The 228,777-nt window shown below is 45.3% G+C and carries 224 protein-coding genes, 4 tRNA genes, 1 pseudogene and 2 riboswitches (2 of these 231 running past the window's edge); of the genes and pseudogenes, 119 read left to right on the top strand and 110 right to left on the bottom strand.

Annotated elements, in window-relative coordinates; translation table 11 throughout:
- The 7 genes from rsxC to flgA form a co-directional block, all read right to left on the bottom strand.
- A protein-coding gene (rsxC, locus tag FIU99_RS11915; protein ID WP_152472293.1) for an electron transport complex subunit RsxC crosses the window boundary here: on the bottom strand, positions 1–1,557 show its 5' portion. 1,215 nt of this gene lie to the left of the window's left edge; only the first 1,557 of its 2,772 coding nucleotides appear in the window; its start codon is at positions 1,555–1,557; its stop codon lies off the left edge, out of view.
- A gap of 8 nt (positions 1,558–1,565) precedes the next feature.
- Positions 1,566–2,150 (bottom strand): electron transport complex subunit RsxB, encoded by a 585-nt coding sequence (gene rsxB / locus FIU99_RS11910; RefSeq protein WP_006963067.1) that lies wholly within the window; start codon positions 2,148–2,150, stop codon positions 1,566–1,568.
- Positions 2,150–2,731: an electron transport complex subunit RsxA gene (rsxA, locus tag FIU99_RS11905; protein ID WP_152472292.1), complete on the bottom strand. Its 582-nt coding sequence runs from the start codon at positions 2,729–2,731 to the stop codon at positions 2,150–2,152. The genes rsxB and rsxA overlap by 1 nt, the downstream gene beginning before the upstream one ends.
- Positions 2,732–2,999: 268 nt before the next feature.
- Complete coding sequence (locus FIU99_RS11900) at positions 3,000–3,653, bottom strand: lytic transglycosylase domain-containing protein (RefSeq protein ID WP_253899443.1); 654 nt, start codon at positions 3,651–3,653, stop codon at positions 3,000–3,002.
- Between the two features lie 35 nt (positions 3,654–3,688).
- Complete coding sequence (gene flgN, locus FIU99_RS11895) at positions 3,689–4,132, bottom strand: flagellar protein FlgN (RefSeq protein WP_152472290.1); 444 nt, start codon at positions 4,130–4,132, stop codon at positions 3,689–3,691.
- An 18-nt stretch (positions 4,133–4,150) separates the two neighbouring features.
- On the bottom strand, positions 4,151–4,432 hold the full coding sequence (flgM, locus tag FIU99_RS11890) for a flagellar biosynthesis anti-sigma factor FlgM (protein WP_152472289.1): 282 nt from the start codon (positions 4,430–4,432) through the stop codon (positions 4,151–4,153).
- Between the two features lie 150 nt (positions 4,433–4,582).
- Positions 4,583–5,380 (bottom strand): flagellar basal body P-ring formation chaperone FlgA, encoded by a 798-nt coding sequence (flgA, locus tag FIU99_RS11885; protein ID WP_152472288.1) that lies wholly within the window; start codon positions 5,378–5,380, stop codon positions 4,583–4,585.
- Positions 5,381–5,458: 78 nt separating this feature from the next.
- Between flgA and flgB the strand changes: the two genes are divergently transcribed.
- The 12 genes from flgB to FIU99_RS11825 all read left to right on the top strand — a co-directional run bounded on the left by flgB (position 5,459) and on the right by FIU99_RS11825 (position 15,520).
- Complete coding sequence (flgB, locus tag FIU99_RS11880) at positions 5,459–5,821, top strand: flagellar basal body rod protein FlgB (protein WP_006963061.1); 363 nt, start codon at positions 5,459–5,461, stop codon at positions 5,819–5,821.
- A 2-nt stretch (positions 5,822–5,823) separates the two neighbouring features.
- The gene (gene flgC / locus FIU99_RS11875) at positions 5,824–6,258 is read left to right on the top strand and encodes a flagellar basal body rod protein FlgC (RefSeq protein WP_006963060.1); all 435 of its coding nucleotides are present in this window, start codon (positions 5,824–5,826) and stop codon (positions 6,256–6,258) included.
- Positions 6,258–6,938 carry a flagellar hook assembly protein FlgD gene (gene flgD / locus FIU99_RS11870; RefSeq protein ID WP_099607529.1) on the top strand — a complete coding sequence of 227 codons (681 nt, stop codon included), beginning with the start codon at positions 6,258–6,260 and terminating at the stop codon, positions 6,936–6,938. Before flgC ends, flgD begins: the two co-directional genes overlap by 1 nt.
- A 25-nt stretch (positions 6,939–6,963) precedes the next feature.
- Positions 6,964–8,160: a flagellar hook protein FlgE gene (gene flgE / locus FIU99_RS11865; RefSeq protein WP_019277539.1), complete on the top strand. Its 1,197-nt coding sequence runs from the start codon at positions 6,964–6,966 to the stop codon at positions 8,158–8,160.
- Between the two features lie 11 nt (positions 8,161–8,171).
- Positions 8,172–8,903 carry a flagellar basal-body rod protein FlgF gene (flgF, locus tag FIU99_RS11860; RefSeq protein WP_152472287.1) on the top strand — a complete coding sequence of 244 codons (732 nt, stop codon included), beginning with the start codon at positions 8,172–8,174 and terminating at the stop codon, positions 8,901–8,903.
- Positions 8,904–8,924: 21 nt separating this feature from the next.
- Positions 8,925–9,710: a flagellar basal-body rod protein FlgG gene (flgG, locus tag FIU99_RS11855; RefSeq protein ID WP_019277541.1), complete on the top strand. Its 786-nt coding sequence runs from the start codon at positions 8,925–8,927 to the stop codon at positions 9,708–9,710.
- 25 nt (positions 9,711–9,735) lie between these two features.
- Positions 9,736–10,407 carry a flagellar basal body L-ring protein FlgH gene (gene flgH, locus FIU99_RS11850; protein WP_152472286.1) on the top strand — a complete coding sequence of 224 codons (672 nt, stop codon included), beginning with the start codon at positions 9,736–9,738 and terminating at the stop codon, positions 10,405–10,407.
- 113 nt (positions 10,408–10,520) lie between these two features.
- Positions 10,521–11,618, top strand: a complete 1,098-nt coding sequence (locus FIU99_RS11845) for a flagellar basal body P-ring protein FlgI (protein WP_285897047.1) — start codon at positions 10,521–10,523, stop codon at positions 11,616–11,618.
- 9 nt (positions 11,619–11,627) lie between these two features.
- Positions 11,628–12,173, top strand: coding sequence for a rod-binding protein (locus tag FIU99_RS11840; protein ID WP_006963053.1), 546 nt, complete (start codon positions 11,628–11,630; stop codon positions 12,171–12,173).
- Positions 12,174–13,547, top strand: coding sequence for a flagellar hook-associated protein FlgK (gene flgK, locus FIU99_RS11835; RefSeq protein ID WP_152472284.1), 1,374 nt, complete (start codon positions 12,174–12,176; stop codon positions 13,545–13,547).
- 15 nt (positions 13,548–13,562) lie between these two features.
- Positions 13,563–14,459 carry a flagellar hook-associated protein FlgL gene (flgL, locus tag FIU99_RS11830; protein ID WP_152472283.1) on the top strand — a complete coding sequence of 299 codons (897 nt, stop codon included), beginning with the start codon at positions 13,563–13,565 and terminating at the stop codon, positions 14,457–14,459.
- Positions 14,460–14,476: 17 nt separating this feature from the next.
- Positions 14,477–15,520 carry a hypothetical protein gene (locus tag FIU99_RS11825; RefSeq protein ID WP_006963050.1) on the top strand — a complete coding sequence of 348 codons (1,044 nt, stop codon included), beginning with the start codon at positions 14,477–14,479 and terminating at the stop codon, positions 15,518–15,520.
- 94 nt (positions 15,521–15,614) lie between these two features.
- Here the strand turns inward: FIU99_RS11825 and FIU99_RS11820 are convergent, their stop codons facing one another.
- The 18 genes from FIU99_RS11820 to FIU99_RS11735 form a co-directional block, all read right to left on the bottom strand.
- Complete coding sequence (locus FIU99_RS11820) at positions 15,615–15,902, bottom strand: hypothetical protein (RefSeq protein ID WP_019277544.1); 288 nt, start codon at positions 15,900–15,902, stop codon at positions 15,615–15,617.
- A 48-nt stretch (positions 15,903–15,950) separates the two neighbouring features.
- Positions 15,951–16,943, bottom strand: a complete 993-nt coding sequence (locus tag FIU99_RS11815) for a flagellar motor protein MotB (protein WP_006963048.1) — start codon at positions 16,941–16,943, stop codon at positions 15,951–15,953.
- Entirely contained in the window at positions 16,943–17,800 is an 858-nt protein-coding gene (gene motA / locus FIU99_RS11810) for a flagellar motor stator protein MotA (protein WP_006963047.1), read from the bottom strand. Before motA ends, FIU99_RS11815 begins: the two co-directional genes overlap by 1 nt.
- A gap of 9 nt (positions 17,801–17,809) precedes the next feature.
- Positions 17,810–18,538 (bottom strand): FliA/WhiG family RNA polymerase sigma factor, encoded by a 729-nt coding sequence (locus tag FIU99_RS11805; RefSeq protein WP_006963046.1) that lies wholly within the window; start codon positions 18,536–18,538, stop codon positions 17,810–17,812.
- A 12-nt stretch (positions 18,539–18,550) separates the two neighbouring features.
- Entirely contained in the window at positions 18,551–19,048 is a 498-nt protein-coding gene (gene fliL, locus FIU99_RS11800) for a flagellar basal body-associated protein FliL (RefSeq protein WP_021458718.1), read from the bottom strand.
- Between the two features lie 14 nt (positions 19,049–19,062).
- On the bottom strand, positions 19,063–20,070 hold the full coding sequence (locus FIU99_RS11795; RefSeq protein WP_006963044.1) for a flagellar hook-length control protein FliK: 1,008 nt from the start codon (positions 20,068–20,070) through the stop codon (positions 19,063–19,065).
- A gap of 2 nt (positions 20,071–20,072) precedes the next feature.
- A complete protein-coding gene (locus FIU99_RS11790) occupies positions 20,073–20,387 on the bottom strand; it encodes a hypothetical protein (protein ID WP_019277547.1) in 315 nt (104 codons plus the stop codon).
- Entirely contained in the window at positions 20,371–20,757 is a 387-nt protein-coding gene (fliS, locus tag FIU99_RS11785; protein ID WP_006963042.1) for a flagellar export chaperone FliS, read from the bottom strand. The genes FIU99_RS11790 and fliS overlap by 17 nt, the downstream gene beginning before the upstream one ends.
- Positions 20,758–20,778: 21 nt before the next feature.
- Positions 20,779–22,116 carry a flagellar filament capping protein FliD gene (gene fliD / locus FIU99_RS11780; RefSeq protein ID WP_006963041.1) on the bottom strand — a complete coding sequence of 446 codons (1,338 nt, stop codon included), beginning with the start codon at positions 22,114–22,116 and terminating at the stop codon, positions 20,779–20,781.
- Between the two features lie 342 nt (positions 22,117–22,458).
- Positions 22,459–23,292, bottom strand: coding sequence for a lateral flagellin LafA (lafA, locus tag FIU99_RS11775; protein WP_006963040.1), 834 nt, complete (start codon positions 23,290–23,292; stop codon positions 22,459–22,461).
- A 191-nt stretch (positions 23,293–23,483) separates the two neighbouring features.
- Positions 23,484–24,263 (bottom strand): diguanylate phosphodiesterase, encoded by a 780-nt coding sequence (locus FIU99_RS11770; protein WP_086026969.1) that lies wholly within the window; start codon positions 24,261–24,263, stop codon positions 23,484–23,486.
- Positions 24,264–24,282: 19 nt separating this feature from the next.
- Positions 24,283–26,373 carry a flagellar biosynthesis protein FlhA gene (gene flhA, locus FIU99_RS11765; RefSeq protein WP_006963038.1) on the bottom strand — a complete coding sequence of 697 codons (2,091 nt, stop codon included), beginning with the start codon at positions 26,371–26,373 and terminating at the stop codon, positions 24,283–24,285.
- Positions 26,374–26,403: 30 nt separating this feature from the next.
- Positions 26,404–27,531 (bottom strand): flagellar biosynthesis protein FlhB, encoded by a 1,128-nt coding sequence (gene flhB, locus FIU99_RS11760; RefSeq protein ID WP_006963037.1) that lies wholly within the window; start codon positions 27,529–27,531, stop codon positions 26,404–26,406.
- A complete protein-coding gene (fliR, locus tag FIU99_RS11755; protein ID WP_006963036.1) occupies positions 27,528–28,304 on the bottom strand; it encodes a flagellar biosynthetic protein FliR in 777 nt (258 codons plus the stop codon). The genes flhB and fliR overlap by 4 nt, the downstream gene beginning before the upstream one ends.
- A complete protein-coding gene (gene fliQ, locus FIU99_RS11750; protein WP_006963035.1) occupies positions 28,304–28,573 on the bottom strand; it encodes a flagellar biosynthesis protein FliQ in 270 nt (89 codons plus the stop codon). Before fliQ ends, fliR begins: the two co-directional genes overlap by 1 nt.
- 11 nt (positions 28,574–28,584) lie before the next feature.
- Positions 28,585–29,343 (bottom strand): flagellar type III secretion system pore protein FliP, encoded by a 759-nt coding sequence (gene fliP, locus FIU99_RS11745; protein ID WP_006963034.1) that lies wholly within the window; start codon positions 29,341–29,343, stop codon positions 28,585–28,587.
- Positions 29,344–29,357: 14 nt separating this feature from the next.
- Positions 29,358–29,726 (bottom strand): flagellar motor switch protein FliN, encoded by a 369-nt coding sequence (gene fliN, locus FIU99_RS11740; protein WP_006963033.1) that lies wholly within the window; start codon positions 29,724–29,726, stop codon positions 29,358–29,360.
- Entirely contained in the window at positions 29,726–30,541 is an 816-nt protein-coding gene (locus FIU99_RS11735; RefSeq protein WP_006963032.1) for a FliM/FliN family flagellar motor switch protein, read from the bottom strand. Before FIU99_RS11735 ends, fliN begins: the two co-directional genes overlap by 1 nt.
- Before the next feature lie 502 nt (positions 30,542–31,043).
- Here FIU99_RS11735 and FIU99_RS11730 point away from each other — a divergent pair.
- The 11 genes from FIU99_RS11730 (at position 31,044) to FIU99_RS11680 (ending at position 41,769) form a co-directional block, all read left to right on the top strand.
- On the top strand, positions 31,044–31,868 hold the full coding sequence (locus FIU99_RS11730) for an OmpA family protein (protein ID WP_039952640.1): 825 nt from the start codon (positions 31,044–31,046) through the stop codon (positions 31,866–31,868).
- Positions 31,869–31,870: 2 nt separating this feature from the next.
- Complete coding sequence (locus tag FIU99_RS11725; RefSeq protein ID WP_152472282.1) at positions 31,871–33,202, top strand: sigma-54-dependent Fis family transcriptional regulator; 1,332 nt, start codon at positions 31,871–31,873, stop codon at positions 33,200–33,202.
- A gap of 12 nt (positions 33,203–33,214) precedes the next feature.
- A complete protein-coding gene (gene fliE / locus FIU99_RS11720; RefSeq protein ID WP_006963029.1) occupies positions 33,215–33,571 on the top strand; it encodes a flagellar hook-basal body complex protein FliE in 357 nt (118 codons plus the stop codon).
- Positions 33,572–33,574: 3 nt separating this feature from the next.
- Complete coding sequence (fliF, locus tag FIU99_RS11715) at positions 33,575–35,323, top strand: flagellar basal-body MS-ring/collar protein FliF (RefSeq protein ID WP_039952585.1); 1,749 nt, start codon at positions 33,575–33,577, stop codon at positions 35,321–35,323.
- Entirely contained in the window at positions 35,286–36,305 is a 1,020-nt protein-coding gene (locus FIU99_RS11710) for a flagellar motor switch protein FliG (RefSeq protein WP_019275543.1), read from the top strand. The genes fliF and FIU99_RS11710 overlap by 38 nt, the downstream gene beginning before the upstream one ends.
- 3 nt (positions 36,306–36,308) lie before the next feature.
- Positions 36,309–37,058 carry a flagellar assembly protein FliH gene (gene fliH, locus FIU99_RS11705; protein WP_006963026.1) on the top strand — a complete coding sequence of 250 codons (750 nt, stop codon included), beginning with the start codon at positions 36,309–36,311 and terminating at the stop codon, positions 37,056–37,058.
- Complete coding sequence (locus tag FIU99_RS11700; RefSeq protein ID WP_006963025.1) at positions 37,051–38,397, top strand: FliI/YscN family ATPase; 1,347 nt, start codon at positions 37,051–37,053, stop codon at positions 38,395–38,397. Before fliH ends, FIU99_RS11700 begins: the two co-directional genes overlap by 8 nt.
- A gap of 10 nt (positions 38,398–38,407) precedes the next feature.
- The gene (locus FIU99_RS11695; RefSeq protein WP_006963024.1) at positions 38,408–38,848 is read left to right on the top strand and encodes a hypothetical protein; all 441 of its coding nucleotides are present in this window, start codon (positions 38,408–38,410) and stop codon (positions 38,846–38,848) included.
- A gap of 76 nt (positions 38,849–38,924) precedes the next feature.
- Positions 38,925–40,295, top strand: a complete 1,371-nt coding sequence (locus tag FIU99_RS11690; RefSeq protein ID WP_039952584.1) for a hypothetical protein — start codon at positions 38,925–38,927, stop codon at positions 40,293–40,295.
- Between the two features lie 179 nt (positions 40,296–40,474).
- The gene (locus FIU99_RS11685) at positions 40,475–41,443 is read left to right on the top strand and encodes a M23 family metallopeptidase (protein WP_006963022.1); all 969 of its coding nucleotides are present in this window, start codon (positions 40,475–40,477) and stop codon (positions 41,441–41,443) included.
- Positions 41,329–41,769 (top strand): polymer-forming cytoskeletal protein, encoded by a 441-nt coding sequence (locus tag FIU99_RS11680; protein WP_129542192.1) that lies wholly within the window; start codon positions 41,329–41,331, stop codon positions 41,767–41,769. The genes FIU99_RS11685 and FIU99_RS11680 overlap by 115 nt, the downstream gene beginning before the upstream one ends.
- 77 nt (positions 41,770–41,846) lie before the next feature.
- Here the strand turns inward: FIU99_RS11680 and FIU99_RS11675 are convergent, their stop codons facing one another.
- Together FIU99_RS11675 and FIU99_RS11670 are read right to left on the bottom strand one after the other, a co-directional pair.
- Positions 41,847–42,440: an outer membrane beta-barrel protein gene (locus FIU99_RS11675; protein WP_006963020.1), complete on the bottom strand. Its 594-nt coding sequence runs from the start codon at positions 42,438–42,440 to the stop codon at positions 41,847–41,849.
- Between the two features lie 398 nt (positions 42,441–42,838).
- A tRNA-Asn gene (locus FIU99_RS11670) sits at positions 42,839–42,914 on the bottom strand.
- Between the two features lie 550 nt (positions 42,915–43,464).
- Between FIU99_RS11670 and uvrB the strand changes: the two genes are divergently transcribed.
- From uvrB to luxU, 3 genes are all read left to right on the top strand, one after another.
- The gene (uvrB, locus tag FIU99_RS11665) at positions 43,465–45,495 is read left to right on the top strand and encodes an excinuclease ABC subunit UvrB (protein ID WP_006963019.1); all 2,031 of its coding nucleotides are present in this window, start codon (positions 43,465–43,467) and stop codon (positions 45,493–45,495) included.
- A gap of 263 nt (positions 45,496–45,758) precedes the next feature.
- Positions 45,759–47,153 carry a quorum-sensing sigma-54 dependent transcriptional regulator LuxO gene (gene luxO, locus FIU99_RS11660; protein ID WP_019275536.1) on the top strand — a complete coding sequence of 465 codons (1,395 nt, stop codon included), beginning with the start codon at positions 45,759–45,761 and terminating at the stop codon, positions 47,151–47,153.
- A gap of 3 nt (positions 47,154–47,156) precedes the next feature.
- Complete coding sequence (gene luxU, locus FIU99_RS11655; RefSeq protein ID WP_029236080.1) at positions 47,157–47,501, top strand: quorum-sensing phosphorelay protein LuxU; 345 nt, start codon at positions 47,157–47,159, stop codon at positions 47,499–47,501.
- Here the strand turns inward: luxU and FIU99_RS11650 are convergent.
- Positions 47,487–48,374 carry a YvcK family protein gene (locus FIU99_RS11650; RefSeq protein WP_006963016.1) on the bottom strand — a complete coding sequence of 296 codons (888 nt, stop codon included), beginning with the start codon at positions 48,372–48,374 and terminating at the stop codon, positions 47,487–47,489. The genes luxU and FIU99_RS11650 overlap by 15 nt on opposite strands.
- Positions 48,375–48,553: 179 nt before the next feature.
- Positions 48,554–48,691, top strand: a riboswitch (molybdenum cofactor riboswitch).
- Here FIU99_RS11650 and moaA point away from each other — a divergent pair.
- The 5 genes from moaA (at position 48,680) to moaE (ending at position 51,460) form a co-directional block, all read left to right on the top strand.
- The gene (moaA, locus tag FIU99_RS11645; RefSeq protein WP_006963015.1) at positions 48,680–49,669 is read left to right on the top strand and encodes a GTP 3',8-cyclase MoaA; all 990 of its coding nucleotides are present in this window, start codon (positions 48,680–48,682) and stop codon (positions 49,667–49,669) included. (Overlaps the previous riboswitch by 12 nt.)
- An 89-nt stretch (positions 49,670–49,758) precedes the next feature.
- Entirely contained in the window at positions 49,759–50,271 is a 513-nt protein-coding gene (moaB, locus tag FIU99_RS11640) for a molybdenum cofactor biosynthesis protein B (protein WP_006963014.1), read from the top strand.
- Positions 50,272–50,283: 12 nt separating this feature from the next.
- Positions 50,284–50,763 (top strand): cyclic pyranopterin monophosphate synthase MoaC, encoded by a 480-nt coding sequence (gene moaC / locus FIU99_RS11635; RefSeq protein ID WP_006963013.1) that lies wholly within the window; start codon positions 50,284–50,286, stop codon positions 50,761–50,763.
- Positions 50,760–51,005 (top strand): molybdopterin synthase sulfur carrier subunit, encoded by a 246-nt coding sequence (gene moaD / locus FIU99_RS11630; RefSeq protein ID WP_006963012.1) that lies wholly within the window; start codon positions 50,760–50,762, stop codon positions 51,003–51,005. Before moaC ends, moaD begins: the two co-directional genes overlap by 4 nt.
- A complete protein-coding gene (gene moaE / locus FIU99_RS11625) occupies positions 51,005–51,460 on the top strand; it encodes a molybdopterin synthase catalytic subunit MoaE (RefSeq protein WP_006963011.1) in 456 nt (151 codons plus the stop codon). The genes moaD and moaE overlap by 1 nt, the downstream gene beginning before the upstream one ends.
- Before the next feature lie 43 nt (positions 51,461–51,503).
- Here moaE and FIU99_RS11620 read toward each other — a convergent pair whose 3' ends face one another.
- Entirely contained in the window at positions 51,504–52,457 is a 954-nt protein-coding gene (locus tag FIU99_RS11620; RefSeq protein ID WP_006963010.1) for a GGDEF domain-containing protein, read from the bottom strand.
- Positions 52,458–52,542: 85 nt separating this feature from the next.
- Between FIU99_RS11620 and nrtS (FIU99_RS11615) the strand changes: the two genes are divergently transcribed.
- The 6 genes from nrtS (FIU99_RS11615) (at position 52,543) to FIU99_RS11590 (ending at position 59,166) form a co-directional block, all read left to right on the top strand.
- Positions 52,543–52,752, top strand: a complete 210-nt coding sequence (gene nrtS / locus FIU99_RS11615; protein WP_006963009.1) for a nitrate/nitrite transporter NrtS — start codon at positions 52,543–52,545, stop codon at positions 52,750–52,752.
- A gap of 114 nt (positions 52,753–52,866) precedes the next feature.
- Positions 52,867–53,283 (top strand): CBS domain-containing protein, encoded by a 417-nt coding sequence (locus tag FIU99_RS11610; RefSeq protein ID WP_006963008.1) that lies wholly within the window; start codon positions 52,867–52,869, stop codon positions 53,281–53,283.
- Positions 53,284–53,362: 79 nt separating this feature from the next.
- A complete protein-coding gene (locus FIU99_RS11605) occupies positions 53,363–54,829 on the top strand; it encodes an MATE family efflux transporter (protein WP_006963007.1) in 1,467 nt (488 codons plus the stop codon).
- 57 nt (positions 54,830–54,886) lie between these two features.
- Positions 54,887–57,193 (top strand): zinc/cadmium/mercury/lead-transporting ATPase, encoded by a 2,307-nt coding sequence (locus FIU99_RS11600; RefSeq protein WP_006963006.1) that lies wholly within the window; start codon positions 54,887–54,889, stop codon positions 57,191–57,193.
- Between the two features lie 268 nt (positions 57,194–57,461).
- Positions 57,462–58,220 (top strand): uridine phosphorylase, encoded by a 759-nt coding sequence (gene udp / locus FIU99_RS11595; RefSeq protein ID WP_006963005.1) that lies wholly within the window; start codon positions 57,462–57,464, stop codon positions 58,218–58,220.
- Positions 58,221–58,437: 217 nt separating this feature from the next.
- Positions 58,438–59,166 carry an outer membrane beta-barrel protein gene (locus tag FIU99_RS11590; RefSeq protein ID WP_006963004.1) on the top strand — a complete coding sequence of 243 codons (729 nt, stop codon included), beginning with the start codon at positions 58,438–58,440 and terminating at the stop codon, positions 59,164–59,166.
- A 35-nt stretch (positions 59,167–59,201) separates the two neighbouring features.
- Here FIU99_RS11590 and FIU99_RS11585 read toward each other — a convergent pair whose 3' ends face one another.
- The 4 genes from FIU99_RS11585 to metG form a co-directional block, all read right to left on the bottom strand.
- Positions 59,202–59,672: a hypothetical protein gene (locus tag FIU99_RS11585; protein ID WP_006963003.1), complete on the bottom strand. Its 471-nt coding sequence runs from the start codon at positions 59,670–59,672 to the stop codon at positions 59,202–59,204.
- The gene (locus FIU99_RS11580) at positions 59,669–60,331 is read right to left on the bottom strand and encodes a winged helix-turn-helix domain-containing protein (RefSeq protein ID WP_157622148.1); all 663 of its coding nucleotides are present in this window, start codon (positions 60,329–60,331) and stop codon (positions 59,669–59,671) included. The genes FIU99_RS11585 and FIU99_RS11580 overlap by 4 nt, the downstream gene beginning before the upstream one ends.
- A 187-nt stretch (positions 60,332–60,518) precedes the next feature.
- Entirely contained in the window at positions 60,519–61,331 is an 813-nt protein-coding gene (locus FIU99_RS11575; protein WP_039952580.1) for a hypothetical protein, read from the bottom strand.
- Between the two features lie 202 nt (positions 61,332–61,533).
- Complete coding sequence (metG, locus tag FIU99_RS11570; protein ID WP_039952579.1) at positions 61,534–63,594, bottom strand: methionine--tRNA ligase; 2,061 nt, start codon at positions 63,592–63,594, stop codon at positions 61,534–61,536.
- 155 nt (positions 63,595–63,749) lie between these two features.
- Here metG and apbC point away from each other — a divergent pair, with 155 nt between their 5' ends.
- The 4 genes from apbC to FIU99_RS11550 all read left to right on the top strand — a co-directional run bounded on the left by apbC (position 63,750) and on the right by FIU99_RS11550 (position 68,933).
- Positions 63,750–64,823 carry an iron-sulfur cluster carrier protein ApbC gene (apbC, locus tag FIU99_RS11565; protein ID WP_006962999.1) on the top strand — a complete coding sequence of 358 codons (1,074 nt, stop codon included), beginning with the start codon at positions 63,750–63,752 and terminating at the stop codon, positions 64,821–64,823.
- 235 nt (positions 64,824–65,058) lie between these two features.
- On the top strand, positions 65,059–65,700 hold the full coding sequence (udk, locus tag FIU99_RS11560; RefSeq protein WP_006962998.1) for a uridine kinase: 642 nt from the start codon (positions 65,059–65,061) through the stop codon (positions 65,698–65,700).
- 157 nt (positions 65,701–65,857) lie between these two features.
- Positions 65,858–68,023, top strand: a complete 2,166-nt coding sequence (locus tag FIU99_RS11555; protein ID WP_006962997.1) for an AsmA family protein — start codon at positions 65,858–65,860, stop codon at positions 68,021–68,023.
- Positions 68,024–68,159: 136 nt separating this feature from the next.
- Entirely contained in the window at positions 68,160–68,933 is a 774-nt protein-coding gene (locus tag FIU99_RS11550) for a hypothetical protein (protein WP_006962996.1), read from the top strand.
- A 63-nt stretch (positions 68,934–68,996) separates the two neighbouring features.
- Here the strand turns inward: FIU99_RS11550 and FIU99_RS11545 are convergent.
- Positions 68,997–69,173 (bottom strand): annotated as a pseudogene (locus FIU99_RS11545) (cob(I)yrinic acid a,c-diamide adenosyltransferase); the annotation flags it as partial.
- 221 nt (positions 69,174–69,394) lie between these two features.
- On the opposite strand from FIU99_RS11545, the gene FIU99_RS11540 reads away from it, so the two are divergent.
- From FIU99_RS11540 to FIU99_RS11525, 4 genes are read left to right on the top strand one after another with little or no spacing between them, the layout of a single operon-like run.
- On the top strand, positions 69,395–69,895 hold the full coding sequence (locus tag FIU99_RS11540) for a toxin-activating lysine-acyltransferase (protein ID WP_039952578.1): 501 nt from the start codon (positions 69,395–69,397) through the stop codon (positions 69,893–69,895).
- Positions 69,885–71,246, top strand: a complete 1,362-nt coding sequence (locus FIU99_RS11535; protein WP_006962994.1) for a protein adenylyltransferase SelO family protein — start codon at positions 69,885–69,887, stop codon at positions 71,244–71,246. Before FIU99_RS11540 ends, FIU99_RS11535 begins: the two co-directional genes overlap by 11 nt.
- A gap of 11 nt (positions 71,247–71,257) precedes the next feature.
- On the top strand, positions 71,258–72,433 hold the full coding sequence (locus tag FIU99_RS11530) for a glycosyltransferase family 2 protein (RefSeq protein WP_006962993.1): 1,176 nt from the start codon (positions 71,258–71,260) through the stop codon (positions 72,431–72,433).
- 51 nt (positions 72,434–72,484) lie between these two features.
- The gene (locus FIU99_RS11525) at positions 72,485–72,751 is read left to right on the top strand and encodes a hypothetical protein (RefSeq protein ID WP_006962992.1); all 267 of its coding nucleotides are present in this window, start codon (positions 72,485–72,487) and stop codon (positions 72,749–72,751) included.
- 196 nt (positions 72,752–72,947) lie between these two features.
- Here FIU99_RS11525 and FIU99_RS11520 read toward each other — a convergent pair whose 3' ends face one another.
- Positions 72,948–73,205 (bottom strand): hypothetical protein, encoded by a 258-nt coding sequence (locus tag FIU99_RS11520; protein ID WP_039952576.1) that lies wholly within the window; start codon positions 73,203–73,205, stop codon positions 72,948–72,950.
- A 185-nt stretch (positions 73,206–73,390) separates the two neighbouring features.
- Here FIU99_RS11520 and FIU99_RS11515 point away from each other — a divergent pair, with 185 nt between their 5' ends.
- Genes FIU99_RS11515 through FIU99_RS11500 form a run of 4 tightly spaced genes read left to right on the top strand, consistent with a single transcriptional unit; the run spans position 73,391 to position 78,488 of the window.
- Positions 73,391–74,377: a radical SAM protein gene (locus tag FIU99_RS11515; protein ID WP_006962991.1), complete on the top strand. Its 987-nt coding sequence runs from the start codon at positions 73,391–73,393 to the stop codon at positions 74,375–74,377.
- 28 nt (positions 74,378–74,405) lie between these two features.
- Positions 74,406–75,692 (top strand): HlyD family secretion protein, encoded by a 1,287-nt coding sequence (locus FIU99_RS11510; RefSeq protein WP_006962990.1) that lies wholly within the window; start codon positions 74,406–74,408, stop codon positions 75,690–75,692.
- Between the two features lie 2 nt (positions 75,693–75,694).
- On the top strand, positions 75,695–77,845 hold the full coding sequence (locus FIU99_RS11505) for a peptidase domain-containing ABC transporter (RefSeq protein ID WP_152472400.1): 2,151 nt from the start codon (positions 75,695–75,697) through the stop codon (positions 77,843–77,845).
- Complete coding sequence (locus tag FIU99_RS11500; protein WP_006962988.1) at positions 77,832–78,488, top strand: DapH/DapD/GlmU-related protein; 657 nt, start codon at positions 77,832–77,834, stop codon at positions 78,486–78,488. The genes FIU99_RS11505 and FIU99_RS11500 overlap by 14 nt, the downstream gene beginning before the upstream one ends.
- Before the next feature lie 56 nt (positions 78,489–78,544).
- Here the strand turns inward: FIU99_RS11500 and cobO are convergent, their stop codons facing one another.
- From cobO to folK, 5 genes are all read right to left on the bottom strand, one after another.
- Entirely contained in the window at positions 78,545–79,150 is a 606-nt protein-coding gene (gene cobO / locus FIU99_RS11495; protein WP_006962987.1) for a cob(I)yrinic acid a,c-diamide adenosyltransferase, read from the bottom strand.
- A gap of 72 nt (positions 79,151–79,222) precedes the next feature.
- A complete protein-coding gene (gene folM / locus FIU99_RS11490; protein WP_006962986.1) occupies positions 79,223–79,936 on the bottom strand; it encodes a dihydromonapterin reductase in 714 nt (237 codons plus the stop codon).
- Positions 79,933–80,571 carry a GTP cyclohydrolase I FolE gene (gene folE / locus FIU99_RS11485; protein ID WP_006962985.1) on the bottom strand — a complete coding sequence of 213 codons (639 nt, stop codon included), beginning with the start codon at positions 80,569–80,571 and terminating at the stop codon, positions 79,933–79,935. The genes folM and folE overlap by 4 nt, the downstream gene beginning before the upstream one ends.
- Positions 80,568–80,945 carry a dihydroneopterin triphosphate 2'-epimerase gene (gene folX, locus FIU99_RS11480; RefSeq protein ID WP_006962984.1) on the bottom strand — a complete coding sequence of 126 codons (378 nt, stop codon included), beginning with the start codon at positions 80,943–80,945 and terminating at the stop codon, positions 80,568–80,570. The genes folE and folX overlap by 4 nt, the downstream gene beginning before the upstream one ends.
- A 113-nt stretch (positions 80,946–81,058) precedes the next feature.
- A complete protein-coding gene (gene folK, locus FIU99_RS11475; protein ID WP_006962983.1) occupies positions 81,059–81,550 on the bottom strand; it encodes a 2-amino-4-hydroxy-6-hydroxymethyldihydropteridine diphosphokinase in 492 nt (163 codons plus the stop codon).
- Between the two features lie 273 nt (positions 81,551–81,823).
- On the opposite strand from folK, the gene FIU99_RS11470 reads away from it, so the two are divergent.
- Complete coding sequence (locus FIU99_RS11470; protein ID WP_172974074.1) at positions 81,824–82,279, top strand: low molecular weight protein-tyrosine-phosphatase; 456 nt, start codon at positions 81,824–81,826, stop codon at positions 82,277–82,279.
- A 1-nt stretch (position 82,280) separates the two neighbouring features.
- Here FIU99_RS11470 and FIU99_RS11465 read toward each other — a convergent pair whose 3' ends face one another.
- The 3 genes from FIU99_RS11465 to sodB all read right to left on the bottom strand — a co-directional run bounded on the left by FIU99_RS11465 (position 82,281) and on the right by sodB (position 84,368).
- Positions 82,281–82,943 (bottom strand): SDR family oxidoreductase, encoded by a 663-nt coding sequence (locus tag FIU99_RS11465; RefSeq protein WP_006962981.1) that lies wholly within the window; start codon positions 82,941–82,943, stop codon positions 82,281–82,283.
- Between the two features lie 198 nt (positions 82,944–83,141).
- Entirely contained in the window at positions 83,142–83,651 is a 510-nt protein-coding gene (locus FIU99_RS11460) for a VC2046/SO_2500 family protein (RefSeq protein WP_006962980.1), read from the bottom strand.
- 132 nt (positions 83,652–83,783) lie between these two features.
- On the bottom strand, positions 83,784–84,368 hold the full coding sequence (gene sodB / locus FIU99_RS11455) for a superoxide dismutase [Fe] (protein WP_006962979.1): 585 nt from the start codon (positions 84,366–84,368) through the stop codon (positions 83,784–83,786).
- A gap of 255 nt (positions 84,369–84,623) precedes the next feature.
- Here sodB and FIU99_RS11450 point away from each other — a divergent pair, with 255 nt between their 5' ends.
- Together FIU99_RS11450 and FIU99_RS11445 are read left to right on the top strand one after the other, a co-directional pair.
- Positions 84,624–84,959 carry a Grx4 family monothiol glutaredoxin gene (locus tag FIU99_RS11450; RefSeq protein WP_006962978.1) on the top strand — a complete coding sequence of 112 codons (336 nt, stop codon included), beginning with the start codon at positions 84,624–84,626 and terminating at the stop codon, positions 84,957–84,959.
- A gap of 94 nt (positions 84,960–85,053) precedes the next feature.
- Positions 85,054–87,018 (top strand): DNA topoisomerase III, encoded by a 1,965-nt coding sequence (locus FIU99_RS11445; RefSeq protein ID WP_006962977.1) that lies wholly within the window; start codon positions 85,054–85,056, stop codon positions 87,016–87,018.
- Here the strand turns inward: FIU99_RS11445 and FIU99_RS11440 are convergent.
- From FIU99_RS11440 to FIU99_RS11430, 3 genes are all read right to left on the bottom strand, one after another.
- The gene (locus FIU99_RS11440; RefSeq protein ID WP_006962976.1) at positions 87,015–87,800 is read right to left on the bottom strand and encodes a helix-turn-helix domain-containing protein; all 786 of its coding nucleotides are present in this window, start codon (positions 87,798–87,800) and stop codon (positions 87,015–87,017) included. The two genes, FIU99_RS11445 and FIU99_RS11440, sit on opposite strands and share 4 nt — an antisense overlap.
- A gap of 14 nt (positions 87,801–87,814) precedes the next feature.
- On the bottom strand, positions 87,815–88,348 hold the full coding sequence (locus FIU99_RS11435; protein WP_006962975.1) for a YbhB/YbcL family Raf kinase inhibitor-like protein: 534 nt from the start codon (positions 88,346–88,348) through the stop codon (positions 87,815–87,817).
- A 121-nt stretch (positions 88,349–88,469) separates the two neighbouring features.
- Positions 88,470–89,150, bottom strand: a complete 681-nt coding sequence (locus tag FIU99_RS11430; protein ID WP_152472280.1) for an SDR family oxidoreductase — start codon at positions 89,148–89,150, stop codon at positions 88,470–88,472.
- 258 nt (positions 89,151–89,408) lie between these two features.
- Between FIU99_RS11430 and FIU99_RS11425 the strand changes: the two genes are divergently transcribed.
- Together FIU99_RS11425 and FIU99_RS11420 are read left to right on the top strand one after the other, a co-directional pair.
- The gene (locus tag FIU99_RS11425) at positions 89,409–90,335 is read left to right on the top strand and encodes a histone deacetylase (protein ID WP_006962973.1); all 927 of its coding nucleotides are present in this window, start codon (positions 89,409–89,411) and stop codon (positions 90,333–90,335) included.
- 9 nt (positions 90,336–90,344) lie between these two features.
- A complete protein-coding gene (locus tag FIU99_RS11420) occupies positions 90,345–90,827 on the top strand; it encodes an NUDIX domain-containing protein (RefSeq protein WP_006962972.1) in 483 nt (160 codons plus the stop codon).
- Positions 90,828–91,004: 177 nt separating this feature from the next.
- Here the strand turns inward: FIU99_RS11420 and FIU99_RS11415 are convergent.
- The 4 genes from FIU99_RS11415 to FIU99_RS11400 all read right to left on the bottom strand — a co-directional run bounded on the left by FIU99_RS11415 (position 91,005) and on the right by FIU99_RS11400 (position 96,156).
- Positions 91,005–91,095 (bottom strand) — tRNA-Ser (locus FIU99_RS11415).
- Between the two features lie 246 nt (positions 91,096–91,341).
- Positions 91,342–93,468, bottom strand: a complete 2,127-nt coding sequence (locus FIU99_RS11410) for a TRAP transporter permease (protein ID WP_006962971.1) — start codon at positions 93,466–93,468, stop codon at positions 91,342–91,344.
- A gap of 31 nt (positions 93,469–93,499) precedes the next feature.
- Complete coding sequence (locus tag FIU99_RS11405; RefSeq protein WP_006962970.1) at positions 93,500–94,510, bottom strand: TAXI family TRAP transporter solute-binding subunit; 1,011 nt, start codon at positions 94,508–94,510, stop codon at positions 93,500–93,502.
- A 290-nt stretch (positions 94,511–94,800) separates the two neighbouring features.
- A complete protein-coding gene (locus FIU99_RS11400; protein ID WP_152472279.1) occupies positions 94,801–96,156 on the bottom strand; it encodes a sigma-54 dependent transcriptional regulator in 1,356 nt (451 codons plus the stop codon).
- A 166-nt stretch (positions 96,157–96,322) separates the two neighbouring features.
- On the opposite strand from FIU99_RS11400, the gene FIU99_RS11395 reads away from it, so the two are divergent.
- Positions 96,323–98,377, top strand: coding sequence for an ATP-binding protein (locus tag FIU99_RS11395; protein ID WP_006962968.1), 2,055 nt, complete (start codon positions 96,323–96,325; stop codon positions 98,375–98,377).
- Positions 98,378–98,437: 60 nt separating this feature from the next.
- Here FIU99_RS11395 and FIU99_RS11390 read toward each other — a convergent pair whose 3' ends face one another.
- The 4 genes from FIU99_RS11390 to nrtS (FIU99_RS11375) form a co-directional block, all read right to left on the bottom strand.
- Entirely contained in the window at positions 98,438–99,187 is a 750-nt protein-coding gene (locus tag FIU99_RS11390; RefSeq protein ID WP_006962967.1) for a putative quinol monooxygenase, read from the bottom strand.
- A gap of 168 nt (positions 99,188–99,355) precedes the next feature.
- Positions 99,356–100,075, bottom strand: coding sequence for an EAL domain-containing protein (locus FIU99_RS11385; protein WP_006962966.1), 720 nt, complete (start codon positions 100,073–100,075; stop codon positions 99,356–99,358).
- Between the two features lie 37 nt (positions 100,076–100,112).
- Complete coding sequence (locus FIU99_RS11380) at positions 100,113–101,042, bottom strand: methyl-accepting chemotaxis protein (RefSeq protein ID WP_006962965.1); 930 nt, start codon at positions 101,040–101,042, stop codon at positions 100,113–100,115.
- A 2-nt stretch (positions 101,043–101,044) separates the two neighbouring features.
- On the bottom strand, positions 101,045–101,284 hold the full coding sequence (nrtS, locus tag FIU99_RS11375) for a nitrate/nitrite transporter NrtS (RefSeq protein WP_050778651.1): 240 nt from the start codon (positions 101,282–101,284) through the stop codon (positions 101,045–101,047).
- 426 nt (positions 101,285–101,710) lie between these two features.
- Here nrtS (FIU99_RS11375) and FIU99_RS11370 point away from each other — a divergent pair, with 426 nt between their 5' ends.
- Positions 101,711–103,624: a methyl-accepting chemotaxis protein gene (locus FIU99_RS11370; RefSeq protein WP_039952572.1), complete on the top strand. Its 1,914-nt coding sequence runs from the start codon at positions 101,711–101,713 to the stop codon at positions 103,622–103,624.
- A 156-nt stretch (positions 103,625–103,780) separates the two neighbouring features.
- Here FIU99_RS11370 and FIU99_RS11365 read toward each other — a convergent pair.
- From FIU99_RS11365 to FIU99_RS11355, 3 genes are all read right to left on the bottom strand, one after another.
- Positions 103,781–103,857 (bottom strand) — tRNA-Pro (locus FIU99_RS11365).
- 53 nt (positions 103,858–103,910) lie between these two features.
- Positions 103,911–105,716 carry a DUF3413 domain-containing protein gene (locus tag FIU99_RS11360; protein WP_006962963.1) on the bottom strand — a complete coding sequence of 602 codons (1,806 nt, stop codon included), beginning with the start codon at positions 105,714–105,716 and terminating at the stop codon, positions 103,911–103,913.
- Positions 105,717–105,743: 27 nt separating this feature from the next.
- Positions 105,744–105,968, bottom strand: coding sequence for a YejL family protein (locus tag FIU99_RS11355; protein WP_006962962.1), 225 nt, complete (start codon positions 105,966–105,968; stop codon positions 105,744–105,746).
- Between the two features lie 85 nt (positions 105,969–106,053).
- Between FIU99_RS11355 and yejK the strand changes: the two genes are divergently transcribed.
- Positions 106,054–107,055 (top strand): nucleoid-associated protein YejK, encoded by a 1,002-nt coding sequence (gene yejK / locus FIU99_RS11350; RefSeq protein ID WP_006962961.1) that lies wholly within the window; start codon positions 106,054–106,056, stop codon positions 107,053–107,055.
- A 109-nt stretch (positions 107,056–107,164) separates the two neighbouring features.
- On the top strand, positions 107,165–108,397 hold the full coding sequence (locus tag FIU99_RS11345) for an Hpt domain-containing protein (RefSeq protein ID WP_006962960.1): 1,233 nt from the start codon (positions 107,165–107,167) through the stop codon (positions 108,395–108,397).
- A 58-nt stretch (positions 108,398–108,455) separates the two neighbouring features.
- On the opposite strand, the gene FIU99_RS11340 is transcribed toward FIU99_RS11345, so the two are convergent.
- On the bottom strand, positions 108,456–109,058 hold the full coding sequence (locus FIU99_RS11340) for a bifunctional 2-polyprenyl-6-hydroxyphenol methylase/3-demethylubiquinol 3-O-methyltransferase UbiG (RefSeq protein WP_253899442.1): 603 nt from the start codon (positions 109,056–109,058) through the stop codon (positions 108,456–108,458).
- A gap of 217 nt (positions 109,059–109,275) precedes the next feature.
- Between FIU99_RS11340 and FIU99_RS11335 the strand changes: the two genes are divergently transcribed.
- On the top strand, positions 109,276–109,704 hold the full coding sequence (locus FIU99_RS11335) for a VOC family protein (RefSeq protein WP_006962957.1): 429 nt from the start codon (positions 109,276–109,278) through the stop codon (positions 109,702–109,704).
- 47 nt (positions 109,705–109,751) lie between these two features.
- Here the strand turns inward: FIU99_RS11335 and nhaC are convergent, their stop codons facing one another.
- Complete coding sequence (gene nhaC / locus FIU99_RS11330; protein WP_006962956.1) at positions 109,752–111,185, bottom strand: Na+/H+ antiporter NhaC; 1,434 nt, start codon at positions 111,183–111,185, stop codon at positions 109,752–109,754.
- A gap of 448 nt (positions 111,186–111,633) precedes the next feature.
- Here nhaC and asd point away from each other — a divergent pair, with 448 nt between their 5' ends.
- Positions 111,634–112,749: an aspartate-semialdehyde dehydrogenase gene (gene asd, locus FIU99_RS11325; RefSeq protein WP_039952568.1), complete on the top strand. Its 1,116-nt coding sequence runs from the start codon at positions 111,634–111,636 to the stop codon at positions 112,747–112,749.
- Positions 112,750–112,851: 102 nt separating this feature from the next.
- Here asd and FIU99_RS11320 read toward each other — a convergent pair whose 3' ends face one another.
- Both FIU99_RS11320 and FIU99_RS11315 read right to left on the bottom strand, forming a co-directional pair.
- Positions 112,852–113,694, bottom strand: coding sequence for an ion transporter (locus tag FIU99_RS11320; RefSeq protein WP_006962954.1), 843 nt, complete (start codon positions 113,692–113,694; stop codon positions 112,852–112,854).
- A gap of 51 nt (positions 113,695–113,745) precedes the next feature.
- On the bottom strand, positions 113,746–114,384 hold the full coding sequence (locus FIU99_RS11315) for a YchE family NAAT transporter (protein ID WP_006962953.1): 639 nt from the start codon (positions 114,382–114,384) through the stop codon (positions 113,746–113,748).
- Positions 114,385–115,021: 637 nt separating this feature from the next.
- Between FIU99_RS11315 and adhE the strand changes: the two genes are divergently transcribed.
- Positions 115,022–117,724 (top strand): bifunctional acetaldehyde-CoA/alcohol dehydrogenase, encoded by a 2,703-nt coding sequence (gene adhE, locus FIU99_RS11310; protein WP_006962952.1) that lies wholly within the window; start codon positions 115,022–115,024, stop codon positions 117,722–117,724.
- A 204-nt stretch (positions 117,725–117,928) separates the two neighbouring features.
- On the opposite strand, the gene minE is transcribed toward adhE, so the two are convergent.
- Genes minE through minC form a run of 3 tightly spaced genes read right to left on the bottom strand, consistent with a single transcriptional unit; the run spans position 117,929 to position 119,688 of the window.
- Positions 117,929–118,192 (bottom strand): cell division topological specificity factor MinE, encoded by a 264-nt coding sequence (minE, locus tag FIU99_RS11305; RefSeq protein ID WP_006962951.1) that lies wholly within the window; start codon positions 118,190–118,192, stop codon positions 117,929–117,931.
- On the bottom strand, positions 118,193–119,005 hold the full coding sequence (gene minD, locus FIU99_RS11300; RefSeq protein ID WP_006962950.1) for a septum site-determining protein MinD: 813 nt from the start codon (positions 119,003–119,005) through the stop codon (positions 118,193–118,195).
- 20 nt (positions 119,006–119,025) lie between these two features.
- Complete coding sequence (minC, locus tag FIU99_RS11295) at positions 119,026–119,688, bottom strand: septum site-determining protein MinC (protein ID WP_006962949.1); 663 nt, start codon at positions 119,686–119,688, stop codon at positions 119,026–119,028.
- Positions 119,689–119,850: 162 nt separating this feature from the next.
- Between minC and FIU99_RS11290 the strand changes: the two genes are divergently transcribed.
- The 4 genes from FIU99_RS11290 (at position 119,851) to FIU99_RS11275 (ending at position 123,585) form a co-directional block, all read left to right on the top strand.
- Positions 119,851–120,132, top strand: a complete 282-nt coding sequence (locus tag FIU99_RS11290) for a YcgL domain-containing protein (RefSeq protein WP_006962948.1) — start codon at positions 119,851–119,853, stop codon at positions 120,130–120,132.
- A gap of 61 nt (positions 120,133–120,193) precedes the next feature.
- Positions 120,194–121,165 carry a lytic transglycosylase domain-containing protein gene (locus FIU99_RS11285; protein WP_006962947.1) on the top strand — a complete coding sequence of 324 codons (972 nt, stop codon included), beginning with the start codon at positions 120,194–120,196 and terminating at the stop codon, positions 121,163–121,165.
- A gap of 50 nt (positions 121,166–121,215) precedes the next feature.
- On the top strand, positions 121,216–122,163 hold the full coding sequence (locus tag FIU99_RS11280) for a LysR family transcriptional regulator (protein ID WP_006962946.1): 948 nt from the start codon (positions 121,216–121,218) through the stop codon (positions 122,161–122,163).
- Between the two features lie 222 nt (positions 122,164–122,385).
- The gene (locus FIU99_RS11275; protein ID WP_006962945.1) at positions 122,386–123,585 is read left to right on the top strand and encodes a NupC/NupG family nucleoside CNT transporter; all 1,200 of its coding nucleotides are present in this window, start codon (positions 122,386–122,388) and stop codon (positions 123,583–123,585) included.
- A 34-nt stretch (positions 123,586–123,619) separates the two neighbouring features.
- On the opposite strand, the gene FIU99_RS11270 is transcribed toward FIU99_RS11275, so the two are convergent.
- On the bottom strand, positions 123,620–123,868 hold the full coding sequence (locus tag FIU99_RS11270; RefSeq protein ID WP_006962944.1) for a YkgJ family cysteine cluster protein: 249 nt from the start codon (positions 123,866–123,868) through the stop codon (positions 123,620–123,622).
- 262 nt (positions 123,869–124,130) lie between these two features.
- Here FIU99_RS11270 and FIU99_RS11265 point away from each other — a divergent pair, with 262 nt between their 5' ends.
- The 3 genes from FIU99_RS11265 (at position 124,131) to FIU99_RS11255 (ending at position 126,949) form a co-directional block, all read left to right on the top strand.
- Entirely contained in the window at positions 124,131–124,538 is a 408-nt protein-coding gene (locus FIU99_RS11265) for a DUF2850 domain-containing protein (protein ID WP_006962943.1), read from the top strand.
- A 148-nt stretch (positions 124,539–124,686) separates the two neighbouring features.
- A complete protein-coding gene (locus FIU99_RS11260) occupies positions 124,687–125,130 on the top strand; it encodes a YcgN family cysteine cluster protein (protein ID WP_006962942.1) in 444 nt (147 codons plus the stop codon).
- Positions 125,131–125,287: 157 nt separating this feature from the next.
- Positions 125,288–126,949 (top strand): mechanosensitive ion channel family protein, encoded by a 1,662-nt coding sequence (locus FIU99_RS11255; RefSeq protein ID WP_006962941.1) that lies wholly within the window; start codon positions 125,288–125,290, stop codon positions 126,947–126,949.
- Positions 126,950–126,984: 35 nt separating this feature from the next.
- Here the strand turns inward: FIU99_RS11255 and FIU99_RS11250 are convergent, their stop codons facing one another.
- The 10 genes from FIU99_RS11250 to gap form a co-directional block, all read right to left on the bottom strand.
- On the bottom strand, positions 126,985–127,269 hold the full coding sequence (locus tag FIU99_RS11250; protein ID WP_039952567.1) for a putative quinol monooxygenase: 285 nt from the start codon (positions 127,267–127,269) through the stop codon (positions 126,985–126,987).
- A gap of 37 nt (positions 127,270–127,306) precedes the next feature.
- The gene (locus FIU99_RS11245; RefSeq protein ID WP_006962939.1) at positions 127,307–127,702 is read right to left on the bottom strand and encodes a VOC family protein; all 396 of its coding nucleotides are present in this window, start codon (positions 127,700–127,702) and stop codon (positions 127,307–127,309) included.
- A gap of 84 nt (positions 127,703–127,786) precedes the next feature.
- Complete coding sequence (locus FIU99_RS11240; protein ID WP_006962938.1) at positions 127,787–128,092, bottom strand: ribbon-helix-helix domain-containing protein; 306 nt, start codon at positions 128,090–128,092, stop codon at positions 127,787–127,789.
- Positions 128,093–128,218: 126 nt separating this feature from the next.
- On the bottom strand, positions 128,219–129,796 hold the full coding sequence (locus FIU99_RS11235; RefSeq protein WP_006962937.1) for an alkaline phosphatase: 1,578 nt from the start codon (positions 129,794–129,796) through the stop codon (positions 128,219–128,221).
- A gap of 414 nt (positions 129,797–130,210) precedes the next feature.
- Positions 130,211–130,567 (bottom strand): hypothetical protein, encoded by a 357-nt coding sequence (locus FIU99_RS11230; protein WP_006962936.1) that lies wholly within the window; start codon positions 130,565–130,567, stop codon positions 130,211–130,213.
- A 201-nt stretch (positions 130,568–130,768) separates the two neighbouring features.
- On the bottom strand, positions 130,769–131,695 hold the full coding sequence (locus FIU99_RS11225) for a ChaN family lipoprotein (RefSeq protein WP_006962935.1): 927 nt from the start codon (positions 131,693–131,695) through the stop codon (positions 130,769–130,771).
- An 83-nt stretch (positions 131,696–131,778) separates the two neighbouring features.
- Positions 131,779–132,603 (bottom strand): 23S rRNA (guanine(745)-N(1))-methyltransferase, encoded by an 825-nt coding sequence (gene rlmA / locus FIU99_RS11220; protein ID WP_006962934.1) that lies wholly within the window; start codon positions 132,601–132,603, stop codon positions 131,779–131,781.
- Between the two features lie 120 nt (positions 132,604–132,723).
- On the bottom strand, positions 132,724–134,760 hold the full coding sequence (locus FIU99_RS11215) for a methyl-accepting chemotaxis protein (protein ID WP_006962933.1): 2,037 nt from the start codon (positions 134,758–134,760) through the stop codon (positions 132,724–132,726).
- 238 nt (positions 134,761–134,998) lie between these two features.
- Positions 134,999–135,883 carry a D-hexose-6-phosphate mutarotase gene (locus FIU99_RS11210; RefSeq protein ID WP_006962932.1) on the bottom strand — a complete coding sequence of 295 codons (885 nt, stop codon included), beginning with the start codon at positions 135,881–135,883 and terminating at the stop codon, positions 134,999–135,001.
- Between the two features lie 155 nt (positions 135,884–136,038).
- The gene (gene gap, locus FIU99_RS11205) at positions 136,039–137,034 is read right to left on the bottom strand and encodes a type I glyceraldehyde-3-phosphate dehydrogenase (RefSeq protein WP_006962931.1); all 996 of its coding nucleotides are present in this window, start codon (positions 137,032–137,034) and stop codon (positions 136,039–136,041) included.
- Between the two features lie 336 nt (positions 137,035–137,370).
- Here gap and msrB point away from each other — a divergent pair, with 336 nt between their 5' ends.
- On the top strand, positions 137,371–137,790 hold the full coding sequence (gene msrB / locus FIU99_RS11200) for a peptide-methionine (R)-S-oxide reductase MsrB (protein WP_006962930.1): 420 nt from the start codon (positions 137,371–137,373) through the stop codon (positions 137,788–137,790).
- A gap of 38 nt (positions 137,791–137,828) precedes the next feature.
- Here msrB and FIU99_RS11195 read toward each other — a convergent pair whose 3' ends face one another.
- Positions 137,829–138,650, bottom strand: coding sequence for a DUF2989 domain-containing protein (locus FIU99_RS11195; RefSeq protein WP_021454951.1), 822 nt, complete (start codon positions 138,648–138,650; stop codon positions 137,829–137,831).
- Positions 138,651–138,757: 107 nt separating this feature from the next.
- On the opposite strand from FIU99_RS11195, the gene FIU99_RS11190 reads away from it, so the two are divergent.
- Positions 138,758–139,045: a YeaC family protein gene (locus FIU99_RS11190; RefSeq protein ID WP_006962928.1), complete on the top strand. Its 288-nt coding sequence runs from the start codon at positions 138,758–138,760 to the stop codon at positions 139,043–139,045.
- Between the two features lie 66 nt (positions 139,046–139,111).
- Here the strand turns inward: FIU99_RS11190 and FIU99_RS11185 are convergent, their stop codons facing one another.
- The 4 genes from FIU99_RS11185 to FIU99_RS11170 form a co-directional block, all read right to left on the bottom strand.
- Positions 139,112–139,606 carry a YchJ family protein gene (locus tag FIU99_RS11185; protein ID WP_006962927.1) on the bottom strand — a complete coding sequence of 165 codons (495 nt, stop codon included), beginning with the start codon at positions 139,604–139,606 and terminating at the stop codon, positions 139,112–139,114.
- 18 nt (positions 139,607–139,624) lie between these two features.
- Positions 139,625–140,842, bottom strand: a complete 1,218-nt coding sequence (locus FIU99_RS11180; RefSeq protein WP_006962926.1) for an EAL and HDOD domain-containing protein — start codon at positions 140,840–140,842, stop codon at positions 139,625–139,627.
- 64 nt (positions 140,843–140,906) lie between these two features.
- A complete protein-coding gene (gene lpxH, locus FIU99_RS11175) occupies positions 140,907–141,653 on the bottom strand; it encodes a UDP-2,3-diacylglucosamine diphosphatase (RefSeq protein ID WP_006962925.1) in 747 nt (248 codons plus the stop codon).
- A 56-nt stretch (positions 141,654–141,709) separates the two neighbouring features.
- Positions 141,710–142,204, bottom strand: a complete 495-nt coding sequence (locus tag FIU99_RS11170; protein ID WP_006962924.1) for a peptidylprolyl isomerase — start codon at positions 142,202–142,204, stop codon at positions 141,710–141,712.
- A gap of 203 nt (positions 142,205–142,407) precedes the next feature.
- Here FIU99_RS11170 and cysS point away from each other — a divergent pair, with 203 nt between their 5' ends.
- The gene (cysS, locus tag FIU99_RS11165; protein ID WP_006962923.1) at positions 142,408–143,790 is read left to right on the top strand and encodes a cysteine--tRNA ligase; all 1,383 of its coding nucleotides are present in this window, start codon (positions 142,408–142,410) and stop codon (positions 143,788–143,790) included.
- A gap of 71 nt (positions 143,791–143,861) precedes the next feature.
- On the top strand, positions 143,862–144,440 hold the full coding sequence (locus tag FIU99_RS11160) for a thymidine kinase (RefSeq protein ID WP_021454953.1): 579 nt from the start codon (positions 143,862–143,864) through the stop codon (positions 144,438–144,440).
- A gap of 90 nt (positions 144,441–144,530) precedes the next feature.
- Here FIU99_RS11160 and infA read toward each other — a convergent pair whose 3' ends face one another.
- From infA to aat, 3 genes are all read right to left on the bottom strand, one after another.
- On the bottom strand, positions 144,531–144,749 hold the full coding sequence (gene infA, locus FIU99_RS11155; RefSeq protein ID WP_001040192.1) for a translation initiation factor IF-1: 219 nt from the start codon (positions 144,747–144,749) through the stop codon (positions 144,531–144,533).
- 80 nt (positions 144,750–144,829) lie between these two features.
- A complete protein-coding gene (locus tag FIU99_RS11150) occupies positions 144,830–145,528 on the bottom strand; it encodes an arginyltransferase (protein ID WP_006962921.1) in 699 nt (232 codons plus the stop codon).
- Positions 145,525–146,247 carry a leucyl/phenylalanyl-tRNA--protein transferase gene (aat, locus tag FIU99_RS11145; protein ID WP_006962920.1) on the bottom strand — a complete coding sequence of 241 codons (723 nt, stop codon included), beginning with the start codon at positions 146,245–146,247 and terminating at the stop codon, positions 145,525–145,527. Before aat ends, FIU99_RS11150 begins: the two co-directional genes overlap by 4 nt.
- 17 nt (positions 146,248–146,264) lie before the next feature.
- Between aat and FIU99_RS11140 the strand changes: the two genes are divergently transcribed.
- Both FIU99_RS11140 and aroA read left to right on the top strand, forming a co-directional pair.
- On the top strand, positions 146,265–146,720 hold the full coding sequence (locus tag FIU99_RS11140; RefSeq protein ID WP_019277764.1) for a glycine zipper 2TM domain-containing protein: 456 nt from the start codon (positions 146,265–146,267) through the stop codon (positions 146,718–146,720).
- A gap of 159 nt (positions 146,721–146,879) precedes the next feature.
- Positions 146,880–148,160 carry a 3-phosphoshikimate 1-carboxyvinyltransferase gene (gene aroA / locus FIU99_RS11135; RefSeq protein WP_006962918.1) on the top strand — a complete coding sequence of 427 codons (1,281 nt, stop codon included), beginning with the start codon at positions 146,880–146,882 and terminating at the stop codon, positions 148,158–148,160.
- A gap of 44 nt (positions 148,161–148,204) precedes the next feature.
- Here the strand turns inward: aroA and FIU99_RS11130 are convergent, their stop codons facing one another.
- Positions 148,205–148,453 (bottom strand): YciN family protein, encoded by a 249-nt coding sequence (locus FIU99_RS11130; protein WP_006962917.1) that lies wholly within the window; start codon positions 148,451–148,453, stop codon positions 148,205–148,207.
- 365 nt (positions 148,454–148,818) lie between these two features.
- On the opposite strand from FIU99_RS11130, the gene topA reads away from it, so the two are divergent.
- From topA to FIU99_RS11110, 4 genes are all read left to right on the top strand, one after another.
- Positions 148,819–151,446: a type I DNA topoisomerase gene (gene topA, locus FIU99_RS11125; RefSeq protein ID WP_006962916.1), complete on the top strand. Its 2,628-nt coding sequence runs from the start codon at positions 148,819–148,821 to the stop codon at positions 151,444–151,446.
- Positions 151,447–151,965: 519 nt separating this feature from the next.
- The gene (gene glgC, locus FIU99_RS11120; protein WP_006962915.1) at positions 151,966–153,183 is read left to right on the top strand and encodes a glucose-1-phosphate adenylyltransferase; all 1,218 of its coding nucleotides are present in this window, start codon (positions 151,966–151,968) and stop codon (positions 153,181–153,183) included.
- Entirely contained in the window at positions 153,173–154,630 is a 1,458-nt protein-coding gene (gene glgA, locus FIU99_RS11115; RefSeq protein ID WP_006962914.1) for a glycogen synthase GlgA, read from the top strand. Before glgC ends, glgA begins: the two co-directional genes overlap by 11 nt.
- Positions 154,631–154,796: 166 nt before the next feature.
- The gene (locus FIU99_RS11110) at positions 154,797–155,600 is read left to right on the top strand and encodes an alpha/beta fold hydrolase (protein ID WP_006962913.1); all 804 of its coding nucleotides are present in this window, start codon (positions 154,797–154,799) and stop codon (positions 155,598–155,600) included.
- Here the strand turns inward: FIU99_RS11110 and FIU99_RS11105 are convergent.
- The 5 genes from FIU99_RS11105 to torD all read right to left on the bottom strand — a co-directional run bounded on the left by FIU99_RS11105 (position 155,597) and on the right by torD (position 159,623).
- The gene (locus tag FIU99_RS11105) at positions 155,597–155,908 is read right to left on the bottom strand and encodes a DUF2007 domain-containing protein (RefSeq protein WP_039952560.1); all 312 of its coding nucleotides are present in this window, start codon (positions 155,906–155,908) and stop codon (positions 155,597–155,599) included. The genes FIU99_RS11110 and FIU99_RS11105 overlap by 4 nt on opposite strands.
- Positions 155,905–156,600 carry a TVP38/TMEM64 family protein gene (locus FIU99_RS11100; RefSeq protein WP_006962911.1) on the bottom strand — a complete coding sequence of 232 codons (696 nt, stop codon included), beginning with the start codon at positions 156,598–156,600 and terminating at the stop codon, positions 155,905–155,907. The genes FIU99_RS11105 and FIU99_RS11100 overlap by 4 nt, the downstream gene beginning before the upstream one ends.
- Positions 156,601–156,739: 139 nt before the next feature.
- Complete coding sequence (locus FIU99_RS11095) at positions 156,740–157,333, bottom strand: TfoX/Sxy family DNA transformation protein (RefSeq protein WP_006962910.1); 594 nt, start codon at positions 157,331–157,333, stop codon at positions 156,740–156,742.
- Between the two features lie 186 nt (positions 157,334–157,519).
- Positions 157,520–157,606: riboswitch (cyclic di-GMP riboswitch) on the bottom strand.
- 145 nt (positions 157,607–157,751) lie between these two features.
- The gene (gene purR / locus FIU99_RS11090) at positions 157,752–158,759 is read right to left on the bottom strand and encodes an HTH-type transcriptional repressor PurR (RefSeq protein WP_006962909.1); all 1,008 of its coding nucleotides are present in this window, start codon (positions 158,757–158,759) and stop codon (positions 157,752–157,754) included.
- 216 nt (positions 158,760–158,975) lie between these two features.
- A complete protein-coding gene (gene torD, locus FIU99_RS11085) occupies positions 158,976–159,623 on the bottom strand; it encodes a molecular chaperone TorD (RefSeq protein ID WP_006962908.1) in 648 nt (215 codons plus the stop codon).
- 237 nt (positions 159,624–159,860) lie between these two features.
- Between torD and torR the strand changes: the two genes are divergently transcribed.
- On the top strand, positions 159,861–160,574 hold the full coding sequence (gene torR / locus FIU99_RS11080; protein WP_006962907.1) for a two-component system response regulator TorR: 714 nt from the start codon (positions 159,861–159,863) through the stop codon (positions 160,572–160,574).
- A 52-nt stretch (positions 160,575–160,626) separates the two neighbouring features.
- On the opposite strand, the gene elyC is transcribed toward torR, so the two are convergent.
- On the bottom strand, positions 160,627–161,430 hold the full coding sequence (gene elyC, locus FIU99_RS11075; protein ID WP_019277755.1) for an envelope biogenesis factor ElyC: 804 nt from the start codon (positions 161,428–161,430) through the stop codon (positions 160,627–160,629).
- Positions 161,431–161,544: 114 nt separating this feature from the next.
- Here elyC and cmoM point away from each other — a divergent pair, with 114 nt between their 5' ends.
- The 4 genes from cmoM to mukB are packed head-to-tail and all read left to right on the top strand — an operon-like array spanning position 161,545 to position 168,842.
- Complete coding sequence (gene cmoM, locus FIU99_RS11070) at positions 161,545–162,336, top strand: tRNA uridine 5-oxyacetic acid(34) methyltransferase CmoM (RefSeq protein ID WP_006962905.1); 792 nt, start codon at positions 161,545–161,547, stop codon at positions 162,334–162,336.
- A gap of 2 nt (positions 162,337–162,338) precedes the next feature.
- The gene (mukF, locus tag FIU99_RS11065; RefSeq protein ID WP_006962904.1) at positions 162,339–163,676 is read left to right on the top strand and encodes a chromosome partition protein MukF; all 1,338 of its coding nucleotides are present in this window, start codon (positions 162,339–162,341) and stop codon (positions 163,674–163,676) included.
- Complete coding sequence (gene mukE / locus FIU99_RS11060) at positions 163,657–164,385, top strand: chromosome partition protein MukE (RefSeq protein ID WP_006962903.1); 729 nt, start codon at positions 163,657–163,659, stop codon at positions 164,383–164,385. The genes mukF and mukE overlap by 20 nt, the downstream gene beginning before the upstream one ends.
- The gene (gene mukB, locus FIU99_RS11055) at positions 164,382–168,842 is read left to right on the top strand and encodes a chromosome partition protein MukB (protein WP_006962902.1); all 4,461 of its coding nucleotides are present in this window, start codon (positions 164,382–164,384) and stop codon (positions 168,840–168,842) included. Before mukE ends, mukB begins: the two co-directional genes overlap by 4 nt.
- A gap of 29 nt (positions 168,843–168,871) precedes the next feature.
- Here mukB and FIU99_RS11050 read toward each other — a convergent pair whose 3' ends face one another.
- Positions 168,872–169,921 carry an AraC family transcriptional regulator gene (locus FIU99_RS11050; RefSeq protein ID WP_006962901.1) on the bottom strand — a complete coding sequence of 350 codons (1,050 nt, stop codon included), beginning with the start codon at positions 169,919–169,921 and terminating at the stop codon, positions 168,872–168,874.
- Between the two features lie 175 nt (positions 169,922–170,096).
- On the opposite strand from FIU99_RS11050, the gene FIU99_RS11045 reads away from it, so the two are divergent.
- Positions 170,097–171,575 (top strand): coniferyl aldehyde dehydrogenase, encoded by a 1,479-nt coding sequence (locus tag FIU99_RS11045; protein WP_006962900.1) that lies wholly within the window; start codon positions 170,097–170,099, stop codon positions 171,573–171,575.
- A gap of 98 nt (positions 171,576–171,673) precedes the next feature.
- Complete coding sequence (locus FIU99_RS11040; RefSeq protein WP_006962899.1) at positions 171,674–173,308, top strand: GMC family oxidoreductase; 1,635 nt, start codon at positions 171,674–171,676, stop codon at positions 173,306–173,308.
- Positions 173,309–173,368: 60 nt separating this feature from the next.
- On the opposite strand, the gene FIU99_RS11035 is transcribed toward FIU99_RS11040, so the two are convergent.
- From FIU99_RS11035 to FIU99_RS11010, 6 genes are all read right to left on the bottom strand, one after another.
- Positions 173,369–174,358 carry an alpha-L-glutamate ligase-like protein gene (locus FIU99_RS11035; protein WP_006962898.1) on the bottom strand — a complete coding sequence of 330 codons (990 nt, stop codon included), beginning with the start codon at positions 174,356–174,358 and terminating at the stop codon, positions 173,369–173,371.
- 3 nt (positions 174,359–174,361) lie between these two features.
- Entirely contained in the window at positions 174,362–175,867 is a 1,506-nt protein-coding gene (locus FIU99_RS11030; RefSeq protein ID WP_006962897.1) for an inactive transglutaminase family protein, read from the bottom strand.
- Between the two features lie 8 nt (positions 175,868–175,875).
- On the bottom strand, positions 175,876–176,622 hold the full coding sequence (locus tag FIU99_RS11025; RefSeq protein ID WP_006962895.1) for an ATP-dependent zinc protease: 747 nt from the start codon (positions 176,620–176,622) through the stop codon (positions 175,876–175,878).
- Positions 176,623–176,838: 216 nt separating this feature from the next.
- Positions 176,839–177,819, bottom strand: coding sequence for a tRNA 5-methoxyuridine(34)/uridine 5-oxyacetic acid(34) synthase CmoB (gene cmoB, locus FIU99_RS11020; RefSeq protein WP_006962894.1), 981 nt, complete (start codon positions 177,817–177,819; stop codon positions 176,839–176,841).
- Positions 177,820–177,884: 65 nt separating this feature from the next.
- Entirely contained in the window at positions 177,885–178,622 is a 738-nt protein-coding gene (gene cmoA / locus FIU99_RS11015; protein ID WP_019275892.1) for a carboxy-S-adenosyl-L-methionine synthase CmoA, read from the bottom strand.
- 93 nt (positions 178,623–178,715) lie between these two features.
- On the bottom strand, positions 178,716–179,582 hold the full coding sequence (locus FIU99_RS11010) for a DUF72 domain-containing protein (protein ID WP_152472277.1): 867 nt from the start codon (positions 179,580–179,582) through the stop codon (positions 178,716–178,718).
- A 276-nt stretch (positions 179,583–179,858) separates the two neighbouring features.
- Between FIU99_RS11010 and aspS the strand changes: the two genes are divergently transcribed.
- Positions 179,859–181,637, top strand: a complete 1,779-nt coding sequence (gene aspS, locus FIU99_RS11005; protein WP_006962888.1) for an aspartate--tRNA ligase — start codon at positions 179,859–179,861, stop codon at positions 181,635–181,637.
- Between the two features lie 79 nt (positions 181,638–181,716).
- Here the strand turns inward: aspS and FIU99_RS11000 are convergent, their stop codons facing one another.
- On the bottom strand, positions 181,717–182,409 hold the full coding sequence (locus FIU99_RS11000) for a pseudouridine synthase (RefSeq protein ID WP_039952555.1): 693 nt from the start codon (positions 182,407–182,409) through the stop codon (positions 181,717–181,719).
- A gap of 302 nt (positions 182,410–182,711) precedes the next feature.
- On the opposite strand from FIU99_RS11000, the gene FIU99_RS10995 reads away from it, so the two are divergent.
- Entirely contained in the window at positions 182,712–184,937 is a 2,226-nt protein-coding gene (locus tag FIU99_RS10995; RefSeq protein ID WP_006962884.1) for an NADP-dependent isocitrate dehydrogenase, read from the top strand.
- Between the two features lie 94 nt (positions 184,938–185,031).
- On the opposite strand, the gene cspD is transcribed toward FIU99_RS10995, so the two are convergent.
- Positions 185,032–185,253, bottom strand: a complete 222-nt coding sequence (cspD, locus tag FIU99_RS10990; protein ID WP_006962882.1) for a cold shock domain-containing protein CspD — start codon at positions 185,251–185,253, stop codon at positions 185,032–185,034.
- A 464-nt stretch (positions 185,254–185,717) separates the two neighbouring features.
- On the opposite strand from cspD, the gene clpS reads away from it, so the two are divergent.
- Together clpS and clpA are read left to right on the top strand one after the other, a co-directional pair.
- On the top strand, positions 185,718–186,038 hold the full coding sequence (clpS, locus tag FIU99_RS10985; RefSeq protein WP_006962880.1) for an ATP-dependent Clp protease adapter ClpS: 321 nt from the start codon (positions 185,718–185,720) through the stop codon (positions 186,036–186,038).
- Positions 186,039–186,080: 42 nt separating this feature from the next.
- Positions 186,081–188,354: an ATP-dependent Clp protease ATP-binding subunit ClpA gene (gene clpA, locus FIU99_RS10980; protein ID WP_006962878.1), complete on the top strand. Its 2,274-nt coding sequence runs from the start codon at positions 186,081–186,083 to the stop codon at positions 188,352–188,354.
- Positions 188,355–188,406: 52 nt separating this feature from the next.
- Here clpA and FIU99_RS10975 read toward each other — a convergent pair whose 3' ends face one another.
- Complete coding sequence (locus tag FIU99_RS10975) at positions 188,407–189,039, bottom strand: YdcF family protein (protein WP_021454975.1); 633 nt, start codon at positions 189,037–189,039, stop codon at positions 188,407–188,409.
- A 15-nt stretch (positions 189,040–189,054) separates the two neighbouring features.
- On the bottom strand, positions 189,055–189,876 hold the full coding sequence (locus tag FIU99_RS10970) for an NAD-dependent epimerase/dehydratase family protein (RefSeq protein WP_006962877.1): 822 nt from the start codon (positions 189,874–189,876) through the stop codon (positions 189,055–189,057).
- 247 nt (positions 189,877–190,123) lie between these two features.
- Here FIU99_RS10970 and FIU99_RS10965 point away from each other — a divergent pair, with 247 nt between their 5' ends.
- Complete coding sequence (locus FIU99_RS10965; RefSeq protein ID WP_235202552.1) at positions 190,124–190,834, top strand: ABC transporter substrate-binding protein; 711 nt, start codon at positions 190,124–190,126, stop codon at positions 190,832–190,834.
- Here the strand turns inward: FIU99_RS10965 and FIU99_RS10960 are convergent.
- On the bottom strand, positions 190,827–191,060 hold the full coding sequence (locus FIU99_RS10960) for a TIGR02647 family protein (protein WP_006962874.1): 234 nt from the start codon (positions 191,058–191,060) through the stop codon (positions 190,827–190,829). The two genes, FIU99_RS10965 and FIU99_RS10960, sit on opposite strands and share 8 nt — an antisense overlap.
- Positions 191,061–191,517: 457 nt before the next feature.
- Between FIU99_RS10960 and focA the strand changes: the two genes are divergently transcribed.
- Positions 191,518–192,360, top strand: coding sequence for a formate transporter FocA (gene focA, locus FIU99_RS10955; protein WP_029236100.1), 843 nt, complete (start codon positions 191,518–191,520; stop codon positions 192,358–192,360).
- Between the two features lie 58 nt (positions 192,361–192,418).
- Here the strand turns inward: focA and FIU99_RS27355 are convergent, their stop codons facing one another.
- The gene (locus FIU99_RS27355) at positions 192,419–192,559 is read right to left on the bottom strand and encodes a hypothetical protein (protein WP_006962870.1); all 141 of its coding nucleotides are present in this window, start codon (positions 192,557–192,559) and stop codon (positions 192,419–192,421) included.
- 215 nt (positions 192,560–192,774) lie between these two features.
- Positions 192,775–193,572 (bottom strand): ABC transporter permease, encoded by a 798-nt coding sequence (locus FIU99_RS10950; RefSeq protein ID WP_006962868.1) that lies wholly within the window; start codon positions 193,570–193,572, stop codon positions 192,775–192,777.
- Between the two features lie 484 nt (positions 193,573–194,056).
- Between FIU99_RS10950 and torE the strand changes: the two genes are divergently transcribed.
- The 4 genes from torE to FIU99_RS10930 all read left to right on the top strand — a co-directional run bounded on the left by torE (position 194,057) and on the right by FIU99_RS10930 (position 200,267).
- On the top strand, positions 194,057–194,236 hold the full coding sequence (gene torE, locus FIU99_RS10945) for a trimethylamine N-oxide reductase system protein TorE (RefSeq protein WP_006962866.1): 180 nt from the start codon (positions 194,057–194,059) through the stop codon (positions 194,234–194,236).
- A gap of 50 nt (positions 194,237–194,286) precedes the next feature.
- Positions 194,287–195,471, top strand: coding sequence for a pentaheme c-type cytochrome TorC (gene torC / locus FIU99_RS10940; protein WP_006962865.1), 1,185 nt, complete (start codon positions 194,287–194,289; stop codon positions 195,469–195,471).
- Between the two features lie 24 nt (positions 195,472–195,495).
- On the top strand, positions 195,496–197,958 hold the full coding sequence (gene torA, locus FIU99_RS10935; protein WP_006962863.1) for a trimethylamine-N-oxide reductase TorA: 2,463 nt from the start codon (positions 195,496–195,498) through the stop codon (positions 197,956–197,958).
- 347 nt (positions 197,959–198,305) lie between these two features.
- On the top strand, positions 198,306–200,267 hold the full coding sequence (locus tag FIU99_RS10930) for a metallophosphoesterase (protein ID WP_006962861.1): 1,962 nt from the start codon (positions 198,306–198,308) through the stop codon (positions 200,265–200,267).
- Positions 200,268–200,399: 132 nt separating this feature from the next.
- On the opposite strand, the gene FIU99_RS10925 is transcribed toward FIU99_RS10930, so the two are convergent.
- Complete coding sequence (locus FIU99_RS10925) at positions 200,400–202,103, bottom strand: protein adenylyltransferase SelO family protein (protein WP_006962858.1); 1,704 nt, start codon at positions 202,101–202,103, stop codon at positions 200,400–200,402.
- Between the two features lie 164 nt (positions 202,104–202,267).
- On the opposite strand from FIU99_RS10925, the gene FIU99_RS10920 reads away from it, so the two are divergent.
- On the top strand, positions 202,268–202,933 hold the full coding sequence (locus FIU99_RS10920; protein WP_152472276.1) for an SDR family NAD(P)-dependent oxidoreductase: 666 nt from the start codon (positions 202,268–202,270) through the stop codon (positions 202,931–202,933).
- A 20-nt stretch (positions 202,934–202,953) separates the two neighbouring features.
- On the opposite strand, the gene FIU99_RS10915 is transcribed toward FIU99_RS10920, so the two are convergent.
- A complete protein-coding gene (locus FIU99_RS10915; protein WP_006962856.1) occupies positions 202,954–203,694 on the bottom strand; it encodes an ABC transporter substrate-binding protein in 741 nt (246 codons plus the stop codon).
- A 353-nt stretch (positions 203,695–204,047) separates the two neighbouring features.
- Here FIU99_RS10915 and FIU99_RS10910 point away from each other — a divergent pair, with 353 nt between their 5' ends.
- The 18 genes from FIU99_RS10910 to nadA all read left to right on the top strand — a co-directional run bounded on the left by FIU99_RS10910 (position 204,048) and on the right by nadA (position 221,416).
- The gene (locus FIU99_RS10910; protein WP_006962855.1) at positions 204,048–205,040 is read left to right on the top strand and encodes a porin; all 993 of its coding nucleotides are present in this window, start codon (positions 204,048–204,050) and stop codon (positions 205,038–205,040) included.
- 378 nt (positions 205,041–205,418) lie between these two features.
- Positions 205,419–207,158 (top strand): glycoside hydrolase family 36 protein, encoded by a 1,740-nt coding sequence (locus FIU99_RS10905; RefSeq protein WP_006962854.1) that lies wholly within the window; start codon positions 205,419–205,421, stop codon positions 207,156–207,158.
- Positions 207,159–207,226: 68 nt separating this feature from the next.
- Positions 207,227–207,748, top strand: coding sequence for a crossover junction endodeoxyribonuclease RuvC (ruvC, locus tag FIU99_RS10900; protein WP_006962853.1), 522 nt, complete (start codon positions 207,227–207,229; stop codon positions 207,746–207,748).
- A gap of 123 nt (positions 207,749–207,871) precedes the next feature.
- On the top strand, positions 207,872–209,323 hold the full coding sequence (locus tag FIU99_RS10895; protein ID WP_006962852.1) for a methyl-accepting chemotaxis protein: 1,452 nt from the start codon (positions 207,872–207,874) through the stop codon (positions 209,321–209,323).
- Between the two features lie 78 nt (positions 209,324–209,401).
- Complete coding sequence (gene ruvA, locus FIU99_RS10890; protein WP_029236098.1) at positions 209,402–210,019, top strand: Holliday junction branch migration protein RuvA; 618 nt, start codon at positions 209,402–209,404, stop codon at positions 210,017–210,019.
- A 20-nt stretch (positions 210,020–210,039) separates the two neighbouring features.
- Positions 210,040–211,044: a Holliday junction branch migration DNA helicase RuvB gene (ruvB, locus tag FIU99_RS10885; RefSeq protein WP_006962850.1), complete on the top strand. Its 1,005-nt coding sequence runs from the start codon at positions 210,040–210,042 to the stop codon at positions 211,042–211,044.
- Positions 211,045–211,503: 459 nt separating this feature from the next.
- Positions 211,504–213,090, top strand: coding sequence for a cytochrome ubiquinol oxidase subunit I (gene cydA / locus FIU99_RS10880; protein WP_006962849.1), 1,587 nt, complete (start codon positions 211,504–211,506; stop codon positions 213,088–213,090).
- A 15-nt stretch (positions 213,091–213,105) separates the two neighbouring features.
- Positions 213,106–214,242: a cytochrome d ubiquinol oxidase subunit II gene (cydB, locus tag FIU99_RS10875; protein WP_006962848.1), complete on the top strand. Its 1,137-nt coding sequence runs from the start codon at positions 213,106–213,108 to the stop codon at positions 214,240–214,242.
- Between the two features lie 12 nt (positions 214,243–214,254).
- The gene (gene cydX / locus FIU99_RS10870; RefSeq protein ID WP_000270284.1) at positions 214,255–214,362 is read left to right on the top strand and encodes a cytochrome bd-I oxidase subunit CydX; all 108 of its coding nucleotides are present in this window, start codon (positions 214,255–214,257) and stop codon (positions 214,360–214,362) included.
- Entirely contained in the window at positions 214,355–214,657 is a 303-nt protein-coding gene (gene ybgE / locus FIU99_RS10865; protein WP_006962847.1) for a cyd operon protein YbgE, read from the top strand. Before cydX ends, ybgE begins: the two co-directional genes overlap by 8 nt.
- A gap of 164 nt (positions 214,658–214,821) precedes the next feature.
- Entirely contained in the window at positions 214,822–215,241 is a 420-nt protein-coding gene (ybgC, locus tag FIU99_RS10860) for a tol-pal system-associated acyl-CoA thioesterase (RefSeq protein WP_006962846.1), read from the top strand.
- Positions 215,231–215,929 carry a protein TolQ gene (gene tolQ, locus FIU99_RS10855; protein ID WP_006962845.1) on the top strand — a complete coding sequence of 233 codons (699 nt, stop codon included), beginning with the start codon at positions 215,231–215,233 and terminating at the stop codon, positions 215,927–215,929. Before ybgC ends, tolQ begins: the two co-directional genes overlap by 11 nt.
- A gap of 5 nt (positions 215,930–215,934) precedes the next feature.
- Positions 215,935–216,378 carry an ExbD/TolR family protein gene (locus FIU99_RS10850; protein ID WP_006962844.1) on the top strand — a complete coding sequence of 148 codons (444 nt, stop codon included), beginning with the start codon at positions 215,935–215,937 and terminating at the stop codon, positions 216,376–216,378.
- Between the two features lie 13 nt (positions 216,379–216,391).
- Positions 216,392–217,465 (top strand): cell envelope integrity protein TolA, encoded by a 1,074-nt coding sequence (tolA, locus tag FIU99_RS10845; protein WP_006962843.1) that lies wholly within the window; start codon positions 216,392–216,394, stop codon positions 217,463–217,465.
- 10 nt (positions 217,466–217,475) lie between these two features.
- Positions 217,476–218,828: a Tol-Pal system beta propeller repeat protein TolB gene (gene tolB / locus FIU99_RS10840; protein WP_006962842.1), complete on the top strand. Its 1,353-nt coding sequence runs from the start codon at positions 217,476–217,478 to the stop codon at positions 218,826–218,828.
- A 37-nt stretch (positions 218,829–218,865) separates the two neighbouring features.
- Positions 218,866–219,405: a peptidoglycan-associated lipoprotein Pal gene (gene pal, locus FIU99_RS10835; RefSeq protein ID WP_006962841.1), complete on the top strand. Its 540-nt coding sequence runs from the start codon at positions 218,866–218,868 to the stop codon at positions 219,403–219,405.
- Positions 219,406–219,420: 15 nt separating this feature from the next.
- Entirely contained in the window at positions 219,421–220,197 is a 777-nt protein-coding gene (gene ybgF / locus FIU99_RS10830) for a tol-pal system protein YbgF (RefSeq protein ID WP_006962840.1), read from the top strand.
- A gap of 157 nt (positions 220,198–220,354) precedes the next feature.
- Complete coding sequence (gene nadA / locus FIU99_RS10825) at positions 220,355–221,416, top strand: quinolinate synthase NadA (RefSeq protein WP_006962839.1); 1,062 nt, start codon at positions 220,355–220,357, stop codon at positions 221,414–221,416.
- 68 nt (positions 221,417–221,484) lie between these two features.
- Here nadA and FIU99_RS10820 read toward each other — a convergent pair whose 3' ends face one another.
- Together FIU99_RS10820 and FIU99_RS27350 are read right to left on the bottom strand one after the other, a co-directional pair.
- Entirely contained in the window at positions 221,485–222,024 is a 540-nt protein-coding gene (locus tag FIU99_RS10820) for a disulfide bond formation protein B (protein ID WP_006962838.1), read from the bottom strand.
- 10 nt (positions 222,025–222,034) lie between these two features.
- The gene (locus tag FIU99_RS27350; RefSeq protein ID WP_006962837.1) at positions 222,035–222,190 is read right to left on the bottom strand and encodes a DUF5993 family protein; all 156 of its coding nucleotides are present in this window, start codon (positions 222,188–222,190) and stop codon (positions 222,035–222,037) included.
- Positions 222,191–222,480: 290 nt separating this feature from the next.
- On the opposite strand from FIU99_RS27350, the gene FIU99_RS10815 reads away from it, so the two are divergent.
- Complete coding sequence (locus FIU99_RS10815; protein ID WP_006962836.1) at positions 222,481–223,515, top strand: potassium channel family protein; 1,035 nt, start codon at positions 222,481–222,483, stop codon at positions 223,513–223,515.
- Positions 223,516–223,573: 58 nt separating this feature from the next.
- Here the strand turns inward: FIU99_RS10815 and FIU99_RS10810 are convergent, their stop codons facing one another.
- Positions 223,574–224,143: a UPF0149 family protein gene (locus FIU99_RS10810; RefSeq protein ID WP_006962835.1), complete on the bottom strand. Its 570-nt coding sequence runs from the start codon at positions 224,141–224,143 to the stop codon at positions 223,574–223,576.
- Between the two features lie 123 nt (positions 224,144–224,266).
- On the opposite strand from FIU99_RS10810, the gene FIU99_RS10805 reads away from it, so the two are divergent.
- The 3 genes from FIU99_RS10805 (at position 224,267) to FIU99_RS10795 (ending at position 227,604) form a co-directional block, all read left to right on the top strand.
- Positions 224,267–226,696 carry a hybrid sensor histidine kinase/response regulator gene (locus FIU99_RS10805; protein ID WP_039952549.1) on the top strand — a complete coding sequence of 810 codons (2,430 nt, stop codon included), beginning with the start codon at positions 224,267–224,269 and terminating at the stop codon, positions 226,694–226,696.
- Positions 226,697–226,920: 224 nt separating this feature from the next.
- The gene (locus tag FIU99_RS10800; RefSeq protein ID WP_006962833.1) at positions 226,921–227,370 is read left to right on the top strand and encodes an L-alanine exporter AlaE; all 450 of its coding nucleotides are present in this window, start codon (positions 226,921–226,923) and stop codon (positions 227,368–227,370) included.
- 146 nt (positions 227,371–227,516) lie between these two features.
- Positions 227,517–227,604: transfer RNA gene (locus tag FIU99_RS10795), tRNA-Ser, on the top strand.
- A gap of 249 nt (positions 227,605–227,853) precedes the next feature.
- On the opposite strand, the gene FIU99_RS10790 is transcribed toward FIU99_RS10795, so the two are convergent.
- Positions 227,854–228,315 carry a VOC family protein gene (locus FIU99_RS10790; protein WP_038510532.1) on the bottom strand — a complete coding sequence of 154 codons (462 nt, stop codon included), beginning with the start codon at positions 228,313–228,315 and terminating at the stop codon, positions 227,854–227,856.
- A 388-nt stretch (positions 228,316–228,703) separates the two neighbouring features.
- Here FIU99_RS10790 and FIU99_RS10785 point away from each other — a divergent pair, with 388 nt between their 5' ends.
- A protein-coding gene (locus FIU99_RS10785; protein ID WP_006962831.1) for an alkene reductase crosses the window boundary here: on the top strand, positions 228,704–228,777 show its start. It continues 1,018 nt past the right edge of the window; only the first 74 of its 1,092 coding nucleotides appear in the window; the start codon lies at positions 228,704–228,706; its stop codon lies beyond the right edge, outside the window.

The raw sequence follows: 228,777 nt of genomic DNA, 5'->3' as shown, positions 1-228,777 counted from the left end.
TGCGGGTTCATCTGATTTCGCTTCAGATTTCTGTGCTTTTACGCGCGCAATGGCTGCAGCAATGGCATCATCGCCACCGGTTTTCTTCATATCTTTGCGACGATCATCTGCCGCTTTCTTGAATCGATTCTCGCGCTCGGCTTTATCACGCTCAAGTCGCGCTTTCTTCTCTTCAAAGCGGATTTTAGCGCGTTCAGCGGCTTCGGACTCTTCTTTGCGAGTACGCATCTCAGCTTTGGCTTGGCGGTAGTATTGCACCAGCGGGATTTCACTTGGGCAGACAAAGGCACAAGCGCCACATTCGATACAATCTTTAAGGTTGAGCTCTTCGCATTTGTCGTATTCCTCTGCTTTTGCATGCCATTGAAGCTGCTGAGGGAGCAGTGAAGCAGGGCAGGCCTCGGCACATTGACCACAACGGATACAGGCCATTTCGTACTGATTGGGTGAAATCTCTTTACGAGTCGGAGCCAGAATGCAGTTCGCGGTTTTGGTAATCGGAACGTTGGCATGGGGCAGCGTAAAGCCCATCATAGGGCCACCCATGATTAGGCGAGGCAGTTTTTTATCGGCTTTATAGCCAAACTCGTCGAGCAGTGATTGAACCGGTGTACCAATCAGTGCTTTGACATTACGCGGCTGTTTAAAGGTATCTCCGGTCAGAGTAACGATTCGATCAACCAGAGGTTCGCCATCACAAACAGCACGCTTAATGGCTTGCAGCGAACCAACATTTTGCACTAACAATCCAATATCCGCTGGAATACTGTTTGCTGGTACTTCTTTGTTGGTCAGTATTTTTATCAACTGCTTTTCACCACCCGATGGGTATTTGGTGGGGATGACGCGGATGACGATGTCTTTATGCTCTGCGGCTTGTTCTAACGCTTTGATGGCTTGAGGTTTGTTGTCCTCAATACCAATAATGGTCAGCTTAGGATTTAAGATGTGTTCAACAATCTCGATGCCTTTAATTACTTCATCGGCATGTTCTTGCATCAACATGTCATCGGCGGTGATGTAAGGTTCACATTCTGCAGCATTAACAATCAGAATCTCTGTTCGAGCCAATCCAGCTTGGATCTTTTTCGCGGTTGGAAAGCCTGCGCCGCCCATACCTGAAACGCCAGCCTGACGAATAATCTCAATCAATTCGTCTGGTGTACGTTGGGTAAAGTCGTTATCTGTTTTTCGTTCAATCCAGCGATCTTCACCATCTGGAGAGATGATGATACAAGTTTCTGCCAGACCGGATGGGTGGGCTGTAGTACGAGACTCTATCGCTGTGATTTTTCCGGATGTGGGCGCATGAACCGGAAGCATGAAGCTGGTGTCGTATTTAGTCAGCGGCTGACCTTTGAGTACGTGCTCACCAACTTCCACTGTGATCGTGCCCGGTTTACCAATGTGTTGCTTCACTGGCAGAACGATTTCTTGCGGGATACTCGCTCTAGCAATCTCGCTTTTAACCGACTGTTTTTTGTTTTCTGGTGGATGGACACCCCCTGGAAAATCCCAAAGTGCGCCTGACTTAATTTGTTCGATGAGTGACAGCATACCAGTCCTTAATTCACGCCATTCTGCGACTTGGCAGAATCGGTAATATCAACAACAGGAATGGCGTCCAGTTGCCACTTCCAGCTCGCTGTAGTGGTTTCTACAGGAATCATTTCAATACAGTCCGTTGGACAAGGTGCGACGCACAGATCACAACCGGTACATTCGTCTTTGATCACCGTGTGAAGAGCTTTAGTACCGCCAACAATCGCATCAACCGGACAAGCCTGAATACACTTAGTGCAGCCAATGCACATGTCCTCATGAATAAATGCGACGGTTTTGACGTTGTCATCCAGATCGTGTGCCGAGTCTGTTGCTTCGACGCCCATAAGATCTGCCAGCTTCTCGATAGTTGCCTGACCGCCAGGAGGACACTTGTTGATCTCGTCGCCATTCGCAATCGCTTCTGCATAAGGGCGACAACCCGGGTAGCCGCACTGGCCACACTGGGTTTGAGGTAAAATGTTATCAATCTGGTCGACAATCGGGTCTGCTTCAACTTTAAAGCGGATCGAGGCAAACCCTAATATGGCGCCAAACAGTGCCGCAAGTGCTGCTAGGGCCAGTACAGCAATAAGAATAGCGCTCATTACAATTTCACCAGTCCAGTAAAGCCCATGAATGCTAGCGACATCAGACCGGCGGTGATCATGGCGATTGATGCCCCTTTAAATGGCGTAGGTACATCGGCCGCTGCGATACGCTCGCGCATAGAGGCGAAGAGGATGAGAACTAGTGAGAAACCGACTGCTGCACCAAATCCATAAACAATAGATTCGATGAAGTTGTGGTTTTCGTTGATGTTAAGCAGGGCGACACCTAAAACCGCACAGTTGGTTGTGATCAGCGGTAGGAAAATCCCCAATAGGCGATAGAGCGTCGGGCTGGTTTTATGCACCACCATTTCGGTGAACTGAACCACGACGGCGATCACCAAAATAAAGCTCATGGTACGCAAATATTCCAGCCCCAAAGGTTCAAGAATGTAGCTTTCCACAAGGTACGAGCACACTGAGGCTAAGGTCAGGACAAACGTGGTTGCCAACCCCATTCCGATTGCTGTTTCCAGCTTCTTGGAAACGCCCATAAATGGACATAGGCCCAAAAACTTCACCAGTACAAAGTTGTTGACCAGCACAGTGCCGACCAGCAACAAAAGATATTCGGTCATAATTATATATTTAAGAGAATCCGATCCCGATATTATCCTGCTTTGCTGAGTCAATAACAACCAACGAAAGCTAGGGTTTTGTATTGTTGAATAAAAATTATACGGGATATTCCCGTTATCGGGGCTAAATTAGTGGCTAAACCTGTAAAAACCATCGTTAAGCAAGGATATCTTTAGAGCTGCTGGGCATTAAGGTTGAAGTGCTAATAGCTTGAGAGCATAAGCAACCGTACCGAGTTGTTAACGTATCTGATTAGCCGTTGAGTCTTTATAAGGTGATGAGTGGTGGAAGAGGAGATAGTTCGACAAGCGGTGACTGGTTAAATTCGCCAAATAAAAACAGTGTATTAGGCTGTTTTTCAAGTAGTCTCTCTATCTCAATCAAGCTTCGCAGGGCATAAAATCGATGCACATATTGTGTCGTTTCTGAAGGTAGCGCGAGTGTAGAAAACTGTCTGCTGCCAGACTTTTTAATGGCACGGGATACTCGGCCTTCCCCAGCATTGTATGCCGCAATGGTGAGTGCCAAATCATCAAACTTATTGTGCAAAAACGCCAGATATTCGATGGCTGCCTCAGTACTGGCTTGAATGTCAAATCGTTGATCTTGGCTGGCATCGATTTTAAGGCCGAAGCGTTGTGCTGTTGCAGGCATAAGTTGCCATAACCCTGCTGCATTGGCGTGAGAGACAGCTTTAGGATCATAGGAAGACTCTAGCATGGGTAGCAATATCAGCTGTGATGGCAAGGATTGAATTGACAGCTGTTCTGCGATGTTTTGAATCAGAGGTCGGTTCATAGCCAAACGTTGTTCTATTTGCTTTTTATAGGGTGTCAGGACAGCCAGTTCGTGCTCAAATTCAGTAGATAAAGGTGAGGCGTTGAGAGGGTATACAGCACAAAGATAAACCGACAAGAGCATGCACAATGCCCCTTTCCAACCGCGGCAAACATTGATCATCTTAACGATGGCTGCTCTTCATAGGTATGTTGGCTTGGTTGAGTGATATGACACACCAGTTCATGAAAACTGGCAGAGCTGTGGCCGTTCTCTTGATTCAGTGCATGACACTGTTTAACTAGAGATTCTAGTTCGCGCCATTGTGCATGAACTTTGCCTGACAACGACGACGGTAATACAGAAAAAAGTTTGCTGATACCGGCTTGGTCGCTAGTCAGCCGTAAAGCTTTCATGGTCTGGCTACGTTCACTGGCATGTAGATCAAGCTTTCTAAGCAATGGTTTTTGCTCGGCAAGATTTTGATTGAGTTTCGCTGCATCAAAAGACAAATACAGCGATTTTTGCTCTTGTAACAGTGTCGCTAATTGGCGATACGACTTGATGTCGTCGCCTATGGAGGTGAGAAAGCGCTGAATCATGCGAGAGGTTTCTGATGCCATATTGAACTCCAGCCTGCGTTACTCGTGACCAGTATGAAACTGTAGAATCGCTTGAGATAGCGCTTTGGTATCCAGTGCCAACTCGCCTTTTACCAGCGCGTTACGGACTTGTTCAACCTTTTCCATATCTACGTTAGGCAGTGATTGCATTTCTGCCTGTGCTTTGTCGATTGCAGCAGTATTGGTATTGACCATGGCTTCTGAAATCGGTTGAGCAGCCGAAGATTCTGCGGGTTTCTTGGAAGCTTGGTTTAGGCTGGTTTGAGGTACGTGGCCGCCTGCAACTTTGTCGATTTTCATCAATGGGTTCCTTAGTCATCGTGGTTACAGGTTTAATGCGACCATGATGCGCGAAACATTAAGTCAAAGTAATCACTTTTTTATATCTACCTGAAATGATTATCTCATTACGAGTCATAAACAGCGAAAATGATAACCGGAGTCCAAAAATCAGAATTGGGTCTGTACCTGATTCAGTCCTGTGACCACCGCTTTTATGACTTTTCCTGAAGAACTGTTCTGCACATCAATTTGTTCACCACGCGTTCCTTGCTCAAGGGCGACACCTTTGGTGGATGCAGTAAATCCGTTTTTGGAGGCGGTAATCACCACTTGATTACCTTTCGCGACCAGAGGTGTGGACTCTAATTTTCTAGGATCTAATATCTGGCCCGAGCGTATGCGCCTAGAGGCAACCATGCCGGAAACTTGAGAGGGCTGGGTGAAGAAATCTTGCTCCCGACTAAGGGTTCTCTTTTCAAGCTTAAGGTTCATCGGTGAAATCGCTTGGTCTCGATTGATGCCTGTTTTGGTGACGACTACATTGAGTGTCAGCGCAGATTTGATGGCGACATTGATGCGCCAGTTCGCTGAAGGCACATCGCAGCTGACGCCACGTTTTAGGTTGCCGACAGGGAGCACTTTGTTGTCGATACCTGAAATATTCAGCGGTTTGGGGCAAATGGGCAGATGCTCTGCAGCAGCAGGGACACGAATATCGTAATCGAGTTGATAGTCTCCCCATTGTCTGTTGTCGGCTTGAGTCTGGACCTGTTGTCTAAAGTCGGCCTCTACGGCTTGAATAATGGATTGCTTGGCGCCGATATTTTCACTGCTTAAAACGGCCTGACTGGACAGCACGGTACTGACTATTACAGCCCAGTTTAGAGAGGAAGCAATTCGGTTCCTCTGGCTTTTCAATACTTCCGTAATGCGGAAATTGAATTTCCTTTCTTTTTTGTAAGTCATTGATTTTGTTTTGTTATTTTTGTGGCATGCATCTTGTTTTATTCATCCTTATTCGAGCCGACTTTAAAGGAAAGAGACATGGCAATTTCATTTGAAAATGCGTTGGGTGTTCACCCTGATGCGCTGAATTTTCGGGTTCAGCGTACCAAAGTCCTTGCCAGTAACCTAGCAAATGTTGATACCCCTGGGTATCTGGCTAAGGACCTGAGTTTTACCACTGTAATGAATCAGTTATCACCTCATGGAGTGAACAAACCAGTACCTAAACTGCAGGTCTCTTCTATGTACTCGATTCCTTATCAGAACAGCAAAGATGGCAACACAGTCGAGCTGGGGGTTGAACAGGGCAAATTCACACAAAACAACATGGACTTTCAGACCAGCCTGACATTTTTGAACATGAAATTTCAGGGACTGGCGAAAGTGATAGAGGGACGTTAATCATGTCATTTACCGATATTTACTCGATTGCTGGCTCAGCAATGAATGCTCAGACAGTACGCTTGAATACTGTCGCGAGTAATCTCGCTAACGCGGATGCTGTCTCTGCCAATCCAGATGACGCGTACAAGGCGCTAAAACCTGTGTTTGCTACGGTGTACAGCAAAACTCAGTTGTCAGCGAGTAAAGAGAGTTACCCAAATGCTGAAGTGAGAATTGTCGATGTTGTCCAAAGCGCAGGTCAGGCGGAAAAACGCTTTGAGCCGAGTAACCCGCTGGCTAACGACGAGGGGTATGTTTACTACCCAGATATCGACGTTGTGTCTGAGATGGCAGATATGATGTCAGCCACCCGTAGCTTCGAGACCAATGTTGAAGTGCTTAGCAATGTAAAAAGTATGCAGCAAGGCCTGCTTAGACTAGGGCAGGGCAGCTAATGAGCATCGCTTCTTACAACGCTTTATCTTCTGACACTCCAGTAGGCTCTGGGGCAAATACCACCTCGGTGACTGGTAACCCACAAGATGCCAATAGTGCTACATCGTTAGAAAACGAATTCATCAGCTTGATGGTGGCACAGATTCAGAATCAGGACCCTCTCAACCCACTTGATGGCACTGAGTATGTCAGTCAATTGGCACAGTTCTCTCAGGTACAAAGTACCGAGAACATGGCGTCAATGATGCAAAACAGCATGGTTTTGCTCGACAACATGCAAGTTTTGTCTACGGCCGGACTGGTTGGTCAGACGGTTTATGTTTCTGGCAACGAGTTCGAAATGGGCGATGCAGTTCAAGGTGGAAAAATTGAGCTTCAACATCCTTCAAGCCAAGTCAACCTGGTTGTTACCGATGAGTTCGGCCAGTCAAGCAAAGTGCCTTTAGGCGCTCATCCCGCGGGTGACGTGGATTTTAGTATCAACCCTGAAGAGCTCGGTCTTAAACCAGGAAAATATACGGTATCTGTTCAGGTTCAGGAGGGGCAATCTGCTCCAAACATTCTTTTAGCCGGTCAGGTTGAGCAAGTTCGTATCCCAAGCTCAGGCGGCGCAGCGTTCGTTAACATCGAAGGTGTTGGCAGCGTACCTTTCTATCAAATCACTCAGTTTGGTGCTTAACCAATAAGGAAGACAGAGGTTAGTTATGAGTTTTAATATTGCCCTAAGCGGTCTTGATGCGACCAACACAGAGCTGAATACCATCAGCCACAATATTGCCAACGCATCGACTTACGGATTCAAGGGAGCACGTACTGAGTTTGCGGCTGTTTACAACGGAATGCAGCCAGGCGGCGTGGAAGTCGCTTCTATCTCCCAAAACTTTGATAAAAATGGTTCGGTGAGCGGAACGGGTCGTGCAATGGATCTCGCGATCAATGGCAATGGCTTCTTTGTGACCAAAGACAGCGCGGGGCAATTGCTTTACACCCGTTCAGGTGTATTTGGCACTGATAAAGACAATTACGTCATAGGTAACACGGGCGCCAAATTGCAAGGTTACAGTGTTGATGGGAACAACAATCTGCTCACGGGTGCAACGGGTGATATCAAGATCTCGACATCCTCATTGGCGGCTAAAGCGACTGATAAGATGGAGTTCATTGCCAATCTCGATGCAACGAATTCGATTGTCGATCAGACCGTGAATCCGTTTGACCCTAACAATACTGATTCATTCAACTCTTCTTACACGACAAAAGTTTACGACTCACAAGGCAAGCCACATACCGTAACGCAGTACTTCACTAAAACTGCTGACAATGCATGGGAAGTGAATGTGCAAGTTGACGGCGGTGCGGGCGCTGTTTCCACTGTGGCGATGACGTTCAATCCAGATGGTTCAATTGCGACGCCGACAGGCGCTTATAACGTTTCGTTCCCGGCTGCGGGCGCAAACCCAATGAGCATCGATATTGACCTGTCAGGCAGCACTCAATTTGGCACAGGCTTTGGTGTTAGCACTAACAACCCGAATGGTTACACATCGGGTGAACTCGCGGGTGTTCGCGTAGAGGATAACGGCATGGTCTACGCCACATACACTAACGGTCAGTCCCAATTGCAGGGCCAAGTTGTGCTGGCGGATTTTGCTAACCCTCAAGGCCTCTCAAAAGTCAGCGGCACCGCTTGGACACAAAGTTTCAGCTCAGGTGCGCCAGTAATGGGTGTCCCAGGTTCTGGCACTTTGGGTGATTTAACACCGGGAGCGCTAGAAGGTTCAAACGTCGATCTGACGAGCGAGTTGGTCAATCTGATGACAGCACAGCGCAACTATCAGGCGAATGCAAAAACCATTTCGACTAATGACAAACTGACTCAGGCGTTGTTTAACGCAATCTAACGGAGCCTGATATGGACAGCTTGCTATTTACTGCAACATCTGGTGCGAGTCGAGTACTCAAGGCTCAGCATGTTCGCTCAAACAACTTATCCAATGCGGATACCGCTGGTTTTCGTGCTGATATGGAGCGTGTCTCGAGTGTTCAGCTTCAGGGCTCAGGTTTTGATGGCCGTACTATGGTTGTGACCAACTCTGCGTCTACTCGTTTTGATGAAGGTGACATCGTTAAAACAGGTCGCGCATTGGATGTTGCCGTTATGGGGGAAGGCTATCTGACCGTTCAGACTGCAGATGGCCAGGAAGCGTATACCCGCGCAGGTAACATCAAAGTCGACCCGTTTGGCGCCTTATCTATTAATGGCTTCGCGGTTATCGGTGAAGGTGGCCCTTTGGTTCTGCCAGATTATCAGAAAGTTGAAATCAGCGAGCGTGGTCGTATTTCTGTCGTACCTCCGGGCGGTGGTGCGGAGCTTGAAGTAGGCACGTTGAAGCTGGTGAAGCCGGAAACCAATCAACTGCAGAAAGAGAGCGATAGCTTGCTTCACAGCGCTGATGGCAACCCATTTGAGGTTGACCAAACCGTTCAGCTTGCGCCAGAGCATATCGAAGGCAGTAACGTGTCAGCGATTGATGAACTGCTGAATGTGATGTCTCTGACACGTAACTTTGAAATGCAGGTGCGGATGATGAAAACCGCAGAGACTTTGGCGCAGGCCGGTAACAAATTAATGTCGTCACGCTAAGCGCGGCGCAAGGAGTAGAAAATGCACTCAGCTTTATGGGTAAGTAAAACGGGCATGGCAGCCCAAGACACCAAAATGACCGCCATTTCCAATAACTTGGCAAACGTGAATACCGTTGGCTTTAAGCGTGACCGAGTGGTGTTTGAAGATCTGTTTTATAGCATTCAACGCCAACCGGGGTCGCTGGTGGATCAGGTTAACGAGCTGCCAGCAGGCGTTCAGTTAGGTAGTGGTGTGCGTGTGGTGGGTACACAGAAGGTCTTCACTCAAGGCAATACACAAAACACCAGTCAGGAGTTGGATCTTGCTGTGATGGGGCAAGGCTTTTTTCAGATCGAAAATTCCGATGGCCAGATCATGTACACCCGCAACGGCCAGTTTCACGTCAATTCGGAAGGTTTGATGGTTAACAGCCAAGGCCTGCCGTTAGAACCGCAAATCCAGATCCCAGAGAACGCGTTATCGGTTTCTGTTGGTGTGGATGGCACGGTGTCCGCGACTACAGCTGACAGCACTGCACCACAAGAACTCGGTCAAATCACATTAGCGAAATTCATCAACCCAGCCGGCCTTGAAGCCGTGGGCGGAAACTTATTCCGTGAAACGGAAGCCAGTGGTCAGGCGGATGAGCTGATCGCCGGAGAAGACGGCGTAGGCAGCATTAAGCAAGGCTCTTTAGAAGGCTCAAACGTGCAGGTGGTAGAGGAAATGGTCGACATGATCACGACTCAGCGTGCCTACGAGATGAACGCCAAAGTCGTTTCGGCTGCGGATGACATGCTGAAGTTTGTCGCTCAGTCGGTGTAACCGTTAGGTAATAAAGGAACAGGGAATGAAGGCATTATTGAGAGTGTGGCCTCTGGTTGTCATTTTGCTTGCTGGGTGCGCTGGTCGTCAGGAGTTTACGCCTCCTGAGCCTGATGAAGAAAAATACGCACCGCCTACGCTGGATTATTCACTTCCAGCTGCACAAAACGGCAGCCTCTATCGTCATCAATACTCCATGACCCTGTTTCAGGACAGGCGAGCATACCGTGTTGGCGATATGCTCACGGTCGTCCTGTCCGAAGAAACGGAATCGAGCAAAAAAGCCGATACCAAGTATGGCAAGAACTCGAGCGTTGGTTTTGCTGCACCGAGTTTAGGAGGCAACACCATCGATGAGCTCGCCGCCAGTGTCGACGCTCAACGCGCTTTTGATGGCAGTGCTTCCAGCTCACAGGGCAACAAGCTTGAAGGCGCTATCACAGTAACAGTTCATGAAGTGCTGCCTAATGGTGTCTTGCGTATCAGTGGAGAAAAATGGATTCGTCTCAATCAAGGGGATGAGTTCATTCGCCTAACAGGCATCGTACGTGTTGATGATATCAGCCGTAACAATCAGGTCTCTTCCGCACGAATCGGTGATGCGCGAATTACTTACTCAGGTCGAGGCACTTTAGCTGATAGCAATGCTGCTGGCTGGTTAAGCCAATTCTTCAACAGTCCTTGGATGCCGTTTTAATGAAACAGAAAATGACTATGTTTACCGCCGTTCTTAGCTCTCTATCTCTTCGATTCAGCCCGTTTCGCTCAGCGCATGAGAAGAGGGTTGCCAATAAAAGAGATTCATTTTTGATGGGGATGCTGCTGGTGTTGTCACTAGGGGCAGCAATACCTGCTCAAGCTGAAGTTGAAATCCCTATCATGGACTTAGTTGATGTTCAGGGTATTCGCGAAAACCAATTGGTTGGTTATGGTCTAGTGGTTGGCCTAGACGGCCAGGGCGACCGTAATCAGGTGAAATTTACCGCGCAATCCATCACCAACATGTTGCGACAATTTGGTGTTCAAATCGACGACAGTACTAACCCTAAGTTGCGCAATGTTGCTTCAGTAAGCGTCACTGCAACCGTTGAGCCGATGGCAGGTGCGGGCCAGACATTGAATGTAGTGGTGTCTTCCATCGGTGATGCCAAGAGCTTGCGAGGCGGTACCTTACTGCTGACACCATTGCGCGGCATCGATGGTGAGGTGTATGCCGTTGCTCAGGGCAACGTCGTCGTGGGCGGCGTGTCTGCTGAAGGAAAAAGCGGTTCTAAAATCGTCATTAATACGCCTACCTCAGGACGTATTCCCGGTGGAGCGACGCTGGAACGAGAAGTACCCAATGACTTTTCAGAGCAAGATAACGTGGTACTGAACCTGAGAAAACCAAGCTTTACGACAGCTAAGAATATTGCTCGTGAAATCAACAACATTTTCGGACCTAAGGTCGCAGTAGCAAAGAACAATGTTCGTATCAGCGTCAAAGCACCCAAGGACAGCCAGCAGCGTGTTGTCATGATGTCGATGCTGGAAGAAATCAGCGTGGCGGAAGGACGTAAGCCTGCGCGTATCGTTTTTAACTCTCGTACCGGTACCGTTGTGATAGGTAAAAGCGTCAAGGTCAGTGAAGCGGCGGTGAGTCATGGAAACTTAACGGTCACCATTGCAGAGTCGCAACAGGTCAGTCAGCCAAACGCGTTTGCTGATGGTGAAACAAAAGTTGTCGACCAATCGTTATTAGACGTCAGCGAAGAGCAAGCGCAAATGGTGATCTGGCCTCCGGGTACTGAACTCAACACGATCGTCAGTGCGGTAAACAGTTTAGGGGCGACGCCAACGGATTTGATGTCGATTCTGCAAGCCTTGCATGAAGCAGGTGCGTTGAACGCAGAGCTGGTAGTGATTTAAGGAGTTTTTATGAAATTTGACGGACTGAATGAACAGTCACAAATGAACTCGGTGCTTTATCACGATAACAGCGCTCTGATGAACATAAAGAACAGCAACGAACAAGGAGCCGCACTGGAGACAGTAGCGGGCCAGTTTGAAGCGATGTTTTTGCAGATGGTGCTGCGCCAGATGCGCAGTAGCAGTGACGTGTTGGCCGATGAAGACAGTCCGTTTTCCAGCCAGCAACAGGGTGTTTTTCGCGATATGTACGATGGTCAGCTAGCGATTGAAATGTCTAAAAAACAGCATTCTGGCATTTCAGAGATGTTGATTAAGCAGCTCAGTCCTTCGATTTCGGAAGTGGAATTTGAAACCAGTGCGTCAACCTTATCGGCGAATGACAATCTCAATGAGGTGGAAGCAAGCTCACACGCTGAAGCATCTGTAACATCTAATTCGGACCAGGCGCTTCATTCCACTCAGGAGACGGTCGCCTCAGTTAGACAAATGTTGGGCGAAGTCAGCGTGACCACAGCCTTCGCTCAACCATTGATTCGAAAAATGGAGCTGTAAATGAACCTCGTCAATATCGCCCTTTCCGGCCTCAATGCGAATCGCGTGGCACTGGATGTCACAGCGCAGAACGTCTCCAACATCAATACACCGGGATACAGCCGTCAACAAGCCTTGATGGCTTCTGTTGGTGGAACGAAACACGACAAGCTAAGCCCAGGGCTGGGTGTTGAAGTGACCAGCATCCGTCGAGTAACGGATGAGTTTCTAGTCAAGCAAACTTGGGCGACAAACAGTCTTTCTGCTTACGCTACTCGATACAGCAGCACGATGAGCCAACTGGAAAATACACTCGGCGCTGACGGTTTCAGCCTCTCAGCTGGTCTGGATACGCTATTTTCAGCCCTGAATGATGCAACGGTAAAACCAGAATCGGTTCCTTACCGCCAGCAAATCATTAATGAATCAGAAGCCCTCGCGCGTCGTTTTAATACCCTCACCGAATCGCTTTCTCACCAGCATAAAGACGTCAATGACCAGCGCAATGCGGCTATTTCTCATGCCAACAGCTTGATGAGTAACATCGCTGATGTGAACAAGCAGATTGTTGAGATGGAAGGCACAGGGGGTAACCCTGCTCAGTTAATGGACACTCGTGATGCGTTAATTGGTGAGCTGTCTAAAGTTGTGGAAGTGAAAACGACGTCACAGGCCGATGGCAGCTTGCAGGTTACGCTTTCTTCTGGACAGCCACTGGTCATGGGTGGAGATGCCGCTGTGCTTAAGGCCGTGCCTGATCCAAGCGATCCATATCTTGCCGATTTGCATGTTGAGTTTGGTACTCAGAGTTTTGCGATTACTGATACACCGGGTGGGCAAGTTGGCGCACTGACCGACTATCAGACGGAGGTGCTAAAACCATACCGTTCTGCGATTGATGATATGGCTAAGGCACTCGCTGATGAATTCAACGCATTGTTGGTAACCGGCCAAGACCTCAATGGAAATACCGGTAAGCCCTTGTTCAGTTACGACCCCGCTAACCCATCTGCAAGCCTGACGATTACTGACCTAAAACCAGAGGAGCTTGCTTTGTCTGGTGACGGCAACCCTGGCAATGCTGACGTGCTGGACAGCTTAATTGCAGTCAGTAACAAAGCTGTGTCAATCAGTGGTTTTGGTTCAGTCACATTAAACGATGCGTTTGCTGCCATGGTGGGAGAAACGGCCATCAAAGCACGTCAGGCGGATGCGGATTATCAGGCAAAGCTGTCGATGAGCGAACAAGCAATGGCAGCCCGAGATAACGTCAGCGCAGTAAACAGTGATGAAGAAGCGGCAAACTTGATGACGTTTGCCAACGCTCACAACGCCAACATGAAAGTGATCAGCACAGCAAATCAGCTGTTTGATTCCGTTCTTCAGTTATTCTAATTACAGGGAAATCAGATGAGAATTAGCGATACTCAATTCAGTCAGATGATGCTGCAAAGCTTGCAGATTAATAACGCCGGACTTGGGCAAGTTATGCAGCAAATGTCTACCGGTGAACGTCTGACCAAATTGTCTGATGATCCAATGGCATCAGTTCAATTGCTTAACTTAGAGCGTGAAGGCTCGGCCATTACCCAGTACAAGAGCAATATTTCCAATGTGAAGACCGCATTATCCAACCAGGAAGTTCAACTTGACTCAGTGAATGAAAGCCTGAAGAAGATGAACGAACTGGTTCTATGGGGAGCGAATGGTACGTTAACCGCCAGCGATCGTACTGGCATTATCAGCGAACTTGAAAGTCTACGTTCTTCTGTTGTTTCATCGTTTAACGCTCAGGATGAAGAAGGCCGTTACTTGTTCTCCGGAACTAAAACAGACACGGCAGCTTTGTCTAACGCGAGTGGGAGTTACGTAATCCAAGGCAACAGCGATAAACGCGTTGTGACAGTAGCGAAAGGCGTGACGATGGAATCCAATATGACTGCACAGGAAATTCTGGATCTAGGTGGCAATAACGTTCTTAACGATCTTGATGCTTTGATTGCAGAATTCCAATCACCCACACCAGCTTTTCGAACTACGGTTGAATCGACGCTCAGCTCTATCGAAGCAACATCCAGCAACGTGTTAGCTGCGATGACTGAAATGGGTGGTCGTCACAACAACCTGGATTTGATGGATAGTGCTCATGGTGAGAATAAGTTGTTTGTCGATAAGGTCAGCAGCGATCTCTCCGCACTAGATTATGGTGAAGCTTCAGTTCGTTTGAGTAACTACATGGCCGCATTGCAAGCGACTCAAGCCAGCTACGTTAAGATTAACGATCTCAACTTATTCGACCGCATCTGATAAGCAGGAATTGAAATATGGTAATGAGCACAGTTGAGGTTCGCCCCCACAATGTCAGATTGACTGGGCACGATAGAGCTTCTATTTCTCCTCCTCGTTCTTCGGAGTCTCATGGTGGCATAGGGCAGCGTAAACTAGCTGCCCAAAACCAAACACCAGCATCGTATTCGGTGTCTGGTGTTTTGCTTACTCAGGGGCAGCAAAATGCGACTTCAGTTCAGATTGCGACACGCTCCTTGCAAGCCATTGGCGGTGAATTGGCCAAGATCAAGCAAGGCCTCACTCGGGCAATGAATCTTGGTGCCGGTAATGTTGCTGGTTTAAAAGAAGGCTTAACAGGATCCAAAGCTAACATAGAGCGCATTCTAGACAGCGCACGTTTTGACGGTAACAAAGTGATCGATAACGAGTTGAAGCTCAAGATCGACAAAGCGGATATGCGTCGTTTCTCAATCCCTGGACTTAACATCCATCGCTTGAGTGACAAAGCTGAGCAAATTCGCCTTGATTTCCCGCAAGGCAACTCAGTGATGGTTCAGTTTGATGGTCAGTCTGAGGGCAAGCAAACCGTTAAAATGTTAGACCGGAGTCTGATTCCTCTTGGGCTTAGAGCCACGTTGTCTGAGGACGGTACCATTCTATTTGAATCCTCCGAGAAGGCTTATCAGCAAATGCAGCAAAAGGTGATGGTCACTGGTCAGGGGCATCGCTTTCCGGCAGGGCAATCCAATGTTATGACGCTCAAAGCTGAGCCAGAAGGCATTGCGGAGCTGAGTTTCGATTTAAGCTCTCGAGAAGGCATTAAACAGACCATTGCCAAGGTAAATCAGCACTTCCGTCAAGTACAGGTAGGGCTAGAGCAGGCAAGTGTGATTGGCTCTGAATTGACAATGCAAATGCAAACACTTCATAAGCAGTCTTCGGTTATTTCTGCTCACCAAGTCGAAGACAAACTTAAACTATTCGATGAGAACTCTGGCCAATTCTCGACAGCCTTTATGGCACTCAATGCTCAGGCGAACGTAAAACGTCATTCTGTGGTGGCGTTGATGAGAAGCTAAGGCGGAAGCCCAGCTAAAATAATTTACCGACTTTTATTGCTCGTTTGGCTCTTCATTAATTGAAGAGCATTTTTTTGCCTAAAGGAAAGTCGCGTCAGACCAGAAAAAAGAAGTACAGGAAGCAGACGAACGCCAGAAGCGTTGCTGATAACGTTGGGTAAATAATGTAAGAGTCGCGTTTATCGGTACGCTGAAAGCAGAGAAAAGTGAGTAGTACATTGTAGAGTAGCAACAGAGTGCTGATGGCCGTGCCTCCGTTTAGAGTCAGGTTATACAGCTGACTGAGAAACAAAGAAAGCAACACGTAGTCGATGACAATCAGCCACATAAAGGCTTTTTGTAATCCATCTTTTTTTGCGTGTCGGACCGTGTATTGAGGCATGTGCTTTTACGTTTGAGTTATCAGGCGCTGCAAGAGCGCCTGAGAGAGTTAAAGTTGCTGAAGCTTTGGCTTCGAAGGAGCTTGAGTATCTGAAAAGTTAATCACTTCTTGGCGAATAACCGGCTGATTAAATTCCGCCTTCTGTTTGGCTTTTTGCAGTTCGCTGTCAGCATTATTACCAAAGAAGGTTTCCAATACCTTGGCGGCTGGCGTGGTGAGGATAAACAGCTCAATGCGTCGATTCTCACTCGATTCTGGTTCATCACCATTCAGTAATGCGCGATCTGACATCCCTGTGACTTGTAATACTCGCTCGTCGGGCATCCCTCCGGCAACCAGAGTGTGCCTAGCTGCATTCGCACGTGACGCGGACAGCTCCCAGTTAGAGCGACGTTCAACGTGACCTTTAAAGCGAGTAGAGTCAGTATGACCACTGATGATCAGTGGGTTCTCGACACGTTTAAATACAGGCGCTAATGCAAGAAGCAAATCTTCGAAAAATGGCGTCAATTCAGAGCCACCACGACCAAACATGTGTTGTTTGTAGTCGTCTTGAAGAACAATCCGTAGACCTTGTGGTGTTACGGTGACATTGACATTCCCCTGAGCGCTGATTTGTCGAACCGCTTCCTTAATGACTTTCGCCAGTGCAGCCAGTCGTTCCTGTGTGTCGAATGTGCCGGGAATCAGAGAGTCTGTTTCCGGACCTTCACCATCACCCTGAAAGAATGAACTGACAATGTGGGTAGAATCATGTCGGCTCGGTACGGAAGAGTCGGCGGCCAAATCAATAGGAGAGATACTTTGCGAGGTATCAAACGGATTACCGTAACTCTTATCAAACACGCTCGCACTTTGAAGGTGAGCAACAATCGCCTTACGCTCCTCTTTGTCAACAACCTGCATCACCCATAAGACCAGAAACAGTGCCATTAAGGCGATCATGAAATCAGCGAAAGCGACCTTCCAGGCACCTCCATGAAATTCATCGTCGTCGACAGTTTTTGTTCGTTTGAATACCACCTGTTCTTGTCTTTGCATTACCCCTCCTGCTCAGCGAGCCACTTCTCCATCTGATTGAACGTCGGTTTAATGTCTAACTGGATGTGTTTACGGCCAGCATCGATGGCAAGTAAGGTTGGCTTCTTCGCCACATAAGCCACAAGTGTTGCTCTGACGCACTCGAATGCGGTCATGTTGCGCTTCACGCGCTGTGCCATGGCATTGCTAAGTGGGTCAAGACAGCAGTAACAACCGAAGATACCAACGAATGTTCCAACCAGAGCCGCAGCGACGTGGTAACCCACAAGAGCGATTGAGCCGTCAATAGCCTGCATCGTAATGATGATGCCGCCGACCGCCGCTAAGATACCAAAGCCCGGCAGTGCTTCAGCTGTTCTCTGCATTGAGCGAGAAGGGAGGAGCATTTCTGTTTGAATGGCTTCGATTTCCTGTTCCAGTAAACCTTCTAATTCGTGAGGCGACATTTGACCCATGGCCATTAAACGCAAGTTGTCAGTAATAAATGAAATCAGGCGGTAATCTGAACCAACTTTCGGGTAGGCGAGAAAGATCGAGCTCTGATCTGGAGCCTCGATATGAGAATCGAGAAACTTAAAGCCTCTGCTGCGCGCTGTTTCAAGCAAGTTGTTAAGCAGAGCCATCAGCTCCATGTAGTATTCATATTCTTCGCGTGGTGCAGAGATGGTGGCACGAACTTGCTGACGCATCTCTTTCAGGACTTGTGGCGGGTTACCTATGATCAGAGAGCCAGCAGCGGCGCCAATGATGATCAGAAATTCAGCCGGTTGCCAGATAGCGCCAAGCTTACCGCCCGCCCACATATATCCGCCAAAGACACACAGTAAGACGGTGATAGCTCCAAAAAACTTTTGCATTTGTGACTCCTAGGAGGATAAGTAGTGGTTGAGTTGTTTGAGTGCTTGTTTGTGTAGCTGACAAATCCTCGGAGGCGTCAGATCAAGCACTAAAGCGATTTCGTGAAGGTTGAGTTCGTGTTGATAAAACAGCGTCAGTAGCAGTTGATCTCTTTTGGGCAGTTTATTCAGAGCAAATTCAAGACTGCGACGAGTTTGCTCATGGGACATTCCGTCATAAACAGCGTCAGATTGTGCTTCGATACCGTTTTCAATCAATTGATCCAGGCTTTGCATTTCTCCAGCCAATGCCGCATTTTGGCGAGTAAGATAATCTTGTTCGTCTGTTCCCAATGCTTTGATGATTTCGGCATCGGTCGGTTGCCGGCCAAGAGAGCGCATCAGATCACGAGTGACATCATTGAGCTCATGAGCTTGTTGACGCGTTTTTCGTGATCGCCAGTCAAGCCGGCGCAACTCATCCAGTATTGAGCCACGGATCCGACAGACCGCGAAGGCTGGGAAGTTGGGGTCCTCAACGTTTCCGTATCGACGGCCCGCTTCCAGTAAACCAATAAGGCCAATTTGCTGCATGTCTTCGATGCTGCAATGCGGTGTAGCATGGGCTCTGAGTTGATTGACGATACGGTTGACCAGCACTTGGTGCTGTTTGAGCAACTTGTTCTCATCAATAGGAATGGAAGGTGAACTGATTTCACCTTCGACGCCGTATTCTTCCTGAAAGTTCATATCCAACATGGGCCGTGCTCCTTATTGCACGACGTATTTCGTCAGCAAGACGTCATCGATATCGCGAAGAATGTCGGTTTTCTCAAAGGCTAGCAGCACCGTTTGTTTGACCTGATTCTGGAGCAGGTTAACTGCGCCGTCCTGATGCAGATCTTCGTAGGTTTTGTCGCTGAAAAGCTTCAGTAGTGAATTGCGCACAATTGGCATGTAGTCATCAATATTTTGAATGCGTTCTGGGCGGCGAGTTTCAATCGCGACTTCCAGCATGACGAAGTGGGTCTGGCGCTTTCCTTTAACGCTGAGGACAATTTTGTCCAGTGAGTGGAAACTAGGCGTCTGAGCTGGGTTGCGTTCTTCGGTAAGGAAGGCAAGGGGAGAATCTGCGAAAAATGATTCTGAATTGGTACTATTCCCCGATTGCTTTAAGAACCAAATTCCACCAACTACGGTTGCGGCTGAAACCAGGGCACTGGTGAGGATCATCGCTGAAAATACCGCGATCATTTGTTTTTTTGTCATAACCCTATTCCTAATTATGCGTGTGTGCTTAGCCAATGCTCTGATGGATCATTGGGATTGTCTGAATTGGCAAACTCGCGACTATCGAAAATGTGTGTTTGTTGTTCACCTTGATGAGGTGACTGGTCGCGTTCACTTTCTCCTGAGCCTACGTTGACGTCGACATGGACAAAGTTCTGGTCTTGCAACTCAGCTCGCAGCCGGTCAGAAACCTGAAGCAAGGCCTCGCGGGTTGCTGCCGCATTAGCGTTGATTTGCACATTGAGGCGGTCGCCATCAACGCGTACCAGCAAGTCCAGCTTTCCAAGCTCTGGCGGATCTAGACGGATCTTGGCTTCTTGCATGCTTTGTTGTGCTTGAAGTGAGACTCTGTCATGCAATACCTGCATCATTTGTTCGCCCCACTTAGCCGCACTGGTATCAACTTTTACTGCTGCCCATTCTGCTGTTTGTACAGACGTTGCTATAGGTTGCTGGTGAGAGGTTTGAGGCTGCGGTTGCACTTGTGTTGAGGCCAAGGTTTGCAGAACATTCTGAACTGATGGGCTCTGGCTTACAGGCGTGTCGATACTCAAAGGCCCGCTTGTCTGCTTCACCAGTTGATGGCTTATACTCTGCGGTGTCATTCTGTCTGACGAATTTGTGCCCACTGAGCCTGTCATAGCATCGAACGTTTGAGCACCGCTTGCTACTCGCTTTTGTTTCAGCTGTAGCAAAGCTAAAGCGTCCGTGGTTGCAGAGTGTTCTTTTAGTAGATGAGGCTTTGCAATCGGTAGCGTAGTCGTATGATCTGAGCTATTTTCCTGCCCTAACATTTCCTCGCTATCATCCGTTAAGGTCACGACAGTTTGTTCAGCATTTGGCTGACTGCCAGTAAGCGTCGATGCTGGTTGCCCCATGAGAGTAAAGCCAGTGTTTTGTTCGGCAGGCTGACCGAATCCACGGGCTTTTTGGATCGTACCATCAGCGGAGAACTGCTCTGGTCTTTGGCTTGTCATGGTGTGCAGTGAAGGTGTGTTCATTGCTAGTACTCCATGGTCATCGCAAGCTGGTAAGCTTTTGCACGTTCATGCTGAGCGTCGACAACATTAATCTCTGCTTCCAGTTCGTTAATGGCCTTATCCAGTGCGTCAAAAGCTTGTTTGTGTACAGCTTTCACTTCGGTAATGACAGGCGCGAGTCTAGGATCTTTGAGGTAGGGCTGATGGCTTTCCAGCAGCTCTCTCAATTGAAGGTCGTAGCGTTTTAAACCTTGCCAGTCCTGGGTTTTTGTCGCGATATGAATCAGTTTCGCGAGATGGCGAAATCGTTCAGGGGACACTTTATGCTTGCTGACCAAAACTCATCCACCCCTCACGTATATTGTTCATGACATGTTCCACACTGGTGAGTTTGTCCAGGTTGTTTTGTACGCTTGCCTGATAAAGCTCAACCTGACAAAAGTCGTATAGCTGGTGGAGGTTCTCAGCGATTTCGCCGCCATTCTCTGCATCAAGTGCGCTATCTAGGCCAACCAAAATATTCATGCACTTATTGATGCCAGCCCCTTTTTCTGCAAGGCGACCTGAGGCCATGTGGCCTCGAACTCGTTCAATTTCATTGAGTAGTCCGTCTATTAACATCACTACCAATTGATGTGGGTTCGCCGAGGCAGCCTGAGCATCAAGATCGACTTGTTGATAAGAGTTGTAGCCTGAGTCCATTAACATAAAAACGTCTCCTGGTGCCCATTAACCAAACATCGACATGGTTTGGTTCATTTGGCGCATAATGGTGTTCATTTGGGTAAATTGTTTGAGGTAGCGGTCGTAAGCCATATCGTATTTACGGTCCAGCACGACCTGTTTGTCATTGATGCGATCAATGTTCTGCTTTAGTGCGTCTTTGCGAGATTTAAACAAACCGGAAGAGAACTGCAGGTAAGGCTCGACGATGGTGTCGATGCTATCTAGCAGGTTGCCGTCACCGTTGAACATTGCTTCAAGGCCTGTACTGTTATCGATTTGAGCCTGCTCGAACTTTTCTGAATCGAGCTTCATTTTTCCGTCACGATCGATCTCAATACCGACCTGACTCAGGCGAAGGCCACCGAAATCTCCACGCACAACAGACTTCACCTGGCTTTCAATCGCTCGTAGGGTAGGGTCACTGGCTAGAACAGCCCGAGTGTTGTTTTCCGTGTCTACTTTGGTGTATTCGTCAACGGTCGACATCAACTTGTTATAGGCGTCGATAAATTTGTTGACCTGCTCTTTAGTGGCGTCATTGTCACCACCGACGCTGAGGGTTAACGGCGATTCGCCGGTTTCTTGGGCTTTGCTGACAGTGATGTCGAGGCCATCAATAGCATCACTAAACGTATTGCTACTGCCTTCGAGTTTAAGGCCTGAGTCTTTCGCCCCTAGCCAAATGATGGCGTCTTTTGCTTCGCTGATTTGATTGAGGTTGGTGAAGGCATCTTCAAACCAACTCTGTCCAGTCCCTGTCGCCGAGACTTCAATCTTGTTTGCTACCCCAGTTTCTTCACTGGAGAGCATGAAGTGGGTTTTGCCACCTGAGCGAACCAAGGTGGCGTTTACGCCCGGATTATCGGGGTCATTGTTGATGGCCGAAGTTAAGTCAGCCATGGTTGCCTTACCATCTCCATCACTGTCCAGAGTGGAAAGATCCAACGTCATTGTCTCGCCGTTGATTTTAAACTCGAGCGTGCCAGTCAGTGGCACTTCCGTTGTAGGCTCCAGATCGGCAGGCATGCCAGTTGATACCTGATGCGTTGTGGCGACTTGTTCTACAAAAATTTGGTAACTGCCCGTCAGTGCTTTGGAGTCAGCACTGGCAGTGAAGAACCCTTCACTCGACACAGTTGCGCTGTTTTTGATGATCCCTGATGTGCTGTTGTTCATTTCATTCACAGCAGTACGGAACTCACGCAATGCAGATTCGACTTTGCCAAGCGCATCCAGTTGAGATTGATACTGGGAAGCTTGAGTGGTGTAGCGTTGTCTAAACGACTGGACGTCAAAGGTTGCCAGTTGCTGTGCCATGGTTGCTGGATCGATCGAACTCATCAGAGTACTCCCTTGTCTTTTGTGTATGACCGTTGTGGTTCATACCATCATCATCTTTCTGATTTAATTAGAGAAATAGCAAGATGAATGCCATGCAGTTAGCTTTTAAATATCAATGACTTAAGCATTCATTCTTGGTTTTGCGGAAGTACGACTTCCCATTGCTGAGTTCCGCTGCTTCCTTGAATGAAACTCAGCTTTGCTCAATGTTTTAAGGCGACCAAATGGCAGGGTTTGTTAAATGAAAAAGGTATTGACTAGGAGTCTTAAAATGAAAAAAAGCCTCCGCAAGGGAGGCTAAAATCACTGGAGTAAAATAAATAGAAGAGTGTCTCTCGCCAATTAGCGAAGAAGAGACATTGCCATACCTGGCAGCTGGTTCGTTTGAGAAAGAACCGTTGTACCTGCTTGCATCAGCATTTGGTTCTTCGTCATGTTTGAAGATTCAATTGCGAAGTCAGCATCTGTGATTCGGCCTTTCGCAGCAGCAGTGTTTTCAGATACGTTTGCTAGGTTGTTGATGGTGTGCTCAAGACGGTTAATGTTTGCACCTAGTGATGAGCGCACAGTGTTAATAGTGTCAAACAAGCCGTCAACGGTACCGATTGCTGTGGTTGAATTAGCTTGGTTAGTTAGGTCACCGACAGCACCCGCAGAGAAATCAATAGCACCTAGATTGGTTGAAATATCAAGATCGAGTGTTTCAGTTGAAGATGCACCAATTTGGAATTTCACTGCGCCATCAAGTTTACCACCTGATAGGAGCTTTTGACCTGCACCGTATGAAGTTTCAGTTAGGATACGTGTAGCTTCTGCGGCTAGTTCGCCATATTCTGCGGTTAGTGCTGCTCGCTCTGAAGCTCCATTCGTGTCGTTCGCAGATTGTGTAGCAAGATCTTTCATACGGTAAGCAATGTTAGTCAGCTCCTCTAGTGCGCCGTCTGCCGTTTGCAGCATTGAGATTGCATCTTGAGAGTTACGCATTGCAACAGACATACCACGAGTTTGCGCTTCAAGTTTGTTTGCGATAGAAAGACCTGCTGCATCATCCGCTGCAGAATTGATACGCATACCAGTACTTAGGCGCTCCATAGCGGTAGAGAGTAGATCGTTTGTGCTGCTTAGTGTGTTCTGTGTAACTAGTGATGCGTAGTTAGTGTGCATTGATAAAGCCATTATGGTCTCCTTCGTTTTTCACAATACTCAGATTTTGGCTTCAGGATTTCCCTGGTCACTAACAGGAGGCGGACGATAAATATCGAAGATTAATTAAAAAGTTTAAATTACTGGAATATTTAGAGAATTGGCGCTGATTTAGTGAGGTTGATTCCACTAATTGGTGCTGTTAGCGCCAATTAGTGGATTAACTAGGCTTCGTATTCGTTGGTAAACGTCTTAAAAGAGAGTGAGGTTGGGATATCACTGAAGTAACCAAAATAGTAACTAGCGCCAAGTAATTTGTATTGGTTCAGCTCTTTTTGGCTGGCAACCCGACTGGCGACCCACTTTAGTTTATGCTTTTTCAGAAAACGAACGATGGGCAAAAAGGCCATTCGGTCCTCTTTATCTTCCAGTGACACCGAGAGTTTCAGCATTGCAGGCTCATAGCAAGCCAACTGCTCAAGTAAAGGGCAGGGTGGAGCAACTTCAAACCACAGCGCATAAGCATATTCTCCGACAAGCTCGATCAGGTTTTCTACCGACGAGGCAAACCCTAATGAATGGCTAAGTTGCAGTGAAGGAATAACATGCGCGAACGCTTTCTTATGGCAGAGAATAACTTGCTGCAAAAAATGTTCACCCTGCGGCCAGACAAGAGCTTCGACCTGAAGGGGGACGACGACGTTGCTGATTAAGTCCGGATGAAATGTATCTAGTTGAAAGCGGGTCTGGCGCAGCGCTAGGTACAGGCTGAACAAATCTAGGCAGTACTTGACCTTTTGAGACAGGTCGAACTGATACACACTTTGTTCACCGTCTCCGCCAAACCTGAGTGTTAGGTGCTGAAATTCGACTTCACCTGAGTCTGCTGAGCGGATAGCCTGACATGCATGCCGGATGTCGTTGTGGACCAATGCTTCATGGATGATTTGATCGTCTTCGGTCTCAAGGTGCTCTTCCATGAGCTTGGCGATGTATCTGTACATCGCCTGATGTGAGTTGAGGTTAGCCAAGGTTTCCTACCACGTTGATTTGTTTTGTTTCTGGTATTTCGTTGTATGACAATACCGCCAATCCTTGAGAAAACGTGCGAGCATAGCGGGCAATTAGCGGTCTAAGCTGCGGCATAACCAGGAGTATTGGTGCCAGCCCTTGCTGTTTTAGCTGCTGTTTTATCAAAGGTAAATTTTGTTGAAACTGAGCCAGAATGTTAGGTTCCACAGGGAAACTGTCGAGGTTCACACTGCCACTTGCTTGTGCCTGCTGAAGAGATGTCATCAGCATTTGTTCCAGTTCATCGGAGAGTGCATACACCTTCAGTTCCACTTTCTGACCTGCGATCAAGTTGACCAGAGTACGGCGCAATGCGCATCGCACATCAGCCGCCAGAAGTATCGGGTCTTTGGTGTTTTCAGACGATTCAAGCATGGTGTTCGAGATAGTACGAATATCTTGCAAAGGCACCTGATCAAGCAAAAGTTGACGATACACCTTCAGCTGCTGTGCTGGATTGAGTGCTGCGCCAAGAGCTTCTGCCAGCTTCGGCGCTTGCTGGGTCAGCCTCTGCATCATGGCATCAACATCATCGTGATTAAACAGCTCTGAAAGGTGGGTTTTGATCACTTTACTGATATGGGTTGCGATGACAGTCGCATCATCTACCACCTGATAACCCATATTGAGCGCTTTGGCTTTATCTGTGTGCTCAATCCAAACTGCTGGCAACTGATAGGCAGGGTCGCTGCCAAGAATGCCATCGACTTCGCCATACGTCTCGCCAACAGCAATCGCCATCAAACGCTCTGGCTCGATAAAGCCTTGCTCTATCGTTTCTCCATTGAGTGAAATGGTGTATTGGTTGGGTTTTAGGCTCAGGTTGTCACGAATACGCACTTCCGGTAGCAAGAAGCCGACTTGCTCAGACAGGTTACGCCTTACACCGCGGATTCGCTGGGTGAGTGGCGCGCCTTGTTCTTTGTTGACCAGATGAACCAGTCGGTAACCGAGTGCTAAAGACAGTGTGTGTACATGTGGAATGTCTTCCCAGCTTAGCGGAGTTTCTTCCTGTTGCATGGCCTGAGTGAGTACTTCGACGTCTTCAATCTGAGCATCATGAACGGGGCTTTTGTGTTGTCTCCAGGCTGCAAATGCAAGTACAGCAGCAAAAGTAAAGAAGGCAAGGTGAGGCATGCCAGGTACCATGCCGATGATTAGCATTACCGCTGATACAGTAAACAGAGTAGCCGGTGAAGCCAATAACTGCTTTTGCATGGTTTCTGACATATCGTTGTCGCTGTCGTTGATGCGAGTAACGATAATGGCTGCTGCGGTTGCTAAAAGCAGTGACGGTATTTGGGCTACTAAGCCGTCACCAATAGTCAGTAGCGCATAGGTTTTAAACGCCTCGGAGGCAGCAAGTCCGTGTTCAAATACACCGATGCTGATACCACCTGTGATGTTAATGAACAGGATAAGCAATCCGGCGATAGCATCACCTCTAACAAACTTTGACGCACCGTCCATAGAACCGTGGAAATCAGCTTCATTGGCCACTTCACGTCTACGCTGGCGGGCGGCTTCCTGATCGATCAAACCTGCATTGAGATCCGCATCGATTGCCATTTGCTTACCAGGTAAAGCGTCAAGCGTAAAACGTGCTGATACTTCTGAAATACGCTCACCACCCTTGGTGATCACCACGAAGTTGATGATCATCAGGATAACGAAAATCACCATACCGACTACATAGTTGCCGCCGATCACCACTTCACCAAAGGCCTGAATGACCTTACCTGCGGCATCACCACCATTGTGACCTTCGAGCAGGACGACTCGAGTTGAGGCGACGTTGAGCGTCAGTCGTAATAGTGTTGCCACCAACAAAATGGTTGGGAAAATGGAAAAGTCGAGTGGGCGTTTAGCCGTTGTACTGACCAACAGCACCAAAATGGCGAGCACGATATTAAAAGTGAACAAGGCATCCAATAGCAATGGCGGCAGTGGCAAGATGACCATAGCCAGCACCATTAGTAAGACCAGCGGAATACCGACAAAGCCTTTTGTGGAATGTTGTATCTGTTTTAACCGATTGAGCATAGGTTGGTGTCCTTGGGTAAATACGGATGATCAGTGTTGCAAATGCTTTGGAATGGTGAAGTGAGGTAAAGGCATTGGCTTTTCACCATTTCCGGTACGGAATGCTTTGAGTTGCATGACATACGTCAGAATATGCGCCACCGCGATATAGAGCTGGCTTGGAACGGCCTGTTCAATCGCAGTGGTGTAGTAAATGGAACGGGTAAGCGGTGGCGAGTTGATGATTTCAACCTGATTTTCACGAGCGATACGTTGAATATGCATCGCTGTTTCGTCCACGCCTTTGGCAACCACAAATGGGGCGTCTGATAACGCAGGGTCATACTTCATTGCTACGGCGTAGTGGGTCGGGTTGGTGATGACTACATCTGCTGTCGGTACCATCTTATCGATTTTACGCCGAGCAAATTGTTGTTGAATCTGGCGAATACGCTGCTTGACCTCAGGGCGTCCTTCGTTATTTTTGTATTCTTCTTTAAGCTCCTGCTTGGTCATTTTGAGCTCTTTCATGTGCTCCCAGCGTTGATAGGGGATGTCAATAACGCCGAATAGTAGTAAGGCAAACCCCATCATTAACAGGCCATCGAATAGAATTTGCATGACGTTAACCACACCTTGCTCCAGCGAAAGTCGCTGCATGCCCAATAAAGGTTGTAGGTGGTTATCGAGATAAGCGTAGAGCACGCCAAAAATGACCAGTACTTTGAGGGTCGATTTCAGCAGTTCAACCAGTGAACGCGTTGAAAACATCCGTTTTATTCCGCTGAGAGGGTTAAGTTTACTCAGCTTTGGAAAAACGTTCGCTAAACGGAACATCCATCCACCCAGCACCATAGTACTGGCAAGCGTAACGGCAATAATCACGACAAACATTGGCAAAAGCAGCGTAATGATCATGCCGAGGCTGTGGCCGAGCTGCTCGACCATTTGCTTAGGATTCGCTAAATCCTGTTTAGTCAGTGTCATGTTAAAGCGAAAGATACCCGCAATGCTTTCCCAAATTACTGGAAGCTGACTATAGAAATACACTGCAACAGCGAGAAAAATAGCGGCAGTCGTGAACTCTTTCGCTCTGGGAATCTGACCTTCCTGACGCGCTTTCTTGATTTTCTGCGGGGAGGCTTTTTCGGTTTTGTCCTGAGAGGATTGTTCGCTCATCCGCCCCCCACCATGAATTGATTCAGAAAACGTAGGGTGTCGTTGACCAGCACAGTATATCGGCTCGGCACACCAGACACAGAAATGAGCACGCTGAATAGCCCTAGCAGCATGGTCATTGGAAAGCCTAATGCATAGACATTCAGTGACGGTGCTGCTCGGTTCATCACACCAAAGCTGATGTTTGCTAACAACATGGAGACAATGGCTGGAAGGGCGAGTGCCAGTGCAGATGCAAACATCCAACTGAATAAATTAACGATGCCTTGCAGAGAAGCTGAAGTCAGACCGGAACCGACCGGCCAGACAACAAAACTCTGGATAAGGACATCGAGCATCACTAAATGACCTTCGAGGGATAAAAACAGTAAGGTGCAGAAAATCAGAAAGATACGACCAAGAATTGCCACGGACATGCCGTTGACAGGGTCGTTCATCATCGCCATGCCTAAGCCCATCTGCATTGAGACTATCTGGCCCAGCGTCGTAAAAATGGTAAACAGCATGTGCAAAATCAGGCCAAAGAATAGCCCCCAAATGGCTTGTTCGAAGGCGAGAAACAGCGAAGTCATCGAGAAAAACTCGACTGCTGGCATTGGCGGCATCAAAGGAGCAGAGATCATCACAATCGAGAGCGCCAGTAAGCTACGTACCCAGACGGGTATCAATGAGTCGCCAAAGAAAGGCATGGAGATAAATACCGCGCCTATACGGAAGAAAGGCCACCATAGCTGACCAAGGACGCGAGAAATTTCTGCGAAAGTGACCTCCATCAGCCAATCATTCCTGGAATATTGTGGAACAGGTAGTCGAACAGCTCCATGATTTTACGTAGCATCCAGTGCCCAGCAAAAATTACCATGAGTAACGTGACCAGAAGCCTTGGTAGAAAGCTCAGTGTTTGCTCATTGATTTGCGTGGCGGCCTGAAAAATTGCAATGCCAAGGCCGACTATCAGGCCGGGCACAACCAGCACTGCGACCATGGTGATAATCAGCCATACCGCATTGGAAAACAGGGTGACGGTCATTTCTGGTGTCATGTGAACTCCTGCTACCCAAAACTGGCGGATAATGTGCCGACCGTCATGGCCCAGCCGTCGACCAGAACAAACACCACCAGCTTGAATGGAAGTGAGATAATCAGTGGCGATAGCATCATCATACCCATTGCCATGAGGACACTGGCGACGACAAGGTCAATGATTAGAAACGGAATAAATAGCATGAAGCCAATTTGAAAAGCGGTTTTGAGCTCACTGATGACAAAAGCTGGCAGTACCACGGCAAATGAGATGTCCTCCAGCGCGGTATCGAGTGGCTCATTAGCAATGCGCAGCATTTGTTCCAGAGATGTCTGCTGAGTTTGTGCCAACATGAAATTGCGTACGGGCTTTTCTGCAACGGAAAACGCCTGCATTAAAGTAATTTCACCATTGTCGTATGGCTGGAAAGCATTCTGGTAAATGTCTGTCCAGACAGGGCGCATGATCAGTAGCGACAGCGCGAGTGCAATACCGACTAACACTCGGTTAGGTGGGCTTTGTTGGAGCCCTAACGCCTGACGCAGGATCGCGAGAACCACAATAATGCGGGTAAAGCTGGTGGCCATCAAAATAAATGCAGGAAGAAAACTCAGGGCTGTCATCAATAACAGAATCTGCAGTTTTACACTGTATTCTTGTTGGGTTGCTCCGTCACTGACAGACAAAATGGTTAAGCCTGACTCATTCGCAACAGAAGGGAAAGCGAAGAGCAGGCTAACCAAACCGATTAGGATCCCCCATCCCTGAAAGGAAGGTGACTTAGTCATGTTTCGGTGAACCCTTACTGAACCGCAGAAGTTAGAGCTGAATCGACGATATCAATCAGTCTCAGACCATATTTTTCGTTCACGACAACCACTTCCGCATGGCCCATCAGAGAGCCGTTGACTTTAACGTCCAGAGGTTCGCCATTGAGTTTGTCGAGCTCTATGACACTGCCTTCTCCAGCTTTCATCAGATCGCCCAAGGCGATATCTTTACTGGCAACCTCCAAAGTTACGGTAACAGGAATATTCTTGAAAAAGCTCAGATCACGTTCAGGAGTTGGTACTGCAGCATCGAGAATGTCGGTGTGTGTATCTTCTAATTGAAAGTCATCAAAGTTCAGTTCTTCACCATTAAATGCGGTGGTCTCTGTTGTCTCGCTCATTAAAAAGATTCCTTATCTTGATTAAGAATTAAAACTAGCTGCCCATCATTCTCCGCGACTCGACCAGAAAAAAGATGTTCTTGGCCAATACTGACGGGAGCTGAAGACAATAATTCGATGGGTAATACGTCGTTAGGCTGCAGTGAAATCAATTCACTGAGCGGCATGGTTTTTTTACTAAGTAAGACATTGAGCTTGACGGGAGTCGAAGCAAGAGATTGACAGAAAGGTTCGTACATTGACTCTTTGGGTTGTAGGTCCAGCTGTTCTGTCAATGTGGCAACAAGCAGTTCATCTAGCTTAACGTGAATGGTGCCTTGGTGGTCGTTGAGGTTGACGTCAATGGTTGCGTAAAGACCAGTTCCCTGTGCTGGCTCGAATTCGCAGTCAGACCACATTTCCTCTGGAGCCAGCCAGTTGATTATCAGCCGTCCGATTTTTTCCTGAAGCCGCAAGTCACTATTGTTAAGTGAAGTATGGCTTCTTTCCATTTTAGCGTCGTAAAAGCTGTCAGCTAATTTAATTAGTGTCTGGCTATCGGTATGGATAAATACTCGCCCGCCGCCATCATGTCGGAAAGTACTGATAAAAGATTTATCCATTTCACTTGGTGTAAAAGTATGCAGTGAAACTAGATTTATATTGGCTTCTGCATGATGAGTTTTTAACCAGTTTTGCAGCTCATACGTTAGGCCATTACACGAGGTAGATATTAAATCATCCAATTTATCTCGAATAACGTGAATAGGTTTCCCTAACGATTCTATGCTTAGAGGCTGATAATCTGGAATAGATATCTTGCTGCTACTTTCCATTTATATTTTACCGTGTCTTGACAAAGCGATTTTTAAATTTTCTAACTCAATTGGCGCAAGTCTACATAGAAATTTTTGTTCTAAATAACCCCGATTTATAAAATTTGTGACTTTACTCCATATGTTGATTTTAAGTCGTTATATATATCTTCTCATCAAAAATAAAACAGGTTAGTTTGCGATACATACAAATGATGAATGACGATTTTTTGTCGTTATCAGTCACTTGTTCTGTTTTATCTTTATGGTTTTAAATGATTTTTATTGATTTGTTACATGTTAATTACATCGCGATGATGTCATGAACTAACGGTCAATATATAAACAAGTTCCAATTTCTCGAAATTCCAAGAGATAAATTATTTAATTCGAATAGATGATTCTTCTGTTTATTTAATGGCACTCATATAACATCATGAACACGAAAGCTCCGAAATTATATTTATTAGCTTTACTCTTTCATTGTTCTTCTTCTCTCGCTGACACTGAGGTTGAAGTCCCTATGGATGAAGTAAATTGGCTTTATAAAGGAAGTAGCTTAGCGTGTAATTTGAAGTATGAAGATTCTTCCTATGGGAAGTTTTATTTCCGCTCTGAAGAAGTCAGTAAAATATATTTCCACTCTCAAGTGGAAAAAAACAATAAAAATTGGAACAGCGCTAAGTTATATAGTTCTCCAGCACCATGGAGTGCGGTAAATGAACTCAGACTCATAAGTCAGAATGTCGCTATTAATAATCAGCGTTCTACGTTTCAGCATAATATTGATGACTTATTGAACAATATTGAATCAGGACATTGGATAAAGTTTGCTTTTGGCGGAAGGGACGCTTCCGATAGCATGACTTATATTCTGCCGACGATTCGCATTCAGAAAGCATTAGCCCAATTTCGTCGTTGCCAATCATCGTTACCGGGCATGTCCTATGCTCAAGCCCGAAACCTCACTCTCTCATTTGACCTAGGCCAACGTCATTTAACCGTCCAGCAAACGAATACTCTGGGTGCGCTTTACACTTATCTGCGCGCCGATAAAAACATCAGCAAAGTTTTGATTGATGGCTACACCGACAACGTCGGTTCCAACGTCGCTAACCTAACCATCTCTAAGCAACGAGCAGATTTGGTTGCGAAAGCACTTAAAAAATCTGGCGTAGAGGCCGCAAGAATAGAAGTACGGTCTCATGGTTCTCGATACCCCATCGCTAGTAATTCAACACCAGAAGGGCAGGCTAAGAACCGCCGCGTGACTTTAAGGCTGGTGCGCAATGATGAAGCAGTAGTACCAAAACAAAATATAAAAATGAACGATAGGGAAAAGGCTTAAAGATGGCAGAGACAAATATCTTGTTAGTTGAGCCAAAGGATGAATTTGCTCAGCCAGTTATTAGAGTGTTAGAGGATTCGGGTTACCGTGTGACTCATTCTCGGACTGGGCGAAGTGCACTGCTTGAGGGCGCTGCGCCGATTACTTTGGTGAGTTCAAATTTGCCTGACATGTGCGTCAGAGAGTTCGTCAGTTGTCACCAAAAGACATCAAGCAATGGCGTTGCTATTGCAATCGTTGAACAAGAGCAGGGAATCTTAGCCGCTGAAACAATGAAAGCTGGTGCGACGGATTACCTGCTTCGTCCTTTTGAAAACAGCCAATTAGTAAACCTACTGCGTCGTGTTGAGGTGATTGGCAAACCAATGGCAAACATTGTTGCTGAATCATGGCGGAGCAAACAGGTACTTCAGCTAGCTCACCGTGCAGCTTGCACGAATGCCAGTGTTTTGGTTACCGGAGAATCTGGAACCGGTAAAGAAGTGCTGGCGCGTTATGTCCACGAGCATTCTCCACGATCAAGTGGCCCTTTTATCGCAGTAAATTGTGCCGCCATCCCCGAATCTATGCTTGAGGCGGTCTTGTTTGGCCATGTGAAAGGTGCTTTCACTGGTGCCACTCACTCGCAAAGCGGTAAGTTTGAAGAAGCGAACAACGGAACGATACTGCTGGATGAAATTGGTGAGATGTCGCCAGCGGTTCAGGCCAAACTATTGCGCGTACTTCAGGAGCGTGAAGTTGAGCGAGTGGGTAGTCATAAGCCGATTCAGCTTGATATTCGGGTCATTGCCGCCACGAATAAAGATCTGCGCGAAGAAGTGAAAAATGGCACGTTCCGTGAGGATCTTTATTATCGATTGGATGTTTTACCCTTGCATTGGCCTCCACTGCGAGAGCGCAGCGAAGACATCCTACCGATCAGTCAGTTCTTCATTAATAAATATCAAGATGGCAGTCAGTGTCACCTATCTCAAGATGCCATGATGGCGCTCAGTCAGTATCACTGGCCCGGAAACATTCGAGAGCTGGAAAACGTTATCCAACGAGCATTAGTCATGCGACACGGTGACTACATTACTGCGCATGATCTGATGTTACCAGTTGAGTTAATCAGCCCTGTCCAGACATCGACGCCTTCTCAGAGCATGGGGTATGTTGAGGCTAAGAAACAAGCTGAGTACCAGTATATTCTCGAACAACTTCGCCAGTATGGCGGCAATCGCACCAAGACAGCAAACGCACTTGGCGTCACTACGCGCGCTTTGCGCTATAAGTTAGCGGCAATGCGCGAACAAGGTATTGATCTACAGTCGGCCCTAGGCTCGGCTGCTTAAGGAGGATAAGTTATGGCAAGTCAACCAATAAACAGTGCGATGACCGCAGAACAGCTAATGCTATCCAAGATGGATGCAATGCGCGCTCAGATTCAACCGGAGTTCGTGGTTTCTGCTAATCCACTTGATGTGCAGCAGGTGAATCAGCCTCTCTCATTTTCCACAGCGATGACCAATGTGCTTGATACGGTCAATCAGCATCAATCGGCTGCCAGCCAAAAAATGACCGCGGTAGAAACGGGTCAGAGCGATGATTTAGTCGGAGCAATGATTGCTAGCCAGAAAGCTAGCCTGTCATTCAACGCTTTGATGCAGGTACGCAACAAGGTCGTGACCTCGTTTGAAGATATTATGAAGATGCCGGTGTAACCCATGTCAGACTTAACTACCCAAGTTGCAGGTGGCGGAACATTTAGCGCTGCCACCACACAAACTTCCTCCTCGCGAGGAATGGAAGATTTCACTCATAAATTGAAGCAGCTGTGGTCAAACAGTCAGAGAAATCTGGTTTTGTCTGCTGTTTTGGCCGCGATTGTGGCTGCGATCATTGTGGTGGCTCTTTGGAGCTCAACACAGAGCTACCGACCGCTTTACAGTCAGCAAGAAAGATTTGATACCGGTGAAATTGTCTCTGTCCTTGAATCTGAAGGCATAAATTACCGACTTCAAGAGCAAAATGGCCAAGTACTAGTGCCAGAGGGTGAAGTCGCCAGAATCCGCATGTTGCTGGCGGCAAAGGGAGTGAAAGCCAAACTGCCAACAGGTTTAGATTCACTCAAAGAAGACAGTTCTCTTGGAACCAGTCAGTTTATGGAAACCGCACGCTATCGTCATGGTTTGGAAGGTGAACTGATACGTACCATTATCTCTCTCAATGCGGTTTCTAATGCCCGAGTTCACCTAGCCATACCGCGTCAAACACTGTTTGTTCGACAAAACAGCGAAGCGCCTTCAGCATCGGTCATGCTTGAACTCAAACCTGGTGAAGATCTGAAACCGGAACAGGTCGAAGCGATTATTAATCTGATTGTCGGCAGCGTGACTGGGATGAAGCCAGAACAAGTGTCGGTGATTGATCAGTATGGTCGTTTACTCAGTGCTGATGTCGCCTCAGCGGAAGCGGGTAAGGTCAATGCCAAGTATCTTGAATATCAGAAGAACGTTGAGAAACAAATTATTCAGCGCGCTTCCGACATGCTGACACCGATTGTCGGGCCGAGTAACTTCCGCGTACAGGTAGCGGCAGATCTGGATTTTAGTCAGGTAGAAGAAACTCAGGAAATTCTTGATAACACACCAATTGTTCGTAATGAGCACACCATCTCCAACAACTCAATTGATCAGATTGCGTTAGGTGTTCCGGGAACCTTGAGCAATCAGCCTCCAGTAACTGGTGAAGTGCCAACACAAGACAGTCAGAACACCAATGCTCGCTCTGAAGTAAATCGTCAGTACGCTGTGGGCAGCAGTGTACGCCGCACACATTATCAACAGGGCCAGATTGAAAAGCTCAGCGTTTCTGTCTTGCTCAATGAGGCCGCAGCGCCAAATGGTACAGCTTGGACTGCGGACGAAAAAGCTCAGATTTCTACTATGGTCACTGACGCTGTGGGTATTGCAGCTGACCGTGGTGACAGCCTCAGTTTGATGAGTTTTAGCTTTACACCGCTCGCGATTGAGGCACCACCGACCATTCCTTGGTGGCAGGATCCAACGATTCAGCAGCCGATGCGTTACGTGATAGGCGGCATGCTGGGTATGGCGATGATTTTCTTCGTGCTGCGCCCACTTATCATGCATCTGACGGGTGCAGACATGCGCTCTCAAGAATTGGAGTTCGCCGAACCTCAGGAAGAGCCTATTTTCGACAATCTGCAAACGCGTGAAGAACGTGAACGTGAAGAAGCACTGAATCGCAAGTTATCTGAAAAAGGCATTGCCGCTTCCTCTGGTCTGGACGTGGGGAATGACATGTTACCGCCAGCCGGATCGCCACTAGAGATTCAGTTGAAACACTTGCAGTTAATTGCTAACGAAGAACCTGAACGAGTCGCCGAAGTACTAAAACAATGGGTAAATGTGAATGAACACAGCAGAGTCAAAGCAGAAAGCAACGCTTAGTCACGTAGAGCAAACCGCTCTGGTTCTTCTCGGCATGGGTGAAGACGCCGCTGCCAAAGTGCTGCGTAACTTCACTCGAGATGAAACCCAGCGTGTGACAAAAGCCATGGCGAAATTGAGTGGGATAAAAAGTGATAGTGCCAACGGCGTTATCCAGCACTTCTTTGAAGACTTTCGTCAACACAGTGGCATCCGTGGAGCGTCAAAAGAGTATCTATCGAACACACTGCGTAAAGCGCTGGGTAATGACTTAGCCAAAGGGCTTCTCAACAACCTATATGGTGATGAGATTCGGAATAATATGCAGCGCTTACAGTGGGTCGAAGCTGAGGTTTTAGCTCGATTCATATCTAATGAGCACCCGCAGATGCAGGCGATTTTTCTTGCCTATCTGCCACCGGAAAGCTCGTCAACAGTGCTCAAGCATTTACCTGAAGACTACCATGATGAACTCCTGTATCGGATTGCTCAGCTTCAGGATATTGACCATCAGGTTGCGAGCGATCTGAATGACCTGATTGAACGCTGTATTGAACAAGTATCGGTCAGTCAGAGTGCGCCGCTCTCTGGAGTTAAACAAGTGGCGGACATCATCAACCGATTTGAAGGTGACCGTGGTTCACTGATGGAAATGCTCAAGTTGCACGATGAAGAAGTGGTGAGTGAAATTGAGCAAAACATGTTCGACTTCATGGTTCTAGGTCGACAGAGAGAAGAAACAATGGATCGCTTGGTTCAGCAAGTTCCACTCGAACTTTGGGGTGTGGCTCTGAAAGGTGCAGAGATTCTTCTTCAGCAAACCATTAAGAGTGCAATGCCACAGCGCATGGTCAAAGCTCTGGAAGACGACATGGAAATTCGCGGTGCGGTACCACTAAGTCGAGTGGAGCGCGCGAGACAAGAAATCATGCAGATCGTACGTGAGCTGGATGAGGCGGGTGAAATCGAACTCGTGCTTTATGATGAACCTACAGTGGAGTAAAGCATGTCACTAGTGAAATCCAATTTACTGCAAGTTCCAGCATCAGGTTATCGCATTCATCGCTTTCCACCACTGGCGCAGCCCATGGCAAGTGATGATGAATTTGCCATCGATGATTCCTGGCAGGAATCCCAGATAGACCTGCAACAAAAGCTTGAAGAAGGGTTCCAGACAGGCCTCGAACAGGGACATGAAGAAGGCCTCCGTCAAGGGTTGAGCCAGGGGAAACAGCAAGGCTTACTGGAAGGCCAGAAAGAAGGTTTCCAGAAAGGCTTCGTATCGGGTGAACAGTCCGGTAAGCAGACATTTCTTGAAGCGACTAAGCCAGTAAATGAGCTTTATCAAACCTTGTCACGTTGGCAGGCTGAGCGTGAGCAACAGCAGCGACACATTATTTGCGAACTGGTACAAAAGGTCGCACAACAGGTGATTCGAGCAGAGCTGACTTTGATGCCACAACAAATCCTAGCGCTCGTTGATGAAACACTCGAAGCGATGCCCGGAAAAACAGAGAAAGTAACCGTTCACCTTAACCCTCAGGATCTTGACCGCATCACTCAAATCAATGCGGAATTACCTAAAGAATGGAAGCTGGTCGCCAATCCAGAACTGCCGACAGGCGGGTGTCATTTGGTGACCGATGATGCTGAGGCGGACGCCAGCTGTGACTCGCGCTTACAAGCTTGCATGGACAACGTCAAAGAGCACTTGCTCGAAGAAGTGACACCGGTGGTTGAAGCTGACAATGAGTAATACGCTCGCATTTGATCTTCTGTCTGAACGAACCAGTGAAGCCATTGCTTCGCTGGATTCCATTCCCGTGGCTAGAGTCACAGGGCGACTGGTAAAAGTCACAGGGCTGATGCTGCAAGCGGTAGGGTGTCGCTTTAAGCTTGAGCAGCGTTGCCTAGTTGAGACGGCGGAAGGTGACATGATTGAAGCACAAGTTGTGGGCTTTGATCATACCATCGCTTATCTGATGCCAATTCGTCGTCTTGGCGGATTATTTGCGGGAGCGAAAGTGATTCCATTGGATGGAGACAGCACAGTTCAGCTCAGCGAAAACTGGATGGGACGCGTGGTGAATGGGCTAGGTGAAGCCCTTGATGATGGGCCTGTCTTGCAAGGAGGTGATCGCGTTTCACTTGAGCCTAAACCAATCAACCCTCTAAAGCGTAGACCCGTTGATTCACCGCTCAATGTTGGGGTACGAGCGATCAATGGCCTGCTTACGGTAGGTAAAGGTCAGCGTATTGGGTTAATGGCGGGCAGTGGCGTAGGGAAAAGTGTTTTGATGGGAATGATTACCCAAAACACGGAAGCGGATGTCATTGTTGTAGGCCTGATTGGTGAACGTGGTCGTGAAGTCCGTGAATTCATTGAGTCTAACTTGACTCCAGAAGCGCGTGACAAAGCGATTATCATTGCTGCGCCAGCAGACGAATCGCCGCTGATGCGTCTTAGAGCCATGTTGTTATGCCATCGAGTTGCAGAGTATTTTCGCGATAAGGGTAAAGATGTCTTGCTAATGGTGGACTCTCTGACTCGTTATGCGATGGCGCAGCGAGAAATTGCCCTCTCTCTGGGTGAACCACCCGCCACCCGAGGCTATCCACCATCGGTATTTAATGCCTTGCCGCAGTTACTTGAACGTGCCGGAAACAGTGAAAACCCCAATGGTAGCCTGACTGCCATCTATACCATTCTTGCCGCAGGTGATGATCAGCAAGATCCAGTGGTTGATTCTGCGCGTGCCATTCTTGATGGTCATGTCGTTTTATCTCGTAAACTGGCAGAACAAGGACATTATCCGGCGATTGATGTTAATGCTTCGGTGAGCCGCTGTATGACGGCTTGCTCACAACCTGCCCACCTGACCTTGGCCAATGAATTTCGCAAGACTTATTCGAATTACCTTCAAGTTAAAGACCTACTACCACTGGGAGGTTACCAACCAGGACAAGATCCAGAACTGGATCGTTCGGTGGCTTTGTATCCACAGCTGACGGCATACCTTCAGCAAGCGGCAGACTGCTCTGTGGATTTTCCTCAAAGCCTGACAGAACTGGCGCAGCTCTTTCAATCAAATTAGGAATTAACGTATGGAAGCGAAATTGCGTGCTGTGGAGAAGTTTCAGAAAATTCAGCAAAAGCATCGAGATAGAATGTCTGCGCAGTTGGAATCGCTTCGCCAACAGCACACAGTAGCTCAGCAGCGTTTACAACAACTGATGGAATTGAAGCGCCAGACGCAACCACGATCGAGTCATGTTATGGCTTTACATCGAGAGGCATTGCTCAATCGTAGCCGTGTGGATCAGATGCTTCATAAGCTGATTGTCCATCAGGAACATGAGCAGGAGGTGATGCAAGCGCAATGCACGTCGTTGCAAAAACAGCTTGAAAATAAGCACCTCAGAGTCAAAGGTCTGGAAAATACTCTCGAACGTTGGAAGGAAGAGCACAATTCTGACATTCGACACAAGGAAGAGCTCGCGTTAGAAGAGATTATCAATAGCCGATTCGCGCAAAAAGCTCAATAATTCGTCACCCGCAAGGCTTTGCGTCACCTTAAACTGCATCAAGCCTGATTTACCTAAGGAGGAGAGAAAGGTTGGTATGCTTAAGTTAAGAGATGCAAATGTCCTTATCATCAAAGAATTTCCGAATAAAAACATTAGCATATCTAGTCTTATGCTCTCTTTGGGAATCAAGCAACATAAGATTATTCATCTGAATTCTCCACATGAAGCGCTTAATCGGACGTTCCATGGCCGGTTTGATATTCTGATTTGTGATCAGAGCTTTCGCAAAAATACAGTTAAGTCACAGGATCTGATTCTTGAGTTGAGAAAGTCGAAGACTATAGATGAGCGCTCGACAATCATTATGGATTGCGCGGATAGCAGTATACGTGACAGCTCATATTACTTTGGTGATGTCCACCTCAAGCCGGAAGATAATCAGCGGGATATCAGTGTTCTTATCCGCAAGGTGTTTGAGAAGAAGAATAAGGTTTGGCCTCTGCTTCAGCGCAACGATATTGAGTGTGCTGACGAGATGGAAAAACGCTATCAATTCTTTGAGCAGCACTACTTTGAATATCAATATGATTTCAAACTCAATCGTGCTCACCACCACTTGGTAAAACGTGAGCTTAAACAAGCCACGGAGTTATATGGTGCTTTGATAAAAGAGGCGGGTAAGCGAGATTATTCTCTAGAGATCAGCCTGTTTCTCAATGCACTGGTATTAAATGCCCAGTCAGACGACGCGCTGGAGCTTTACAACAAGTTCAATTCTGCCAAGTTTCAGCTCGGTCAGCCATTTGACGAGATAGGGACGTTGCTGATGCTGCAAAATGGCAGCATACAGGATGCTTATCGCCTGTTGACTCGTTCGGGCTCACGTTGGGGGCTTAGTTTGGCTCATCAGACATCGCTGGCTTTGATGAGCATTGCAGCCAGTCGATATGATGATGCTCTGGTTCACTTCTCCTCTGGTCTTAACACCGCCAAACTGATCAATCGAGACGTTGCCCAGCACACCCTGAATTATCTGTTCGCATTGCTAATGCTTTGGATGCGAAGTGAAGAGGGGAGTGGCTTGTATGAGAAGAAATTTGATCAGGTTGTTAAAGAAATGTCTCGTCACAAGCTCACGGAAAGTGAGAGTCAGCATCTGGCATTAATTCAGCTTCATGCTGAATTCCTCACGGGGGCACGACAAAGTGCGGAGTCTGTGCTGGATAGCTTTACCCGTAAGCTCGACAAAGTGAGCTGTGTGGCGAAAATCCATGCGCTATTTCTTTCTACAGGTTTGTCTAACAAGGACAACCTTACCCTCATTTTTGACAACCTTCTTCATCACGACAGTGTATTTATGTTTGAACCACTTCCTCCTGTCTGTGCTGCGTTGGTTAAGCGCATTGATTTTAAGCAGTTTGCAAGTGACATGAAGCGTTTTAATCGCGAGAAAGTTGCTGAGTAGTTGTGACTCTGTATTCAGGGCCAAAATAGCCTAAGCGACCTGTTTTGAACCGCAATTAAATCCAATTTTTATCTCTGGGATAAGGTTTCCGAATTGGAAACCTGACTCTTCTCGCGTCATTTTGCCCTGATAGAATTCCTCTCACTTTAATGATTGTAAGAGTGTGTCATTGAGAAAGTATGGAATCTAATCACTTAACCGTTATGGTCACTGGCATTGAGGGAACGCGCTTTTTTAATCTATCGTTCCGGGCTATTACAGGGATTAAGTACTCGCTGTTATTTATTGCTGTGATGTTCTTTACCTTGCTCGGACTTTTGTCGATTCTAGCGGGCGATGCTTCTGATTCCGAACGGGAAAAAAGTGAACTGTTGAGTAAAGCCTATTCTCTCGAAAAAGAGTTAATACGCTCACACGAATTTCAGAGTGACTTAGAAAGCCACCTGACGAGAAAGAAGCAAGATCTCGCTTACGTGACGGACAAACTGCGTGATATTGAGTCTGCGCTGGAGCTTTCCAACGAGTCTTTAGACTTAAGAGATAGAGTTGATAGCGCGGCGCTCAGTACTGCGGTTCGTCATCAGATGATGCAACTGATACCCAATGGACGGCCAGTTAAAGCAGGTTATCTTTCTTCCCATTACGGTCGCAGGGTGCACCCAGTCACTAAAATGAAAGCCATGCATCATGGTATTGACTACGCCGTTAATGCCGGAACTCCAATTTACGCCCCGGCTGATGGCATTATTGAAGTGGCGAGAAAAAGTAATAAAGGCTCAGGCAATTTCTTAAAACTGGCGCACTCATTCGGTTTTACTTCTTCTTACTCTCACCTGAGTGCATTCAAGGTGAAGCGTGGAGATTACGTTAAGAAAGGTGATTTGATTGGTCTGTCGGGTAACTCTGGGTTATCGACTGGGTATCACCTGCATTATGAGGTTCGTTTGGTGGGGCGCTCTCTGGATCCATTGCCTTTCACCAAATGGGAAATGAATAACTTTGACTCGATTTTCGAATCGAATAAGGACGTAAAATGGGATTACTTGGTAAACAGAATCGAGAATCAAATAGCCACTGCTCTCAAACTGTCATCGCGGAAGGAGGCTATATTGAAGGACAACTCAAGCTTACTTGTAACATCCAGATAGATGGTCAAATAAAGGGCAGCATTGAAACCGATCGTAGTGTCACCATTAGTGCAACCGGATCTGTTGACGGTTCGATTCGTGCTGAACGCCTGATTATCAATGGCCGCTTCCTTGGCAAGGTTTACACCAAAAGCTTAGAGATTCTTGAACACGGCTACCTTGAGGGGGAAGTGTCTGCTACAGAATTTACCATTCAGAAAGGCGGCGTCTTTCTAGGCAACTCAAAGAATGTCTCCACAGAGGAAGTAGTTAATCTAGACGCTGCGAAAAAGACATCTAAGCCAAAGGCAAAAACAGAACAAGGTAAAGTCGAGCAGTGCGCTTAACGAGCATAACAGATTCGCGCGCCAATGATATCTCCCGATGGATCGGGAGATATTTGGACAGTTTATTTGGGCTGAATTTAAAAGTGATATTGGATATTCGTCATCAAGAAAACTTCGTCACCTAGTTTTGATGTTGTTTTAGTGTTCCCTTCTTCATTAGTTAGTTCTGTAGTGTGGTACAGGTAACTGACTTCTGTACCAACACTCCATTGCTCAAATTGGTACTTTAGTCCTGTTTGTGCTCCCAGCACTACTCCATCCAGTTCGTGTGTATCGTAGCTCGCATTGAACATTTCGTAGCCCAGCTTGCCACCTAAGGTCCAGGAAAGTTTCTCCGTGATTGGCACAAGATAGTCGTACCTTGTATAGAGAGTGCCGACTTCAAGGTCGCTATCTGAGTTGTTTTCTTCACTCGTACCACGATAGTCATAACCTAGACTTAGTTGGTGAGCATTATTGAAGATAACACCACCACGCAAACCAAACACCGCGGAGGATGACATATCTTGGTCTTGATTGACGCCATTGGTTTCCACTTCGATTGTACCGCTAATGCGGGCACCTGCATCAAGGCCAATGAAATACTCATAGTTCTCTGAAGCATTGGCATTGAATGCTGTTGTCGCCATCAAGACACCGAAAGTAACCAGTTTTAAGGATTTGTTTTGCATAGTGTGTTTCCTACATTTAACGCTAGCGATTGGCTAACTCTTTTGTTGTTTTCGCTTTCACATCACGATGAAAGTGGCGGTTAAGGTAGAGATACAAACGACAAAAGCGAAAGGAAATGCACGGAATAGTACGGAATAAAGCTAAATTGTTTTTTATTTATAATTGTTGAGAAATTACTTAATGACGAACCCCGTTGTTTATTGGGCTTTTAAACGGTAAGAGAGTGCAAAAATGAAGGGAGCTGTTTGAGCGAATTATGTGATTACCTTGCGTTTAAGATTTGAGGCTAGGTATGCAGGGAAGGCCTAGTAAATCAAAGGAGAGGAAGCACCGCTGTATAGAGTTAAGGGCTGCTGAAACGAAAAAAGACGTCCGAAGACGTCTTTTTTCTTGAATTTGGCTCCCCCTGCGGGACTCGAACCTGCGACATACGGATTAACAGTCCGCCGTTCTACCAACTGAACTAAGGGGGAATTGCGTTTAAGCGCTGCGAATATTATCGGTGAGACGAAACGCTGTCAACCTCAAAATCGCCTGAATGGTCTAAATTTTTTGTTAAAAAGTGCTTTACTTTTTTGTAGCCCTTGATGTGCCTAAGCTAGATTTACTTATCCACCAAAATTGTGGATAACTATGTTGATGAATCTTGAGCAATGAATAAACTGAGCAATAATAGGTGTTTAGCTCTAAAAATAATCAAAAAAGATCATTAGCTAACTTGTTGTATATTAAAGCATCAGGTGAAGGTTAGATCTGTTCTTATGATTTTTAGGATTTTTTGATCAATGTGGACAAGTTGAGATTTTAACTAGAAATGTGAATAAGCTGTGTGAGAATTTTGGGAGATTATTAAGATGGTTCCCGAGTAGGGCGAGAGATAATAGCAGGATTGAATATTGGGATCTAGCGCTAACAGGACAAAATTTCTAAAACAGAGAGTTATTTTTTCTCTAGCTATTGTTTCTGTATATTTATACAGTCAAAATAGACCGAATTTATTCTTCGTGTGCGGGTGAGGTGCAAATGAGCAAAGTTTTTGATTTGGTTTCGGATTACCAACCGTCAGGTGACCAGCCAACAGCGATTAACCAGTTATTGGAGGGGTTGGATTCAGGTCTCGCTCATCAAACTTTACTGGGGGTTACTGGCTCAGGTAAAACTTTTACCCTTGCCAATGTGATAGCACAGGCTCAGCGCCCTGCGATTCTACTCGCACCGAATAAAACTCTGGCTGCACAGCTTTATGGTGAGATGAAATCATTTTTCCCTAATAACGCTGTCGAGTACTTCGTCTCTTACTACGACTATTACCAGCCTGAAGCCTACGTACCGACGACCGATACATTTATAGAGAAAGATGCCTCTGTAAACGCCCACATTGAACAAATGCGCCTGTCCGCGACCAAAGCCTTACTTGAACGCAAAGATGCCATTATTGTGGCTTCTGTTTCCGCAATTTACGGTCTGGGTGATCCTCAGTCTTATCTGCAAATGATGTTGCACGTACGCCGCGGGGATGTAATGGATCAGCGAGATATTTTGCGCCGTCTGGCTGAATTGCAATACAGCCGCAACGATGTGGCATTTGAGCGAGGACAGTTCCGTGTTCGTGGTGAAGTGATCGATGTTTTCCCTGCGGAATCCGATCAAGATGCAGTACGTATTGAAATGTTTGATGATGAAATCGACTGTATCAGTATCTTCGACCCACTGACGGGTGTGGTCAAGCAGCGCGATTTACCTCGTTTTACCATCTATCCGAAAACGCACTATGTTACGCCAAGAGATAAGATCTTGGATGCGATTGAAAATATTAAGGTTGAACTGGAAAGTCGCAAAAAGCATTTGTTGGATAACAACAAGTTACTTGAAGAGCAACGTATTTCTCAGCGGACTCAATTTGATATTGAAATGATGACAGAGCTTGGCTTCTGCTCTGGTATCGAAAACTACTCTCGCTACCTCAGTGGTCGTAGTGAAGGCGAGCCGCCACCGACCCTATTTGATTACTTGCCCCATGATGGTTTGTTAGTGATCGACGAATCTCACGTAACCGTGCCGCAAATTGGCGCTATGTTCAAAGGTGACCGTTCACGTAAAGAAACGCTGGTGGAATTTGGCTTCCGTTTGCCTTCTGCTTTGGATAACCGGCCGCTCAAATTCGAAGAGTTTGAATCTCTCGCACCACAAACCATTTTTGTATCCGCAACGCCAGGTAACTACGAGCTAGAGAAATCAGATGGAGAGGTGGCTGATCAGGTCGTTCGTCCAACAGGTCTGCTTGACCCTGAATTGGAAGTTCGTCCAGTGGCGACTCAGGTGGATGATCTGCTGTCCGAAATCCGTATTCGATCTGCTAAGGACGAACGTGTGTTGGTCACCACGCTAACAAAACGTATGGCAGAAGATTTAACTGAGTACCTGACGGAACATGACGTACGTGTTCGTTATCTCCACTCTGATATCGACACGGTCGAACGTGTGGAAATTATTCGAGATCTGAGACTGGGTGAATTTGACGTTTTGGTCGGGATCAACTTGCTGCGAGAAGGTTTGGATATGCCGGAAGTGTCGTTGGTCGCTATTCTGGACGCTGACAAAGAAGGTTTCCTACGTTCCGAGCGTTCGCTGATTCAGACTATTGGTCGTGCGGCACGTAATATTAGCGGTAAAGCTATTCTTTATGCCGATAGTGTAACGAAATCTATGCACAAGGCGATGGGAGAAACCAACCGTCGTAGAGAGAAACAACAAGCCTATAATGATAAGATGGGCATCGAGCCGCAGGCACTGAAACGTAATATTAAAGATATTATGGAACTTGGCGATATTGCTAAGAGCAAAAAACAACGAACTAATAAGCAGGTTCCGTTGTCCAAGGTCGCAGAGCCGTCCCAGTCTTACAATGTGATGACACCGCAACAGCTTGAAAAAGAGATTAGCAAGTTGGAAGCACAGATGTATCAGCATGCTCAAGATCTGGAGTTTGAAGCGGCGGCTGAGAAACGAGATCAAATTGAAAAATTGCGTCAGCAGTTCATTGTGAATAGCTGATTTCGTGTTATGGCCTCCGACTGACAGATAAAAAAATAGCCAGTAGAAATAAATTCTATTGGCTGTAATTTGTGAATACTAAGTTCACTAACAACGTCAGTTGGCTAGGTGACCCATAAGGGTCAATGTTATAACAGCATTTAACGTGCCAATTTTTTTACGCCAATTTTAGGGCGTTTCTCGTTTTTTAAGCATTAAATTTGCAAAATGCAAAGCGCAATGCAATCATTTATACAAATTGCGAAGAAAAATTCGGCTAGGTTATGCAACACAATACGCAAACACAAAAGTCCAAATATCTTTTGATGGTTGAAGATACTGCGTCGGTCGCGGCGTTGTACCGTTCTTATCTCACCCCTTTGGGTATCGATATCAACATCGTTGGTACCGGGCGTGATGCCATTGAAAGCCTCAACTTTCGCACTCCTGATTTAATCCTATTGGACCTTCGTCTTCCCGACATGACAGGTATGGATGTTTTGCATGCAGTGAAACAGAAAATGCCTGATGTTCCAGTGATATTCATGACTGCCCACGGCTCGATTGATACCGCTGTAGAAGCGATGCGCCATGGTGCTCAGGATTTCCTTATCAAGCCGTGTGAAGCGGACCGACTCCGTGTCACGGTTAACAACGCTATTCGCAAAGCGACCAAGTTGAAAAATGAAGCTGATAATCCGGGTAACCAGAATTATCAAGGCTTTATCGGTAGTAGCCACACTATGCAGGCTGTGTATCGTACCATCGACTCCGCCGCATCCAGTAAAGCCAGTATTTTCATCACTGGTGAAAGTGGTACGGGTAAAGAGGTGTGTGCAGAGGCCATTCATGCGGCAAGTAAGCGTGGTGACAAGCCCTTCATCGCGATCAACTGTGCGGCTATTCCAAAAGATCTGATTGAAAGTGAATTGTTTGGTCATGTGAAAGGCGCGTTTACCGGCGCTGCCACTGATCGACAAGGCGCGGCTGAGTTGGCTGATGGAGGCACGCTGTTCCTTGACGAACTGTGTGAGATGGATCTGGATCTGCAAACTAAGCTACTACGTTTTATTCAGACGGGTACCTTCCAGAAAGTCGGCTCTTCGAAAATGAAAAGCGTCGACGTGCGTTTCGTCTGTGCAACCAACCGAGACCCTTGGAAAGAGGTGCAGGAAGGTCGCTTCCGTGAAGACTTATATTATCGTTTATACGTAATTCCTTTGCACCTACCTCCTTTGAGGGAGCGTGGCGATGATGTCATAGAAATTGCTTATTCTCTGCTAGGCTTTATGTCTAAAGAGGAAGGAAAAGACTTTGTCCGGCTGGCACCAGAAGTTGTGAGCCGCTTCGCTCAATACGAGTGGCCGGGTAATGTTCGTCAATTGCAAAACGTACTGAGAAACGTCGTGGTTCTTAACAACGGTGAAAACATCTCCATGGATATGTTGCCGCCTCCATTGAATCAGCCAGTCGAAAATCAGATCAGGGTAGACTTGCAGGACAAAGACAGTTTTTCTGTGCATGACATTTTCCCTCTGTGGTTAACAGAGAAGAAAGCCATTGAGCAAGCGATTCAGGCCTGTGAAGGGAATATTCCTAAAGCCGCGGGCTATTTAGATGTCAGTCCATCAACGCTTTATCGCAAGCTGCAAAACTGGAACACGAAGGAAACACAGTAATCGATCATGGAAGTGTTAAATCAAACTAAAATAGACCGACTGGCAAGTGAAATTGGTGCTGATAATGTACCGATTTTGCTTGATATCTTTCTTGGGGAACTAGCGCAGTACATCGAAAAGCTCAGTACCGACGAAGGACTGGATAAAGATGCTTATCTCAAAGAAATTAGTCATGCTCTGAAAAGCAGTGCTGCAAGTTTTGGGGCTGAATCTCTATGTGCGTATGCGGTGGAAGTGGACGCGAAAGCTAAATCAGGTCAGACGCTCGATATCTCAGCGACACAGCAACAGATGGTTGCGCTGCTGAGTGAAACCCAACAGCGCTATAAAGCGTTACTCGCACAATAACGACTCAACGGCAGACTGCAATTTGCTTCTGTCGTGGCGCCAGTCTCGATTTGGTGAAGCGAGAGGTGTTGTTATGCAATTCCAATCGCTTAATTCAGGGTGAGGTTCTTCACCCAAAACCACATCAATTTTTCTACCGCGGCAGGCACGCTCGCACCATTCCAGTTTTTCTTTCAGAGTCATCTTACCCGCAGGGCCGTATTCAGGAGATAGGTTTTCAACGAAGACAAGCTGAGCCTTTTGGTTGTTTTCGATTGCTCGGCCAATTTCAGATAACAGCAATGGTGGCATAATACTGGTTAGAAAACTGCCCGGACCAAGAATGATCGCATCCGCTTGTTCTATCGCAAGTACACCCTCACTGGTTGCAGGAACTTCAGGCTCCAAGTCGAGACGAACCAGTTTTTCAGGCATTTCATCGACACTGGTTTCTCCTGTTACCCACTGACCGTTAGGAGCAAGCGCTTTAAGGTCAGCAGGGTGTTCTGTCATTGGGATGATATTCACATCGACTTTAAGCATGTTGCGGATAAGGTTGATGGCATCCAAAGGTCGAACTGACAGGTTATCGAGGCCAGTCAGCATTAAGTTACCTAAGTTGTGACCATCCAATTCGCCAGACCCTTTGAAGCGATATTCAAACATCATCGAACTGATTGAGGGTTCGGTAATTAACTGGTTGATGCAGTTGCGGGTGTCACCCCAAGCGATACCGCCCTGACAATTACGTATCCTACCAGTTGAGCCGCCATTATCTGTAGTGGCAACAATGCCTGTCGCATTCTCACCAAAGTCTTTCAAAGCCGCCAGCATGCGTCCAAGGCCGTGACCACCACCAACGGCGACCACTTTTTTCGTGCAGTACAGAGTCATTAATTTTGTTCTTATTTGATCATATTCATCTACAATCTAGAATAATCGAACCGCTAAAAGTACTCAATACGGGGTATTTTGGGCGTTGGGTGTGATTTTTTTATCTTGAGGGTAGAAACACGCACAATTATTAAGTATTTTATCGTCAGCTACTGTTGTTAAGCATTGGTCTTAATAGGCAGTTGCCATAACTCCGAGCTCATCAGGCTAAGTTCATAGTGAATAAGCGTGCTGAGCCAGTGACAAATTGTCACAAGGGCATAATTGGAAATGATTATCGCCTCCCGTGTTTGGAAAGGTGTTCCGTGGCGCAACAATTCGAAGATAGATTTCAACGCAAGTTTTATTACTTGCGTCTCTCCGTTACAGATGTCTGTAACTTTAAATGCACATATTGTCTGCCTGATGGTTATAAACCTTCGGGACAGAAAAACTCGTCTTTTTTAACGCTTCCTGAGATAAAACGTGTGGTCAGAGCATTTGCTGACTGTGGTACGTCGAAAGTTCGTATCACAGGAGGTGAACCGAGCTTGCGTAAAGACTTCACTGATATCATTCATACTGTGGCCGAAACTGAAGGTATCAATAAGGTGGCTACGACCACCAATGGTTACCGAATGGAGAAGCAGGTTGCTGACTGGAAGCAGGCTGGACTGACACATATTAACGTTAGCGTTGATAGCCTCGATCCTCGCATGTTTTATCAGATCACTGGTGAAAACAAATTTACCGAAGTGATGGCTGGTATCGACCGAGCCTTTGAAGTCGGCTATGAGCAGGTCAAGGTGAACGTGGTATTGATGAAAGACCTCAATTCTCATGAGTTGCCAGCGTTTCTAAACTGGATCAAAGGCCGCCCAATTCAGCTGCGTTTTATTGAACTGATGCAAACTGGTGAGATGGATCAGCTCTTCCACAATCATCATGTTTCAGGTGTAGCGATTCGTAATCAGCTGATTGCCAATGGTTGGCTACTTAAAGCGCGTGCAAACAACGATGGGCCTGCTCAGGTGTTTATTCATCCTGACTATCAAGGCGAAATCGGTCTGATTATGCCTTATGAGAAAGACTTTTGTGAGAGCTGTAACCGCTTACGTGTATCGGCCAAAGGCAAATTGCACCTGTGTCTGTTTGGTGAACATGGTGTTGAGCTGCGTGATTTATTACAGCAAGACTCGCAAGAAAATGCGTTAATTCAGCGTATTCAGGAGCAGTTACAGACTAAATCAGTGAGCCACTTCCTCCACGATGGTAATGCGGGCATGACGCCGCATCTGGCGTCGATTGGCGGCTAAACGCTGATACTCAATTCTCAAATCATATTATGTTGGGCTAAGCCTCAGCTTGGCGCAATCTGAACAAATCGAAATAGGTAGGTGAACAAATGGGTCACGCAGAAAGTAAATTTCAACCAGCAAACATTGCCGTGTTAACCGTCTCTGACACACGTACAGAAGAAAATGATACTTCTGGCGCGTATCTGGTTGAGAACGCAAAAGAAGCGGGTCACAACGTTGTGGACAAGCAGATCGTGATTGACGATATGTACAAAATCCGTGCAATTGTTTCTCAGTGGATTGCGGATGAAAGCGTGCAAGCTGTGATGATTACCGGTGGTACGGGCTTTACCTCTCGCGATAGCACACCTGAAGCACTTAAGCCTTTGTTTGACAAAGAAGTAGAAGGTTTTGGTGAGCTGTTCCGTCAGGTGTCATACGAAGAAATTGGTACGTCGACCATTCAATCACGCGCGATTGCGGGCTTTGCGAACCATACTGTCATCTTTGCAATGCCGGGTTCGACAGGTGCTTGTCGTACTGGTTGGACAAAAATCATTAAGCAGCAGTTGGATGCCAGCCATCGCCCTTGTAACTTCATGCCACACCTTTCTGTATAAGCAGGTAGCACTATGAGTCAGTTCACTCACATTAATGCCTCCGGTGAAGCCAATATGGTCGACGTATCGGCAAAAAATGACACTGTGCGTGAAGCGCGAGCTGAAGCTTTTGTTCATATGGCACCGGAAACCTTGCAGTTGATTGTTTCGGGTCAACATCATAAAGGGGACGTGTTTGCGACCGCTCGTATTGCAGGTATTCAGGCAGCGAAGAAAACTTGGGATCTGATCCCGCTTTGCCATCCGCTTCTTCTTTCAAAAGTTGAAGTTCAGTTGGAAGCGATTGAATCTGAAAACATGGTTCGTATTGAGTCTGTGTGCAAACTTGCAGGTAAGACCGGGGTTGAGATGGAAGCCCTAACTGCGGCGTCAGTGGCTGCGTTAACCATCTACGACATGTGTAAAGCGGTGCAGAAAGACATGGTGATTGGTCAGGTTCGTCTGCTGGAGAAAACCGGCGGCAAGTCAGGTCATTTTAAGGTGGATGCATGATTAAAGTACTGTTCTTTGCTCAGACCCGTGAATTGGTTGATACCGATGAACTTGAACTAGAAGCTCGTTTTGAGACCGTTGAAGCACTACGCGCAGACCTTGCTACCCGTGAAGGTAAATGGGACTTAGCGCTGGAACCTGGTAAATTACTGGCAGCGGTTAACCAGTCCATTGTGGCTTTTGAGCATCCTTTGAACGATGGCGATGAAGTGGCTTTCTTCCCTCCTGTGACAGGAGGTTAATGATGGAACGTGTGTCTGTTCAGTTCGAAGATTTCTCTGTTGGCGCTGAGTACGAAGCTCTCGCACAGGGCACAGCCTCTGGCGCCGTCGTTACATTTGTTGGCAAAGTACGAGACATGAACCTTGGCGACAATGTTACAGGGCTCTCTCTGGAGCATTATCCGGGGATGACAGAAAAAGCACTTGGCGAGATTTGTCAGCAGGCTGAGCAGCGATGGCCTTTGCTTGATGTTCGTGTCATTCATCGTGTCGGTGATTTGGATATTGGCGATCAAATCGTATTTGTTGGTGTATCTAGTGCGCACCGCGGTGCGGCGTTTGAAGCTTGTGAATTCATCATGGATTATCTAAAGACCAAAGCACCATTCTGGAAAAAAGAACGCACTACGGAAGAGACTCGCTGGGTTGAATCCCGAGAGTCGGATGCGAAAGCTGCTGAACGTTGGAAATCATAAAGAAACAGGCCCTTCTTGATGACGGGCCTGTTTTGTATTTGATTTACATTTTGTGGATGGTGCCTCGTTGGTGTTTTTTGGCAAAGAACAAGGCTTTGTCTGCAATTCCCACAAACTTTTCTGCGGTCATATCTGCGGGGATTGGATCGCAATGACGAATCCCAACGGTAATTGTCAGGTATTGCGAAACGTGTGATGTCCTATGCTCTAGCGCGAGTTGCGCGATCGCATCAAGTAGGTCTTGTGCGTGCTGAATACACATATGTTCCGATATGCCGGGAACAAACACCAGAAACTCATCGCCGCCATAACGAAAGCATAGATCGTTGTTGTGCGCCCACTGTTTGATTGCACTACCGACCGCTTTTAATGCTTCATCTCCTTTGATGTGCCCATAGTGATCATTGAACTCTTTAAAGCAATCGATATCGATCATAAACACGGCTGCTCCCATGCCCTTTAATCTTGCCAGCTCAATAGAATCCGGTAATAAAGCATCCATGGCATAGCGGTTATAAACTTGGGTCAAGTGCTCAATTAAGGTCAGCCGCTCGAGCTCATTTTGCTGCTCTGCCAGTTTATTGAGAGCGCGTTGATATTCAGAGATGTTGCGTACGGTCCAAAGCACATACTCCGTATTGGGTAAAGGGATTACCAGAGCGCTAAAGTATTGGATCTCTGCTGGTCCCTGGATGCCTTCAAAGCAAGTGAGGTCTTTGGGATCAAGTGAGTAGCTGAGCTCAGCGGGTTTTTGATTATCGATAACATCGACAATCACTTGACTGAACCACACTGCTTTGTCTGCAGGTAGCACCTGATATTGATTGAGACCGATCAGTGATGCTGGGTTGTGATGGCGTTTGGTGTCTGTGCCACCCCAAGCCTCAACATAGATACCGGATTTATTGATCAGAAAGGTAGGCTCAGGCAGTGATTCAAAAACAGCATGCATCAGGTCTGGGTTTCTAGCGACTGCCGCTGAAAATGTCGAATTCACGAGCCTCATCCTTAACTGCTTTCTATCTTCTAACTATAGTTTATTCAGAGAACACAGTACTTATACAAATATAAGGCTCAATAAGATGAATGTGCAAATGACGAAAAGAGCGCTGATCATTGCAGCGGTGGTGGGCACCTTACTCAATCTGATTAATCAGTATGATGCAATTCTGGGAGAAGGTTCTGTGAATTGGGCCAAAGCGTCTTTGACCTACTGTGTGCCATTTTGCGTCTCACTGTTTAGTAGCTGGTTGGCGGCACGTGACGCTCAGGCTAACTGTCCTGGCGAGTAGTTTTGTGATAGGTAACGCCTATTGGAAAAATTGTTGTTTTCAATTTAGTAAAATCAAGAAATTAGACAACAATTACAATATGGCAAGCGTGACTTGCTCGTTAAGGAGACACAAATGGAATCATTGAAAGTAAGAGATTACATGACATTGCAAGCCGTGACGTTTAAACCTGAAATGTCACTAAGTGCTGCGCTGGAAAAAGTGATGAAGTCGAGTTATCTCGGTGGACCGGTTATTAACGAAAAAGAAGAAGTGATTGGTTTTCTTTCAGGGCATGACTTGCTAGATAAACTGGTTAAGGTCAGTTACTACTGTCAGGATACTCACATTGTGTCGGACTGCATGCATCCTGATGTTATTTCGGTTGGTCCAGATACCTCGATTATTGAGCTGGCAGATATGATGCAAGTGGGTAAACCGAAAGTGTATCCGGTGATTGATAACGGTAAACTAGTCGGCATTATTACGCGTCGAGATGTGCTCAGAGCTGTAGCGAAGAATCTGGACGATTGCTTTAAGCATCCGGTATAGTGATGTGTTACAAACTGTAAAAGAGGCGCAAATATGCGCCTCTTGTTGTTATTGATACCAGCAAAGTCCGGGGAGAAGCATGCAGAATCAGAGCGCTAAATTTGTTGAAGGTTCAACCATGCGCCATATCTTGGTGATGTCCGGCGCAGGTTCTGTTGGTTTAATGGCCCTGTTTGTTGTCGACTTACTGGATATGCTGTTTATCAGTATGTTGGGCCAAGTTGAACTGGCTGCTGCTGTCGGCTTTGCTGGCACACTGGTGTTCTTCTCTACTTCAATTTCTATTGGTACATCCATCGCAATGGGAGCATTAGTCTCTAAGGCGATAGGGGCTAAGCAGCGCGAGCATGCCAGACAACTGAGTAGCAGTATTATTGCCACCGCTTTTGTCATCAGCAGCGTGGTCAGTGCGGTCATGTTTTTCTATATTCCTGAACTGCTGCACGCGATAGGTGCTAAAGGGTACGTGGCTGAACGTGCCGAAGCTTATCTGAGAATCCTTATACCGAGTGGCCCTGTGATTGCCATTGCCATGTCCGCGGGCGCAGGCTTAAGAGCGGCAGGCGATGCGAAACGCTCAATGTGGGCTACACTGGCAGGTGGTATTGCTAACGCTATCCTCGATCCGATTTTCATCTTCGGTTTTGGCTGGAATGTGGAAGGTGCCGCGATTGCTACCGTTTTTGCCCGATTTACCGTGCTGTTTTTCTCTATCTATCCTCTGATTCGTGTTCATAACTTGGTTGCTCGCTTGTCGCTGCCAGTATGGAGTAACAATCTCAAAGCCATTCTGACTATTGCGATTCCAGCCATTATCACTAATATCGCGACCCCGATTGGCAATGCAATCGTAACAACGTCAATCGCGCAATATGGCGAAGATTTTGTTGCAGGTTATGCGGTTATCGGACGATTGATTCCTGTATGTTTTGCGGTGATATTTGCTCTGTCTGGGGCCGTTGGGCCAATCATCGGCCAAAACTTCGGAGCAGAGCGATTTGATCGTGTACGTGACACGTTAAACAACTCACTAATCGTGACCACCACCTACACGATTCTGGTTTGCTTCATTCTCTACTTCGCACAATCGTTGGTGATTTCTGGGTTCAGCTTGAAAGGTGATGCCGCCGTTATTGTCTCCGCCTTTTGCACCTATGTGGCCGTGAGCTTCATTTTTAATGGGGCGCAATTTGTCGCCAACACCTCTTTCAATAATCTTGGTAAACCGCTTTATTCGACAGCATTAAACTTAGGTAAAGCGACGTTAGGGACGTTGCCGTTTGTTTATTTAGGTTCGAGTTGGTTTGGGGCACTGGGCGTGCTGTATGGTCAAGCGCTTGGCTCGATTGTATTTGGCATCCTGGCGACCTTTGTTTTACGCATGCACTTGGCTGATTTAATGAAAGGTGAAACCACTGAGCTGGTGGAGGAAGATCCCTCGATTACCAGTATCAACTCTCAGCCGTTTTGTACTCATGATGCTGTTTTGATTGATGAAGTGGCCAGTCAGAAAGAAATTTTGCCTCAGGAAGCAAAAAATAGTTGACCTTGGAGTTGACTCCAAGGTTTATGATTAAGGTGTACATTCAATGGAGATAAGTTTATGTGCACCAAACATCAAGCATGTCGTTCAGACAAAGTGGCGGTTAATCCTTCAAATACAGGCTCTTGTGCCAGCCCAAAAATTTCAACTATTAAGATGGCAGGCGTAGAAACGGCAGATTCTGGCTGCTGCAGTTCAGACATTTGTGGTAGTGGCACTGATCCAGCCGATGAGGAAAGTGACTCCGGTCTGTCACAAGACCCTCGAATGACGCAAAGCTGGAAAATCGGTGGTATGGACTGCCCATCCTGCGCGCGAAAAATTGAAACGGCCGTTAACAAAGTTGATGGTGTTGTCGAAGCCAAAGTTCTGTTTGCGACAGAAAAGTTGGTTGTAAAAGTAGACCACTCTGGTGTGGCGCAACTGGTTGAACAAACTATTCTTGATACTGGCTTTAGCTTTGCCAGCCCCAATTCTTCTTCTAATCAAAAAACGGCTTCTGGCTGGAAACATATCTTCAAGCAAAACGCCCAGATTATTGCCATTGCATCGGCGATGGCGGTTGCGGCAGTGCTCAAACCGGCTCTTCCTCTAGTCAGCGAATGGATGTTTATCCTAACGTGTTTGGCTGGCCTGTATCCCATCGGTAAGAAAGCCATTGTATTAGCCAAGTCAGGTACGCCCTTTGCTATTGAAACTCTGATGAGTGTGGCAGCACTTGGTGCTCTTTATCTGGGGGAGACCGTCGAAGCGGCCATGGTATTACTGCTGTTTTTGATTGGTGAGCAGTTAGAGGCCTTTGCAGCTTCTCGTGCCCGAAGCGGCGTTCAAGCCTTGATGGAATTGGTGCCGGAAACCGCGACTAAAATTATTGACGGCCAGCGCGTTGAAGTCTCAGCCAGTGAGTTGCAACCTGGCGATATCATTGAGGTCTCGCCCGGAGCAAGATTGCCTGCAGATGGCAAATTGGTCGGTGAAGTAGCCAGTTTCGATGAAAGTGCACTCACCGGTGAATCCATTCCTGTCGAGCGTTACCAAAATGAATCTGTCATGGCTGGTGCCGTTGTGGTGGACAAAGTGGTGCGCTTCACCATTACCTCTAAACAAGGTGAGAATGCCATTGATCGTATTCTTCATCTAATTGAAGAAGCAGAATCACGTAAAGCGCCTCTGGAACGATTCTTAGACAAATTTAGCCGTTGGTACACGCCACTCATGATGCTGGTGTCACTGTTTGTGATTATCGTACCGCCAATGTTCTTTGCTCAGCCATGGGAAACTTGGGTATACCGCGGTCTAGCGTTGCTGTTGATTGCATGTCCTTGTGCTTTGGTGATCTCCACACCAGCAGCGATTACATCAGGGTTGGCGGCAGCAGCAAAACGTGGGGCTCTAATCAAAGGTGGAGCGGCGCTAGAGCAGCTTGGAAAGATTGAAACAATCGCCTTCGACAAGACGGGTACTTTGACCAAAGGTAAACCGGAAGTAACGGACATCATTACTCTTGGTGATGTGCAAGAGTCGGAGTTGCTTGAGAACATTGCGGCTATCGAAGTCGGCTCAAGTCATCCGCTGGCCGTCTCGCTGGTGAACAAAGCCAAATCAGCAGGTATTCACTTACCAGAAGCTTTGGACAAACAGGCATTGATAGGTAGTGGTGTTCGCGGTGTGGTGAATGGGGTTGTGTATCAGGCAATTGCACCAAGTAAGCTTGGGTTTGAGATGAGCGGTGATATCGAATCTCGTATCCAGCAGATGGAAGAGCAGGGCAAAACTGTAGTAGTAGCCGTGCAGAACGAAAACACAGTAATGGGCCTGATTGCTTGGCAAGATACCTTGCGTGAAGACTCCGCGCAAGCAGTGAAAGCGTTGAGAGGCTTAGGCATCAATTCGATTATGTTAACGGGGGATAACCCGCGCAGTGCGCAAGCGATCAGCTCAATGATCGATATTGATTTCAAAGCCAGCCTGCTGCCTCAGGATAAAGTAACCTATGTTGAGGAGCTGTCCTCCAACACTAATGTCGCTATGGTTGGTGACGGCATCAATGATGCTCCTGCGATGAAAGCATCAAGCATCGGTATTGCTATGGGGGGCGGTACGGACGTTGCTCTTGAAACCGCAGATGCTGCAATCACTCACAACCGTTTAGTGGAGCTGGCAGGTATGATTGAGCTGTCGCGTGCGACACTAAGCAATATTCGTCAGAATATCTTCTTAGCTCTGGGTCTGAAGGGAGTGTTCTTAGTGACCAGTTTATTGGGTATTACTGGCCTCTGGGTGGCAGTATTAGCAGATAGTGGGGCAACAGCGATTGTGACGTTGAATGCGCTTCGGCTATTGAAATTCAAGTCTCAGCAGGATTAGCCCATTCACAACATTTCTGGTTAAACGCTCAGCCTCTGTATCTATGGTGCAGAGGCTGTTTTTTATGCAACACAAGAAGCCGATTTGTATAAAAATGTGATGCCAACCGATTTTATGTGCAATGCTAATACTGTTTGCGCTCATCAATGTGAGTTTTATCACTCTTTGGTGGGCGTGAGTCAGATAAAGTATTCCTGTACCCAATGAAATTTATAGAACGAACAGGTTCGTGTGTTGAATCAAGTTTCGTCAAACTAAGGAGCCCCCTATGTCTCAAGCCGTATTTCACTTAGGCGTTACTGAAGCTGACCTTGCAGGTGCAACATTAGCGATTATTCCAGGTGACCCTGCGCGCGTTCAAAAGATCGCAGAAGAAATGGAGAATCCGGTATTTTTGGCAAGCCACCGCGAATACACGCTTTACCGTGCTGAACTAGACGGTAAGCCGGTTGTTGTTTGTTCTACTGGTATCGGCGGCCCTTCTACTTCAATCGCTGTTGAAGAGTTAGCGCAGCTAGGTGTTCGTACTTTCCTACGCGTGGGTACAACGGGCGCAATTCAGCCACACGTTAATGTTGGTGACATGATCGTTTCAACAGGTTCTGTTCGTCTAGATGGTGCAAGTCTTCACTTTGCTCCAATGGAATTCCCAGCAGTTGCTGATTTTGAAGTAGCTACAGCAATGAAAGCTGCTGTTGAAGAGTCTGGTGCAGATGTCCACATGGGTGTAACTGCATCTAGTGACACGTTCTACCCTGGTCAGGAACGTTACGATACTTTCTCAGGTCGTGTAGTGAAGCGTTTCCAAGGCTCTATGAAAGAGTGGCAAGATATGGGTGTGCTGAACTTTGAAATGGAGTCTGCAACACTGCTAACCATGTGTGCGAGCTCAGGCTTGAAAGCTGGCTGTGTGGCGGGTGTTATCATCAACCGTACTCAGAAAGAGATCCCGGATCATTCAACGCTAAAAGAAACTGAAGCGCGTTCAATCAAAGTTGTGGTTGAAGCTGCACGTAAGATGCTTTAATAGCAAACTTTTCCCTTTCTAAAGCCCTGCTCACTGAGCGGGGCTTTTTATTTACTCTATACACATATGCTCTCAAAAAAGCTAAAAACACGGTTTTAGCTTTTTCAGAACCAGTAAGAAACCTTCCGTTCCTATCTCAGCCTAGCTTCTTTACCTTGTGCCAGCTTTGAACGACAGCCAGTCGTTAGGAATTACACAAGTTTTATGAGGGAAATCCGTGTCAAAAATATTCTTCGCTATCAGCACACTTATTCTAACCAGTCAGTGTTACGCCCTAGAAAACCCATTCGATCACGTTTCAGCTGGCCTGCACATTAGCAATGCGGGTGAGGGATTGTATGGAGACGAGGATGCAAGAGAAGGTTTAGGAGCCTATTTGGATGCTTCTTGGAACTTCTATGATCAGCTTTTTATTCAGGCTCGTTACGATGAGTCCAGTTTAGAGGGAGCTGAGCGTCAGACCAGCAACGCATCTTCGCAGTACTCCGGTAAAGAACATTTTGCGAGCGCGAATAAATACATTGGTCTGGGCTACTTTCTGCCGTTGGGAAGATTTAAGCCATATGCCGCTGTTGGTTGGAGTGATTTTAAAACGAGCCAAAGATCATTCAAGACCGAAGAACATGATCCTCTGAACCCACAAGACTATGTCGCTGTTACTGATGAGGTGAACCGGTTTGAAGATGGAATGTCGCTGGAGTTAGGAAGCGTCGTTAGCTTAAGTGACAACGATAGACTGAACATTTTTTACAACATCAGTTATTTCGAAGAGGACGGCATGGACATCTATAAGCACGAAATCCACTTAAACAATGACTATTACTTTTCGAATCACTGGGCGCTCAACACCAATTTTGTCTATCGAGAGCTAAAATTTGCAGATTTTGATTTGGAAAAAAAAGCGAACGACAACATTTTTCAGATAGGGGCGACGTACTCCTTCTAGACAGATTTAGCTGCCTCTTCGGTAAGAGGCAGCCTCTATTCTCTAGTGATCATTAGCGTTTTTAGTTCACCTTCTTTTGCTTCGACTATCAGCTTATCTTTGTCACGATAGATAACGTTGAATGAATCGACCAAGGTCAAATCTTCAGAAAAGTACAGTTGTGTGTAGGGTTCCGAAATCAGCTCCGGTAGTGAAGTCTCTTGCATTGATTTAGTTTTAGAAACGATCTGATAGGCATATTCGGCATCTTTATTGAGTTGGCCAAATACAGAGAAGACTTCAGTTCGTGGCAGCTCATTCCCTTCTAGGATGAGTGTTGCATGAAAGCTACCATCTTCATTGATCAAAATATTGATATTCTCTTGCCACTTTTCTGCTTTGTATGGGTGAGTAATAATATTGCTGTTGAATACGCCACCTCTGAAGTTAATATCACTTTCAAAAAAAACAGAACCCCAAAGCGCTAAAGAACTAATAATAAGTAAAATATAGTACCGCTTCATCATTCATTGCCCCATTCTTTTATAAATACATCCCACTCTCCTTTATCAATAAAGTAATTGTTACTACTCTTATTTTTTGAACTAAATGTTGATAATTCATAAGTGTCTTTATTCTTATAATAAAAATAAGAACATTGGCAGGGCATTTCCTTTATTCTATCGATAAGCTCTTGAGGTAAAGGCTGATCTTTGCGTTTTAATACCGTCTTAGTTGATATTTTCATAATGTGGTATTGTTCATCAATAAAGGTTGTATTAAAAAAGTAATTGTTACTGACAGACCACAGCGCAGTGCTAAGCATTATCGCTGAAAGAGAGACAATACTTGCTTTGATGAACTTTTGGGGGACTTTTTCAACCCGAGAGACGGCCATATTCTCGCTTTCTCTTTCAACACGTTTTGCTTCAAAATAATTGCAAACCCACATATAGCCTTTATTAGGAATAGTTTTTATTTCGATGGTTTTGGAGTGTCGAGTTGCTGAGCGAAGATTAAAAATAGCTTTGTGTAACGAGGAGTCAGTAACAATACTGTCTGGCCAGCCTACTGAGATAAGGTGATTCTTTGATATGACCTGATTATTATTTTCCATAAAGTGGATAATAATCATTAGTTCATTATAGTTTAGTTTGTTTTCATGACTATCTATTTTTATAGACATTTCATTTCTGTCTAAGATTAAGTCATCACAATAATAAACGATACTATCGTTTTTACTCATAGAAAAATAGAATTAAGATTTTAAGTCAATTCTATAATTTTAGACTAAGTTGTAAAGTTTGAATTAAGATATTTTATGTAATTTTTACATTATAGGAGCGCCACAAATCATGTGGCGCTACTACTCATTAGTTAAAAGCAACTTTAGGCAGGGGTAAATACAAACTTTCAGTGATGTTTGACAACATCTGGTCGTACACCTGAGAAATGATCAGGGAGATGTCTGTCGTCAGTTGGTATAGCTCTTCTACGGAAAGCACCATGTCATCGGAAGCCCCGATTTCAGACAAAGTATGCATGGACTTTGAGCTTAGCGGTGAGGCGATCGACATTGGGCAAATCAGTGATAGCTGATTAAGCTTACGCCTAGATTTATCACAATAGTATTTCACACGCAGCATTCCTTCAGGGTAGTGAGCTTCCTGAATGGAAACACGTAATTGAGTCAGCACTTCCATGCTGTCGAGGACTTGCTGCCAGTTAAGGTGATACTCATCACTCAATTCTCCCCGCCCAGATTCGATCAACCAAGCGATGGCGACTTCATCCATTAAGAACATACAGTGGCGAATGGCGTGTCCGTGAACGACTTGATTGCGAGCGATGGAACGATGAGACCACTCTTTATGTAATCCCTTGAGTTTCAATTGCAGAATTCGATACATAGGTTTGTTTTCAAACTGTGCAACTGCAATAAGCTCGCCCGATTTCTCCATCATTTGGCCATAAATTCGTTCTAACTCAGGAAAGCTCTGAGATTGATTTTGGTTGGATAGCGCTTGATGAGTGAGCGATCTGTGCTGTCGACCAAGCAGCAAAACTTGCCTAAGTAATACGAGAATGTCGAATTTTCTCTGTAGTGTCGTTTGACGATGTTTTGAAAAGTGAAACAGCGTCAGCAAAATGCCTACGGATATAATGATAGAAATGAGTACAAACATGACTGACTCCTTGTTGCTTGATACCTCTTAATGGGTAGAGCAGCTTTGGTGCCAGAATTTTATCTATTATATTTCAATGACTTAATTTTATTAGGTGTTCTGCTGTGCTCTTAGAAGGTGCATGAACTCACCAAAAGTGTGAAATAGGGCACAAAAAAGCCCCGCTATAAAGCGGGGCTTGTGTAACTAAAAGTCAGTTGACTTACATGACACGCATGCCTGGCTGGGCACCTTCGTGCGGCTCTAGGATCCAAAGATCACTGCCACCTGGGCCTGCTGCCAGTACCATACCTTCAGACATGCCAAACTTCATCTTACGTGGTTTAAGGTTTGCCACCATAACTGTGTGCTTACCGATCAGATCTTCAGGTTTGTAAGCGGACTTAATACCTGCAAATACCTGACGTACTTCACCACCGATATCCAGCTTCAATTTGAGAAGCTTGTTTGCTTTTGGTACTTCTTCACACTCAACGATTTTAGCAATACGAAGATCAACTTTCGCAAAGTCATCGAATTCGATTTCGTCCGCAATTGGCTCTTTATCAAGCTCAGTCTGGCTCGCTTTGTTCTTTTCAGCTTCCGCTTTTTCTTTCGCTGCAACTTCTGCCGCTGCATCTTCTTTAGATGCTTCAACCATAGCTTCAACCTTCTTCGGATCGATACGGTTGAATAGCGCTTTAAACTTAGTGATTTCGTGACCAGTTAGCGGTGCAGCGATGCCTTCCCAAGTCAGTTCTTCGTTTAGGAAGCCTTCAGTTCGCGCAGCAAGCTCTGGCATTACCGGTTTAAGGTAAGTCATTAGAACGCGGAATAGGTTGATACCAACAGAACAGATGTCTTGTAGCTCTTGGTCTTTACCTTCTTCTTTCGCTACAACCCACGGTGCTTTTTCATCAACGTATTGGTTTGCTTTGTCTGCTAGTGCTGTGATTTCACGGATAGCACGGCCAAATTCACGAGTTTCAAAAAGCTCTGCGATACGATCAGCGGCTGCAACGAATTCGTTGTATAGCTCAGGCTCTACGAACTCTGAAGATAGCTTGCCTTCAAAACGCTTAGTGATAAAGCCTGCGTTGCGAGAAGCTAGGTTAACGATCTTGTTGACCACGTCTGCGTTAACACGCTGAATGAAATCTTCAAGGTTAAGGTCTAGGTCATCGATACGGCTGTTTAGCTTCGCTGCGTAGTAGTAACGTAGGCACTCTGGATCTAGGTGATTCAAGTAAGTAGCTGCTTTGATGAATGTGCCTTTCGACTTAGACATCTTAGCGCCGTTTACGGTCACGTAGCCGTGGACGAATACGTTGTTTGGCTTACGGAAGCCAGAGCCTTCAAGCATTGCCGGCCAGAATAGAGAGTGGAAGTAAACGATGTCTTTACCGATGAAGTGGTAAAGCTCAGTTGTGCTGTCTTTCTTCCAGTACTCATCGAAATCTAGGTCATCGCGCTTGTCACATAGGTTTTTGAATGAACCCATGTAGCCGATGGGGGCATCCAGCCATACGTAGAAGAATTTGTCTTTCTCACCTGGGATTTCAAAGCCGAAATATGGCGCATCACGAGAGATGTCCCACTGTTGAAGGCCTGACTCAAACCACTCTTGCATCTTGTTCGCTGTTTCAGCTTGAAGTGAGCCAGAGCGTGTCCACTCTTGCAGCATGCTTTCAAACTGAGGTAGATCGAAGAAGAAGTGCTCAGAGTCTTTCATTACTGGAGTTGCACCAGATACTGCTGATTTAGGATCAATCAGTTCAGTAGGGCTGTACGTTTCACCACAGTTATCACAGTTGTCTCCGTATTGGTCTTCTGACTTACACTTAGGACAAGTACCTTTTACGAAACGGTCCGGTAGGAACATCTCTTTTTCAGGATCGAAAAGCTGAGAGATAGTGCGGCTAGAGATAAAGCCGTTCTTTTTCAGCTCTAGGTAGATGCGTGAAGCCAGCTCACGGTTCTCTTCAGAGTGTGTGCTGTGGTAGTTATCAAAGCTAATATCGAAGCCAGCGAAGTCTTTCTGGTGCTCTTCACTTACTGCAGCGATCATCTCTTCTGGCGTAATACCCATCTGTTGTGCTTTTAGCATGATTGGCGTGCCGTGAGCATCGTCAGCACAGATGAAGTTTACAGTGTTGCCACGTAGGCGTTGGTAGCGAACCCAGATGTCAGCTTGAATGTGCTCAAGCATGTGACCTAGGTGAATCGAACCGTTAGCGTACGGGAGGGCACAAGTGACCAGTAGTTTTCTTGGATCGTTTGCCATACTTAATAATCGCTTCTTAAGGTGTATAAAAATAGAGAGTAATACTACCTTATCCCACCAGTGACTCCAAGGAGTCATCAGCGCGATTACCTTAGTTTTTTCGGGGTTCAGTCCTGCGCTGCTCAGTGCTACGATTAGATGCATAAGGAGGACCTATGCGTCATTTCACTTCAAAGCAAGATTTTTGTGCTTGGTTAAACCAATTTGAGCACCCGAGCTTAGCTCCGCAATGGGCATCTGTGGCCAATATTGTCACGGTCGGAGCAAATGCTATTCAGATCGTCATTCCATTTGCTGCTAAAGCGCTCGTTAGCGAGTTGTCTGAATGGGTTCAGTCTCAGCAACAAGGTGGTGAGGTTGCTGCTTTTGAGTGCGAGATTACCGTGGCACCTAAACCATTGGAAACTCATGTCGGCCATGAAGTTAAAGGGGTGAAAAATGTCATCGCAGTGACGTCTGCGAAAGGCGGTGTCGGTAAATCCACAACTTCAGTCAACCTAGCGCTCGCGATGGCGCAATCTGGGGCAAAAGTCGGGTTACTTGATGCGGATATTTATGGGCCGTCCGTACCTATGATGCTTGGCCAGCAAAACGCGACACCGGTTGTTCGCGATGACAAGTGGATGCAGCCTATTGCTGCGCATGGCATTTACACACATTCGATTGGTTATCTGGTATCGAAGGATGAAGCAGCCATCTGGCGCGGGCCGATGGCATCTAAAGCGCTGGCTCAATTGCTAAATGAGACAGAGTGGCCAGAGCTGGACTATCTGGTGATCGATATGCCACCGGGGACGGGAGATATTCAGTTGACACTGGCGCAGCAAATTCCGGTGACCGGAGCTGTGATAGTGACCACACCACAAGATCTCGCATTAGCAGACGCGCGCAAAGGTGCGGCAATGTTTGAGAAGGTGCAAGTTCCAGTTGTGGGGTTAGTTGAGAACATGAGTTACCACATTTGTAGCCATTGCGGTGGTAAAGAGCACATCTTTGGAGCGGGTGGCGCCGAAAAGATGTCGAGTGAGTATGGTCTCGACTTATTGGCTCAAATTCCTCTGCACATCTCTATGCGTGAAGACATTGATAAAGGTTGTCCGACGGTGGCAGCGCGTCCAGACTCAGAACATGCAGCTCAGTATATTCAACTGGCTGAATCCGTATGTGCCCGAATGTACTGGCATGGTAAAGAAAAGCCAGCATCCATCCAATTTACAATGGTCGAGTAACGATAAAATGAGTGCTTTTTAAGCACTCGTTTCTTCATCTTATAGCTTGTAATCGTTTGCGTTGAGCTTATTTATTCCATTTGTAGGTTTGGGCTAAATCCTCACTAGTAACTGCAGGCCGAACTCCCTATAATCAGGCGGTTTATCTATTACACACTAATACACAATGTGTGCTTTTATGCACAATGCTAGTATTAGAACATGACACCAATTCAATTCATCGGGTGCAAGAATAATGTCTGATAATAATCAATGCGTCATCGTCGGTATTGCTGGCGCGTCTGCTTCTGGAAAAAGTTTAATCGCCAGCACTATCTACAACGAGCTTCGTGAGAAAGTGGGCGATCATCAAATTGGTGTGATTACGGAAGATTGCTACTACAACGATCAGGGTCACCTGAGCATGGAAGAGCGTGTTAAGACCAACTACGACCACCCGAGCGCGCTGGATCATGACCTTCTGTGTGAGCATCTTGAAATGCTGACTCGTGGCGAAGCAGTCGAAGTACCAGAATACAGCTATACAGACCACACGCGTACAGAAAATACCTCATCTATGACACCAAAGAAGGTGATCATTCTGGAAGGTATTCTTCTTCTGACTGATCCACGTTTGCGTGATTTGATGCACGCGACCGTCTTTATGGACACTCCTCTCGACATTTGTTTACTACGCCGCGTGAAGCGCGATGTGGAAGAGCGTGGTCGTACAATGGAATCAGTACTGAAGCAGTACCAAGAAACAGTGCGTCCTATGTTTATGCAATTTATCGAACCTTCAAAGCAATACGCGGACATCATTGTTCCTCGTGGCGGTAAAAACCGTATTGCTATCGATGTACTAAAAGCTCACATTGCAAAACTTTTGAAAGCTTAAGCCCTTATCTCATTCAGGCGCTTTATTTTTTATGTAAGAAGTGGCACTTTAAGTGCCACTTTCTTTTTATGTCTCATAAAAGTTTTCCGACAAGACTTATACTTGGGATATTTGTCCACTCACGTCTGGCAATACCCGAATAGCAAGGATAATGCTGATGAAGAAACTGTTCCTATTTATAGCGATTCCTCTAGTAATCATTATCGGTGCTCTATTGGCACTGGTACTTTTGGTTAACCCAAACCAATTTAAACCTCTTATTGTTGAGCAAGCGCAGAAACAAACTGGTCTTGAGCTAGTGATTGAAGGCGATATCAGCTGGCAATTCTTCCCATCTATTGGCTTTGAGCTAGGCAAAACGGAACTGCGTAACCCGCAGGGTTTTAGCCAGCCAAACATGTTTAAAGTTGAAACGGTGGGCGTTGATGTCTCCGTTATGCCTTTATTCAGTCAGCAGCTTGAAATTGGCAACATCACTCTTGATGGTGCAGAGTTTTACCTCGAAACACTCAAAGATGGCCGTAAGAACATTGATGCTTTGACTCAGGCTCAAAATACGCATACGGAAGCCGTGACAACGGATGCGCCAAACACAGAAGCGCCTGCGGATGCTGCTCCGACAGAGTCAAGCCCAAGCCCAGCTTCTGCTTGGACGATCAATCTTGCTGGAGTCACAGTCTCTAATGCTGCGGTTGAAATTCAGGATAAGCAGGCTGGTTCCTACACTAAGCTGTACGATGTGTCGCTCAACTTGTCTGAGTTTGCAGTAGATACTTGGACCAAGGCTGATTTTGCCGCCAAAGGCGAAAACAACCAGCAAAATTTCACGGCGCAAGGCAGTGCTGAATTTAAGCTAGCAAAAGGTTTTGCTGAGTATGCGCTGCGTAATATTGATCTCAATGCGAGCTTTAGCGACCCGGCAACTGAGATGGATTCAATCAAGCTAGGATTGGAAACGTTTGAGTTTGATAAGGCAAACGCTTTGACTTACAGCGTTGCAGGTCAAGCTGCTGGCCTAGACATTGATATGAAAGGCGCAGGTGCACTGACGGTCGACAAAGCGATTTCCAAAGTTGTGATGAACAAACTGACTTTGGACGCAACATTCAAAGGTGACTCACTGCCTCAATCGCCAATGAAAGTGGATATGGCGTCTGATTTGACGTTTGATCTGACAAAAAGCCACTTGAGCTTTGTGTTAGAGAAATTAACCGCCAACGCACTTGCTTTTGATGGTAAGGCGGATGTGACGCTGGGTGATATTCCAAAAGTGCGTTTTGCTCTGCACAGTCCAAACATTGATTTAGATGAGTTTCTTGGTCTGAATAAGCCAGCAGAGAATACTTCAGCATCAGGTACAGCAGGTACGCAAAATACAGGCTCGACAAGCTCTAGTAGCGCTTCTGCATCAGCAAGTAAGCCACAGGCCGAAGTAGAACCTGATTTGTCAGCGTTGAAGACGTTGGACGTCAAAGGTGACATTACTATTGATAAGTTCAAAGTCAGCAACGCCAGAATGCAGAACGTCAAAGCGAGCTTTTATGTCGATCGCGGTATTGCAGAGCTGACATCGTTCTCGTCAAACTTGTACCAAGGTTCAATTACTGCAACCGCTAAATTGGATGCACGTAAGAGCCCAGCTTCTTACACAGCGAAGAAGAAAATCAAAGGCGTTAAAGTTCAGCCGTTACTGAAAGACGTGGCAAACAATGACATGCTGGAAGGGACGGGTAATATCGATGTTGACGTTAAAGGCAGCAGTCTGACCCCAACGGGTATTCAGAAAAACTTGGTCGGGACTATTGGCATTAACTTCACCGATGGTGCCGTTAACGGCATCAACGTTGCACAGTTGATTCGTGAAAACTACGCCAAGATAAAAGGCCAGAAAGTTGAGTCTAGCAATGAGACGCAAAAGACTGACTTTAGTGCGATGAAGGCGACACTTAAACTGAACAAGGGCAATGTGTCGACCAACGATTTAACGATGCAATCGCCACTGCTACGCATTCGTGGTAATGGTAGCGCCAATTACCTGAATCAAACCGTCGACTTCACGGTTAGCACTTCAATCGTTGGTTCGCTAGAAGGGCAGGGTGGTAAAGACATTGATGAGTTGCGTGATGTAACGATTCCAATCAACATCTCTGGCTCTTGGCAGCAGCCTAAATTCAAGCTTGTTTTCGATGATGTTCTGAAGCAAAAAGCGCAGAAAGAAATTGATCGCGGCCTGAAGAAGCTTGATGAGAAACTGGGTGACAAGATCAAAGATGAAAAGACTAAAGAAGCAGTGAATAGCTTACTGAAAGGTCTATTCAACTAACCCACTTGGATATCAATTGAAAGCGCACCTCAGGGTGCGCTTTTTTTGTTTCTGGTCCACTTACAAAGTCATTACAAGTGCTTACAGATTCATATTGTGAATGTGAGTAGAGTGGAGTTCTGACTAAGGAGGGAACATGAAACGACTGATTTATCTTTTACCATTTATGGTTGTGCCAGCGCAGGCTGGGGAATTCGATGCTAGCCCCTACGCTAAACAAGGCTGTCCGGCTGATTTCTTTACACAAAAAGCAACGGTGTTTAATGCCGTTACGATTTGTGCAACGAACCAGGTGCCGATTGATAAACTGCGCCACGCTGCGAATGTTGCCGCGCAGTGGCTAGACAACGATCAAGATGGTCAGGTTGACCAAACGGGTATTGTTAATGAGCTTCAGGGTAATCGAGCAACATTGGTCATGAGTGCCAGAGGATTTAGTGACCAAGCGTTTGAACAAATGGACATCGATGGCATTGTTGGGCAGGACTTGTCCGCGGAAGAAACCAATCCAGATGCGGACCGAGATGCCTCCCAGGAAGAGATTCATCATTTGATTCTTAATGCAGGGTGGCAGGGACTGTTTCCGAATGTATTCAGTGATCAAAGTTCTCAGCAGAGTGAGCTGTATCGCCAATGGCAAACTGCAGAGCAGAAAGGTTACTACTTTTATGATGACCCGACATGCGATGACGAGTGTAAAGTTACTGAGTTCTTCTATCTGGCAACCGCTGCGTATTCAGGATCTCAGGCGGATTTGTTTTCTGATGAGATGAGGCTTAAGACGAGAAAAGCACTGAGCGATAAATTGCCAGGTACAGTTGCTATCATGGAATCAGAACGCTATCACTACCCCAATCACATATGGCCTGACGGACATTATAAGCATCAAAACAACATCCATATTGAATAGAGATACAGTGCCAACGGCACGAAAGAGTGGCGTAGACTGACTACGCCACTGACCAGCAAATCTTTACCAATCAACACCCTTGAGCGCTTTCACCCCAGATTCAAAAGCATGCTTAACGTTTTTCACTTCTGAAACAGTATCGGCCATCTCGATCAACGTACGATGCGCGCCGCGACCTGTGATGACGACAGATTGCATCTTTGGTCGGTTGTTCAATGCTTCGACGACTTCATCAAGATCACATCGATAGAGTTTATTGTTTTTTATGCCACATATTTTACATGTGGCATAAAAATGACAAGCAGTTTGCGATCAAATATGAAGTATCTTGCAACTGACATATTTGTCATAGGCATACTTTAAAGAGGTCGTTCGAATGCGTTTCTTACCATTATTCTCTTTCGTCATAACTACCTGTAATTTAGCCACCAACAGAAAGTCATTATAGATCAAGCGTTGCTATGGAAGAAAAGACAGTTTCGTATTACAACAACCAGATAACAGGTATGCCTTATGGAGCCCTATCGAAAGCAGAAGCAATGCATGAGCTAGGCCGATTTGTTGAAACCATGTCTAAGAGTAAGTTGCGACAAAACTTAAATTTATCGTCCTTCATGCATTGGATCAAACCAGCCGTTCTCCATCGGCAATATAAGTTCCTTAAGCTAACTAGTGATGTTGAATATACCGGATATGTATTATGGGCATGGGTGGATGACTCGACTTTGACAAAGTACATGACTCAGCCTCGATTTTTTTTAAAACCAATGCACTGGAATGAAGGTAATAACTTAATAATTGTCGATTGGTTTGTTGAAAAAAACAAGAAGAGTCAACTGAGAGAATTATATAGACACATTACTTCATCTACAGATATTAATAGAAGTGCGATCAATATTTGTATTCGAGACGATCAAGGTTTAATTGTCAGAACAAATAAGCGGAGCATTTATGGGTACTGAACTACTAAAAACGCACAAGTTAGTTGGAGTAGATAACACCCCGTGTATAGGAAATTTATTACCAGAGGAATCTTTTGTATCTTTTGATGCTTATAAATTGTCAGGAACAGAGGTTGTCTGGACTAATAAAAAACTTCTTCAAGATTATGGAATTAACTGCGACGAGAATTTAATTAAAAATGAGTTAGTTAAAAATTTTAGCTATGTTTCCGAAGATTATGCTAAGAAGGATCGGATTAATATCAATGATCAGAAACAATTCATGGCTGATCAATACGGTTCTCGACATGAAGTTTGTAATGGAGGCAGTGCAAGATGTGGAATAAATGGTAATTTTCAGATTAAAGGTATTGGACGAAATCCACTAATCTCTCAAAATATTTCTGAAAGCCACTCTCATGGAAAGTTATTTATCGACGAAGCCATTAGCGAAGCTATATGGGGTGAGATCTGTCACAAACATTTACCATATGGAGCAATACGTACATTAGCCATTATTAAAACCAATACCAAACATGCTTTCACGTATCAAGATGATACTCCAAATAAGCACTGTGCACTAGCAGTCAGAGAAATGTCAGTTCGTCCGGCACATTTTGAACGATGCACATTTTTTTGGCCAGAGAAGAGTTACAGCTTCCTGCGTGACAATGATGCTAACCGTGTAAGGAAAGCAGTACCGTATCTCTCTAAATTGTTAGGTGGGATGGAGGATATCCCTCTAGGTGAAGTTCTAAACGAATTGATAAACCGCCTTGCTTCTCAGATCGCTGCGTCTCGAGTAAAAGGAATTCCACATGGCTCACTAACGAGTTCAAATATATCGATAGATGGTAGGTTTTTGGACTTTGGAACGATAACAGCAGTTCCAGACTTTGGAAACTACGTACTGGCTAATGGAGTGGGTGCCGTATGGGATGACCACGAACTAATTGAATCTTGGCTAGAAAATCTGTTTGATACAGTTAATCACTATTCAAAAGGTGAACTTACTTCAAATCAAATTAAAGATTTATCGTATGGTTTCTCAAAAGCACTTTGTGACTATGAAAATCGGTATTTATTAGATGAATTAGGAATCGAGGATCACTCCGAGAGGAATTTGCAAAGTGCAAATACTTTAAAGGAGCGACTAAAGGGTGATGAAAGGAAAATTATTACTCGATTCAATGATAATGAGTTTCGACAGAAAGTTTTAGTTGAGTCAAAAAAATTAGGTTTCAATATTAGCCATACAAAATTTACTTTAAGAGAAGGAAAGTATTCAGCATTTAATATGCATCAAAATCACCTACATACAAAATATGATTGTCAATCTATTAGTTGTCTTATTAATAGTTATTTATCATAAGTGGAATAATTATGATTGATGTGATCGAAGTGATATTAATTTCTACGTCCCTATTGTCATTCATTTCAACTCTTGTTTTATTTGGTTGTTATAAACTGAGAAAGTCTAAGTGTAAAAATGATAACGACCCAGAAGTTTCCGTATTTCTGCCTTTTTACAACGAAAATGAAGAGTACTTAATATGTGCACTGAACAAGTTAAATGAGCAAAACTATTCAAGTCGAATTCAGGTTATTGTTATTGATGATGGTTCTACAAACGATGCAATCAGTAGGGTTAAAGCGTGGATTACTAGCACCGAGATCAACCACGACTTCCAAATTGTAGAAAGGGCAGTAAATGGTGGTAGAAAAGGTTTCGCCTTAGATCATGTCCTTCATCTTGGCGTTGCAACTGGGGATGTTTACGTTGTGGTAGATAGCGATACTTATATCGAACCCAATGGCATCTATGAGCTGGTCACGAAGCTTTGGTCTGATGAAAAATACGCTGCAGTTTGTGGGTATATCACACCAGAGAACCATGAAGTCAGTTTTATAGGTAAATTGCAACACTATGAACATGTTAGCTTTTATGGTGCGATAAGAGCCGCGCAAGACAAACTTGGTTGTGTTCCAGTATTAGCTGGCGCGTTTGTAGCCCACCGAGCTTCAGTTGTGAAAAAGCTAGGGGGATGGAGCGAGTGGTTAGTCGAAGATATCGCTTGGTGCTGGAAGGCCATTTCTAACGGCTATCGAACAGGATATGCACCTAAGGCAAAGGCAACAACACAATGCCCTACCGATGCTAAAGGGTTGTTTAATCAACGCAGGAGATGGGCGCGAGGTCGGGTGGAAGCCTATACGGAAGCATGGAAAACTCATTGGAGCGCGGGTTTGTGTGCATCTCCTTGGTTTTTGCTTACGGCGGCACAGTATATATTCCCATCTAGCATTATTTTATTTGTATTTATGGTTGCAACAGGTATTTGGGTTCCGATTGCTATAGGTGCTTTAAATATTATTTTTTATTTTTTACTTGTCAATTCATATATAAGAGACTTTGATCTTTCGGGTGATTTATCAAACCAGAAAATTATTAAAGCGCCAATATATTCAGCCTTATTAGAGTCAATTACGTGGATACCTAATTTACTCGGATATTCAGATGAAATCCTGGGCAAGAAGAAGGGATGGCTAACAAGATAGATTCTATGAGCACAGTACTCTTTTACTGTAATAAATATAAGGAAATAACTTATGTATAATTTAAGTGTTGATGAGATTTCAATGGTTGATGGTGGTGGTGATGGAAATTTCATCAAGACTAGTATTCAGGGGTATATAGCTGGTGAAATTATTGGTGCGGGTCTTGGATATGTTAATAATGCATTGGGTGGTAATAATAACTATAGCAATAACTCCGGAGTTGGTACAGGCACTAATCAAAATTACGGAGGTTACGGTCTAGATTCGGGCGGTGGAATGATGCAAGCAGGCGGTTCTAGAGGTGGCTACGGATACTAACATTAATTAATCACATTCAGGGCGGGTTGGCTGTACTTGCCCTATTTATTAGAGGTTCAATTTTGAATAGAAGAGTAAGTGATGTATTTAAAGTTGGGTTTTATATTTCTGTTTTTACTTTTGTTTTTTCAATTTTTATACAGATATCTTTAAATTATTATTTTGGTGAAGAACAAGAAGGTAATAAATATTTCAACTATAATTTTTTTCTATTCGTACTTTTATCTCCAGTTATAGAAAGTATTATTTCTATAATTGTTTTGACTTTGTGTTCTACTTTTATTAGTAAAATTTCATCGTGTATAGCGTTAGGTGTTGTTTGGGCTGGATTGCATTCTACAATGGGATCTGACATGTCGAATAGCATTGGTTTTTGGTTAATATCTTTTATCTCATTTTCTCTGTATGGATGGTTATATTTTAAGTATAAATATCCCAAATTTTCAACTAACATGATTGTAATTACATTTCCTCATTCTCTACACAATCTTTATGTCTATATTTTATTAAGTTGAACACTGAATTTATTATTTGTCGGTGGTTTTTGTTTAATTTTTGTGTGTTATTATTTTTGTTGATTAGGATTATTAATGAAGTGTCTTTTTATATGAATTTTTATTATTTTAAGAGTTGTTAGATATGATGTGTGAAATTAAATCCAATGATGGTTGTTTTTCTGTGAACTGGGCGTTAATGAATAATTGTAACTACAAATGCAATTATTGCCATTCTGGTCTAAATAGTGGTTCAGTTAAGTCTCCATCGAATGAGGTCATAATTGACTTTGTGAAAAAAATATTTAAGCACTCAAACAGTTTAAACTTGAAACCTTACTTTGAGTTTGGTGGTGGTGAAGTTACTCTACTCAGATATTTTTGTGACCTTATAAAATATATCCGTAAAAATGATGGGCATGTTTGTATTGTTTCAAATGGTTCCAAGAAATTGTCTTGGTGGCGAGACAATGCTGAGTACTTATCGGGCGTGAGCCTTAGCTATCATATTAACGATATCAAAAGTGAATCTCATTTTGTTGCGGTTTCCAAAGTTCTCGAGGTATCTCAAAGTACACGTTTCCATGTCAATATCATGATGGTTCCAGAGCGTTTTGATGACTGCTTAGAGTTTGCAAACAGGCTAAAACAAGAAGTTCGTTGCTCTATTGCTCTCCAGCCACTTTTTGAAGGCTTCGGCCATGGTGGAATTACTAAGAAGTATTCGTATACCCCTGAACAAGAACAGATAATGAAAGACTTTCGTGGTAGGCCGGAACTTAAAACACTACCCCCGTCAATAGCTGAACTAGAAGTTAAATATATTGATGGTACAGCTAGGAATTTGTCTACCTTTGACCTAATTGCTAATAATCAAACCAACTTTGTTGGGTGGGATTGCTATGCTGGTATTGATAGTTTAGTCGTGACGTTTAGCGGAGATATTTATCGCTCTTGGTGTATGCAAGATGGACCTATTGGTTCTATTTATGACGAAAATTTTGAACTTCCCGATATTCCAACCAAGTGTAGAACTAAGATTTGCCAATGTGGTGTAGACCTGTCGGCTACAAAGGTGAATACAAAGTTAATTTCACATAAGCAACAAGAAATTGCAGTAACGCAGGTTTAGCCTCATTTGTTTCGGGAAAGGATAACCAGTGGTAGCAAGAGCCAAGCATTTATACCGGCCAGAGTATTTTGAGGCGCAAAGATCAGACAATCAAGGTTCAATTTTAATTGATGCTTCAGTTAGTCAGAACTTGTTCGTTGGCGCATCTGTATTCGTTTTATTGACGATCATTTTTTTCGTTGTTTTTGCTGAATATACTCGGAGAGATACACTGAATGGAGTGGTAAGCCCTACAGGCGGTATTGTTAAGATACAGTCTAACGATGAAGGGTATGCCGAAAATGTATTTGTTACTGAAGGTCAGAAAGTTCTCGCTGGAGAAGCGTTGTACGAGATAAAAACAGAGCGATATGATGAGTTTGGCCAAGGTGTAAAAAAGCGCATTGTTACTACCATTGAAAATCAAATCACCTTGCTAAATGAACGTCGAAATAAAGAAGTAGAAAAATCCCAACATCAACGAGAAGTCATTGAGGATGACCTAGCGCGCCTGTCAGAAGAAGCAAGTATACTGAAAGTTGTCGTTGATTTATCTGAACAAGAACTAAGCCTTGCACAAAGCCTAGTCGATAAGCAACAAGTGTTAGCCAACAAACAATTCATCTCTTCTATTGAGCTTCAAAAACAAAGGCTTGAGCTAATAACACTAGAGGCTAAGGTACAAACTCAACGTCTTAGTTTACAACGCTTGGTCAGAGAAAAAGCTAAGCTGGAAGAATCGAAAGATACCCTCCAGTTGGAACTTGATATTGCCCTACAGGAAATAGACCGCCAGCTTCAGAAAGTTACTCAAAACAAAATAGAATACTTTTATCAGACAGATACTCAGGTTGTGTCACCGATAGACGGCGTCGTTGCGTCAATCTTCGTCAAGGAAGGCCATTCAGTTAATAAAGGTCAGCCTTTACTTGTTGTTATTCCAGAGGGTGAAGACCCAGTCGTTGTTGAGCTTTATGCCCCCAGTCGTAGCATTGGCTTTATTCAAGAAGGTCAGGATGTTCGCTTACGGTTTGACGCGTTCCCTTATGAAAAATTTGGTGTTCAGCAAGGCGTTATCGCATCTATATCAAAATCTGCAGTCTCCGCGGAGATGTTACCAAATAGTCCACTAATACAAAGTCAGCTTTCTCGTACTCTTGGTGGTGTTGGTTTGTACCAAGTGAGAGTTAAATTAGATAAGCCAACCATCACCGTATATGGGGAGGAGCAAGTATTTGTGCCAGGAATGACGTTAACTGCAGACATTGAATTGGATACACGTAAGGTCTACGAGTGGCTTTTAGAGCCTTTGTACACTATTAATGGGCGAATATAGTGATGCATGCAGATGGTCTAATAGATTGGGGGTGGGGAAAGAAACTCCCATTGATCCGACAGACTGAAAAGGCGGAATGTGGTGTTGCTTGTTTGGCGATGGTTGCCGATTGGTATGGTTACAAAACCGATCTTAGGTCACTGAGGGTAAAATGTGGCATTACCCAGCATGGGATGTCGTTTGCCCGGCTAATTGAATGTGCTTCTCTTCTCAAGCTTTCTGGCCGAGCGGTGCGCTTGGACCTGCATGAATTAGAACAGTTAGCCACACCTTGTATTTTGCACTGGAATCTAAATCATTTTGTTGTGTTAAAGAAAGTGAGTGGGAGGAGAATTGAAATTCATGATCCTGCAAATGGAGCATTGACACTGAGTTATGATGAGGTGAACAAACATTTTACAGGTATTGCTCTAGAGTTAACACCCACTCATGACTTTGAAGAAAAAGTCGAAAGCAAAGCCGTTCGGCTATCAACCCTTATTGGTAAAACAGTTGGCCTAAAAGGGGCACTAGGACGAATTTTTGTTTTTGCATTGGTATTGGAGGTATTAGCCCTTACGTTACCTATCTTCAATCAAATCGTGATTGATGAAGTGTTGGTTGGGTATGACAAAAATCTCCTTGTACTCGTCATTGGATCCATCCTTATGATAATGGCGACTCAAACCTTAATCGGTCTCGCCCAGCAATGGGCGACAATCAAGCTTTCAGTAAATTTTAATATGCAGTGGGCTGCAAATGTTTTCCATCATTTGTTCCGATTACCGATAGATTGGTTTGAAAAAAGGGATATAGGGAGTATTAATGCTAAATTTTCTGCTGTAAATGTCATTCAGCAGACGTTAACAACCAGTGTAATTCAAGCTCTACTCGACTTAGTATTAGTCGTTGGCACGCTGTCGGTTATGTTGGTTTATAGTCCTCAACTCTCATTCATTGCCATCGCTGCTGCATTGGGCTACATCGCTCTCAGGTTGGCATGGTTTGGTGCGTTTAAACGCGCTGAAGAAAATACTTGGGAAGCTAGTACTCAAGAAGAAAGCTATTTCATTGAGACTGTTCGCGGTGTATTAAGTTTGCGAGTAAATGGGACGCTACCTTGGCGAGAGTCGTCCTGGAGAAACCTTAACATTAATCGCAGAAATGCGCAGCTATACGAGCAAAAGCTAGGAATGATCTACAACACAATGAATGTGAGCATTGTTAGCCTTGTATCTGCGAGTGTTCTTTGGTTTGGTGCGAATTTGGTGTTAGATGGACTCTTTACTATCGGTATGTTAATGGCGTTCCTGTCTTATCAAGGGCGCTTTTCGGCCAGCATTAGCTCCCTAATAGATAAGTATTTCGAGTTTAAGATGTTATCCGTGTATAACGAGCGTCTTGCAGACATTGTCTTAACGGAAAAGGAAACAGATAGCGCTCCAGATGTTACGGAACTACCTAGTGTGATTAATGACCAGAATGAGAGTGCCATCGAGTTCGACGATGTATACTTTTCCTATGGGAAAGACCTGCCCCCTATTCTTAGTGGTGCTAGCTTTAGTATCAAAAACGACGAAATTGTTGCGTTAGTCGGGCCATCTGGTTGCGGTAAATCTACGATCTCTAAGCTTCTATTAGGCATATACTCAGTCACATCTGGAGACATTTGCTATTTTGGTAATAGATCGACAGCTTCTAAATCACTTAGAGCTCAAGTCGGAGCAGTATTACAAGAAGATCAGCTATTTAGTGGTTCGATTATCGAGAATATTACGTTCTTTTCAGGCGATCTAGATGAAGAGTGGCTCGTTGAGTGTGCTCGAAGGGCAGGTGTTCATGATGATATTGAACGTCTAAATATGGGGTATCACACACTGGTTGGTGAAATGGGCTCCAGTCTCTCCGGAGGTCAAAAGCAAAGAATCCTTATCGCGCGAGCTTTGTACAAGAAACCTAAATTTTTGGTGTTGGATGAAGCCACAAGTAGTTTAGACATCTATACCGAGTCGTTTGTCTGTCAGATGTTTAAAGAAATTAATATTCCCATCCTGATGATCGCTCATCGCCCAGAAACCATAGCATCGGCCGATCGAGTTTTACTTATGGACGGAGGGGTAGTCCAGGAGATACCTAATAATTTTAGGCAGGAGGGTTCAAATGTATCACTCTGAACGCATACTGTGTCCGGATAAGCATTCTGGATTGTCAGGGACTGAATTGATGCAACAGTTTGGGGAGTACTGTGGTGTAGATAATTGGGTGACATTTTCGGGCTGTCCATCAGTGACGCTAACTAAAGTTGGAACAGATAGTTTTGGTAACCACCCCAAAACCAATGAAGTTATTTGTATCGGTTCTAGCTGTTATATTGAGTCCACTCATCTTCCTGCATTTCCTTCGGGAATAACAAAGTTAACTAGTGTATCTATTAAAAACCGTCCATTTGGAAAAATTGAAATCGGGAACAGCTGTGTTCTCCAAGGTACTTCTATCTGTTCTTATCAAGAGATAAAGATAGGGAACAATGTCATTTTTGGCCCTAATGTAGTCATTATGGATTGCAGTGGTCATTCTTTGGCTAATCGAGGTCACGCGAATGAGCTAGATAGCCTAGAAGCCAAGCCTGTTACGATAGGTAACGACGTCTGGGTTGGATACGGGTGCATTATTTTACCTGGCGTCCATATTGGTGATGGGGCAGTTATCGGAGCAGGTAGTGTTGTCACGAAAAGCATCCCTTCCTACTGTCTGGCGGCGGGCAATCCATGTAATATCAAGAGAAAGAACTTACAGGGTCAAAGCACTGAGCGATAGTCATTGTCAGTGCTGTCATTCGTGTTGTTGTTTGTAATGATAGTGGGCAGCCTAGACTACCAATCAACACCCTTGAGTGCTTTCACTCCAGATTCAAAAGCATGCTTGACGTTTTTCACTTCTGAAACAGTATCGGCCATTTCGATCAACGTACGATGCGCGCCGCGACCTGTGATGACAACAGATTGCATCTTTGGCCGGTTGTTCAATGCTTCGACGACTTCATTAAGTTCAATGTAGCCGTAGCTGACCATGTAGGTTAATTCATCAAACAGAATCACGTCGATAGACTCATCGCTCAACATTCGCTTACATTCTTGCCAAACTTTCTGCGCGGCTTCGGTGTCGGTGGCTTTATTCTGAGTTTCCCAAGTAAAGCCCGTCGCCATGACTTGGAATTCTACTCCGAGTTTTTCTAGCAAGTTACGCTCACCGTTGTCCCACGTTCCTTTAATGAACTGGGCGACTGAACATTTGAAGCCATGGCCAACAGCGCGGGCGATAGTGCCAAATCCTGAAGTGGATTTACCTTTACCGTTACCAGTGATAACCAGTAGCAGTCCTTTTTCTTCTTGAGCAGCAGCAATTTTAGCGTCGATTTGCTCTTTCACTTTTTGCTGACGCGCTTGATGACGTTCTTGCTTTGAATTTTGATCAGGCATGAATGCTTCCTTAAGTGTGTTTGGCCTTATCATAACCAAAAAAATTGCTGGTAAATACCAGCAATCATTGTGTCATTTTAAGTGCCTACCACCATCGAGATAGATGTTCCTGCCAGTCATGTATTCGCTAGACATGATAAACCGAATCGCTTCTATCACTTCTTCAAAACCTGCTTCATGAGGTATAAGCGCTTTGGTCAGAGCCTTTTGCTTGTACGCATCATTATCATGCTCATTAAACTTAAGAAGGGCTGGTGAAACAGTGTTCACTTTAACCTTTGGCGCTAACATAGCCGAGAACGAGAGCGTAAGATTGTTAAGCGCAGCCTTACTGGCTGCATAGGCTGCATGCTTTCTACTGCCTTTTTCAGCAACATAGTCACTGATGTGAATAATATCGCTGGTGCCAGAGCCCTTGGAGAGCAATCTTTGTAGTACCAAGTTCATCTGGTATGGTGCGCTCACATGAACCGCCATCATTTTTTGCAACACCTGAGCGTGATTGTTGGACCCTGCAGGTTCATCTGGGCTCCAGTCTGAAGCATTATGAATAACTGCCCGCAGCTCAGAGTACTCAAGATTGAGGTATTGGATAAAAGCATCGAGGCTTGTAGGCTGATAGAAATCAACTTGATGCAAGTCAGCTCCTTGTGCCTGTAAAGCTTCAAGCTCTGGGTATTTGGTGCGATAAGTACCGATCACTCTATAATCTTGAGCGAGAAAATCTTTCGCCAATGCTAATCCCAGTCTTTTACCAACACCTGTTATTACCACCGCTCCTTTCATCCTAGAAACTCCGCGCGGGTCTGAGGGTTGGTTTTGAAGATGCCACCCAGTGCAGTAGTCGATGTCTCTGAGCTAGTATCCATGACACCTCGAGATTTAACGCAGTAGTGAGTGGCTTTTATAGACACTGCGACATTTTCAGTTTCCGTCAGGGTTTGAATCGCCACTAAGATTTGTTGAGTGAGGCGCTCCTGTACCTGTGGTCGCTGTGCAAAGAAGCGTACAATGCGATTTATTTTCGACAAACCAATGATTTTGTTCGACGGAATGTAAGCGACTTGAGCTAGGCCATCAATAGTGATGAAGTGATGCTCACAGGTCGACGTGATGTTCACATCCGATACTTTGACCATTTCATCAACGGCCATTTTGTTTTCAATCACACTGATTTTTGGAAAGTTCTGGTAATCCAGACCAGAGAAAATCTCATGCACGTACATTTTTGAAATACGATGAGGTGTTTCAGCCAAGCTATCGTCGGTAAGATCCAGTCCTAATGTGCTAATGACTTCGGTGAGTAGACCTCGAATACGTTGATATTTCTCATCTGCCGTCATTTCAGAGGGAACGAGTGGCGTTTCCAATCCACGTGCGATTAATGCTTCTTGTACTTTTTGAGCTTCTGGTGAAATCATGCCTTGTCTCCTGTTTCTGCCGTGTAGTTCAAAGTGAGAGAAACAGAGTCTGCAAATCTCAGAGCATGAGGTTTATCAATCTTAACTTGAGCATAATAGACCCAAGGATGATCGATACAGATGCCGAGAACGTCGCTGGTGAGTTTTTCTAACAGTAAGAACCTGCCATTTTCGACATGGTTAATGATTCCTTTACAGATGGTTTTGTAATTCAAGGCATTATCAATGTTGTCTTCTAAACAAAGTTTATTCGCTGGGTAGTGGATTTCTGCGTTGATAATGATGTCTTGCTGCTTCTTTTTTTCCTCTTCGTTGAAACCGATGTAGGTACGAAGTCTGAGGTTAGTAATTGTTATTATTGCGTTGTGATTCATCATATTTTCCTAGTTTAGGACCGTAACAACCTTTACGTAATAGCCGCTTACTGAGATCAATTTGCATATAGCGGTAAGAGGGAAGACTGATTGAGATAGGAAGGATGAGCAGATTAAGGCCATGTAAAATCGGTCACAGTGACATGCTGACTGCTTTTGTCGTATTCACTCCAAAGTTGCTCGTATGTCTTTGTTGTTAGTGGATGAGTTTCGTTTGGAATAATGTCTGCTAGCGGGCGAAGCACAAACGCGTTTTCGGTGATTTCACCTCGTGGGAGCTCAACACCATCAATGATTCCGACTAGATCATCGAAAGTGAGTATGTCGAGGTCTAGTGTTCTTGAAGCGAACTTTTCTCCACTTCTAACGCGATCACTTTCATCTTCGATTTGTCTAAGTAATGTTGCTAGGTCACTTACGGATTGAGAGCACTCAAACCCCACTACCAAGTTTAGAAAGTTGTCACCTTCAAAGCCAACAGGTACACAGTCGTAAGATTTAGATACGGTCAGAGGCGCGAAAAACTGGTCAAGTGCGTTCAACGCTTTGTAAACGTAAAACTCTCTGTCGATGTTGCTGCCAATGCTGACAGTTACGTGATGCATTGTCGTAGGCTTCCCTATGTCTCTTCTCAAACGGTGCCAACCAAAGTTTGTTTTTGGTTAACGCACCCTTGCCTTACTACTTGAATTACTTCCTTAAGTTACGTGAAGTGGGGCAGAAAGGATCATGAATTGATTGGTATTCGATATATGCAAAAATAGAGTTTTGAGATCTGCACTTTACTGGTAATAACTTGAGAAGGTGTTTTAATATTAAATTATGTGAATATTGAGTACGGGATTTGGCAGCGTTATAGGTTTAAAGCAATGAATAATATAAAGAAACCATCAATACTTGTGGTATGCATGGGAAACATTTGCCGTTCTCCCACGGGAGAGGCAATTCTGCGTGCGAAAGCAGAGCAAATGGGCGTGGATGTCGAAGTGGATTCCGCGGGTACGATTGGCTACCACCAAGGTAACCCACCAGATCCTCGCTCGAAAGCCGCGGGTGAACAACGAGGTTACTCATTCAAAGGGATTCGTTCTCGCAAAGTTGTTGATAGCGACTTTGAGCACTTTGACCTGATTTTAGCGGCTGATCGAGACAATTTAGCTGACTTGAAAGCGCAATGCCCATCTCAGTATCAAGATAAGCTCAGGCTGTTTCTTAGCTTTGGAGAAGCGTGTGAAGAGGAAATTCCGGATCCCTACTACGGCGGTGATAAGGGGTTTGAGTTGGTGTTGGATTTGATCGAAGAAGCATCAGAAAAACTTCTTCGATCTCTTTAGCTTAGGCGGCCATCACTCGGCCGCTGAAATAATCGTTTGAAACAATGTATTCCGTATTGCGGATCAGCTCATCGTGGATTTTAGCCCAGTGGGTTTCTTCTTGTTCGTAGCAAGGGACCACACCACCGACTCGAATATTAAACGGTGTCAGTTCTTTCGCCCAGCTCTGGGTAAATCCGGCAACCATAGAAGTCGCGTTTTCAAATCCGGATAAATCATGGTAATCCGCGTGAGCAATCACATTCACAATCACACCGTTTTTCTTATCCTGACGCATTTTTTCTGCTGTAGCCTGGCCAAAACTAAACAATGTCGCGGCCATTAGTGATAAGTGCTGCGTAAAGACATCTCCCGCTCGATCATCAAAAAACTTGGGCATAGCCTGACTGGTCAAGGCATTGATCAAAACATCCGGTGATTGATGAACCGATTGATCAATAAATCCGAAAAGAGAGTGGATAGAGTCCACTGAATGATCCGGCAAAGCGTATTGATATATATCTGGTGAAATGGCTTTGCAACGGACAAAAGTTTCATTCAATTGAGCCGCGCTTTTATCGCAAAGAACAACGGTGGCACCCAGTGAAGCAAAGTGCGTAGCGAGCGTACTACCAAGCTGTGAGCCTGCCGAAGTGATTAAAATCACGGCACTTTTTATATCCATATAGTGAGCCTCCGTCCATAGCTAAAAAGGTTGTCCACATAGCATGGTAGATTAGTTGTTGCTTAAGTGTGAATAAGCTCAAATAACTTGTGCATATCTTGTGCTTAGGGTAAATAATTTGCACTCATTCACATTTATAAGTGATTGATTGAATATAAAGGAAAATCGAAGACAGGATTGTGTGATCTCGACTGATCTTCAAACTTGCGTTTGGATCTGGAAGGTTCGCTGGGCTTTGATCAGCTGATTGTAGAGATCGATAGGTATCAGTTCCTTGGCGTCTTTTTCGCCTAACTGGCGGCGTTGATGGCCAGATAAATTATTGTAAATCTCTTCAGGAAGGTCGTGAGTATCTTCTGGCATGTATGTCAGAACTTCAGGGTGAAGGTAGTGAGTGAGTTTGGCACTTGGTAAACCTGCTCGATGAAACATATCGGCTTGCATCGCCGAGATAGGGTAGGAGTCCTGATCAGAACGAATTTGCTGGGGAGGTTGCAGTTCGAATCGGCGCCTCAAAGCTTCGTCAGTTGCGTCCTGCTCGTTTACCTTCTCGATGGGGGTGTTATCGCGAACGTCATCAGAAAACATCGATAGAATCAAAGCGAAGTCGGCACGACGTCCTTCGTGAACAGCATGGTTAATCCCCTTGCCGAACTGAAGCTCGTTAATAATACCCGCTTTGTCTAAGGTGTGAATCTGAGTTTGCATGTTACCTCGCTTGATGCCTATGTAGCGGCAACATCGAGGTGAACTTTAGGGGAAATGACTGACTAGAAAAGAAAAAAGCCAGCTAAGTGCTGGCTTTTTAAGCGACTAAATTTTAAATCCTATAGGGGAGGATTATTTAGCTAGGTTTTCTGCTACGAAGTCCCAGTTAACTAGCGCCCAGAAACCATTCATGTAGTCTGGACGAACGTTACGGTAATCGATGTAGTAAGCGTGTTCCCATAGGTCAACAGTAAGAAGTGGAGTTGTACCTTCTTCTGTTAGAGGAGTCGCTGCGTTAGAAGTGTTAACGATGTCTAGAGAACCGTCAGCTTTCTTAACTAGCCAAGTCCAAGAAGAACCGAAGTTGTTGATTGCTGAATCAGTGAACTTCGCTTTGAACTCTTCGAAAGAACCGAATGCAGCGTTGATTGCGTCAGCAACTGCGCCTGTTGGTTCACCGCCCGCGTTTGGAGCTAGACAGTGCCAGTAGAACGTGTGGTTCCAGATCTGTGCTGCGTTGTTGAATACGCCGCCAGTAGACGTTTTGATGATTTCTTCTAGCGTTTTGCCTTCGAACTCAGTACCTGGGATAAGACCGTTTAGCTTAACTACGTAAGTGTTGTGGTGCTTACCGTGGTGGAAATCTAGAGTCTCTGCTGAGATATGTGGTTCTAGCGCGTCTTTCGCGTAAGGAAGAGCTGGTAGTTCAAATGCCATTGCTCGATTCTCCATTGATATGAAAGAGTTAAACTCTCTCGATTGCTTCCAGTGTTATTTATTATTCATGGCTCGCCACAGGCCAACCATGTCATTCTGCTGACTTGCGTTATAGTCTAACAAGTTTTTACTTTAATAAAAGCGCCTCGACAAATTTCTTTCTTCTATAAAACCATAGATATTATAGGCTTTTTATTCTCAGCCAATGGTTTAAAATGTGTCAATAACTTGCAGTAACTCCATGAAGAGGAAGTAATGGAAACCATCGACAAAATCAAACAGCAAATCGAAGAGAACGCTATCCTTCTTTACATGAAAGGTTCTCCAAAGCTACCTAGCTGCGGCTTCTCATCTCAGGCTTCACAAGCACTAATGGCATGTGGTGAAAAATTCGCTTATGTAGATATCCTACAAAACCCGGATATCCGTGCTGAGCTACCTGCATACGCACAGTGGCCAACATTCCCACAACTTTGGGTTGAAGGTGAGCTGATTGGCGGTTGCGACATTATTATTGAGATGTTCCAGAAAGGTGAACTTCAGCCACTGATTAAAGAAGCAGCTGAACGCGCTGGTGCAGACGAAGAATAATAGAGAAACTACTGTTTAAATTTACAGTTTTTCTTGATTTTTAAGGGCCACATTCGATAATGTGGCCCTTATTGTATCTGCCTGATTAAGTTTTATGTCACGTCTGTTCATTGCTGAAAAACCGAGCTTAGGTCGAGCTATCGCTGCGGCGTTGCCTAATCCGCAAAAGAAAGATCAGGGTTTTATTCGTTGTGGCAATGGCGACGTGGTGACGTGGTGCATTGGTCACTTGCTTGAGCAGGTAGAACCGGATGCTTACGACGATAGATACAAAAAATGGAATCTGGCTGATTTACCAATCGTTCCCGAACACTGGCAACTACGTCCTCGCAAGTCGGCGTCTAAACAGCTGACTGTAGTTAAGAAGTTACTGAAAGAAGCGTCTGAAATCATTCACGCTGGCGACCCGGATCGTGAAGGCCAGTTATTGGTGGATGAAGTGTTGGATTACTGCAAAGTCAGTAAGACGAAAAAAGAAGCCACACAGCGCTTATTGATTAGCGACCTCAACTTACCAGCGGTCAAACGCGCGCTAAATCAGATGCGCAGTAACCGCGAGTTTATTCCTCTTTCGGTTTCCGCTCTTGCTCGCTCCCGAGCTGACTGGTTGTATGGCATGAATATGTCCCGCGCTTATACGCTACTGGGGCAAAAAGCAGGCTATCAGGGAGTACTGTCAGTCGGCAGGGTTCAGACGCCCGTGCTTGGGCTGGTGGTCCGTCGTGATGAAGAGATCGAGAGCTTCGTCCCTCGTGACTATTTTACCTTGCATGCCTTGATTCCTTATCAGGACGGAAATAGCGCGTTTGATATCCGTGCCCGTTGGAAACCGAGCGAAGCATGCAAGCCTTGGCAAGATGAAGAAGGGCGAGTTCTCAATCGTAAACTGGTCGAGAACGTTGCCAATCGCATCACGAATCAGCCTGCCAAGGTTGTCGAGTCGGAGCAAAAACAATCTAAGCAATCGGCTCCGTTACCTTATTCTCTCTCTGCGTTACAGATTGACGCTGCCAAGCGTTTTGGCATGAGTGCTCAACAGGTTCTGGATACCTGCCAATCTTTGTATGAAAAGCACAAGCTCATCACTTACCCTAGGTCGGACTGCCGATACCTGCCGATGGAACATTATGGACAGGCCAAAAGTGTTTGCGATGCGATATCGAACAACTGTAATGAGTTAGGCCAGGCTGTTCATGGCGCTGATTTAAGCCTCAAATCCAAAGCATGGAATGATAAAAAAGTGGATGCGCACCACGCGATCATTCCCACGCCTAAAAAGGCTTCCGTAAATGCGCTGTCAGGCAATGAGATAAAAATCTATCAGCAAATTGCTCGCCAGTATCTAATGCAGTTTTATCCGGCCGCGATTTATGCAGAAGCGAAGCTGGTATTTGATATCGCTGGGGGGACTTTTATTGCTAAAGGTCGCCAGCTTGTTTCGGCTGGCTGGAAAGCGTTGATGGGAAAAGTGGATGATGACGACACGGGCGTTGACGCGGTTCCGCCGCTTGATGAAGGCACAGTGCTGACTTGTCGCGAAGGCGAGATCAAAGACCGTAAGACTGAGCCACCTAAGCACTTTACTGAAGCGACTTTACTGCAGGCGATGACAGGCATCGCCCGTTTTGTTGAAGACAAAGAGCTGAAAAAAATCCTCAAAGAAACCGATGGCCTAGGTACCGAAGCGACTCGCGCAGGGATTTTGGATACGCTGTTTAAGCGCCAACTGCTGCAACGACAGGGCAAAACAATCCTCAGTTCACCAGCGGGAAGAGGGCTAGTGCATGCATTGCCTTCCGAGTCGACTTATCCCGACATGACCGCACATTGGGAGCATCAGCTTCAAGGGATGGCAGAACGTAATCAAGCCTACAGCCCATTTATGCAGGCATTGCAAACGCGTATTGACGGTTTAATGCAGCAAGTCAAAGGCGGCGAAGTGCCTGAGTCGCTGCGTCATCTACCTAAGGTGGAACGGCCTGCCTTTAAGCGTAAGCGGAGAAACAGTGCGAAAGCTGGTGGTCAGAAACGTGCGACCACAAGACGTAAGAGCAGTTAATGCTCGTTGCCGATAGTTCGTTGATACTCTCTTGGCGTGACGCCAAACCTTTCTCTAAAACGCTGACGAAAGCGTTCTTCCGACTGATAACCGCACATTTGCGCTAACTGGTAGCCATCATATTGATGTTTTTGCATCAATTGCAATGCATGGCTAAGGCGCACTTGCGCCAATAATTGCCGATATTGACTGCCTTCCTGCTTCAGCTTTCGGATCAGCGTTGCCCGGCTCATACCAAAATGATCAGCGACGCCTTCAAGAGAGTGCTCATCTGCCGGGGCGATGGAAAGGTATTGGGTGATAGTTTGTGTCAGTGATGCTTGGGAAGAGCTAAAAATCTTATGCAGAGCGCCTTGTTCTGCCAACTGCTGATAAAGCGGCATTAGCCAATACTGTTGAGTGCGGGGACTGATCGCCTTTAAGTTAACTGTTGCAAGTGTATTGAGTGTGTCTCTGATTGGTTTATCGACCAAGCAGTAAGAGGGACTCGATGAGTGAGCGGCATTTTCGCTCAAACCGAGCATTTCCTGACTAGGTAAATAGTTGAAGCTAAACACTCGTGATAGGAACGGCCCTTTTTGTGGAAGATTGGCAAAGTTCCATGAGCTAGCTGCGCTGCACAATATGAGCGAGTCAGGTGTTAGCGTGACAGACTCTTCCTGCCAGAACAGTCGTTTGTTGCCGGATAAAATCTGGATGATGCTAGGGGAGTGAATCGTCACATTTCTCAAAGCTTGCAAGTGCTGGGCACGAAACTCAGTGATCTGAAATTGGTGAGCCATCACTCCTCCTTCAATTAACGGGTATAGGTCGCTGTAAGCGTCGTTTTCGCTAATGCGATGCTATTAAGGGTAAAACCAACCACAGCCGCCGGTGTATCCTCACCCAACTCCAGCTTCGCTTTTGGTAGTGCCCAAACCGTGAACTGATAACGATGCATACCATCACCCACGGGTGGACAAGCTCCACCAAAGCCTTTGGTGCCATAGTCAATACGGGTTTCTAAGCCACCCAGCTTGCTGATATCTGCCCCTCTAGGTAGCTGACTGACGCCCGCAGGAATATCGAGTGCAATCCAATGCCAGAAGCCACTTTCGGTCGGCGCATCTGGGTCGTAAGCCGTAATGGCGAAACTCTTGGTGCCCTTTGGTGCGTTGTCCCAGCTTAACTGCGGCGACAAATTATCGCCTGAGCATCCCCAGCCAGCAAACTCGAAGGTCTTCTCCATTGGATGACCTTCCTGAATATCCTGACTGGTTAGATCAAAGGCAAATGTGTTGCCTGACAGCATCAAGCCTGCTGTCATTAGTGCTAATGTGATTGCTTTCATGTTGAGCTCCTTGTGTCTGATTTAGTGTCAGTTTAACGAGCTCAATCTGTTTCTATGGATCTAAAAGTATCACATTCAATCTAATATTAGTTAATAGTGATACTTTTTGTTGATTTTGATATTACCAAGGAAGTGCGGTGCCATCGTAGTTGATAAATTCGCCAGAGCGGCTGATATCGGCGCTCTCGATTACTTCAACAAGTCCCGCAGCGGATGTTTGCGTATCAATTAACGCATTTGGCCCGCCCATTTCAGTTTGTACCCAACCTGGGTGAAGCGCTAAAACGGTGAAGCCCTGGCTGGAAAGGTCGTTACTCAGGCTCTTCACTACTGAGTTAAGCGCGGCTTTAGACGAACGATAAATATAACCGCCACCAGACGTATTTTCCGTCATGCTACCCACTTTAGAAGAGAGGCAGGCAATCTTTTTAAGCTGACCTGTTTGTAGATTGGGAAAGAGTGCTTCAACGAGTTTTAGCGGCGCGATGGTGTTAATTTCAAGCACTTTGCGCCACTCGTCGATATCGGTATTACCAAAGCCATAGCCTTTTGGCCCATAGCAGCCTGCATTATTGATCAGCACATCAAGCGCTGGCAGAGCGTTGGCGAACTCACTCAGCCCTTGATAATCCGTCACGTCGAGCGGATGGCACGTCAGGTTGTCACCTTCCAGCTCAAGGAGATCTTGCGAGCTTTTCTCTGAGCGATAGGTTGCGTGAACCTGCCAGCCTTGAGCATGGTAGTTTTTGACTAAGCTCAGCCCGATACCACGGTTAGCTCCGGTGATTAGAACAGTTTTCATGGTGAACCCCTGTTAAAGTATTTTGGCTATTTTGCTAAGCGGTCAACGTAAAATCAACTAGCCACCACGCAGAGACCAGCATCAGGGAAAACAAAGATATAGCGCCAACTGAACCGACTATGATTCCTAGCAGTAAAAACAGTTTTGGATGATGCATAAGACTAAATAACTCAAATGATAATTATTACTATTTAAGTTGTTTTGCAACCGTGATGCAACTTGTTACCATACTCAAAACTCAAATATCGACTGATATCAATGATCCCACTGATTTATCATTCCATCTATTCAGAGCTGCCGTTACCTCAAGGCCACCGATACCCGATCCATAAGTATCGTCTGTTATTCAATGAGATCGAGAAAGTGCGCTTTCGTGACGAGCAGTGGCAGGCGTTTTTCCACTACTGTGAACCTCAAGCTTTGACATCAGAGGAAGTGATGAAGACGCACTGTGAACAGTACGTGTCTGAGCTGTTTTCTGGTGGCCTGCCTGCAGCGCGGATGCGACGTATTGGTTTCCCGTGGAGTGAGTGCCTTATTGAACGCACGTTGACGTCGGCAGGTGGAACTTGCCTGACGGCTGAAAAAGCGATTGAACATGGTGTGGCTATCCACCTGAGTGGCGGATACCACCATGCACATTATGATTTTGGCAGTGGGTTCTGTTTACTTAATGATTTGGTATTGGCGGCGAAACGTGCACTAACGCATGAAGGCATCGAAAAAGTGCTGATTGTTGATAGTGACGTCCACCATGGTGATGGGACTGCAACGCTATGTGCAGATCAGGATGACATCGTGACGCTATCCTTTCATTGCGATAAAAACTTTCCTGCACGTAAGCCAGATTCAGATATGGATGTGGCTTTACCACGTGAAACCAGTGATGAAGAGTTTCTTAGCTCGTTTGCCTCAGTTGTTGAAATGGCGATTAATCTGCATCAACCGGATTTGATCCTTTATGATGCGGGTGTAGATATTCATCAAGACGACGAGCTTGGTTACTTCAATGTTTCTACTCAAGCGATTTACCAACGAGACGTTGCCATGTTTGAGCTGGCAAAAGCGAACGTACTTCCGATAGGCTGTGTTGTTGGAGGCGGCTACCGCACTGACCACAGCGAATTGGTACCGATCCACATGCAGTTACTTAATGCGGCCTTTCAGGCCTATGGCAATCAATAAAGGTTAACAATGGAACAGAGAATTCGGGCTGCAGGCATACTCATCGACAATGACGCGATGCTGCTTTTGAAAGTAAGAGACTTTACGGGAGAGTATTGGATCCCACCGGGTGGTGGCATGGAAGCGGGCGACAGAAGCTCAAAAGATTGTGTTGTGAGGGAGTTCAAAGAGGAGGCTGGGCTGGATATTGAAGCAGGAGAGCTGATTTGTGTGCGCGAGTTTCTTGAATCGCACAAAAACCGCTATCACTCAGAATTCTTCTATCGCGTCTCCCGTTATCATGGCGAACCTCATATCGAGAACCTTGCTGGACTTAATGACGAAGAATACATCCAGTCTGTGGAATGGGTGCCTTTGACTGAACTGAACGACAAGCGTATGTATCCGAAAGAGCTTAAAGATAAAGTACTGGAACTGATTCAGACCGAGAGCTTTTCTACTCATCTTGGCAGTTACGCGCAAGGCGATCAGGAAGATCTCAATCAGTTATAGGCTGAGTGAAATTTTGCCGATGAGAGAAGGCGACATGAGAGTAAAAAGTCCGCTCAGATAAGAGTGGGCTTTTTATAGAGAAGTGGGTTGCACTCAACTCGGTGATTAGACAACTTCCGTTTCCGAACAACAAAAATGAAAAAAGCCGCTAATTGCTTAGCGGCTTTTTACTGAATGTGGCGGAGAGATAGGGATTTGAACCCTAGATACGCTATTAACGTATGCCGGTTTTCAAGACCGGTGCTTTCAACCACTCAGCCATCTCTCCGTTGTTGAGGCGAATAATATATAGGTTGGTTTTTCTTGTAAACCCCTAATTTTACTGATTGCTTTAATTGTGAGCACTTGAAGAGGAAAACTAGATCGAGTGCGTGTTTTTAGACCAAATATGACGAATAAACAGAGAGTTATTCGGTAGTGACCTGTGAAAAATAGATTCATGGAGAATAGAAAGAGCGCTGTGATAATCACAGCGCTCAGAAGTATAGCGCTCTTTACTTAATCATCCCGTCGACTAAGAGGAAACAGGCTGTTGTAACGGCGCTGGTTGATAGTGTTTTCGGCTGTACCACACGAAAGCAATCAATATTGCACAGCATGCTAAGCGCACAATCAAAGCAGTTTCAGGCCAGACGAGAGCGAAACCGATAGCGACAAGTAAGATACGCATTACCAGATGGATATTCCCTTCCAGATAACCTTCCATCGCGCCAACAAATGCATAAGTGCCTAAAATAGCGAACACCCCTGCTTCCAGTACTGACACCGTATCCCAACTGACAATACCACTGTAGGCGATCAGCAGAGGAACTAAATATAAACCCTTGGCTATTTTCCACGCCGTAAAGCCGGTTCGCATCGGCGGAGTGCGTGCAATGGTCGCGGCGGCAAAGGCTGTTAAACACACTGGCGGCGTGACATTGCTGTCTTGCGATAACCAGAAAATGATCAGATGCGCAGACAGCAAAGCCAGACTGACTGTTTCCAGCCCCAAACTTTGTTCAAGTAATGTCTGCATAAAATCAGCAGGTACCTGAGAAAGCAGTTGCTGAGCCGTTTCCAGTGACATAGGAGCGGCAAGTGCGCTGAGTTGATCCGGTGCGGTGAGCATAAAGATAGACATCGCTTCCTGTGGCAGTTGACCGGACACCATGAGGTCGAGAAGCTGTTTCTCTGCCAGCAATTCGTACAGAGCAGGCGCAGACAGCGTGCCTAGTACAATGTAAGACGCGGTGACAGGTAAGCCCATTCCCAGTATCAAAGAGGCTAGGGCAACAAACAGGATCATCAGCAGCAGTTGTCCGTTTGCCCAGTGATGAATCATGAGTGAGAAGGTGTTGCCAATGCCTGTGGTACTGATGACATTCACCACTAAACCAATCCCGACCAAAAGCACGGCGGTGGTGGCCATGTTTTTTGCGCCTTGTGCCAAGGCTTCAAAAATAGCGCGTGGGCCCATTCTGTGTTGTTTCGAAAACCATGATGCGACCACAACCGACAAAATGGACAGCCCTGCGGCATAAGTAGGTGTAAATCCTTGCACCAACAGAGTCACTAATACTGCTAACGGAATCAGGTTATGCCAGCCAGATAGTAAGACGCGGAGCAATGACTCGCCACCAGTCGACACCTTTTGTACACCACTACGTTTAGCTTCAATCCGCACGAAGAAAGCCACAGAGAGAAAGTAAATCAACGCAGGTAACAGAGACACTAAGATGATGTCGACATAAGGGATTTGCGTGTAAGAGGCCATGATAAATGCACCAGCGCCCATGACTGGTGGCATTAGTTGTCCTCCGGTTGACGCAGCCGCTTCGACGCCGGCTGCGAAGCGAGGTGGAAAGCCTGCTTTTTGCATCAGAGGGATACTGATGACGCCCGTGGAAACTGTATTAGCGACACTTGAGCCAGATACCGAACCCATTAAACCCGAGCCGATAACGGCGATAAAACCGGGTCCGCCTATGATTTTTCCAGCGGCTGCTTTTGCTACGGCAAGAATATAGTCACCAACGCCAGAGCGGACCAAAAAGGCGCCAAACAGAATGAACATGAAGACAAACGTCCAGCTTATGCGCGAAATAGGGCCGAACATTCCCTCTGATGAGTAGAAGCTTCGATAGAGCAGAGTCTCAAAGCTCAACCCGGGAAAGTGGAATAAACCGGTTGTCCATTTCCCCCACAGTACCACGTAACTGAGGCAGACAAAGATCAGGATCGGAATGAACCAGCCCATGGTGCGGCGTATGAGTTCTATGACGATGGCGATCGCCAGTACGGAAAAGAACCAGTCGCTAGCGATAAAGCTCATGCCTCGCTCGTAGAGTGCATCTTCAGCAAACGGGAGGTAGACGACACAAGCAAGAATGGCGATGACGAGCCCTATATCTGCAATAAGGGCTACTCGACTTTTCTTTAGAGACCCGTGTGCTGGGTACCAGAGTGCACATATGATGGCGAAACCAGCAAAGTGAATGGCGGAAATCCATAACTCAGGCAGTGTCGCTATGGTGTTAAACCAGATATGTAAGAGAGAGAGAACTACGCCGAGTGTTGTGATGACTTTCCCAACCAAGGGAAAGTCAGTACGTGTGGGCAGTTCAAACTTTTGCAGTTCTTGTTGAAGTGAATCCTTCATAACAAACTCCATGCGTGCAGGCCAGAACGGCTTAACGCACAATCAACTCAGGTGGAAGATCGATACCCATTTCTCGGTAATAGCGAGCTGCGCCTGGGTGCAGTGGTACTGGCAGGCCGGAGGTGCCTTTTTCCAACGCCATCGCTTTGGTGGCTTTGTGGATACCTTGCAGGAAGGATAAGTTTTCGTAGATTGCTTTCGTCAGCTGATAAACGTCTTCCTCAGGGATATCGTCGCGCACCGCAAGGAAGTTTGGCTGAGCAATTGTAGTGATGGGTTTGTCTACACCTGGGTAGGTGTTCGCTGGTATCTCATATTTTGTCCAAATGTCATATTCCTGATTTGCCTGTTTGATTTGCTCATCGGTGAAAGAGAGAATTTGAATGTCACTGCCAAGCGCGGCAAACGCCTGAGTAACCGCGCCAACAGGCACGCCCGCTGGTGTGTTCATACCATCAATGGTGCCGTTTTGCAGTGCGCTGGCGCTACCACCATAGCCCATAAAGGCCAGTTTGAAATCTTCCGGATTAATAGAGAGGCTGCGCAGTATCTGACGCCCCGAGTTCTCTGTACCTGAGCTTTTCTTACCAATAGAAAACTTTTTGCCTTCTAGTTTTTCAAGGTCACTTACGGTTCCTGTCTGCGCTAAGTTTGAACGCACAATAAAATGTTCCACGTTTTGCCACAGCATGGAAACTGAACGCAATTGAGTCTGACTGCCTGACTTCTGGTAAGGCCCCGCTCCTTGCCATGCCCAAGCGCCATACAGCCCCTGCAAAATCGCAAATTGTGCCTGATTGTCATTAAGAAGCTTAATGTTTTCTCCGGAACCTGCAGAGCTGATGGCGGCCAGTGAGAAATGTTGCTTAGGGGCGAGTTTCACCTTACTTAACGTTGCCAGTGCCACGCCTACCGGATAGTAAGTTCCACCGGTTGAAGCGGTCGCGAGAATATAGCTGCGATCGCTAGCGAGAGTTGGATGAGTAAATGACAGCGCGCTGAGTGTAAGTGCTGTGGCTGTGAAGATCTGTTTTAACGTCATGATGATGCTCCATATCATTAGATGTTATTAAAATTGGAAAACCACATAGAGCAAGCAGAATGCCAAAGTTTAAGCTATTGTAATAAAAGATATTTTTATTAAGTTATGCTCTAAATAAGCATTAAGTTGCTTATTTGTGGCGGTTGCCGTAAGCAAAAAATGGCTCATCAAGAAGGGAGTGCAGCGAATGACGTATCAGCCCCTAAATAGCGCGATTATTGCTAGTCGGTAAATGGCGCCGACACCTGCAACATTCAGATAAGCGGATTTTTGCCTATCGGCTGAACAAGCTAAGAGGAGATATAGTCGCTTCGGTTTAGCGCGTACTTGACCATCTTTTGGTTGAGTGTTCGTCGCGGTAAATCCAGCTCTTCCATCACATCATTGATGCATCCTTGGTGGCGCCTCAACGCGTCGTGGAGAATTTTTCTCTCGAAGCTCTGCATCTGAACGGCGAGTGGTAAACCTTGCTTGATACCCGCTGTGGTAGCCTGTGGACGGCAAGAGAGAATGTCACCAACAGTCAGTGAATCATCCAGTGCGAAGCGAATCGCGACATTACGTAGCTCACGGATATTGCCCGGCCAAGGGTAGTTGAGTAACGCTTGCTGATCGGCAGGGCTGGCACGTCGCGTGTTGGGGTTGGCTTCCTGAGTAAAATGTTCAAACAGCAGTAAGGCGTCTTCTTCTCGGTCTTTCAGGGCAGGTAGATGCAGCTGGGCGATATTCAAACGGTAAAATAGATCTGGGCGAAAATCAGAGTGATTGAGCAAGTCACACTTAGCGGCCGAGATGACGCGCAAGTTGACCTGCTTAGCGTGATTACTGCCCACACGTTCGACGGTACTTTCTTGCAGAGCGCGCAACAGCTTGACCTGCATTGCTAAGGGTAAACTTTCTATTTCATCAAGGAATAAGGTGCCTTTGTCGGCAAATTCTATCTTGCCGATGTGTCGCTTGGCAGCGCCAGTAAAAGCCCCGGCTTCATGACCAAACAACTCACTTTCAAACAAGTTATCTGGTATTGCGCCGCAATTGAGCGGTACAAATGGATGAGATTGTCGGGCGCTAAAGTGATGCAGGCAGTAAGCGACCAGCTCCTTTCCGCACCCTGTGTCGCCATAAATGATGACGTTGGTGTCAATGTCGGCGACTTTCTGCACCTGCTCACGCAGCTCGCACATGACTTGACTGCGGCCAATCAATATTTGCTCAATACCTTCAAGCCTCTGGAGATAAGTCTGCCGTGATTGCCACTTCTGAGATTCGATATAAGGCAGGATGGCTTGGTTGACGGTTTGCGCTAAGCGTTCGGGCTCAAATGGTTTCTCGATGAAATCGTAGGCACCTTGCTGAAGAGCTTTGACCGCCATATCGACATCACCATGTCCGGTAATGAGGATCACTGGAATGCCCGGAGCTTGCTGCTTCACCTGCTGTTGCAATTCCAAGCCGTTGATTCCCGGCAAACGAACATCACTGATGATCGCCATGAACTTATGCTGAGTAATTTCGGCCAGCGCCGCCTGGCCATTGTCAAAGGTGGTGATATCAAAACCAGCCAGTTGCAGCCATTGAGCGGTCGTCTGGCGAACGATAGGGTCGTCCTCGATCAGCGCTATAGAGTGTTTAGTTACTTGTTCCATATCTAACGTCGTTGTCTTTTTCCGTCACGTTAAGGAAATTGTCCTCAGGCGGAAAGGAGCTGGCTCTCACTTTATGCAACTAGTTTGTCCGTTTTAAAACCGAGCAGTGTAATTCGTCAAAACCTAGTATGTGTGGCCTCAATAAGTGATAAAGGATGAAATTGCTATGGTGGCTCCACAACGATATGGCTTGTTTGCCGTTGCCCTTTTGCTGATAGGCTTGATTCAGGTCGTGAGTGAGGAAGTGGTTAAGCAGTGGAAACTGGAAAGCAAACAACGTTACGCAGAAGAACGTTTTCTCGGTTATATCGAAGAAGTTCGCCGCACATTACGTCGTTTTGACTACTTGCCTTTCTTAGTCACTAAAGATGAAGAGAGTGTGCGTTTTTTAAGCGGTGAGCAACAGCTTTATCGAAAGATTCAGCAGCAACTGATCCAACTGGACAAGGCGGCTAACACCAAAGGTTGGTATGTACTTACCGACAAAGGCACGCTTAAAATTTCTAGTGTTCAATCTAGTCAGCTCGCTGGTGACAGCGCCAAGGAAATCGCGGCTAAAATTCAGCAACATCGTGGCGTGATTTCTCATGTGGCCACTAGCCCAAACAGCTCGGATTATTTTATTGCCGCCCCTCTGTACGATGGCGTGACTATCATTGGTATTGTCGTGGTTCAGATAGATCTGACTCTTCTAATCGATCAATGGTTTTCTCAGGGAGAGGCGATTTTGGCGCACCATCCTGACAGCCAGTTTTTTCTCTCCAGTAACCCTTTCTTTTCATCCACTTGGTTTAATCAGCACTTCGATAGTGGGGAAATGATGGAGTACCGAACTCTGTATGATGGAACGCGCATTGAAACCTGGCAGCTAAAGAAAAAAAGATATTTAGTTCAGTCGGTTACCTTAGATGATCTCAATTGGAGGCTGGTGTACCTAACTCCCTTGCAGTCGATGTTACGCACTACACGCTGGATTAGCGCGAGTGCTGTGGTTGGGTGTTTGATCATCATGCTACTGATGGTGATCAGATATCAACGACATCAGAAACTGCGTAGCCAACAGCGTATACAAAAGCTGGTGGAGGCTTCTGAAAAAAGGCTGAATGTGATGCTCAGTAAAACCCATGTCGGGTTGATATTGATTGATGAAAGTGGTCATATCCGAGACATTAATCCGATGGCGAAGAAGTATTTTAGTTTGTCAGATTCCATGACTCGTCAAATTAAGGTATGGCAGTTGTTTGACAGCGGCCACTCGGATTCACCCACGTTAGAACTACTGAGAAACTTCGATAAGCACACCTATCTGGCTGAAATGACGGAAGTAGAAATTTTAGGCCAGCGCAGCGACGGTAGCTGCTTTCCCGTGATGCTCTCACTCAGTGCCTTACCTTGGCATGAAAGAGGCTATTACCTGTGTACTGTGATTGATATCAGCAAACGAAAACGTGCTGAAATGGCCTTGAAACAGTCAAACCAGATGTTGCAGGTGCGAGTCGAAGAGCGGACGAAGGCACTCGACAATGCTCAGCAAGAGTTGATTGAGTCGAGCAAAATGGTCGCGCTGGGAAGAATGTCCAGTGCCATTGTGCATGAACTTAATCAACCACTGACAGGGCTCAGAACGCTATTTTCGAGTAACCAATTGTTGCTTGAAAGAGGTGACACAGAGTTACTGAAAGACAATATGTCATTGGCAATGACGTTATTTGAACGTATGGCGTCGATGACGCGTCAGCTTAAGTCGTTTGCGTTTCAGCGACTCGATTCTCCACAGCCTGTGTCACTCAAAGAAGCGTTGGATGAAGTACTACAAGTTCATCAAGAGCGTTTGGACAAAGTGGATTTCGAGCTTCGCACTGAGAGCGCAAAGCTGATTGTGCTTGGCGAAGAGGCTAGGTTGCGCCACGTACTCGGAAACTTGGTTGGCAATGCTCTGGATGCAATGGTGAATACTGACTTTCCTCGACTAGACATTGAGGTGAGATGCTCATCGAATGAAGTAGAAATCAGAATCATCGATAACGGCTGTGGTGTGGAACAAGATAACCTAGAGCGCATGTTTGAGCCTTTCTACACCAGCAAAAAAATCGGTGAGGGACTGGGGCTTGGATTAGCGATTGCAGCGAACAATGTCCGTGACATGCAGGGAAGGTTGACTGGGATAAACAATGCCACAAGCGGGATGACGTTTACGCTGGTTTTACGAAAAGCTTGCTGACTGGAGAGTGATACCAAGCCTGCTCAGTCAGCAGGCTTGTTGAAGGCATATTCTCGCTGATCAGTGCTGGAGCAACTCAATGACTTGGTAAGTTTGGATACCAGCGAGTACGCCTTGCTCCCAACCACCTTCAACTAGAGTTGAGGCATGTTGTTTCATTGCAGCAGCAACGCCGCCATTAAAGTGCGCATCAACTCCGGCTTGATCCGCGAAGAAATCTACGATGCCGAAGCGATCATCGCCAAAATGAATGGCAAACCAATGGACTGTGCCGGGCTCTTGCGTTGTTACGATGTGAGCGCCTTGCTTGAGTAATTCCGCGAGCTTTTGTTCTTGACCTGGCTTTGCCTTCAAGGGGATAAAAGTGGCAATCTTGATACTTTCCTGCGTATTTTTGCCGACTTTTGAAGCAATAATGTCAGCATTGTGGATGTTAGGTAGCACGCCGTCGTTCCATCCACCTTTAACTAGTGTTGCAGCACTTTCACTCAGTGCTTTCGGGATTTTTCCAGCAAAATGCGCATCCTGAGCAGCTTGAGAGCCAAAAGCGTCGAAGATCACAAAGGTGTTTTTATCTTCGGTTTGAAGTGCAGACCAGAACAGTGTGTCAGGTTCGTTGTCCTGAACGAGCTGTGCACCAACCGAAAGGAAGTCAGCAAGGGCGGTGTTTTGTCCCTGTTGAGCGGTAATCTCAATAACGCTTGCTCTTGTATGAGTGTGTTCCGTGGTTGCAGCGTTTGCCCCCATAGTAACTGCAAGAAGCGAAAGGGCAGAACAAGCGCGAGTGATTGTGTTGAGTGGTTTTAACATCTGGTATACCTCTTCAAGTTAGGTGGATTTGTTCGACTTGAAGCAAAGTATACTTGTCAGCATTTTTGGATAAATACAGCAGAAACTGATTTATAGTCTCAATAAATAGAACAATAAGAACAAAAAAACCAACGATACATCTTTAGTTGATGGTTGGAGTTTGGTTCTTCAGATGAGTGGCCGTGGCTTATCAAAAAGATAGCCTTGTGCGAGGTCGATATTCAGTTGCTGCGCCATATCGAGTTGGGCTGGCTCTTCAATCCCTTCAGCCAAAACCGCGCCGCCGTAGTCATGAACGGCTGTGACGACGGTTTTAATTTCATCGACCAGAGTAGAATCAAACGTAAGCCTGCTGACGATTTTTATGCACAGTTTAACCACCTCTGGTTTAACTTCATCGATCAGCGCCAAATCAAAGAATCCACAGCCAACGTCATCAAGCCAAAACTGGTAGCCCCGTTTCCTCAATTGAGCCATTCGTTGTTTTATTGGCTGCCAGTCCCTTATCGGTAAGTGTTCGGTAAGCTCGATCTTAATTTTTTCGGCGAGCGGATAGCGGCTAAGTATCTGGAATACGGTCTCATCTAACAATAGGTTAGGAGTGAGGTTAACGGTGTAACACCCTATGGGAGCGTGGGCGACAATGTTTTCAAGATGAACGTCGAGGATGACAATTTCCAATTGCCTGCTGAGTTGCTGTGATTGAGCTGCAGCAAACAATTGATCGGGGCGATGCCACAAGGAATCTGAAGGACCACGAACCAAAACTTCATGCCCATAGGTAGTTTGGCTCTTAAGATCTCTAATAGATTGAACATATGAAGATAGTGAACGCTCACTTAAGATATCATTCAGTGAGATAGAAACACTCGTTTCAATTTTATCCATGTGGCTCCTCTCCTTATTTGCTCACACGCTAACGGTGTTAAGCGCTTTCCTTTCGACCTGCGTGACCACCTAGCTCCAGATAAGATAAAGAGTTGACGATTTGTTCCGCGAGTTCATGGTTATTACCTGAAAGGCTGATTGACAGCTTGGTGTCTTCAACTAAGGCTTCCATGTTTTGCTTAACCGTATTTGAGTCTGACAGCTGCGCTTCAATGGCATCCATGATGGTTTTGGAGGAGGTTTTACTTTCAATCGACATGTCCATCAGGTTCTGCATTTTTAGCATGGTGTCTTTAGTGACTTCTGAACTGAGAATAATGACGTCCTCGACTTCTTTTTGCTTATTGAAAATGCTGTCTGATATTTTTGAAATCGACGCCATTTCAGTATCGATACTCTCTGCTGACTGGTTCGCTGTGTTCGCTAACTGACGGACTTCGTCTGCGACTACCGCAAAACCGCGACCGTGCTCTCCAGCTCGAGCCGCTTCAATCGCGGCATTAAGCGCTAACAAGTTTGTCTGTGCCGCAATGCCTTTGATGGAATCCACCAATTGGGTGACGTTCTTGTTTATCTCATCTAATGATTCAAGAAGGTCACTGAACTGACAGATCTTTTCCTTAGAAACCAGCACCTGTTCTTCCAAAAGCTCCAGCTTATCGATGGTATTGGCTGCAGTTTCAGCCGTTTTGCTGGAATATTGGTGACTCTCACAAGACAGTTTATTAATGCTTTCCGATTGCTCGATAAAGTGATTGACCAGTTCGTAGCTTTGCTCGATAGATTCAGCGCGACTTCGGGACGCTTTATGGACATTGGCCGCATTGACGTGAATTTTCTTTGCATAGTTGGTGGGATCATTCTGTTTGAATAGCGAGTACTTATCAGAGATTTGCTCTAATTCTTCGAGGTGACTGGTTTTGACCTCAACAATATCTGGAGACTGTTTTTTAAAGGAAAATTTCATGATTAGGCGGCCTTGTTTCGTGATTGTAGAGTTGCAGAAACGCTTGCTTGGGTAGATACACAAAAAGGTACGCAGTAAGTCATTAATATCTTGATAACCAGTGTTGCGTCGATGTTGTTGGAGAGCAATTTGTCGCCGTGATTAATGAACATAAGAATAGTGCCAACTATAAGAGAAACCTTTAGCGAGCGTTTTAGTATCGCGGGTTCGCCTGCGGTTTTAAAAAACTGAGCTAGATACATCTGCAACCTCTGTTTGGATTAATTATTGTTCTGGTGAATCATATACCCTGTTGAACGATCGTTCAAATTGATAGTAGTGATCAACGGCAACTTACGCAAAGCTAATTGCTGCATATTCAATAGCTAAAGGTTCTATGTATCGTTGAGATCGTTTGTCGAACAGGCTGTTTGATATTGGTGACTAAAAGCGCTGAAGCCTTATTTAGCTGGCTTCAGTTGTCATGAAACATCGAGGAACGATAAACGGTATTTTTTCGGGCTCGAATACGATTAATCTTCTATTAACTATCAATACTTACAATGACTTAGAAAGATGTTGTTAACTTTGTTAATAGTGTGATCGGCGTAAAAATTTAGATGAAAACAAGGAGCATTATGCAATTGCGATGATACATTTGTCTCACTTATGAAACAGTGGTAAAGGATATGAGTGTTTTAAACAGTTTTAAGGGCAGGATCGTTGCTGTTGTCATTCTCTTACTGACAGCATCACTTACGGTTTCTAGCTTCCTTTCTTACAGGCAAATTTCTTCGTCGATTCACGAGCGAGTGAATGAATACTCGATGCTAAAAATCAGCACAACCAGCGATACGATCTTAACTTGGATTGATTCGATAAAGTCCGGGCTGGTGGCGAATGCGCCTGATTTTGTTCCAGACTACGACGATGACCAAATCTTATTGATGATCAGACAGATCGCAAACACCTCTCCTGCATCGGATATTCTGGTTGGCTACGAAGATGGCCGTTCTTATGGCAATAACAGTGGTAAGCGAGATTTAGCCAAGTATGACCCGCGTACACGTGATTGGTACCAACTTGCAAAGCAGAAGCGCGGTACGATTGTCACGGAAATCTACAGTGATGCTTTGACCAAGAGTCTGATGGTGAGTGTTGCAGAACCTTTTTACGCACAAGGTCAGCTAAAAGGGGTCTTGCTGGCCGATATCGAATTGAGTTTATTGGATGAGCTAGTCAGAAAAGCCCCTTTCCCAGGTGCGATGATGGGTCTATATGACCACAACAGCCTAACAATTGCGTCTAACGGCGAAGTAGATGTTCCCGGTGAAACAAAACTGTATGACTTTGCGGAATTAAATCCTTTGACCGACGCTTTGCTGTCTCAGCCGACAGGGATGAAGGATTATAGTTTAGGAGGTATCGAGAAGGTCGCTTTCTTCCAGACAATTCAATTGGATGAGAACAACAGCTGGCATTTGTTGGTCGGGGTGAATAAATCCGTTGCTTATGCCGAAGTTGACGAAGCACTGAAAAATTCACTCTATACAGCACTGGTGTTACTCGTTGTCGCTTTTATCATCTTGTTCGTCATTCTCAATTATGCCTATCGTCCAATTCTAGCGTTAAAGAGTACTGTCCTCGATCTGTCTCAGGGCAATGGCGACTTAACACGTCGTCTTGAAGTCAAAACTGACGATGACTTAGGCCAGATAGCTCAGGCAGTGAATACCTTCATTGGTAACCTGCAATCAATGATGCTGGAAGTGTCGAAATCGTCCAATCAAATTTCAGGCAACATTGATCTATTAAAATCGCAGACCGACAGCAATGCTCAAGTGCTGACATCTCATGCGATGGAAACCACACAAGTGGTAACGGCGATGAATGAAATGAGTTCAACAGCCGAAAGCGTTGCACAAAGTGCATCTCAAACCGCGGAGTTTACTCGTGTAACCAATGATGAAGCCGAGCAGTCGAAACTGGTCGTTGCCAGTGCCGTTCGCAGTGTTGCTGACCTGATCGAAGAAGTTGAGTCGATGGCGAAAAGTATTCAGGCTATGAACGAAGACTCGCAGAAGATAGGCTCTGTGTTGATGGTGATCGGTGAGATAGCTGATCAAACCAATCTGTTGGCACTGAACGCGGCGATTGAGGCGGCGCGAGCAGGTGAGCAAGGGCGTGGCTTCGCAGTGGTGGCGGACGAGGTTCGCGCTTTGGCTGCCCGAACTCAACAAAGCACCTCTGAGATCAACAATATGCTGGATAACCTTAACGAGGGCACCAGAACGGTTGTTAAAGCGATGGATGACACTAAACAGCGTTGTCAGGAAACGGCTGAGACGACGGAGAATGTGAATGAGAGCCTGGATCGTATGGTTAACTCTATCGTGCGTATTAATGATCTTGGACTTGAAATCGCGACAGCAGCAAGTCAGCAAAATGCGGTGACAGAAGAAGTCAGCCGTAATATGACGACCATTCAAAGCATGGTCGATGAGCTCACCAGTAATGGTTCACAAACGATGGAGAGTACATCAGACTTGTCCAAAAACAACCAACAGCTTTCTCAGATAGTCGCTCAGTTCAAGCTGAGCTAATACTGTTGATGTTCAGTTCGATGATTCTAAAGCCGCCGTTGAGGCGGTTTTTTATTGTTAGCTATGGTGAGTTGATCTGACGAGGAGTAGAACGACAAGGGATACAATCAGCCAAAAACAAAAAAGAGAGCCGAAGCTCTCTTTTTCTAGGTGTAATGGTCGGACTGACTGGATTTGAACCAGCGACCCCCGACACCCCATGACGGTGCGCTACCAAGCTGCGCTACAGTCCGATGCCAATAATCTACCCATAATTTACGACGAGGTCAATTACTAAGGTTATGATTTAGTTACTTTTTACGTAAAAACGCTGTAGCTCTGTCAGACCTTGCATTAAAACTGGCAATGTCGGATTTTCGTCTTTCAGGCGTTGGTAATTACTGTCATACAATTTGTAGTTACCAAACTTATCGATCACCGTTGTGTCTTTGTTTGTGATCAATGCCAACTCTCTTGTGTCGCCTGCAAGAATCCATTTTCTAGAGCGTTCATCAAACAGGTTTTGACCGCTGCTGAAATCTGATGGGTTAGAAGATACACCCAGTAGATCCTGCAGAAGAGTCACAGATAAATCAAGGTGGCTAGTGCGGTGATCGTATTTTCCGGCGACTTTGCCTGGCCAGTGAATAATCATTGGCACTTCAAGTTGATAACGGCTGTAGTTACTGTTTGAACCCCAGCTATTGGTCTTAGTTTCGTTAAACTCAGTACCATGATTTGATGTGATGACAATAACTGTTGAGTCACCAATATCCAGTTCTTTTATCTTCTCGAACAGCACGCCCAGTTCTTCATCGGCGTTGTTCACAGACGTGTGATAGCCCTGTTTCAAGGTCTCTAACGTAGACGTGTTGTTGCCTGTTTCGTTATAGGCGCTAAAGTTATCGACCGTTGTGAGTTCAATAAAGCTAAACCAAGGTTGCTTCTTCTGCTGAGACACCCACGTTGCCCAAGCATTAATGGCTTGAGTATCAGGTGATGTGCTGTCATTAAAGGCAATGCCAGTAAAGTTCAGACCACGGAAGACGGTTTCACCATAAAGCGTATCATCGAAGTTATCGCCACTGAACAAGCCGAAGCTGTACTCTTTATCGAGCAGTGTATCAAGCAAGATTGGGCGAGAACCTTGAGTTTTGATGCTGCTGACATAGCTACTTGGCAGGCCATAGAACAAACCAAACACGCCGAAAGTATCGTTGCTGGAGCTATAGTGATTCGCAAAGTTGAGGTTGTTCGAGGCAAACTCAGCGGCATTTGGCATCAACTGCGGCGTCAGGACATCACCACGTAGGTTATTAACACTGACAACCAGTACATTGAGCGGGTTCGCTCGACGGTTGAATTCAAGCTTTTCAAGAGGATAGCGAACCAAATCTGTGTTCGCTTCACTCTCTTTGAGACGTTGAAGGTATTCTTCTCTATCCAATAAACCATGACGCTCCATAAAGGACTTCGCCGTCATTGGGTACGAAAGAGGGAAGTTGGCTTTTTGCGCCGTAATTGGATTGTAGAAATAGGCATCAGCCCAAACGTAAATCAAATGGCTGGTAATAAAGCTGACAAAGAATAATGCGGCAATTGGACGACCGACATGTTTGTGAGACAGACGACGTTGCTTACGCCACACCCACTCTGATAGCGCCAGTTGTAATAGGAATATCAGTGGAAGTACAACAAACAAGTGCTGTAGATCTATGCTGATCGAACTGCCTTCCTCACTAAACAACACTTCCCAGACGACAGGCGTGAGGTGGAGGTTAATTTTTTGATAGGCTTGAGTGTCAATCAGAAGCACCGTCAATCCGACGGTGGCAAAGCAAACCGCCACTAAGCGAAATAGCTTGCGTGACGGTATCAAGAAGGTTAGCGGAAACAGAACCAGTAGGTAGAGTGCAAAAACGAGGAAACCGAAATGCCCCACCCAAGATACTGCCAGATAGAATTGTCCTAAAAGGGTTTCGGGCCAGGGAGACTGAGTGATGTAACGGGTACCAATTAACATGGCCGCTATGATGTTGAAAAAGGCAAACCAATGCCCCCAACCCACTAAACGCGATACGCGCTCGCCGTATGTATTTCCGTTATCTACCATGTACTGTTCTATTGTCCGTTTATTTTTCTAGTGAGTGTTTTCTTCAATAGAAGACAACAGCGCCTGAGCAAATTTTTCAGCAAGTGCTTTACGTTGTGAAGCATTAACGTTTTGATTTAAGACATTGGTAGCGATATTTCCCGCAATCATCAAAGATAATTCCGGACCCGCACCGTGTTTGTCTAACACTGCAGCCACTTCTGATAGAATAGCTTCAACTTTGTCGTCGCTGTATTTAGATGTAATCGGCATAAAGACTCTAATGGTGATAGTAAAGCGGCTTATGATAACCTACAATGCGTCGCAACTGAAACCTACACGACGATAAAAATTCATCATGAGTCTTCATCTTTCAAACGTTATCTTACACCAGCTACGAAAAAACGATTCAGACGAACTTGTTGTTAACTTCCGAGCTGACTCTCTGGCTAATGACGCATCGACTGAAAACCTAGTGGCTGAGCTTCATCGTGTCTTTAATTCAAAAGCTGGCAAAGGGTTCGGCTCATTCAAATCTGACAGCGAATTCCAGAACTGGTTGCATGAACTTCGTAAAGGTGAGAGAAGCTTCTATGATTTCTCACAAGAAAGTGCAAACCGTCTGAAAGATGAGTTAAGTAAGTACCCGTTTGCTGATGAGGGTATTCTGGTCATTGCTGAATATCAGTCTCTGGCGACAGATTACCTTTTTGTTGCCATCATTCCTTCAAATGAAAGCCTAAAAGTGACAGAAGGTCTCGAAATTAGTGCGACTGATTATCTAGATCTGAGCAAAATGGATATCGCAGCGCGTATTGACCTGACCAGTTATGAGACTGACAAAGAGTCAAACCGCTACCTTGCCTATATTAAAGGTCGAGTTGGGCGTAAAGTCGCAGACTTTTTCCTTGATTTCTTGCAGGCGGAAGTAGGGCTCGATACTAAGCAACAAAACCAAGTTCTGATGCAGGCGGTTGAAGATTTTTGTACAGACTCTAAGTTAGAGAAAGATGAAGCCATCAGCTACAAAAAGCAGGTAGCGGACTACTGTAACGAACAGATTAAAAGTGGTGACGAAGTTCAGGTTCGTGAGCTGTCGGGTGAGTTACCTCCCTCTCAGGATGGTACCAGCTTCCTTGATTACACGCAGGAACAAGGTTATGAACTTGAAGAAAGTTTCCCAGGCGACAGAACGGCAGTACGTAAACTGACTAAATATGTTGGTGCAGGCGGTGGCCTAACGATTAACTTTGACAGCTTGCTGCTTGGCGAGCGTATTTTCTATGATCCAGAAACCGATACACTGACGATCAAAGGTACGCCACCAAACCTGCGTGATCAGCTGACACGCAACCGCTAATTCCTCACTAAATCAGGACTAAGTCGAAGAAATATGCACTTAGTCCTACCTTTCTCAAACTTTGCGTATATGCTTGTAATTATGGAATTTATTTAAAGACGAGCATGACATGGAACGCAAAGCGCTCAAGCTGAGTTGGCTGATTATTGTTGTCTGGGTGATAGGGACAACAGTGCTGTCTCTAAGCTATCGCTCAAACGTAATGACAATGAGCCAAGTCGGAGAATTGAGTAATAGCATAGATGAACTCAAGTATTCCTTGTTTCAAGAGCCTGCCTACAGAGCGGAATTGACCGATGGCCAGTCTCTCAACTTACAGCTTATCTACGCTCTTCGCCTCCAAATTGAAGCGACTTATGAGCAGAGCTGGCTGACACCAGACATTAACCAACTGCTTTATACCACCGATCGATTTATAGAGCAGACCAAAGTCTTCCTTGATAATGAACTTGCTTTAATTTCGTTGGTGGACCAAGTTCGGTTTATTCGCGCAAAATACCAAGACAACAATGAGCTGATGTCACACTCTTACCATTTGAGTGCGAATGTTTTAGAGGCTTTGTTCAGCTCCAACAGATCCAATCCTCAGGTTTTCCGCGAGCTTGATCAGCTTTACGTAGCATCTGAATCTCTTCCAGCGCTGCAAAAGCAAGATCTTCAACAATTGCTGTCACAAACTTCAGCTGTATTGGGTAGCTATGCGCAAGGAAGTTATGTCATCGAGAAAATGATGACACATTCCATTCACACCCAGATCAATGTAGTCGAATCGCAATATCAGTCACAGCAGCGTAATCTCGTCATTGGCGGTGTCATTTTTAGCGGAATTTGTTTGATAGCGATGATGCTCATTACTTATCGATTTACAGGAGTCCAACGTATGGTTGAGCGTTCAGAAAAAGTTGCAGATAACTCTCAGAAAGAGGTTCAATCTATAGTTGAAACAGCTAAAGAATCAGCACCCATGGTTACTGCAGCTGCTGCGTTGGACGATGGTCCAGAGATTGATTTAGACGGCATGCTTGATTCATTGGGAAATGACTACGAATCGGTGTGTATGTTGCTACAGGTATTTGTCGATGACCATACTGGAGACGCTGAACGAATCACTCAGTTGCTCAATGACTCCCCTGAAGAAGCGTTGCGTAAAGCCCATAGTCTAAAGGGGGTTGGTGGTAATTTAGGCGCACTAAAACTTCGTGAATCAGCAGGTAAGGTTGAGCAGGCAATTAAAGATGACATTGGTTCTGTGTCAGGTTTGTTGGATGAGCTCAAAGCTCGTTTGGATAAGGCGATTCTTGAAGCACAAACGTTTCTTAACGAACAAGATGCTAATGGTTGATTCAACTAATTAGTTGAAATCGAGATATAAATACAGCAGAGAGCAAAGGCTCTCTGTTTTATTTTCTAAGTACCAAAGTAAAGTCAGCGTCAGAGTAATCGTCAATTAAAGTGACATTAGGTGTTGCTGTTTGGCAAAACTGCAATACCTCAAGCTTGTTATAGGCTTGCAATACCTGTTGGTCAGGAAATGCCTCAATGTTAAGAAGATTAAAGATAGTTGCCTCTTTGCATGCAGAGAACATACGCATAATCATCTCGTTCAGGTAATCTGGGTTTTTCGTTTGGTAATTCAGTGATCCACTGGCGACGATGATGTCCATCTCCGGTAAGGTTGCTCGGCTGATGTCGGCGAATTTAAATCGGCATTGTGAGGACCCTATCCGCTTTCTAGCTTGGTGAAGGAAAGACCAATGTTGGTCGAAACCGAGATAAAACCCAGGGCGTTGGTTCTCTGAAAGGTAGTCATACAACTCTCCCAGCCCACAGCCGAGATCCAACACACGTTTGCCTTTGAACTTCATGTTTCGGGCGAAAGTCTCGAAGCGCACTTGTTGTTCTTCATGGCTGGACCAGCCTTGCACCTTATGATTTGTCCCATTCCAACGCCGAATTCTTTCTTTATGGAATAGGTAGATTTTCAAGCGATCGACAAGATGCATAATGCTCAGAAAATAAAGGATGATAGATTCAGGTTACCCGTTTTCACTGTTGGTGCAAGCGAGTATTTTCTCCGCCTGCATCTCATCAAATTAAATTTAAAAAAGTGCTTTACCTAAAGTTAACTTGAGGAATTAGAGTTAAATCAGTGAAGACAAGATTAGGCGGTAACGCGCTGATTCTTAAATTAACTATCTAATTACTCAAAAGGACTGAATTATGAAAGGCTATGTTGAGCACGCAAATATTGGTGTTGTTGATCCAAACAAAACGGTGAAATTGCTAACGACAGCTTTACCAGAATGGAGAATCCGTGGTGGAGGTGAATACGTTAATGGTCAGGGTGAGACGATTCAGTGGTGTCACGTCGGCGATGAAAACTCTTACATAGCACTTTCTTCAACAGGAAAAGGGGAGGCGCCGGATTGGCAAACACGATTCACTGGGGTTAAGCACGTTGGGATAGTGGTAACCGATCTAGATGCGATGGAAGCAAGGTTGGCTAAGCAAGGCTATTTTGTCGATCATCGAGGAGATGAACACCCTCATCGCAAGAACGCCTATTATATGGATGATCATAACTTGCAATTTGAGTTTATAGAGTACCTCTCAGAGCAACCAGAACAGAAGAACGATTATTCGTTATAGAGTTAATAAAAAAGCGCCGTTTTGGCGCTTTTCTTTTTGGTTATCTATCAAGCGGTTTGTTTGCTTAACTCTGGTGTATCTTCTGCACTCGCTGGAGCTGTGGGTTCGCACTTATCGACAAACCAACCCATGTACGAGGTAATAATCGTTACCAAAATACAAACAAAACTTAGCCACATAAATGGCGCGTATGAAAGTGTGGCGACACCTAAGATGCTTGCCATATAGATACCGTTGTCACTCCACGGAACCATGCCAGATGTTAGCGTACCGCCGAATTCGGCATTTCGTGACAGGTTCTTACGCTTGTAGCCAAGGCGATCGTAGTTTTTCGCGCAGATCTTCGGAGTGAGGATCAGGGAAACATACATCGCAGAGCCAAACACGTTGCCTAGGAAAGCAGTACCAATAGTGCTGGTTGCCAGTGAACCTGAACTCTGGACACGGCGCTCAAACAGTTTGGCGATGGTTTCCAATACGCCGACTTTGTCCAATAGACCACCAAAGCCCAGACCAAAGACGATCACAGCGACAGAACCTAACATAGAAGACATACCACCACGGTTGAGAATTGAGTCGATAAACCCAACGCCAGACTCGATATGGAATGGTGCCCACGCAGTATTAAATGCCTGAAGGAAGTCAACATCTTGAATCATCACCGCCCAGATAATCCCCAGTAGTGAACCAAAGCTGATCACTGGGAAAGACGGCATGCGCATCGCTAACAGGCCAAGTACGATCATGACAGGGACGAACGAGTATGGCGTGATGTAGAACTGACTTTCCATGGCATCGATGACTGACTGCACTTGTGTCATGTCAACATTACCGGCGTAGTGGAAGCCAAAAGCAGTAAACATGATACCAGTGATGATGTAACTGATCAGAGCAATCGGCAGCATACCTTTGATGTGCTCAACGACTTCAACGTTAGACATTGATGAGGCCAAAATTACGGAATCCGAAAGCGGAGACATTTTATCGCCAAAGTAACAACCTGACAGAACAGCACCTGCTGTGATTGGTGCGGGAACGCCTAGACCTTGGCCAATACCCATCATGGCAATACCAGCAGTACCAGCTGCACCCCACGATGTTCCGGTTGCAAGTGCGGTCAGGGAACAGATGATCATGGTCGCCAGAAGGAAGATAGACGGATGAATCGCTTTCAGGCCGTAGTAGATGATGGTTGGAACAATACCGCCTGAAATCCAAGTGCCGACCAAAGCGCCGACCGCTAGAAGAATTAAAACAGCACCTAGACCATTAGAAATGCCATTAAGCGCTGCTTTTTCTAAATCTTTATATTGGTGACCGAGACGAACACCAAGAATCATGATGACAAACCAGCCTATATAGAGTGCTAGCTGAATAGGCAAATCCAATTGGGCGGTGAAAGAGAAAGCCATTAGCAAAAACAAACCAAGCGCAGCGATAACTTGCAGCAGGCTTGGTAAACGGGGAGTGAGTTGCGTCATGCAGAGCCTCTTATATGTGTTATATGCCATATGCTCCTATGTGTATGGGGAAGGAACATATAGAGAGTGTTTACTCGTTTGGGTACTGGATGCACTTTACATTACTCGGAATAATATTTCGAACAAATACAACTCCGATGTGATTTAAATCTATTGATGTATTTTTTGCCAGTTAAAAATATTAAAAATGGTTAAATTTAATGGTTTGAAATGAGTTATTTTGTGAATGGTATGTGGCACGTAAATCTCTCTTATGTACACTAAATCGCATGTTTTGTTGTAACTTGTTGATGGTGAGCAAAGAAGCGACAAAAAGCCATTTGGTGGAGATATTTAAAAAAAGGATGCAAAAGTTACAGAAATAAGTGAATTTTTCCTTGAGATTTTGTTGGGAAAATTGAAATATTGAGGAATTCCTTTTTAAAATATCGTACACGGAGAGTTGAGAATGAGAGTAGGTTTAGTCGGTTGGCGTGGCATGGTAGGTTCAGTGCTTATGCAGCGCATGGTTGAAGAAAAAGATTTCGACCTTATTGAGCCGGTATTTTACAGCACTTCTCAGGTAGGTACCCCTGCTCCAAATCTTGGTAAAGAAGCAGGTCTCCTACAGGATGCATTTGACATCGAAAGTTTAAAACAGCTTGATGCGGTTGTTACCTGTCAAGGTGGTAGCTATACAGAGAAAGTCTACCCTGCACTTCGTCAGGCGGGATGGAAAGGGTACTGGATTGATGCGGCATCAACGCTGCGCATGGCTCAAGACTCAATCATCACTCTTGATCCGGTGAACATGGCTCAGATTCAGCAAGGCATCCATGGTGGCACCAATACGTTTGTTGGTGGTAACTGTACAGTGAGCTTGATGCTTATGGGCTTGGGCGGTCTGTTTGAAAAAGGCTTGGTTGAATGGACCAGTGCGATGACTTACCAAGCCGCATCTGGTGCGGGTGCGCAGAATATGCGTGAGCTGATTTCTCAAATGGGCGTTATCAACGACTCAGTAAGCTCAGAATTAGCAAACCCATCAAGCTCCATTCTTGATATCGATAAAAAAGTGGCTGACACCATGCGCAGCGGCTCATTCCCAACGGACAAGTTTGGTGTGCCACTGGCGGGCTCTTTGATTCCATGGATCGATGTGAAGCGTGATAATGGTCAGAGTAAAGAAGAATGGAAAGCGGGCGTTGAAGCGAACAAGATTCTCGGCTTCCAAGATGCGCCAGTACCAATTGATGGCACTTGTGTGCGTATCGGCGCAATGCGTTGTCACTCTCAAGCGCTGACCATCAAGCTTAAGCAAAATGTACCAATGGATGAGATCGAAGAGATGATCGCTACCCATAATGATTGGGTTAAAGTGATTCCTAATGATCGCGACATCACTGCAGAAGAGCTAACACCAGCGAAAGTGACTGGTACGCTGTCGATTCCAGTCGGCCGACTACGTAAGATGGCAATGGGTGATGACTTCCTTAATGCCTTTACTGTAGGTGACCAACTACTGTGGGGTGCGGCAGAGCCACTGCGTCGCACACTACGCATCATCCTTGCTGAAAAAGCATAGTTTTCAAAGCGAAGAACCATCTCATTCTTGAGGTGCAAGCTTTGTATAAAGGAAGGGTTGACGTATAACGTCAACCCTTTCGTTTTTCCTGTTGTCTATTTTCTAGTCTTCTTCGACAACTATCCTTTGGTCAGGGTCGGCCAACTCACTTCCACAATGTTTGCAATGCATGGCATCTGACTCATGTCCTGACTTAGAGCAGTTTGGGCATTTGACCAAAGACTTGTGGGTGCGCATTTCTTGATTGAGCTCGGCGGTGATGATCCCTGTCGGTACGGCCAATATAGAGTAACCAAGTAACATAGTGATGGATGCAACGGCTTTGCCCAAATTGGTTTGAGGAACAAGGTCACCATATCCGACAGTTGTGATGGTGACGATTGCCCAGTAGATACTTTTAGGGATGCTAGTAAAGCCGTTTTTCGGCCCTTCAATGACAAAGATCAGCGCACCAAAGATGGTAACAAGGATGGCGACCGTACTGAAAAAGATGAAGATCTTTCTTCTCGCCATGAGCAATGAGCGCAACAAAATATTGGAGTCTTGCAGGTAACGCACCAACTTAAGTACGCGGAATATTCGCATTACGCGTAGCAACCTGATGACACCCATGAATGACGCAGACGGAAAGAAAAACGCTAGGTATGTTGGCAGAATAGCCAACAGATCGACGACGCCGTAGAAGCTTTTTGCGTAAGCCACGGGTTTTGGAGAGCAATAAAGGCGCAGCAGGTACTCGATAGTGAAGAGAGCGGTGAATGTGTATTCCAAGTAACGCAGCTCTGTTCGCCATTGGGATGCGACCGCTGGAATTGATTCCAGAACCAGTACCAGTAACGATGAAAGAATCGCAATAATTAATGCGATATCAAAGGCACGCCCAGCCTTGGTATGCGTGCCAAAAATAATGATATAGAGATGGTGTTTCAGGGATTTGCGTGGCATGACGGTACTACCTTTTAATCGATAGCGCTAATCATACCTGCAACACTCTTGTCAGGCTAATCCAGGGAATAAGTTACGTAAGCCATTGGCGATAAATTCAATGCCAAGTGCTCCGAGAATCAAGCCCATGATCCTTGTGATAACGTTAATTCCTGTCTGACCAAGAAAACGTACAATCAATGGCGCAGAACGGAACAGGAACCAAGAGCAAAGGCAGAATAAGCTGACGGTAATAATGATGCCGACAGTATCCAGCATGGTCGGGTAACGTGCACCATAAACGATAGTAGAACTGATAGCACCGGGACCGGCCATCAGTGGCATAGCCAGAGGAACCACGCCAATTTGCTCGCGGCTGACATACTCGGACTTCTCCTGTTTGTTCTGCTTATCTTCACCTAACTTACCGCTCATCATTGAGAAGGCGATACTAAGTAGAAGTAAGCCACCAGCGACACGGAATGAATCCAACGAAATACTGAACATATCGAGCAGCATCTGACCTGCCAGTAGAGATACGATTAGAATCACGGCGACGGCGAGATTCGCAGTTGCTGCGGTCTTATGTTTTTCTTCCAGCGTCATATGGCCTGTTAGAGAAACAAACACAGGCATAATTCCGACAGGGTTAACGGCTGCGACTAAGCCCAGAAAGAACTGTAAAAAAATTGCGATTTCGAACGTTTGCATTGCGTGTGCCTACACAAAGTAAAGACCAGAACAGGATCACCAGAGTGATAGGCGGAATATAGTCGAAAATTTGCTGAGTCACGAATGAAAAAATCTAAAGCTAATCTGAATTCATTACTGAGAAAATCTAATTCCTGACAGAAACGTAAACACTAATGACATACTTTGTTACGTACAATATGTGTGCAGTTTCCTTCGATTTACACAAACGTTAACATTTGCACATTTTTGATAAAAAAAAGGAGGGACTATAGTGCCTCATTTACGATTGGATATAAGCTTAGTAGCACAACATTAGTGGACCACATGTAAGTTGATGGTCAAGAAATGAAACTTTTTTACAGTTTGTGTGCGATTCGATATCTGAGATACGTAATAGCTGTAAATTTATCTCGTGTTTGGATTTCTTTTTATTTTTTAAAATTCAACTAGTTAGATTTTATTTTTGATGTGGGATACCACTTAGTAGGTAAATAATATTTCAGAACTGATCTGGGTCAATTTTTTTCACAACCTGAAATAATATAATCAGCTCTGAAAGCAATTTACTAAGAAACACTGTTGAATCAACTAACAACGAGCACACAGTTTACTTACTAAAAAGTTTTTAATATTTGTTAATTTTAGGAGATTCCCTATGCCTGTAACTAATATGGCTGAACTAGATGCAATGATTGCACGCGTTAAAAAAGCGCAAGAAGAGTTCGCGACATACTCTCAGGAGCAAGTCGACAAGATCTTCCGCGCAGCGTCTCTTGCAGCTAACCAAGCACGTATCCCGCTAGCTCAACAAGCGGTTGAAGAATCTGGTATGGGTATTGTTGAAGATAAGGTAATCAAGAACCATTTTGCCTCTGAGTTTATCTACAATAAATACAAAGACGAACAGACTTGTGGCATCCTAGAAGAGGATGACAACCTAGGTACTATGACTATCGCTGAGCCTGTAGGTATCATCTGCGGTATCGTACCAACAACTAACCCAACTTCTACTGCAATCTTCAAATCTCTAATTTCTTTGAAGACTCGTAACGGTATCATCTTCTCGCCACACCCACGTGCGAAGAACTCTACTAACGACGCAGCAAAACTTGTCCTAGATGCAGCAGTTGCAGCGGGTGCTCCAAAAGACATCATCGGCTGGATTGATCAGCCATCTGTAGAGCTTTCTAACGCTCTAATGAAGCACGATGATATCGCTCTTATTCTTGCAACTGGTGGACCAGGCATGGTTAAAGCAGCTTACTCTTCTGGTAAGCCAGCAATCGGTGTAGGTGCAGGTAACGTTCCTGTAGTTATCGATGAAACCGCTGACATCAAACGTGCTGTCGCTTCTATCCTAATGTCTAAAACTTTCGATAACGGTGTTGTATGTGCTTCTGAGCAAGCTGCAATCGTTGTTGATTCTGTATACGACGAAGTAAAAGAACGTTTTGCTTCTCACAAAGCTTACGTTTTGACTAAAGCTGAAGCAGAGAAAGTTCGCAAAGTTCTGCTCATCGATGGTGCACTAAACGCAAAAATCGTTGGTCAACCAGCTCCAGCAATTGCTGAAATGGCAGGTGTTAGCGTTCCAGCAGACACTAAAGTGCTGGTAGGTGAAGGCCTAGGCAAAGTGTCTTACGATGACGCATTTGCTCACGAGAAACTGTCTCCAACTTTAGGTCTATTCCGCGCAGATGACTTTGAAGATGCCGTGGCACAGGCTGTGACTATGGTTGAGATTGGCGGTATCGGCCACACATCTGGCCTATACACTAACCAAGATGTTAATGCAGACCGCATCCGTTACTTCGGTGACAAGATGAAGACCGCTCGTATCTTAATCAACATCCCGACAACTCACGGTGGTATCGGTGACCTGTACAACTTCAACGTTGCACCTTCTCTAACTCTAGGTTGTGGTTCATGGGGTGGTAACTCAATCTCAGAGAACGTAGGTCCTAAGCACCTAATCAACAAGAAAACTGTAGCGAAGCGAGCTGAAAACATGTTGTGGCACAAACTACCTAAGTCTATCTACTTCCGTCGTGGTAGCCTTCCAATCGCACTGAGCGATCTAGAAGGTAAGAAACGCGCATTCCTAGTTACTGACCGTTTCCTATTCAACAACGGTTACGCTGATGACGTAGTTAGCCTGCTTAAAGCTCAAGGCATGGAAGTTCAAACGTTCTTCGACGTAGAAGCGGATCCAACTCTATCTGTAGTAGAGAAAGGTGCTGAAGCGATGAAGAGCTTCCAGCCAGACACTATCATCGCGCTAGGTGGTGGTTCTCCGATGGATGCAGCGAAAATCATGTGGGTAATGTACGAGCACCCAGATACGCACTTCGAAGAACTAGCAATGCGCTTTATGGACATCCGTAAACGTATCTACAAGTTCCCTAAAATGGGTCAAAAAGCTGAGCTTGTTTGTATTACTACAACTTCAGGTACGGGTTCAGAAGTTACTCCATTCGCGGTGGTTACTGACGACAAGACTGGTGCTAAGTACCCACTAGCTGACTACGAAATTACGCCAAACATGGCTATCGTAGATGCAAACCTTGTTATGAACATGCCTAAGTCTCTAACAGCATTCGGCGGTTACGATGCAGTAACTCACGCTCTAGAAGCTTATGTATCAGTCCTAGCAAATGAATACTCTGACGGTCAGGCTCTACAAGCACTTAAGATGCTAAAAGAGTACCTACCATCAAGCTACGCAAATGGTGCAGCTGACCCAATTGCTCGTGAGAAAGTGCACAATGCGGCGACCATCGCAGGTATCGCATTTGCGAACGCATTCCTAGGTGTATGTCACTCTATGGCGCACAAGATTGGTGCTGAGTTCCACCTACCACACGGTCTGGCGAACGCACTACTAATCTCTAACGTAGTACGTTACAACGCGAACGATAACCCAACTAAGCAGACTGCATTCTCTCAGTACGACCGTCCACAAGCACGTCGTCGTTATGCTGAAGTAGCTGACCACCTAGGCCTTAGCCAAGAAGGTGACCGTACTGCTCAGAAGATTGAACGTCTACTAGCATGGCTTGATGAGCTAAAAGGTAACCTAGACATCCCAATGTCTATCCAAGCTGCTGGCGTTTCTGAAGCGGACTTCGTTGCTAAACTTGATGAGCTAGCGGTAGAAGCGTTCGATGACCAGTGTACAGGTGCTAACCCTCGTTACCCTCTGATCACTGAGCTGAAAGAAGTTCTACTAGCGTCTTACTACGGTAAAGCGTTCGTTGAAGGTGATACTTTCGAAGGTACGACTGTTATCAAAAAGAAAGCAGACCAGGTAGCCGCAAAAGCAGCGCCAAAATCAAAAAAAGCAAAAGCTAACGCATAAGTAGGAGCGTTAGTGTTGAGATAGGTTTTCGCTAGCACGAAACCTAACTATCGGGAAAAGGTTTAGCCCCAATCGAAAGGTTGGGGCTTTTTTTCGTTATAAGAATTGCTGAAAGGTGCTGATAGAAGTTACGCGCGGTAAAACTTGCAGCCATTAAAAAAGCCAATGCTCTCGCATTGGCTTTTAAATTCTATTTCACTGGTTTTACTTCTCGTCTTCCGGAAGTTTTACATTCAGCTCCAGTACAGAAATATCGTCATCTTTGTGTTCAAAAGAGAGATCAACCATAGAAGGATCCACAGCGACGTATTTACCAATTACCTTCAGAATGTCCTCTTTGAGCTGTGGCAGGTACGAAGGTGACGGGTCACCCTGACTACGACGTTCTGCAACGATGATTTGCAGACGCTCTTTGGCTAAATTGGCAGACGTTTTCTTCTGCGGGCGGAAAAATTCAAGTAATGACATTTAGCCTCCGAATAGTCGTTTGAAGATCCCTTTCTTCTGCTCGGTTAGGAAGCGGAAATCCACTTGTGATCCTAATAAGCGCTCGACAGTGTCGTCGTAAGCCATACCCGCGTCTGTCTCGTTATCGAAGATCACTGGTACACCTTTGTTTGAAGCATTCAGAACCGCCTGACTTTCAGGGATCACGCCAAGCAGTGAGATATGCAGAATCTCTTCGACATCTTCTACGCTCAGCATTTCACCTTGTGTAACGCGTGCTGGATTGTAACGGGTTAGCAGCAGGTGCTGTCTAACTGGCTCTAGTCCTTCTTCAGCACGGCGAGACTTCGAGTCCAAAATGCCCAAGATACGGTCTGAGTCACGAACCGAAGAAACTTCAGGGTTCGTTGTTACAATAGCTTCATCTGCAAAGTATAGCGCCATCAGTGCGCCTTGCTCGATACCTGCCGGAGAGTCACAGATGATGAAATCAAAGCCCATTTCATCCAGTTCATCAAATACACGGCGAACCCCATCGCGAGTCAGTGCATCTTTATCACGCGTCTGAGAGGCAGGTAGAATGAAGAGGTTGTCTGTACGTTTGTCTTTGATCAATGCCTGATTAAGCGTGGCTTCACCATTGATTACGTTCACGAAATCGTAAACTACGCGGCGTTCACAGCCCATGATCAAATCTAGGTTGCGTAGACCGATATCAAAATCGATCACTGCGGTTTTCTTTCCTTTAAGTGCCAGGCCTGAAGCAATAGCGGCACTTGACGTGGTTTTACCTACACCACCTTTACCTGACGTGACAACAATAATGCGTGCCATTATGTGTTCCTTATTAATCTTTAAACGGTTAACAACTCGAACTTGAGCGAGTCATTGTCCAAACTGAACATAACTTTCTTCTGCCAGTATTCATCAGCAAACTGTTCTGTGAGCCAATAGTGACCGGCAATTGACATTAATTCGGCATTAAGCTTATTGCAGATGATCACTGCGCCCGTGTTGCCACTGGCGCCAGCAATCGCACGACCACGGAGTGTTCCGTGAATGTGAATAGAACCATCTGCAATAACCTCGGCACCCTCACTGACGTGGCTTAACACTACCAGATCACAGTCCTTGGCGTAGATCTGCTGACCAGATCGTACCGGAGTGCGAATAATCTTGGTTGGTGCCATTTTTGCTGGAGCCTGAGAAGGGGATTTACTGGCTGACATAACAGCAAAACCAGCCTCTGAAGCCAGATTCTGAGTGCGTTTATCGCGACCGCCTGTCACACCAACTGGAATCATTCCAGCGTGTGAAATCCCTTGTTTTAGTCTCGCAAAGTCAATATCACCATCAACTTTTGAAATATTGATGACAACAGGGGCTTGAGCGAAGAAAGCCGGCGCTTGTTCGACTTTTTCACTGAGAAATTGGAGTGTGTTTTCAACATCGTTATTTGAAAGGTGTAAAACGGACAAAGTAAAACTACTACCTTTCAGGTCCGGTGAATTCGACATCTTTTTTTGGGAACCTCGTAAGGACGTTGCCTGAGACTAGGGTTGTCATGTTATATTCCCACAATAAGCACAGCAAGTTATCTTGCGCTCAATTGAGTGTTTTGCTCTCAAAAATAGCGAAACATTGACGTTCTCTGAATCTAAACAGACAAAAGGCTTCCCATGCTTTGTGCAATTTACAAAAGTTCTAAAAAAGAAGGCGCGTACCTATATATCCCGAAAAAGGATGATTTTTCACAAGTTCCTGACACATTGATGCAAATGTTTGGCAAACCTACCATGGTCATGATGGTGAATTTGGACGGGCGTGAGCTGGCTCAAGTCGACATTGAAAAAGTGAAGCAATCGATGAAAGATGAAGGCTTTTTCCTTCAGTTACCGCCACCGCCAAAGAACCTGTTGGACGAATACAAAGAACAAAAAGCGCGCCAGCAATCAGAATAATTTCTCTCATCTATAATAGGGAAGTTGTTGGCGAATCATAATGTTGCTCAAGGAGGGCAATGTGAAAAAATTATTGTCAGTCATACTAGGTGCGACGATTGCGAGCTCAGCTTGGGCTAATGAGCTGAGCTTTGAGCAATACGTTGAAGGATTAAAACAAGAGGCGCGACAAAAAGGCATCTCTGAGCAAACAATTTCTGCGGCTTTTGAGGACGTGACGTATAAACCACGGGCCGTGAAAGCCGATCGTAACCAACCAGAAAAAAAACTCACGCTGGATGAATACATTCCTCGTGCAGTGCCTGACTGGAAAGTAAAACAGGCCAAAGAGTTGTACGTGAAGCATAAAGAAGAGCTGCAGCGTATTGGTGAGGAATATGGCGTTCAACCTCGATTTATTGTCGCGCTTTGGGGCGTTGAGAGTAATTTTGGTAAATTCACTGGTAATTACAGTGTGATTGATGCGCTGTCGACCATGGCTTATGACGGTCGACGTGAAGCATTTTTCCGTAATGAAGCCATGGCAGCGTTAACGATTCTTGATGAAGGGCATATCAAGCCTGAGAACATGAAGGGCTCATGGGCAGGGGCGATGGGCCAGTGCCAGTTTATGCCGAGCTCTTTTCTTTCTTATGCCGCGGATGGCAGCGGTGATGGCAAAAAAGACATCTGGGATAACGAAGCCGATGTATTTGCTTCCGCAGCCAATTACTTGAGCCAGTCTGGCTGGACCGATTCCTATACTTGGGGGCGTCAGGTTAAGCTGCCACACGGTTTTGATACCAGCATTCAGGGTCGCAGTGAAGAGAAAGGGAAATACCTTCAGGAATGGAGCAAAATGGGGGTCACTCGCTATGACGGACGCCCACTGCCTCAATTGGATGAAGATATTAAAGCTTGGTTGATTGCCCCTGATGACGCCAATGGCCGCGTTTATCTGGTATACAACAACTATAATGTGTTGATGAAGTGGAATCGCTCTTATTATTTCGCTTTAGCCGTCAGCCATCTGGCCGATAGAATCGCACTTTAATTGTTTTGATTAGGAGCTCTTCGGAGCTCCTTTTAGTTTGTGGAGTCCTTGTGCTGTCTGATCGCGCGTCTCAAATGGTGGTGTTTGCCGCCTTACTTACTCATAAAAACTTTACTCAGGCCGCCAAGAGTCTGGGTGTCTCTGTTTCACATGTCAGTAAGCAACTGGCTCTGTTGGAAGAGTCGCTAGGGGTTAAGTTAGTCCAACGAACCACAAGGACTTTTACGCCGACTGAGGCAGGAGAACAGTTTTTCTATCATTGCCAGAAAGTGGTGCGAAGTGTTGAAGAAGCACATCTGGAAGTTGAAAGCCAAAAAGATGAAGTGGCGGGGTTGATTCGAATCGGCTTATCGCAGTCGTTTGGTACCTTACATATTCTTCCTGCGATTGATGAGTTACGGTTGCAACACCCAAACCTGCAAGTAGAGATGCATTTGTTTGACTACAAGGTCGACATGTTGCAAGAGGGGCTTGATCTCTGGATTACCAATAACGAGATGCTGCCGGAAGGATATGTCGCACAGCGGTTAGCGGACAGCCAGTTCGTAGTCGCGGCTTCGCCAGAGTATCTGATGAACTATGACACCCCTCATCACCCGAATGATTTGGTTGATCATAATTGTTTGATTTATCGAAGTTGGGAGCGCGATTATACCAGTTGGGCATTTTCCAATCGTGACGATCAAATAAATGTAAAGGTGTCTGGAAATTACTCGGTCGATCTGGCCGAAGCAGTTAGAGATGCGGCTGTCGCTGGATGGGGAGTCGCTTACCTTGCCACTTATCTGATTCGTGACGAGTTTAAACAAGGTCAGCTGATTCAGCTTTTACCTGAGTGGTTACCTAGTCAGAACATGCCATTTTATGCGGTTTACCCTAGCCGCCGTTACCTGCCGACTAAGACAACAGCAGTAATTGAGTTCATCAAGAAGAAAATTGGTTCACCTTGCTACTGGGACAAACGATTGTCTCCCTATATCCACCGATCTAAAGCCTGATTTTCGCCCTGAGATTATTTCTGTTTTTGGAAACATTTTTTCTTTATGGAAATAATAAGAAAAAGCAAACGTTTATCTTGATATAAAACAGCAGCTTAATGCGTTGATTAAAGTTTAAGTTGTGGAAAGTAAACCGGATTTTAACAACTTGGATTTGCATCTCATTTGTAACGGAATATTATCCGACGCCATTCTTAATGCCCCTTTTAGTCGGATATTTCCATGAACTCGATCCTCGGAATCATCGCCATTCTTGCACTGGCATGGCTACTTTCTACCAACAGAAAAAATATTAACCTGAAAACGGTATCTTTAGCATTTGCTCTGCAGATTACCTTTGCGCTGTTAGTCCTCTATGTACCGGCAGGTAAGGAAGTGCTGAACAATGTCACCGGAGCGGTGTCGAATCTGATCAACTATGGTCAGGAAGGGATTGCCTTTTTGTTTGGTGGGTTGGCAACCGGTGGCTTTACCTTTGCCATCAACGTGTTGGGTATTATCGTCTTCTTCTCTGCGTTAATCTCCGGTCTGTATCATATTGGGCTAATGCCGAAAGTGATCAATGTGATCGGCGGCGGATTACAAAAACTGCTGGGAATAGGCCGTGCAGAATCTCTGTCTGCGACGGCAAACATTTTCGTCGGTATGATTGAAGCGCCTCTAGTAGTAAAGCCTTATCTGCGCCAGATGACCGATTCACAGTTTTTTGCTGTGATGACAGGCGGTCTTGCATCTGTGGCTGGTGGTACACTGGTCGGATACGCGTCGCTGGGCGTGGACCTCAACTTCCTTATCGCGGCAGCATTTATGTCAGCCCCTGCAGGTTTGCTGATGGCAAAAATCTTGGTTCCTGAAACGGAAAAAATAGACGCTCAGGTTGAAATAGACAATGTCGATATGCCACGCGCGACCAATGTTGTTGAGGCGATGGCGGATGGTGCGATGTCCGGCTTACGAATTGCTGTAGCCGTTGGTGCCACCTTGCTAGCATTTATCAGTGTGATTGCCATGCTTAACGGCATGCTGGGCTGGATAGGTGGTCTGGTAGGTATGGAGCTAAGTTTTGAGCTCATCTTAGGCTACTTGTTTGCACCTGTTGCTTGGCTGCTGGGTGTGCCTTGGAGTGAAGCGATTACGGCAGGCTCTCTGATTGGCAACAAAGTGGTGGTTAATGAATTTGTTGCCTTCATTCAGCTAATGGAAGTGAAGTCTCAGCTAAGTGAGCATTCACAGGCGATTGTGACGTTCGCTTTGTGTGGTTTCGCGAATATTTCGACAATGGCAATGCTGATTGGTGGACTGGGTAGCTTGGTGCCTGAGCGTCGCAGCTTTATTTCCCAGTATGGGTTCCGTGCCATTGCAGCAGGGGTAATGGCCAACTTAATGAGTGCATCAATCGCTGGTGTGATACTCAGCCTCTAAAACGAAAAAGCCGCTTTATGATAAAGCGGCTTTTTTATGTCAGATTTTCAAGCTCAGTAATGTTGTCGATCGCTTGCTGGTTCGTACTACCACAGACGACAGGACAGGGTTTAAATTCGTGGCACACTTTCGGTCTTTCTGGTTTACCAAACAACTTACACAAATTATCTTCATTGAGCTGAATACATCTTGTCCCAGCCGGCTTACCTTTCGGCATACCCGGAATCGGGGAGGAAATACTTGGCGCGATACAACACGCTCCGCAGCCTAATCGGCATTCCATATTGACGGTCTCATCAAAAACAGGGGCGCGATAGTAGCAAAAAAGATTGCCTATAGCAGTATAAAGTTCATTCGACACATTACATTTTTACTTAATGTCATTCATGACTTGGTCGCCCATATAACTGTGGTGTGAGTAAAAGCAGCTCCGCTCTAATTTATATTTTTGTTAGTTTTATGCGTGTTCCACTAAACTTAAAGGTTAGGGGAAACGCTTTTTAGGCGTTTTGAAATGAAATATACAATCAGGAGTGTCGAGTCATATGAGCGATAAAAGCTTTTGGACAAAACATTCCAGCAAGGTCGCGACTGTCCTTGGCATAGCTGGCGCAGTTATGGTTGGTGTTGGCATCTATTTCGTTATTGATTACGAACACCAACAGGCTCGCCAGGAATTACTTGGTGTGTGGGAAGAGTCGAATGTGGCGACCTATGCCGCCAATACGCTGCATGTGGCGGAAGAAGGGATCTATTGGAACGAAGACTTAATCAGTACACACTTTGCGTTTGATGGTGAAACGTTAGAGTTTAATCTAGGCAGCAGTGAGCAACGTTATCACCTCGATCGATTAAGGGGGACCTTGGTGCATCTCAATGGCAATTACAAAGCAAAATACCTCAAACAATCACCAAAGACTTACGCGCTTGGTCATCGTGCCAGGGGCCGTTGAACTCGCTAACCTGTTGCTTATCTGAGAGAGTTTCAGAAAGCCTCTTAAATGCTGCCTTTGCTTCTCTGTTCCGTACAAAAATTGCCCTTGAACTTTGCGCGTCTAAACGGTATAAAACGCTCCCCTTGTCCGATACCGAAGTAATGTTATGAGCCAGCCATTTTGGGAAAGCAAATCACTAGAACAAATGACCGAGCAGGAGTGGGAAGCTCTCTGTGATGGTTGTGGTAAGTGCTGCCTGCATAAGCTCATGGATGAAGACACGGACGAAATCTACTACACCAACGTGGCGTGCAGTTGGTTAAATAGCAAAACCTGCTCGTGCAAAGACTACCCAAACCGATTCACATCAGGTGAAGAATGTACCAAGCTAACCCGCGACGATATTGATGACTTCACTTGGTTGCCGCACACCTGTGCTTACCGCTTATTAGCAGAAAATCAGCCGATTCCTGAATGGCACCCTCTGATTACAGGTTCTAAGTCTGCGATGCATGCGGCAGGAGAAAGTGTACGCAATAAAGTAGTGTATGAGATTGATGTGGTGGACTGGGAGGATCATATCCTTAACCATCCTGATCGAGCACAATAGATTCCATACAAGAACAGCCGCTAATTGCGGCTGTTTTTGTATTTGCCAATCGCTAACACGGCAAAGACTCGCCAATACGTTTTGTTGATATACACTGTTTAGTAATCATTGTTTAAACAAAAGCTTGCACAAGAAGAGTGCCGCTTTCGAGGTGTATATGAACCACAACTTTGGATTCACCAATCGATCTTTTATCTGTCTGTTCATTGTTATGTTGATGGCGTGGATGCTGAGCTTTCAGGCATTGGCGCAAACTCCTACAGTATCAAGGGCTGAAGCGGCGATCACCAAGATAAACGCTGACCTTAAAGAACTGACGGTGACACTTGAAAGTGCGATTGGTGATGAAAGAGACGCGCTGCAACTGAAACTGTTTCAAAAAAATGAGGAACTAAGATCGATTCTGGCCACTGCCATTGAACAAAATAAGCTGCCTAAAGAGGCGTTGATTGAGCAGGTCGCAACTCAGCAAGCTTATTCTCAAGGAGCATCCGAGTATCTTGAAGGTAAGATAAAGTCACTCAGCGAAAAACTCAATGAAGCGAAAGACGAACAGCGTCTGACGATGCTCAATGATTATCAGGAGCTACAACATTATCTTGATACAGTGGTTGAGTCGAGCTGGCAGAATATCCAGTGGCTCAAGCAACTGGGTGTCGATGAGACTCTAGAAGAAAAGCAATTTAAAAGTTTTATCACCAAGCGATTGCGTCTGGTCTCTGCGTCGGTGGAGTACTTTAGCCAGCAGATTGATGTGGTAGATAAGCAGCTTTCCATTAGCCCAGAGTCAGAAAAATCCAGCCTTCAACTCAGTCGCTTGGTGATTCAACAAAGGCTCAATATTGCTGGTGATAGCCTGAGCTCTCTAGTCTCCATTGCCGATCAATTATCAGTTAAGACCGCCGAATACAAACGTCTGATGTTTGAAGTTACAGGTAGCGTGACGCAGGATTTGTTGGACTGGCAGGTCGCACTTTCTGTTGTAACGCATTGGTCGGACAATTTCTGGAGTTGGATTGCCAACAATGCCCCGCAGCACTTGTTCCAGCTGTTCGTTTTTATTCTGATTCTACTGGTCACTAAGATTCTTGCTAAGTTGGCGAGGAAAGTTGTCAGTAAAACGGTGGTTTCAAAAAACCTCAAAATGTCACAGCTGATGCAAGACTTCTTTATCGCCATGTCAGGCAATGCGGTATGGATTATTGGTATTCTGATCGGGCTGTCTCAAATAGGGCTTAACCTTACTCCTGTATTAACGGGTTTTGGTATTGCAGGGGTAATTGTCGGCTTTGCGCTTCAGGATACGCTTTCCAACTTCGCAGCAGGTATGATGCTGCTCATCTATCGTCCGTTCGATGTCGGGGATTTTGTCTTTGCTGGTGGCGTTGATGGCAAGGTGAGTCACATGAGCTTAGTTAACACCACCATCAAGACATTCGACAACCAAATCATTATTGTACCGAATGGCAAAATCTGGGGTGATGTAATTAAGAATGTTACCCATGAACGAGTGCGTCGCGTTGATATGGTGTTTGGCATCGGTTATAGCGATGACATTCTTAAAGCGGAGAAAGTGCTAAAGGATATTGTCGACTCTCATCCGGCGGTATTACGCAATCCAGAACCTAATATTCGTGTGCATATACTGAATACGTCTTCGGTCGATTTCATCGTTCGTCCTTGGGTGAAAACCGATGATTACTGGGATGTGTACTGGTATGTCACACGTGAAGTGAAACTGAGATTTGATCAAGAAGGCATATCGATTCCTTTCCCTCAGCAAGATGTGCACTTACATATGGTAAAACAGGGTGATTAAATAAGAATAAGAGCGCCAATGGCGCTCTTTTGCGTTTATAACTGATCGTAAAAGGTGATAGTCGGTTCCTGCTCTAGCAAACCTTCCAAACTGTCTAAAAGGTAGAGAAAGTGCGCCTGTTGGCAATGTTCATCAAAAGCCTGCTTGTCAGTGAACTGCTCTTGAAACATAAATATTGCCGAGTTGCTGCTGTCCTTTAATAAGTCATAGCGTAAGCATCCTGGCTCATTTCGGGTAGGTTCTAGCATGGCGATTAATAAGGACTGCAGTACGCTTTCTTGGCCAGCTTTTGCGTGAAAAGTCGCGGTTAAATTTATCATTATGTTTACTCTGTAATTATTGATTTTTCGTTGTTGTTTATTGGTATCTTCCCTGACGTTGTAGGAATTCGATTTTGTATCCATCGGGATCGGTAATGAAAAAGAAAGTTGCGAGATCAGTACCTTGATGCTGCATGGTTTTCGTTTCAGAGGGAGCTAATCCTAGCGTGGCGAGTTTGTGATGTGTCTGATGAATGTCATCGACACAGACTGCAATATGCCCGTAGCCGTTTCCGTGACTATACGGTTCTTTCGTATCGTGATTGTGGGTCAACTCTAACTCAAAACCGGTTTCGCGATTGGCTAGGTAGGTAAGGGTAAAGCCGTCAAAAACGAATTGGTCTTTCATCTCAAGCTCAAGTGCTGTGCGATAAAACTCAATCGAAGCGGTAAGGTCTTGTACTCTCACCATAGTGTGAATTAGCTTTGCCATTATCTTCCCCTTGCTCTGTTGGTGAGAAGAATAAGGGGAAATGTTTAGCGTAAGGTAGTACCGGAGTACGACAGCGAAAAGATTTTAACTATTCACGATGAGCTGCTGTTTGACGGCTTCCATAACATCATCGGGTTGGCGAAGATAGATGAGGCACGCACAGCGAAGTAGGGAGGTGAAGTTTTTGATTTCCCCATTGTATTTCAATGCTTCAGCGTAAATCGCGCTGATAAAGCGGGGCAGTGTCATTGATTGTTGCTGCGCGATTTCCTCTAAGATCTGCCAGAAGCTTGCTTCGAGCTTAATGCTGGTCGCGTGGCCATCAATTCGGATCGAGCGGGCAATAATCTGATAGTTTTCTTGAGGTTGATTAGAAAAGATTTCACACATAATACGATGCTGAATAATGATAAACCGCTATTTCTAACCTGCCATTCAGTACGAGTCAACAGAAAACGATGTCACTAAAAAACGCCCCGAAAGGCGTTTTTATCTTGCTGAAGTCTCAAGGTTTGCTCATTTAACTTGCGTCTTGATGTATTCACCCAGCTCTGAGTGATGCATGATTTTAGACACAGGAATAATGGCCTCTGCTGGCCCCCAGGCAAACACGTTTACCGGTGTATGTGTGTGCGTACCCGTGCCCCAAACAATGTTTTGGCCAGTTGCCTGCTCACGTGCAAGCAGGTTACCGCGATCGTTATATGGGAAGAAGGCATCGAAGTCGTTAATTGCCGGAACTTCTTCAACAGACAAGTACTTATGCCCTGCCAAACGATATGGGTTAGGTTTGCTGGCAAGGACATTCGCAGCTTGACCTGAAGTGATTGGGAAATCGGTATTCTTGTTCACCATTTCAGCAAACTTAGCGGCAGTTTGCTGATTTTTATCCAGCTTTTGGAACTCACTCACGATGCCATAATAGCTCTTCTTCTGGTTGTATAGACCATCTAAGATCTGAAATGCACCAAAGTTAAAGTTAGGGGCGTAGCTACGCTCGGCAAAAGCTTCGCCATCACGTTGCTCAGGTTTTGGCAGATCCTGAGAGGAATAGCTGAAGCCAAAGGATCCCGTTTCATGGTCAGCAGTGACGATGACAATGGTATCTTCACGGCCTTGCGCCCATTGATAAACGGTATTGACGGCTTCATCAAATTTGATCATCTCATGCAGCATGGTGCCGGCATCATTACTGTGTCCAGCCCAGTCAATTTGGCCGCCTTCAACCATGAGGAAGAAGCCGTCTTCGTCCTTCGAAAGGATATCCAGCGCTTTATCTGTCATTTCTTTAAGGCTTGGTTGGGTGCGCTCTGGATCATTTTTACTCACGCTATAAGCAATGCCGTCGTTCATACCAGAGTAGGAGAACAGACCAAGCAGCTTATCGCCTTGCGCTTTTGCCATCATGTCACGGTTAAAGGCCAGTGAGTAACCGTCTTGCTGCGCTTCAGTGAGCAGGTTACGGTCATCTTTGCGCTTAGACTTAAGGTAAACATCGCCCTGGGTCAGCGTTTTCAGCTGGTTGTATGTCTCACCTTTGTCGTTGGTCGACTTTGGAATCCAGTGACGAAGACCGCCGGATAGCATGACATCTGCTCCCGTTTCCAACATGTCAGATGCAATGTCATTCTCTAGAGATCGGTGAGGTTGGTGCGCGGCAAATGAGGCTGGGGTAGCATGAGTGAGGCGAGTATCAGAAACCAACCCGGTTGCTTTGCCCATGCTTTTAGCTTTTTCTAAAACAGTCTGAACATGGTTACCTTGAGAGTCGATACCAATGACCTCGGAGCCTGTATAAATACCCGTTGAAAGCATGGTTGCCGAACATGCTGAGTCAACCACAATCGCATCTTCGGGGTGGGTCAGTGAGGAACCGATAACCCCTTCCTGAGCGAGTTTAAACAGTGCCGTCGGTTGACCTTGGTAAATGGAATTCGGGGCTTGATTGGCATAAGTTTCTAGCAGGCCAACCTGCTGTGGGCCCATCCCATCACCAATCATCAGGATAACGTTTTTAATTTCTGCAGAAAGTGCATTAAAAGAGAGCGCAGAAGTCGCGACTGCCGCGACAAGAGGTTTTGTTAAGTGCTTCATCGAATTGTCCTTATTTGTAAAAGCGTCCTGATTAAATCACTGTTACATTTCACATTTGTGTCATCAATGAATTAATTTATAAAATCGATTGCATGGTGATTTTTGTGTTGATTAACACGAAATAAAGTTCAATTAAGTGAGTCTTTTGATATTAAAAGTAGCGGTAACATCGAGAGGTGAGCAGCAGTGGTTTGTTAGGGGAGGTCGGGCAAGTAAAACTGGAAGAACTGTATTTTTCTTCGCAATAGAAAGATGGCGGGCTTAGCGCACAGTGAAAAAGCCGTTGTCAGTTGAGCGTAACCGAAATGAAATGTGCCACAAATTATGGAGCTACAGCTAGGCGCGGAGTGGTGACACTGTTTAACTTAGCGTCAATTAAGCTTGATGAAGAAAAAACAGATGGTCGGAATAACTCTATATCAGAGCTAGAAGTATTCCGCCCACTGTTGCCGCTGCGGAAAGATATTGCCCCGCAGAATAAGCACCATCATCTTCTTCTTTGATTTCGTCAGGTTTATCAATACCTAACGCACCATGTGTGAAGGACTCTACTTTATCGCCGACGGTTTTATCCGCCTTCTCTGCGGCTTTCGCTTCCTTATCAATTTCCTGCAAAGCGGCAAGCAACGCCTTTCCTTCATCAGAAAGCGTGACTTTATTTTGCTCCACTTTAAGCGGAGCCGGGCCATTATTTGGCTCACTTTGATTCGCTTGAGGCTTGACCTGCTGGGCTGGTGTCAGCTTAGCTGGCTCCATTCCTACTGGTGTCATAGCGATCTCCTTACATCATCCTCATGGAATATATCGACCAATGAGCGAAAAACTTGTGCAAAATATGTCGATTTTGTATGAAATAGAATCAAGCACAAAGCATGCCTGATTTATCCATTACATATCAAAAACTGCTATTTATTGAATTTACATGATGTTAGTTCAATGGATCTTATCAAAGTGAGCAAAATGGATGCCGGGTTAGAGGCAAGATAAATCCTCGTTTCTTTTCGTTAGGCTGTGGTATGCCTTCATTCGATTCTCCATTTGCACATATCGCGCTGGAGGAGCGAGTACCTCTAGTTGGTAGTCGTCGCTTTCAGAGATAACGTCACCTGTCGGCGTAATCACAACAACACGTAAATCTGGATTTCTAGAGAGAATCGATGCTTTGGTCCCTAATCCGTCTTCAATATGAAACTTGCCGGCGATATGAACGATCTGTTTGGAAGGGTTCTGCTCCAGATAGTGAGTCATACTTTCTGCCATGGTTTCATCCCAAGCCACCTGAGCGGCAAACTGTTTTTCTGTCTGTTCAGGTTTGCCATGGTGCATCGAAGCCATGAATTTATCTTTGTATGGGCTCGATGTGACATTCACTTTCTCGGCCACATTCGCGCGTTGCTCAGGGGGAAGTTTATCGAGGTAACCAACCCCTTGCCGCCCAATGCAGCGAACGATGGGTTTCGGCGCATTCGCCGCGATAACATCGAGCTGATTGGCTTTTGCCAGTTCAACTAGCGCGCGATAGTCACTTTCATAGTTTGGCCAAGCGCTGGCGTTTTTAATCAGCGTTTGCTCCCCAATTTCACCAGATAGGTACTGATTGACGATATCTTGGCTGTCACGTGAGAATTGCTCCATAGAGACAGCCACATTATGGCCTTGTGAAATAAGCGCTTTGACTAAGTCGGTTTGAAAGCGATGAACTCCGGAATGGGTATGCCATTCACCCACCAAAATAATGTCAGCTTTTTGAATGTCTTCGGGAAGACTGGTTAGCGAAACGGTTGTAGCGTGTGGGGTGAAGAGTTGATAGTCGTAGAAACTGGTTATTTCTTGATGAGGAGCAGTGGAACAAGCTGACAAAGTCAGACATGCCAAAGATATAGTGAGAAGCTTACGCATGAAATGCCTCCAAAATATGATGCGAGCATACTAATGGAGGCAGGAAGATAACTCAATCTAAATGAGAATTATTATCTAGTAAATTAATCAGGCTGTTTGCGATAGATACGAATCATAAAGTCTGCCTCGCATTCAAATAACTTAGCTGATTTCAGACGATCGCGCAGCTCTTCACTAGCTTTCCATGCAAAAGGTGTCATTTGGAGCAAATCATGTGCATCGCCACCTTGCAATGGCATTGTGTAAGTGAGTTTGAGTGTTTCTTCAAGACTAAATCCATCAATGATTTCTGCTTCTTCGCTATGCAATCTGACATCCTGATAGATACGTTCTCTAAGTTGGTAGAGGTGACGACCCGCAGGCGTGACTGTGATGACGACACCATTGCCATTCACGACTCGTGCTAACTCTTCTGCTTTACAAGGTGCATAGATACGTAGCACGGCGTCAAGGCTGTTGTCTGAAAAAGGCAGGCGAGTACTCGACGCTACGCTAAATGAACAGTTGGTATAACGTTTAGACGCGTAGCGAATAGCCACTTTAGATATATCGAGACCATAAGTTACTGCTTGTGAGTGCTGTATTGAAAGCTGCGTCGCGACTTCTGTGGTGTAGTAACCCTCACCACAGCCAATATCAAGTAACTGGTGCTGAGTGCCTTCAAGGTATTTAGCACAGATCTCAGCCACTTTCTCTTTCATCGGGCGATAGTAGTCTTTCTCTAAAAAGCGACGACGGGCCTGCATCATCTCTTTGTTATCACCCGGATCTTTAGAACGCTTATGCTGAACTGGCATCAAGTTGACGTAGCCTTCTTTGGCTAAGTCAAAAGCATGGTTGTTCTCACAGCGATAGGTGCGCTCAGTGAGTGACAGGCTTTGATGACATAAAGGGCAGGTATAAGACATAACGATCTCAGGATGACAAAATGAGCGCGAATTCTAACAGGAACCGTGTTTTCAGACTAGCATGGGAAGGGCGGCATAGAGGTAAAAAAGGGCAGAAAAAGTCCTGCCCGTTTTTTCGTATTAGTGGAAGAAGTCGACTTGTTGTTTCAACGAACCGGCTTGAGTTTGCAGCTCTTCAGCACTTTGAGTGGTCTTAGCGCTGGTTGCTCGGCTTTCTCGGTTCAATTCACTGATCGAATTTGCATTGGACGCAATCTCCTGTGATACATTCGCTTGCTCTTCAGAAGTCGCCGCTATCGTATCAGCCTGAGTGGCAATAGATTGCACTTGTGACGCAATGGCCTCTAGTGCTGAGCCTGCCTCTTGGGCTTTATCCAATACCTGATTCGCGTTACTTTGGCTCTGAGTCATCAGATTCACGGCGTTACCTGTAGACGTTTTTAGCTTCTCGATGATAGATACGACATCCTGAACAGACGTCTGTGTGCGATGCGCTAAGGTACGGACTTCATCAGCTACAACAGCAAAACCACGGCCTTGTTCTCCTGCACGTGCTGCTTCAATTGCAGCATTCAGAGCAAGCAGATTGGTTTGTTCGGCAATTTCGTCAATCATCTTTGTGACAGTCTGGATAGCTTCACTGTCTTTGTTTACCTGTTCAATGGCTTGCGCGGAATTATCTAGCTGATCATTCAACTGCGCGACATCAATACAAACTCCTTCAACTTTTTCTAGCCCCGACTGGCTATCTTCGTTGGTGAGACGGACGTTTTCAGCAATTGCTTCTACTTGCTCGGCTACTGATTGTGCGGAAGAGGCCATTTCTTCAATAGCAGTTGCGACTTGCTCAACCTGTTGCTGCTGTAGGTCTGATTGGCTGAGATTCTGGTTGGCATCCTGCGAGACACTACGCGACGCTTCCTGAACTGCGTCACTCGTAGAGCGAATCTCGCTGACCAGGGAGTTCAGTTGTCCTGCCATATTGGCGACGCCGTTATTCAGGTTAATGATTTCATTCTTAGATGCTTTGCCTGTCGCTGGTATATCTAAACTTACTTCACCTTTTGCTAGGCGAGACATATACCCGTTCAGTACCGTTAGTGGTTTGAGGTTACGGTTCAGGAAAATAGTCAAAATGATGAAGGTGGCAATCGCCACTACCGTAGCAATCGTAATGATCAGCTTGAGCAAGGTGTCACTGCCTTTGGTGACTTCTTTGATGAACGTCCCCCCAAGCAGCTTCCAGTCCCAACCAGGTACTTCTGTGTAGACTAGATATTTCTCTCCAACCGTACCCTGATACTCGTATGGGTAACGGATCAGACCACTTTTCTGTTCGAAAATCTGATGAAAAGGTTTATTGCCATTGTAGTCGGCGACATCGATGATGGGTGGAGCGTTTTCATCATGAATTGGGTGCAATAGGTAGCGACCCAAATTGTCCTCACGGTTATCTACCACAATGCTATATCCCGTATCGCCCCATTTTATTGAACGTAATGATTCAAAAAGATCTTGGGTCGCTTGTTCGACTGGTAGCCCGATGAAGGTGATGCCACTCACGTTGCCCTGATAGTCTTTGAGGGGGGCGTAATAGGTAATATAGTTTTCGCCAAAAAGCTTAACTTGAGCGTAGTAAGGTTGGCCGCTCATTAGCTTGTTATAACCCGGATGGTTTTTGCCTAATGTTGTACCAACCACGCGAGTACCTGATGGGTTTTTGAGTGAAGTTGAAACACGAATAAAGTCGCCATCTAACGGAGCAAATAGCGTGGCTACTGCCCCTGTATCACGGGTAAAACTATCAACCAGTTTTTCATCATTGATCAGGCTCTCACCATATTGAGTCACATTTAGAACCTGTTTACCATTGAAGTCGACGGTGTAGTCTTCAACATAGACGCCTGCCAGATAACCGTTTCTAAAGGTGGATTCCAAAACTTTTGCGGTATGAAGGTAAGCGTTAAATTGGCCGGCAATGGTCATTGCCATTGCTTCGACCTCTGATTGGTGGCCTTTAAGTGTGGTATCAAGGAGCACTTTAGAGGCATTACGGTAAACGAGGGTAGCGGTCCCTACAAAAGAGACCAACAAGCAAAGCAGTATCACCAACTTTAATTGAAAGCCAACACTTTGGTTTTTGAATTTCTCGAACATTTTTTAATTATCCTGTCTTTAGAGACGTGTCTTATCGCTGAAAAATAGAGCTCTTATTGTAAATTAAGAATAATAATAACGACTTATCCATTTGCTAAAATTGATTCCTATTAATTATTCAAACAATAAGCAAGTCAAAAAATGTGTTTGTACAGCGGGTGTAGAGTAAAAGACCTGAGCGGGCATAGAATAATTTCGGGAGGGAGGTACTGCAGGCTAATAGCCTGCAGAAAAAGAGTTATTGAGCGGAAATAGAGGTGATAAGTTGATGTGACTCACCAGGTTGAAGTGTTTTTCCTAGTTCAATGCTTGGTGCGTGAAGAGTAGATTCGACACACATCATTGTTAAATACCCGTCATTCGTCATATCTGACATAGATTCAGCACCTTGTGCCCATGGGTTCCATAATACAGCCGAGTTGTGGCCTTGGTTCTCCACGCTTAGTGTGCGATCCAACACTGGATCTTTCACTAAAATTTGCGCTTCTGGTTGAGTGTAAACACGGTCGATAGTATCAGTAAGTTGAAGAACCTTGTCACCTTGGCAGATTTCACCTGCTTTTAGGCTATCGATGTACTCAGAGCCCATCCCAGTAGTTTGTGCTTGTTTGATGTTGCCTACGTTAAGATACGTGTGCAATGCCCCTGAAAATGCCCAAGGTGTCGTATCAGTATTGGTGACGTCGAGCGTCACTTTAAGCTCGTTGCTGACTTCTATTATTAAACGCGCATCAAATTTATGTGGCCAGATTGATAGCGTTTGCTCTGAAGGTTTCAGTTCGAGCTCAATCACAACTCCTTGTTCATTTTCACGATGTTGTAGCAGTGACCACTCACTGGTACGAGCAAAGCCATGTGCAGGCGCAGCAATGCGGCCAAACCAAGGCCAGCAAATTGGAATGCCACCACGAAGCGCTGCCTTACCATCAAAAATGGCGCTGTCGCTCATCCAAATCAGATCTTCTTGGCCTGCTGGTGTGAACGATACGACATGGCCACCGTGTAGCGCGATGCCTGCCGTTGCTTTTTCATGAATAACGCGGACGACTTTAACCTGATCAACTTCAACGATAGTGACGTTGTCAGATAACACGGTTAGGGCTGGGAGAGTTTTTAAATCCATGTGTAGTTTCCTATCGCTGGGGAGAGCTTTTCGACATACTTCGCACATTATTTGCAATGTCGAGTTTGTATAACCTCAAAGTCCAGATACAAAAAAGGCGACTCTAGAGCCGCCTTTTCTTTAACGAAGTTATTCGCTAATTGCTAACTATCTAATTACTTAGAGATGTGAGCGATTAGGTCTAGAACTTTGTTTGAGTAACCGATTTCGTTGTCGTACCAAGATACAACTTTAACGAAGTTGTCAGTTAGAGCGATACCAGCTTTAGCATCGAATACTGAAGTTTGAACTTCGCCGATGAAGTCTTGAGAAACAACTTGGTCTTCAGTGTAACCTAGAACACCTTTAAGCTCGCCTTCAGAAGCTTCTTTCATAGCTGCACAGATAGCTTCGTAAGATGCGCCTTCTTTTAGGTTAACAGTTAGGTCAACTACAGAAACGTTAGCAGTTGGTACGCGGAAAGCCATACCAGTTAGTTTGCCGTTTAGTTCTGGAAGAACAACGCCTACAGCTTTAGCAGCACCAGTTGAAGATGGGATGATGTTCTGAGAAGCACCACGACCACCGCGCCAGTCTTTAGCAGAAGGACCATCTACAGTTTTTTGAGTTGCTGTAGTAGCGTGAACTGTAGTCATAAGGCCAGATTCGATACCGAACTTGTCGTTAAGAACTTTAGCGATAGGCGCTAGACAGTTAGTTGTACAAGAAGCGTTAGAAACGATGTCTTGACCAGCGTAAGTGCTGTCGTTAACACCCATTACGAACATTGGAGTTGCGTCTTTTGAAGGACCAGTTAGAACAACTTTCTTAGCACCAGCAGTGATGTGCTGACGTGCAGTTTCGTCAGTTAGGAAGATACCAGTTGCTTCAGCTACAACGTCAACACCGATTTCGTCCCACTTAAGGTCAGTTGGGTTACGCTCAGCAGTAACACGTACAGTCTTACCGTTAACGATTAGGTTACCACCTTCAACTTCAACAGTACCGTTGAAACGGCCGTGAGTTGAATCGTACTTAAGCATGTATGCCATGTACTCTACATCGATCAGGTCGTTGATACCTACAACTTCGATGTCGCTACGCTCTTGTGCTGCACGGAATACGAAACGACCGATACGGCCAAAACCGTTAATACCTACTTTGATAGTCATTATAGTTGCTCCACAACTTAATTTCTGATTAAAGATAACTGGTAGTAAAATTACAGAATCCAGTCAAAATCTGCAACAGATAATCGGACTTAACTTGTTTAAAGTCAAAAAAAAGCGTCGCTTTTTTTCACAATCAGTCGTAATTGACTATCTTTTGAACGGATTATAGGTTTCTTGTCTAACCAGTTGACGTAAAATAGATCAAACGCTTTCACTTTTGATCAAAGTTTAAGCGTCCTTTTATGGATTCAAAGTATGTGCTACAAACAATAAATTGCGCAAGTTTTTGAGAAAAAAAGTCACAGTAATAGTGATTAATTCGGAGAAAAAGACAAAGTGGAACAGGATAATAAAAAAGTCATCAAACCAAATGAATACTGGCGTGAAAAGCTTTCTGAAGAAGAATATCGAGTATGTCGAGAGCAGGGAACAGAAGCACCGTTCACAGGTAAGTTACTGCACAACAAGGAAACTGGGGTATATTCTTGTACTTGCTGTCAGGCCCCTCTATTTCAATCAGATAACAAGTATGATTCCGGTTGTGGTTGGCCAAGTTTTGATGCCCCTATTAATGATCAGGCTATTCGTTATTTGGAAGATCTAAGTCACGGAATGGTGAGAACAGAGATTAGATGTGCAGCTTGTGATAGCCACTTAGGTCACGTTTTTCCAGATGGGCCAAAGACAACAGGCGAAAGATTCTGTGTAAATTCTGTGTCGTTAATTTTCAACAATTCAATAAAAAGCGGTGATTAATTCACCGCTCATTGTTTAATCCTTTCAACTTGTCGACGCTAATTGAAGCTAGGAACCATATTTCTTTGATAAGTGCCGCTATCTAGTGCGCTTTCAATATTATCGGCAATACCGTCAAGCTGTTTGTACTTGTCCTTACTGAACCCGTAAAGAATCTGCATTTCTTGCTCTGAGCCAATAATGGGTACTTCAAAGCGATTTGCGACCATTGCCCAGATATAAGCTTGTTCTTTGCGATTCAATTGATAGGTAATGCTGGCGAGTGTTTTGAAGATATCCGTGTTGAGGTTCTTGCCTTTACTCAGCTCAAGTGATTTGTTGAGCAAGTTTATGGTTTTCTCCAGATCGCGGCTGGTATAGAAAGTCGCCAGTGCATACTGCATTTCTGGCGTGTCTAAAGCGGGTGTACCTTCGAGTTGGAGGAAGCTTCTTTGCGCTTCATCATCGCCAGTTTGGCTCCATAGAAAATAGAGTGATTCTGGTGAAGATGACTTGCGAATTCGTTCGACTAATTTTTCCAGGTCTTCGCCGGAGTTAATCAGCGCGTTAAATCGGCGCTCTTTGAGTCCGGCTTGCTCAATCGGTTGGATTTGCGATGCCAACTCAAGACATTTCTTATACGCGGCCAGAAAATGGTATTCATCAATAATATTGCTGTCGGTCGGTTGTTTACGTACTTCATTCCGATGCCAAATCAAATCGGTTCTAGGAACACGGCATTGACCATCGTTCATATTAAGCCGTTCACATTGTAAGCTAGGGTTGTCTGCGCACAGTTTGTCGGTGTTCTGACGGTTTTCGAAACACCCTGATAACGCAATAGCCAGACTGAAGATTAGTAGTGCTTTTATATGATTCATATTTTGATTTGCTTGTGATCCGTTACACTTATTCTTGGGTGCAATCTTGACTCAGAATGCCAGCCAGTTATGTTCTTTCCATCTCAGTTACAACTTAAGGATAGACCATGGACGCAGAGCAGTTAATTAATGCCATTACACCAGAGGCATACGAGCGTCTACTCTATGCTGTAGAAACGGGGAAGTGGCCTGAGGGTACACCACTTTCTCAAGAGCAGCGAGATTCGTGTATGCAAGCTGTGATGTTGTATCAATCTAAGCACAATGCAGAAGCACAACATATGACAGTGGCCCAAGGGGGCGAGATCAGTTTTAAGTCAAAAGCGGAACTGAAAAAGCAATTCAAGCAAGATCAACAAGATATTGTGAGAGTTAACCCAAATAAGGACGCTTAGTGCTTTACTAAGCTCAGAAACTAAAAGCAGGATAATCATCCTGCTTTTTTACTATCTAGCCTGTAGTTAACCGCAACATTTCTTAAACTTTTTACCGCTACCACAAATACACGGATCGTTTCGGCCGACTTTGAAACTCTTTATAGTTTGATTGAGCCGTGGATCAATGTCTGGCTCTGGAAACGTACCGTCAATGTAATACCATAGCCCATTTTCTCGCACAAAACGTGAGCGCTCTTCGAGACAGTGCTGCACGTTATCTTCTTTGAAATAAGCCTTGAAGGTAACGAAGCCTTCGTCTTTATCGCTGCCTGCTTCTGTATTGATGACTTCAAGTTTGCACCAATCGCTTTCTATCGATTGTTGAATCCCTTCACGTTGTTCAGTGGCATTGCAACTTGGATGATAAGTATCTACGACGTAATCGACCAGATGCTTAACGTGTGCGCTATAGCGGGAGCGCATTAATTTTTCAGGAGTTGTGGCTTTAGAATGATCGAGGTGAATTGGCTCGCAGCATTCGCTGTAGCTTTTTTCTGTACCACAAGGGCAGTGTTGCATGATGGCTCCAATGAAGCGCTATTTTGTTGATACTGAGAGAAGATCTGCAGTCCATTTAACGGATGCGTCATAGCTTTTACTTAAATCTTGTGGATTCAAGCCTAAAGACCCGCTAAGGTCGGATACCTCTTCCCAATCAGCTAACTCATACGCTTCGGTTAACATGAGAATGCTGCCTAGTATGCCTTCATTCTGCGTCAATGCCAGCTTTACGGTTTCTTCAACAGGAATTTCATTCACTATCAGCTCCAACGGCTTATCTAGAAGGCTATCTAGCAGCGAGAACATACCGGTAAGAAAGGCCTGCCCGGATTCGAGCTCAACTTGTAGTTTTGCACCGATCAGCTCACAGAAGCGAGCGCGTTGAATAGATAGCCCGTACAGGTAGTCGGGTTTACTATCCTGAGTCGATGCCAGAGATACCAAAGAAATAAATTTACGCAACTTGTCTTCACCAAGATAAACCAATGCTTGGTGGAAAGACTGAATTTGTGTCTGTACGATGGCTGAGGAATTGACAAAAGTCAGGAGTTTATAAGAAAGCGACAGATCTTTGCTGATCAAAGATTCAATTGCGTTGTAGTCAATGTCCTGTTTCGAAATCTCCGTCAACAATTGAATTACCGTCATGAACGAAGGTTCCAGCGCCTTTTTGCTGATCATTTCAGGCTTGCTAAAAAAGTAACCTTGGAAGTATTCAAACCCAGCTTCTTTCGCTTGTTCAAATTCTTCATAAGTCTCAACTTTTTCGGCAAGGAAACGAATGTTACTGCCCTTGAGTCGCTTCATGAAAATATGGGCTTTCTCAATTGGCACTAATCGGATATCAAACTTAATCAACGCGACATAAGGAAGAAAAGGGCGCCACTCCTTATTAGGGATAAAATCATCTAGTGCAATGGTATAGCCTTTGGCTGCCATATCTTTTATTGCATCAAGCAGTTCTTCAGTTGGCGGGCAGTCTTCTAATATTTCGACGACAAAGTTTTCTGAGGGAAACAACGTTGGCACTCGATTTAATAGGCTTTGATACGGGAAGTTAACGAAGCCAAGTTTGTCCCCGAGCGTCTCGTAATGCGTATTAAGGAAGTGATCAGACAGCAATCGACTGGTGGCTTGTTCTGGATCTACCTCAGGAAAGGTATTTTTAGGACCATCCCTAAAGAGCAGTTCATAGCCAACAGTCTGTTTGTCACTGTTCAGTATCGGTTGTCTGGCAATATATGAGTTTTTCAAAACCTAGTTCCAACGTCTCTTATATTTTTCTGGACCAGCCAAAATCCAATGATTATTGAACCGTTTAAACAACCTTTTCTTGAGAAGGTTGAAATGGCCTAGCTTGTAACTCGAAGTTATTTTTAGCATAGACCAGAACTGAACCTTGGGTGTACCAATCCCCTAAAACAATGCGGGTTTTTTTATGATTGTGCGCGGTGAATACATGGACATCAGGGCGATGAGTGTGTCCATGAATCATCAAATCGACGTTATGGTGTGCCATGACCGCTTCCACTTCTGTTTGTGTCACGTCCATGATGTCGAGTGATTTGGTTTGTTTGTCGGTACTAATATCAGATTGAACTTTCGATACAATCTTCTTTTTAATAAACATTGGGATGCGATTAAACAACCATTGTAGCCATGGTTGATGCACTTTCTCTCGATACTGGAGATACTTTACATCCTCAGTACACAGTGTGTCCCCGTGCAAAACCACGGCTTTTTTGCCGTACAGGTCAATCACTGTCTCATCACCCAGTAAGGTGACACCAGTTTGCTTGGCAAAGCGCTTACCGACGAGGAAGTCGCGATTACCTTGTGTGAAGTAGCAAGGTACACCAAGAGAGGTCAGTTGCTTGAATTCGCGACGAATTTGCTTGGCAAAATCTGAGCGGTCATCATCGCCAATCCAAAACTCGAACAGGTCGCCGAGAACGTATAAGGCGTCAGCATGAACGGCTTCTTCACGCATAAAGCGAATAAAGCAATCAGTGATGTCTGGTGTGGTAGAAGAGAGATGGAGGTCTGAAATAAATAATGTGGTCATATTTTATTAACCTGAAGAAACAACGAGGGAGAGCGTAGTGCTCTCCCTGACAATCATTATTCTTCGATTGTGGTACCTGTGATGACAACGTCTTCAAGAGGTACGTCTTGGTGCATGCCTTGAGAACCTGTGCTTACACCTTTAATTTGGTTAACGATATCCATGCCTTCAACCACTTCAGCGAATACACAGTAACCCCAACCGTCTAGGCTCTCGCTACGGAAATCTAGGAAAGTGTTGTTGTTCACGTTGATGAAAAACTGTGAACTTGCTGAATGCGGTTCCATGGTACGTGCCATTGCTAGCGTGCCCACTTTGTTGCTCAGGCCATTGTTCGCTTCGTTTTTGATTGGTGCGCGAGTTGCTTTTTCACGCAGACCAGATTCCATGCCGCCACCTTGGATCATGAAACCGTCGATAACACGGTGGAATAGCGTGTTGTCGTAGAAACCATCACGGCAGTACTGCAGGAAATTCGCGCATGTTTCTGGTGCTTTCTCTTCGTTTAGCTCAACTTTGATGTCACCAAAATTAGTGTGAAGGGTGATCATGATGATGTCCTTTATTTATGACTTTGACTTAAAAACTGAATTCTATATTAACTTTTGCCACTTTTATACGTGAAAAGTGGCTCTCTAGAGGTGAATAATGAGTTTGGTGGTGTCTTTTTAAGCATTTCAGGGATGACCTGAAGGTAAGCATATTGGTATACTGAGCCACTATTTTGTTTCACCTAAATAATTAGATAGAGATCATGTTAAAGATATATAACACACTCACAAGACAGAAAGAGGAATTCAAACCAATCAATGCTGGCAAAGTTGGCATGTATGTCTGTGGAGTAACCATCTACGATCTCTGTCACATCGGTCATGGTCGTACATTCGTTTCTTTCGACGTAGTGTCTCGTTACCTGCGTTACCTTGGCTATGATCTGACCTTTGTTCGTAACATCACCGATATCGACGATAAGATCATCAAGCGCGCCAATGAAAACGGCGAGAGCTGTGACTCTTTAACAGAGCGCCTTATTGGTGAAATGCACGCTGACTTTGACGCTCTGAATATGAAGCGCCCAGATGTTGAGCCACGTGCGACAGAATTTATTGCTGAAATTATCGAGCTGGTTGAAAAACTGATCGAGCGCGGTTTTGCATACGTTGCTGACAACGGTGACGTCATGTTTGAAGTTGGCCAGTTCGACGAATACGGTAAGTTATCTAAACAAGATTTAGATCAGCTTCAGGCTGGCGCTCGTGTCGATGTAGAAAGCGCAAAGCGCAGTCCGCTAGACTTTGTGCTGTGGAAAATGTCAAAGCCAGGCGAGCCAACATGGGAATCGCCATGGGGCGCGGGTCGTCCAGGTTGGCATATTGAGTGTTCAGCAATGAACTCATCAATCCTAGGTAATCATTTCGATATTCACGGTGGTGGCTCGGATCTTCAATTCCCGCATCACGAAAATGAAATTGCTCAGTCATGCTGTGCTCACGACACTCAATACGTGAATACTTGGATGCACAGTGGCATGGTGATGGTCGACAAAGAGAAGATGTCGAAGTCACTGGGTAACTTCTTTACCATTCGCGATGTGCTTGGTCATTATGATGCCGAAACGGTTCGCTATTTCCTAATGTCAGGTCATTACCGTAGCCAACTGAACTACAGTGAAGAAAACCTGAATCAGGCTCGTGCATCTCTTGAGCGCCTATACACCTCGCTACGTGGTTTGGACCTAACAGTCCCAGCAGCTGGTGGTGAAGAGTACGTTAAGCGCTTTACCGAAGCGATGAACGATGACTTCAATACGCCAGAAGCATATTCAGTGTTGTTTGACATGGCTCGCGAGATTAACCGCATTAAGAACGATAACTTAGAGCAGGCGAGTGCGATGGGTTCATTAATGCGTGAATTGGCAGATGTGATAGGTATCCTTCATCAAGAACCAGAAGCGTTCTTGAAAGGTGATGCAGGTAATGATGATGAAGTGGCTGAGATTGAAGGGCTTATTAAACTGCGTAACGACTCGCGTGCGTCTAAAGACTGGGCAAATGCCGATATGGCGCGCGACAAGTTAACTGAGATGGGAATCGTGCTTGAAGATGGCCCAGAAGGGACGACTTGGCGCCGTAAGTAACTGAATTTTGTTGAGGGCTGTTGATTCAGCCCTTTTTCTTTTTATTTATACATTTATATGGGTAGCAATCAGTGGCTCAGATGTACTTCTATTACTCTGCGATGAATGCGGGTAAATCCACCACTCTTCTTCAATCCTCATTTAACTACCAAGAACGAGGCATGACGCCCGTGATTTTTACCGCTGCGTTAGATGACCGATATGGTGTCGGTAAAGTGAGCTCTCGTATCGGCTTGCAGTCGGATGCTCAACTGTTCCGCCATGACTCTGATCTCTATCAGGATATTGCCGCCTTAAACGAGGTGGAAAAGCGCCACTGTATTTTGGTTGATGAATGCCAGTTTTTGACTAAAGAGCAGGTTTACCAGCTGACAGAAGTGGTGGACAAGCTGAATATCCCAGTGCTGTGTTATGGCTTGAGAACGGATTTTCTGGGCGAGTTATTTGAAGGCAGTAAATACCTTTTGTCTTGGGCAGATAAGCTGATTGAGCTGAAAACTATTTGTCACTGTGGACGCAAGGCGAACATGGTTATTCGTACGGATGAACACGGAAACGCCATTGCTGAAGGTGATCAGGTAGCGATTGGTGGTAACGACCGTTACGTCTCAGTGTGCCGTCAGCATTACAAAGAAGCGCTCGGTAAATAGCAGCACAAATACTAGACAACAAAAAACGGAGCTTTGAGCTCCGTTTTTTGTTGTATTCGACTAATTCGGATTGCGCAAAGCAATCAGAGATTAACGAGCACGGAAGACGATGCGACCTTTAGATAGATCGTATGGAGTCATCTCTACAGTTACTTTGTCACCAGTAAGAATACGGATGTAGTTCTTACGCATTTTACCAGAGATGTGAGCAGTAACTACGTGACCGTTTTCTAGCTCAACACGGAACATTGTGTTTGGAAGAGTATCAAGGACAGTGCCTTGCATCTCAATTACGTCTTCTTTAGCCATTTAATCCTCTTTTAAAAATGGATAATTTCAACCGGCTAATTTCGCCGATAAAAATGAAATAAGTAAAGTTGGGGCGTATTCTACCCTTGCCAACGCTGATTTACTAGCCTTTGATGGCGCTGAAAGCGGACTTTGTAATTCATTGCAGGGCATTCGTCAATCTGATAACCCAAATAGAGCCACTGTTTTCCTTGCTGCTGGCAGTATTCGAGCTGAAACAACACCCCCAGTGTCCCCAAAGATAATTCGTAATCTGGGTCAAAAAAGGTGTAAAACGCGCTGGCTGAGTTGGACAAAATATCAGTTACTGCTATGGCAATGAGTCGATCTTGGTCATAAACATGCAGATATTGAGTATTGAGCCAGTGACATTGTGAAAACTGGGCAAACTCATTTTGTTTAGGCGGGTACATGGTGCCATTGCTATGGCGAGCCTCAATATACTTTGAATAGAGCTCAAACCAGCCTGGAATCATTTCATCTCGTAATTCCCATTTTAGGTGTTTGGCTTTATTTCTTAAGCGTTTTTGACTCTTTGAAAGCTGGATGTCAGGCACAGAGACTCTAAGAGCTTGGCAAGATTGGCACTGATCGCAATGAGGTTTATATATCGTATCACCGCTACGACGAAAGCCATTCGCCAGCAGAACTTCATAACTTGATACTGTGTGCATGGTTGGATCTAGGGCCACAGCAACACGTTCTTGCTTGTCTTGAAGATAACTACAAGGGTGACTATCTGTTAACCCGATACGGATTTGTTGCAGATCAGAACTCATTGATTCTCCCCTGAAGACAGCTCAAGCCACTGAGCTTTAAAGCTGTTTTCAACAACCTTTTCCTGTCTTAAGGATAGCAGGCTTTGCATGAAGTCATCTCTATCGAGTTCCTGAGCACCAAGGGATTTCAAATGTGGATTCATCACCTGACAATCGATTAATTGCCCCTTCATCGACTTAAAATGTTCGCAGAAATACCATAACGCGACCTTGGAAGCGTTGGTTTCTCGGCTGAACATCGACTCGCCGCAGAAAACCTGTCCTATAGATAGGCCGTACAAGCCCCCAATAAGCGCTTCATCTTTCCACACTTCCACTGAATGGCAGTGCCCTAGCGTTGCCAGTTTCTTGTATGATGCGCGCATTTCTTCATTGAGCCAGGTTTCGTGTTCTGGCCGCATTGATGCGCAATGATCGATAACAGCCTCGGTCGCAAGGTTGATGCTGATCTGATATTGATGCTTTTTCTGAAACTTTTTAAGACTTTTAGCGGGTTTGAATGTCTTAGGATCAAACACTGCTCTCGGTGATGGACTCCACCAAAGAAGAGGCTCACCTGGCCCATACCAAGGGAAAATCCCATTCTGGTAAGCGAGCAATAGACGGTCAGGAGACAGGTCGCCACCGAATGCAAGCAACCCATTTGGATCATTTAGGGCTTCGTATGGAGATGGAAACCAAAGTTTGTCTTCGTCGAGTTCAGTTAAATAAATCGCCATGACGCAGGAGAACTATGATGAAAAAATGGCTTTGGATCTTATTCATTTTTCCGCTCGTTGCCAATGCAGCATATGAGAGAAATCAAGCCAGACCTGTGAATCAAGTCGTGTTTGGTGAAGTTGATTCCGTTCGCTATCTCACTCAACAAGATATTGTTAAAGCTGAATCTTCTGGCTGGGAAACGCTGCTTGGTGCTGTCGTGGGCGGCGTTATCGGCAATCAATTTGGTGGTGGGACCGGCAAACAAGTCGCCACTGGCGTTGGCGCTGTGGCAGGAGCAGGCATTGCACACAATCGCGCTAATCAAGAATATAAAGTGGAGTACAAGCTGGTCGAATTGTTGATAAAAACGGACGACGATAAGCTGATCGATGTCATTCAGGATGTCGACAACACTATGTTGTTTGAGCGGGGCGACAAGATACGAATCCTGTATTTCGATAACGGTGTTAGAGTTGATAAAGAGTATTGATTCGCCCTGTGTATTGCTATTGCATAAGCCAAATAAAAGATCACGACTAATTGTGATTTTGGTCTAGTTTTAGATGTCGATTTTAGATAGGCTGCAACTACGAAGAATTTTTCATCGCTTGCTTAGGAAGGCAAAGCGATCAAGGAATAACTGAATTTAATGGAAAGCCTTACGTTACAACCTATCAACAAAGTCAATGGTGAGGTCAACTTACCCGGTTCTAAGAGCGTTTCTAACCGTGCGTTATTGCTAGCAGCACTCGCTAAAGGGACGACTCGTCTAACTAACCTTCTAGACAGTGACGACATTCGCCATATGCTGAATGCACTGACTCAACTTGGTGTGAATTATACGTTGTCGCAAGACAAAACGGTTTGCGAAGTGGAAGGGCTAGGTAAAGCCTTTGATGCTCCGGAAGCATTAGAGCTCTTCTTAGGTAATGCAGGTACGGCAATGCGACCTCTCGCTGCTGCTTTATGTTTGGGTAGCGGAGAGTATGTGCTGACGGGCGAGCCTCGTATGAAAGAGCGCCCGATAGGCCACCTAGTTGAAGCCCTTCGTCAGGCTGGTGCTGATGTTGAATACCTAGAAAATGAAGACTTTCCTCCACTGAAAATTAAAGGAACGGGCCTGAAGGGCGGTACGGTTGAAATTGACGGTTCGATCTCAAGTCAATTCCTGACGGCATTCTTGATGTCTGCGCCGTTGGCACAAGACGATGTAACCATTAGAATCGTTGGTGAGTTGGTGTCGAAGCCATACATCGATATTACTCTGCACATCATGTCGCAGTTCGGTGTTGAAGTAGAGAACAATGACTATCAGGAATTTGTCATCCGTAAAGGTCAGTCTTACGTTGCTCCGGGTGATTTTCTGGTCGAAGGCGACGCCTCTTCTGCTTCTTATTTCCTGGCTGCTGCTGCTATTAAGGGTGGCGAAATTAAAGTAACAGGGATTGGTAAGAAGAGCATCCAGGGTGATATCCAATTTGCTGATGCGCTAGAAAAGATGGGTGCTGAAATCGAATGGGGTGACGACTACGTTATCTCTCGTGTTGGCGAACTGAATGCGGTTGATATGGACTTCAACCATATCCCTGATGCTGCAATGACAATTGCTACTACCGCACTGTTCGCTAAAGGCACAACGGCGATCCGTAATGTCTACAACTGGCGAGTGAAAGAAACTGATCGTTTAGCAGCGATGGCAACAGAGTTGCGCAAAGTAGGCGCAGAAGTGGAAGAAGGCGAAGATTACATCGTTGTGACACCACCTCAACAGCTAACTCATGCGGCTATTGATACCTATGATGATCATCGTATGGCGATGTGTTTTTCTCTGGTTGCGTTGAGTGATACACCTGTAACGATCAATGACCCGAAATGTACGTCAAAGACCTTCCCTGATTACTTTGACAAGCTGGCTTCACTGAGCTGCTAACATAATGAACCCTGATGCTCGTCATCAGGGTTTTATTCTGCTTTCTAATTTTCTAAGGTAAATTCTTTCGACAGTTGATGCGCTAAGTATTTGAACATATTAAATACAGCGGTAGTGTTTGCTGTTGGCAGACCTGCATCATCCAAAAAGTAATTTCCTTTGAATACTAAAACTTCATCTTTTTCTTCGACGCTGTCTGCTCGCATTCCTTCAACATAGTCTTCATGCTCCTGAATGATGTGGTTGGCTATCAGCAACAATTCGAATTTGGAAATGACTTTCTTCTCGCTCATATTTATCACTCGCTTATCAACGCGTTTATATAATAGAGGGGATTGTAGAAGGGTTAATAACGAAAGCAATTGCGTCAGATCAATCTAGCTTGTCCCAATGTTAAACGGGCAATGCGATGGGTTTTGTGACCGAAGGCAAAAATTTTTTTGTTGTACTAGCGGAAGCATCTTTGCCACGTTTAGTATGTGGCACTTTCTAAGCATCGAGACAATTACCATTCGTCGAATTGTCGACCAGTCAATGTTGAATTTAAAAAAAGATATTGATCTTCTTGGTTTCTCGCTCAATAGTAAAAAAAGAAGCAATATATTAAGTATGTCGTGCGTTAAATCGCCGAAATCATATTAAGGACACTTGAGTCAATATGGGTAAGTCACTCGTTATTGTGGAGTCGCCGGCTAAGGCTAAAACCATCAATAAGTATTTAGGTAAGGACTTTATTGTTAAGTCCAGTGTGGGTCACGTACGCGATCTACCTACCGCAGGTCAGAGTACCGGCCAGAAGGCAGCGGCTGTCTCTACGAAAGGTTTGAGTGTTGAAGAGAAAGCTCGAATCAAGAAAGAAAAAGACCGCAAAGCGCTGATCAAAAAAATGGGCATCGACCCATTTAACGGCTGGGAAGCGAATTATCAGGTCTTGCCTGGTAAAGAAAAAGTGGTTGCTGAGCTACAGAAGCTCGCGAAAGACGCAGATAGCGTCTATCTCGCAACCGATTTGGATCGCGAGGGAGAAGCTATCGCTTGGCACCTTCGTGAGATCATCGGTGGCGATGAAGAGCGATACAAACGAGTTGTCTTTAACGAAATTACTAAGAACGCGATTCAACAAGCTTTCCAGAAACCGGGTGAGCTTAGTATGGATGGCGTTAACGCCCAACAGGCACGCCGCTTTATGGATCGTGTTGTGGGCTTTATGGTTTCACCACTGTTGTGGAAAAAGGTCGCGCGTGGCCTGTCTGCTGGCCGTGTTCAGTCGGTGGCGGTAAAACTATTGGTGGAGCGTGAGCGCGAAATCAAAGCGTTTGTTCCAGAAGAGTTTTGGGATATTCACGCGGATACTAAAACTGCTAACAAAACGGATTTCCGTCTTCAGGTTGCCCAGAAAGATGGTGTGGCATTTAAGCCGTCGAATGAAGCTGAAACGCAGTCAGCGATTGCTGTGCTGGAAAAAGCAGCATACGAAGTTTGCAAACGTGAGGACCGCCCAACGTCGAGCAAGCCTTCTGCTCCGTTCATTACGTCAACGCTTCAGCAAGCAGCCAGCACTCGTTTAGGTTACGGCGTTAAGAAAACGATGATGTTAGCTCAGCGTCTGTATGAAGCGGGTTATATCACGTATATGCGTACCGACTCGACGAATTTGAGCGCAGAAGCTGTAGAAACCGTTCGTGGATTCATTGGCGATGAGTACGGTGACGCTTACCTTCCGGCTAAACCTAATGTGTATGGCAGCAAAGAAGGTGCGCAGGAAGCGCACGAAGCAATCCGACCTTCAGATGTGGCAGTTAAAGCTGACGATCTGAAAGGCATGGAAGCGGATGCGCATAAACTGTATTCACTTATCTGGAATCAGTTTGTCGCGTGTCAGATGACACCTGCAAAGTATGATTCTACGACAGTGAGCGTCAAAGCTGCTGAGTACACGCTTAAGGCCAAAGGCCGCATTCTTAAGTTTGATGGTTGGACTCGTGTTCAACGTCCACTAGGTAAGAATGAAGACCAGATCCTGCCTGCCGTTCAGGTTGGTGACAAGGTTGATTTGATTCAATTAGATCCTAAACAGCACTTTACCAAACCGCCTGCACGTTTCACTGAAGCGGCTTTGGTTAAAGAGCTTGAGAAGAGAGGCATTGGCCGTCCGTCAACGTATGCGTCTATCATTTCGACCATTCAGGATCGTGGTTACGTTAAAGTTGAACAACGTCGATTTTACGCTGAAAAAATGGGTGAAATCGTAACGGATCGCTTGGATGATAGCTTCCATGAGTTGATGAACTATGAGTTTACGTCTCGCATGGAAGAAAAGCTTGACCAAATTGCTGAAGGTGAAGCGAACTGGAAGAAGGTTCTGGATAACTTCTTTGGTGACTTTACTGGAGATCTGGAAAAAGCGGAGCAGGATGAAGATCATGGTGGCATGAAGCCAAACCATATCGTCTACACCGATATCGAGTGTCCAACTTGTTCTCGTGAAATGGGTATCCGAACAGCATCGACAGGTGTATTCCTTGGATGTTCAGGTTATGCATTACCACCAAAAGAGCGTTGTAAGACCACCATCAATTTGGGTGACGAAGAAGGCATCATTAACGTTTTAGAAGAAGACGTTGAAACAGCAGCACTTCGTGCGAAAAAGCGTTGTCCGATTTGTGAAACCGCAATGGACGCTTACCTGATCGACGATAAGCGTAAGCTACACGTGTGTGGTAACAACCCTAATTGTGATGGTTACATCGTTGAGCATGGCGAATACAAGGTGAAAGGGTACGATGGCCCTGTCGTTGAGTGTGATAAGTGCGGCAGTGACATGGTTCTGAAGAACGGTCGCTTTGGTAAATACATGGACTGTACTAGCGAGACATGTAAGAACACGCGCAAAATCCTTAAAAACGGTGAAGTTGCACCGCCTAAAGAAGACCCAGTTCATCTTCCTGAGTTACCGTGTGAAAACTCAGATGCATACTTTGTATTGCGTGATGGTGCTTCTGGTCTGTTCTTGGCGGCAAGTACTTTCCCTAAATCGCGTGAAACTCGTGCTCCTCTTGTAGAAGAGTTGGTTCGATTTAAAGATCGTATTTCTCCTAAATTCCATTATCTGACAACAGCGCCTGAAAAAGATCCAGACGGTCTTCCTATGGTAGTGCGTTTCAGCCGCAAATCGAAAGAGAACTATGTTCGATCTGAGGTTGATGGCAAACCATCAGGCTACACAGCGTTGTATATCGATGGTAAATGGGAAATTACCGATAAGCGTAAGAAGTCCGCAAAGTAAAGCCATTAATCCTACATTTAAAAAAGCAGCCTCTTTAGGCTGCTTTTTTATTATTCGTTGAGTAATCAATGGATATTGTTCAGAACAATGGATTAGCTAAGAAATGCATTCGGATTAGGTGATTCATGAAACTGCCATCTGCTCGTAATATCATCTTGGCAATAAATTGTGAACTGCGATCAAAGTCACCACTTTGTATGCGTCGTGTTAACGGCTTGTGTTAAAAGCCCTTGATTCTGTGAGCTGCTTCAGGGCAGGGCAAAGTAAACTTTGTCGCGTTCAAGGTATAGCATCTTTTAAATTGTAAATTTAACGAAATACGGTAATTTATAGTAAACCCTGTGCACAAAGAATTGATGATTATTAGACGAAACATAAAATGGATTTATGTTCGAAAAAACAGGCTAAGCATTCCATATCGTATGTCTGCGTGAAATCAGACTAGCAACTAGGAAGACAAAGATAAGTCCCCGAAATAGAAACTTATCCGCAATTAAAAATTATTATGGAGAATAAATAATGGCTGGTGTTTTAGGAATGATCCTTGCTGGTGGTGAAGGTTCACGCCTTCGTCCGTTGACAGAGTCTCGTAGCAAGCCCTCGGTTCCTTTTGGCGGTAGTTACCGTCTTATTGATTTCGCTTTAAACAACTTCGTTAATGCTGATTTGATGCGCATCTATGTGTTGACTCAGTTTAAATCCCAATCCCTGTTCCATCACCTTAAGAAAGGTTGGAATATCAGTGGCATCACTGATCGATTCATCGACCCAATCCCTGCGCAGATGCGCACCGGTAAACGTTGGTATGAAGGCACGGCGGATGCGATCTATCAGAACTTACGTTTTATGGAGTTGGCTGAGCCCGATCAAGTGTGCATCTTTGGTTCTGACCATATCTATAAAATGGACATCAAACAGATGCTCGATTTTCATAAAGAAAAACAAGCATCACTGACGGTTTCGGCATTGCGTATGCCACTGTCTGAGGCTTCTCAGTTCGGTGTTATTGAAGTAGATGAAGACGGACGAATGATCGGCTTTGAAGAGAAGCCAGCGCAGCCTAAGCCGATTCCTGGTGATCCTCAACATGCGTTGGTTTCAATGGGTAACTATGTATTTGAAGCCCAACCACTGTTTGCTGAACTGATTGAAGACGCGGATAACCCAGACTCTTCTCACGATTTCGGCAAAGACATCATTCCAAAAATGTTCCCGCGTGGTGATGTGTTTGTTTATGATTTCAGTACCAACCGAATTACTGGCGAGAAAGAAGAAGTTTATTGGCGTGATGTCGGTACGATTGATGCCTACTGGCAGGCGCACATGGACTTGCTTGAGAAAGATGCTCCATTCTCTCTTTATAACCGAAAGTGGCCTCTTCACACATTTTACCCAGCACTACCGCCTGCAACATTTACTGACTCGGATAATGGCCGTGTGCAGATCATTGACAGTCTAGTATGTAACGGCAGTTATGTTCGTGGCTCACGAATCGAAAAATCTGTACTAGGTTTCCGCAGTAATATTGCATCTGCGTGTGATATTAGCGAAAGTATCCTTTTGGGCGACGTGAAAGTAGGCGAGGGTTGTGTACTACGTCGCGTCATCATCGACAAAGACGCAGATATTGCACCTGGTACGCAAATTGGTGTGAACCTCACGGAAGACAAAAAGCACTTCCACGTCTCTGATGATGGTATTGTTGTCATTCCTAAAGGAGCACGAATTGGCTACTAAGAATTTATCTATTCTGTTTGTAGCATCGGAAGTTGAAGGACTCATCAAGAGTGGTGGCTTGGCCGACGTGGCCAAGGCGCTACCCGAGGCTCTCCTCAAACTTAATCAAGATGTACGAGTAACATTACCTGCTTATCAAAAAATTCCTCAAGTCACATCAGCTCCAGTGGTGTTGAAGACGACACTCGCGCACTGGCCTCATACTGAGTATTTGGTTCGGGAGCTGCACGTTGCAGGCTTAAAAGCCTACGCGATTGATTGTCCTAAGTACTTTGATCGTCCAGAGATGTATGCCGAAAACAATCAGGCATACAGCGACAATGGTGAGCGCTTCGCTTTCTTTAGTGCTGCCTGTCTGGATATGTTGCCTAAGCTGGGTTTCCAACCGGATATTATTCACGCTAACGACTGGCATACGGGATTTGTCCCTTATCTGCTCAAACACCGATATGGCCGCACAGACTTTTTTGCACAAACCAGAAGTATCCTGTCTGTGCACAATGCGGTATTTAAAGGTGTATTCAGCTACGAGGAGCTTCAGGTTTTGCCTGAAATGCATACTCGCTACGCACCGGACGCGGCAGTAAGCTCAACACACGTAACCATGTTAAAAGCGGGTGTGATGAATGCTGACAAGATCAATGCAGTCAGCCCAACTTATGCAGAAGAGCTCAAAACAGAACTAGGTAGCCATGGTATGGCTGCTGAGTTCAAACAGCGAGAAGGCGACTTAGTTGGTATATTGAACGGCTGTGACTATTCTGCTTGGAATCCGGAGACTGATCATTACTTGCCAACCAATTACAAGGCGAATCGTCAAAGTATGGTGCGCGGCAAAAAAGCCTGTAAGCGAGCTCTTCAGGAGCGCGTTGGCTTAGCAGAAAATGACGGCGCAGTGTATGGCATGGTATGTCGGCTGACGAACCAGAAAGGTGTCCATTACTTACTGCCGATACTCGACCAGTTTTTGCGTTATGAGGTTCAGCTGGTCATTGTTGGTACAGGTGACCCAGTTCTGGCATCTAAGCTTAAAGATATCGAAGCCTTACACAGTGATAAGTTCAAGTTTATAGAGGCCTACGACAACGAATTGGCTCATCTGGTGGAAGCTGGGTCTGATTTCTTCCTAATGCCGTCTGAGTTTGAACCCTGTGGCTTAAACCAGATCTACAGCATGGCTTATGGCACATTGCCGATTGTTCGGGGTGTTGGAGGATTAAAAGACAGTGTTAACGATTATGATGCTGATCCAGAGACCGCTACTGGCTTTGTGTTTGAACTGCCAGAGCCTAAAGAACTGCTTTTAACGCTGCAACGCTCATTGCTGTTGTACGCTCAGCAGCCCGGTGAACTCAAGCGTGTTCAGTTATACGCAATGCAACAAGATTTTTGCTGGAACAAAGCGGCGGATGAGTATTTGAGTTTGTATCACAGTGCATTAGATTGATAACAATTACTATGAAAAAAGGCGCCTATATGGCGCCTTTTTTGAGTTAAATTTAGGGTTAATTTGTGGTAATTGTGGGCTTAATTGGCATAAGCTGACTTAAAAGATAGAGAGTTTGTGATACTCTGCCCGACACAAAATTATTGACCTAACTGATTGCGAGAATATGAGCGAAACGCTTCTCTTCCATAAAACATATTTGCACCCAACCAGTAATGAGTGGGTGGTTTTTGTGCATGGTGCAGGTGGCAGTTCATCTATCTGGTTCAAGCAGATCAAAGCTTATCGACAGCATTTTAACTTACTGTTGGTGGATCTTCGTGGACACGGTAAGTCTAACCCTTTCATCAAAGAGTTGATCTCAAATCGTTATACATTCAAAGCGGTTACCGCGGATATTCTTAAGGTTTTGGACCATTTAAAGATTACATCAGCGCATTTCGTTGGTATGTCTTTAGGAACCATTATCGTAAGAAACTTGGCAGAGATGTCGACTGGCCGGGTTAAGTCTATGGTTCTAGGAGGCGCTGTAACGCGTTTGAACACGCGTTCACAAGTTTTGGTGAAGCTGGGTAACTTGTGTAAGCACATCGTGCCTTATATGTGGTTGTACAGCTTATTTGCTTATATCGTCATGCCACAGCGTACACAAAAAGAATCCCGCCACCTGTTTATCCGCGAAGCGAAGAAGCTATGCCAGAAAGAGTTTAAACGTTGGTTTATTCTCACGGCTGATGTGAATCCGATGATGCGATACTTTAAAGAGCGTGAATTACCAATTCCTACATTGTATCTAATGGGGGAAAGGGACTACATGTTTATTCGCCCGGTCAAAGAAATGGTCGCAGCGCACCAGAAAAGTACGCTACTGGAAATTCCCGATTGTGGCCACGTGTGCAACGTAGAGCGTCCAGAAGAATTTAATCAACACTCTATTGCCTTCATTAAACAACAAGCCATTACCAACTAAGCAGGGCCAGCGGCACCACACTGCCAGCAGATAGCGAATTGTGCTTCGTTAGTTTCTCCGCATTCCTCACATTGCCATTCCGAGCCAACCAGTGTTTGCTGCATATATTGTTCAATGATAGCGCTGGCTTGATTATACATCTTGCTATCGAGAAGCCATATATAGGGTTGGGAGTTTTCACCGAAAGGGACTTCACCCTGCAAGCCAAACATACCTTCTCCTCGCACTTCACATGGAATGCAGTTTGATTTAAGAAGCTCGCAAACAATGTGAGCTTCTGGTGGGTTATTGGCGGTGAATATCTTCAAGAAGGGCTCCCATTTTGTGCTTGAGGCGCGCCTTTAATTTTTGCCATCACCCATTTAGCAATGACAGGGAAAAGCCCTAGTAGTGCGAATGAGGCTAAGACAGACGGAGATACGATTCCTGACAAGCTGTCAATTTGTGCCAATTGTGTACCTGCATTCAGATACACCGCAGTGCCTGGCAGCATACCTAACTGGCTAACGAGATAAAATCTCGCTGTTGAAAGTGGTGTCAGACCCATTAGAAGGTTGATCAGGAAAAACGGGAACACGGGGATCAGGCGCAATGAAAACAAGTAAAAAGCACCGTCTCTTTCAACGCCTTGGTTGATGGCATTCAGCTTGTCACCAAACTTACTCTGAACCCAGTCACGCAAGAGGAAACGACTGCTCAAAAAGGCTAGTGTCGCACCTATGGTACTGGCAAAAGAAACAAGTAGTAGACTGGTCCAGAAACCAAACAAAGCTGCGCCGAGGAGAGTGACCACCGCTGCACCAGGGATCGAAAAGGCGGTAATGGCGACATAAGCCAAGAAATAAGTAACGGCTGCAAGCACAAAGTTGTTATTGATGTATTCAGAAAGCGCTATTTGTTGGGCTTTCGCGTTTTCTAAGGTGAGGTATTGACCAAAGTTAATACCGAGAAAAACGATCAGGCCAACCAGCAGGACACCCAACACAAGTTTCTTATTCATAACGACTTCCTCTGTTTCGAGTCTCAGGCTTTCGACTCAATAAAAATTGTTAACAAATAAGAACCGTTTGGCAAAGATTAAATTTCACAAACAATAAAAAAGCCAACCTGAGTGGTTGGCTTTTCATCAATTTTGTCGATCAGTTGTTCAGTTTGTTGACCAGCTCTTGTCGTCGCTCTGGTGGAATCACTGACCAGTGTTTTCCGTTAATCGCCCCTTCAAGCGCCCATAGCAATTCAAGAGAGACCTCAGCAGAGTGCGTTGCCTGAATGGCCCTAAACGCTTCTACTGAACCTGCCTCTTCAAGGTTTTCAACGCTATCGATACCTGCTTTCTTTAGCATTCGTTCTGTTGCCAGACGGAGGTTCGGTAGGTCTTTGAGGCGATTTGGTCGTGTTTTAGCCTGCGACGTTTTCTCTTTCTTAGCTATCGCCAATGCACTTTGTGCGAGGGCGAGAGCACGAGTTGGGCAGGAAGCCACATCGTCAGTTAAAGCGAAATATTTGGTAACGACCGGAAAACCTCGTTTTTTATAAACGTAGGGTTCTAAGCCTTCAGATTTGAATTGACTAGCCAGTTTGTCATCCGCGCGGATGTGAAGCTTATCGTTGACCACCAATGCGAACATTGTGTCGTCTGCGAAGATTCCGAATCCGCCGAACATCGAACGCGATTTTATACGACCAAGCTGATCAAAAAGCCGCATCGAGTCTTTAAGTATTGGTTTATCCATGCTGTGTTATCTCGGTGTATATTATTATACGCCACCAAATTCAGGTCCGAGAGAATAGCAAAATAATGCAGATAAAGTGTCAGTAAGGTGTCATACCGAAATAAAACTCACACGTTAGTTACTTAGCTCTAGATAACAATTACAGTGTACTGTTTTAAACGATACGGATCGTTTGCATTTTTGCCCATCGGCAACCCCGCTACCTTTCAGTCTCCTGAGTCAGGCCGGAAGCTTTGCGTCCCACTCTTTCGAAGTGGTTTGCCCTGTTCGTGGCATTAGTCGAACATTTTAAGGATAAATAAAATTTGAGGTAAGTATCACATCTCTATTGATCAAATGTGATCTTGGTTCAAGGAAATTGCGTGAAAATGATATGTCCGACTAATAGATTGAGTTATTAGTCGGACTATTGAGCATGCTATTTGTTTAAGTTGTACACCGTATCACGCACGACAATTTCAGGGTGCATTTCGAATACACGCTTTTCGTGTTCTTTGTCCTTGATACGCTCTAGAAGGATTTCAAACGCGTTTTTACCAACACGACGTTTAGGTTGGTGAACCGTTGTTAGCGGTGGTGAGAAGTACTCTGCAAGCTCAATGTTATCGTAACCAATCACAGAAATATCTTCAGGTACGCGAATACCTTTCTGCTGTAGACGACTCATTAAGCCAAGTGCCATAGTATCGTTGAAGCAGAATACTGCGGTTGGCTTGTCGTCCATGGCGACAATTTTGTCTGCCGCTAATACCGCAGTATCACATTCGAAGTTACCTTCAAGAATCCAATCTTCTTTCACGGTTAGATTCGCTTCATCCATTGCACGACGGAATCCTAGGATGCGTTCCTGACAAGCTGCCTTTTCAAAGTGTCCGCTTAAGCAAGCAATGTCTTTGTGACCGTTATCGATAAGGTATTTCGTCGCGAGGTAGCCACCTTCTTCTGAGTTATCAATGATCTTATCGGCTTGAGAACTCTCAGGGCCCCAGTCCATAACTACTTTTGGGATGTCTTTATGGCGGTCCAGCATTTCGCTCAGTTCTTCAGTCAGGTCAGAACACATAACCAAAATGCCATCGACACGCTTTTCTGCCAGCATGCGAATGTAGTCGCGTTGCTTTTCGTAAATACCACCAGTGTTACACAAGATCAAAGTGTAGCCTTGACGATAACAGTAGCTCTCAACACCATCGATGACTTCAGAAAAGAACAGATTGGTAGATTGAGTAACAAGCATACCAATGGTGCGTGTACTGTTGCACTTTAAGCTACGGGCAACAGCACTGGGGGCGTAATTCAGTTCGGTAACGGCTTCCATTACCTTTTCCTGAGTCGCTTCAGCAACAAAGCGAGTTTTGTTAATTACGTGAGAAACGGTTGTAGTAGACACGCCAGCTAAGCGTGCCACGTCTTTTATAGTGGCCATAAGGTTCTGTCCTGTCGATGACTGCCAGGAAGCATATTCAGATTGTAGAATAATTTGGCAGAAAGTATCAGAAACACAAAAACCGCTGTATTCAGCGGTTTGTCTCTAGTTCATTCGTTTTTATCGTTTGCGGTCACGATTTTAGACCGCAAACAACAGAAGAGCAAATAAAAAACGTAACAGTGATAAGTTATGTATCACACAATTACTATATGGTTACTCGCCTTTCAGATAGGCACAATCCAACTCAAGAAAGGCGATCAACAGCAATGAAACTGCAGAATAAAATCCAAACTCATCTAACGCCTGACACTTTTTACTAAATTGTGGAATCCAGCTGAGGAGCTGTTGCTGGATAAATTGCTCTTGCTCTGAAAACGCTTCTTCCATATGTCGGTCTTGCTCTAACTCATTAGAACGGATGATCAGATTGCCAAGGAAATCGAGCTCAATAGCGATATGGTCAGCTGGTTCATTAAGACCCTTTTCGACCTCGATGCCATGCTCTGCCATCAGCTTTTCCATATCAGTAGCAGGCTGATCATTGAGCAGGCCAGACTTGCCAATGTACATTGACGCGTAAGGCAGTGCGGAATCCTTATCTGACTTTAGAAACAAATCGCAGAAATCAGCGGCGAGTTCCAGTTGTGCATCATCGCGATCCATCAGTCGATTTAATGCGTCAATTACGCGCTCTATTGCTGGCTTAAGGTGGGAGTTTTCACCAAGTCCGGTCAAGAAAGATCGGATCTCTGCTGAGTGATACTGCTGAAGGTTATCTTCTGTGAGCTCTTTGGCATAAAGGCTCGACAGCCACCAGTATATTTCGGCACGTTTTTCGTTGAATGCTTTGATTTCTTGCATTAGTTCAGACTCCTGAAAATTCTACCTATTAGTTTAACGAATAAAAATGAATAGCGGTAATGGTGGTTGTTTCAGGTTGAGTGCAAAAATGGAAAGTTATGAACGCCAGAGACTAGGTTTGTTTTGAATCAATAAACACTCAGGTTTCTGGATAGTAAGCGGACAAAGACTAGAATTGTTACTGATTATGAATAGAATACAAGTGAAGACAATTCCAAGTGTAATTAAGTGGTGTAAATGAGCTATCACGTATTAGTAGTTGAAGATGACGCAGTGACTCGCAGCAAGTTGGTTGGGTACTTTCAAAATGAAGGTTATCAGGTCAGCGAAGCCGAAAGCGGCGAGCAAATGCGCGACACGCTACAAAATCATGCGATTGACTTAGTGATGCTTGATATCAATCTTCCTGGTGAAGATGGGTTGATGCTCACTCGCGAACTTCGCAGTCAGTCGGATATTGGAATTATCCTGGTAACAGGACGCACGGATAGCATTGATAAAATCGTAGGTCTAGAAATGGGCGCAGACGATTATGTAACCAAACCGTTCGAACTTCGTGAACTGCTTGTTCGTGTTAAAAACCTATTGTGGCGAATTGCCGCTGCTCGCAATGCCATCGACGTCAATGAGCAGCATAAAAATGAAGGTAATGTGGTACGTTTTGCGGAATGGACTTTCGATGTTCAGCGTCGCGCTCTGAGTAAAAATGGCGAGCCCGTGAAACTGACCAAAGCAGAATACGAGCTGTTAGTAGCTCTTTCCTCATACCCGAATCAAGTACTGAGCCGTGAACGTATCCTTAATATGATTAGTCACAGAGTCGATGCACCTAATGATCGTACTATTGATGTGTTAATTCGACGCATGCGCGCTAAGATGGAATTTGACCCCAAGAACCCACAAATCTTTGTTACCGTCCATGGTGAAGGGTACATGTTTGCGGGTGATTGACCTAAACAGACAAGCAAAAAAATACCGAGGCATGCCCTCGGTATTTTTTTAATTAAACATTACTATCGGAAGCTTGTATTGCTTTCTCTTCGTAATCGGATGCCCAGTCACGCAGAGATTGCCAGATACGGCCTAATGTTTCGTGCCAATAGCGCTCTGTTTGCTCTAGATAGACTGCCTTCGGTGCGTATTTTGCCCAAGCCTGTGTCACCTTATCGTGCGCCAAATAGTTAGTCGGAGCAGGGTAAGGTTTAAGGCCCGCAGAATGGAATTCATTCAGCGCGCGCTTCATATGGCTGGCTGATGTCACCACAACCAACTTTTTGCGTTTAACAAATGCCGCCGCTTGCCTTGCCTCTTCCCACGTATCTTTTGCGGTTTCGAGCAAAATAATATCGGATTTTGAAACCCCCAGAGCTAGAGCCACTTTCGCCATCATACGTGCGTTACTGACTTCAGACCCTCCGGCGTACCCAGACAGGATCAATTTAGACCCCGGATAGATGCGCATAATGCGAATACCTTCTGCCAATCGCATCAGGCCGGTGCGACTAAGCTCAGAAGTGGGCGGAATTTTATCATCCACCACATGACCACTGCCCAAGACCATAACGTAGTCGATCGTCTCATCGACAGGAAAAAATGCAGAATACTGACGCTCAAGTGGCATCAGGAGACGAGATGAAACTGGCTGGAATGCAATGAGAAAAATGCCAATGAAAGAGAATAGAACAACAAAACAGCCTGTTTTTTGCTTCCTTGTAAACATAATCAGCATCAGACCTAAAAAACCGATGATCAGCATTGCTGGCAAAGGCATTAAAAGGGATGACACCACTTTTTTCAGCTCAAACATACTTAAATAGTCCGAAAAAACACCAATTGATTTTAATTTAAGAGAATCCCTCTTTATATCTGCCTTTCTTATGACAGAATAGCAGCACGATTCGACATGATAACCTAAGCCGCCGTGACTGAAGACCGCAATTTCGACGATATTGCCCACAAATTTGCAAAAAACATCTACGGCTCCGATAAAGGAGAGATACGCCAAGTCATTGTTTGGGAAGAACTTGAACAACTACTTTGTGCGGTTAATGGTAGCAGGAAAAGCCTCGATGTGCTGGATGCTGGCGGTGGTTTAGCACAAATGTCGCAAAAGCTGGCTAAACTCGGACATCGCGTCGCTTTATGTGATCTATCTTTGGAAATGCTGCAACTAGCCAAGCAGGATATTGAAAAAAATGGCTTGCTTGAGCAGTATCGCTTGATTCATTCGCCAGTTCAGAACATTGCAGAGCATCTGGAGCAGCCCGTTGATGTGGCCATGTTCCATGCTGTGATGGAGTGGTTGGCAGACCCGAAACCCGCTTTAGAAACGGTGCTTGAGCAGGTGAAACCGGGGGGCGCAGCTTCCATCATGTTCTACAACCATCATGGTCTGGTCTACAAGAATGTCGTATGTGGCAACATTCCTCATGTATTAGAGGGTATGCCGCATCGAAAACGATTTAAGTTACAGCCGCAGAAAGGGCTTAAACCAGAAGAGGTCTACAAGTGGATCGAGGACGCTGGCTTTGAAATCTGTGGCAAAGCTGGTATTCGCTGTTTTAGTGATTACATCGGAAACAGAGAATACATGGGCGACTATAAGACAGAAGATGTGGTGGCACTTGAGCGACAGCTGTGTCGACAAGAGCCCTACCTCTCGCTAGGCCGATACATACATGTATGGGCCAAAAAGAAAGAAGAACAGGAATAATAATGAGTGAGATGACTCTCAACGCTGCTGAGCAACCCATTGATGAATTGGTTGGCTGGGTAAAGCAGCACGATTTCTCATTAAACCTGCCGACTGAACGTCTCGCATTTCTCATCGCTATTGCAGTCCTTAGCAATGAGAGGTTTGATGAAGAATTGGGTGAAGGTGAATTGCACGACGCATTTACTATCGTCACTCGATTATTTGAGGATACCGGAGAAGCGTCGGCTTTTCGGGCTAACAACGCGATTAATGAGATGGTAAAGCAGAGGCTGATTAGCCGCTTTACCAGTGAAGTGAATGATGGCGCAAGTATTTATCGCTTGTCGCCGCTCGCGATTGGAATTACGGACTATTATGTTCGCCATCGTGAGTTTTCTAAGTTACGCCTCTCAATTCAGTTGTCGATGGTGGCGGATGAAATGGCGAAAGCGATTGAATCTGCTCAGCAAGGCGGGACGCCGGGGCACTGGAAAAAGAACGTTTATGGCGTGCTCAAATATTCCGTGGGTGAGATATTCGATCAAATTGATCTCAACCAACGTGTTATGGATGAGCAGCAACAGTCCGTCAAAGTGCAGATTGCTGAGCTACTGAACAAAGATTGGCGTGAAGCGATCAACAACTGTGAAGAGTTGTTATCTGAAACGTCTAGCACCTTGCGTGAGTTGCAAGATACATTGCAAGCAGCCAGCGACGAGCTACAAACTCAAATCCTTGATATTCAGGAAATTGTTTACGGACAAGATGAACTGGAATTTATTGAGGAGGCCTTGTTTGGCTTACAGATGAAACTAGATCGCATCACAAGCTGGGGCCAACAAGCGATTGATTTATGGATTGGATACGACAGACACGTCCATAAGTTTATCCGCACCGCAATTGACATGGATAAGAACCGTGCCTTCAGCACGCGTTTGCGTCAGTCAGTCAAAGACTACTTCGACACACCTTGGTATCTCACTTATGCCGATGCAGAAAGGTTAGTCGATCTCCGCGATGAAGCACTGGTTCTTCGAGATGACGAAGTGACCGGACAAGTGCCTCTGGAAGTGGAGTATGAAGAATTCCAACAAGTGAATGATGAGCTTTCTGAGCGCATAGGTGACATGCTCAAAGTACATAAAGAGCAGGGTACAGCTATCCATCTTGGAGCTGTATTACGCGACTATCTAGCACAGCATCCGCGCACTCATCATTTCGATTTAGCTCGTATCGTCATTGATCAAGCAGTACGTCTGGGTTACTCCGAATCGGATTATCAAGCGATTCAGCCAGACTGGCAGGCAATTAACGAATACGGAGCAAAGGTACAAGCAAATGTCATCGACCGATACTAATGATTACATGTCAGAAAATCTGGCAAAAGCGATTTCAAATCCACTTTTCCCGGCGCTAGACAGCATGCTTCGTGCCGGACGTCATATTTCTACCGAAGATCTCGACAATCACGCGTTGCTGTCTGACTTTGAAGTTGAGCTTTCTTCATTTTACCAACGCTACAACACTGAGTTGGTCAAAGCACCAGAAGGTTTCTTCTACCTTCGCCCTCGCTCTACGTCTCTGATTAACCGCAGTGTGCTGTCTGAGCTCGACATGCTGGTGGGCAAGGTCTTGTGTTTCCTCTACCTAAGCCCAGAGCGTCTAGCTCACGAGGGAATCTTTACCAATCAGGAACTGTATGAAGAGCTGTTGGCTTTATCTGATGAGAAAAAGCTGATGAAGCTGGTCACCAACCGTGCGACTGGTTCAGATTTAGATAAAGAAAAACTGTTTGAAAAAGTTCGCACTTCTCTGCGTCGTTTACGCCGTCTGGGCATGATCATCAACATTGGCGAAACCGGTAAATTCAGTATCAGTGAATCGGTATTCCGCTTTGGTGCTGATGTCCGTGTGGGCGACGACATGCGTGAAGCGCAGTTACGCTTGATCCGTGATGGTGAAGCAGTTGTGCATACCAAAGAGCCAAGCCAAGGCAGCTTACTGGCAGAATCAGAACAAGGTGATGAGTCATCTCAATCAGAAAAATTAGAAGAAGGTGAAGCATGATTGAAAGAGGTAAATATCAATCGCTGACCATGGTCAACTGGAACGGCTTCTTTGCACGAACCTTTGACATTGATGGCTTAGTTACCACGTTATCCGGGGGTAATGGTGCAGGTAAATCAACCACAATGGCGGCATTCATTACAGCCTTGATACCTGACCAGACGCTGCTGCATTTCCGAAATACGACCGAGGCGGGCAGTAGCCAGTCTTCACGTGACAAAGGCCTCTACGGTAAATTGCAGCCAGGTGCGTGTTATGCGGCATTGGATGTTGTGAATTCACGTAATCAGCGCTTACTGTTTGCGGTTAAGCTGCAGCAGGTCGCGGGTCGTGATAAGAAAGTGGATATCAAACCGTTCGTGATTCAAGGGCTGCCAAGCAGTGTGAAGCCGACGGATATTCTGATTGAAAGTGTTTCTGCGACTCAGGCGCGTGTTCGTCAGATCAACGCAATCAAAGAGTCAGTCGCGCAACACGAAGGTGTTCAGCTTAAGACTTTCAATTCAATTGTCGAATACCACGCACAAATGTTTGAATTTGGCGTGATTCCTAAGAAATTGCGTAACTCCAGTGACCGTTCTAAGTTCTATCGCTTGATTGAGGCGTCGCTGTACGGTGGTATTTCGAGTGCGATTACCCGCTCATTACGCGATTACCTACTGCCTCAGAATGGCGGAGTAAAGAAAGCTTTTCAAGACATGGAATCGGCGTTGCGTGAAAACCGCATGACGCTTGAAGCGATCAAAACCACTCAAGCAGATCGAGACCTGTTTAAACATCTGATCACCGAATCGACAAATTACGTGGCGGCTGACTACATGCGCCATGCAAACGATCGTCGTAACAAGCTTGAGCAGACTCTATCTCTGCGCTCAGAATTGTTTGGCTCACGTGAAACACTGGTTGAGCAAAACAATTTACTTAATCGCGTTCAAGAAGAGCTTGAACTGCTGGTGGAGTCCGAGTCGGCTTTAGAGCAAGACTATCAAGCGGCTTCCGACCACTTACAGCTTGTCCAGAATGCGTTGCGTCAGCAGGAAAAGATCGAGCGCTACCAAGAAGATCTTGAAGAGCTCAGCGAACGACTTGAAGAACAGTTGATGGTCGTTGAAGAAGCGCAAGAACGTGTTCTGATGATGGAAGAGCAAGCGACGGTTGCAGAAGAAGAGGTAGATAGCCTTAAGACTCAGTTAGCGGATTATCAGCAAGCGTTGGACGTTCAGCAAACCCGCGCACTTCAATACCAACAAGCAGTTCAAGCGCTTGAGAAAGCCAAAACCTTGCTGGGGGATGAGGACCTTACTGCTGAGCGCGCACACTCCTTGGTCTCTGAGCTGAAAAATCAGGAATCAGAAAGCACGGCAGCTTTGCTGTCGGTGAAACACAAACTGGATATGTCTTCAGCTGCCGTTGAGCAGTTTGAGACGGCGCTTACCTTGGTTCGTAAGATTGCTGGCGACTCAGTGGAGCGTAAAAATGCTGCTGAAGTTGCAAAGGAGTCGATTCGTCAAGCGCGAGATGCTGAGCAAATTGCACAAAATGAACAACAATGGCGAGCGCAGCACAGAGATCTAGAACGTAATCTCAATCAACAGCGTCAGGCCTGTGAGTTAGTCGACGCGTATCAGAAGCAACATCATGCAGAGCTCGTTGATGAGTTAACCTTTGAGCAGGAGCGTGAACGTCACGCTATGCAGGTTGAATCGCTTGAGATGGCTCAGGAAGAGGTACGTGAGCAGCGCAGCGAACAGCGTCGCTTAGAGCAGGATTCTGCTAGCGAAATCAAAAAGCTTGAAGCCATTGCGCCAACTTGGATTGCAGCTCACGACGCGTTGGAAACGCTCAAAGAGCAAAGTGGTGCTGATCTGTATGACAGCCAGGCTGTTATGTCCCACATGCAAGTGGTACTGGAGCAAGAAAAGCAGCAGTCATTGGCGAAAGAAAAGCTCGCTGAGCGCCGTGCTCATTTAGAGAATGAAATTGAACGGTTAGCATCACCGGGTGGCTCCAATGATCCTCGTCTGAAAGGCTTGGCTGATACATTAGGTGGTGTGCTGCTTTCAGAGATCTATGACGATATCACCATTGGCGATGCGCCTTATTTCAGTGCGATGTACGGTCCATCTCGTCATGCGATTGTGGTGTCTGACTTAACGGGTATTGAAGAAAAGCTGATTGAGCTGGACGATTGTCCTGAAGACCTTTACATCATTGAAGGCGATATCGATGCCTTTGATGACAGCTCATTTGATGCTGAAGAACTGGAAGGGGCGGTTTGTGTTCGCATGAACGATCGCCAGATGCGTTACTCACGCTTCCCAGAAATTCCTCTGTTTGGACGTGCTGCGCGTGAACAACGTTTAGAGCTGCTACGTAATGAGCGAGAAGAAGTGGTTGAACAGCATGCGAAAGCTGCGTTCGATTCGCAAAAACTTCAGCGTCTATATCAGGCATTCAACAACTTCGTTGCTAAGCACATTCAGGTTGCTTTTGAAGCGGATCCAGAGCAATCGCTGACAGTGGCTCGCGAGAAGCGCAACCAAGTGTCACGAGTACTGGCAGATTTGGATGCCAAAGAGCAGCAGCAACGTTCTCAGTTGTTAACGAGTAAGCAGGCGTTGTCATCGCTGGATAAGTTAGCACCAATGATGGCGCTGATTGAAGATGATTCACTGACACTACGTTTCGAAGAGCTTGAAGAAAAAATCGTTCAACTGTCTGAAGCGAAAGCATTTTTGAGCAGCCACGCGAAAACAGTCGCTGAACTGGAAAAAATCGCCTCAGCGCTTGAAGCCGACCCTGAGCAATTCGATGCGTTAGAAGCTGAATATAAGGCAGCGGATATTCAGTTACAGGAACTTAAGAAGCAGATCTTTGCATTGTCTGACTTGGTGGAACGTCGCCATCACTTTGCTTATTCTGACTCTGTGGACTTGCTCAACAAGAGCAGCGAGCTGAGTGAACAGCTTAAAGCTAAGCTTGTTGAAGTGGAGAGGCACCGTACACGTTCTCGTGACGAACTGAAGCAATCTCAAGGTCAGATGAACCAGTACAACCAAGTCTTGGCTTCATTGAAGAGTTCTCATCAGGCTAAGCAGGAAACGGTTCAAGAATTTAAGCAAGAGCTTCAAGAGTTCGGTGTTACTGCAGACGAAGGCGCACAAGAGCGCGCCATGCGTCGTCGAGATGAACTGCAGGAACGTCTGCATACGTCACGCAGTCGTAAGAGTGAATACGAGCGTACCATCACGTCGACTGAGCTGGAAATGAAAGGTCTGGCAAAACGTCTTAAGAAGGTTCAGAAAGAGTACATTGAGCTGCGCACCTTTGTGGTTGCAGCGAAAGCAGGTTGGTGCTCAGTACTGCGCTTAGCACGTGAAAACGATGTCGAACGTCGTCTGCATAAACGTGAGCTTGCTTATATGTCAGCGGATGAACTACGCTCGATGTCGGATAAATCGTTGGGTGCGTTACGTCTGGCGGTGGCAGATAACGATGACTTACGTGATGCCCTGCGTCTGTCGGAAGACAATGCACGCCCTGAGCGTAAGGTATTGTTCTATATCGCAGTGTACCAGCATCTGCGTGAACGCATTCGTCAGGATATCATCCATACCGATGACCCGGTTGAGGCCATTGAAGAGATGGAAGTGGAGCTGGCGCGATTGACCGAAGAACTGACGCAACGTGAAAATCGTCTTGCGATTAGTTCTGAATCTGTCGCTAGCATCATCAAGAAAACGATTCAGCGTGAGCAAAACCGCATCCGTATGCTAAACCAAGGCTTGTCGAACATTGCCTTTGGTCAGGTAAAAGGTGTTCGTTTGAATGTGAAGATTCGTGAAAGCCACGAAATTTTGCTTCATGGTCTAGCTTCACAGCAAGAGCAGCACAAAGACTTGTTTGAGACCTCTCGCTATACCTTCTCAGAGGCGATGGCGAAATTGTTCCAGCGCGTTAACCCACATATTGATATGGGGCAACGCAGCCCGCAAGTTCTGGGAGAAGAGCTGCTGGACTACCGCAACTACCTAGAGCTGAGTGTTGAAGTCTGCCGCGGTTCAGATGGTTGGTTACAAGCGGAATCTGGTGCATTGTCTACGGGTGAAGCGATCGGTACGGGTCAGTCGATTCTTCTGATGGTTGTTCAGAGCTGGGAAGAAGAATCTCGTCGTTTACGCAGTAAAGACATTGTTCCTTGTCGACTGTTGTTCCTCGATGAGGCTGCGCGTTTGGATGCTAAGTCGATTTCGACTCTGTTTGAACTGTGTGACCGTCTGGATATGCAATTGTTGATTGCGGCACCAGAAAACATCAGCCCAGAGAAGGGCACCACTTACAAGCTAGTGCGTAAAGTATTTAAAGACCATGAGCATGTTCATGTGGTTGGTCTAAGAGGCTTTGGACAAGCTGAGCAAGACAAGTCAGAAGCTCAAGAACTGATTGAAGAGCTATAAAGACAAGCTGATAGAAAATACCCGCTGAGTTAGCGGGTATTTTTTTGTTTAGCGTCAGCGGCTTGGTTACGAAACGCTTTCGGTGAGCAGCCATTCCATTTGCGAAACGCATGGCGGAAATTTGCACTGTCTGAGAAGCCTACCCGCTCAGAAATTTCTTCGATATTTAAACCTGTTGAAACAAGGTAATATTTTGCGAGGTGGAAGCGGACGTGATCCAATATTTGTTGATAGCCCGTTTGTTCGGCCTTGAGGTGGCGACGTAATGTACGAGATGACATTCCTAGCTCAGAAGAGAGCGCTTCAATCGAGGGGTAGCGACCAGGCCGCTCAATGAATATCTGAGTGATTTTTTCTTTCAAATTTGGCGTACTGCTCACTTTAGCCAACATCTCGTCACAGGACTTTAAGCACATCTGTAGCGTCATTGCGTTCGCTGACGGCAGAGGGTTGTGTAATTGGCTAGCGTCAAATTCCCATTCCAGCTCTTGGCTATCAAATTCAATTTGGCAGCGAAACAGCTCGTTATATAAGTCTCCATACTCTGGCTTCGGGTAAGGAAACTTAAGTACATGGGAAGGAAATGGTTGTTGCATTACCTCTTCACACAGATTCTGAATGGTAGCAAACCAGTACTCGCAGCAAAAAGGAAGCAGCGAATCGAGCTCGATAAGTTGCTCTGCGCGAAAATAACCGTGATTTTGTTCAATCCACATTTTCTTTCTTAGTACGGGGCCGGCAAGACGCAGATATTTGAAGCCAAGTAGCAAGGCATCGAGTAGCGTGCTGCTGCTAAAAGCCGCATAACCAAGAACACCAAAGTCACTGAAACGCGCTTGTTGACCTATTTTTAAACCCAGAGCAGGCTCGTTTGACAGGTTTGTCGCATTACTAAAAATGATTAGCTTCTGAGCGAGGGTGATATGTGTGTCTGGAGAGTAGAGTTCCGCAAGTGATATACCACTGCCTTTAAGCAGATCTTCGACTGGAATCTGATGCTCCAGATATCTAGTTAACAGCTGTACATCTAGGATACCAAAAGCCTGCATATCGGGTTCATAAACCGCACTATACTCCATTTTCCTTTCTTCCCTTTCCCTTACACATTGTCAGCTTGAGGATACTTTATAGCCTAAGGATGTCTTTAGATCTGTTATTTGTGTCCGAATTTCACCGCTTTATGTCTCTCTACCACCTGTGCGTCATGTTAGCAAAATGTTGTAATAAGGTATTGGGACATGCGAGGTCACTTAGATGAATACGATGGCAACACACTTAGCCGACAGCGATACACTGGCGTCTGACGCTTCAGTAAGTGAGCTGACAACTTGGTTCAATGAGCTTCAATTGGCATACCAAAATGAACCATTGCCAAGTTTGAGCGTCAGGAAGCAACGCTTAAGAGCACTTAAGCAACAGTTATCTCGATATCAAGATGTTCTCGCTGATGCGATGAGTGAAGACTTTGGTGGCCGTAGTCATACCGAGTCGATTATGGCGGATGTCCTAGCCCCGATACTGGATATCAATCATGTCTTAAGCCACATTGGACGCTGGATGAAACCGAGCCGTCGCCCTACGGAGTGGCTATTCAAAGGCAATAGGCTTGAGGTGAGATATCAGCCCAAAGGAGTGGTTGGTATTATCTGCCCATGGAACTTCCCAATTTACCTTTCTGTTGGTCCGCTGGTTACTGCTTTAGCCGCGGGCAATCGATGCATGATAAAAATGCCCCCGAACTGCCCAGCAGTGACGAGAGTATTGACGAAGTTATTGAGCGAGATTTATTCAACCGACTTGGTCCGCGTCGTAGAGGGTAGCCATCCACAAGCGATGGATATTTCGAGTCTTCCATTTAACCATCTTGTTTTTACCGGCTCACCGAAGAGCGGCAAAGTTATCATGGCTAATGCGGCTAAGAATCTTACTCCGGTGACGTTGGAGCTAGGGGGCAAGTCTCCGGTTATTGTTTTTGATGACTTTGATATTGAGCTTGCTGCTCAACGTGTGGCTCATGGCAAAGCATTTAACTCTGGGCAGATATGTATCGCGCCAGATTATGCGTTTGTCCCCGAAGACAAAGTGGAGCGGTTTGTCACTGCCGTGTCCCATGCGCACAAAGCAATGTACAAATCGATTCGAGGTAATCATGACTATACCTCTCTAATCGATGATGCACAGGCGCAACGTTTCCAAGAATTGTTAGAGGATGCTCGCCACAAAGGAGCGGTCATAACGCAATGTTCAGAGGATGGAGAGGGACGCAAGACGCCCTTGTTCATCGCCACCCAACTAACGCCTGAGATGCGTATCTGCCAGGAAGAGATTTTTGGTCCACTGCTTCCGGTGCACGGCTATCAGAATTTGGAGCAAGTCACTGATTACATTAATCAGCGTCCAAGACCTCTCGCGTGTTATCTATTTAGTCATGATCAGCAACAGCGCGAAGCGTTACTGGCTCGAACACACAGTGGTGGCGTGACGATCAATGACTGGGGATGGCATGTGCTGAATCATTCAGTGCCATTCGGCGGGGTTGGCAATTCTGGAATCGGCAATTATCACGGGGAAGAAGGCTTTCGTGAACTTAGCCACGCGCGCAGTGTGTTGCAGATGCGTCGGTGGTTTCCAATCGCTTTGTTTACGCCGCCCTATGGAAATCCGATTCAGAAACTGGCGGTTCGATGGTTTGTTGGAAAACCTGATCCTGCACTCAAAGAACAAGCCAAATAGATTCGCAGGGCAGTCTGCACATCCAAGTGCGTACTTGTGCGAATAGGGGCGTTTCCCCACTTCTATATGCCCCTGAATTTGTGCTGAGGAATTAACTGATGGACAGCTATGATTTTATTATTGTCGGTGGAGGTTCTGCCGGGTGCGTGTTAGCGGCCCGCTTATCTGAAGATCCCACTATCAGCGTATGCCTATTAGAAGCTGGTGGTAAAGATACCAGTCCCTTTATTCATACTCCTGTCGGAATGGTCGCAATGATGCCGACTAAACACAATAACTGGGGTTTTGAGACGGTTCCACAGAAAGGCCTCAACGGGCGCAAAGGCTATCAGCCACGTGGTAAAACACTGGGTGGTTCAAGTTCGATCAACGCCATGATGTACGCACGCGGGCATCGCTATGACTATGATTTGTGGTCAAGTTTAGGCAATGTCGGATGGAGCTATGACGAGTGTTTGCCTTACTTCAAAAAGGCTGAACATAACGAAGTCCACCAGGATGAATTTCACGGCCAAGGTGGACCGCTGAATGTCACTGATCTACGTTGCCCAAGTGAGATGCTTGAGAAGTACCTACAGGCATGTGAGTCTATTGGTATACCGCGAAATAAGGACATCAATGGCGTTGAGCAACTCGGCGCGATGGCAACTCAAGTGACTCAGCTCAATGGTGAGCGTTGTAGTGCGGCTAAAGCGTACCTGACTCCCAATTTGTCTCGTCCTAATCTTACCGTTGTAACTAAAGCTACAACTCATAAAGTCCTGTTTCGTGATAAGCAAGCTATTGGTGTGGAGTATGGCTTAGCAGGAAAGCGCTTTCAGATTAAGTGCCGAAAAGAAGTCATTCTTTCTGCTGGGGCATTTGGTTCGCCACAAATCTTGCTGCTATCCGGTGTTGGACCTAAAGAAGAGCTGGATAAACACGGTATTTACCAGGTCCATGAACTCGCGGGGGTGGGTGAGAATCTGCAAGATCATATTGATCTGATCCATTCCTATACATGTAATGCCAAGCGCTCGACTTTTGGTATTTCATTACAAATGGCCGTAGATATAGGTAAAGCGATCCCCCAATGGCGACGCCATCGGAGCGGGAAGTTAACAAGTAACTACGCAGAGGGAATTGGGTTCTTTTGTTCTGATGATGAAGTACAAGTTCCCGATCTTGAATTTGTCTTTGTTGTCGCTGTTGTTGATGACCACGCGCGGAAAATCCATCTGAGTCATGGCTTCAGCAGCCACGTCACCTTGCTGAGACCCAAGAGCAAAGGGACAGTCAAGCTTAGAAGTGCAGACCCGTATGATTCACCAAGCATTGACCCTGCATTTTTCAGCCACCCCGATGATATGTCGGTGATGATTAAGGCGTGGAAAAAGCAGCATCGGATGCTAGAAAATGAGGTGTTTGATGATGTGCGAGGAGACAGTTTTTACCCCGTTGATGTGAGTGATGATAGTGCGATTGAGCAGGACATTCGAAACCGTGCTGACACTCAATATCATCCGGTCGGAACTTGCAAAATGGGAACAGAGCAAGATGCATTGGCTGTGGTAGACAGTAATCTTTCCGTCTATGGGATTGAGGGCTTAAGAGTTGTTGATGCCTCAATTATGCCCACTTTGGTAGGTGGCAATACCAATGCACCAACAATAATGATTGCCGAAAAAGTGGCAGATAAGATCAAGTTAAAATACGGTTTGTGCAAGGAGCACGCTAGTGTGAATTTGGCTTGATAGTTTTACTTCAGCGATTAAAAAACCCGCATGTCGCGGGTTTTGAGTTATTGAAAGCTTTTAGCTTGTCACTTCATTGGCGAATATACCAAACTGCTTGGCCGCATAAGCGACGCGTTCTTCTGCGCTTGGATAAACTCTTGGTGAGCCAAGGTTTTCTATATGATGCAGTCTAGGCAGTAGCCCAGCGCCATTGGCGATTTGGATAGCTAAGCCCGGACGTGCGTTTAGCTCAAGCACCATAGGCCCTTCTTCTTTATCCAGAACCATGTCAGTGCCCATGTAGCCCAAGCCTGTCATTTCCCATGCACTCGAAGCCAATGTTAACAAGCGTTCCCAATGAGGTACTTGCAGCGTAGCGAGTTCTTTACCTGTATCGGGGTGATGCGTAACGGGTTGATCGAATTGTACGGCTCTCACTGCACGACCTGTCGCGATATCAATACCGACACCTACCGCACCTTGGTGTAAATTTGCTTTACCATCAGAGGCGGCAGTGGAACAGCGCATCATTGCCATGACAGGGTAGCCCTTAAAAACAATGATTCGCACATCGGGTACACCTTCGTAGCTGAACCCGTCGAAGCAGTCATCAAACTTAATCAGGTTTTCAACAACAGCAACATCGTTTTTACCACCTAGCGAAAAAAGACCCGCCAGTGCGTTACTAATATGGCGTTCAACGTCTTCTTGGTTGATCGTAGCGCCAGACGGTTTGGTGTAGATACCGTCCTTGTGAGAGGTGATAACCAAGATGCCTTTACCACCACTTCCTTGAGCGGGCTTAATAACGAAGCCAGGCCAGTCTTTGACCATCTTATGAATGGTTTTGACTTCCACTTGGCTACTGATCACGCCAATTAACTCAGGTGTCGTGGCACCATGCTGCTGAGCAATGATTTTCGTTTTAAGCTTGTCATCTACCAACGGGTATTTTGAGCGATCATTGTAACGACCAATGTAGCTGTGGTTACGTTGATTCATGCCCATAATACCTTTATGGCGAAGCTTATCTGGCGATGTAAACTGCGAAGTTAAACGTGTCAGCATCGTTTAGTCCTCCGCTAGTGGTTTAAAGCGACGTAGCTCTGTTAGACGGTAACCCGTGTAAGTACCAAGTAGCAGAATACCTGCCAGAACAATCAGCTGAAGACCAATAAAGTTGAAAGTCAGGTGCTGAATGTAAGTGCTGGTCATCGCTAGGTAAACCAGTACGGCCGTTGCTAATGAACCTCCGCCTTGCAGCATAACCTCTTTAGCGCCTTCTTCTTCCCATAGAATCGACATACGTTCGATGGTCCAAGAAAGGATGATCATCGGGAAGAAGGTAATCGACAGACCCTCTGTCAAACCAATCTTAAACGCGACTACCGTGAAGACCGAGATGATCATGATGACCGTGATAATCACTGCAGAAATCCGAGCGACTAACAGCAAGTTTAGCCTTGAGAGATAACTTCGTATTACCAGACCGGTACCGACAATCAGCAAGAAGCCGACAATACCAGTGACAAGCTGAGTCTGAACGAAGGCAACCGCAATCAGGACTGGCATGAAGGTACCGGAGGTTTTCAGGCCAATGATGACACGTAGGAACACCACAATAAGTGCACCAATCGGAATCAGCATGATGGTTTTAAACATCGCCTGCTCTTCAAGTGGTAAACTATGGATAGAGAAGTTAAGTAGACCGTCTGCTTCAACTTTGTCCAGAGTCGCCTGTTTTGGTGAGACTTCCTGAGCGATCATCGAGAAGTGAACTTGGCTGTTTTGGCCGCCGATGATATCAAGCAGTGATACATTGGACTCATCCCAGACTAGGATGTTCTCAGCGATGACTTGATTAGCGTTCTGAGGATTAAACAGAATCCACTCTTTACCATTCCATACTTGGTTCATCTGCTGAATAGTCTGACGTCGACGGCCATCTTCTAACTCGATGACACCAACCACTTTGCTTGGTATTTGAGCGTGAGCAAGGATTTTATCGACCGCTTCCACTTTGGACATTTTGTTCAGCAATAGAGCAGCGTTTTGGCTATCTGAATCGTTAAGGATTTTGATCAGTTCACGAGTGAACGTGATGTCATCAGCAGAGCGTTTGTTGGCGCGTTCAATTAAAGAGATCGCCGCGGCTTCTGTCGGACCGTCAAAGGTTGGTGGGGTGATATCTTGATCTGGCTTGAGTGGTTCGACTTTCGCCTGAGGATCCACAAGGAATTGCGCTTTGTAGTAGATAGTTTGTGCGCCTACTGCGTGGCGAATTGACCACTCAGCTCTTCTCCCAGTTTCAGTATTAACGTATGAAACGCCGTAGCCTGGTGATGAAGAAGATTCACTGATCAGCGTGAACCCGTTTTGAGTATGTGGTGCGGCTAGTGACGCCTTAACAGGTTTAGCCTGAGCATTAAACTCGACACGGGCTTCAATATCCCAAACTTGACGGGTTTCTCCCGGTGTCCAAGGAACGCCATAAGTCTGATGCCTGAACATACTTAAAGCGATGCCTGCAATAATAAGCAGGACGACCGATATATAAAAAGGGACTTTAGACGTCATAAGCTACCTTATTGTATTTGTTCGTTTTTCGTTTGGATGTATTGTTTACTGACATCCACCACTGCAATATCTCGGATAAATTCACGACCCAATAACACAGGATGGGTCATCTGAGAACGATCTGCCAAAGTGAACTGTGTTTTTTCGTGAATCTTGCCCAATCTTACCCACAATTCTACGACCGCGCGGCGTTCCATTTTATCGCTTGTTGCTTGTCGTATTTTCACAAAGCGGATGATAGGGGCTTCAATCCAATTCGTGTCATCTAACGCGGTTTCACCATCTGATAAGTGAAAACGAACCCAATTCTTGCCATTACGCTCGAATTCTTCGATGTTTACGGCATTGAGTGAAGACGTGGCTGCACCGGTATCGATGCGAGTGTCAAATGCCTGCTTGATAGAATCTATGGTCACTTTTTCAATCTCACCTAACACAACGTCTTGAGTCGGTGCAGCTTGAACTTGGACTTGAGTAGGCACCAGTACTGGTTCGCGCTTTTTCTTTACTTCGGCCATGGCTTCGTATTTGAACTTCATCAGCTCTTTATCCAGCATGTCGACCTTAGATTGTAGATTTTCAATGTGTTCGGCTTGATCGCTTACCTGACTCTCTAAACGAGTAAATTTTTGTGTGAGATTTGTTTCTGAAGATTGAATCGCTGCAAGGGTTTCCTGATGGTATTGCTCACTGTTGGTGAGCGTGCAGCCTGAAAGTAAGGCAATCGCAATGACCGGAGTCAATTTGGTAAACATTGAAAATCCTGAATTAGATTAAGTTGTTTATAAATTAGGAGTTTAGATCATTACTCGTTGGTCTCACAAGGCACATTGCCCTGATAGATTGTATTGAGTATTGATTAGTGATGCACTGCAAAAAAATAGGACGCAGTCAGCATCCTAAATTTTAGAGTCTTTTAGTGTTTAGATTAAGTATTTGAAGTACCTAAAAAGTTAGGAGTCTGTCAATAATTAATCATAATTAGGTTTTTTGGCGACAAGTACTGCTCGACGAGGTGCCGGATGACCTTCCACTGTTTTGCTTGGGTCGTTGGCATCAAGATAGTCTGGCAGGGAATTGTGCGTCATCCAGTCAGTTGTGCGCTGCTCATCGACAGAAGTGACGTTTTCGTCAACGATGCGAACATCCTCAAATCCTACTTGCTCTAGCCACACTTTGAGGGCTTTTGAAGAAGGGAAGAAGTAGACATTACGCATTTGAGCATAGCGGTCAACTGGTACAAGCACGGAAGTTTCATCACCTTCAATGACTAACGTTTCCAAAATCAACTCACCACCCGCCACAAGCTGATCTTTAAGTTGAATCAAGTGGTCGAGTGGAGAGCGGCGGTGGTATAGCACGCCCATGCTGAACACAGTATCAAATGCTTCAAGTTTCGGTAGCTGTTCGATACCCAGTGGCAGCAAATGCGCACGTTGGTTATCGCCCATTAGCTTGCGTACTGCTTCAAACTGAATCAGGAATAAATGTGATGGGTCAATACCTACACACAATCGCGCGCCTTCGCCCAGCATTCGCCACATGTGGTAACCGTTGCCACAGCCAACATCAAGGACACTGCGATTCTTAAGTGGTGAGATGTGTGGTAGCACGCGATCCCATTTCCAATCGCTGCGCCACTCTGTATCAATGTGAATGCCGTGCAGATGATATGGGCCTTTACGCCAAGGGTGGAACGTACGGAGCAAGTTTTCTAGCTTTTTCAGCTCACCAGTATGGAACGGAGTATCGTTCGCAATAGTGACAGAGTGCTTCAGATCAACCTGATCAGGTGAACCTTCAGGGATTTTGTTGAGTGCTTTTAGCCAGCGACCAAAATCACCGTGCTCTGCGTTTTGCCAATCGGTTAGCTGCTGAGGTAAAACATTAAGCCATGGCTGAAGGCGCGTATCCGTGGCAATTAACTGATAAAAATTGGCAAAGTTAAACATAGTTTTTCACTGATAATAAATTAAACAATTTAGCCCAACATACTGAGCGAACGACTCATTTTTCGCTACTTTATCGCGAACATTGAACCAAAGTTGAAACATTGGAACCAGACATCGAAGCTACTAAAGCCGATTTCGGCAAAACGCTCTTTGTGTTCCTTTTTCGAATCAGGGCGCATGACGTTTTCAATCGCACTGCGCTTCTGGCTGATTTCCAATTCGCTATAACCGTTGGCGCGCTTAAAGTCATGATGAAGGTCGATGAGCAGTTCATTAGACACTTGATCTTCAAACACATACTTTTCTGACAAGATCAAAATGCCCCCCGGACGCAGACCCGCATAGATTTTCTCCAGCAAAGTATACCTATCCTGAGGTGAAAGAAACTGCAGCGTGAAATTGAGTACCACGACAGAAGCGTTTTGGATTTCGATATTGCGAATGTCTGCTTCCACCACATCCACAGGTGTATCGCTGCGGTAAGCATTGACGTGCAGTTTACAACGCTCAACCATGGCGGACGAGTTGTCGACTGCAATGATTTGGCAACCTTCCTGCTGAATATGACGACGCATGGATAACGTCGCGGCACCGAGTGAGCAGCCAAGATCGTAAATGTTTGAATGCGGTTTAACGAACCTTTCGGCCAACATGCCAATGGCAGAGATGATATTACTGTACCCAGGAACAGATCGCTGAATCATATCAGGAAAGACTTCTGCAACACGCTCATCAAACGTGAAGTCTCCTATTTTATCGATAGGAGCGGAAAACATCGTATCTGGATTGCTCTTAGGATTCATAATCGATTCTCTGACAAGTTTCGCAGTGGCATCAAAAAAGGCGCGTATTTTATGAGAAAATCGCGCTCGTGTCATGTGTTGAGACAATTCTACTCAGAACATCTGTAACTGCGAATTGCCATCATTTGCCGGGAATGCTGATAAGTCAGGCAATTGAGTATTGTTTTGCAGCATTTTGTACAAATTACCCGCAAGTTCTGGCGCAATAATATTGTCGGCGGTATGAATCATTACATAAGGTTGCTTACCTTCGGCTATCCACTCTGGTAGCTTTTTCAGCCAAGGGGTGAAAAAAGCGTAGTTTTCAGACTCCGTTGGATGACCGATAAAGCGAATCATGGGGTGTGAGGCTGTGGCGATAGCGTGTACTGGGACTTTAGGTTTCTTTTGCTGTGCATCAATGATGGCTTCATTGTCCGGTTTTGCTGCAAACACAGGCCGGCTATCCATGATGATCCGGTCGTAGCCTTTCTCGTGCAGCCACTGGTTCAATTGACGCTCTTCTTCACCTTTAGCGAAAAAAGCGGGGTGTCGAACTTCAACGCCAATAGGGAAGTTTGGTGGGAATAAATCGCAGAATCTTTGCAGGTCGCTGAGATGTTCTGGGCCAAAAGCCGCTGGCAACTGAATGGTCCACTGGCCGATGCGGTCATGCAAAGGTGCCATGATTTGCATGAACTCATTGAGTGGCCCTTGACTGCCTCGTAGCATTTGTTGGTGAGTGATCGCTTTTGGCAGCTTAAAAGTGAATTTGAAATCATCATGCGTCGCAGCTCGCCAGTTCTGCACGGTTGAAACACTTGGTGTGGCGTAGAATGTCGTATTCCCTTCGACAGTATGGAAAACCTGAGCGTACTTTTCTAGCCTTTCGGCGGGCTTGGTGCCACTACCGTAGAAGCTTTGTTGCCAGTTGTTGTGAGACCACATGGTCAAGCCAAGTCTTAGGGGGAATCCATCCATATTGAGCCATCTCTACCTTTAACGCTTAACCACTTTACGAGAGTTTTGAAGAGAACGGTACTTTCAAGCTATAATCAGCGCCAATTTTTTCTGATTGATGTGGTTTTGCTCTTTTATTGCGCTAAAAAGCATCAAAACTAGATAAATAGCAATAAATTGTATTCTGAGTAGTCGATTTTGAATGACTTTCAGCGTATAAATGGATCTTTGCGCTATCAGCTAGGAAAACGCTGATATCGAGTAATTAACGAATTTAAAGAGATTGGGAAATTCATTATGCGTACCCATTACTGTGGTCACCTGAACAAGTCCCTTGCAGGACAAACTGTAGAACTTTGCGGCTGGGTTAACCGTCGTCGTGATTTAGGCGGTCTTATTTTTATCGATATGCGAGATCGTGAAGGCGTCGTTCAGGTAGTTGTTGATCCAGATATGGCAGATGCGTATGAAGTAGCTAACACACTTCGTAATGAATTCTGTATCAAGCTAACTGGTGAAGTTCGTGTTCGCCCAGATAGCCAAGTAAACAAAGATATGGCGACGGGTGAAGTTGAGATCATCGCGAAAGGTCTTGAAATCATCAACCGTGCGGACGTTCTGCCACTAGACTTTAACCAGAAGAACTCTGAAGAGCAGCGTCTAAAGTACCGTTATCTAGATCTTCGTCGCCCTGAAATGAGCGATCGCATCAAGCTACGTGCTAAAGCTTCTAGCTTTGTTCGTCGTTTCCTAGATGACAATGGTTTCCTAGACATTGAGACTCCAGTTCTAACTAAAGCGACGCCAGAAGGCGCACGTGACTACTTAGTACCAAGCCGCGTTCACAAAGGTTCGTTCTACGCGCTACCTCAGTCTCCGCAGCTATTCAAACAGCTGCTAATGATGTCTGGTTTTGACCGTTACTACCAAATCGTTAAGTGCTTCCGTGATGAAGACTTACGTGCTGACCGTCAACCAGAATTCACTCAGATCGATATCGAAACGTCTTTCATGACGGCTGATGAAGTTCGTGCTACGACCGAGAAAATGGTTCGCGATATGTGGCAAGAGCTACTAAACGTAGACCTAGGACAATTCCCAGTGATGCCTTTCTCTGAAGCGATTCGTCGTTTCGGTTCTGACAAGCCAGATCTACGTAACCCACTAGAGCTAGTAGATGTTGCTGACCTAGTAAAAGACGTTGAGTTCAAAGTATTCTCTGGTCCAGCAAACGATGAGAAAGGTCGCGTTGCAGTGATTCGCGTACCAGGTGGTGCTTCTCTAACTCGTAAGCAGATTGATGGTTACGGTGAGTTCGTTGGCATCTACGGTGCGAAAGGTCTGGCATGGATGAAGGTTAACGACCGTGCAGCAGGCATGGAAGGTATCCAATCTCCAGTGGCTAAATTCCTAAATGAAGATGTGATTAACGGTATTCTGGATCGCACTCAAGCTGAATCTGGCGACATCATTCTATTCGGTGCAGATAAAGCGAACACAGTTGCAGAAGCAATGGGTGCACTGCGTCTGAAACTGGGTAAAGACCTTGAACTAACAGACGAGAACGCATGGGCTCCGCTATGGGTTGTTGACTTCCCAATGTTCGAAGAAGACGATGAAGGCAACCTGCACGCAATGCACCACCCATTCACTTCTCCATTAGGTGTGAATGCTGAAGAATTGAAAGCAAACCCAGCAGCAGCGAACTCAAATGCTTACGATATGGTTATCAACGGCTACGAAGTTGGTGGTGGCTCTGTTCGTATTCACAACGCAGAAATGCAGGCAGCGGTGTTTGATATTCTAGGCATCGATGCAGAAGAACAGCAGCTTAAGTTTGGCTTCCTACTTGACGCTTTGAAATTTGGTACGCCTCCACATGCAGGTCTTGCATTCGGCCTAGACCGTCTGGTTATGCTGCTATGTGGTACGGAGAACATCCGTGACGTTATCGCGTTCCCTAAAACAACAGCGGCGGCGTGTCTACTTACCGATGCACCAAGTGTTGCAAACCCAGCAGCACTTGAAGAGCTTGCGATTGCAGTAACGGCTGCAAAAGAGAAAGACGCAGAATAAGCTTTTCGCTGATAGTGAATATAAACGGCGCTTCAATTGAAGCGCCGTTTTTGTATGTGCGGAGTAATCGTGTCTGTAATTAGATCAGGATTTCTTTCCATTCACCTGGCTGTAATTCACCTAGCTTAATATCGCCCATTGAATATCGAATTAGACGTAGAGTTGGGAAGCCAATATTAGCGGTCATGCGGCGAACCTGACGGTTTCTTCCTTCGATAATGGTGATTGCCAGCCAAGTCGTTGGAATATTGGCCCTAAAGCGAACAGGAGGGGTGCGTTCCCATACATTGGGTTCTGCCATCACTTCAACTTTTGCGGGTAGAGTCATGCCATCTTTAAGCTCAACACCCTTCCTCAACTTATCGAGATCAGACTCTGAAGGTGCTCCGTCAACTTGCACCCAATACGTTTTCGGTGACTTAGATTTTGGTTGAGTCAGCTTGGCCTGCAGTATGCCATCATTAGTCAGTACCATTAGGCCTTCGCTATCTCTGTCTAATCTTCCAGCGGCATAGACATCTTTTACTGGGATAAAGTCAGCGAGTGTTTTTCGGCCTTCACCATCAGTAAATTGGCTCAGAGTATCAAATGGTTTATTAAACACGATCACCTTGCGATCTTCAGGGGCTACTTTAGGTTTAGTACTCGCCGGTTTTTTACGGTTCTTTGATGAATGATGTTTGGTTTTATTGGTCGAAGTCGAGTGTTTAAAACCGGGTTTACGCGAACGAGAGGAAGGCGTGGAGGACTCACGGCGTGAGCGTGGCGACATGTTAACTACCTTGCAAAAATGTAAACGAAGTGTGGGCGAAAATTTTCAAAACCATCCATTTTAGGCTATGATGTGCGCGCCCGAAAACAGGATTGGTGCACAAGATAATAGACTATTCTTCCGATTTTGTTTAATTATAAAAGTACAGTTCTCACGGATCTTACGCTTAAGCAAACGTAAGGAAAAAACAAAAGAGACAATAAATCGCAAACAAGTGAGGGGATGACAATTCAACTTGTTGGCGGACACACAACCCAAAGCCGTTCATCCGACGGACTTTGTAAGAACAATAGGGAAATTTCATGCCTACAGAAAAACCTACAATTATTTACACCATCACTGATGAAGCTCCTGCACTAGCAACGTATTCACTGCTACCAATCATTCAGTCTTTCACGGCTTCATCTGGTATTGATGTTGATACTCGTGATATCTCTCTAGCTGGGCGTATTATTGCAAACTTCCCAGAGCATTTGACTGAAGAGCAACGCATTGGTGACGCACTGGCTGAGCTAGGTGAGCTAGCAAAAACACCTGAAGCTAACATCATCAAACTTCCAAACATTTCTGCTTCTATCCCACAGCTTAAAGCAGCAATCAAAGAACTTCAGGACAAGGGCTACAATCTACCTAACTACCCTGAAGAGCCAAGCACGTATGAAGAAGAAGCTATCAAAGCGACTTACGACAAAATCAAAGGTAGTGCAGTAAACCCTGTACTGCGTGAAGGTAACTCAGACCGTCGTGCGCCACTGTCGGTTAAGAATTACGCGAAGAAAAACCCTCATTCAATGGGTGCGTGGTCAAAAGATTCTAAGTCCCATGTATCAAGCATGTCTGGTAACGATTTCTTTGGTAGCGAAAAGTCTCACACTGTAGAAGGTGCGACCGAGGTTAAGATCGAATTCACTGCGGCTGACGGTACAGTTAAAGAGCTTAAAGCACCATTCGCTCTTCAAGACCAAGAAATCATTGATTGTTCAGTAATGAACAAAAAAGCATTAGTAGAGTTCTTTGAAAAAGAAATTGCTGATGCGAAACAGCAAGATGTTCTTCTATCGCTTCACATGAAAGCGACCATGATGAAAGTGTCTGACCCAGTGATCTTCGGTCACGCGGTTAAAGTTTACTACAAAGATGTGTTTGCTAAGTACGGTGACGTATTTGATCAACTGGGCGTAGATGTGAACAACGGTATTGGCGATGTTTACGCTAAGATTGCCTCTCTACCAGCTGCTCAAAAAGAAGAAATCGAAGCTGCGCTGCAAGCTGTTTACGAAACCCAACCACCGCTAGCTATGGTTGATTCAGATCGTGGTATCACTAACCTTCACGTGCCAAGTGACATCATTGTTGATGCTTCTATGCCTGCAATGCTGCGTTCTTCTGGCCAAATGTGGGGCCCAGATGGTAAGCAGAAAGACACCAAAGCGATGATTCCTGATCGTAGCTACGCAAGCATCTATCAAGCGGTTATCGATTTCTGTAAAGAAAACGGTGCGTTTGACCCAACGACAATGGGTAGTGTGCCAAACGTAGGCCTAATGGCTCAGAAAGCGGAAGAGTACGGTTCTCACGATAAAACGTTCATTCTTGACCAAGCGGGCACAATCCGTGTTGTTGACGCTGCTGGTGCAGTGCTACTAGAGCAAGCGGTTGAGGAAGGCGATATCTTCCGTATGTGCCAGGTGAAAGACGCTCCGATTCAAGACTGGGTGAAACTGGCGGTAACACGTGCTCGCGCAACAGGTGTACCAGCGGTGTTCTGGTTAGATGAGAATCGTGCACACGACGCTCAGCTGATCAAGAAGGTGAATGCTTACCTACCTAACCACGATACAGCAGGTCTAGAAATCAAGATCCTAGCACCACTGGATGCATGTAAGTTCTCGCTAGAGCGCATCAAAGAAGGTCAGGATACTATTTCTGTAACAGGTAACGTACTGCGTGATTACCTAACGGACTTGTTCCCGATTCTAGAGCTTGGTACGTCAGCTAAAATGCTTTCAATTGTGCCACTAATGAATGGCGGTGGTCTGTTTGAAACTGGAGCGGGTGGTTCGGCACCTAAGCACGTTCAACAGGTTGAGAAAGAAAACCACCTACGTTGGGATTCTCTTGGTGAATTCCTTGCACTAGCGGCTTCTCTAGAGCACCTAAGTACAGTGACTGGCAATGCTAAAGCTCAGGTACTGGCTGATGCACTAGACAAAGCAACCGGTGAATTCTTGGATAACAACAAGTCACCTTCGCGTAAAGTCGGCGAGTTGGACAACCGTGGTAGCCATTACTACCTAGCAACCTACTGGGCGCAAGCGCTAGCAGCTCAAACTGCTGATGCAGACCTTGCTGCAGAGTTTGCTCCTGTTGCTGAAGCACTATCTTCAAAAGAAGACGCGATCGTTGCTGAGCTTAACGGCGCGCAGGGCGTGGCAGGTGAACTAGGTGGTTACTACGCACCTGAGTTTGACAAAGCTGCACCGCTGATGCGTCCAAGCGCAACATTAAACGCTATCATTAATGGCTAATTAGTCATTTTGAAATTGAAAAACCCGCCAAGTGGCGGGTTTTTTTATTTCTCTATTACGACACTTTAGATGTCGAATGTTGTTTGGCAGCGTATTATTTAATGGCTTGAGCTTCTACTGGTACCACAGAACTTGCGTGATACCCTTTAGGACCTTCTTCCACTTCAAATGTGACTTGTTGGCCTGCTTTCAGAGTACGATACCCATCCATTTTGATTGTGGAGTAGTGCGCGAAGACATCACCGTCTTCACCCTCCGGACAGATAAAACCAAATCCTTTGGCATTGTTAAACCATTTTACTGTACCTGTAGCCATGCTATACATCCCTCATGCATATTGTTACTGAAGTTGTGTGATTACACGATGATTCCGTGTGTAAACAAAAAGTGAATATCCATTCAGCCGCTGCCAAATTTTGAGTCACTATTTGACCAATGTAGCCAATGATTGAGTTCAGTCAATAGGAAAAACGTATCACACTCAACATATTTGCAAACAAATCACTTTTAAGATTTACATTTTTGCAACGAATTTCAGCGTAATCCGGTCTGTTGTATTTATGCCCTGAATGGTTTTTGGTGTCTTTTTAATCAATTAGATAGAGAATGCTGTTTGATAGAAATCTTTTATTTGCAGCGATACAATTGCTGCATTAGTCTCTAAGTAAGGGCACAAATTTGCTTGGCTCAATTTGTTCTTACTTATAAGAGCTAAATCGATAACTTCCGCACAGTGAAGTGGTAAAATTATCTTAAGCAACTTTCTAAACACGATTAGTCATGAGCAAGCAATTTGAATGGGTCACTCCAGACTCTGATTTACTGGAGCTAGAAAAAACAAAAGTAAAGCCGCCGTCCATGTATAACGTTGTTTTGAATAACGATGATTACACACCAATGGACTTTGTGATTGAAATCCTAGAGCGTTTTTTCTCTATGGATATAGACAAGGCAACACAAGTGATGCTCAAAGTGCATTACGAAGGCAAAGCGATATGTGGCACGTTCACTGCCGAAGTCGCGGAAACCAAAGTAGCGCAAGTCACTATGTATTCTCAAGAAAACGAGCATCCTTTGCTTTGTACAATGGAGCAAGCGTAAAGCTGAATCAAGCAACCCAAGTTGCTGCCAAAGGAGGTACTTATGCTGAATAAAGAGTTAGAGTCGAGTCTAAACGGCGCATTCTCCCGCGCTAGAGACAAACGACATGAGTTCATGACTGTCGAGCACCTCCTGCTAGCATTGTTGGAAAACGATGCTGCAAGGGAAGCCCTTCTTGCCTGTCAGGCAGATATCGATGCATTAAGAAGCGAGTTAGATATCTTCATTGATCAGACAACTCCTCTTATCCCTGAAAATGATGAAACTCGCGAAACCCAACCTACATTAAGTTTTCAACGTGTCCTGCAGCGCGCGGTGTTCCACGTGCAGTCTTCAGGACGCAGTGAAGTAACAGGCGCCAATGTTTTGGTCGCTATCTTTAGTGAACAAGAGTCTCATGCGGCTTATCTTCTGAAGAAGAATGATATTAGCCGTCTGGATATCGTTAACTTTATTTCACACGGTATTACCAAAGCATCAAGCTCAGGTGATGACTCTTCTTCATCTGACTCTTTCAGTAGCAGTGACAGTACTGAAGAAGCAGGTTCGGAAGAGCGCCTAGAGAGTTTTGCTTCCAACTTGAACCAGCTTGCTAAGCAAGGCCAGATTGATCCACTGATCGGTCGCGACAAAGAGCTAGAAAGAACTATTCAAGTATTGTGTCGCCGCCGCAAAAACAATCCACTTCTAGTGGGTGAAGCGGGCGTCGGTAAGACAGCCATTGCTGAAGGTTTGGCGTGGAGAATTGTTGAAGGGCAAGTCCCTGAAATTATTAAGAATAGTGTAATTTATTCTCTGGATATTGGTTCGCTACTGGCTGGCACCAAGTATCGTGGTGATTTTGAAAAACGTTTCAAAGCCATTCTTAAGCAACTAGAGAAAGAAGACGACGCGATTCTTTTCATTGATGAGATCCATACCATTATTGGTGCTGGTGCAGCATCTGGTGGTCAAGTTGACGCTGCTAACCTGATTAAGCCTCTGCTAAGTAGCGGTAAATTGCGTTGTATCGGTTCAACCACGTATCAGGAATACAGCAACATCTTTGAAAAAGAACGTGCCCTGTCTCGCCGTTTCCAGAAGATTGATATTGTTGAACCATCGCTTGATGACACAACGAAAATCCTGATGGGTCTGAAACCTAAGTATGAAGCTCACCATGAGGTGCGCTACACCAACAAAGCACTTCGTGCTGCGGTAGAGCTTTCGGCGAAATACATCAACGAGCGCCATTTACCAGATAAAGCCATTGACGTGATTGACGAGGCTGGTGCTCGCCATCGTCTAGCGCCTGCGAGCCGTCGTAAGAAAACAGTTGGTGTTGCCGACATTGAGGCGATGGTAGCGAAAATGGCTCGTATTCCTGAAAAGTCTGTGTCTTCTTCCGATAAAGAGATTCTTCAGAATTTGGATGAGAAGATGAAGATGCTGGTATTTGGTCAGGATGACGCCATTGACGTTCTGAGCGAAGCCATCAAGCTAACACGTGCTGGTCTTGGTGCTGATAACAAACCTGTGGGGTCATTCTTGTTTGCAGGCCCAACTGGGGTGGGTAAAACGGAAGTCACCGTTCAGCTGTCTAAACTGATGGGTATTGAACTACTTCGTTTCGATATGTCTGAATATGGCGAACGCCATTCTGTGAGCCGCTTGATTGGTGCGCCACCGGGGTATGTTGGTTACGATCAAGGTGGTTTGTTAACCGACGCGGTAATCAAACATCCGCACTCTGTTGTACTTCTGGACGAAATTGAAAAAGCTCACCCAGATATCTTTAACCTGCTTCTTCAGGTTATGGATAATGGTACCTTGACGGATAATAATGGTCGTAAAGCGGATTTCCGTAACGTCATTCTTGTGATGACAACCAACGCTGGCGTTCAGGAAACGGTCAAGAAATCCATCGGCCTGATCCAGCAGGATCACAGCCACGATGCGATATCAGAGATCAAGAAGGTGTTCACGCCTGAGTTCCGTAACCGTCTGGACAACATTATCTGGTTTAACAGCCTTGATGAACATGTTATCCATCAAGTGGTTGATAAATTTATTGTTGAACTTCAAGCGCAGCTGGATGCGCGTGGTGTATCACTAGAAGTATCGGATGATGCACGCCATTGGTTAGCACTGAAAGGTTACGACAAGGCGATGGGTGCGCGTCCTATGGGACGTGTTATTCAAGAACAACTGAAGAAACCTCTTGCCAATGAGCTGCTGTTCGGTACGTTGGTTGACGGCGGCACCGTGAAAGTCAATCTGAAGAAAGATGAGCTTAAGTTTAAGTACTTAAGTGAAAAAGAGGCGGCTGTACACTAAGTCGTGTGTTTAATGAAAAAGCCAGAGCATGTGAAGCTCTGGCTTTTTTGTATTAATTGAAAACGGATCTTAATGCGAGATAGGAAGTCTCAATGTGTGGCGGTATTTCCTGTTCTATCTGAAATCCTTTTTTGGGGTATTCTTTGATTCGCTCAAAATCACCCAACATAGCCTCAACGGTAACATCAAGAGATATCTCTTCACTAAAGTAATCAATAAAAGCGGTTTTAGGGGATGTCACGCAGACATGGTTGACTTCATTTGGCCATTGTTTCATGAAAGTAGCGTAAGCTCGCCTCTCCATATAGGGCTTTTGGACCAATATGAATGAGCGAAAATCGTAGCAAAGTTCGGTGAGAAGTTTGGCCGTTAACTGTATATTTTCACCGGTATTGGTCGCTTGATCTTCGAGGATGATATCAACTGAGGGTACCCCGAGATCTCTAGCTATAGCAGCAAAAGTATGTGCCTCGGTTTGATCAAAAATACCGTCTGTTAGTCGTCCAACGCCACCAGAAAACACAATCTTATTTGCCCAACCATCGTGATAAAGTTTTGCTGCATGCTCTGCAACCCTAACGTCGTTGCTACCAAGTACAAATAGGCAGTCAGCTTTATGTAATGGCTGAGCGAGCTGCATGTAATCCCACAGATTTTCTATGTGTTGGAAAAGCTTGGTACTCATATTGGATTCCCAGTGCTATACAAGTTCTAAAGTGTGCTGGTAATGAAAGCGATAGCCCAATTTTTGCAAGCGATCCGCTAGAATTCGCTTGTCTGCTTGTTGTACAACAGGTGGTAGGCGGACATCAGAGCCGACACTGTTGAGCGCTGCTTGATAAAACTCTGCCTTGCTAACCGTGTTGGGTGTCGTCGCATTGATTACAACGTTCTTGCAGTTGAGAGCAACGAAGCTTGTTGCACCTATAGCATCGGTTAGGTGAAGCATATTGGCTGGAGCAAGTTCACTGACTTGCTTCAATTTATCGACAAAGCGAGAAGGGTGACGATCAGGTCCAACGAGCCCACTACAGCGGACAACGCCGTAATCAAGCCCTGAATCAATTACATACTGCTCTGCTTGCAGCATCGTAGCTGCTTTTTCCGAGAATAAGTTGCTGCTGTACGCTTTATTGAGAGAGGCAGCATCTTCATCTAATGCGTCAGCTAGGTTGGGGTATACGGTGGTCGAGCTGACCATGATGACTTTCTTAACCTGAGCAACCAGGCAAGCCTGGCAGAGCATATTCCAGTGTTGAGCGTACTGTTGTCCCATCCCTTTTCTAAAACCGGGAGGGAAACAGCCAATCACAATGTCCGCTTTAGTGTTACTAATGGCTTGAGCGACAATATCCGGATTAGTCTGTAAGTCGATTTTTAGCCCTGTGAGATGCTGAGCTTCCAGCTCTTTTACACCATCATCAGTGGTGCGGCTCACATACACTTTGTGCCCTATGGTTTCTAGGTAATGGGCGAGAGGCTTACCTAGCCATCCGCCACCAATGATCAATATGTTTTTCACACTAAGTCCTTGTCCAAAGTGATTTTCCATTTAACTATCTTAAAGACGTTGAGAATAATCAACAGTTAGTTTGATGGTTTCATAGCCTTTGCTTCGCTAAACCAACAAACCCAATCTCTTATTATTGAGTCTATTATTAAGTATTGGGTGCGTTTTGACACTCGACTTTTTAGGTAAGTACATGAAGTGGTGTTTGTTATGGGCCACCTTGTTTTGCTCAAGTGTAGCGGCCGAACAAAAAGTTTATATGACATCTCTAGAGTGGCCACCTTATTCAGGCGCAGACTTGCCTGAAAATGGTTACTCTGTTGCCGTTGCTCGCGAAGCTTTTGCCGCAATGGGATACGAGCTGGTGGTAGACTTTCAACCTTGGGTCAGAGCTGTGGCATTAGCCACTAAATCTGACAGGTACATGGGCTATTTCCCCGAGTACTTTTTTGAAACCTCTGATTTTGTTTTCTCTGACTCTATAGGCAGTGGCCCATTGGGTTTTGTCGAAAATACCCGCTTTCCGATTAAGTGGCAAAGTCTCTCTGATCTCAGATTCCTTCGCATTGGTGTTGTACAAGGTTATATCAATACCAAAGAGTTTGACCAAATGGTGGCAGAAGGCCACCTACAAGTGGAGGCATCAGCTAATGACACCAGAAACATTCATAAAGTAGCCAAAGGAAGACTGGATGCGGCCGTGATTGACCCAAATGTCCTAGAATATCTTATCAGTGTTGATGTGCGAGAGGGGCTGTTGAGGAAACGTTTGAGAATGAATGCTAGGTTGCTTGAGAATAAGCAGCTTTATATGGCGTTTAAAAATCAGCCGGAAGGTAAAGCGATAAGAGAAATATTTAATCAAGGATTGGAAAAAATAGATATAGACTCAATCGTCAGTCGGTTAAAGAAACCGACTGACAACAAGAACGCCTTAAGCAGTGTTCCTACGATAGATAAATCTAACTAGATAAAACGCGTAAAATTTTGTCTGCATGTTCGGCAATTTCGATGCCCTCGTCAGTGAGGTAACCGCCGTCAGGGAGAGTACATAGGCCTTTATCAAATAGTCGTTGAACCGCCGATTGCATATCTTCTGATGCATCATGATGAACTTTAATGCCAGTAGCGGCGCTGCTAATGTCGAATTGAAGTAACAGGTTTAACTCGGCGATCTTATCAGCGGTATATTTCATAATGAATTCCTTAGAGAAAGTATTAAAACAACCATAATCCTCGTATTGGTATTCATCAATTATGGGCAAAGAGAAATGTTATCTACCCCTTAATTTGCATAAAAATAGACGTTGATTCGATTAGTTATTGACCAACTGTTTAACTGTGTTTAAGGTGTTTTTCTTAATGCTTAAACTTCATAACGGTGAAGGTTGATATGAAGAAATTGACTAAATGCCTTTGACGTAAATATTACCGATTTTAAATCATAACTAACTAATTGATTTGAAGTAATATTACACATTTTAAAGGTTCTTATTTTATCTTATTTTATTATTCTAAACCTGACAAACACTCGAAGTTTTTATTGTTTTAAAGCCACTTCGTTACGCGCAGGGAATTAAGGCTTGAAATTGAGCACAATAAGAGTAATTATCCGCGCCCACAAATCCACATTAACTTAAATGTTTTACCATGATGAACTTAAATCAGTTTGATTCTCTATTGCCGCCACAGATGGCGGAACGTGCCGCTGAAATCGGTGTAGGTAAAGTGACGAAAGACCCGATGAAGTCGTTTCTTCTGGCCATTTCGGCTGGTATTCATATCGGTATTGCGTTTGTCTTCTACACAATAGTCACGACTGGGGCCGGGGACTTACCTTGGGGCCTTACTCGCTTGTTAGGTGGATTAGCATTCAGTTTAGGTTTGATACTCGTTGTCGTTACCGGTGGCGAGTTGTTTACCAGTTCAGTTCTCACCTTGGTTGCCCGTGCGAGTGGTAAGATTACGTGGAAAATGCTGATGAAAAACTGGGCTGTTGTGTACAGTGGAAACCTCATCGGTGCGTTATTGCTAGTGGTGTGTATGTTGCTAACCAAGCAGTATATGTTCGATGGCGGCCAAGTTGGCCTCAACGCTATGGCTATCTCTCAGCATAAACTGCATCACAGTTTTGTTTCTGCGGTCGCGCTGGGCATTATGTGTAATGTTTTAGTCTGCATCGCGGTTTGGATGACATTTAGTGGGCGTACACTGACAGATAAAATTGCTGTGATGATTTTACCTGTGGCGATGTTCGTCTCTGCTGGTTTTGAGCATTGCATCGCAAATATGTTTCAGGTGCCGATGGCTATTGGTATCAAGTTTTTTGCACCTGCTGAGTTTTGGCAGATGACGGGAGCGAATATTGCTGATTACGCGGATTTGAATTTGCTCAACTTTATCACCAACAACCTTATACCTGTGACTCTCGGTAACATCATTGGTGGTGGTGTCTTTGTTGGGATGTGGTATTGGATGATTTATCTAAGAGACTAACCCGAATTGAATGAATAAAGGCTCGTTGAAGAACGAGCCTTTTTTGATCTTGCGGATCTCAATGAAGTTGCCCCCACGGCTCTTCAATGATGTCATCCATTTCCAATATTTCTTCTGGTAGAGAGACTAACCAGTCACGACTATCTTCGTTTTCCAGTTGGGCTACGTCGTTAGGGCGATAGAAAGCGTCAAGTTGCATGTTTTTAACCTCACAAGATCAATTGTCTAAAGCATAATCTCGGGATTTGACGGTTTTATGACGTCGTTTGAGCTAATTCATATGCATATGAATACTAACAATTTTTACTGACTAGAATACGTTTGAGAGGAAGAATCGAAGTTATCCTGAGTAGTATGACATGGTTATCCACAGATTCTGTGGATAAGATCTTTTCTACTCGTAGATCCTTATTGTCATGACGGTGTGTTATTAAGATCCACTAAGACTCTTCCTTCTTTATTAATGCAGCTTCGAACAGATAAGCTGAGGGTCAAACTGATGGAGACAGACAGCATGACAAAGATCGCGACCATGATCATTAACTGATACTTGATCGCGATAAGTGGGCTTGCTCCTCCTAAAATCTGGCCTGTCATCATTCCTGGCAATGTAACTAGACCGCTAGTGGTCATTGAGGCCAAAGTGGGAGCTAGGGACTTTTTAATCGACTCTCTTACAAAGGGTAATGTGGCGAACTGAGGAGAAGCGCCTAAGGCAAGCGCAGCCTCATATTCACTGCGACGAGTATCGATTGAGGTAAACATATTCTGTAATGCGACGATATTACCGCTCAGTGAATTTCCCAGAAGCATTCCCGCCAAGGGGATCAGATACTGTGCATTAAAGAGCGGTTGTGGCTGAACGATCACGACACAGATGAGTATCAGAATGGGTAAAAGGCCGACGAGTAAACCAGCGGTAACAGGGTACATTAAAGGCTTCCTAGGCAGCTTAGCCTTGCTGATGATGGAGCTCGCACCAATTAAAGTCATGACCAGCAACCACAAAACGTTTACAAGAAGGCTGTTTATAGTGAACAAGTACTGAAGGTAAATACCGACCAACAATAGCTGTATGGTCATTCTAGCGACGCTAATGAGCGCTTCTCTTTCGATATTAAGCCGGTAATAGCGACTGATGAGTACTGGGATCGTCAGAGTACAAAAAAATAATGCCAGCAGTGGCCAAGAAATATCTACAACGCCGCTCATGATTTCTCCCCTAAAATTTCAATGCGCATTGTATACCTAAAAACTTTAGTAAGGGTCGAATTCCACGAAAAAGTGCCCGATTCAGTTCTAGTACATTCGACTTCACATAGTTAAGCTGCCTGAATTTTGTACATTTCACGATACAACTTATTAACATTTAGGTGTTCTTTTTTGGGGTAGATAACGTGCTACATCCTTAAAAACACACGCAAAATGTTACTTATTTGTTGTTTGTTGGTTGTTTTTTTAACAATGTTTTTCTGTTAATAAATCTTCATAAAATTATGCATGTTGATATATGAATTATTAATCAAACACATCTCTGGATGAGCTCAAAAAAGTGTTGAATAACAAGGTGTGGTGGGGCGGATTTAATTGAACCCTACGATTAGTATGGTCTAACATTTTTATCTAGAGATTGTAAGAAACGTTAGCTCGGTTACAAGAGCTATCCAATAACACTAAATACAAAATAGGCAAATGTATGAGTGATGTTAACAAAATTGAGAGTGGTGAAAAACGCTCGCTGGAGTGGAAGTCTTTTCTCTTCATCGCGGTTGTTCTCTTCCCGGTTCTAAGTGTGGCTTTCGTAGGCGGCTACGGATTCATTGTTTGGATGCTACAAGTATTCTTCTTTGGACCACCTGGCGCCCATGGCATGTAAGCCAGTGAGCTCATTTCCACATTTTTGAAAAGATTTTAAGAGAGCAAACCATGAAATCATTTATCGTTAAACTGTGGCGTACCATGACGCGCCCAGCAGTGCATATCAGCCTTGGCGTGCTGACTATGGGCGGTTTTATCGCAGGTGTCATCTTCTGGGGTGGTTTCAACACAGCACTAGAAGCAACGAACACCGAAGAATTCTGTATCAGCTGTCATACCATGCGTGACAACGTATACGTTGAACTTCAGGAAACTGTTCACTGGAAAAACCATTCTGGTGTTCGCGCTACTTGTCCTGACTGTCACGTTCCTCATAACTGGACTGATAAAATTGCTCGTAAGATGCAAGCCTCTAAAGAAGTATTCGCCCAAGTGTTTGGTAACTACGACGAACCAGGTGTATTTGAAGAGCGTCGTATCGAACTCGCTAAACACGAATGGGATCGTTTCTCTGCAAACAAATCCTTGGAGTGCAAAAACTGCCACAACTATGAGTCAATGGACTTCGAACAAATGTCCCCAACGGCTCGCATCCAAATGAAGCAAGCGGCGGAAAAAGATCAGAGTTGTGTTGACTGTCATAAAGGTATTGCCCACAAGCTTCCAGCTGGTATGGACAGTATTGGTGGGATTGTTGGTGAACTGGAGCAGCTGACTTCCAGCACAGATTACTCGGTGGGTAACGCCTTGGTGAGCGTTCGCCATTTACCTGTCTACTTTGATGAAACGGGTGCTGAAGAAGCGGGCCTGCTTAACCCAGCATCGACAGTTACTGTTTTAGAAGACAAGGGTGAAATGATGAAAGTTGAGATTGATGGCTGGCGCAAAGCAAAAGGCTTTGGCCGAGTTATTCAGGAAGACTTTGGTATGAACATCGCAGTTGGTTCACTACTTAAAGAAGCGGCAACCAGTGATGATGTGGTTACAAAAGGCGAGAAAAAAGTCGATGAGCTAACTGGTCTCCCATGGGAGAAAGTGGCAGCAACCGTTTGGATGAAAAAAGAAGCAATGCTAAACGACGTCACTCCAATCTGGGAAAAAGCGAGCGAAGCGTATAAGACCAACTGTTCAGTTTGTCACACTCAGCCTGATGAAGCGCACTTCGATGCGAACACTTGGCCTGGTATGTTCAATGGTATGTTGGCGTTTGTTAACTTCGACACAGATAGCGAAGCCCTAGTATTGAAGTACCTACAGAAGCACTCTTCAGATTTTGCTGAAGGTCATCACTAATAAGCGTCGGATGGAGTAATTGAAATGGCTATTACACGAAGAAGTTTTCTTAAAGGTGTAGCAACGACCAGTGCAGCGTCAGTAATCGGTCCAAGCTTATTGGCATCTGCTTCTGCAAGCGCAGCTGAAACAACAGGAACTTGGAAAGTCTCCGGTTCTCACTGGGGCGCATTCCGTGCCCATATCTACGCGGGTAAAGTTCAAGAGATCAAGCCGCTAGAAACCGATACCAACCCAACTGATATGATCAACGGTATCAAAGGTGTTATTTATAACCCGTCTCGTGTCCGCTACCCAATGGTGCGCCTAGATTGGTTGAAAAAGCACAAGTACAGCGCCGAAACTCGCGGCGACAACCGTTTTATTCGTGTCACTTGGGATGAAGCTTTGGATCTGTTCTACCGTGAGTTAGAGCGCATTCAGAAAGACTATGGACCTTGGGCATTGCACGCAGGCCAAACGGGTTGGCGTCAGACAGGTCAATTCCATAGCTGTACCAGCCACATGCAACGTGCGGTAGGTATGCATGGTAACTTCATTACTAAAGTTGGCGACTACTCAACAGGTGCAGGTCAGACGATTCTGCCTTACGTTTTGGGCTCGACTGAAGTTTACGCACAAGGTACATCGTGGTCTGAGATTCTGGAAAACTCAGACAACATCATCCTATGGGCTAATGATCCGGTGAAGAACCTTCAGGTTGGTTGGAACTGTGAAACTCACCAGTCATTCCCTTACTTGGAGCAACTGAAAGAGAAAGTCGCTAAAGGCGAAATCAACGTACTTTCTGTTGACCCAGTGAAGAACAAAACTCAGCGTTTCCTACAAAATGATCACTTGTACATTAACCCAATGACTGACGTTGCGTTTATGTTGGCGGTCGCTCATGTGTTGTACAACGAAAAACTTCACGATCAGAAGTTCATTGATACCTACTGCCTTGGTTTCGACGAGTTTATTAAGTACGTTCAAGGTGAGACGAAAGACAAACTTGAAAAAACACCTGAATGGGCGGCTGAGATCTGTGGCGTAAGCGCTGACAAGATCCGTGAATTTGCGCGCATGCTGGTTAATGGTCGCACACAGATCCTGATGGGATGGTGTATTCAGCGTCAGGAGCACGGTGAGCAGCCTTATTGGGCGGCGGCAGTAGTTGCGGCGATGGTCGGTCAAATTGGTCTTCCGGGTGGCGGTATTTCTTATGGTCACCACTATTCTGGTATTGGCGTACCTTCAACTGGCTTCGCTGCACCGGGTGGTTTCCCACGTAACCTTGATCAAGGTATGAAGCCTAAATGGGACAACAATGACTACAATGGTTACAGCAAAACCATTCCTGTTGCCCGTTGGATTGACTGTCTGTTGGAACCGGGTAAAGAAATTCGCTACAACGGCAGTAAAGTGAAGTTACCGGGTTACAAAATGATGGTGATTTCAGGTAACAACCCATGGCATCACCACCAAGATCGCAACCGTATGAAGAAGGCCTTCAAGCAGCTTCAGACCGTGGTGACTGTAGAGTTCGCTTGGACTGCAACGTGTCGATTCTCTGATATCGTTCTACCAGCTTGTACCCAGTTTGAACGTAATGACATCGACGTCTACGGCTCATATTCAGGTAAAGGTTTGATTGCGATGCACCGTCTAGTGGATCCATTGTTCCAATCTAAGACAGACTTCGAGATCTTCACCGAGCTCAGCCGTCGATTTGGTCGCCATAACGAGTACACGCGTGGTATGGATGAAATGCAGTGGGTTCGCTCATTGTATGATGACTGCCGTGAGGCAAACAAAGGTAAGTTCGACATGCCATCGTTCGACGATTTCTGGGAACAGAGCGTTCTTGATTTCGGCGAAGGTAAACCTTGGGTTCGACACGCTGATTTCCGTGAAGATCCAGAAATTAACGCACTTGGTACTCCTTCTGGCTTTATTGAGATTACCTCCCGTAAGATTGGTCGTTATGGCTATGAGCATTGTCAGGAACACCCAATGTGGTTTGAAAAGACAGAACGCTCACATGGTGGACCGGGTTCAGACAAGTTCCCATTCTGGCTGCAATCGTGTCACCCTGATAAACGCCTACACTCGCAGATGTGTGAGTCGGAAGAGTTCCGTGCTACCTACGCGGTGCAAGGTCGTGAGCCGGTTTACATCAACCCTCAGGATGCCAAAGAGAAAGGTATCAAAGACGGTGACTTGGTTCGCGTGTTTAACGACCGTGGTCAATTGCTGGCAGGGGCTGTGCTTATGGATAGCTATGCTCGTGGCGTTATCCGTATCGAAGAGGGCGCATGGTATGGTCCTCTGAACGAAAAAGAAGGTGCGATCTGTACTTACGGCGACCCGAATACGCTAACAATGGATATTGGTTCTTCAGAGCTTGCTCAGGCAACCTCTGCCAACACCTGTATCGTTGATTTCGAGAAGTTCACTGGTAAGGTTCCACCAGTAACCTCATTTGGTGGCCCAATCGAAGTCGCTTAATTGTATTGAATATGAGCCTGTTATGTGTTGATTAATACTTAGCAGGCTCATTTTTATTCTGAAATTTTAATTGAGTAAAATACGTCGAACTAACTCGACCAATAGATATTTTAAATAGTATTAATTTATCCCTAGCTACCATATATATAAACTCATTTCTATTTTGTAAATTCTTTTATTCTTAATTTTACTAGATATGTTTTTCTTGTATTTATCTAATAAAATCATATTAATATTTTTTCTTTCTGAAATATTTTTTAATAAAAGAGTTAAATTTAATGTCATCAATTTAAAATCAAAATTGACCAATATTTGTCGCTCTTTAAATTTTTAGTAGAGAGTAACTTTTGAAAAAACAAATAATAGTTTTATCTTTAGTGCTGACCCTGATTGGCTGTCAGGAGGAAGACAACGTAGTCTCTTTGAATACTAGGGAGCAGGTCAACTTCATCATTCATCCGTATCTACAAATGCCTAGTAGTGACAGCATGACAGTACGTTTCGAGACCGTCGATAAGCATACTCAAGTTTGGGCTAGGCCTAAGGGTAGTTCTAATGGTTTCATCGTGGTAGATGCCGAGTTGATTGATGAGTCTATTTCCGATACTCGAACAGCTGTGCTCGAAGGGCTAAAACCATCAACAATGTATGAATACTTTATCGTTGCGCTTAACCCTCAAGATGAAGAAAAAATAGAATCCAAGTCTCCTACGTACGCATTTAAAACTCTCCCTAATCAGGGGGATAATACAGAGTTGAATATTGTGGCAATAGGAGATACCCAAAATGGTGATACGATAGGTGTACTCGCCGATGTGGTTAATAAAGGTATTATTCCTTATGCATGTGAGGATAATGAAGCAACATGTGCTGAAAAAATATCAGCAATAACTATTGCAGGGGATATTGTCTCTACTGGTAATGTTATGGCGCAGTGGCGCTATGAACTTTTTGAACAAATGAAGAATATTACTCCTTATGTCCCATTAATTACGGTTCCAGGTAATCACGACTATTATGACGGCTCAAATTTAAGTATATACAAACACTTCTTTGAAAAACCGACAAATGAAGTAGAAGGATACGAAGAGACTTGGTATTCGATGGACTTGGGGCGTTTACGTATTATCGGCTTAGACAGTTTTCCAATCTCGCACGATCACTCAAATTTTCAAAAGGATGTAATGGCGACCCAACGTCAGTGGTTGAGCGAGAAACTGAATTCGACGAAAAACAACGAAAACATAAAGTATGTATTTTCCATGTTCCACCACCCATGTTTGTCTGAGCTATGGATCACCGGTGAGAGCTTGGGCTCTTGTGAGTTAGTCGCGGAAACAGAAAAATACTCAAAAGATACGGGGAATATTTCTGGGCATTTCTTTGGGCATACGCATGCTTATTCGCGTGGACAATCGATGGACACCAATCACCTTTGGGTTAATGCATCAACATCACAAGGTTATCGTGAGCCAATTCATGACAATCATATGCTCTACGATGTTCATGATTACAATACCTTTGCTATCAGTAGAAGCGAATTTGGCTTCAACATATTGACCTTTAACGCTGGCGGCAGTGAGAGCGTCAATATGAAGCGATACTCTGCGACGGTGGCGAATAAAGTGGGTGGATACGGTTCACTTCAGGATGGGTTTGAAATGACAGACGAAGTTACAGTGAACCCGGGTAAGACGGTGCTTCCCGCTCCACAGATCATCTCTCCTAATGGTGAAGTGAATACCAAGGACATCATGCTTGAAATTAGCCATAGTGATCCGGATTCGATTTATGAAGTGCAATGGCAGCTGTCTAAAGACGATAAGTTTGAGAACGATGTCTATGACTTATGGGGTAACCATACGCGTAAACACAATGTAATGCCCAAACCTAAACCGGGTGAAGATCCTGGGGACGAAGTAGATCCAACATGGCGCGAAGGCGATCTAGTGGATAGCCAAGAAGGTGTGGATCTTACAAAATTGGCGCTTGCTAACTTTATTGAAAAGTTCTACATCGGTGGTGATGAAGCTTACAAATGGAGTAATCATAAATACACCGAAGAACATCAGCATATGAGTGAGAATGATTCAGTGGAAGGGAATGAAGTCACGGCGGGCACTGTGCGTCGTGAGAAAGTGACTCATATCAGTTCATACGATAGGTTCTCAGGTCAGGGCAACCAAGCACCACAATTCGATATTAAACATGGTGATAGATGGTATTGGAAAGTACGTGTTCGCAGCGCTGACATGAATTGGTCTGAATGGAGTGAGACGAGTGATTTTGAGCTCAACCTGTTCCCGTAATCTATGGTTTGATTAAATGATGCAGTTGCATACAACTGGTATGCAACTGCTATTGTTCAATTTTATGTTTGCCTGTTTTTACTGGGGTATGTTTTGCGCAAACTTCGTTCGTTCAGTGACTATTGAAAGTGGTTATGAAGAACAGCTGTAATGAGAGACCCCGCCTGCTGCGAAATACTCTAACGGTTTTAGCTTGTAGTATTTCTCTTCGACCTCTTTAGATTGCTCACCATACGGGTCAGATAATATCTCTTGTAACTCATGGATAAGCGAAAAATCTCCCAGTCTAGCTTGCTCATAAGCAGGGACAATAAGCCACTCGCGCCAAGTGTATTTAGGGTTTACTTGCTTCATGTTACGAGAGATAACCTCGATACCTTTTTCAACATTCAGTGACTTACGCCATGATGTTAACCACTCACTCCACTCATTTTCTAATAGTTCATCAGGCTCAGTGTAAAAGCTCTTGGCAATTTCAGAGACATCCTCTGGAATATCACAGAGTTCGCGGAAGAACATCGTGTAATCGACATGGGTCTTCATCATCAGAGCGAGTAGCGAGTTAAATAGAGGAGCATCAAATGTGTCGAGACCCAATTTGTCTGCCCACATCTGGGTAATTTTGTCTTGCATGAGTGAAGAGAAGCCATCGCGAATCTCATCCAATTGTTGGATGAGCTCTGGGGAAGACTGCAATAACACTTCTAACGCGGAGCAGAAAGATTCAAAGTTCTTTTCGGCGGCCAATGGCTGGTTAAAGAAGGCAAAGTGTCGACCACCACCTGTCCAAGGTTGAAAATAGGGTTCAAAACGTTCGCAAAACCCGAACGGACCATAATCTAAGGTGAATCCACCTACTGCACAGTTGTCACTGTTAAAGTTGCCCTGACAGTAGCCGACGCGTAGCCAGTGTGTAATTAATGTCGTGAGCCGTTCGCGAAACTCAACGGCTAACCGGAGTGCTTTGTCAGCCAAAGGAAGGTTAGCATCTATCTTATCGTCATACTCTCGTTCAATCATGTGTAAAGCCATCATCTCCAATTCAACTACAGCGTTGGGATGTTCCTGACAACGAGCGCGGCGCCCGAAGAGTTCAAGTTGACCAACACGCAAGAAAGACGGCGCGACGCGAGTTGAGATCGCCACAGGGTTTGAGACCATGACATCAGGATCTTGAGAGCGAGAGCCTTCACGATACCAAGGGCGATCAACCGTTTCCGATTGGGATACAAATAAGCTTAAAGATCGTGATGAAGAAACCCCAAGAGCATGCATATGTTCTTGTGCAAGGAATTCGCGGATACTTGAACGAAGTACCGCTCTGCCATCTGCACCGCGGCAGTATGCTGTTGGACCACCGCCTTTTAACTGCATTTCCCAGCGCTGGTGGTTGAGTACTCCTTCAAAGACTGAGATAGCACGTCCATCACCATAACCATTGCCCGTTCTAAATGGGCACTGTTCTGTGTATTCATTACCAAAGATAGACAAGGCGTAGCCTGTCGCCCAGCCTAGGTTGCGCATGGGAGCTGGTACCTGACTCACATCACCAGAAAATAGCTGTTTGAATTCTTCGCTTAGTGCAAGGCTGTCTTGCAAGCCCAGCTCTTTAAAAAAAGGGCGACTGTGGCTGACAAATACAGGGTCAGAAATGGGAGTAGGTTTGACTGGCACGTAATGACCTGAAAACACCTGTCTTGGGAAGTGATCTTCGCCATCTTGCGTCGCATCTGGGTCACAGATAAGCGTGTTGAGCAAAGAGTAGTCAGAGGCTCGGGCAAGATCGGCCAAGTTATCAATATCTACTGGGCGTTTCATCCCTTCCTGTTTATTCATGCTTTTTATAATTCCTGACGGCAAGTAGAATCTATCAGCAATGATACGTCGGTAATGGGTAAAAGGCATCAATAGCCGGCGATAAAATCTTGGCAGACCACTTGAGCGATATTCGCACGCTTTGTTAGGTTCAGCATGGTTAGGTCCAACATGAAAGGAATATTATGATTGTAATTACAGGTGGCAGCAGCGGATTGGGCGCGGCGTTAGCAAAACGGCTTGATGCGGATGGGCAGACGGTTTTGTTAACTGGTCGCAGTCGAGAGAAGCTTGCAGCAGTCGACGCGCAGCTATCGGAGCAATCAAGCTACCAAACATGTGATCTGGCTAATCACAGCTCGGTCTCTGATTTGTTTGATGGTTTTCAGGGCCTGCCGACTACCTTAATTCACTGTGCGGGCTCAGGGTACTTTGGTCTGCTTGAGCAGCAAGAACCTGATGCGATTCAAGCGTTAATCGACAATAACCTGAAATCGGCAATTAATGTGCTGCAAGAAGCGGTCAAGCGATACCAAGATAAACCCGTTAATGTAGTTATGGTGATGTCGACAGCCGCTCAACAACCAAAAGCTCAGGAATCGACTTATTGTGCGGTCAAGTGGGCAGTTAGAGGTTTATTGGAATCGGTGCGCCTAGAACTGAAAGGCAAACCAATGAAGTTGATTGCGGTGTACCCTGGCGGTATGGATACAGAATTCTGGCCGTCAAGCGGGAAGGATTTGAACACAGCCGGATTTGTGGCAGCAGAGGACGTAGCTGAGATGATTCATTCGTCGTTGTCTAGTTTCGGCAATGGCTTCGTTTCTGACATTACGATCAATCGGGTTTAAAATCCTCTAAGCTGAAAGTACTAGTCAGTCAAGCCGTACTTTATTCGCAGATCATGAAGTTTCTGCTCCGCGTGATGTTTAAAATACAGGTTGAGCGCTGTCACGATTTGCTCGGCTTGAGGATGATCTTTTCTCACTGCGGCGTGCAGTGGGGTTGAGTCAAGGTAGGCTTCGCTAAAATGAAGCCTGTCCTTTTTGATTCGCATCTCTTTCACTGTCCATCTTCCCACTGCTTCATCAGTGACGAGAACATCTGCCCGATCGGTAAGCACCAAGCGGATGCTATTGGGTAAGTCTATCGAGTCTGCTGGGATCATTTCTTTGTAGTCACGTAATCCGGCGCCGTAGGCATAGTTGTTGATTAACGCAACACGCAAGCCTTTCAAACTGTTCATTGAGGTATATTCAAAATTGGTGTCGGTGCGAGAAATAAAGGCCATCTGGTTATACATGTATTCATCTGTGAACAAGTAATCTTTGTTGCGTTGTTCTGTCTTCCAGATGGCGATGATGACGTCATTTTTGCCGTTAATGGTTTCTTTAAGCACCCTAGACCAGGGTTTGACAGAATATTCTATTTCAAAACCAGCAGAGACTAACGCTTCTGTCACCAAATCATGGGCGATCCCGCTGCCAAGTGCAGAGTTCATGACGTAAGGAGGCCATAAGTCTTGCGCGAGTCGTAATGGCGCAGCCCATCCTAGGCCACTCCATAGGCTGAGAGTAAGGAAAATCAATTTTCCAATTTGGTATCTATACACCAGTCTGTTCCATCAAACCTCTTAGTAATTAAGTTTAGTTGAGGTTGAGAAAGCCAAAAATATTTTTATCATCAGAGTTATCTCTGTGCTCATTTTACAATGAGTATTTGCTTTCGCGTATTCGAGCGTGGCCTTACGGCTATTACGCTCAGAATAGAAATTCCTCTTTGTATTGAGTTGTTTGTCATTAGTAATTAAGGGAGCTTGACCTTTTTCGTGAATCTTAATTAGGTGACTACGTTTATTTTTTATTGATTTATTTGTTAATAATGATTGGCGCCAATAGTTTCTATAGCCAGAGCGAGCAGATGGTATTTGACGCTCATAAATAAAAATCTATAGGAACATAGAAAATGAAAAAGACAGCATTAGCAGCAGCCCTATCTCTTGTTGCAGGTTCAGCCGTAGCAGCAGAAGCACTTTCAGGCGACCAATTCACAGTATCTGGTGAAATCGCAGTCGGTGGTTACTACCAAACAGATCGTAAAGAAAATGGTAGTGATTATGTTGTAAGCAACGATGATTCTCTGAAATCAGAAGAAATCTACAACGGCGGTGTAACGGGTTTTGATATCTTCGCTGATTACGAAAACGGTAACATTGTTGGTAAGTTTGGCGGTGAGTTTGACGTAGAAAATGACTACGGTACATCAGATTCAGAGTTCAATATTACTGACACTTGGGTTGGTTACAAAACTGGTGCTGGTGTTGTTTCTGCTGGCTATGCAAATGACACTGCTCTAGACGCGGTTGATGGTGCAGCAGACCAAACTATCGAGTTCCTATGGTCACCAAATGATGCATCTGACGCACGTCAGGTAGTTAAATTTGAAGGCGATAAAGAAGGCGTTAAATACGGTATCTCTTACTATGGTGACCGTAACTATACGGACGGCTCTGCTGAAGAAGAGCGTCAACCAGGCTACAACGGTTACCTAGGTTATGAAAACGACACTTTCATGGTTAACTTTGGTTACGAAGATAACGATGAAGATAAAGGTACTACCGACAAACTATACCTAGTGAACGGTTCTGTGAAGCTTGGTTCTGTTGGCATCGGTGCTACTTTTGCTGAAGAAGAATTTGCAGATGGCAAAAAAGTTAAGATGTACAACACATCTGCAGGTTACACCATTGATGCACTATACTTAGCAGCAGGTTACGTAACGATTGAAGACACTCGCGAAGCAGTGAACTTCGGTGGTTCTTACGCGTTTACCGATAACGTGACTGCACTAGTTGATATTGCTTACCACATTTCTGATGAAGGCTTTAACTCAACGACAGGTGTTGGCGCAGAAGAAGGCGACATCGAATCATTCGTTAAACTAGCTTACGCATTCTAATTTAACGATCGGGTTTATTCATATCTCTTAAAGCCCACAAAGGTGGGCTTTTTTTAAGCAGGACGCTTATCGCAATAATCCACTGCCTTTTCGCCCTCCGGAGTTGGAGGGCTTTTTCGTTTTAAGACACCCCCAGATTCATCTCCTACTAGGGTTCTTTCATTCTTTCCCTCAAAAACTCTACCTGTGAATGGATGCTAATACCGCTTTGTGCGGGCAGGCATCTAAAAGTGATTCTTCATCACCATCACAAATGATATGAAAACAATTCGTGACCCAGACCAATATTACCTAAGTTAGTGATTGGACAATAAAAAAACCTAGTGCTCTAATTTGATTAAGGGCACAGCAAATTTGATTGATCTGGGGGGCTCATTTATGTCGTTTTCAGTCAGCTTGGAAAATGGTCGTACTCTGCGGGTCAGAGACATCAATTTGCAAGCCGAGCTCCATCACAATGAAATATCGTTTAGTTATCAAGGCTTGAATAATGATCGTATCAGTGGGCGCTATGTTCTGGCGATTACGGAGTTTGAGTTCGAACATAATGCGACTCTGCTAGGTGATGGTTTCCAGATGCTTGCTCAGACTACGGGTACTGTCGACAACCCTGTGGATATTGGACGCTGTCCGGACAACTCTTCAAGTTATCGTATCTATTCTTCAACAGGACCAAAGCGCTATTACAATTATCTGGTGGTTGAAGACTCCTTAGGTTACAGCTTGTTTGGTTTTACCTCTTGCCATCGTTTTGCCGGCTATTTTGAAGTGGTTGAGTTAGAGAATCACAACTGGTTGAAGATTTGCATTGATGGCGAAGATACCTACCCACTGGATTGGGCATCTAATCAGTTGGAGTCTGTCGTGGTACTTCAGGGAGAGTCGTTGTCAGCGCTCTTTTCTGAGTATGCTCAATTGATTTCGCGTCATCATCCGCCAAGAGCTGGCGTGAAGAAGACGGCGCCTATTGGTTGGTGCTCCTGGTACGCTTACTATGCTGACGTTACGCAGAGCCATGTCCTCGATAATTTGAATCATATGAAGGATGAGTTGGCATCGCTCGAATATGTACTGCTGGATGACGGTTATCAGGCTTTTATGGGAGACTGGCTCACGCCGTCTGACAAATTCCCCTCTGGCGTAAAAGCGCTGATAAAAGAAATCAAACTTCAGGGCAAGAAGCCCGCGATTTGGCTAGCCCCCTTTATTGCTCAGCCAGAATCGGAGCTTTTTAAGCAACATCAAGATTGGTTTGTGACTCATGAAGATGGCTCTCTACTGAAAGCCGAAGACGTGACTTATGCCGGTTGGCGCTGCACACCTTGGTACATCTTGGACACGTCTCACCCAGATGTGCAGGAGCATCTTACCCAAGTGGTTAAAACGATGCGAGAAGAGTGGGGGATAGAGCTGTTCAAGCTTGATGCGAATTATTGGGGAACGCTAAAAGGGCGACGAGATCAGAGCGGCATCACTGGTGTCGAAGCGTATCGATTGGGTATGGAAGCCATTGCCGAAGGAGCGGGGGATGCCTTAATTCTTGGCTGTAATGCTCCAATGTGGCCATCGCTAGGACTTGTCGATGCGATGCGAGTGTCAGACGATGTGGAACGAGATGAACGGCGCTTTGAGCAAATCGCGAAAGAAACGTTTTATCGCAGCTGGCAGCATCGAAAACTGTGGCAGATTGATCCAGACTGCGCCACGTTTGTCTCTTTGCCGAATCAGGCCACAGAGCGTCGTTATTACGAGTTTCATCGGGACACACTGCTAGCCTGCGGTGGCATGTTGTTATCTGGTGACCCGTTGCCCGAACTGACGCCCTTCGCTCAGAAAACACTCTCCCGCCTGTTTATCCGCCAAAAACATAGCCAAAACGCGGCTAGATTTACTTCGTTGAGCTTGCACCATGCTTATTTGAAAATGACGGAGCAGAATGATCTGCACTGTTTGTTTAACTTCCAGCAACCTGCTCGAGAAGTGACTTTAACCTCTGACTTTCCAGTGTATTGGTATGATTACTGGAGCGGCGAAAAACTCAGTCATGAACGTACTGCGGTGATCGAAGTCACCTTGGATGCTGGATTATCAAGCAGAGCGATTGTGACCGCGCGCTGAAACCTCGCTAAAGATCATGGGGTAAGCTAAGATACGCGCTGGCTAAACGAATAGGTTTTATAAGCACTATGTCAATCATCTTGGGCATTGACCCAGGTTCCCGCATCACCGGATACGGCGTCATCCGCCAGACCGGACGTCACCTCCACTATTTAGGCAGTGGTTGCATTCGAACATCAGAAAAAGAGCTGCCCGGTCGACTGAAGCAAATTTACGCCGGAGTCACAGAAATCATCACCCAATTTCAACCGGATGTGTTCGCTATTGAGCAAGTGTTTATGGCGCGCAATGCGGACTCCGCCTTAAAGCTTGGTCAAGCCCGCGGCAGTGCGATCGTAGCTGCCGTCAACGCCGATCTCCCTGTCTATGAGTATGCGGCGCGCTTAATTAAACAAGCGGTAGTTGGAACGGGGGGCGCAGATAAAGAGCAGGTGCAGCACATGGTACAGTCAATGCTCAAGTTGCCTGCTAAGCCTCAAGCGGATGCCGCTGATGCCCTAGGCGTTGCTATCTGTCATGCAAATACCAATAAAACCTTAGTTGCTTTGGCTGGCAAAGCAACCAGTGCACGACGAGGTCGTTACCGTTGATTGTGCATAGTGATTTCAAAATTGAGACGTCCTAAACAGATCTAACAATGCGATTTGTTATGAAAATGTTGCAAATCTATAGTGGTCGGAGGTCTTACAACTTTCAATCAAGGATGATTGACAATGAACCCAGCCACTCTCTGGCGTCGTGCGTGTATGCCGAGCCAACACAATTGGACAAAATCACAACAGCGACAGGCTGATATCCTGTCTCTATTCACTTTTATTGCTTTCCTCGTCGGCCTTTATAGCTTTATTAAATGGAGTAAACACAGCCATGACAGCTTAGTGCTGACTTCTGTGTTTCTTATTGTATTAGAGCTGATTTCTGCGGCGTGTTTGAAGTGGTTTAAACATCCCGGTTTTGCGCTCAATCTTGGATTTGTCGGCATGACGGTCCATGCGCTCAACATCATTTATCAAAGTGGTGGCGTCGTCGAGTCAACTCAAACCTATTGGGTGCCTTTACTGGTTGTTGCATTTTTCCTCTCGGGAACCCGCTTCATGGCGATCTGTTGGAGTGCGATTGTCATTTCGTTATCGGCTGCCATGACGTATCTTCATCTCTCGGATTTTAGCTTTCCTCAATTGATTCTGTCTGAACCGGCATTGCGCATTGAAATATGGTCAGGAACCATTCTCCCGCTGGTGGTGATTTGTATTGCTCAAGCTTTTACGGCGAAACAGCGTGACCAAGCGATTGAGCTAGCTGAGTACGCAAAACAAAAAAGTGAAGCGGTAGCTGATAAAGCTACGCAAGGTGAGCGCCATTTATCGAGTGTACTAGATCAGGCAAATCAGAATTCTCATCAATTGAAAGAAGTCTCGCAAATTTTGGAGTCTCAGTCGGAAGCCCTCGACAGCCAGGTCAGTCAGCTCAACATCAATAGTGAATCGCAGGCCAGTGCAGCTGAACAGATGAGCCAGCAAGTCCATCAGATGACCGAGGGGCTTGAAGATTCTAGCCACTTTGTCACTGAGTTGCGCGGACGAAGTGACGCTGTTCATAAACAGGCGGAGAAAAGTTCAGAACTGCTTGAAGCTTCTACCAGTGCAATAAGCCAGATCATCGACAGCCATGAGCAAATCATGAAAGTCGCTGATTTGATCACTTCGGTTGCGGAACAAACCAATTTACTGGCACTGAATGCAGCGATTGAAGCCGCTCGTGCAGGTGAACAGGGCAGAGGTTTTGCTGTGGTGGCGGATCAGGTACGTGAGTTATCAGCTAAGAGTAGTGAGTCTGCGGTGGAGATTCGTAACTTGCTTGACCGAAGCGAACAGGAAGTGCGGCACGGTCAAGATGTGGTCCATGCTAGTGCGACGCGAATGAAAGAAGTCATCGAACAAGTGACGGGTATCTCGAAAGATGTAAACGGCTTAGCCAATATCATGACTAACCAAATGTCGGCACTCAAAGAACTGGATGAAGCGAGCAGTGAAGTGGCCAATGGTGTGGTGGAGACCAAGACCATTTCCGAGCTTGTTGCACAAAATGGTGCGCAGTTAAACGGGCAGGTCGAGACAGTTCGCACTCTCACATCCCAACTTGATCTAGTGGTCTCAAAAATCTAGATACACTGTATAAAGAACTGGATGTCTATCCAGTTCTTTATTATCCTGTCGCAAATTCATTTCCAAAGAGTATTGAGTGTGATTGGACGTTTGCGTGGCATTCTGCTTGAAAAGCAACCCCCTGAATTGTTGATTGAAGTAAACGGTATTGGCTATGAAGTTCAGATGCCGATGAGCTGTTTTTACGAATTGCCGAATATTGGTGAGGAAGCAATCATCTACACGCATTTCGTTGTTCGCGAAGATGCTCAGCTACTCTATGGCTTTAATACCGTTAAAGAACGCGCTCTATTCCGCGAAGTGATTAAAGCTAATGGTGTTGGCCCGAAACTGGGCTTGGGTATATTGTCAGGTATGACAGCCAGCCAATTTGTTTCATGTGTTGAACGTGAAGACATTTCAACACTGGTTAAATTACCGGGTGTTGGTAAGAAAACTGCAGAACGTCTGGTCGTTGAGATGAAAGACCGTCTCAAAGGTTGGGGGGCGGGTGATTTGTTCACGCCGCATACAGATGCAGCGCCAGTCGATTCAGCGCCTCAAGTTGATCAAGCTAACGCCGAAGAAGAAGCAATTAGCGCATTACTTGCACTTGGCTATAAACCGACACAAGCTTCTAAAGTAGTGTCTCAGGTCAAAACCGCGGATATGAGCAGCGAAGAGCTAATCCGCGAAGCACTAAAGTCAATGGTTTAAGTGACGACTAGGAACTGTTAATGATAGAAGCGGATCGTCTAATCGCGCCGGAAAATGCGGTTTATAAAGAAGAAGACGTTATCGACAGGGCAATTCGCCCGAAAAAACTGGCGGATTACCAAGGACAAGATCACGTTCGTGATCAGATGGAGATTTTCATCAAGGCCGCCAACCTACGTGAAGAAGCGTTAGATCATTTGCTGATATTTGGCCCTCCTGGTTTGGGGAAAACCACATTGGCGAATATTGTGGCCAATGAAATGGGCGTAAACATTCGCACTACATCTGGTCCTGTTCTGGAAAAAGCCGGTGACTTGGCCGCGCTTCTGACCAACCTAGAAGAAAACGATGTGTTGTTCATCGATGAAATCCACCGTTTGAGCCCGATGGTTGAAGAGGTGTTGTATCCAGCGATGGAAGACTACCAGCTCGATATCATGATTGGTGAAGGTCCTGCCGCACGTTCCATCAAGATCGATTTACCACCCTTTACCTTAATCGGTGCTACTACACGAGCTGGCTCGTTGACGTCACCACTTCGAGACCGTTTTGGTATTACCCAGCGCCTGGAATACTACAAAATTCCTGATCTTCAGCATATTGTCCAGCGTAGCGCTGATTGTTTGGGCTTGTCGATGGAGAGCGAAGGCGCGCTTGAAGTCGCAAGACGTGCTCGTGGTACGCCACGTATCGCCAACCGCTTGTTACGCCGCGTACGAGATTACGCTGAAGTGAAAGGTAACGGTCATATATGTGCAGATATCGCAGACAAGGCCCTTAACATGTTGGATGTTGACGCACAGGGCTTCGACTACATGGACCGCAAATTGCTGCTGGCCATTATGGAGAAGTTCGGTGGTGGACCTGTTGGGCTGGATAACATGGCAGCCGCCATTGGCGAAGAGAAGGACACCATTGAAGATGTCTTGGAGCCGTATCTGATACAACAAGGCTATCTGCAGCGAACGCCAAGAGGGCGTATTGCTACCGATAGGGCATACCTTCATTTCGGAATTGAAAAATAAGTTTTCAGGACCAGCTCATCATGAGCTGGTCTTTTACTATGAGTGATATTGATCACAATAATTAAATCTCGTTACTACTAATTAGGTAACTAAAATGCACGAGTTGTTAAGCGCTTGTTTTGCATAAATACCTTGGTCTACCTCCCAAATAACCGCAAATTAACAAAAGCTCGCTTAAACTGTTGATGTGGATCAATGTGATGGATTTTTAGACAAAAATGCCGCACAAAATTTGATACAAATCAAAGCGAAGTCCAAAGATAAACCTTTTGAAACAGACAGTTTTTAGGAGTAGCATTAGCGCCAGCTATATTAGCTGATGCTTAACAATTAACTAACCGTTACGGTACATTTTTGCAACAACATACTGTTCTTTAGCAACATTATTTAAGTTGGCTAAACGCCTACTTATGCTGCATGAATGTAGAAAGTGTCTTCAGCCGACACATAGGAGTAAACATGATTGATGTAGTCGATCTGTCGCGGTTGCAGTTTGCGCTCACTGCGATGTATCACTTCCTCTTCGTACCATTGACTCTGGGTATGGCTTTCCTTCTCGCCATCATGGAATCTCTGTACGTAATGACGGACAAGCAAATCTACAAGGACATGACAAAGTTCTGGGGTAAGCTTTTCGGTATTAACTTCGTACTTGGTGTTGCCACCGGCCTGACCATGGAATTCCAGTTTGGTACTAACTGGTCTTACTATTCTCATTATGTCGGGGATATCTTCGGGGCTCCACTGGCCATCGAAGCTCTGGTTGCCTTCTTCCTTGAGTCCACTTTCGTTGGCCTTTTCTTCTTCGGCTGGGACCGACTGACAAAACGACAACACTTAGTTGTAACTTGGTTAGTCGCATTGGGTTCTAACTTCTCGGCACTGTGGATCTTGGTTGCAAACGGCTGGATGCAAAACCCAGTTGGAGCAGAATTCAATTTTGAAACCATGCGAATGGAAATGGTGAGCTTTGCTGAGGTTGTACTTAACCCGGTTGCTCAGGTGAAATTCGTACACACAGTAGCTTCTGGCTATACGACAGGCGCGATGTTTATTCTTGGCATCAGTTCTTACTACCTATTAAAAGGTCGTGACATCGCTTTCGCTCGTCGTTCATTCGCCATCGCAGCCTCTTTTGGTATGGCGGCAATCCTGTCTGTAATCGTGCTTGGTGACGAATCTGGTTATGAACTAGGTGAAGTGCAGAAAGTAAAACTGGCAGCAGTAGAAGCTGAATGGCACACCGAACCAGCGCCAGCCGCTTTCACTCTGTTTGGCCTGCCAAATCAGGAAACCATGCATACTGATTACGCGATCAAGATTCCTTACGTTATGGGCATCATCGCGACTCGTTCTTTAGATGAGCAAGTAACAGGTCTACGTGACCTTCGTGATGAACACGTTGAACGTATTCGCACTGGTATGTACGCCTATGAACTGCTTGAAAAGCTTCGTGCAGGCGATAAGTCAGAAGAAAACATGGCTGCCTTTGATGAAGTGAAAGGCGACCTAGGTTACGGCCTTCTTCTGAAGCGTTACACAGAAAACGTGGTTGATGCGACTGAAGATCAAATCCAAGCGGCGGCGGATGATTCTATCCCAACAGTTTGGCCACTATTCTGGTCGTTCCGAATCATGGTTGCGTGTGGCTTTATCATGCTATTCGTATTCGGTGCCGCATTCATCCAGACTTGTCGCCAGAAGATCGAGCAAAAACCATGGGTACTAAAAGCCGCGTTGCTGAGTATTCCACTGCCTTGGATTGCTATCGAAGCAGGTTGGTTTGTTGCTGAATTCGGTCGTCAGCCATGGGCTGTGGGTGAAATTCTACCTGTACATGTGGCGGCATCTGCACTCACCGCTGGAGAAATCTGGACGTCACTGTTTGCAATCTTGGCGCTATACACCGTCTTCCTGATTGCAGAAGTGTACTTGATGCTGAAATTTGCTCGCAAAGGTCCTAGCAGCCTGAAGACAGGTCGTTACCACTTTGAGCAAAACGCTGACTCTGTTGAAGACAAAGTTAGTCGTCAAGTAGACGCGTAAAGCAAGGAGAAACATATGTTTGAATACGAAATCTTGCGACTTATCTGGTGGGTTCTGATCGGTGTTCTCCTGGTAGGCTTCGCAGTGACTGATGGCTTCGATATGGGTGTTGGTGCGCTAGTACCTGTAATCGGAAAAAATGACACTGAACGTCGTGTGATGATCAACTCGATCGCACCTCACTGGGAAGGTAACCAAGTTTGGTTGGTGACAGCGGGTGGTGCTCTATTTGCTGCATGGCCTTTAGTTTACGCAACGTCGTTTTCTGGATTCTATCTGGCGATGATTCTGACGTTGGCTGCTTTGTGGCTAAGACCGTTGGGCCTCTCTTATCGCTCAAAGATTGAAGATACTAAGTGGCGTCAAACGTGGGATATTTGTATTTCTATCAGTGGCTTCGTTCCACCAATTATCTTTGGCGTGGCGTTTGGTAATCTACTACAAGGTGTACCGTTCCAGTTGACTGAATTTTTGATGCCAACGTATCACGGTTCATTCTTTGGTCTGTTAAACCCATTCGCATTACTATGTGGCTTAGTTAGCTTGTTCATGATCTTAATGCAGGGCGCTACTTGGCTACAGATGAAGACTACAGACGCAGTTCACGCTCGCTCACGCAGTGTTGCACAAATCATGGGTCTACTAACGGTTGCGACTTTCGTTGCTGCTGGTTTCTGGGTTCAAAGTATTGAAGGCTACGTGATTACCAGCGCAATTGACCATAATGGCGCGTCTAACCCACTTGCTAAAGAAGTAGTTCGTGAAGCGGGTGCTTGGATGAACAACTTCGAGCAGTACCCGTTGATGTGGATTGCTCCAGCGCTGGGTGTAGTGATGTCTCTTGTTACTGTACTGGCTTCACGTCTTGAGCGTGGTGGTATCGCATTCTTCGCTTCAAGCCTAGGTAATGCAGGTATTATTTTCACAGCGGGTCTTGCGATGTTCCCATTCATCATGCCTTCTGATTTGATGCCTAACCACAGCCTGACCATGTGGGATGCAACGTCATCTGAATTGACGCTCAATCTGATGACAGGTGTAGCCTTTATCATGGTGCCTGTTATCTTGGCGTACACAATTTGGACTTACTACAAGATGTTCGGTCGTCTGGACAGCAAGTTCATTGAAGACAACAAAAACTCACTTTACTAAGGAGCTATTACTATGTGGTATTTCGCATGGATTCTAGGTGTACTACTTGCTTGTGCATTCGGTATCATCAATGCTCTTTGGCTAGAGCATTCAGAAATGATGGATAAAGACAGTGAGTAATCTCACTGAGCAGGTAGCTAAGCTGCATGCGCCAATGGATAAGGCTCTGTTTAGAGCCTTATCTCTGATTCTTGGTTTTTATCATGTTGCTATGGTGATGTGGGATCCGGAGCAGTATTCAGCTTCAATAGGCGGCTTCAATGCACTGATCTCACCGCTGATGATTTGGGCAATTTGCTCCAGTATGATCTTTGGCTTGAGTTTCAAACCAAAAAACTGGTATTGGCAAGTATTATTCAGTCCCTATTTTTCCTTAACGATTCTAATTTATTTAACTCTAATACGTGTTTTGTAAATTGAACTGACTGAAAATTATCCACTAATTAGTCACAATAGCGCCACTATTTGATAGCTGGCGCTATTTTTTGTTTCAATCTTTGAAAACCTCCATTAACCCTTGCATAAACGGCAATGAGTTGCGTTATAGTAAAGCACCTCAATTGTTAGAAAGGGATTGATGTGCAAAGCGAACCTGCTGTATTTGAGCTGCCTGTAACGGTTTATTATGAAGATACTGACGTCGGTGGGCTGGTATTTCACGCCAATTACGTTAAGTATTTTGAGCGTGGCCGTTCTGAATATCTGTCCAGTATTGGTGTTTCACAATCGACTCTTTTGGAACAAAACATCGGTTTCGTAGTCCGACACATGGACATCGATTTTCTGCAAGGCGCTCGTCTCGAAGACCGTCTAACGGTTAAGACATCAGTTGCAGAAGCGAAGAAAGCAAGCCTTATTTTCTGTCAGGAGATCGTAAATCCTGCCGGTAAAACATTGTGTAAAGCAATGGTTAAGGTAGCATGCATCGATAATGAAAAAATGAGGCCAAAAGCGATCCCTCAATCAATAGTTATGGAGTTTACTCACAGTGACCGCTGATATTTCAATGCTTGACCTGTTTTTGCAAGCAAGCCTGCTCGTAAAAATGGTGATGTTGACCTTGTTAGGTATGTCGATTGTTTCTTGGGCAATGATCATTAAGCGCAGTAAAGTGCTATCCCAAGCTGCGAAAGGAGCTGAAACATTCGAAGATAAGTTCTGGTCAGGCACTGATCTTTCCGTCCTTTATCAAAATGCTAAAAAGCGCAAAGACGAACTGGAAGGAACGGAAGAGATCTTCTATTCAGGTTTCACTGAGTTTGCTCGCCTAAGAAAATCCAACGCTGACTCACCTGACTTCATTATGGAAGGCACTGGTCGCGCAATGCGTGTTGCAGTTGCCCGTGAAGTCGATGAACTTGAAACTAACCTACCATTTTTGGCAACGGTTGGCTCAATCAGCCCTTATATCGGTCTATTTGGTACAGTTTGGGGCATTATGCATGCCTTTATCGCACTTGGTGAAGTTAAGCAGGCTACTTTAGCCATGGTTGCGCCGGGTATCGCTGAAGCATTGGTTGCAACTGCGATGGGTCTATTTGCAGCGATTCCAGCTGTGATGGCTTACAACCGATTGAGTAATAAAGTGGGTAAGTTGGAACACAACTACGCCACTTTCTCTGAAGAATTCCACAGCATCCTGCACCGCCAAGCGATGGCTGGACGTGATTCTGCCAACAGGGATTAATGGATATGGCAGGCTATCAACCTAAAAAACGTAAGATGACGGCAGAGATTAACGTTGTGCCTTACATCGACGTTATGCTCGTGTTGTTAATTATCTTCATGGTGACGTCGCCTTTCGTAACACAGGGTGTTGATGTTGAGTTGCCAAAAACAGCAACAGCGAAACCTGCATCAGAGCTCGCCGGAGATAGCGACTCAAGTTTCATCATCGTAGAAATTGATCGTGAAGGCAATTTAGGCCTGAGTGTAAACGATGAAGAAGTCATGCGTGGTATCTCGCTGCAGGACGTGATTGTACGTGTGAAAGCAGAACTGTCCTTGAAGCCAGAGTCACCTGTCGCTGTTGGTGGTGATGCGGCGACTCCTTATGCTGAAGTGGTACTGGTTCTGGACGAATTAAGCCGTGCTGGGATCCCTAAAGTGGGGCTTCTTACGGACATAAAGGAATAAGCGCTCTCAGGTTATGAAAGAGACCAAACCAAAGAAAAAGAGTGATTACACCAAGCCGATAGCGATATCTGCAGCTTTGCATGCACTGTTGGCTGTGGCGCTTATTTGGGGAACAGACTTTACCATGTCAAAGCCAGAGCCTTCTGGTCAGATGGTTCAGGCGGTTGTTATTGACCCCAACTTGGTGCGCCAGCAAGCTCAGCAAATTCGCAGTCAACGTGAAGAAGCAGCGAAGAAAGAGCAGGACCGTTTAGATAAGTTGCGCCGCGAAAGCGAGCAGCTTGAGAAAAACCGCAAAGCGGAAGAAGAACGCATTCGTAAGCTGAAAGAGCAGCAAGCACGAGAAGCGAAAGCTGCACGTGAAGCTGAGAAAGCCAGACAGCAGAAAGAAAAAGAACGCCAAGCCGCTGAAGAGCGAGTTAAAAAAGAGCGCGAACGTGCGGCTAAATTAGAAGCTGAGCGTAAAGCGAAAGAAGAGGCGATCAAAAAAGCGGAACAAGAACGTTTAGCTAAAGAAGCCGCTATCGCTAAAGCAGAGAAAGAGCGCGTTGCACGTGAGAAAGCGGCAAAAGAAGCGGAAGAAAAAGCACGTCGTCAACGTGAAGCGGCTGAAAAAGCTGAAAAAGAACGTATAGCGAAGGAGAAAGCTGCTAAAGAAGCTGCTGAGAAAGCGCGAAAAGAGAAAGAACGTTTAGAGCGCTTGGAGCGTGAACGTAAAGAGCAAGAAGCTGCTTTAGATAACATCTTCTCTGGTCTAGAAACTGAGGCTGAGCAAAACAGTTCAGCTAGACAGCAACACGTGAATAGTGAAGCGGATCGATACGGTGCTATTTATACCCAATTGATTCAGCAGAACCTGCTACTGGAGGACAGTTTCAGGGGAAAGTCATGCCGAGTTAATCTGCGCCTGATTCCTACAGGTGCTGGCGCCATTGTCGGTAATCTAAGCGTGCTTGATGGTGACAATCGACTGTGTTCGGCGACGCGACGAGCGGTTGCGCAGGTAGGAAGTTTCCCATTACCTAAAGAACAAGACGTCATCAATCAGTTAAAGAATATCAATTTAACCGTAGAACCTAAGTCATAAGGAAAAGCTTGTGTTAAAGCGACTAGTATTAGGATGTTTGCTCACAGTGATGAGCGCGTTTCAGGTAGCCAATGCGGCACTGGAACTTGTGATTACAGACGGCATTGACTCTGCACGTCCGATCGCTATCGTCCCATTTAAGTGGGAAGGTTCAACTAAATTACCTCATAATGTATCAGCTGTTATTGCTTCTGATTTGCAACGCAGTGGTAAATTCAGCCCAGTTGCAACCAGCAAAATGCCACAAACACCATATAGTGAAAGTGAAATTAACTTTGATGCTTGGACAGGGTTAGGCGTTGATGCGTTACTAACAGGCACTATTTCGCAAAATGCGGAAGGTAACTATGTAATCAACTACCAGTTGGTGGACGTAGTTCGTGGTCAATTAACTCAAGGGCAAAGCAAAGCGTTAAGTACTGATGGCCAACTCGTGTTGTCTAAAGATCACGTGCTTTTCAACAAGCGTGCAACAGTGCCGGGGGAGCGTATGCGTGAATATGCTCACCGAATTTCAGACTTGGTATACAAAGAGTTAACTGGTGAGCGTGGTGCGTTCCTGACTCGAATCGCTTACGTTGTGGTTAACGATAAAGACAGCTATCCGTATCAACTACGTGTTGCTGACTATGATGGTTATAACGAGCGATTGGTTCTACGTTCTAAGCAGCCACTTATGTCTCCAGCTTGGTCACCAGATGGTAAGAAACTGGCTTATGTGAGTTTCCAAAATGGCCAGGCAGAAATCTTCATCATGAACATCTACACGGGTGAGCGTGAAAAAGTAACGTCATACCCTCGTCACAATGGTGCGCCACGATTCTCTCCTGATGGTAATAAACTCGCTCTCGTGTTGTCGAAAACAGGCAGCCTGCAAGTTTATACATTGGATTTGAAAACCCGCAAGTTGACGCAAATAACACGTGGTAGATCAAATAATACAGAACCATTCTGGCATCCTGATGGCAAATCACTGATCTTTACCTCGGATCGGGGTGGTAAACCTCAAATTTATCAAGTAGATTTGGCAAGTGGTTCAACCAACCGCCTTACCTGGCAGGGTCGCCAGAACCTAGGTGGGCAGATTACACCTGATGGACGATTCCTAGTAATGGTCAATCGCAGTAACTCGGGCTTCAATTTGGCAAAGCAGGATCTTGAAACGGGCGCCGTTCAGGTTCTGACAAAAACATTGCTGGATGAATCACCGAGTATTGCGCCAAACGGCGGTATGGTTATTTATAGCTCTATCTTCAACAAAACCAATGTGCTTTCAATGGTTTCAATAGATGGACGCTTTAAAGCTCGATTACCGGCAACAAACGGTCGCGTTCGTGCACCTGCATGGTCACCGTTTTTGTAGCAAGTAATAAGTATCAAAAAGTAAGGAAAATATAACAATGCAACTAAACAAAGTTCTTAAAGGGCTATTGATTGCGCTACCAGTTCTAGCTGTTACAGCATGTAGTTCAAGCGATGACGCAGCTAACGCTTCTGGTTCTGAAACTAACCAATCAACGTCTGGCTCTGCTAACGGTGTTGATACAACTGTAGTTTCACCAATCGGTGAGAACGGCCAACTTTCTGAGCAAGAGCTTAAAGAGCAGGCACTTCGTGAGTCTCAAACAATCTACTTCGCGTTTGACAACGCAACCATCGCTGGTGACTACGAAGAAATGCTAGCTGCACACGCGGCTTACCTAAGCAAAAACCCTGCACTAAAAGTGACTATCGAAGGTCACGCTGATGAGCGTGGTACTCCTGAGTACAACATCGCACTAGGCGAGCGTCGTGCAACTGCAGTTGCTAAGTACCTACAAGCACTAGGTGTTCAAGCAGACCAAATCTCAATCGTGAGCTACGGTGAAGAGAAGCCTCTTCTACTAGGTCAGTCTGAAGATGTGTACGCTAAGAACCGTCGTGCGGTTCTAGTATACTAATCAAGGAAAGACCTTATGTTCAGTAACCTTAAGCGCGTAGTTACGCTTACGTTACTGGCAAGTGCAGCGAACACTGTGTTCGCTGCACCAGCTCCAGTATCTGATCTTGGTGGTAGCAACTCTGCACCATCGTCTTCTGCCGTACCGGCAAATGAAACCGAAGTTCAACGCCTCGAACGCTTGTTAGAAAACCGCAATCGCGTTCAGTTGCAAATGCAACAGCAGCTTGATGAAATGGCGTTGGAAATTAGTGACCTTCGTGGTCAGCTAGAAAAGAATAATTACGACATGCAGCAGATGCTGCAGCGTCAGCGTGAATTGTTTATCGAGCTTGATAAGCTTCGCGGCCAGATCAACAGCGCTCCAGCAGTCGATACTGCAGCTAAAGATGACCAAGCGAAGCCTGTTGGTAAATTCAGTACTAATGTGGATGAGCAGACTGCGTATCAGAATGCCGTTGATCTTATCCTTAAGAAACGTGATTACACGGGTGCTATTGCTGCATTCCAGCAATTTCAGAAAGACTTCCCTGACTCAACGTTTGCACCAAACGCCCATTACTGGCTAGGGCAGCTTTATTTTGCTAAGAAGCAGGATAAAGAAGCAGTTAAGAGCTTTGCCTCGGTAGTGTCTTACAAAGACTCGAATAAACGTGCGGATGCTCTGGTGAAACTTGGTGACCTTTCGCAGCGTAACAACAATGCAGCGCAAGCGAAAAAGTACTATCAACAGGTACTTGACGAGTATCCAGATAGTGCGTCTGCAAAACTTGCGGCAGAACGTATTAAGTAGATAAACAAAGGAGCGCAGAGTCGCTCCTTTTTAATACCCTCTGTACGGACATTCCATTCACTATTTACTCAACAAGTAATTCTTGCGGAAACTAGCATCTTGATCTGGGTTAAGGTTACAATACTCGGATTACTGGAAGTTGCGTAGAGCAAGAGCAATGAGCCACATTTTAGATACAATCGAAACTGTTTACCCATTCCCACCGAAACCAACACCGCTGACAGATGACCAAAAGCAAGCGCACATTAAAAACATTAAAGAGCTGCTTAAAGAGAAAGACGCGGTACTGATCGCCCACTATTACACTGACCCTGAAATTCAAGCGCTTGCTGAAGAGACCGGAGGGTTTGTTGGCGATTCACTAGAGATGGCCAAGTTTGGTAACCGCCATCCTGCGAGCACATTGATTATCGGTGGTGTGCGCTTTATGGGCGAATCTGCAAAAATTCTGACACCTGAAAAACGCATCTTGATGCCAACGCTAGAAGCGGAGTGTTCATTAGACTTAGGTTGTCCAGCGGACAAATTCACAGAATTCTGTGATGCGCACCCTGATCACACTGTCGTAGTTTATGCGAATACCTCAGCTGCGGTGAAGGCCCGTGCTGACTGGGTGGTGACGTCAAGTATCGCTTTGGAAATCGTTGAGCATTTAGACGCTGAAGACAAACCTATTATCTGGGGCCCCGATCGCCATTTAGGCTCTTACATCGCCAATCAAACTGGTGCTGATATGCTTTTGTGGCAAGGCGAATGTGTCGTTCACGATGAGTTCTCTGCTGATGCGTTACGTAAGATGAAAGGTCTATACCCTGAAGCGGCGATTTTGGTACACCCTGAGTCACCAGCGAGTGTAGTCGAGCTGGCGGACGCTGTCGGCTCAACTAGCCAACTGATCAAAGCGGCTAAAGAGCTACCTCAGCAAAAAATGATCGTTGCGACTGATAAAGGTATCTTCTTCAAGATGCAGCAATTGGTGCCTGAAAAAGAACTGATTGAAGCACCTACTGCTGGTGCAGGAGCCACTTGTCGTAGCTGTGCACATTGTCCTTGGATGGCAATGAACGGTCTGAAAGCAATCGAAGAAGCATTGCGCGACGGTGGAGAACAACACGAAATTTTCGTTGATGAAGCATTACGTGTGAAATCGCTTATTCCATTAAATCGTATGCTTGATTTTGCCGAGCAACTGAACATGCAGGTTAAGGGTAACGCTTAAATCCGCATACAAATAACTCAAAAGCCAGCTTAACTAAGCTGGCTTTTTTGTCTCTAATTATTCACGGTTTAGTTAAACAACCAGTAGCTCACAGGGTTATCTGGACATTGGTATGGCCCGCACTCAACAAACGTCGATAGCATATTGAGAGCCACTACCGATATCGCAAGCAGACACACCCAGCGACCAATCTTGCTCATTTCGAAAGGTTCCGTATTCCAAGCCTCGTTCCACAGCATGAGCAGTATCGCGACAGCCAAAATAGTCGCTGAGAACAAGACGAACGCCCAAGTGTAGTAATGCATACCAAAGATAGCGCTGCCATATCCAGGAGTACCAGGGATAACGTGCAATGAGACTTGGCGCAGGGCGGTCGCTGCCCCAAACAGTGCCCCTATCAACACGACACCATAATGTCGTTGCTGTGGACCGTATTTTACGTTGAGCAGAAAGCCAAACATCACCATGACAAAACCAATGCGCTGAAGTAGGCAAAGGGGGCATGGCAACTCGTTGAGTGAGAATTGGAGGACAAAACCAATTAGCAAGACTAACGTCATGCCGAAAAGGCCGAGGGTATTAAGAATATTGATTTGATTTCGGTTCATCGTGCTCTCCTTACAGCAAAATAGAAAGAGCGTCGTTGGCATGGTGGTTAAACCAATACAAACCAATCAATATCGATGTGGCGAACAGAGTGTAGCCAAGTGACTTTTTGCCGCAGAATGCGAAAAGCATCGCAGCAAAAAGTACTAAAAAGATGAAAGACATCATGTGAAAACCCTTACTTTCTTATCTTAATTACAGCGAGTTTAATACTCGTCTATCCCCAACATAGACCTAGCCGATTTGAGATTCGATAGATAAACGCAAAACCTAAGATTGCAGAAAGCGAGCGTCGGTGTGTAAGCCGCCCATTTAAACGTTATTACCCTGATTTTTCTGACTATAACCATATAGAAGTGACAAGGGATCAACAGTTTAATACAGGGAATTGGCTCATCGGTCCTAAGTGAGTTAACCTAGTTAGAATATTGATAGTAATCAGTCGAGTAACAGGAAATATGTCAGTTTGGTTTGTTTTCAAAAAGTGGTTGAAATCACGATTATTCCAGCTGAGTAATCGCAATCTGATCATTTTGCTGCTGGCGTATGTGGCTTTGTCTTGGGGAATGTTGGTAGTTAGTGGTGAAACGGCACTGACTGAAGATATCTCCACTTTTGTCTATTACCTCATGGTCACGGCATCGACAGTCGGATATGGCGATTTGTCTCCGACAACAGCAGCAGGAAAATGGGTGGTGATTTTATTCGTCATACCTGGCGGATTAACCTTATTTGCTGCTCTTGTTGGTAGGTTAGCTTCGGCATCAGTAGATTATTGGCGCGCAGGAATATTAGGAAAACGGAGAGTTGGTGTGGAAAATCATATTCTGCTTTTAGGTTGGAACGGTCAGCGTACTATGCATTTAATTCGTATGCTGCAACATGAAGAAGAAGGGAAACGACCTATCGTATTGTGCAGTAGATCTGATATCGAGAATCCTTTACCAGGAGAAATCGGCTTTGTAAAAGTGACTAGCTACACCGATGAGCAGGAGATGGAAAAGGCATCGGTCGCACAGGCCAGTTGCATCGTGGTCGATAACTTGGAAGATGATATTACGCTATCTGCGGCGCTTTACTCAGCCAACGTGAACCCAAAGGCGCACCTATTAGCTTATTTCAAAGATGAAGCGTTGAGCCAATTGCTCAATCAACATTGCCCGAATGCTGAATGTATTCCGGCCGTTGGAGCCGAAATGCTTGCCAAAGCCGCTGTAGACCCGGGATCTAGCGCTCTTCATCAAGAGCTGCTCGCTTCCACTAGAGGAATGACTCAGTACTCAACAACCTACCCAGAAAGCGCTTCTGCAACAGATGTGCAGTCTATCTTTGTTTACATTAAACGTGCTTACCAAGCGACACTCATCGCGATTGATACCGGAAAAGGGATCGAACTCAACCCCGACTTAGAAAAGGTTATCCTTCCAGGAACTAAGTTGTTTTACATCGCAGATGAGAGGATAGATGCTTTTGAGTGGTCATCAATGAAGTGAGCAATGCTGTTTACAAAGAAAAAAGGGCCATTGGGCCCTTTTTAGTTTTGAGTAGTTTTTATTCCGCTTCCACCAACATGGAGCCGCGCATTGCTAGGCCACATAACATAGTTGGGATTGCATTAAATATCTCTTCAAACTGCTCTAAGCCTTCAATACCTTGCTCAGCCAATGTAGCGATTGAAGTCTCTGGGTCGTAAAGCATGCTGAGAGAAAGCAGTACACCGCCAAGAAGGGCGCTGTCTTCGCTGTCTTCAGGCATGATGGTTTCCCAGTCATCTCTGGCTAGCTGCCAGCCTTGCAAAACACCTTCACAGAAATCACGTGCTTCCTGATTAACGATATCCGCTTCATCCAGCGAACATTCGCTTGGCCATACCCACTGGTTTTCTAGTAAAGCAGGGCGGTATTCGTTCCACATTGCAATAATCAATTCAATGTAGGTTTCTAGCTGCTCGCCATCAGAAAAAGGCGCAACTTCTTCTCCACCCCATAGAAAAGGAAGCCATTCTTGAGGCGGCAATACATTGGGTGCAGCAGCCATAGCTGTAACGAATCCTTGAGTTTTTGGCTCGTTGATCAGTCGGTTTTCCAGTTCTGGCTGAGAAAGGATTTCTTGTAGTGTCAAAATGAATACCAAACGGGTTTGATGAAATTGGGCTAATACTAACAGCCAAAACGAGACATAAAAAGGTGGCAGCTTTGTTATCTTCGCTATAATTGGAGTTAAACGGACAAAATTCAAAGGCTTATGGAAATTCGTTCCTCCCTCAAAAGAAAGAGCTTTTTGGCGCTCGCCATGTATATGGCGTTGCTGATTGCGATCATTGGTACTGTGAGCTATTTGGTGGTGGAGCCACCTATTAGGGATCAGTTAGAAAAGAATTTGGACCTGAGAACGCAAATAATAGCCGCTGAGATCAAAGAGCCTTTGAACAGTTCTCTGGGCATACTCCAGAGTGTGGTCAGTATCGGTAATACTCATGAATCGCAGAGCCATCAGGAAGAGATGCTGTTTGAGTTATTTTCGGTAATCGATGGTGTCGCGGTCAGTGGTGGACTTTGGCCAATTCCTTATTCAATCGAGGAAGGCAAAGCTTATAAAAGCTTGTTTTTCAATCGAGCCAGTGATGGACAGATAGATCAAGTATTCTCTTGGGATAACCCAGAGTCTGGCGGCTATGACAAAGAATCTTGGTATACCTCTGTTGTTGGTAAGCCAATGGGCACGGTTTCTTGGTCACAGGTGTATATCGATCCTTTTACCCATGTCCAGATGATCACCGCTTCTTCTCCTTATTACGTCGATGATGTTTTCGCCGGTGTGGCAACGGTAGACATATCGCTCGAAAGCCTAGTTGCCTTTGTGCGTAAGCATGCTGAAGAGTATGAATTAGGCGTGGTGCTAAAAGACTCATATGGTGATGTCATTACTGAGCACAATTTCCAGGTAGTGGAGGGCATTTACATCAGTAGTACCGACTTCGGCGACTTTAAATGGTACATCGATGTTGTGAATGCGAATCGCTTGGTGACAGAGCAAGTCTATGATCTAGTCTCTAAAGTTGAAGCCGGCATCATACCGATTATGCTTGCTTGTGTGATGATGGGGTATTTCCTTATCAATCGCTTCCTTATTTCACCTATCGTGATTATTGCTCAGAAGGTTGATGACTCTATAGAAGGAGGCATCATCGATTTGCGTTACAACAGTCAAGATGAGATTAAACACCTGATCGAGACGTTTAATCAAAAAACCGTATTCCTGGAAGCCGAAAAGCAGAAAGCCCAAGCTTCAACCAAAGCGAAAAGCGCCTTTTTAGCCACATTATCACACGAGATTCGGACGCCAATGAACGGCGTACTGGGCACTGCTCAGATATTGCTTAAAACAGACTTGAGTGAAGAACAGCAGAAGCACATGAAAACGCTCTATGAGTCTGGCGACCATATGATGACACTGCTCAATGAAATTCTCGATTTCTCTAAAATTGAACAAGGCCATTTGGAGCTTGAAAACAATCCGTTCCCGCTAGAGGCCATCATTGGCAGTATTAATAGTGTCTATTTTACGCTGTGCTCTGAAAAAGGGCTGCAGTTCAAGGTTTATTCCGAAGTGCCACCTGATCGCTGGTATATGTCAGACAAGGCACGCCTGCGTCAGATACTATTCAACTTGCTCAACAATGCGGTCAAGTTCACCTCACGCGGATATGTTGAGGTGTATTTCAAGGAGGTAGAAAAGCAGGGGCAAAACTACTTAGAAATCAAAGTCCGAGATACGGGAATAGGAATAGCAAAAGAAGCTCAACAAAAGATATTCAAACCTTTCGAACAAGCGGAGTCTTCTACAACTCGCCGATTTGGTGGTACAGGTTTAGGCTTGGCGATCGTCAAGCAGTTGTGTGACCTCATGAATGGTAGCGTGACATTGACCAGTGAGCTGGGTATAGGTACCAGTTTTGATGCTCTGGTTGCGATGGACCGCTGCGAGCCTCGAAATCAAGACGCCAAAGAGCACCGCAAGTTGAATTACAACGGCCTGAAGGCACTGATTGTTGAAGATAACCGGACCAATGCCATAATCATTAACACCTTCATGAGTAACAAAGGTTTTGAGTGTGAAGTGGTAGAAAATGGCGAGTTGGCTATCCATGCGATAGCAAACAATGAATATGACTTAATTCTAATGGACAACCACATGCCAGTAATGGATGGCGTGGAGGCTACTTCTGCAATCCGCTCACTTCCTAGCTCTAAATCTAAAATCCTTATATTAGGCTGCACAGCTGACGTATTTAAAGAAACCCGAGAGCGTATGCTTGGAGTGGGGGTTGATTACATTGTCTCGAAGCCTATTGATGAAAACGAACTTGACGATGCGCTCTATCGATATTCTGAACGCCTTTATCAATATAAACCCACACTATTAAAGAGTTCGAATGCTGAAGATGAAGAGACAGAGTCATTGTTGCTGACGTTCTATATGGCTCTAGAGAATGGTGACCTAGAAGAAGCACAAGAGCATTTTCAAGCCCTGAAAGCGGCGACAACAGGCATTGAAGATAACCACTTGGAAGAAACCCTGAAAGCGATACAGATGAAGCTTACACTAGGCGAGGTTCCTTCCCAATCAGATTTGGACGTATTAACGGTTCTACTAAAAGACTTCTGTAAGTAAATTACGTAATTTTGATTAATTTGTGAGCAGATTGAGGATTTGTAGCGAATTGTTCTAACCTTTTTACTGAATTTGGTGGTTTATTTACTGCCTTTGCATGAATTTGAAATCTAAAACTGCATAAATCATGAAATAATAGTTTTATGTGCTGGTAATTTAAATTTTATCCAGTTTATATCACTACTTTAATTGTTTTAATTTGGATTTATATACTGAGGTTTTAGATGAAGCCGCGTGGGCCGTTTTGTATTCGTAATGCAGCAGCAGACACTTTTGCTATGGTGGTATTCTGCTTTATTTCTGGGATGATCATAGAAATCTTTATTTCCGGGATGACGTTCGAACAATCTCTGGCTTCACGAACCCTTTCTATTCCCGTGAATATTGCGATTGCTTGGCCATACGGCATGTTCCGAGATTTCATGCTTAGGCAAGGTGAGCGAGTCTCATCCACGAGTATGATGAAGAATATGTCCGACTTGCTTGCTTATGTACTGTTTCAATCGCCAGTGTATGCTGCGATCCTATTTGCAGTTGGCGCATCAAGTGATCAAATCCTAACGGCGGTAACCTCGAATGCAGTGATCTCATGTGGAATGGGTGTCTTGTATGGTTACTTTCTCGATATGTGCCGCAAGTGGTTTAGAGTACCGGGTTACTATCAGCAAGCCTGATTTTGCAGGAAATCTGGTCGAATTAGCCATTAAGTAATCAAACGATCAATGAGTGACGCTTTTTTTCCTCATTAGGCTTGACCTAACCTAATAGAATCATTAAATTAGCGCCTCGTTGGTGAGCAAAACCAACCACAATTTGATTCGGTGAGTTGTCCGAGTGGCTGAAGGAGCACGCCTGGAAAGTGTGTATACGGCAACGTATCGAGAGTTCGAATCTCTCACTCACCGCCACATTTTAAAAAAGACGTCCTAGGACGTCTTTTTTTGTGCCTCAACTTCATAAAACAAGCCGCAGCTCTCGATACTTGTTTGAAGCTTACCTAGCGAACAAATTTAGCGATTAATGCAGAATTCATCCAGATAGTTTACCTTCTGATCTTATCGGCTGATAAAGCGATACAGCAAGAGCAAAACGGGTTTAGCATAAAATTCATCAGCGGCTAGATATCCCCTAAAATCAAAGAGAAAACGCCCACATTGTTAAGTGAGCTCGACCACGGGTAAGAGGGAGCCTACTATTTTGTTGTCGGGTGAAAAAGGGAAAATAATTTCAATCGTGATACCGTTTGGATCGTCGAAAAAGATCTGATGCTCATTGATTTGCGGGATCACGCGTTCACGAAAAGGAATCTTCAGGTGAGCCAAGTGCCGCTGAGTTGATGCAAGGTGGTGGCCTTTGAATGAGATATGGTCTATGGCCCCTGAGCCTGATTGGCCTTCTTTGCCTCCTAAATAATCCACCAGAGCTTTGGGAGTATGCCCTTCAGAGAGAGACACTAGATGTAAAATAGGGTTTCCATCATCGTCATACATCCAAGCACCTGGAAAAGCAAATTGAGGGCGAGGGCCGCGCTGTAGCCCAAGAGACTGTTCAAAGAACTGTATGGTTATATCTAGGTTAGAGGTTCTGATGGTAAAGTGATCGATGGCCTTTATACGCATATGACTACCTTGTGCCTGAAGGGAAAACGTATACTCCACAATACGTGATCGGTGACGGCAAAGAGAAGGGCAGCTAATCTAAAAACACTTTTCATTCGAACCGAATAATCTATACCTACCCTACCGACACACTAGTCATAGGCTTGTCGAACCCTTGTTCGCTGTCACTTTGTTTATGGTGTCATGCTGTCAACTTCTTGCTCTTGAGTGGAGGGGCTCACCCATTCGGTTACTCATACGTCATTGTTTAGCTGAGCCAAATAGTTAATTCAGATTTACACCAATTATCAAACTAACTCTGATCAATATACTGATTCCATGATTACCAGGTCGGCTGGAGTTCGTGAGCAATCATCCCAGTGACCAAGACTTAACTGAGGAACCGATGATGAGCAAACTGTTTGATACAACACAACTAAAGCAACTGGATCTGCAAAACCGTGTTGTGATGGCTCCCATGAC

This window comes from Vibrio sp. THAF64, from assembly GCF_009363455.1.
GTDB classification, from domain to species: Bacteria; Pseudomonadota; Gammaproteobacteria; order Enterobacterales; family Vibrionaceae; genus Vibrio; species Vibrio coralliilyticus.
This window is presented reverse-complemented; position numbering and strand designations above follow the sequence as displayed.

What these genes read in the sequence shown, in the direction of transcription:
- cydA (WP_006962849.1), top strand. Translation starts at nt 211,504, where the DNA reads ATGATTGATGTAGTCGATCTGTCGCGGTTGCAGTTTGCGCTCACTGCG.
- ybgF (WP_006962840.1), top strand. Translation starts at nt 219,421, where the DNA reads ATGTTCAGTAACCTTAAGCGCGTAGTTACGCTTACGTTACTGGCAAGT.
- FIU99_RS11360 (WP_006962963.1), bottom strand. Translation starts at nt 105,716, where the DNA reads ATGGTAGATAACGGAAATACATACGGCGAGCGCGTATCGCGTTTAGTG.
- FIU99_RS11095 (WP_006962910.1), bottom strand. Translation starts at nt 157,333, where the DNA reads ATGGATAAACCAATACTTAAAGACTCGATGCGGCTTTTTGATCAGCTT.
- lafA (WP_006963040.1), bottom strand. Translation starts at nt 23,292, where the DNA reads ATGGCTTTATCAATGCACACTAACTACGCATCACTAGTTACACAGAAC.
- flgN (WP_152472290.1), bottom strand. Translation starts at nt 4,132, where the DNA reads ATGGCATCAGAAACCTCTCGCATGATTCAGCGCTTTCTCACCTCCATA.
- flgC (WP_006963060.1), top strand. Translation starts at nt 5,824, where the DNA reads ATGTCATTTACCGATATTTACTCGATTGCTGGCTCAGCAATGAATGCT.
- FIU99_RS11010 (WP_152472277.1), bottom strand. Translation starts at nt 179,582, where the DNA reads ATGGATGGATTCCCCCTAAGACTTGGCTTGACCATGTGGTCTCACAAC.
- FIU99_RS11465 (WP_006962981.1), bottom strand. Translation starts at nt 82,943, where the DNA reads ATGGATATAAAAAGTGCCGTGATTTTAATCACTTCGGCAGGCTCACAG.
- torR (WP_006962907.1), top strand. Translation starts at nt 159,861, where the DNA reads ATGAGCTATCACGTATTAGTAGTTGAAGATGACGCAGTGACTCGCAGC.
- FIU99_RS11380 (WP_006962965.1), bottom strand. Translation starts at nt 101,042, where the DNA reads ATGAAATTTTCCTTTAAAAAACAGTCTCCAGATATTGTTGAGGTCAAA.
- minD (WP_006962950.1), bottom strand. Translation starts at nt 119,005, where the DNA reads ATGGCACGCATTATTGTTGTCACGTCAGGTAAAGGTGGTGTAGGTAAA.
- FIU99_RS11335 (WP_006962957.1), top strand. Translation starts at nt 109,276, where the DNA reads ATGAAAGGCTATGTTGAGCACGCAAATATTGGTGTTGTTGATCCAAAC.
- aspS (WP_006962888.1), top strand. Translation starts at nt 179,859, where the DNA reads ATGCGTACCCATTACTGTGGTCACCTGAACAAGTCCCTTGCAGGACAA.
- FIU99_RS11530 (WP_006962993.1), top strand. Translation starts at nt 71,258, where the DNA reads ATGATTGATGTGATCGAAGTGATATTAATTTCTACGTCCCTATTGTCA.
- FIU99_RS11110 (WP_006962913.1), top strand. Translation starts at nt 154,797, where the DNA reads ATGAGCGAAACGCTTCTCTTCCATAAAACATATTTGCACCCAACCAGT.
- FIU99_RS11900 (WP_253899443.1), bottom strand. Translation starts at nt 3,653, where the DNA reads ATGCTCTTGTCGGTTTATCTTTGTGCTGTATACCCTCTCAACGCCTCA.
- FIU99_RS11050 (WP_006962901.1), bottom strand. Translation starts at nt 169,921, where the DNA reads ATGGAGTATAGTGCGGTTTATGAACCCGATATGCAGGCTTTTGGTATC.
- FIU99_RS10995 (WP_006962884.1), top strand. Translation starts at nt 182,712, where the DNA reads ATGCCTACAGAAAAACCTACAATTATTTACACCATCACTGATGAAGCT.
- FIU99_RS11370 (WP_039952572.1), top strand. Translation starts at nt 101,711, where the DNA reads ATGAGTGTTTTAAACAGTTTTAAGGGCAGGATCGTTGCTGTTGTCATT.
- FIU99_RS10920 (WP_152472276.1), top strand. Translation starts at nt 202,268, where the DNA reads ATGATTGTAATTACAGGTGGCAGCAGCGGATTGGGCGCGGCGTTAGCA.
- FIU99_RS11385 (WP_006962966.1), bottom strand. Translation starts at nt 100,075, where the DNA reads ATGGATAAAATTGAAACGAGTGTTTCTATCTCACTGAATGATATCTTA.
- moaE (WP_006963011.1), top strand. Translation starts at nt 51,005, where the DNA reads ATGATGGAACGTGTGTCTGTTCAGTTCGAAGATTTCTCTGTTGGCGCT.
- folX (WP_006962984.1), bottom strand. Translation starts at nt 80,945, where the DNA reads ATGAATCACAACGCAATAATAACAATTACTAACCTCAGACTTCGTACC.
- flgE (WP_019277539.1), top strand. Translation starts at nt 6,964, where the DNA reads ATGAGTTTTAATATTGCCCTAAGCGGTCTTGATGCGACCAACACAGAG.
- FIU99_RS11035 (WP_006962898.1), bottom strand. Translation starts at nt 174,358, where the DNA reads ATGCTGACACGTTTAACTTCGCAGTTTACATCGCCAGATAAGCTTCGC.
- mukF (WP_006962904.1), top strand. Translation starts at nt 162,339, where the DNA reads ATGAGTGAGATGACTCTCAACGCTGCTGAGCAACCCATTGATGAATTG.
- FIU99_RS11460 (WP_006962980.1), bottom strand. Translation starts at nt 83,651, where the DNA reads ATGCAAACTCAGATTCACACCTTAGACAAAGCGGGTATTATTAACGAG.
- FIU99_RS11555 (WP_006962997.1), top strand. Translation starts at nt 65,858, where the DNA reads ATGAAGAAACTGTTCCTATTTATAGCGATTCCTCTAGTAATCATTATC.
- FIU99_RS11405 (WP_006962970.1), bottom strand. Translation starts at nt 94,510, where the DNA reads ATGACGTTAAAACAGATCTTCACAGCCACAGCACTTACACTCAGCGCG.
- FIU99_RS10805 (WP_039952549.1), top strand. Translation starts at nt 224,267, where the DNA reads ATGGAAATTCGTTCCTCCCTCAAAAGAAAGAGCTTTTTGGCGCTCGCC.
- FIU99_RS11795 (WP_006963044.1), bottom strand. Translation starts at nt 20,070, where the DNA reads ATGAACACACCTTCACTGCACACCATGACAAGCCAAAGACCAGAGCAG.
- FIU99_RS11525 (WP_006962992.1), top strand. Translation starts at nt 72,485, where the DNA reads ATGTATAATTTAAGTGTTGATGAGATTTCAATGGTTGATGGTGGTGGT.
- FIU99_RS10850 (WP_006962844.1), top strand. Translation starts at nt 215,935, where the DNA reads ATGGCAGGCTATCAACCTAAAAAACGTAAGATGACGGCAGAGATTAAC.
- flgA (WP_152472288.1), bottom strand. Translation starts at nt 5,380, where the DNA reads ATGACTTACAAAAAAGAAAGGAAATTCAATTTCCGCATTACGGAAGTA.
- FIU99_RS11710 (WP_019275543.1), top strand. Translation starts at nt 35,286, where the DNA reads ATGAACACAGCAGAGTCAAAGCAGAAAGCAACGCTTAGTCACGTAGAG.
- FIU99_RS11840 (WP_006963053.1), top strand. Translation starts at nt 11,628, where the DNA reads ATGAAATTTGACGGACTGAATGAACAGTCACAAATGAACTCGGTGCTT.
- nrtS (WP_006963009.1), top strand. Translation starts at nt 52,543, where the DNA reads ATGAATGTGCAAATGACGAAAAGAGCGCTGATCATTGCAGCGGTGGTG.
- FIU99_RS11290 (WP_006962948.1), top strand. Translation starts at nt 119,851, where the DNA reads ATGCTTTGTGCAATTTACAAAAGTTCTAAAAAAGAAGGCGCGTACCTA.
- FIU99_RS11725 (WP_152472282.1), top strand. Translation starts at nt 31,871, where the DNA reads ATGGCAGAGACAAATATCTTGTTAGTTGAGCCAAAGGATGAATTTGCT.
- asd (WP_039952568.1), top strand. Translation starts at nt 111,634, where the DNA reads ATGAGAGTAGGTTTAGTCGGTTGGCGTGGCATGGTAGGTTCAGTGCTT.
- FIU99_RS11585 (WP_006963003.1), bottom strand. Translation starts at nt 59,672, where the DNA reads ATGATGAAGCGGTACTATATTTTACTTATTATTAGTTCTTTAGCGCTT.
- motA (WP_006963047.1), bottom strand. Translation starts at nt 17,800, where the DNA reads ATGCAAAAGTTTTTTGGAGCTATCACCGTCTTACTGTGTGTCTTTGGC.
- FIU99_RS11425 (WP_006962973.1), top strand. Translation starts at nt 89,409, where the DNA reads ATGATCCCACTGATTTATCATTCCATCTATTCAGAGCTGCCGTTACCT.
- adhE (WP_006962952.1), top strand. Translation starts at nt 115,022, where the DNA reads ATGCCTGTAACTAATATGGCTGAACTAGATGCAATGATTGCACGCGTT.
- FIU99_RS11185 (WP_006962927.1), bottom strand. Translation starts at nt 139,606, where the DNA reads ATGCAACACTGCCCTTGTGGTACAGAAAAAAGCTACAGCGAATGCTGC.
- FIU99_RS10960 (WP_006962874.1), bottom strand. Translation starts at nt 191,060, where the DNA reads ATGAAATATACCGCTGATAAGATCGCCGAGTTAAACCTGTTACTTCAA.
- FIU99_RS11215 (WP_006962933.1), bottom strand. Translation starts at nt 134,760, where the DNA reads ATGTTCGAGAAATTCAAAAACCAAAGTGTTGGCTTTCAATTAAAGTTG.
- fliE (WP_006963029.1), top strand. Translation starts at nt 33,215, where the DNA reads ATGGCAAGTCAACCAATAAACAGTGCGATGACCGCAGAACAGCTAATG.
- luxO (WP_019275536.1), top strand. Translation starts at nt 45,759, where the DNA reads ATGCAACACAATACGCAAACACAAAAGTCCAAATATCTTTTGATGGTT.
- FIU99_RS10790 (WP_038510532.1), bottom strand. Translation starts at nt 228,315, where the DNA reads ATGCGTATAAAGGCCATCGATCACTTTACCATCAGAACCTCTAACCTA.
- folE (WP_006962985.1), bottom strand. Translation starts at nt 80,571, where the DNA reads ATGATTTCACCAGAAGCTCAAAAAGTACAAGAAGCATTAATCGCACGT.
- FIU99_RS10910 (WP_006962855.1), top strand. Translation starts at nt 204,048, where the DNA reads ATGAAAAAGACAGCATTAGCAGCAGCCCTATCTCTTGTTGCAGGTTCA.
- FIU99_RS11605 (WP_006963007.1), top strand. Translation starts at nt 53,363, where the DNA reads ATGCAGAATCAGAGCGCTAAATTTGTTGAAGGTTCAACCATGCGCCAT.
- minC (WP_006962949.1), bottom strand. Translation starts at nt 119,688, where the DNA reads ATGTCGAATTCACCGGACCTGAAAGGTAGTAGTTTTACTTTGTCCGTT.
- cydX (WP_000270284.1), top strand. Translation starts at nt 214,255, where the DNA reads ATGTGGTATTTCGCATGGATTCTAGGTGTACTACTTGCTTGTGCATTC.
- FIU99_RS11275 (WP_006962945.1), top strand. Translation starts at nt 122,386, where the DNA reads ATGAACTCGATCCTCGGAATCATCGCCATTCTTGCACTGGCATGGCTA.
- FIU99_RS11030 (WP_006962897.1), bottom strand. Translation starts at nt 175,867, where the DNA reads ATGACGTCTAAAGTCCCTTTTTATATATCGGTCGTCCTGCTTATTATT.
- FIU99_RS10965 (WP_235202552.1), top strand. Translation starts at nt 190,124, where the DNA reads ATGACATCTCTAGAGTGGCCACCTTATTCAGGCGCAGACTTGCCTGAA.
- flgF (WP_152472287.1), top strand. Translation starts at nt 8,172, where the DNA reads ATGGACAGCTTGCTATTTACTGCAACATCTGGTGCGAGTCGAGTACTC.
- lpxH (WP_006962925.1), bottom strand. Translation starts at nt 141,653, where the DNA reads ATGACCACATTATTTATTTCAGACCTCCATCTCTCTTCTACCACACCA.
- cysS (WP_006962923.1), top strand. Translation starts at nt 142,408, where the DNA reads ATGTTAAAGATATATAACACACTCACAAGACAGAAAGAGGAATTCAAA.
- FIU99_RS11265 (WP_006962943.1), top strand. Translation starts at nt 124,131, where the DNA reads ATGAGCGATAAAAGCTTTTGGACAAAACATTCCAGCAAGGTCGCGACT.
- flgG (WP_019277541.1), top strand. Translation starts at nt 8,925, where the DNA reads ATGCACTCAGCTTTATGGGTAAGTAAAACGGGCATGGCAGCCCAAGAC.
- torD (WP_006962908.1), bottom strand. Translation starts at nt 159,623, where the DNA reads ATGCAAGAAATCAAAGCATTCAACGAAAAACGTGCCGAAATATACTGG.
- udk (WP_006962998.1), top strand. Translation starts at nt 65,059, where the DNA reads ATGTCTGATAATAATCAATGCGTCATCGTCGGTATTGCTGGCGCGTCT.
- FIU99_RS11805 (WP_006963046.1), bottom strand. Translation starts at nt 18,538, where the DNA reads ATGTTGGATATGAACTTTCAGGAAGAATACGGCGTCGAAGGTGAAATC.
- FIU99_RS11345 (WP_006962960.1), top strand. Translation starts at nt 107,165, where the DNA reads ATGGAACGCAAAGCGCTCAAGCTGAGTTGGCTGATTATTGTTGTCTGG.
- FIU99_RS11685 (WP_006963022.1), top strand. Translation starts at nt 40,475, where the DNA reads ATGGAATCTAATCACTTAACCGTTATGGTCACTGGCATTGAGGGAACG.
- udp (WP_006963005.1), top strand. Translation starts at nt 57,462, where the DNA reads ATGTCTCAAGCCGTATTTCACTTAGGCGTTACTGAAGCTGACCTTGCA.
- moaD (WP_006963012.1), top strand. Translation starts at nt 50,760, where the DNA reads ATGATTAAAGTACTGTTCTTTGCTCAGACCCGTGAATTGGTTGATACC.
- flgD (WP_099607529.1), top strand. Translation starts at nt 6,258, where the DNA reads ATGAGCATCGCTTCTTACAACGCTTTATCTTCTGACACTCCAGTAGGC.
- flgK (WP_152472284.1), top strand. Translation starts at nt 12,174, where the DNA reads ATGAACCTCGTCAATATCGCCCTTTCCGGCCTCAATGCGAATCGCGTG.
- FIU99_RS11770 (WP_086026969.1), bottom strand. Translation starts at nt 24,263, where the DNA reads ATGTACAGATACATCGCCAAGCTCATGGAAGAGCACCTTGAGACCGAA.
- fliF (WP_039952585.1), top strand. Translation starts at nt 33,575, where the DNA reads ATGTCAGACTTAACTACCCAAGTTGCAGGTGGCGGAACATTTAGCGCT.
- fliL (WP_021458718.1), bottom strand. Translation starts at nt 19,048, where the DNA reads ATGACAAAAAAACAAATGATCGCGGTATTTTCAGCGATGATCCTCACC.
- infA (WP_001040192.1), bottom strand. Translation starts at nt 144,749, where the DNA reads ATGGCTAAAGAAGACGTAATTGAGATGCAAGGCACTGTCCTTGATACT.
- torE (WP_006962866.1), top strand. Translation starts at nt 194,057, where the DNA reads ATGAGTGATGTTAACAAAATTGAGAGTGGTGAAAAACGCTCGCTGGAG.
- flhB (WP_006963037.1), bottom strand. Translation starts at nt 27,531, where the DNA reads ATGAGCGAACAATCCTCTCAGGACAAAACCGAAAAAGCCTCCCCGCAG.
- moaC (WP_006963013.1), top strand. Translation starts at nt 50,284, where the DNA reads ATGAGTCAGTTCACTCACATTAATGCCTCCGGTGAAGCCAATATGGTC.
- FIU99_RS11025 (WP_006962895.1), bottom strand. Translation starts at nt 176,622, where the DNA reads ATGTTTACCAAATTGACTCCGGTCATTGCGATTGCCTTACTTTCAGGC.
- FIU99_RS10820 (WP_006962838.1), bottom strand. Translation starts at nt 222,024, where the DNA reads ATGAACCGAAATCAAATCAATATTCTTAATACCCTCGGCCTTTTCGGC.
- mukB (WP_006962902.1), top strand. Translation starts at nt 164,382, where the DNA reads ATGATTGAAAGAGGTAAATATCAATCGCTGACCATGGTCAACTGGAAC.
- mukE (WP_006962903.1), top strand. Translation starts at nt 163,657, where the DNA reads ATGTCATCGACCGATACTAATGATTACATGTCAGAAAATCTGGCAAAA.
- FIU99_RS10815 (WP_006962836.1), top strand. Translation starts at nt 222,481, where the DNA reads ATGTCAGTTTGGTTTGTTTTCAAAAAGTGGTTGAAATCACGATTATTC.
- FIU99_RS11235 (WP_006962937.1), bottom strand. Translation starts at nt 129,796, where the DNA reads ATGAAGCACTTAACAAAACCTCTTGTCGCGGCAGTCGCGACTTCTGCG.
- FIU99_RS11150 (WP_006962921.1), bottom strand. Translation starts at nt 145,528, where the DNA reads ATGAGTTCTGATCTGCAACAAATCCGTATCGGGTTAACAGATAGTCAC.
- FIU99_RS11250 (WP_039952567.1), bottom strand. Translation starts at nt 127,269, where the DNA reads ATGATAAATTTAACCGCGACTTTTCACGCAAAAGCTGGCCAAGAAAGC.
- FIU99_RS11575 (WP_039952580.1), bottom strand. Translation starts at nt 61,331, where the DNA reads ATGTTTGTACTCATTTCTATCATTATATCCGTAGGCATTTTGCTGACG.
- FIU99_RS11230 (WP_006962936.1), bottom strand. Translation starts at nt 130,567, where the DNA reads ATGACACCAGTAGGAATGGAGCCAGCTAAGCTGACACCAGCCCAGCAG.
- FIU99_RS11815 (WP_006963048.1), bottom strand. Translation starts at nt 16,943, where the DNA reads ATGCAAAGACAAGAACAGGTGGTATTCAAACGAACAAAAACTGTCGAC.
- FIU99_RS11515 (WP_006962991.1), top strand. Translation starts at nt 73,391, where the DNA reads ATGATGTGTGAAATTAAATCCAATGATGGTTGTTTTTCTGTGAACTGG.
- FIU99_RS11320 (WP_006962954.1), bottom strand. Translation starts at nt 113,694, where the DNA reads ATGCCACGCAAATCCCTGAAACACCATCTCTATATCATTATTTTTGGC.
- moaB (WP_006963014.1), top strand. Translation starts at nt 49,759, where the DNA reads ATGGGTCACGCAGAAAGTAAATTTCAACCAGCAAACATTGCCGTGTTA.
- FIU99_RS11040 (WP_006962899.1), top strand. Translation starts at nt 171,674, where the DNA reads ATGGACAGCTATGATTTTATTATTGTCGGTGGAGGTTCTGCCGGGTGC.
- flhA (WP_006963038.1), bottom strand. Translation starts at nt 26,373, where the DNA reads ATGCTCAATCGGTTAAAACAGATACAACATTCCACAAAAGGCTTTGTC.
- FIU99_RS11170 (WP_006962924.1), bottom strand. Translation starts at nt 142,204, where the DNA reads ATGATCACCCTTCACACTAATTTTGGTGACATCAAAGTTGAGCTAAAC.
- fliD (WP_006963041.1), bottom strand. Translation starts at nt 22,116, where the DNA reads ATGAGTTCGATCGATCCAGCAACCATGGCACAGCAACTGGCAACCTTT.
- FIU99_RS11730 (WP_039952640.1), top strand. Translation starts at nt 31,044, where the DNA reads ATGGATGAAGTAAATTGGCTTTATAAAGGAAGTAGCTTAGCGTGTAAT.
- aroA (WP_006962918.1), top strand. Translation starts at nt 146,880, where the DNA reads ATGGAAAGCCTTACGTTACAACCTATCAACAAAGTCAATGGTGAGGTC.
- FIU99_RS11255 (WP_006962941.1), top strand. Translation starts at nt 125,288, where the DNA reads ATGAACCACAACTTTGGATTCACCAATCGATCTTTTATCTGTCTGTTC.
- FIU99_RS11190 (WP_006962928.1), top strand. Translation starts at nt 138,758, where the DNA reads ATGGACGCAGAGCAGTTAATTAATGCCATTACACCAGAGGCATACGAG.
- aat (WP_006962920.1), bottom strand. Translation starts at nt 146,247, where the DNA reads ATGGCGATTTATTTAACTGAACTCGACGAAGACAAACTTTGGTTTCCA.
- FIU99_RS11610 (WP_006963008.1), top strand. Translation starts at nt 52,867, where the DNA reads ATGGAATCATTGAAAGTAAGAGATTACATGACATTGCAAGCCGTGACG.
- FIU99_RS11680 (WP_129542192.1), top strand. Translation starts at nt 41,329, where the DNA reads ATGGGATTACTTGGTAAACAGAATCGAGAATCAAATAGCCACTGCTCT.
- FIU99_RS11845 (WP_285897047.1), top strand. Translation starts at nt 10,521, where the DNA reads ATGGGGATGCTGCTGGTGTTGTCACTAGGGGCAGCAATACCTGCTCAA.
- FIU99_RS11245 (WP_006962939.1), bottom strand. Translation starts at nt 127,702, where the DNA reads ATGGCAAAGCTAATTCACACTATGGTGAGAGTACAAGACCTTACCGCT.
- FIU99_RS10950 (WP_006962868.1), bottom strand. Translation starts at nt 193,572, where the DNA reads ATGAGCGGCGTTGTAGATATTTCTTGGCCACTGCTGGCATTATTTTTT.
- FIU99_RS11735 (WP_006963032.1), bottom strand. Translation starts at nt 30,541, where the DNA reads ATGGAAAGTAGCAGCAAGATATCTATTCCAGATTATCAGCCTCTAAGC.
- cydB (WP_006962848.1), top strand. Translation starts at nt 213,106, where the DNA reads ATGTTTGAATACGAAATCTTGCGACTTATCTGGTGGGTTCTGATCGGT.
- focA (WP_029236100.1), top strand. Translation starts at nt 191,518, where the DNA reads ATGAACTTAAATCAGTTTGATTCTCTATTGCCGCCACAGATGGCGGAA.
- minE (WP_006962951.1), bottom strand. Translation starts at nt 118,192, where the DNA reads ATGTCATTACTTGAATTTTTCCGCCCGCAGAAGAAAACGTCTGCCAAT.
- folK (WP_006962983.1), bottom strand. Translation starts at nt 81,550, where the DNA reads ATGCATCACGTAACTGTCAGCATTGGCAGCAACATCGACAGAGAGTTT.
- rlmA (WP_006962934.1), bottom strand. Translation starts at nt 132,603, where the DNA reads ATGTCTTATACCTGCCCTTTATGTCATCAAAGCCTGTCACTCACTGAG.
- FIU99_RS11820 (WP_019277544.1), bottom strand. Translation starts at nt 15,902, where the DNA reads ATGCCTCAATACACGGTCCGACACGCAAAAAAAGATGGATTACAAAAA.
- purR (WP_006962909.1), bottom strand. Translation starts at nt 158,759, where the DNA reads ATGGCCACTATAAAAGACGTGGCACGCTTAGCTGGCGTGTCTACTACA.
- topA (WP_006962916.1), top strand. Translation starts at nt 148,819, where the DNA reads ATGGGTAAGTCACTCGTTATTGTGGAGTCGCCGGCTAAGGCTAAAACC.
- FIU99_RS10905 (WP_006962854.1), top strand. Translation starts at nt 205,419, where the DNA reads ATGTCGTTTTCAGTCAGCTTGGAAAATGGTCGTACTCTGCGGGTCAGA.
- FIU99_RS11340 (WP_253899442.1), bottom strand. Translation starts at nt 109,058, where the DNA reads ATGCATCTTGTCGATCGCTTGAAAATCTACCTATTCCATAAAGAAAGA.
- FIU99_RS11000 (WP_039952555.1), bottom strand. Translation starts at nt 182,409, where the DNA reads ATGTCGCCACGCTCACGCCGTGAGTCCTCCACGCCTTCCTCTCGTTCG.
- FIU99_RS11400 (WP_152472279.1), bottom strand. Translation starts at nt 96,156, where the DNA reads ATGGAACAAGTAACTAAACACTCTATAGCGCTGATCGAGGACGACCCT.
- clpA (WP_006962878.1), top strand. Translation starts at nt 186,081, where the DNA reads ATGCTGAATAAAGAGTTAGAGTCGAGTCTAAACGGCGCATTCTCCCGC.
- FIU99_RS11045 (WP_006962900.1), top strand. Translation starts at nt 170,097, where the DNA reads ATGAATACGATGGCAACACACTTAGCCGACAGCGATACACTGGCGTCT.
- FIU99_RS10975 (WP_021454975.1), bottom strand. Translation starts at nt 189,039, where the DNA reads ATGAGTACCAAGCTTTTCCAACACATAGAAAATCTGTGGGATTACATG.
- fliH (WP_006963026.1), top strand. Translation starts at nt 36,309, where the DNA reads ATGTCACTAGTGAAATCCAATTTACTGCAAGTTCCAGCATCAGGTTAT.
- FIU99_RS11130 (WP_006962917.1), bottom strand. Translation starts at nt 148,453, where the DNA reads ATGAGCGAGAAGAAAGTCATTTCCAAATTCGAATTGTTGCTGATAGCC.
- FIU99_RS11600 (WP_006963006.1), top strand. Translation starts at nt 54,887, where the DNA reads ATGTGCACCAAACATCAAGCATGTCGTTCAGACAAAGTGGCGGTTAAT.
- fliP (WP_006963034.1), bottom strand. Translation starts at nt 29,343, where the DNA reads ATGACTAAGTCACCTTCCTTTCAGGGATGGGGGATCCTAATCGGTTTG.
- FIU99_RS11445 (WP_006962977.1), top strand. Translation starts at nt 85,054, where the DNA reads ATGTCACGTCTGTTCATTGCTGAAAAACCGAGCTTAGGTCGAGCTATC.
- FIU99_RS11535 (WP_006962994.1), top strand. Translation starts at nt 69,885, where the DNA reads ATGGGTACTGAACTACTAAAAACGCACAAGTTAGTTGGAGTAGATAAC.
- glgC (WP_006962915.1), top strand. Translation starts at nt 151,966, where the DNA reads ATGGCTGGTGTTTTAGGAATGATCCTTGCTGGTGGTGAAGGTTCACGC.
- rsxB (WP_006963067.1), bottom strand. Translation starts at nt 2,150, where the DNA reads ATGAGCGCTATTCTTATTGCTGTACTGGCCCTAGCAGCACTTGCGGCA.
- cspD (WP_006962882.1), bottom strand. Translation starts at nt 185,253, where the DNA reads ATGGCTACAGGTACAGTAAAATGGTTTAACAATGCCAAAGGATTTGGT.
- FIU99_RS11260 (WP_006962942.1), top strand. Translation starts at nt 124,687, where the DNA reads ATGAGCCAGCCATTTTGGGAAAGCAAATCACTAGAACAAATGACCGAG.
- torC (WP_006962865.1), top strand. Translation starts at nt 194,287, where the DNA reads ATGAAATCATTTATCGTTAAACTGTGGCGTACCATGACGCGCCCAGCA.
- pal (WP_006962841.1), top strand. Translation starts at nt 218,866, where the DNA reads ATGCAACTAAACAAAGTTCTTAAAGGGCTATTGATTGCGCTACCAGTT.
- nadA (WP_006962839.1), top strand. Translation starts at nt 220,355, where the DNA reads ATGAGCCACATTTTAGATACAATCGAAACTGTTTACCCATTCCCACCG.
- fliR (WP_006963036.1), bottom strand. Translation starts at nt 28,304, where the DNA reads ATGGAGGTCACTTTCGCAGAAATTTCTCGCGTCCTTGGTCAGCTATGG.
- flgB (WP_006963061.1), top strand. Translation starts at nt 5,459, where the DNA reads ATGGCAATTTCATTTGAAAATGCGTTGGGTGTTCACCCTGATGCGCTG.
- FIU99_RS27350 (WP_006962837.1), bottom strand. Translation starts at nt 222,190, where the DNA reads ATGATGTCTTTCATCTTTTTAGTACTTTTTGCTGCGATGCTTTTCGCA.
- torA (WP_006962863.1), top strand. Translation starts at nt 195,496, where the DNA reads ATGGCTATTACACGAAGAAGTTTTCTTAAAGGTGTAGCAACGACCAGT.
- nhaC (WP_006962956.1), bottom strand. Translation starts at nt 111,185, where the DNA reads ATGACGCAACTCACTCCCCGTTTACCAAGCCTGCTGCAAGTTATCGCT.
- FIU99_RS11540 (WP_039952578.1), top strand. Translation starts at nt 69,395, where the DNA reads ATGGAAGAAAAGACAGTTTCGTATTACAACAACCAGATAACAGGTATG.
- FIU99_RS11100 (WP_006962911.1), bottom strand. Translation starts at nt 156,600, where the DNA reads ATGAATAAGAAACTTGTGTTGGGTGTCCTGCTGGTTGGCCTGATCGTT.
- FIU99_RS27355 (WP_006962870.1), bottom strand. Translation starts at nt 192,559, where the DNA reads ATGCAACTTGACGCTTTCTATCGCCCTAACGACGTAGCCCAACTGGAA.
- fliN (WP_006963033.1), bottom strand. Translation starts at nt 29,726, where the DNA reads ATGAGCGAGACAACAGAGACCACCGCATTTAATGGTGAAGAACTGAAC.
- FIU99_RS11355 (WP_006962962.1), bottom strand. Translation starts at nt 105,968, where the DNA reads ATGCCGATTACATCTAAATACAGCGACGACAAAGTTGAAGCTATTCTA.
- FIU99_RS11240 (WP_006962938.1), bottom strand. Translation starts at nt 128,092, where the DNA reads ATGTGTGAAATCTTTTCTAATCAACCTCAAGAAAACTATCAGATTATT.
- clpS (WP_006962880.1), top strand. Translation starts at nt 185,718, where the DNA reads ATGAGCAAGCAATTTGAATGGGTCACTCCAGACTCTGATTTACTGGAG.
- FIU99_RS11675 (WP_006963020.1), bottom strand. Translation starts at nt 42,440, where the DNA reads ATGCAAAACAAATCCTTAAAACTGGTTACTTTCGGTGTCTTGATGGCG.
- FIU99_RS11500 (WP_006962988.1), top strand. Translation starts at nt 77,832, where the DNA reads ATGTATCACTCTGAACGCATACTGTGTCCGGATAAGCATTCTGGATTG.
- FIU99_RS11550 (WP_006962996.1), top strand. Translation starts at nt 68,160, where the DNA reads ATGAAACGACTGATTTATCTTTTACCATTTATGGTTGTGCCAGCGCAG.
- FIU99_RS11420 (WP_006962972.1), top strand. Translation starts at nt 90,345, where the DNA reads ATGGAACAGAGAATTCGGGCTGCAGGCATACTCATCGACAATGACGCG.
- tolA (WP_006962843.1), top strand. Translation starts at nt 216,392, where the DNA reads ATGAAAGAGACCAAACCAAAGAAAAAGAGTGATTACACCAAGCCGATA.
- FIU99_RS11700 (WP_006963025.1), top strand. Translation starts at nt 37,051, where the DNA reads ATGAGTAATACGCTCGCATTTGATCTTCTGTCTGAACGAACCAGTGAA.
- cobO (WP_006962987.1), bottom strand. Translation starts at nt 79,150, where the DNA reads ATGCCTGATCAAAATTCAAAGCAAGAACGTCATCAAGCGCGTCAGCAA.
- FIU99_RS11225 (WP_006962935.1), bottom strand. Translation starts at nt 131,695, where the DNA reads ATGCGTAAGCTTCTCACTATATCTTTGGCATGTCTGACTTTGTCAGCT.
- FIU99_RS11210 (WP_006962932.1), bottom strand. Translation starts at nt 135,883, where the DNA reads ATGGATTTAAAAACTCTCCCAGCCCTAACCGTGTTATCTGACAACGTC.
- cmoB (WP_006962894.1), bottom strand. Translation starts at nt 177,819, where the DNA reads ATGTTTAACTTTGCCAATTTTTATCAGTTAATTGCCACGGATACGCGC.
- ruvC (WP_006962853.1), top strand. Translation starts at nt 207,227, where the DNA reads ATGTCAATCATCTTGGGCATTGACCCAGGTTCCCGCATCACCGGATAC.
- fliS (WP_006963042.1), bottom strand. Translation starts at nt 20,757, where the DNA reads ATGTTAATGGACTCAGGCTACAACTCTTATCAACAAGTCGATCTTGAT.
- metG (WP_039952579.1), bottom strand. Translation starts at nt 63,594, where the DNA reads ATGGCAAACGATCCAAGAAAACTACTGGTCACTTGTGCCCTCCCGTAC.
- folM (WP_006962986.1), bottom strand. Translation starts at nt 79,936, where the DNA reads ATGAAAGGAGCGGTGGTAATAACAGGTGTTGGTAAAAGACTGGGATTA.
- FIU99_RS11430 (WP_152472280.1), bottom strand. Translation starts at nt 89,150, where the DNA reads ATGAAAACTGTTCTAATCACCGGAGCTAACCGTGGTATCGGGCTGAGC.
- FIU99_RS11410 (WP_006962971.1), bottom strand. Translation starts at nt 93,468, where the DNA reads ATGAAGGATTCACTTCAACAAGAACTGCAAAAGTTTGAACTGCCCACA.
- FIU99_RS11650 (WP_006963016.1), bottom strand. Translation starts at nt 48,374, where the DNA reads ATGACTCTGTACTGCACGAAAAAAGTGGTCGCCGTTGGTGGTGGTCAC.
- uvrB (WP_006963019.1), top strand. Translation starts at nt 43,465, where the DNA reads ATGAGCAAAGTTTTTGATTTGGTTTCGGATTACCAACCGTCAGGTGAC.
- flgH (WP_152472286.1), top strand. Translation starts at nt 9,736, where the DNA reads ATGAAGGCATTATTGAGAGTGTGGCCTCTGGTTGTCATTTTGCTTGCT.
- apbC (WP_006962999.1), top strand. Translation starts at nt 63,750, where the DNA reads ATGCGTCATTTCACTTCAAAGCAAGATTTTTGTGCTTGGTTAAACCAA.
- FIU99_RS11195 (WP_021454951.1), bottom strand. Translation starts at nt 138,650, where the DNA reads ATGAATCATATAAAAGCACTACTAATCTTCAGTCTGGCTATTGCGTTA.
- FIU99_RS11825 (WP_006963050.1), top strand. Translation starts at nt 14,477, where the DNA reads ATGGTAATGAGCACAGTTGAGGTTCGCCCCCACAATGTCAGATTGACT.
- ruvB (WP_006962850.1), top strand. Translation starts at nt 210,040, where the DNA reads ATGATAGAAGCGGATCGTCTAATCGCGCCGGAAAATGCGGTTTATAAA.
- gap (WP_006962931.1), bottom strand. Translation starts at nt 137,034, where the DNA reads ATGACTATCAAAGTAGGTATTAACGGTTTTGGCCGTATCGGTCGTTTC.
- FIU99_RS11520 (WP_039952576.1), bottom strand. Translation starts at nt 73,205, where the DNA reads ATGTTAGTTGAAAATTTGGGATATTTATACTTAAAATATAACCATCCA.
- flgL (WP_152472283.1), top strand. Translation starts at nt 13,563, where the DNA reads ATGAGAATTAGCGATACTCAATTCAGTCAGATGATGCTGCAAAGCTTG.
- FIU99_RS10925 (WP_006962858.1), bottom strand. Translation starts at nt 202,103, where the DNA reads ATGAATAAACAGGAAGGGATGAAACGCCCAGTAGATATTGATAACTTG.
- FIU99_RS10895 (WP_006962852.1), top strand. Translation starts at nt 207,872, where the DNA reads ATGAACCCAGCCACTCTCTGGCGTCGTGCGTGTATGCCGAGCCAACAC.
- sodB (WP_006962979.1), bottom strand. Translation starts at nt 84,368, where the DNA reads ATGGCATTTGAACTACCAGCTCTTCCTTACGCGAAAGACGCGCTAGAA.
- flgM (WP_152472289.1), bottom strand. Translation starts at nt 4,432, where the DNA reads ATGAAAATCGACAAAGTTGCAGGCGGCCACGTACCTCAAACCAGCCTA.
- FIU99_RS11390 (WP_006962967.1), bottom strand. Translation starts at nt 99,187, where the DNA reads ATGTTAAAACCACTCAACACAATCACTCGCGCTTGTTCTGCCCTTTCG.
- FIU99_RS10800 (WP_006962833.1), top strand. Translation starts at nt 226,921, where the DNA reads ATGAAGCCGCGTGGGCCGTTTTGTATTCGTAATGCAGCAGCAGACACT.
- cmoA (WP_019275892.1), bottom strand. Translation starts at nt 178,622, where the DNA reads ATGAATCCTAAGAGCAATCCAGATACGATGTTTTCCGCTCCTATCGAT.
- FIU99_RS11440 (WP_006962976.1), bottom strand. Translation starts at nt 87,800, where the DNA reads ATGGCTCACCAATTTCAGATCACTGAGTTTCGTGCCCAGCACTTGCAA.
- FIU99_RS11505 (WP_152472400.1), top strand. Translation starts at nt 75,695, where the DNA reads ATGCATGCAGATGGTCTAATAGATTGGGGGTGGGGAAAGAAACTCCCA.
- FIU99_RS11315 (WP_006962953.1), bottom strand. Translation starts at nt 114,384, where the DNA reads ATGCAAACGTTCGAAATCGCAATTTTTTTACAGTTCTTTCTGGGCTTA.
- FIU99_RS11435 (WP_006962975.1), bottom strand. Translation starts at nt 88,348, where the DNA reads ATGAAAGCAATCACATTAGCACTAATGACAGCAGGCTTGATGCTGTCA.
- FIU99_RS11695 (WP_006963024.1), top strand. Translation starts at nt 38,408, where the DNA reads ATGGAAGCGAAATTGCGTGCTGTGGAGAAGTTTCAGAAAATTCAGCAA.
- FIU99_RS11690 (WP_039952584.1), top strand. Translation starts at nt 38,925, where the DNA reads ATGCTTAAGTTAAGAGATGCAAATGTCCTTATCATCAAAGAATTTCCG.
- FIU99_RS11140 (WP_019277764.1), top strand. Translation starts at nt 146,265, where the DNA reads ATGAAAAAATGGCTTTGGATCTTATTCATTTTTCCGCTCGTTGCCAAT.
- FIU99_RS11270 (WP_006962944.1), bottom strand. Translation starts at nt 123,868, where the DNA reads ATGGAATGCCGATTAGGCTGCGGAGCGTGTTGTATCGCGCCAAGTATT.
- FIU99_RS11395 (WP_006962968.1), top strand. Translation starts at nt 96,323, where the DNA reads ATGGTGGCTCCACAACGATATGGCTTGTTTGCCGTTGCCCTTTTGCTG.
- yejK (WP_006962961.1), top strand. Translation starts at nt 106,054, where the DNA reads ATGAGTCTTCATCTTTCAAACGTTATCTTACACCAGCTACGAAAAAAC.
- nrtS (WP_050778651.1), bottom strand. Translation starts at nt 101,284, where the DNA reads ATGTATCTAGCTCAGTTTTTTAAAACCGCAGGCGAACCCGCGATACTA.
- FIU99_RS11450 (WP_006962978.1), top strand. Translation starts at nt 84,624, where the DNA reads ATGGAAACCATCGACAAAATCAAACAGCAAATCGAAGAGAACGCTATC.
- elyC (WP_019277755.1), bottom strand. Translation starts at nt 161,430, where the DNA reads ATGTTTGAGCTGAAAAAAGTGGTGTCATCCCTTTTAATGCCTTTGCCA.
- FIU99_RS11580 (WP_157622148.1), bottom strand. Translation starts at nt 60,331, where the DNA reads ATGTCTATAAAAATAGATAGTCATGAAAACAAACTAAACTATAATGAA.
- fliQ (WP_006963035.1), bottom strand. Translation starts at nt 28,573, where the DNA reads ATGACACCAGAAATGACCGTCACCCTGTTTTCCAATGCGGTATGGCTG.
- rsxA (WP_152472292.1), bottom strand. Translation starts at nt 2,731, where the DNA reads ATGACCGAATATCTTTTGTTGCTGGTCGGCACTGTGCTGGTCAACAAC.